The following is a 230,686-nucleotide window of genomic DNA, read 5'->3' as shown; positions in this document are numbered from 1 at the left end:
GCACGCGCTCCACCAGCGCGTCGCGGAAGGCCTGGCCGATCCGGTCGTCGCGGATGATGTAGTTCTCGAGGAACACATGCCGGGTGGCCCCCGCGATGGCCTTCAGCCAGGCATCGAAATGCGCCTGGGCGTCGATCAGCAGCTCGACGGCGTTGCCCCCGATGAGGGGAGCGCCGGCGCTGCGGCTGAGGGCCTGCTGGGCGAACAGGCGGCTGGAAAAGCCGTGGGTGCGGTGTCGGGCATTCATGGGGGGCGAGTCTAGCTGGATGGCGCATGATCGCGGCCAGGGTATCGATGTGGCGTGAGAACCAGTCGGTTTCCGGTCATGCCAGTGCGCTAAAATGCGCGGCTATGACCGAGACCCTTTCCAGCCGCCCGCGTCCCGCGGAAGCAGGCGCCCGCCGCCCCAGCACCGGTGTCGTGATCGACCGCGTCCAGGTCGGCGGCGGCGCGCCCATCGTCGTGCAGTCGATGACCAATACGGATACGGAAGACCCCGTATCCACCGCGAAGCAGGTGGCCGAGCTGGCCCGCGCCGGCTCGGAAATGGTCCGCATCACCGTCAACACGCCGGCCGCCGCCGCCGCCGTGCCGCGCATCCGCGAGCGCCTGGAGATGATGGGCGTCTCGGTGCCGCTGATCGGCGATTTCCACTACAACGGCCACCAGCTGCTGGAAGGCGAGCCCGCCTGCGCCGAGGCCCTGGCGAAATACCGTATCAACCCGGGCAACGTGGGCTTCGGCAAGAAGAAGGACGCCCAGTTCGCCTCGATCATCCAGATGGCCATCCGCTACGACAAACCCGTGCGCATCGGTGCCAACTGGGGCTCGCTGGACCAGTCCATGGTGGCCGCGCTGATGGACGAGAACGCCGGCCGCGCCGATCCGTGGGACGCCGGCCACGTGGCTCGTGAGGCCCTGATCCGCTCCGCGCTGGATTCCGCGGCCCGCGCCGAGGACCTCGGCCTGGCGCGCGACCGCATCATCCTGTCGTGCAAGGTGTCCGGCGTGCAGGAGCTGATCGCGGTGTACCGCGACCTCGCGCGTCGCGGCGATTACGCGCTGCACCTGGGCCTGACCGAAGCCGGCATGGGCTCCAAGGGCATCACGGCCTCCAGCGCCGCCCTGGGGGTGCTGTTGCAGGAAGGCATCGGTGACACCATCCGCATCTCGCTCACGCCGGAGCCGGGCCAGTCGCGCACCGCCGAGGTGATCGTGGCGCAGGAACTGCTGCAGACCATGGGCCTGCGCGCGTTCACCCCGCTGGTCACCGCGTGCCCGGGTTGCGGCCGCACCACGAGTGAGTTCTTCCAGGAGCTGGCCAAGACGGTGCAGGCGCATGTGCGCGAGCAGATGCCCGTGTGGCGGGTGAAGTACGACGGCGTGGAAAACCTCACGCTGGCGGTGATGGGCTGCATCGTCAACGGACCGGGTGAATCCAAGCACGCCAACATCGGTATCTCGCTGCCGGGCAACGGCGAGGCGCCTTCCGCGCCGGTGTTCATCGACGGCGAGAAAGCGATGACGTTGCGCGGTGACCACATCGCCGACGAGTTCGTGGCCATCCTCGACCACTACGTCGAAACGCATTACGCCGCACGCGGCGACTGACCCGTCACGCGTTGAATGCGGGGCCGCCGTCATCATGACCGGTGGTTCCCCGCAGGAGACAACGCATGACCTCCACCGTTCCGGTCCTCGACCTCAACGACGGCAACAAGGCACCGCAGCTGGGCTTCGGTGTCTTCCAGATTCCCGATGCCGAAACCGCCGACGCGGTGGCCGCCGCGCTGAAAGCGGGCTATCGCTCGATCGACACCGCGGCCATCTACAAGAACGAAGCCGGTGTGCGCCAGGGCATGGAACGCTCAGGTGTGGCGCGTGGCGATATCTTCCTCACCACCAAACTGTGGAACAGCGAGCAGGGTTTCCACTCGACGCTGAAGGCGTTCGACGAGAGCGTGCGCAAGCTCGGCACCGATTATGTGGACATGTACCTGATCCACTGGCCGACGCCGAAGCACGATCGCTACGTCGATACCTGGAAGGCGTTCATCCGCCTGCGCGAGGAAGGCCGGATCCGTTCGATCGGTGTGTCCAACTTCCAGCCCGCCCACCTGGAGCGGATCGTGCAGGAAACCGGCGTGGTCCCGGTGGTCAACCAGATCGAACTGCATCCGGACTTCGCCCAGCGCGACGTCGTAGCCGCCAACGCGAAGCACACGATCATCACGGAAGCCTGGAGCCCGCTGGGCCAGGGTGGCGACCTGCTCAAGAACGAAACGCTGGTTGCCATCGGCAAGAAGTACGGCAAGTCGAGCGCCCAGGTGGTGCTGCGCTGGCACGTGCAGCTCGGCCACATGGTGATTCCAAAGTCCGCCACCCCCGAGCGCATCGCCGCGAACATCGACGTGTTCGATTTTGCGCTGACGGACGAGGACATGAAGGCGATCGCCGGGCTGGATGCGGGCAAGCGCATGGGCCCCGATCCGGACGACTTTAACTGACTACCGCATTGAGACGCCGGTCTCTACTGGGTCCCCAGCCCCGCCACCTGCGTAAGTGGCGGGGCCAGGGATGGCATACAAGCAGCGAACCGTTTGCACCGACGGAACCAGTGTTCGGTCGCGTCCGGTCGGGGTGACTTGTTGGACGAACCCGTTATTTCACTACAGCAAGGGCGGGGAGAGCAGCCCCCAGGCCACCAGCCCGTTCGCGTCTACCACATCTACGTTAGTACCAGCGATGAAACGAGACGTAGTCGTCACTGTCACGCGAGGCCCTGATGTGTTGTGTAACTGGATTTCTTCCGGCCGAACTCCGGGCGTCCATCGGTAAGGTGGCTTTCCGCCGAGTGCCTCGAACGTATATGTCTGCCCGGGCCTCACATTAGTGTAAGTTCTTGGAGTAACTACCGGAGGTTCTACTTTAACTACCGTGAAGTTGTGCGTCGCACTTCCCTTCGCATTATCGGTCACGCTGATAGCGCAAGAGCCCGGGCTTACAGCGACGCCATTACCTGCGGCATCGGTCATTCGTGCAACGGCATTATTACTGGATAGATAGGCATAGGGTGGTTTGCCACCCTTTGCGCTGAATATGAAACTGTAGCCTACATAGGCGCTGGAGGGTCCAGACAGGGTCAGCGGATCACGCTTCTCTTCTTGAATGATTCGAAAAACTGATGTCGGGAAAGTGATACCCGACATGCCAGGAGCAAATGCGACGCTGAAGATAAGCGTGAAGTCAGAGTTGTCACGCAGATTTTCGAGATCAAGACGTTCCACAGCGTGCTTCGGCCCGGAACTGACCTCGCTGTCTTTCAACGCGCGATTCTGGACGATAACCAGTTCATAAGGTGATCCGTCAGTCTTTTGTCCCTGGATACTTAGTGAGTACGTTTGGCCACTAACAATGAGGGGCCATGGAGCGATGCTGACGAATACATCCGACGAAACGATATTCATGTCCAGCACTCCGTCGATCGCTTGCGCTATCGCCGGAGAAGGAAACCTTGAGTCGCCGCTCTGTGGGCGTCGTACAACAAGTTCGAGCGACGCAGACTTACCTGTTTCCGTGGGATGGTTCGAAGAAAGATTCGTACTCATCACTTATGCTCCATGAAAACGATATCCGAACCTTTGAGTTCCGCAGTCACCTTGTTCAGAACGCCATCGTGCGCTGCGGCCACATCGGCCAACGGCCGGTGCGAATCGCGATCGGCGGGTTGTTCAGTCGATAGAATCAATGCGCGTGGGCTACTGGTGCCCGGTGCTGGTGTCCGTCCGTGGATCTGGCGCATGTCGCTCTCCGTCAATGGGCTTATGGATTACCCTACAACTGGCCTGAAACAAGGGCCATAGGACAAACGTTGTAGACGGGCCTTGCGTGCGCCAACGCTATTGCAGCAGCGTTCGACACTTGCCGCCGAACTTGCCGTATCGGCCCCTCGATCGGTCAGGCTTGCCTGTGCCGACGGCAACCATCTACCGTGCGACATAGTCGTGCAGACCACGGGCGGTGAGTTGGCGGCTGTGTCGATCGTGACGAGGCACAGGATGAAGCACATGCCCTACGCCGTAACGGGCGCCTCCGCGACGCGCTGACGTCATTGCATCGAGACGTCGATCTCCATCGGATAGGGGCTCGGCGTCTTCGGTGGCGCGGGCAGCGCCCAGTTGGCGAACTGCCCGGCGAAACAGGTAGCCACGGGCGTTTTCGGCTTTACGTCCACGTCCAGGCTGCGCCCGTCCGGACGCACCCGTGCCACCAGCGTGAACGGGCGCCGGTCGGCGGCCGGCATGTTGCTGGCGATGCAGTCCTTCAGCGCGTCCGTGGCCGGGTTGCCGATGGTGTCCCACAGCTTGCCCTGCCATAGCTTGCCTTCGACGTTGGTCTCCAGCACCTTCGCGGTCTGCACGCGGGCTTCGAAGCCGCCATCGGCGGCCATGGCAAGAGCGAGGGCAAGCAGCATCGCGTGTCTCCGGCAGGGTAGGGCCGCAGCCTAGCAGGGACGCGCGGGCTTCACACCGGCGGCGATAGCGTCGTGGTCCAGCCGGGGCGTCGCACCGGCAAGCCAGGAGTCCGCCATGCCCATGCGTCCGCTGTTCCTGCTGTCACTCGCCCTTGCCGCCACCGCCGCGATGGCCCAGACGGCGCCGTCGTCGAACCCGGCCAGCGCACCGTCGCCGAAACCGATCGCGACGCCGGCACCCGCTTCACCGTCGCCCGGTGCGCCGCAGGATCTGGACACCGGTGCCGTGGCCCGCCCCCATCCCGCCGCCGCACCCGTGCAGCCCCATTCCGATGCCGGCGCCACCGAGCGCGGCCTGGTGCCCGTCAAGCCCGCCGGTTCGGCCAGGGGCGTGACGCGCCGTGTCGAGAACGCCAATGCCCACGGCGTGGATGCGCAGGGTCATACGCTGGACCCGCACGGCAAGCCCGTCGGCCAGGCGCCGACGCCATCCACCTCCGTACGCTAACGTGACGAGGCCGCCGGTGCGCTACCATCGCGGCAATGCCGATCCGTGTGGGGAATGCGAGTGAGGATGAACCGGGCCATCGTCGTCGTCGCCCTGACCATGGGCCTGTCCGCATGCGCGGGCATGGCCTCGAAAGTTGCCCGCCTCGACGTGGGCATGCCCCGCGACGAAGTGCTGGACCGGCTCGGACCGGCCGATTCCGATCGCACGATGATCGGTTTCGAGGTGATGAGCTGGCTCGATCGCCGTCCGGGCCGGTTCTCCTTCACCCATAAGGACTACACCGTTGTGCTGAAGGACGAGAAAGTCGTCCAGTTCGGGCCGGGGCTGATACGGCGCGACGGCAAGACCTCGTTGCAGATCGAGACCGACGACCGCTGAGCGTCGCGTCAGGTCATCCAGTGCCGCTGGCGATACATCCATAGCGCGACGTACTCGTGCAGGCAACGGGCGGTGAGCGTGAGCGCGTCGCGCCGCGGCAGCCAGGCCGATGCGGCGACCAGCTCGGTCAGGGCGTCGTCGGCCGGGGACTCGATCACGTGCACACCCTCGCGGCGAAAACAGGCCGCCGCGCGTCGCATGTGGATATCGGACGTGACCAGGACGATGCGATGCAGGTCTTCGTTCCGGAGGATCGCGGCGGTGTCGCGCGCGTTCTCGTGCGTGTCGGTGCTGGCGTCTTCCACGCGCAGGTCCCGTGTCGGCACACCGGACGCCGCAAACCCCCGCGCGAGATAAACCGCCTGGTCGTTGCCGGAGGCGATCAGCACGGGCGCCTTTCCGGCACGCCACAGCGAAAGGCCCATGCCGGCCCGTGTCGTCGTCCGCGACCAGTCGCCGTCCGGGAGCACGCCGCCGCCCAGCACGACGATGGCGTCCGCGCGGGACGACGTGTCGTCCATGCCCGTTACCAGTCCGTTGCGCAGGTGCAGGGCCAGGGCCGGTGTGGACGCGATCGTGAGCCATGCCGCGGCGAGGATACCGAGGACACAGGCAAGGCGCGGCCGGCGCCACAGCACCAGCGCAGTGGACAGGACGGCCAGCAACAGGGCCTGCACGGCAGGATGGATCAGGTAGTCGGCGATATCCATGGCCGCCGCGATCATGGCGCAAAAGCAGTGCCGCCGCCCGTCGGTCGAATGGCCTAGGCGGGCTGTTGAATGGACGCCACCGTGCATTGAAATGACGATACCCACCGAGCGAAATCACAGGGTGGGTGTCGTATGAATCATGGAAAACGCGTCGCTGCCGTAGCAGCCACTCTCTGGCTGACGGCCTGCGCCACCGGTGGCAGTCATCTGCCGCCGCCCACGCGGGATGCGGCCAGTCCGGTCGTCGCCGCTTACCTGATCGGGGTGGACGACGAGTTGCAGGTGACCGTCTGGCACAACCCCGACCTGAGCGTCAGCGTGCCGGTGCGCCCGGACGGCAAGATCACCGTGCCGCTGGTCGGCGACGTGGCCGCCGGCGGACGCACCACCGACCAGGTGAGCGCCGAGATCCAGCAGAAGCTGGTGCAGTACATCCGCGATCCGCAGGTGGCGGTGATCCTGACCGCGCTGCGCAGCCACGAATACCTATCTCGCGTGCGGGTTACGGGTGCCGTGCGGAGCCCGATCTCGATGCCGTATCGCCAGGGCATGACCGTGCTGGACGCGGTGCTGGCGGCGGGGGGCACGACGGAATTCGCCGCGCCCGATCGCACCGAACTCTATCGGCACGACGCGGCGGGCAGCACGCAGGCCTATGCGGTCAGCCTGCAGAAGATCCTCCAGCAGGGCGACCTGGCCAACAACTATCCCGTGCAGCCCGGTGACGTCATCACCGTCCCGCAGCGCGCTTTCTGACCGCCCCGCCGTCGGGCGGGGCAAGGGGTGTTATCCATGAACGGGGAACTCGTTCCTTTCGCGGGCATGCTGCCCGCCCTGATCGGAGAGGCACGCCGGCGCCGGATCGCGCTGGGCGTGACCTTCGCGGCGATCGCGCTGGCCGCGCTGGGCATCGGCGCGCTGTGGCCGAAGAAATACGAAGCGTCCACCACCATCCTGGCTCAGGAGGCGAGCATCATCACGCCGCTGATGGAGGGCGCGGCATCGGCCACCGCCAACGCGAACCGCGTGGGCATGGCGCGCGACGTGATCTTCAGCCGTCGCGTGATGGACCAGGTGCTGCGCACCGGTGGCTGGCTGGCGAGCACGCCGACGCCCATCGAACGCGACCGGCTGATCGAGGCGATCAAGTCGCGCACGAAGGTCGTCAACGGCCGTGACAACCTGATCACGATCAGCTATTTCGATGCCGATCCGCGGCGCGCGTTCGAGGTGACCCGTGCGTTCGGCCAGCTGTTCATCAGCGAAAGCCTGGCGTCCAAACAGCGCGAAAGCCGCGATGCCTACGAGTTCATCGACAGCCAGGTGGAAGCCTACCGGGGCAAGCTCACCGACGCGGAAAACAAGCTCAAGGCGTATCGGGACGCCAACGCCGACGCGCGCCCCGGCAGCGATGCCGACACCAACGCGCGCATCGGTTCGCTGCGTACGCAGATCGAGAACAATCGCATGGATGCGATGCAGAAGCAGTCGCAGGCGGCGGCTATGAATGCGCAGCTGAGCGGCGAGTCGGAAGTGAACGCGGTGCAGACCGTGGGCGGTATCTACGCGTCGCAACTGGCCGAGATGCAAGCGCGGCTGGATACGCTGCGATTGACCTACACCGATGCCTATCCCGACGTGGTGCGGCTTCGCCACCAGATCGACGATCTTCGCGCGCAGATGCAGGGCGCCGACGCACGGCGATCCGTGGGCGGCGGCACGGTGGACCGCATGGTCGCCATGAATCCGGTCAACCAGCAGATGCGTGTGCAGCTGGCCACGATCCGTGGCGATGCTGCGGCCGCCTCGGCGCGGGTAGGCGCCAGCGAAAGCATGCTGCAGTCCGAACTGGAACGCAGCAGGCGCATCGCCAATTCCGAGAACGTGACCGCCGAGCTGACCCGCGACTACACGGTCAACCGCGATGTCTACCAGGACCTGCTGAAGCGTCGCGAGAACGCGCGCGTGTCGATGAACCTGGATGCCGAGCAGCGCGGGCTGACCTTCCAGGTGCAGAACCCGGCGGTGATGCCGCTGGTGCCCTCGGGCCTGCGTTTCATGCACTTCGGGCTGGCCGGCCTGGCCCTGTCGCTAGCGGTGCCGTTCGGTCTGCTGTTCGCGGTTGCCCGCTTCGATCCGCGGGTGCGTTCGGTGGGGCAGCTGGAGCAGGCGCTGGGCTACCCCGTGCTTGCGACGATTCCGTTTTATCCCACGCCGCGTGACCGTCGTCGCGACCGGCTGCAGAACATGTTGCTCGCAGCGATCGTGCTCGGTGTGGGCGCGGTGTACCTGGGTTTGTTCTGGTGGAGGATGAAGGCTTGAAGACCATGCACTCGCGCATTGACGCATCCACCGAGCCGGGCGATTTCGTCGATCGTGACGAGGCGCAGGACGACGCGCATGCCGCGTCGGGCCATTCCATCGCCCTGATGCGTGACGAGCGCGGCGCACTGGCGCCCATCGACTGCGAACGCAAGCGCCTGATCCATCGCGAGGCGTCAGTGCGCTCGCAATCGGATGCGTTCCGGGGCATCCGGACCCGCCTGGTGGAGATGGCCGGCGACAGCAACTTCATCACCCTGGTAGTGGCGGTCAGCCCGCGCTCCGGCGGCAGTTTCGTCACGCGCAACCTGGCCGCCGCGTTTGCCTTCGACGAATCGAAGACCAGCCTGCTGGTGGACTGCAACCTTCGCTATCCCGACCAGCACAAGGCCCTGGGCATCGAGCCGCGCACGGGAGGACTGATCGATTTCCTCGAGCATCCGGCGCGTGGCATCGCCTCGATCATGTATCCGACCGGCGTGCCCCGGCTGCGCCTGATCCCCGCCGGCACGGCGCGGGAAAACAGCGGGGAATACTTTTCCTCGTTCCGCATGCGTGCGGTGCTGGACTCGCTGCGCTGCCGCTATGCCGATCGCTACCTGTTCCTGGACGGCCCGCCGGTGAAGGGCTCCCCCGACGCGCGCATCCTTGCCGACCTGGCCGATTTCGTGGTCGTGGTGGCGGGCTACGGGCGCGACACTCCCGCCGCGATCCACCAGGCGGTGTCCAATTTCGATCCGGCCAAGGTGGCCGGCGTCGTCTTCAACCAGTCGCCGTGATCGCGATGCGTCGAAGGAAACGCATGCTCGCCTCCACGGCGCTGGCCCGTGCGATCGCGCTGGGTCTGGCGGCCGTGCCGGCGTGCTCGCTGGCCGGTACGCTGGACTACACGTTGTATGCCGGCCTGGAGCACAGCAACAACATCGCGTTGTCCTCGGATCGCCCCCTCAGCGAGAACGTGCTGACCCCGGGCGCCACGTTCCAGTTCAACCAGCTGGGGTCCACCTTCCAGGCGAACGTGCTCGGTACGGTCGAATACCGGAAGTATCTCGAAGGTCACTTCGATCCGCAGACGCAGACCCAACTGGGTGCGCAGGCGAACTGGACCCTGCTGCCTCAACGGCTGGATTTCTCGGTCGAGGACTATGCCGGCGTGCAACCGGTGGACCAGCTGTCCGCCGATGCGCCGGACAACCGGCAGCAGACCAACGTGCTGGTGCTGGGTCCCACGCTGCGGATGCGTTTCGGCGATGCCGCGCGCGGGCAGCTGGAGCTGCGCTACATCAACAGCTATGCGTCGAAGGTCGACCAGTTCGATTCCTCGCGTGGCATGGCGGCGTTCCGGCTTTACCGCGACCTCGGCCCGACCGACCAGGTATCCGGCAACGTCGAGTTCCAGCGCGTGGACTTCACCCACCAGCCGGACGGGGCCAACTACGACCGCAAGGAAGCCTTCGTGCGCTATACGCGGAAGCTGCCGCACTTCGATGCGGATGTCCTGCTCGGTGGCACGCGGCTGTCGTTCGACCAGGGCCGGAGCGTATCGGCACCACTGGTACGACTGCGGGTGGGCTGGCAGCCGACGCTGCGCAACGCGGTGTCCCTGGCCGGCACCTGGCAATACGCCGATGCCGCGCAGGACATCATCACCACGCCCGGCGCATACGGTGCGGGCCTGCAGGCCGATCGCGCCGAGGCCATCGATCCGTTCGCCAATACCGGCGGGCTGGGGCGTGGCGCGACCGGTAACGGTATCGGGGTGGGCAGTGCCGTGATCGGCTCGCAGGTGTACCGCGAGCGTCGGGTGGAGGCGAACTGGAACTGGCGTGGCGATCGCCTGACCGTCACGGTGTCGCCGGCGATCGGCAAGCTGGCCTACCTGGACGACCCGACCTTCGACCAGACCGCGCGTGGCCTCAGCATCGGCATGGGCTATCGCATGACGCCGACGCTGACCTTGTCCGGCTTCGGTACGTACGAGCACGTGGATTACCGCACGCTCGACCGCAGCGACCACACGACTCGCCTTGGGCTGGACCTGGCCAAGGAGATCAACCGGCACTGGAGCTGGCACATCTCCGTGGCGCGCGAGCGGCGCAGCAGCGATGCGGCGGCACAGAGCTACCGCGAAGCGGAGTGCTTCGTCGGCGTGGTGTACCGGAGGTAAGCATGCGTGACGACCTGGACCTGCCCTTTTTCTTCGGCGCCGAACACGGCCTGTTCGGCATGTACCACGCGCCCGCCGTGCGGCCGCGCCAGGCGCTGCTGATGTGCCCGCCGCTGGGCCAGGATCTGATCCGCTGCCACCGGCTCTACCGGCAGCTGGCCCAGGCGCTGGCCGGGCAGGGCGTGGCCGTGTTGCGCTTCGATTACCACGGCACGGGCGATGCCGCCGGTGCCAGCGGCGAGGTGGACTGGGATCGCTGTGTCGCCGATACGGCGACGGCTGCCGATCAGGTACGCGCACGGGCCGGCGTGGACCGCGTGGTCGCCTTCGGCGCGCGCCTGGGCGGCAGCATTGCGCTCGCCGCCTCGTCGCGGGCCCGCTTCGCCGAGGTGATCGCCTGGGACCCGGTTTTCGACGGCGCGGAGCACGTCGCGGTGCTGGACGCGATGCAGGCCGCGTTGCGCGAGGACCCGAACCGCTTCACCCATCCGCGTGACGCGGCCGATGCCGCGGACCAGTGGCTGGGTTTCAATGTCGGCGCCGCCTTGCGGGACCAGCTGGCCGCGCTGCATGTCGATGCGAGCGCCGTGCCCACGCTGGTCCTGGATTCGTTGCCGGACGGCGAGCCGCGACGCTGGGACGGCCGCCTCGGCGAGCACGGCCGGATTCGCGTGCTGGGTCAGCCGACGCCGTGGAATGACCTGCACCGACTGGAAACCGCGATTCTCTCACAGCCGTTGATCCAGGCCGTGAGCGGCCGCTTCAGGGAGATCGCGTGATGCACGAGCAGGCCCATCGTTTCGGCCGTGCGCGGCATCTTGTCGGCATCGCCGGCGTGCCCGCGGGCGACGCCGGCGACATCGGTGTCATCGTGCTCAATGCCGGACTGGTCCACCGCATCGGTCCGTTCCGCCTGCACGTGGAACTGACCCGGCAGCTCAATACCGCCGGGTATCCCACGCTGCGCTTCGACATGTCCACGCTCGGCGACAGCGCGGCCACTGGCGGCGGGCAGACGCGTGTGCAACAGGTACTGGCGGACCTGGACGATGCCATGGGCCTGCTGGCCAGCCAGGCCGGCTGCTCGCGCTTCGTCCTGGTCGGGCTGTGTTCGGGCGCGCAGAACGCCCATGTGGTGGCGGCGCAGGACCCGCGTGTCGCCGGGGCGGTGTTCCTGGACGGCTATGCCTACCGCACGCTCGGTTACCGGTTGCGGCATTACCTGCCGCGCCTGGTAGACCCGGCTCGCTGGTGGCGTCGTGTGCGCCGCCGCGGCGGCGAGGCCAGGGCGGTACGGACCCCGGAACCGGTGTTCGCCGTGGCGGCTGCGCCACGCGACGAGGTGATCGCGGATTTCACCGGCATGGTCGCGCGGGGCATGCGGCTGTACCTCGTCTACTCGGGCGGTATCAGCGACTGTTTCAACCACGCCCGCCAGTTCCGCGAGTGCTTCGGCAAGGTCATGCGCCATCCGGCCGTGGCGACGCGTTACCTCGCCGGCACGGACCACACCTATGTTCTCACCGGTGACCGTGCCCGGCTGGTGCACGGCATCGACGACTGGCTGACCCATCATTTTCCGCCGGCTGTAGCCGGGAGGCGCACTTGAATACCGTCCTGGTCACCGGCGGCGCCGGCTACATCGGCAGCCACACCGTGCAGCAGCTGGTGGCGCGGGGCGATCGGGTGGTCGTCATCGACAACCTGTCCAGCGGGTTCCGCGAGGCGGTGCGTGGCGCGTCGCTGGTGGAAGGCGACGTGGGAGACGGCGAACTGGTCGGACGCGTGCTGCGCGCGCACCGCGTGGACGCGGTGCTGCATTTCGCCGCGCACACCGTGGTACCGGAGTCGGTCAGCGACCCGTTGAAGTACTACGGCAACAACACCTGCAACACGCGCAACCTGTTGGCTGCCTGCGCGGAGGCGCGCGTGGACAAGTTCATCTTCTCGTCCACGGCGGCTGTCTACGGCACCACGGCCACCGGCATCGCGGACGAGGAAACACCGACGCGCCCGGCCAATCCGTATGGCCGCTCCAAGCTGATGTCCGAGACGATGCTGCGCGACTGGTGCGCCACCGGCGCCATGCGCCATGTGGTGCTGCGCTATTTCAACGTGGCCGGTTGCGATCCGCTGGGACGCATCGGCCACAGCACGCCCGCGGCGACGCTGCTGGTCAAGGTGGCGTGCGAGCACGCCGTAGGCAAGCGCACCGGCATCTCGATCTACGGCACGGATTACGACACACCTGACGGTACCGGCGTGCGCGATTACATCCACGTCGACGACCTTGCCGCCGCGCACCTGCGCGCCCTCGACCATCTGCGCGACGGCGGTGCGTCGCTGACGCTCAATTGCGGCTACGGTCACGGCTACAGCGTGCGCGAAGTGGTGGACGCGGTGGCCAGAGCCAGCGGCCGCCCGCTCAACGTGATCGAGCTGCCACGCCGCCCGGGCGATATCGGCAAGCTGATCGCCTGCAGCGACCGGCTGCGCGAGGTGCTCGACTGGACGCCCTGCCACGACGACCTGGATTTCATCGTACGCACGGCGCTGGATTGGGAATACCGCCTGATCGGCGCGCCCGCGCCCGTGCCGGTGGCTTCGGTGGCATGAGGATGCGCTTCACCGTGCGCCGCGTGCCGTTCGTCGTCTGCCTGCTGATCGCCGGCATTTTCGTCGGCCTGCCCGAACCGGGCCGTGCTGCCGGGCCGCCGGGCGCGACCACGTCGCCCGTTGCGTCGCGCACGTCCGTATCTGCGCGACTGCCTGCTGCGCAGGCCATCGTCGTGCGTCCGCAGGCGGGGAAGGGCGATGTGCTGGCCGTGTCGGCGGGCATTCCGTTCCCGCCGGGACTGCTGCGCGATACGACGCTGTTGCGCATCGTGGATGCGCAGGGCCACGAGATACCGTCGGCGATCGTGCCGCTGCTGCAGTGGCATACCGGTGCTGGCGGCGTGCGTGCGGTGCGTGCGCAGTTCCGCGCGACGGCGGGCACGTATTACTTCATCCTGGGTGCGCCGCATGCGGCGGCGATGCCGGCGTGGCCCTATGCGCAGGGGCGGACCGGCCCGCCGTCCGTCGCCCTGGCCACGCTCACGCCGCAGTGGCTGACCGCGTCGCTGATTGCCGGGCCGCAATCGGTGGCGGCACCGGACGAGCCTTATGCCGGTTATGTCGATGCGCAGTTCCGCTGGGCGCGCACGTTGCCCACCGCCGACACCACGGCCTGGCTGTTCGACCGCCCGTCCACGCTGTTCAAGGCCTATGTTCGCACCGGCCGCGCGGATTACCTCGACGCCGCCGAGGCCAGCTATCGCTGGTACATGGCGGGTATCAAGCGTGACGGCGTGCCGGCCAGTCCCTCCTGCGCGGGGGGATGGTTGCCGTCCGGCAAGCCGTGCGATGTCAAGTACGTGTATATCGAGCCGATCCTGCTGGCGATGGCGCTCAGCGGGGACGACACGATGCACGATGCGGCCACGGTGGCCGCCATGGCGGACCTGTGGCACAGCGGTGGATGGAACGGCGCACCCGGTCCGTATCGTCATGCGGACGATTACTTCACCGAGCGCCTGGCCGGCCTCGGCCTGATCCAGACGGTGGCCGCTTTCGAACTCACAGGCGACGCGCGCTACCGCGAGCGCATCGACGCGCGCATCGGCTGGCTGGAGCAACAGCAGCGGCACAATCCCGACGGTCTCGGCGACGACGGTTCGTGGCGCAACAGCTGGAACGTGCACGAGAACGACCGCGGCGGCGCCGATGACGTGCGCGGTGCGTCGCCCTGGATGAGCGAGAACATCGTGGATGGGCTGTGGCATGCGTGGCTGGTCACGAAAGACCCACGCATCCCGGCCATGGTCACCGGTTTCGGCCGCTACCTCGAACGCTACGGCTGGATCGATCCCGCCTTGCTGGTGCCGCCGCACGACTGGCGCAACGGCTGCTCCGGCCCGCGTGGCCAGATCGCCTGGTACTGGTCGTCGTCGCAGGCCACGCCCGCCGCGCTGATGAAGATCCAGGAATCGGAAGGCTGGTACAGCGACGGGCACACCGTGGAGCTGGGCCTACCGGTGGCCGCCGCGCGATATTTCGAGACGGACGCGCGCCAGGCCGCGGCGCTGACCAAGCGCTTTGCCGCCATCGCCTCGTCGTATGCGCCGTCCTGCGCGTCGATCTCCGACACGTTGCGCCGCTTCAACTGGAACAACCGCGGCGCTGGCGTGGCGCAGTGGATGATGGCGCAGCCGGCCGGCGCCGGCGTGGCACCACCTTCCCGTGCGACCCCGACGGCGGCGTCGCCGTGAACCGTCGCCTCGCGGTGCTGCGCAGCGTGGGTATCGTCACGGTGTCCACCTATATCGAATACGCGCTGGGCCTGCTGATGAGCGTGTGGATCGCACGCGCCCTGGGTCCGGTGGACTTCGGTCGCTATGCCTTCACCGTGTGGCTGTGCGGTTGGCTGATCGTGTGTTCCAACCACGCGCTGACCACCTCGTCCACCAAGTTCATCGCCGAGGCCGACGGCATGGGCGATGCCGGCCTGGCCTCGCACCTTGCCGCCCGTTTCTCGCGTCTGCAAGGGTGGAGCTCGGCCGTGGTGATCGGCCTGTTCGTGGTGGTGGGCTGGCTGTGCCGACCGTCCGAATGGGACCATTCGTTGCTGCCGATCATGGCGCTGGTGGTGGTCGCGGTGGTCGCCAAGGCCAACTACGCGATGCAGGTCGCCATCGCCAAGGGACAGGAGCGTTTCGAGCCCGAGGCCGTGGCCACCGTGGTCGGCGGCGTGCTCGGCATGTTGCTGGTGCTGGCCGCCATGCTGATGCACGCGGGCCTGGTCGACTTCGTCGCGCTGTTCGCCGTGGCCTGCCTGGTCCTGAACCTGGTCAATCGGCAGGTCTATCGCCGCTGCTGCCGATCCTTCGCACCGGGCCCGGTACCGCCGGCGCTGTCGCAGCGGGTGGATCGGCATCTGAAGCTGACCGCCGCCCTGGTGCTGATGGGCTCGTTCCGTGTCGGCACCATCGAGATATTCCTGCTCAACACGTTTTCCGGCTCGGTAGCGGTGGGGTATTTCGCGATCGCCGGCACGCTCACGCGCGGCGCCGTGCAACTGTTCTCCGTCGGGCTGACCTCCACGTTGCTGCCGTACATGGCCAAGTCCTACGGCGAGCACGGCACGGCACGGGCCGCCCGCTTCCTTTCCGAGGCCACGCGGTTCTACTGGGCGGTGGGCATCGCCATCGCCGGGCTGGGTCTGGTCACGACGCCGGACATCGTCCGGCTGATGTACGGCAGCCGCTACGTGGAAGCCATCCCCGCGATCGAGGCGACCCTGGTGCTGGGTGGCCTGTTGCTGATCGGCAATGGCATCGCCGCCTTCCAGACCGTGGTGGACCGCCAGGACGATCGTGTCCGCATCGCCACCGTGGCGCTCGTGGCCAATGCCTCGTTGGGCGTGGCGCTGATACCGGCGTTCGGCCTGCCGGGCGCCGTGCTCACCTACGCCGGCACCCGCGTGGTGGAGATGGTGCTGGCCGTGCATTACCTGCGCAAGGCCACCCGTGGCGGCTTGCCGCTGGCGGCGATGGCGCGCCTGTTCGTCGTGGGCGCGGTGGCCACGCTGGCGGCCTGGGCGACCACCGCGGCCATTCCGTCGCTGGCCGGTTTCCTCGGCGGCTGCGCGGTCTTCGCGGTGCTGTACCTGCCCGGCAGCGTGCTGGTGCGCTATTGGACGGCGGACGACGTGCAACTGATGACAGGCATCAGCCGACGCCTCGGCCGCCCGGGTCGCTGGCTGTCGCGCATGCTGGATCACGTGCCGTCCGCCGCGGTCAAGGCCGGCCCATGAGCCAGGTCTGTCGCGTCGTGGATTCGCTGGAAACCCTGCATGGCCATCGCGACGGGATGGCCCGGTTGGCGGCACAGCCCGGTGCGGCCAGCGGCATCGTGCAGCACCCGGACTGGATCGCGTACGAGGTGGCCAGCCGCAGCGACGGCACGCGGCCGCACGTGATCCTCGTCTGCGACGCGGGGGGAGGCATCATCGGCTACGCTCCGCTGCTGGCGGTCGAGCATGTCGCGCGGATCGACCTGGGCGGGCGCCGTATGCCGGTGTATCGCGGGCCCGTACTGCGCCTGCTCGGTGACGACGTGGTAGCGGACGCCGCCGATCTCGAACGGGTCGGCGACGCCATCGCCCGCCATCTCGCAGGCGACATCGGCGTGCGAGTGATCCGCATCCAGGAGGCCGGCCTGCCCAGCCGGTTCGCGGATCGCCTGGCCGCCGCCGGCCTGCGCATCGTCGCCGCGCACCTGCGCGACCAGGTGCACTGGTCGATCGACCCGCAACCGTCCTCGGAAACGTGGCTGGGCGGCATGGACCGGAAGAAGCGTGCCGACCTCACGCAGCGCGTCGGGCGTGCCTACCGCAAACTGGGTGGCGATGCAGCGCTGCACACGTTCGACCGGGCGGAGGACATGCGCGAGTACGCCCGGCTGATGAACGAGGTGTACGCGCGCACCTGGCACCACGCCGCGTTGCCCATCGACTGGGAGGCACCGGCGCGCGTGGCCCTGTTCGAACGCCTGGCCGCCGCCGGGCAGCTGGTCGGGCACGTGGTGCTGCGCGAAGGGACACCGCTGGCCTATGTGCACGGCTATCGCCTGGGCGGCACCTACCTGGTCGACGACCTCGGCTATGACGAAACCGTGGCGAAGGTCGGCATCGGCTCCGTCGCGGTGTTCCAGGCCATCCGCGCCTTGCTCGACCGGTTTCCCGGCGAGCGCATCAGCTTCGGCTACGGCGACAACCAGTACAAGCGGTTGCTTGCCACGCGCGCCGAGGCGTGCGGTTCGCTGTATGTCGTGAGATCGATGCCCGCGACCCTGGGTTTTGGCGCGTACAGGCCATTGCGCTGGGCATACCGCCGTGTTCATCGGCTCAGGGCAGAGTGGCGTGTGCGTCGTGGTAAATAGGCGTAACGGTGACGTGCTGCATGGTCAGTTTCGTGAACGCGACCTGCGTGATGACCTCATCAAGACGCTCCGCATGCTGCCGCTTGAGGTTTACGTATTGAGCGAAAGGATCACTCTAAGTGAACTTTTTTAGGTTCTTCGCGCATGACCGGGGTCTGTACCGAAGCCGAAGCCGAAGCCGAAGCCCGTCGCTCGTATGGCGCGGCGAGGAGGCGCCGGGTGGTCACACTCTGCGCTCGGGCAGCGGCCGCAAGCGGCCGAACTCGCTCAGAGCGTAACCACCCACCACCTCTGCGACCACAGAGGCAATCTGCGCGGAGAGCAACGCGTTGGTGACATCGGGTGGGGCCTGCTTGCAGATGCCGCTCCGTGCAATGCCGCAGGCGTTGCCTTCCCAGCCCGCAACCTCAGTGGTCAGGGAGGTGTCGGGTGGTCATCCTCTGAGCGAGTTCGGCCGCTTGCGGCCGCTGCCCGAGCGCAGAGGGTGACCGCCCGACGCCTCCTCCCCGTGCCCACCCAAGACGGCGAGCTTTCGCATCATCGCTGATCGTAGAGCTTACGCGCGCCGACGCGCCTGACGCGCTTCCATCCACTCGTACAGCACCGGCAGCAGCACCAGCGTCAGCAGGGTGGACGTGATCAGCCCGCCGGCCACCACGGTCGCCAGGGGCCGCTGGGTTTCCGCGCCTACACCTTGCGAGAGCAACATGGGCACCAGGCCGAGGATCGCCACCGTGGCCGTCATCAGCACCGGGCGCAGGCGCAGCAGGCTGCCCTGGATCACCGCTTCGCGCAGGTCGCCCGCCGCATCGCGTTGCCTGTCGAGGAAGCTGACCAGCACGATGCCGTTGAGCATGGCGACGCCGAACACCGCGATGAAGCCGACCACGGAAGGTACCGACAGGTATTGTCCGCTGACGAACAGGCCGACCACGCCGCCGATCACCGCGAACGGTACGTTGGCGAGGATCAGCGCCGCGTGCCGGAACGACTGGAACGCGGTGTAGAGCAGCACGAAGATCAAAAGGATCGTCAGCGGGACGATCAGCGCCAGTCGTTGCATGGCGCGCTGCTGGTTTTCGAACGCGCCGCCCCATGCCGTGTAATAGCCGGTGGGCAGCGCCAGTTCGCGCGCCAGACGTGCCTCTGCCTCCTGGACGAAACCGTCGATGTCACGCCCGCGTACATCCAGGCCGATCACCGCGAAGCGTTGCAGCGCCTCGCGGCGAATGAACGAGTAGCCGTCCGCCTGCGTCACCGTGGCTACCTGCGCGAGCCGTACCAGCACGCCGGCGGGCGTGCGCAGCGGAATGCGCCCGATGGCCTCGGGCGACGCCTTGCTGGCGTCGTCCAGCCGCACGGCGATGTCGAACCGGCGCACGCCATCCACCAGGCTGCCGACGGCCTGGCCACCGATGCCGTTGCGCACCACGGTGAGGATGTCGTCCGCATTGAGGCCGTAACGGGCCATCGCTGCCCGGTCCACCTCGATACGCAACTGCGGCTTGCCCAGGTTGGCTTCCAGCGACAGGTCGGCGGCACCGGGCACCGTGGCCAGGATGTCGCGTGCCCGGGCGCCCAGTCGATCGAGCGTGGCCAGGTCGTCGCCGTAGATCTTCAGGGCCAGCGTGGCGCGCACGCCGGAGATCAGTTCCTCGATGCGCATCTGGATTGGCTGCGTGTAGCTGACCACGGCCGTGGGCAGGGCGTCTTCGAGTTCCTTCTGCATCGTGGCCTCGATGCTGGCCAATGTCTGGCCGGGTCGCCACTGCGCGGCGGGCTTGAGCGGCGTGTACACCTCCATGTAGTTCACGTCGGCCGTCTCGCCCTTTTCCGCACGACCGATCATGGCCAGCGTGGTTTCCACTTCCGGTACCGTGGCGCGGATGCGTTCCGCGACGCGACGCGACACGTCGATGGACTCGTTCAGCGAGGCGGAGGGAATCGAGGTGATCCGCCACATGATCGCGCCCTCGCGCAGCACCGGCATGAATTCCTTGCCCAGCAGGGGAAACAGTCCCATGGCGGCCACGAGCACGAGCACCGAGGTTGCCAGTACGCCGCGGCGACGGGCCAGCGCGGCGCGCAGCACGCGCTCGTAGCGACGCTTCAGCCACGCCACCAGCCGCGTGTCCTTCTCGTGCCCGGGCTTGAGCAGCACCGCCGCCATCACCGGCACCAGGGTGAGGGCGAGCAGCAACGACCCGGCCATGGCGAAGCCGATGTTGAACGCCATCGGCCGGAACATCTTGCCCTCCAGGCCTTGCAGGCCGAACAGCGGCAGGAAGACCACGATGATGATGAGGATGGCGAAGGCGATCGGCGCCGCGACTTCACGTGCCGCTTCGCGTACCGCGTCGCCGCGGTCGACGGCGCGACCCTGCGCGGCGTGTTCGCCCATGATGCGGTGCGCGTTCTCCACCATGACCACCGCGCCGTCCACCATCATGCCGATGCCGATCGCCAGTCCCGCCAGCGACATCAGGTTGGCCGACAGGCCCCAGCGGTCCATGCCGATGAAGGCGATCAGCATGGCCAGCGGCAAGGTGGTCACCACGATGAGCGCGCTGCGCCACTCGCCCAGGAAGACGAACAGCACGATGGCCACCAGCAGGGCGCCCTCCAGCAGGGCGCGCGTGGCCGTGCCGACGGCGGCGTCGACGAGGTCGGTGCGCTCGTAGACCGGGCGCACCGCGACACCCGGCGGCAAGGCGCGGCGAATCGTCTCCAGTTTCGCCTTGACCGCCTCCACAACGCTGCGCGCGTTCTCGTCGATACGTGCCAGGGCCTGGCCGAGGACCACTTCCCGGCCGTCGCGCGTCACCGCCCCGGTGCGCGGTGCGCCGGCCTCGACCACGGTCGCCACGTCGCGCAGGTAGACCGGCGTGCCGTCGTCGCTGCGCAGCACGATGGCGCCCAGGTCGGCGGCGTCGCGCAGCAGGCCCACGCCGCGGACCAGGTATTGCTCGCGTCCCACGTCGATCGCGTTGCCGCCCACCTGGGCGTTGTTCGCCTCCACGGCCTGCAGCACGTCCTTCAGGCCGAGCCGGTAGGCGATCAGGCGCTGCGGGTCGACGCGCACCTGGAACTGTCGCTCCTGGCCGCCCCAGGAGGTGACGTCGTCGACGCCGGGCGCACTGCGCAGGATCAGGCGCACGGTCCAGTCCTGCCAGGCGCGCAGGTCCATGTCGGACACGTCGCCGTTTTCGCTTTCCACCGTGTACCAGAACACCTGGCCCAAGCCCGAGGTGTTCGGCCCCATCTCGGGCTTGCCGTAGCCGTCGGGCAGGCGTTCCGCGACCTGTTGCAGGCGCTCGTTGACCAGTTGGCGCGCGAAGTAGATATCGGTGTCGTCGCTGAAATACACCGCGATATAGGACAGCCCGAACAGGCTGACCGAGCGGATCGTCTCCACGCCGGGCAGGCCGGCGAGCGCCGATTCGACGGGTGTGGTGAGCAGGCGCTCGACATCTTCCGCGGCCAGCCCGGTGGCTTCGGTGTAGACGTTCACCTGCACGGGCGTGACGTCCGGAAAGGCGTCGATCGGCAGGCGGCGCAGCGCGCCCACGCCCAGCGCGGCTATCGCCAGCACACCGAGGATCACCAGCAGCTTGTAGCGCAGCGCCAGGTCGACCAGTCGGGTCAGCATCATTCGTCTCCCAGCTGCGAGCGGAGCAGGCGTGCCTTAAGCACGAAGGCGCCTTGCCTGGCGTAGCGGCTGCCGGCGGCCACGCCGCGTCGGATGGGCGTCCATCCACCACGTGTCTCGCCCACCTCGACCGACGTGGGCTCGAACCTGCCGTCGTTGCCGCGCACGAAAAGCGTCGTCTGGTTCTGCAGCAGTACCACGGCGTCGGCGGGTACGGCCAGCACGGTGTCCGAGCCGCCCGTGGCGATCCGCACGTCCACCGGATCGCCGGGATGGAGCAGGTCGTCGCGGTTAGCCACGCGAAGCCGGATACCGGCCGTGCGCGTGCCCTCGTCGGTGCGGTGCGCGCGCTGCACGACGCGGGCCGGCCATGTCCGGCCCTGTGCGGCGATGCTGGCCTCGGCTCGCGGCGTGACCCGCGCCGCCACGGCGGGAGGCAGCTGCGCTTCGACCCACACCGTGTCCTCGGTGACCACGGTGAACAGCGTCTTGCCGGGTTCGACGCGTTCGCCGACGAGGAAATCGTCGCTGGTGATCCGCCCCGCACGCGTGGCGACCAGCTCGAAACGGCCATCCGCCGCGGGCGAACCGCGCCGGAGCATGCCTGCGATCTGCGCGTCGCCCAGACCGTAGGCGCGTAACGCGGCGCGTGCCTGGTCGCGGGCCACCTGCGCCTCGGCATACCGGCGGCCGGAGACCGCCTGCGGCCCCAACGCCGAGACGCGTGCCCAGTCCTGGCTGGCCACGATGAGGCGTCCCTGCGCCTCGGCCACCTCGATGCTGGAGAGCACCACCAAGGGGTTGCCGGCGGTCACCATGTCGCCGAGCCGGGCCTTGCGCTCGATCACCTGGGCGGTGACGCGTGGTGACACGAGCACGGTGGCATAGGCGTCGATCCGGACCTCGCCGGGGGCGACCACGGTCTCGGCCATGGCATGCGTGCCGAGCGTATCGACGACGATGCCCGCGTCGGCCATGGCCTTGTCGTCGAGCGACAGGGGATGGTCGGTCGCGCCGGCCCGCATCGTGGCCAATGCAAGGCCGATGAAGAGCGCGACGCGGCGCGCGGAACTACGGTGGGTCATCATGGGTTGGCATCCTGTGCGCGGCCGTCGATCCAGTCGCCGAGGCGTCCGGTGGCCACGAGGTAGTCGAACCACGCCTGCCAGGTCTGGTTTTCCAGGGCGAGCGTGGCGAGCGCGGTATCGAGGTGCTGGTTCAACTGGACCAGGTAGTCGGAGGTATCCAGCTCCCCCGCCTGCCAGAGGCGCTCGAGCAGCAGCGTGCGTGGGCCGGTGGGCTCGGCACGCAGGCGGCGCAAGGTGTCGGCGGTCTGGCGCAGCGTGCGGTAGGTGTCGGCCGCCTGGCGCAGTGCGGAGGCGGTCTGCCATCCCACGGCCTGTCGTTGCGCCAGGGCCGCATCCGCTTCGGCCTGCGCCGCGACGATCTCGGCGCGTCCACTGTTGCGCACGGGCAGGGCGATGGCCACGCTGAGGCCGATCACCGGATCGCTGCGGGTGCCGCTGCGCACGCGGCCACCGGTGAGGCTGACCACGGGATCGGGTACGCGGGCGCGTCGCGCCACGTCCACGGCGGCATCGCGGCGACGTTGCTCGGCATAGGCCTGCGCCAGTTCGGGGCGTTGTTCCGCGTCCCGCGGCGCGATGCCATCGGACGTTGGAGGCAACCCCTCGGGCAGGGCGGGCAGCCCGCTTTCCATGCCTTCGCCGAGTGCCGCGAGTGTCGCCATGGCCGCGGCCTGCTGGCCTGCGAGCGAGGCCTGCGCGATGCGTGCCTCGGCCAGGGCGAGGGCGGCCAGGTCACGCTCGGGTGCGCTTAGGTCGCCGACCCGCAGTCGTCGCTCGGCGAGGTCGTCGAAGCGCTGCATCGCGGCCACGCGCTCGCGGCTCAGCATGTGCTGTCGATGCAGCAGCCCGACCGATGCCCAGGCTTTCAGCCATTGCACCGCCGCGTCGCGGCGGCGCAGGGCATAGGCGGCGTCGCTGACCGTCAGCGCGGCGTTGCTTTCCTCGACCCGTGCCCGCCGTTTGCCGCCGATATCCAGCGCGAGGCTGGCCGAAGCGGTGCGACGATCGACATCGGCGTTTTCGCTTTCGAGCGAGAGCGTGGGGTTGTAGACGGGCTGGTCGGCCGCGCGGACACGGGCCGCGGCGGCACGCCGTTCGGCGTCCGCGGCCTGCACGTCCGGGCTGCGGGCCCATAGGGCGTGCACGCGATCGCGCAGGGCGGGTGGCGCCGAGGTCGGCAGGTCAGGGAGCGACGCGGCCTGTGCCCGGGCGGCGAGGCACAGGCAGGCGCACGCAGCGGCGTGGAACACCGTACGCAGGTGGGACATGGGTGGATCTCCGGAAGAACGTGCACGGATCGACGTGGCCGCTGAGGCGGCCGGCGTCGCGCGGTGGGTTCGTCAGGCGATCGGTGGGCGGAGCGGGGAGCGGATATATGCCGAGACCAGCACGGCAGCCGGCTTTACGGTGGTGTGCGTGTGGGGCACGCCGGCGAGTATCGCGGGCAACGCGGAGGGCATGGCGACGTTGTGGGCGCAGCTGCAATGGCAGCCGGCACCTTCGTCGAGCACGCAGGTGTCGGCGGGGGCGGCCTCGGCCGTCGCGACGGCGATGTTGCCGTCGGCGAGGGAGGCCACGCGGGGGCCGTCGAGCAGGCAGAACGTGGCCATGGTGAGCTTGAACAGCAGCACCGCGAGCGCCAGCACCCACAGGCCGCGCTGGCGGCGGATGCGGAAGAACAGGCGGGGCGGGTGCGGGTGCATGGGTGGGGATGCTAGAGGATGGGGGGCGGTTGGACAATCGCCCACATCGTGGGCTCCTACCGGGGTGTGGGCGTGGCTGAATGGGGTGGGGGGAGTTCGAAGTCGCGGTGGGCGTGGGGGTTGCCGGTGCGGCCGGCTTCGGCGGCCTTGGCGATGTTGTACATCTCGCGGGCGGTGACATAGTGCAGGACGTAGTTCACGCCGTCGTTGTAGACGCGCTCGAGGTAGTCGTGCATGGCATCGGCGGGGGCGCCCAACAGGGTGTCCATGTCGCGTTCCTGGGTGCCGTGGGTGTGCACCTTGACGAACACCCATTCGGGGCGGCCTTCGACGTGGATGCCGGTGTGCACCCACTGGTCGATGCGCGACGGTGTCGGCGGGCAACCCTTGCGTACGTCCGAATTCTCGATGCGGGGGACGATGCCGAAGCGGCGATCTTTCCAGTTCAGGCCCAGCGGTCCCTGGATGATCAGCAGGTCGCCGCTGGGCGTGCCGCCCACGCGCATCGGCACGCCGGTGTCGTGCGACTTGCAGCGGAGGGGGTCGTCGGTGGCGTAGTAGATGGCGTTGGACATGCGCGTCTGCGTGTCGCTGGGCGCGGAGGGCAGGGTGAAGTCGGCGTAGCAACCCAGCTGGCGCAGCAGCACCAGTTCGTTGTTGATGCCGCACCAGCGGCCGTCCGCACGCGAGTTGTCCAGGCACCAGTTGCCGTGGATGAAGGCGAAGCGCAGCTGGCCGGTGACCGGATCGCGGGGTAGCGCGCCGTGGCGTTCGTGCAGCAGCCGGTTGAAGCGGTCCATGGTGGCGAGGAAGTTGGCTTCGGTGTCGTTGTCGTGGTGCAGGTGGATCTCGATTTCGCCGTAACCGTCGGCACACAGCGACTGCAGCTTGTCCAGGTGTTCCTCCACGTATTCTTCTTCCGGATAAAAGAAGGTGTGCTGCGGCATGCGGCCGTCCGCGTCGCGGTGGCGTCCGGCCAGCGCGCGGTAGTCGGTGCACCAGCGATCGACCCGGCGTCGCTGCGTGGCCATGTCCACACGGCCCCAGTTGGGCTCGTAGTGATCGACGAAGCAGAACATCACGTGCACCGGGCCGTCGACCTTCGGCGGCTTGCGCCGGGTGAGGTAACCCCACAGCCAGTACTGCATGTTGCGCGCACGGATGGCCAGCGTGAGGCCCGCCGCCGCCAGCAGCACGATGATGAGAAGGCATGCAAGGCCGATCATGCGGCGGCTCCGGCTGGCACCAGCGTGAGCAGCTGTTCGGCGTTGTTGCGCCATTGCCGCTCGCTGGCGATATAGGCGCGGGCGGCGTTGCCCACGCGTTGCCGCTCCGCCGCGAGTCGGGCCAGCGTCAGCACGCGTTCGACGCAGGCGGCGGCGTCGCCGCGCGGAAACAGCCAGCCCGTACGGCCATCGGCGATCACCTCGGCGACAGGCGCATAGTCCGGCGCGACCACGGCCACGCCCATGCCCATGAATTCGAACAGCTTCATCGGCGATCCATAGGCGTTGGAATTGGGCAGCACGGCGTAATCCATGCAGGCGATCCAGCCGGCCACTTCGTCGTGCGGCACGCGCCCGGGCAACAGCACGCGGTCGCTCAGCCCGCGCGCGGCGATCAGTTCGCGCACCGCCGGCAGGGTCTTGCCGTCGCCGACGAACACCAGGGCGAGTTCCGGAACGTCGGCCAGGCGGCCGGCAATGGCCTCCACGAAGCCGTCCACGCCATGCCAGTGCGCAAACGCGCCGATGTGACCGCAGACGACGCGGCCGGTGAGCCCGCGTTCCGCGCGCAACGCGGCCACGTCGAACCGTGACGGGTCGAAGCGCGGCAGGTCCACCGCGTTGGGCGACACCACCGAGGGGGCGATGTCGCCGTACGCGTGGCGCGCGGTGTCGAGGAAATAGGTGGAGATGAACACCAGTCCGCTCGCATGGCGCAGGCACCAGCCTTCGATGCGCCGCGCCAGTCGTGTCATGACGAGCGGGCGCACGCGATCCACCAGCGCGGAGTCGTTGATTTCCAGCACCAGCGGTATGCCGCGACGGCGCGCGAGCCATACGGTGGCGAACAGGAACAGCGAATACCGCTCATAGACCAGCGCCGGACGCGCGCCGCGCCAGGCCCGGGTCATGCGGAACAGGGTGACGACGTTGTAGAGCAGTTCGAACACCTCGAAGACGATGCCCGGCAGGCGGGTGACCATCGACGCGACGCGTCCGCGGCCGTTCGCCGTGGCGGCGTGTTCCTCGCGTTCCGGATCGGCGCCGGGGAACGACATCACCGCGACGTCGTGGCCCAGCTCGCGCAGGGCCTGCACGATGCCGCGGATATGCACGCCCTCGACATGCCGCCCGCGCGTACGGTGGTGATAGAGGATATTCATGGCGCGTTGCCCTCCAGTGCGGCGAAGCGGAATCCGCCGTCGATCCATTCCGGCAGCATCACGTCCAGCGCCTGGCGCGCCTTGTCGGCGTCGTCGTGCATCAGAACGATGTCGCCGGGGGCGGGCGGCGTGTCGCGCAAGCGCGCCACCAGCGTGTCGACGGGGGCGTCCTGGTAGTCGAGGCTGTCGTACGACCAGTACACGAGGTTGCGCTTGCGTCGGGCGAAGTGCAGCAGCAGCCCGGCGCCCACGTAGCCGCTGGGGGGGCGCATGCGGTGGTGAGGGCGTTCGTCGAACCCGCGCAGCAGGGCATCGGTGCGGTACACCTCGTCGAGTTGCCTGCCGAGGCTCATGTGGCGGAACGACCAGTGGCTGTACGAGTGATTGCCGATCATGTGGCCTTCGTCGACGATCCGCCGGACGATCTCGGGGTGCCGTTCTATCTTCTCGCCGACCAGGAAGAAGCTGGCCTTGACCTCGTGCCGGGCCAGTGTGTCGAGCAGGGCCGGCGTGTGCGCGGGCTCCGGGCCATCGTCGAAACTGAGGTAACGCAACGAGGCGCCGCGGTGGCGGGTGGACACGAGGGCATCCGGCAACAGGCCGAGCAGTTCGTGTTTTTTCGGTTTCCAGGTCATAGGGTCGGGGGCAGTCGGTCGGCACGTTCGGTGGAGGGGGCGGCATGGCGGGCGACCGCGTTCAGCAGCACGCGGTCGAGCCGGTCGATGTTGTCGTCCCAGCGGAAACGCGCGGCGTGGGCGGCGATCGCCGCGGTGTCGAACGATCGCGCCAGCGCATCGCACAGCGCGGCGGCCAGCGTGTCCGGTCGGTGGGGCGCGACGAGGCTGCCCGCGAGTGCCGGCAGCACCTCGGGAATGCCGCCGACGCGTGTCGCCACCACCGGCGTGCCGCAGGCCATGGCCTCCAGCACGACGTTGGGCACGCCTTCGTTGTGGCTGGGCAGGCAGAGCAGGTCCGCCGCGCGGAACCAGTCGGCGGTGGCCGCATGGTCCACGGCGCCGATCACGCACAGGGCGGACGCACAGCCCAGCGACGCGGCGCGACGCGGCAGGGCGTGGCGTTCCGCCCCATCGCCGACGAACACCAGGCAGGCGTCGTCGTGGATGCGGGCGACCTGGGCAAACGCGTCGAGCAGGTCGAGGCAACCCTTGGCCGCCTTCAGGTTGCCCACGAACAGCACGATCCTTCGATGCGCGGGCAGTCCCAGGCGTCGGCGTGCGTCGTCGCGGTCGCCGGGATGGAACAGTGCGGTATCCACGCCGTTGTAGAGGGTTTCCACCGTGTCGGCGCGTGCGCCCAGGGCGACGGCACGCGTCGCCAGCGCGTCGCTGACCGCGACCACCGCGTCCGCCTCGCGCAACGCCGGACCGATCTGCATACGGCGTAGCCGCGACGCGGCCTGCATGTTGAGGTCGCTGCCGTGCACCTTGACCACGTAGGGGATGCCGAGCAGCCGCGCCACCCATCCGCCGGCCACCGCATCCGGGAACGCCCAGCTGGCCAGCAGCACGTCGTAGCGTGCGGCCCGCAGCGCTCGGCCGCGTTGCCACATCACGCAGGCGAAGAAGCACAGCGCGTTGAGGAAGCGACCGATGCCGGGTGGGTGGTAGAAGGTGAAGCAGTCCTCGCCCAGTCCACTCACGCCGGTGGCGACGCGAGGGCCACGGCGCTCGCGGAAATCCACGGCGGTCAGCACGTCCACGCGGTGTCGCTGGCCCAGGCGCTGGAACTGCTGGCGGTTGAAGGTGCCACGCCGCGGGTCCCAGGGCGTGGGGAACAGGTTGGTCAGGATGAGGATCTTCACGCGGCGGCCGCGCCGCCGAAGTACAGCTGTCCGTAGCGCGACGCCATGGCGTCGAGCGAGCCGTGGGCTTCCACCCAGGTGCGCGCGGCGCGCCCGAGCCGTGCGGCACGTTGCGATTCGTGCAGCAGGCGCAGCATCGCCTCGGCCAGCGCGGGCGGATCGCAGGCCGGCACGAGGCAGCCCGTGCTGCCGTCGCGCACGATCTCCGCGTTGCCGCCGACGTTCGTCGCCACGATGGGCAGGCCGGTCGCACAGGCTTCCAGCAAGGCCATGGAGTAGCCTTCGGTGACCGACGACAGGGCGAACAGGTCCAGCCCCTGGAGCAGTTCGCGCACGTCGTCGCGATCACCAAGGAAGTGCACGCAGCCGGCCACGCCCTCGTCGAAGGCGCAGGCGCGCAGCGTATCGCGCAGTGCCCCGTCGCCGATCAGCACCAGCGCGGTATCGGGGCGTTTGTGGCGCACGATGCGGAACGCACGGATCAGGCCGGCCTGGTCCTTGGTCCAGTTGAGCCGGCCCACGTTGCCGATGATGCGGGTGCCGGCGGGCACGTTGAGCAGTCGCGCCAGCCGCTCGTGCATCGTGTCAGAGGCGACGTCGAAGCCTTCCAGCCGGATGCCGTTGGGTACCACGCAGGTTTTCTTCGCCGGTGCGATGCCTCGGCGCACGGCATCCTGGCGCGCGGCCTCGCACACGGCGACCACGGCGTCGGTGGCGCCCAGTGCGCGGCGGAACAGCCACTCTCGGCGGCCACCCTTGCGGTTGGCGCCGCCCATGCCGTGCCGCGTGTTCACCACCTGATCGATGCCCAGGCCCGTGCTGGCCAGTACGGCCAGGTAATGGGCCACGGCGTTGTGCGTGTGCATGACCTCGGTGGCGTGCGCGGCAAGCAGCCGGCGGACGCGGCGCAACGCGCGCAGGTCGGGTCCCGGTCGCTTGCCGCAGGCGTGCACCGGCACACCGAGGTCGGCCAGCTCGCCGGCCAGCGAGCCCGCCTCGAACAGGCAGATGACCTGTACCCGATGACCCAGCCGCTGCTGTGCCCTGACCAGGTCGATGACCATGCGCTCGAGGCCGCCACGGTTGAGGTTTTCCACGACATGGCTGATGTTCACGAGGCCAGCTCCGAAACGGTGACACGCAGCTTGCCGCTGCGGGTGAGGGGAATATCGTCGACGAAGTGGCATTGCAGCTGCGCGCTGTCGCCCAGCACCTTGCCCACTTCCCGGCGGATGTAGTCGACCGAGGCCTCGTCGAAGCCCGGGCCGCGCATGATCGACAGGTCGAGCCGGTCCAGTCGGCGCTGCACCAGCTGGAACCGCGTCACGCCCGGCACGTCCTTCATCATGTGCGGGAAGAATTCGCCCGGCAGCACGTGGCCCGCCGGCGTGCGGATGGCGTCCAGCGTGCGGCCGTCCACGGAGGCCAGCAGGGGCAGGCCGCGACCGCAGGGGCAGCGATGCGTGGCGTGGGTGGCCATGTCCCCGGTGACATAACGGATGAAAGGCATGCCGCGGTTGAAGAGGTCGGTGATCGTCACCTCGCCGCTGCCCTGGTGCACGGGTCGACCGTCCACCAGCGTCTCCACGAGCAGGTGGTCGGCGTTGACGTGCAGGCCATCGCGGTGTTCGCACTCGGCGGCGATCAGCATGAACTCGCGGCAGCCATAGGTGTTGTAGGTGGGCGCACCGAACGCGCGCTCGATCAGGTCGCGCTGGAACGGATGCAGCGCCTCGGCCGCGCCGATGATCGACACCGGACGCGCCACGCGGCGGCCGGTGGCCAGCAGCCATTCGGCCAGCCGTACCAGCGGGCCCACGTAGCCGACGATCACCTCGGGGCGATACGCGTCGATCGCGTCGGCATAGCCGGCCAGGTTGTGTTCGCTCATGTGGAAGCTGTCGAGCAGGTGACGCGCGAACACCGCGTTGTAGAGGCAATCCTTCATCCGATGCGCGGTCGAGGTCTGCCCGACCGCGCCGCCCCACAGGAACAGCGTGCGTCGGCCCATGCGCGAGCCGGCCCATCCGTAGCCACGCCACATTACCGCCACGCGGCGGTCGTTGCTCTCGCGCGTGAAGCCGAAACGCAGCGGCTCGCCGGTGGACCCGCCGGTGGTCTTGTAACCCAGCCCGGCCTTCAGCGAGGTGGCCTCGAGGTCGTCCGCGTTGGCGCGGATGTCCGCCTTGGTCAGCACGGGCAGGCGGGCGAAGTCGTCCAGGCTGCGGATATCCCCGGGCTGCATGCCCAGTTCGGTCCAGCGCCGGCGGTAGTAGGGCACCTCGCGCCAGCACCAGTCGATCAGCGCACGCAGGCGTTCCAGGCGCAGCGCCTCGATGCGCTCGGGCGCGAGCCATTGCTCGCGTTCGTAGGCGCGCATGTAGCGCGGGGTGGCGCGGCGGCGCAGGCCACCCTCGTAGGCCGGCCACACCACATGGCGCAACAGGGCTTCGTAGGCGGTGCTCATACGGTCCTCAGCAGCACGGCCACCAGCACGAAGAAGCCGGCGATGGTGCCCATGGCGGCGGGCACCCAGCGCCAGCCGCCGTCGGACAGCCGGAACAGCGGCAGCCCCGGCCAGCGCGCGCGGGCGCCGACGTAGTAGCCGGCGACCATGGCGGCGATCAGGTACATCACGATCATGTAGCTGCGGCTGAGGAAGAACGCGGCGGCGAACAGCCCGCACAGCGACAGCAGCAGGGTCAGCGCCATCTGCCGCTCCGTAGCCCAGGCCGCTGTCGTCGCCGCATCGTCGCCGGTGGGGCGCACATGGCGCACGATCGTCAGCATCATCCAGAAGCCGTAGCCTACGAAGGCCAGCCACAGAACGAAGCCGATGAAGCCGGTCTCGGCGATGACCAGCACGAACGAGTTGTGCGCGGTCAGTTCGTTGTATTCGGTGAAGTTGCCGGCACCCACGCCGAGGATCGGATGGTCGCGAAACATCTCCAGCCCGGCATACCAGGCGTCCACGCGTCCGGCCGCGGATTCTTCGCCGGCATCCAGCTCGTCCATGCGCGAGGACAGCAGTTTCATCACGGTGAGGCCGACGATGCCGAGCACGCCGGCCACCGCCATGCCGCGCCGATACCAGACATAACCGCCGGCGACCACCAGTACGGCCAGCATGGCGCCACGCGAATTGGTCAGCAGGATGCCGTAGAGCAGCAGGGCCGCCGCGGCCAGCCAGGCCAGGCGCAGGATGCCCCCGCCGCGCCGGCCGAGGAACACGGCCATGGGCAGCGTGGCGGCGAACAGCAGGCCCAGGTCGTTGGGATCGTTGAAGATGCCCACGTACTGGATGCGCCCGCCCTCGCCGATGGGGGTGCCGGTCCAGCCCATGCCGGTGCCGGCCTGTTCCACGCCGTGCAGCGCCAGCACCACGGCGCAGCCGACGAAGACGGCCATGGCCGTGCGGACGCGCCGCTGCGTGCGGCAAGCGGCGCCCAGCACGAAGAACGCGATGACCGCCGGGCCGAAGCGGGCCAGTTCGTCCAGTGCGCCGCCGGTCCAGCCATTGGCCACTTCCGAGACCATCAGGACCAGCAGGAACGCCGGCAGGATGATGAACTGCGGCGCCTGGAAGGTCTTTTCGCGCGAGGCCAGCCAGCCGGCGAAGGCCAGCAGCAGGACCACCGGCAGGATCGGCACGGCGTCCAGGCCGGGCACGTAGTCCTGCGGGCGGATGATCGTCAGTACGACATACAGCAGGATCAGCGCGAACATGGTTGCGCCTGTGGCGGATGGGCTTCGTGGCGGGTGGTTGGGTAACTCATCAGCCGTGGCAGGGCCAGCATCGCGGCGAACCAGCCCGGGCCCATGTTCGCCTCCACCGGCAGGCGGTTCAGCGCATAGCGGTTGACACCGGGTTCGGGGTTGGTGCCGCAGACATAGCTGCAGGCCAGCCGGAAACCCGCGCTGCGCGTGGCCGCGATCACGGCGTCGCTATAGGCGCGGTCGCCGCCCACGGGATACGACATGAGGATGGACGGCGTGCCCAGCTCGCGATCCAGCGTGGCCTTGGATTCGCGGATCTCGCGTTCCATCACGTCCTGCGGCAGTCGGGCCAGCATGCGGTGGTGCACACCGTGCGAACCGAACTCGAAACCGGCGGCGCTCATCTCGCGTGCCTGGTCCCAGGTCATGGGCCGGCACGCGGCCGGACGCGCGTCGACCGACGGCAGGTTCCATTCCTGTTCGAGGCGTTCCGTCATGGCCGTCTGCGCCAGCGCGTCCAGCCACTTCATGCGCAGCAGCACGTTGCCGGCGATGCGTCGGCGCGAGTCCCGGTCCGGTGGCAGCGCGATGTCGATGCCCAGCTCGGGCAGCTCCAGCCGCGGCGCACCCGTGACCAGGATCATGTGCACCAGCCAGTCGTAGCCGTAGGGACGCCCGCTGTCGAGGTGCCCGGTGGAGACGAAGAACGTGGCGGGCACGCCTGCCTCTTCCAGGATGGGCGCGGCGACATGGTAGTTGTCGTCGTACCCGTCGTCGAAGGTCACCGCGACGGTGTCCGGCGGCAGCACCTCGCCCGCATCCAGCGCCTCGACGATGTCGGTCAGCCGCATCGGCCGGAAATGCCGCGCGAGCCAGCGCATCTGCTCGCGGAATTCGTCCGGCGGCGTGCTGATCAGCTCCATGTCGAACGCGTAGGTATCCGGGTCGGGCAGCGGCATCACGCGGTGGTAGGCCAGGATGCGCAGGTCGCGTTGCCACCAGGCGCGCACGCGTTGCAGCGGCGTCAGCAGGCCGCTGGAATAGCACAGTTCTCCCAGCCGGCCACGCATGCCGGGGGCGCCACGGACGGGCATGTCGGTCACCATAAATGCAGCCTTCGGTTGCGGGCGAAGGCGAGCAGTGCCTGCGCCGCGAAGAGGTTGAGGTAGAAGAACGCCAGCGCGATGCGCAGGGGCAGCCAGCGAGCCAGCGGGGGCAGGCAGCGGGCCAGCACCAGCAAGGCGCCGCCGCCGAGCAGGCCACCGAACGCCACCGCGTACAGGGGGTGGCGTGTCGCCAGCACGCCGGTGCTCACGGCAAGCGCCACGATCAGCCACGGCGCCATCAGGCGCAGCAGCTTGTGGCTGACGAAACGGAACCACAGCGGGTTGGACCAGGGCAGCAGCAGCCAGGGCGCCAGCTGTACCAACTGAAAGTTGCCGGCCAGGGTACGGATCTTGCGCCGACGCTCGTCGGCGGGCTGCTGCGAGGGACGGTCCCAGGCCATGGCCTTCGGTTCGAAGACCACGCGCATGCCCTGCGCGGCCACCCGCATCGGCAACAGCACGTCGTCGAGTACGGTGCCGGGCGGCAACGGCGAGAACAGGCTGCGGCGCATGGCGTGCAGCGCGCCGCTGACGCCCACGGTGGAGCCGGACAGCGCTTCCGCGTGACGGATGGCTTTCTCGTAGCGCCAGTAGGCATCCACGCCCTGGGCGAAACCCGTGCGGACATGCTCCATGTGCAGTTCGCCGCCCACGGCGCCCACGGTGGGATCGGCCAGGTTGGCGACCAGTTCCCGCAGTGCCACGGGCGACAGCCGCTGGCGTACGTCCGTGAACAGCAGCACGTCGCCGCGCGTGATCGCCACGGCGTCGTTGAGGCAGGCGGCCTTGCCCCGGCGGTTGGGGAAATCCAGCACGGCCAGGCGGGCATGCGTCGAGCGGCGGGCCAGGGCGGCCGTGGCGTCGTGGCAACCGTCGCAGGCGACGACGATGTCCACCAGCGCGGCGGGGTAGTCCAGCCGTTGCAGGTTGGCCAGCTTCGCCTCGATGAAGGCGGCGCCGTCGTGCACGGCGAGCACGATGCTCACCGTGGGCAGGATGGCTTCGCGTACCACCGGGCGTGGCCGCAGGCGCGCCTGCATCCAGACCAGCAGCGGATAGCCGGCGAACGTGTGCACCAGCAAGCCCGCCGATGCCCAGCAGACCACCCAGGCGACGTGGCTCATGGCCGGCCCATGAGGCGGCTGAACAGGCCACGGCGGTGAGTGGCGGCTACCCGTGGCGCGACGGCCATCTCGGCGGCCAGGGTGCCCAGCGTGCCGTTGGCCACGTCCAGCAGGTTGAGCTGCACGCCGCTGAGCGTGTGCACGCGCTGCGCCATGTCCACCGCGAGCAGCGAGTGACCGCCGACGTCGAAGAAATTGTCGCTGGTGCGGATGCGGCGCGTACCCAGCAACTCCTGCCAGATGCCGGCGAGCAGGCGCTCGGTCTCCGTGTGGGGCGTGGTGGTGTCGTCGGGAGCGGCCATCGCCGCATCGTCGTGCACGGCCAGCGCCGCGAGGTCGGGTTCGCCGGTGGCCAGGGTGGGCAGCGTGTCCAGCACGTGGACATGGTCGGGCATCGCCCAGGCCGGCAACGAAGCGACCAGCGCGGTACGCACCGCGGCGGCGTCCGGGCGCCGTCCCGGCGCCGCCACCACGTGCAGTTCGACCCGGGCGATACCGCCCGGCTCGTGGCGCGGCACGGCGATGGCGCGGACCACGCCGGGCTCGCGCAGCGCGATCGCTTCCAGCGCGCCGGGCTGCACGTCCATGCCGTGGCAGCGGAGGCGGCGGTCGTCGCGGTCCAGCACCTGCAGGCGGCCCCCGCTCAGCCAGCGGCCGCGGTATCCCGTGCGCACGAGGCCCGCTTCCCCGTGGCGTCGTGCCGCGCGGGCACGTTGACCGAACGGCATGGCCAGCAGCCGGCCACCCACGGCGAGGTCGCCCGCGGCGCCGATCGGTGCCGGCTCGCCATGCACGTCGAGAATCCAGGCTTCGCCGTGGGCAAGGGTGAGGCCCTGGTGCAGCGTGTCCGCCGCGGCGTCCAGCGCGCCGCAGGTGATGACGGGCGCCACCGCGGGATCGCCGAACAGCATCCACACACCGGCCGAGGCCTTCGCCACGCGCGTGGTCAGGTCCGCCGTGGCCGAGCCGCCGACGATCACCGCGCGCAGTCCGGCATCGCCCTGCCAGCCGCCAGCGAGCAGCGCCTGCCAGGTTTCCGGCGTGGCGATGCACAGGTGCATCGTGTCCAGACGACCCGCGGCGGCATCGCGCGTGCCCGTCTCGACCCAGGTGGCGCCGCTGGCCAGCGCCACCAGCGGGCCCAGTACCGAGAGCGGATCGCCCGGCAACGCATCGCCGCCCAGGCGCATCCCGGCCCGAACGCCCAGCGCGTCACCGAGCGACTGTACGAGATGGCCCAGTGTGCGATGCGACAGCGCCGCGCCGCAGGCCTTGCCCTCGGCATCGTGCGCCTGGAAGGCGACGGCGGCCGTGTCCGGAAGGGCGCCGCCGTGCGCGGTGGGCGTATCGATCGCGGCCAGCCAGGGGGCATCGGTATCCAGCCACACCGCGCATGCTTTCGGCCAGTCGAGCAGGGCCTGCAGGCCCGCATCGCCGACCATCACCGTGGCGCGCGCGTCGGCGAGGCCGTCGCGCAGGAAGGCGGTGGGATCGTCGCGGTCCAGCAGCAACGCCGTGGCGCCGGTCATGCCGATCGCGAGCAGGGCGGCGATGCGGTCGATACCGCGCTCGACGCACAGACCGACGACGCCACCCTCGGCGGCACCACGCTCGCGCAGCCGTGTGGCCATGCGCTCGGCGCGCTCCTGCAACGCCGCGTGGCCGATGCGACGCGTGCCGTGCTCGATCGCCACGTCGTGCGGCATCGCCGTGGCCGTGGCCTGGATCATGCCGTGGAGGTCGCGCGGCGGTTCGGCGGCCGCCTTGCGCGCTTGCCAGCCGCGCATGCATTCGCGCTCGGCCGGCGTGGCGGTGGTCAGTTCGCCGAGCGTGAGGCCGGGGTCGTCGATCACCCGACGCAGCATGGCGAGGTAGCGCTCCCGCATGCGGCACGCGGTGTCGGCCTCCAGCAGGTCCGCGTTGTAAGTCACGCCGCCGACCAGCCCCGCCTGGCTTTCCAGGAACCACAGGCCCAGGTCTTCGGTGGCTCCGCTCTGGAACAGGAGGATCTGCTCGTGCGCGAGGCCACCCCAGTCCGCCGCGCGCTGGCGCCCGTCCTGGAACGAGAACAGCGCCTGGTACAGCACGGCGCCGCTGCCGTGCACGGTCGTCAGTTCGCGTTGCAGGTATTCCAGCGGCACGTCCGGATGCCCGAACGCGTCGATCGCCGCGCGCCGCACTTCCCGCACGAACGCCAGGAAGGGCAGCGCCGGATCGACCGTGACGTGCAGCGGCAGCAGGTTGTTGAAATACCCCATGACCGCCTCTAGCTCACTGTGGTTACGACCGCGTACGGGCGTGCCCACCACCAGTTCGTTCCGTCCGGTGGAGCCGGCGAGCATGACGAAGTACAGGGCAAGCAGGGCCATGTTGAGCGTGGCGTCGGCCTGCCGGGCCACGTCGTACATGGCATCGGTCTGCTCGCGCGATACGCGTATCCACTCGGTGCGGCCCAGCCCCGACATGCCGGGGCGCCGCGGCTGGTCGGTGGGCAGCGCGCGCACGTCGCCGCGCCGCGCCAGCCGTTCGCGCCACGCGGCCAGCTGCGACTCGAAGGCCGGCGACTGCAGCCACCGCGCATGCCACGTGGCGAAGTCGCCGTAGGTCACGGGTAGTGCCGCGAGCGACGACGGCGTGCCCTCGACAAAACAGCGGTACAGCACGGACAGTTCGTTGGCGAAGATATCGAACGACCAGCCGTCCCAGACGATGTGGTGCGGCATGAAGAACAGCACGTGCTCGTTCTCGGCCAGCCGGAACAGCCGCGCGCTGAACAGGGGTGCCGTGCCGAGGTCGAACGGCGTATCGGTCAGCGCCTGCAGGCGCGCCATCAGCACGGTGTCGCGCGCGTCATGCGGCACGTCACGCAGGTCCTCGGCGGGAAACAGCGGGTAGTCCAGCCGTGGCAGCACCACCTGGGCCACCTCGTCGTCGCCGAGCGTGCGGAATGCGGTGCGCAGGCTCGGCTGGCGCTGCACCAGCGCCTGGAATGCCCTGGCGAAGGCGTCTTCGTCCAGCGGGCCGCGCAGGCGATGGGCCGACGGTGCGTTGTAGGTGACGCGTCCCGGGTGCATGCGTTCCAGTGCCCACAGCCGGTGCTGCATCAACGACAGCGGCGCATGGGCCTGGTCGTCGCGCGGGCTGATCGGTTCGGCCACCGGCGCGGTGCCGGCGTCGATCCGTGCGCGCAGGGTCGCGGCCAGGCGTTCCACGCTGGGCGCATCGAACAACGTGCGGAACGACAGCGACACGCCGAATTCGCGGTTCAACGTGGCGGTGAGCTGGGCCGCCAGCAGCGAGTGCCCGCCCAGCGCGAAGAAGTCGTCGCGCACGTCGAGATCGGGCAGGGCGAGCACGGCTTCCATCGCCGCTGCCACGCGCCGCTCGTCGTCGTTGCGCGGCCCGACGCGCGCGCCGGGAGCGGCGAACGAACGGGCGATCGGCGGCGGCAGCGCAGTGCGGTCGATCTTGCCGTTGGGCAGCAGGGGAATGGCGGGGAGGGCGAGGACATGCTGCGGCAGCATGTAATCCGGCAGGCGCGCGCGCAGTCGCGAGCGCAGCGATTCCTCGTCGGGCACCCCACCGTCGCGACCGACGACGTAGGCGACCAGCCGCACGTCACCGGGCCGATCCTCGCGCGCCATGACCACGGCGCGCGCCACCTCCGGCAGGTCGGTCAGAGCGCTTTCGATCTCGCCGGGCTCGATGCGGTAACCGCGCACCTTCACCTGGAAATCGAGGCGACCCAGGTGCTCGATCAGGCCGGCGGACGTCCAGCGGCCGCGATCGCCGGTACGGTACATCCGCGAGTCCGGCGCTTCCGACCACGGATCGGCGACGAAAGCCGCGGCGGTCAGGTCCGGCCGGCGCAGGTAGCCGAGCGTGACACCCGCGCCGCCGATGTGGATTTCGCCGGGCACGCCGAGCGGGCAGTGGTTGCCGTGCTCGTCCAGGATATGAACGGTGGTGTTGGCGATCGGACGACCGATGTAGATGCCGTCGCGCGGGGTGCTCACCCGCCAGTACGTGGAATACACGGTGGTCTCGGTGGGGCCGTAGCCGTTCCACACCTCGCCGCAGCGCTCCAGCAGGGCCTCGGCCAGGTCCAGTGGCAGCGGCTCGCCGCCGGACACTGCACGGAAGGCCGGCCGGCCACGCCATCCCGCATCGACCAGCAGGCGCCAGCCCGCCGGCGTCGCCTGCATCATCGTGGCGTCCGCTTCCTCGATAAGACGACGCAACTGGCCGCCGTCGCGCACGTCGTCGCGGCCGGCGATCACCACTTCGGCGCCGCTGGTCAGCGGCAGCATCAGCTCCATGAAGGCGATATCGAACGACAGCGTGGTGACGGCGACCAGGCGGTCATCCGGCGCGATACCCGGCACGCGCTGCATGCTGGTAAGGAAATTGGCCGCCGCGCGGTGTGGCACGCGCACGCCCTTGGGGCGCCCGGTGGAACCGGAGGTGAAGATCACGTACGCCACCGAATCCGGCGTGGCCGCGCGACGGTCGCGCTCGGGGCGTTCGAACGAGGCATGCACCATCTCGTCGTCGCTGAGGGCGAGCACGCGGCTTGCGTCGATGTGGAAGGCCGGCGGGGCGGTATCGTCGATCACCAGGGCCGCCAGTTGGGCGTCGTCGGCCATGAAGGCCAGCCGCTCGGCAGGGAACCCGGGGTCCAGCGGCACATAGCCGGCGCCCGACTTGAGCACGCCCAGCACGGAGGCCAGCATGTCGAAGCCGCGGCCGAGCGACAGCCCGACCAGTGCGCCATGGCCGATGCCGCGGGCACGCAAGGCGTTGGCGATGCGGTTGGAGCGCGATTCCAGCGCGGCGTAGGTGAGCGTGCGGTCCGCATGGCGCGCGGCGATGCGCTCGGGGGTGCGGTCGCATTGCTGCTCGAAGAACTCGTGCGCCAGGCGAAGTTCCGGAAACGGCGTGGGGGCGGGTTGCAAGCCGGCCAGTTCGCGGTACACGGCATCGGAGACCACAGGCAGCGCGACGGCCGTCGTGTCCGGCGCAAGCGCGGCGTAGCGCAGCAGGGTGACGTAAGCATCGAGCCAGCCCTGGATGGTGGCGCCGTCGAACAGGTCGGCGTTGTACTGGCATTCCAGGCGCAGGTGGCCGTCCACCGGCACGGCGTTGACGAACAGCTCGAAATTCTCGTACTCGCGCGGCACGGCGGCGAGGTCGTAACGCAGGCCCGGGAAGCGGGCGGTGCTTTCGTCCAGCGCCGCGTCCAGGTTGAACAGTACCGCGACCAGCGGCAGCCGCGCCGGATCGCGGGCCAGCGACAGCCGGGCGAGCAGGCTGCCCAGCGTATGGCGCTGGTGGTCGAAGGCGTCCATCAGGTCGGCGCGCACGTCGCCCAGCACTTCGGCGAACGGTGCCTCCGCGCCGATGCGGGCGCGTAGCGGCAGCACGTTGACCGCATGGCCGACCAGCGTATCGAGGCCACCGGCGGCCTGGCCCGCCGACGGTATGCCGATCACCACGTCGTCCTGCCCGGCGAGCCGGCGCAGCAGCACGGCGAAACCGGCGACCAGCGTCGCGTGGAAGCTGGCGCGGTGGGTCGCGCCGAGGCGGCGGATCGCATCCACATCGGCGCGGTCCAGCAGGCGATCCTCACGACGCGAGGCGAACGTGCGGTAGCGCGGTCGGGGGTGGTCCACCGGAAGGTCCAGCACCGGCGGCGGCGTGGCGAAGCGTTCCAGCCAGTAGCGCGCGTCGTCCTCGGCGGTCGCACCGGCCAGGTGGGCGACCTCGGCACGGGCGAAGTCCGAGAACGTACCGGGTGCGTCCGGTCCACCGGCCGCACCGGTGTGCCGTGCATAGAGCGCGGCCAGGTCGCGCACGATCACGCCGAACGACCAGCCGTCGCAGACCAGGTGATGCGCGCACAGGACCAGCAGGTGGCGATCGGCGGCCAGGCGCACGATGTCCGCACGGAACAGCGGACCGTTTTCCAGGTCGAACGGCGTCGTCACCTGTCGGGACAGCATCGCCTCGATGCGCGCATCGCTTTCGAACGGCGGCAGCGACGCGTAGTCGTGCCGTTCCAGCGGCAGCATGGCCTGCTCCGCGACGAACATGCTCGCGCCGTCGTCGGCGAACGTGGCGCGCAAGGCCTCGTGGCGTTCGACCAGGTCGTGCAGCGCGGCCTCCAGCGCGGGCACGTCGAGCAGCCCCTTGAAGGTCAGCGAGATCGCCTCGTTATAGGCCAGCGAGGCTTCCGGTTCCAGCTGGCAGGCCAGCCAGATCTCGCGCTGCGCCGGGGTGGTCGGCAGCACGCAGGCCAGCGGGTCGCCGGCGAACGGATCGTAGTCGACCGCGGTGGCGGCCTGCTCGTGCGGCATCATGCGTTCACCTTCAGGAACTTGCCTGGTGTGTCGGGGTTGGGGACGAACCACGCGGGGCTGCCGTCGGGATCGCGACCCAGGCGCGCTCCCGCCACCGGCGGCCGGGTCGCGTCCATCGCCGTGGCGTCGCGGCGGCGCGGCAGGAACCCGGCCTCCTGCATTTCCAGCACGGATTCACGGAACGCCGTGGCGATGGCGGCGAAGTCGGCCTCTTCATGCGCGGTGGTGAAGAAACACGGAAAGTTGTCGAGGATGTGGATGCCGCGGCTGCGCATCATCGCGAACAACAGGTCCTGCAGCGGGTGGTCCTCGGTGAACACGGTTTTCCACACCGACGCGAAGTGGACCACGTGCAGTGGCGCGCCCACGTCGGCACAGAATGCCGTGAGCCCGTCGGCGAACGCGCCGACCTTCGCGTTGAGCGTGGCCTGCAACGTCGGGCCCTGGTCGGCGAGGTGACCTAGCACCGCGTGCGCGGCCGCGAGGGCCAGCGGATGCCGCACGAACGTGCCGGCAAAATAGGTGACGCCCACGGTCGGTACGGAATCGTCGCCGTAGCGCCAGTCGCCGCCGTCCAGCGCATCCATGAAACGGCGCGCACCGGCGATGATGCCGATGGGGAAGCCGCCGCCGACCACCTTGCCGTAGGCGGCCATGTCGGCATCGATACCCAGGACGGCCTGTGCACCGCGCGGATGGGCCCGGAATCCGGTCACCACCTCGTCGAAGATCAGCAGCGCATCCGCATCGCGCGTGATCGCGCGCAGCTCGCGCAGGAATTCCACGGGCTGGAAATCGGGACGCCGGCTCTGTACCGGCTCGACCATCACCGCGGCGATGGTCGAGCCGCGCTCGCGGATGATCTGCAGCGACTCGGGCGTGCCGTATTCCAGCACCAGTACATGCTCGGCGGTGTTGCGCAGGATGCCGGGCGCGGCGGGCACGGAGGTCAGTTTCTTCGTGCCGCGGACCAGCACCTCGTCGAAGATGCCGTGGTAGGAGCCGGTGAAGATCACCAGCGTGTCGCGGCCGGTCACGGTACGCGCCACGCGCACGCAACCCATCACCGCTTCGGAGCCGGTGTTGCACAGCGCCGCGCGATCGAAGCCGGTCAGCTCGCAGACCTGCCGGGCTACCACGCCGGCCAGCGGGTGCTGCGGGCCGATCTCGTAGCCCTCGTCGAGTTGCCGGCGCACGGCATCCAGCACGAAATCCGGTTGCCAGCCGAACAGGTTCATGCCGAAGCCGTTCAGCGCGTCCACGTACCGGTTGCCGTCCAGGTCCCAGACATGCGCGCCCCTGGAGCGCGCGATGACGATCTGGTAGACGATGTCTTTCAGTAGCGGGCGGAAACCGTTGACCACGCGCGGATCGGCCAGATGCGGGCGGTGTTCCTCCGTATAAGCCCGCGACGCCGCCGTGCGCGCGATGTAGCGCTGCATGAAGGCATCCAGCCGTGCGCGCTGCCGCGCACTCAGGTCCGTGGCGCCATGATGAATGCGGGCGATGGCGCCGAAGGCTTTCTTCACGTCGTACGAGGTGTGCGCCAGCGCGGCCTCTTCGTCGTTGGCCGCAGTCTGCGTCCCCTGCGTCGACGGCGCCCTTGCCGGCGTCGCACCCGTACCTGCACCCGCAACACCCGCACTCGCAGCACCAGCACCGATATCCGTACTGGCGGTAGACGACACGGCAGTTACCTTCATCGCCGCCTCCATGCCCGCCAGCAACGCCAGCTGCTCGCGCATCAACTGCATCTGCTGCGCGATCACCGCCTGCACCGTATCCGTCCCCACCGCCGCCGATACGGGCGCCGTCGCAGGAGCCCACGATGTGGGCGATGTCTCCGCCACAACACCCGATTCCGCCTTGACGCCCGCATCCTCCCCCGGCAACAACCGGTCCAGATGCCCTGCCAGCCGCTCGAACGACGAACACCCGTCCATCAGCTCGCGAAAGGTCACCTTCAATGCATAGGCCCTCTGCAACTGCAACGCCACCTGCGTCAGCGACAACGAATCCAGTCCCAGCTCGACGAAATGCGCCGCCGGATCGACCCCCGCCATGTCGGCGCCGGAGACATCCTCGAACAGGGCGACGAGCTCACCGACGAGACGCGCGTGACGCGGGGAAACGGAGGCGGGCTGCGACATGGGTGGTTCTTCCACGGGCGGGGGCGGGGGGGAGGCAGTTTCGTTTCGCGTAGCCGTCGTAGCCGCCAGGCTGGCGATCGACGCGGCAGGCGGCGCATCCACCCAATGGCGTGTGCGCTCGAAGGGATAGGTCGGCAGGCGCAGGCGGCGCCGCCGGGCCCGATGGTCCAGTGCTTTCAGGTCCACGGGTACGCCCGCGCCCCACAGCGTGCCGGCCGCATCGAGCAGGGCCTTCCGCTCGCCGGCCGGGGTGTCGGCCAGGCTGGCCACCATCGTCCGGCCGCGGGCCTGGGCGTGCTGGCGCCCCAGCTGGGTCAGCACCGCGCGTGGGCCCACTTCCAGGAACGCCGTGCCGCTGTCGTCCAGCGCGTGGCACAGTGCCGGCGAAAAACGCACCGTCTGCCTCAGCTGACGCACCCAGTAATCGGGGGAGGTGGCTTCATCGACCGTCAGGGGCTTACCGCTGAGCGTGGAGACGATGGGGATCGAGGGCGCCGACAGGTGGATGCCGGTAAGTGCGTCGCCGAAGGCATCGAGCACCGGATCCATCATGGACGAGTGGAATGCGTGCGACGTGTGCACCCGCCGGCAGGCCACGTTTTCGGCTTCCAGGGCGATGCGGAACACCTCGACATCGGCGGTCGGCCCGGAGACGACGGTGGCTTCAGGCGCATTCTCCGCGGCCAGCGACAGCGTGGCCGGCATCCGCGCGGCGACCTCGTCCGCACCGAGGCGCACGGACAGCATGCTTCCGGTAGGAAGACCCTGCATCAGGCGACCGCGTCGCGCGATGAGGCATGCCGCATCGGCGAGCGACATGACCCCGGCCAGGACGGCCGCGGCGAACTCGCCCACGCTGTGCCCGATCATGGCCACCGGTGTCACGCCCAGGCTCATCCACAGGCGCGCCAGGGCATATTCGATGGCGAAGGTGGCCGGCTGCGTCAGCGACGTCGCAGCCAGCGCATCGGCATCGTCTGCAAACAGGTGCTCGCGCACGTCGAAGCCGAGTTCCGTAAGGAGTGCAACCGCAACCTCGTCGAGTGCCGAACGGAACGCAGGCTCGACGGCATGCAATTCGCGCCCCATGCCCGCGTACTGCGACCCCTGGCCCGGGAAGAGGAAGACCACGCCGGGTGCCGCCGGAGCACAGGCATGACCGGTGGTGGCCGCGGCGATGTCGCGCAGGCGGGTCACCGCATCGTCGGTGGTGAGTGCCACGACATGTGTCCGTTGCGGGAAGGCCTTGCGACCGCTGGCGAGCGTCCATGCCACATCGGCCAGGTTGCCGTCGGGATGGGCCGCCAGATGATCCGCGAGTCGACCCGCCGCGTTGCCCAGGGCGGACGGTGTACGCGCGGACAGCAGCAGCAACTGTGCGCCGCTGGCGGCATCCGAGGGATTTCGCTGCGGCGCCTCTTCCAGGATGACGTGGGCATTGGTGCCACCGACGCCGAACGAGCTGACGCCGGCACGCAGTGGCCCCTCCGCCGTCTGCCACGCCCGCAGCGTGTGATTGATCGTGAAAGGCGATCCGGCGAGGCCAAGTCGCGGGTGCGCGGCGGTAAAGTGCAGCGACGGCGGCAGGCGCCGCTCGCTCAGGGCCAGCGCGGTCTTGATGACACCGGCCGCACCCGCGGCGATCACCATATGGCCGACATTGGTTTTCAACGAGCCGAGCGCGCAGAACCCCGTGTCATCGGTGCCTCGGCGGAAGGCCTGGGTCAGTCCCTCCAGCTCGATCGGATCGCCCAGCGGCGTCGCGGTGCCGTGGGCTTCCACGTAAGAGATATCGCGCGGCGATACGCCCGCGTTCCGCAACGCCATGGTGATGACGGCTGCCTGGCCAGCGGCGTTGGGCGCGGTGAAGCTCGCCTTGATGCCGCCGTCGTTATTGACGGCGCCGCCGCGCACCACAGCATAGATGGGGTCGCCATCGCGCAGGGCATCGGGCAGACGTTTGAGCAGCACCACTGCCGCGCCATCGCTGAAGACGGTGCCTTGCGCATCGATGTCGAATGCCCGCGTGTGTCCGTCCGGAGACAGCATCGACCCTTCCTGCGCCACATAGCCGCTACGGGACGGGCAGGTGATCGACGAGCCGCCTGCCAGCGCCATGTCGCACCGTCCGGCACGCAACGCATCCATGGCCTGCACGATGGCCACGAGCGACGTGGAGCACGCGGTGTTCAGGCTGATCGCGGGGCCGGTGAGGTTGAGCTTGTGCGCCACGCGTGTGGCGAGGTAATCCTTCTCGTTGCCGAGCATCACAGGAAAGGTACCGAACCGCTCTACGAGGTCCGGACGACCGCTCAGATGCCGCTGGAGGTACGTGGCGTTGTGCATGCCGCCGAATACGCCGACCGGTACCTCCTGGGCATCCGGCACGTAGCCTGCGCGCTCCATGCATTCCCAGCACAACTCGAGGAACAACCGTTGTTGCGGATCGGTAAGCTCGGCCTCGCGCGGCGACATGCCGAAGAAACCGGCGTCGAAGAGATCGCTGCCCTCGACGATACCGCGCGCGGCGACATAGCCCGGATCGTTGCGTTCCGCCTCGCCGATGGACGGGTCCAGCTCGTCAGGCGAAAAGAAACGGATCGACTCACGACCGGCACGGAGGTTGTCCCAGAATGCCTCGACGTCGGCCGCACCGGGGAAGCGGCCAGCCATGGCCACGATGGCGATGGATTCGCTCGCGCCTGGCGCGATGGCAGCAAGCCGATGGGCGGTCCGGTCCTGGCCCGTCTGCCCGTGGATAGCCGCGGCCACGGCGGCTACCGTAGGCAGCGCGAAAAAACCGACGAGCGTCGGAACGGGCGAGACGTGCGCGTGGACACGGCCCATCGCACGCGTGGCGAGCAGGGAGCTGCCGCCCAGGTCGAAGAAATTGTCGTCGCGGCCCACCTGGTCAAGGCCGAGCACGTCGGCAAAGATGGCGCTTATGGTCGTTTCCGAGCCGTTACGCGCGGGCACGTAAGCGGCCGCCAGTTCCGGACGCGAACGGCCCGGCGCCGGCAGGGCATGACGGTCCAGCTTGCCGTTGGCGTTGAGCGGCAGCGCGTCCCTGCGTATCCATGCCACCGGCAACATGTAGTCGGGCAGCGTAAGTGCCAGCGCATCGCGCAGGTCGCGCGCGGAAAGGGAGGCCTCCCGGCTCACGTAATAGGCAACCAGGCGCTTCTCGCCGGGGCGATCCTCGCGGGCGAGTACCGCCGCCGAGACCACGCCGGGCACGGCCCGCAACGCCAGCTCCACTTCGCCGGTCTCGATGCGATGGCCGCTGATCTTCACCTGGCCATCGGTACGACCGACGAAAGCGAGGTTGCCGTCGCCCAGACGGTACACCCGGTCGCCCGTTCGATAGAGCCTGCCGTGCTCCGACGCGACAAACCGTTCGGCGGTCAGGTCGGCATTCCCCAGATAACCCCGTGCCACGCCCGTGCCGCCGATGAACAGTTCGCCCGTCTCGCCGTTCTCGACCGGCCGGCCCTGCGCATCCAGCACATGGACGGAGGTCTCGGCGATCGGTCGGCCGATCGGAATGGCCTGGACCCCCTCCGGCAGGTCGTGAGGAATCGTATAGGTGGTGGCGAACGTGGTGGTCTCGGTGGGGCCGTAGCCGTTGATCAGTGTGGTGCCGGGCAGGGCGGCAAGCGCCTTGCGCACGTGCGGCACCGACAATGCCTCACCGCCGGTCAGTACATAGCGCAGGCCGGCGAGGCTTGCCGGGTCGTCGTCGACGATGGCGTTGAACAGGGCGGCGGTGAGCCAGGCGATCTCGGTGCCGTGCACGGCGACACTGCGTGCGATGCCACGGGCGGTCGGCACGCGCTCGTCATGGACGATGCAGGTGCCGCCGTTGAGCAGCGGGGCGAAGATCTCGAACGTGGAGGCGTCGAAACCCAGCGGCGCGGCATGCAGCACCCGGGGCGCATCGAAGTCGATGTAGTCGGATCGGGTAACCAGGCGCAGGATGGCCTTATGGCCTATGTCGACTGCCTTGGGCCGTCCGGTCGATCCGGACGTGTACATGGCGTAAGCGGCGTCGCCGCCGTTCACCGATACCGGCTCCAGGTGCATGTCGGTCGCCCGGAGCCGTCCCGCGGTGAACACCGGCAAGGGGCCGAAATCGTGTTCCGACGGCTCGTCCACCACGACCGCGGCGACGTTTGCGTCGCTCAGCGCCAGTGCGATGCGCGCGGCCGGCCAGTGCCTGTCCAGGGGCAGGTAGGCTGCGCCGGCCCTGAGTACGCCCAGCAACACGACGACGGCCTGCACCGACCGTTCCATCAGGAGCGCAACGTGGGCGCCAGGAGCGATGCCTGCCTCGGCCAGCGCCGCGGCGATGCGACCGCTGCGCGTGTCCAGCTCCGCGTAAGAGAGCGCAAGGCCATCGCAGACCAGGGCCAGGCGCTCGGGAACGGCACGTGCGACCGCGGCAAAGCGCGCATGAACGGTATCCCCGGCAGGGAAACACGACGTCGCACACCGGTCCATGAGGGTCCCCTTCGAGCTATCCAGGGCTATTTATAGACGGGTACGGCCGTGGCTCATATACAACTGGCGCGCTAGCCGCGGTAGGCAAAAGGTGGATGCCATGAACGCGCAAGGCGCGCCGAAGCGCGCCTTGCGGGTCGTCCCGTTCCTTCACTCAGCTTTGCAGCGGTGTGTCCGACAGCACCTCGCTTGCCGGGACCATCGCATCCACGTGCCGGGCCCGCGTCCTGCGATAGCCCGGAGGCGTTTCGCTATAGGGAGTCGCCGCGGCTTTCATCGACAGGGCCTGCGACATCTGTCGACTCCCGGCCCGTTCGATGCTGTAGGTAACCTCCACGGTTTCACCGAAGTTGAACGGCAGCACGCCCGCGGGAACGGTAAACGTCATCCCGGCGGGATTGCCCTGCTTCGGAGAGGTGGTATGCGAGCCGTTTGAACTGCTGCCCCGCCACGTCACGGAAACCTGGTCGCTCGCCTTGAGTACCGGATTTTCGGGTACCCGAACGGTGATGCCGGCCACGACATCGAAGGGATCGAGTTCGCCGTCGCTAGCCTGGTCCACGGTGGGTGCGGGAAGGACCAGCTGTGCGGAACCGACGTTCAGCAGAAGCGACTGCGATGCCCCGCTGCCGCCGGCGGCATAGGCCACCGAGTAGCGAACGGTCACCGTGCCGCCGAGGCTGGGCGTCAGCCGGTTCTTCGGCACATAGGTGGTGACCTTGCCGCCGGAGCGATGGCTCAGTTCATCCGTCCACGGCGTGGCATCGGCGCTGCCCTGCCAGATGAAGGTGACCTTGTCGCCGGGCGCGATGGCCGGCCAGGCCGCATCCACCTGCACGCCCAGTGCACTGTTCACCTTGTCCGGATCCAGCCATTCCCCCTCGGCGAGGGGTACGTTGGGAGGGGGGAGCGTGCTGACGGCGCCGCTGATCTTCAGCACCCGCTCGGGTGAAACCACCGTGCCATCCGGTGCGATCATCCGCCTGGACGTTACCGTTCGCGTACCGTCGGCCGCGAGCGAGAAGTTGTCCACCCGATACGCGAACGACGCGACGCCCCCGGCGAGGGCTGCGATCTTCTCCTTCGGCGTGACGAAGACGATCGGCGCGTCGATATTGCCGATGTCACGATAGGCCTGGTCGCCGACGATGACGCCACCCGGGGCCTGTCCGTACATCTCGTAGCTGACGCGGTCGCCGGAGGCGATGAAGGGATACTTCTCGACCACGACCGTCGCGCCATCCGGCACATCGGCCGGGTCCAGCGTGTCGCCGACAGCCTGGATCACGGTGGGGGCGGTGAGCCTTTGTACATCGCCGACGATGCTGACGAACGTACGCGCCGAGGGCAGGGGGGTGCCGGTCCCGCCGACGGCCACCGTGTAGCTGACGGTGGCGTTGCCTTGCGCCAGCACCGCGACGTCGTCGAAGGGTACGTCGAAACGCACGAATCTGGGCACCGGGCTGGTAACGGTCGTCTCCAGCACCACCGGTTCGATGGCACTGCCTTCGGCCGTCTGTCCGGACCAGGTGAGCGTAACGATGTCGTTCGGGCCGATACGGGTTTTTTCGCCTTCCGTGTAAGTGACATGAACCTCCGCGGGGCCGCCACGCAGGTCCTCGATATGCAGCACGTCGAACTCGTCGGCGTCATGGATCGAGGGGCCGGGTAGCCGGTCGCCGATTTCCACGTTTGTCGTGGCGACGGGTGACCAGCGCGACCAGTTGTTGACGCGGTCGCGGATCTGGTAAGACACCGGCACGCGGTCGTCGCCGCCCTGTTTGATCTCGGCCGCGGTCAGCGCGACCTTCACTGCACCGGTCTGCGTGGAGGGCGGGAGTTTCTTGCGGAAGCTTCCCCAGGCCACCGTCAACACGTCCCCGACTTCCTGGTTGATCCATTCCGGTACCGTGAACTCGACCGGCTGTTCCTTGCCCACGATCCGTGGCAAGTCCGCGATGGGCGATAGATTCTCGTTTTGTGGGGTAGCGGGTACGGGATCGATGCCGCCCGGCACCGTGAGGTCGACCAGGACCTTGATCGAGGCCGAGGTGCTCGGATTCCCGCCGGGGAAGGCGACCAGGGTATACCAGACCTCGACCTCGGCCTGCGTGGGTCCGTTCTTGATGGTCTCCGCCGGCATGGCGATGAGGAAGGCTTCCTTCTCGGTATTGACCGTATGGGTGACGGCCGCCCGGTCCGGGTCTCCCCAGAACAGCCTGATTTCGTCGCCCGTATGCATGTCCAGCCACGGGCCTACGCGTACCCATACGCCCTTCTGGTTGTCCTCCACGTCCTCGTAACCGATGCCTCCGTTGGTTTCCGCATCAGGCACGGTGGGGACGGGCAAGGTGACGTAGATGTCGGAAAGGATCTGTGTGTTGTCTTCCATGGTCGGGCTCCTTGGTGGGTCAGGTGTCGTCACGCATATCGCAGAGCACGAAGGCATCTGCTGAACTCACGGTGCCTGGGGGGGCGGTGACTGTGTAGCTGGCGCGGGCGGACCGGCTCTCGACGAAAAGCAGCTTGTCGGTAGGGATGAGGAACGTATGGTCGTCGCGGACGTCGTCCGGGCCGACCACCTGTTCCGCGGCATGGCGACTGGCTTCGATGGGTGCGCCGCTACCGTTGCTCTCCGGGTATTGGACGAAGTGCATGACGATCCGGTCGCCGAGTCGCTGGTTGACGTATAGCGGCACCAGGAACGGTGTGCCGCCGTCGCTCAGGGCGATCTCGCGGTTGAGCGAGTTGTAACGGTTCGCCTCGGGAAAACGTCCCTCCTCCAGGCCGCCCGGGCCACCCGGAAGGTCGTCGGCGATCGTCACACGTACCTGTTGCGCCGGTGACCGGGAGATATTGGGAACCGCATTGCCGGTGCCGTCCCGCACCATGCGTGTGGCGCGGTAATGCATCGTCGCGATGCCCGAGCCACCGGATTTCAGGATCGCCGAGGCCACCGTGACCGGTATGTCCTTACCGACATCGACCGGACCTAACGTATACGGCGGTTGTACCGGTTCGCCGTTCCATACCAGCTGCAGCACATCGCCGGGCAGAAACGCAGGAAACGCCGGGGATGTCGAGCTCCAGCCGGGAAGGGTCGCCGTGGCGGCGAGCTCCGCATCCGCGGGCGTAATCACGTTGAGTGACCCGCTGGCCGCACCCAGGATGGAAGGCCGCCCCAGGCTTTCCATTTCCGGCGTTTCGGGGTCGGGGTCGGGGCCGCCGGGCAGGGAGAGGTCCACCTGCACATCCGTCAGCGCGGGTGAGCGCGTGGCGAACGACGGTCGCCTTACCTCGTAGCTCACGTCCACCGCGTACCGCTCGGGCACACGTTGCAACACGGCGTAGGGCACCCGAACCGACACCACCACCGGCGTGGCGTCCGGTTCGGTCACGATGGTGTCCGCGAGTGCCGCCTCGCCCCAGAAGACGACGATGACGTCACCGGCCTTAGCCTTCGCATAGGCAGGTATATCGACCATGACCGGTGCCCGGGCATCGTCTTCGTGGATCAGCCCGTCGTCGGCGAACAGCGGTATCACGGGCGGCTTCAGATCCTTCACCCGGTCGATCAGGCTGACCTGTAACGGCTCCGGATCCGGTCGCAGGGAGACGTTGCCTGCGCGATCGGCAATGAGGAAACCGAAATCGTGGACGGTGCCGTCGAACGGAAGAAGCGAGGACTCGTCGAAGCGCAGTTCGATGTCGTGGCCTATGTTCGACGCCGTGAGTTCCCTGATCGGCGTGCGCGGCGTGTCGTCGATCATCCCCTCGAGCCAGTCGCCGACGGCTGCCGTGTCGTAGCCCTTGACGATGGCGGGCAGGTAACGTTGGCCGCTGCCATCGTCCACGAGCGTTTCCGGCGTGATGCCTTCAGCGATGACGCGTGGGTCGAACAGCAACGTAGCCAGCGAATCCCTTCCAGGGCGCACGACATCGGTGACGAAGCTTTGTCCGGCGGGCCCGGATTCATAGCCACCGCCACCCGACGCGTAGTGCACGCGGTAGTTGATCGACGAGACGAGCCGGTCCTGCTTCGGGTCCAGCGGACGGTCGGCGGCGCGCAGCGTGATCGGGATCGTATCGCCTACACGGTAATCCTGGAGCGTCACCGGATCACCTACGGGCACGCCTTCGACGAGGAGTTGCAATTGATCGGACTCGCCGCCTTCCGGATCGTCCGTGAGCGGGTACAACAGGCTCAGCTCGATGTCCCGGTCGCGCACGGATGCGAGGAGCAGGTTGTCGGGTGCGCTGCCCTCCGGCCGGCGCGCAAGGGCCTCCGCGGGAAACTGCAGCACCGGCCTGAGTACCATGGGCTTGTTATGGGTCATCACGCCTCCTTGCGTAAGTGGGGCGCGGGTGTCCGTGCCCCCTTCGTAACACCCGGATCAGTCGCCCCGTGGATCGATATCCACCAGGAGCACATCTGATGTCACCGGGCGGCCCGGTGTCGCTACGCCCTCTATCGTATATAGGAAGTGCGCATGCAAGGCCTGCGTCGGCAAGTCGTAGCGCATTAATTCGACTTCGGTGAAATGAACGATGACGAGATTCCCTGCATCGACGACGGTGACTACCTTCGACACGTCCCGCGGGTATGTCGGTTGCCTGTCAGCCTCGTGCCCAGTAGCATAGAACGACCGGAATAGGTTCATCCTCACGGTGATCTTATCCCCGACCTTCTGGTTCGTATAAGCGTTGATAAAGAAGTCGGTGCCGTCCTTTCCCTGCAACTTTCCCAGCAGCAACCGATCTGGCTTTGATGGGTCCGTCCCCACCGCTTCGGGAACGCTCCCGGCGGGAAGCGTCCCGCCGCCCGGGAGTTCGTCCTTGCCGCTGACCATGACCATCGTCGTTGGGGACACGGACGTATTCGTCCCGCCATTGGCAAGTTCGCGAGCCACCCGATAAGCGAGATTGACGTTGCCGGAGCCGACGGTTCCGATCGTTTCGGCCGGCACGACGATGTAGATATCCGCCGCCGGTTCCTCATCGATAACATAGGGATCGAGGCTCTGCCCTCCATAAATCACGGTAATGATATCCCCGACCGCGAAGGCGGCAGTGCGGTCGGTGAGCGTAAAACTTACGGAAACCCTCGCATCCTGGTCGAAATCGTCCGGTGGAATCTGGTTCTCCTGGTCACTTGCGCTCGTCAAGGTCGGAGCGACAAAATTCTCGTTTTCGGGTGTTTCCGGCTCGGGGTCTACGCCGCCGGCCTGATAGAGGTTGACTTCGACCGTGGCCGGGATCGCTGGTGTGCCCGCAACGATGCCGTCCCGAACGACGCGGTAGTTGACCTCTACGGGGCTGCGCGTGTCTGTTCCACCGCTGGCGTCGCTCCATTCGGCGCTTATCGCTGCGTATGGGACACCGATCACTGCCACGGGATCGTCGCTCGGGTTCGTGACGGTTACCGGGCCGACTTCCGCGCTGCCCCAGAGCACGAAGATCTTGTCGCCTGCGAGGATGGCTGAATTAACAGGAATCTGCACCTCGACGCCACCGTCAGCCCGGGCATCCGCTTCGTCGATCAGCTTGCCGACAGGATCCGCTTCGTTGTCGTCGTCGTAAGCGGGCACGATCGGCGTCGCCAGATCGTCGATCGCTCCTTTGAGGAGTACGGCTAGTTCGACGGCTGCAGACGGCAGCGATACGTTGCCCGCCCGGTCCTTCACCTTATAGAGGAAACTGAGTTTTCCATCGCCGACGTCCTGGATGAACTCGCGCATGAAGCGCAACTCGATGTTGGTGTCGGTGTCGCCGACAATGATGGCTACCTCTTCTTCCTGCGAGTTTACGATACCGATGATGACATCACCCGGCGCCAGACCCTGGTAGCTGGGAACGCTGGCCGCCAGGTATTCACGCCCTTCCTCGTCCGTTTCAAGCACCTCCGGTGTTACACCGTTTTGCTTCACCTCCTCTTCGAATTCAAGTGTGCCCAGGAAGGGCAGGCCGGGGGCGGTGTAATCGATAATGAAGGTCTGGTTGGACGGGCCGTATTCGTGCTCGCCACTTCCGGACACGAAAACGGCGATGTAGTTGATCGTCACGACGCCTTCGGGTACCGACGCTCTTGCTTCGGCGGAGAGTTCGATGGTGATGCTATCGACCAATTCTGTGATGACGACGGGTTCGCCGACCAATTCGCCGTTCAGCAAGAGCTGAATGGTGTCGTCGAAGTCGACGTTGTCCGGAAGGGCGAGCGTGAGCTTGATCGGTGCGTCCTTCGTGCTCGCCAGCAGGAGATTGTCCGGCACGCCGTCGGGGGGCGTGGGGGCGAGCACCGCCGGATCGAAGATAAGTGGCTCTGTGTAAACGAACGGCGTCGCGAGCGCGGACGTCGTGATGGCGTTTGCGGCTTTTGGCCGCTGGCGGACGGCGGCAAATCGCCGGGTAATGGAACCATCCATGGTCAACTCCTTGCGTGATGGCGCGCAGGTCGCGCGTCGGTGGGATACGCATACAAGGCTAGGCCTGATTAGCGCGTTGTCCCATAGGACGAACGTTGTAGGTTTCGTGCGCGAAAAAAATGAAATGTATTTAAATACAGTTGGTTATGTTCATTTTTTCCGAAACGACGCTGCGATTGTGGCGCGACGCGGCTTGTGCCTTCGGACCCATGGCGTTAACCGTAGATATCAAGACGCGGGTGATTTTAGGACAGTGCCGCATGGCGGATGAAGCGCGTGCCCGCTGAACATATGGCGATTCGTTTACCTTGAGGCAAAAACCGCATGCGTATGTCGCAGCTCCACCTGTTCAGGGCGCCCTTGTGGATTGCCATCATCGGCGTGCTGGCGCCTGCAGGCGCGCGGGGCGGCGATCTCGGGGCGGGGCAATCCAGGACCGTCGCGGCCGGAGAGATACCCGATTCATGGACACTGCACGACGGTGCCATGCTGATCCTGGAACCGCAATCGAGAGCCCTCGGCATTGTCGCCTACGGTTCCGCCACCGCCGTGCGCATCGATCGCGCAACGGTCGAAACGGCCAACATGGCCCTCGTATTCGGCAACGGCGCCACGGGCACGATTACGGGCGCGCGTATCGTCAGCACCGGCGATCGTGGTCTGTCGACCATTAACAACGTTGCCCAGAGGGATTCGGGAAACATCTCATCGGTCAACGTCGACGACAGCACCATCATCGGCAGTTCATACGGCGCCAGCATTTCCGCCGCGGCTACACTGACCTTGCGCGGCACCGAAGTCCAGGGCGTGGGCGCGGCGGGCGTGGGCGTGGGTTTGTTCAACGGCAATGCACTGATCCAGGCCGGCTCGGACATCAAGGGTCAGGTCAACGGCGTGCGTGTACGTCAGGACGAACGCGGACAAGCAGGACTCCCGTCGGTGCGTTTCCTCGCTATCGATGGCGCGCGGGTCGAGGGGCTGACCGGCAGCGGGGTTGCCCTGGACACCCTTCGTAATGGCACGACCGAAGCTGTCGTCACGATTGCCAACGGCAGCGAGATCATCGGCGGTAACGGCGTGGCGATCGACCTGGCTGCCAGCACGACGGCCGACGTGACCGTGGATGCCAGCGCACTGCGTGGCGACGTGCGTGCGGTCGGCGACGGCTCGGCCATCGTGCGCCTGACGGGTGGCTCCGTGCTCGACGGTGCCGTTTCCGGTGACATCGACCTGGCCGTCGCTTCGCGGTCCACGTGGAACCTGTCCACCGATTCGTCGGTGAGTGCACTCGACCTTTCCGAGGGCAACATCGCGTTCGCGCCGGCAGCGGCAGGCATGCACCGGCGCCTCGACGTGCGCGGCAACCTCGCAGGCAGCGGCGGCGTGGTCGGGTTGAACGTGGAGCTCAACGCCGGCGGTCCGCTTGCCTCGCAGGCAACCGATCGCTTGCTCATCGAAGGCGATGTCACCACGTCGGGGCCCACCACGCTCGTTGTGACGCCCACCGGCACGGGAGCGCTCACGGACATCAACCAGAACGGTATCGCGGACGCCGGCGAGGGCATTTCCCTGGTGCAGGTCGCCGGCACCTCGCGCGCCGATGCGTTCGTGCTGAGAGGGGGGTATGTGGCGGCCGGCCCGTTCCAGTACACCCTGCATGCCTTCGGCCCGGGACAGACCGATCCGTCGCAGAACGTGCTGGCATCCGGGCCGTTGAACTGGGATTACAGGCTTGGCAGTCATTACGTATGCGAGCGTGATTGCGGTCCGGTGGATCCGCCGGTGGATCCGCCCGTCGAGCCGCCCGTCGATCCGGGCGGTCCCGGTAACCCGGGCGATCCCGGCAACCCCGCCGACCCTGGCAACCCGATCGATCCCGGCAATCCGGGTGATCCTGGGAATCCCGGCGGCCCGGACGAGCCCGGCGTTCCGCCTCCCCCGGTCGAGCGCCTTGCCGTGGTGCCGCAGGTGCCGTCGTATCTTTCAGCGCCAGCCGCGTTGCTCAGTTACGGCGACATGCTGAACGACGGGTTGCACCAGCGCCTGGGCGACTTGCGCGAGGGCGCGGCCAGCGGTGCGATGGGCGGCGAGGTGTTCGTACGCTATCTGGGCGGGCAAGCACGCTATAACTCCAACCTTCCGTTCCAGCACTACGGTTACGACTTCGACCAGCAGGTCAATGCGTTGCAGTTGGGCGGAAGCCTGATCGCGCTGGATGGCGATAACGGCACGCTGCGTGCCGGCTGGGCGGCCGACCAGGGCACGACCCGGGTGACGCCCCATGCGGTGGACGGCAACAGTTCCGCCAGGTATCGCGCCAACGGCGTAGCGGGCTGGGTCACCTGGCAGCACGGGGATGGCTTCTGGGTGGATGGCGTGGTGGGCGCGACGCGCTACCGTGGCGACGTGGGTACCGACCTGCGCGGCGCCGACGTGGGCCGTATTCGCGCCCACGGCTGGACCATGTCGGTCGAGGCCGGTCTTCCCATCGCGCTGGGCGGTGACTGGACGGTAGAACCGCGCTTCCGGTTGCAGCAGCAGCAACTGACTTTCCGTGATTTCCGCGACGGCGATGGACTCGATGTACGCTTGGGTACCGCCCGGCAGGGCAGCGCCACCCTGGGCGGCCGCGTGACTCGTACCGCACAGCCGTTGTTCATGCCGTATGCAAGCCTCGACCTGACACACACCCGCAACGGCGATCCGCGCGTGGACGTGTCCAGCGACGCCTGGGGCATCGCGGAACGCTTCCGCTCGGGTCGCGCAGGCAATGCCTATCGTGTGGCAGCTGGTGCGGTCAGTCAGCTCGGCGAGTACGTGCAGCTGTACGGCGAAGGCAACTACCAGCACTTCGTCGGCAGCTACGGCATGCGCGGCTGGGCCGGCAACGTGGGTATCCGGGTAAGCTTCTAGGCGGGCGCGCTAGCGGTCCTGGGACATGTTCGCGGCCGCGGGCATGTCCCGCTTGGTGGCGGCTTTTTCAGGCCACGCGACGGACACGGATATCGGTGATGCCGAAATCGTCGCCCGTACCGGTTTTCCGCTCGTTGGCGATGTCGATCCTCAGTGTGGTATTCGACGCCACGATTCGCCCCGGCCCGATCGTGACCACGCCATTGAGCGTTACCGAACGAATGATCGGCTGTCCGTCGGCGTAAACCGAAACGATGGCCGAGTTGTTCCTGGCTCGATGCGATCGGCCTCGGTCGGCGAACATGGGCTCGATACCTCCGGGCCGCAGAGCGAACCGCGTGGCTTCCGCCACGTCCTTCGTGACATCGGGCGCTGTGCCTCCGGTCTTTGTGCGACATCCGTGTCGCCAGCGCCGACGTGCTCCCTGCACGGTCCTTGTCACGTACGCTTCGCTGCGGCTCGGCGGCATCGAGAGTTCAGGCTATCTGCCTGTTCCGGATAAGAAAATAATCCCTTGGTTGTAGGTGTGGACGTCCATTTCCGGACGCGACTCCAGGCGATTCGCCGATGCTGCGGACACCGCGGCCGAGTGGAGGTTGCGGCATAGCGCGTTGTGGTCGCGGTGCCGTTTTTGACTGTCCGGTTCCGGACGGTGGCGTGGACTACTGCACCGCGATCAACCACAACGCCGCGCCCTGTACCGGTGCCACCGTCCAGTGGATACGGTAGGTACCTGCAGCGGTGACCTGTCGCCACGCGACCGCACCCTGCACGCCGCTTTCGTCGGGCAACTGCACAAATGCGTCGATCAGCGTGAAGCCGTCGCCCGGGCTGACACGCATGCGCTTGACGCCGCCATCCCCCCACCAGAACGCCAGCAGCGTGGCCGGGCCGTCGACGGTCACCGTGCCACTGGCGACCTGCAACGCGTCGCCCGCGTAGGTTCGCGCCACCGATGCCACATGCGATGCATGGCGCACTTCGATGAAGGGCAGGGAGAGTTCGCCCTTTGCCTCGCCGCGTTTTTCGATCGAGACGCTATGTGCCGGGCCACCCTTGCCGTCGTTCGCGACATAGGCGCGCGCGGTGAAGCGATCGCCGTAGTTCGCATAGGTCTGCGGTTGCCCCAACGGCAACCATCGATTGCCGTAGGTGTCGTGTGGCGGACCGTCGTTACTGGCGTATCCCGCGTTGAACACGAGGAAGAGGCTGCCATCGGGCTGCGTATCCACGGGGGGCGTGGTCGCGGGCGTGACGCCCAGGCCTTCGCCCTGGGCCAGGAACACGTGCGCACCGAGGGAAGGGGCTGGACGATCGTCGGCATGCAGGCGACCGACACATGCCACCAGCAACGCGGCAACCCGGAAGGTATAACGACAGGTCGATGTCATGGCGGTGCTCCCAAAAGTCATACTTGTCACATGGGCGCGGCTGCGCCACGCTGCCTCTTGCGTACCGCCTGCCTGACATCCGTCGCGCGCGACGCCTCGAGGGGAATGGCACGTGGCGGATGAAACCGACTTCGTCGACCTGTACGCGCGGCTGCAATTGCAGCCGGGCTGCACGTTGGCCGAATTCAAGCAGGCCTATCGGCGGCACGTGGCGCAATGGCATCCGGACCGCCGGCGCGAAGGCCACGCGGATGCCCTCGCCACGCGGCGCATGCAACGGCTCACCCGCCAGTACGCCGCCGCCATGGCGTTTCACCGGCGGCATGGCCGCCTGCCGGGCGCGCCGCTGCCGGCACGTGGCGCGGTTGCCGTGCCCGAGCCGCTTGCCATCGTCGCGGACGGTGTGCCTGAAGCCACGGTGACGGTCGCCGCGGAGTCCTTGCCCACGCGCACGCTGGGCGCGCGCTGGTGGCTGTCGATCGGTCTGGTCGGTGTGGCGGTGATGACGTGGTCGCTGATGCCGGCGGCCGAGGTGTCCGACCGCGACAACGAAACGGTCGGGCCCTATCACCCGGCGCCACGTGGGGATGTGCCCTTGAATACGCGCGTACCCGACCTGGCGCTGGGCATGGACGAGGACCAGGTGCTGGCCATCGAGGGCGAGCCGGACCGGCGCATCGACGACCGCTGGGAGTACGGGCCATCGTGGTTGAGCTTCGATCGCCATCGGCTGAGCGACTGGTACAGCTCGCCGCTGCACGGCCTGCATGTGTCGTCGCCTCGTCCCCATCGGTGACGCCCCGGGCCGGCGCTCAGCGCGCGCCACGGCCGAACAGCACCACTTCCACGGTCTCGATCAGGATCACCATGTCCAGAAAGAGGTTGTGGTTCTTCACGTAGAACAGGTCGTATTTCAGTTTCTCGGCGGCATCTTCTTCCGAGGCACCATAGGGGTAACTCAGCTGGGCCCATCCGGCCAGGCCGGGCTTGATGCTGTGGCGCAGGCTGTAATAGCGGATCTTGGTTTCCAGGTCCGACACGAACTGCGGTCGCTCCGGTCGCGGGCCGACGATGCTCATGTCGCCGCGCACCACGTTCCACAGCTGCGGCAGTTCGTCGAAGCGTAGCTTGCGGCAGATGCGCCCCACCCGGGTGATCCGGTCGTCGTTGCTCAGGGCCCAACGCGCCACGCCGTCGATCTCGGCATCCGTACGCATGCTGCGGAACTTGTACAGCCAGAAGGGGTGGCCGTTCTCGCCCACGCGCTCCTGCCGATAGAACACCGGCTGCCCGCGTCCCGATTCCAGGCGGATGGCCAGGGCCACGCCGAGCATGATCGGCCAGAACAACGCGGCGATGGTCAGCGACGCGCCGATGTCGAAGGCCCGCTTGACGAACAGCGCCAGCGGCGAGGCATTGAAGCCGCCGGAAAACACCAGCCACGAGGGGTCCAGCATGGTCAGCTGCACGCGGCCCGCCTCGCGCTCGACGAATGTGGTGAGGTCGGTGATCTTCACGCCCAGCTGGCGACAGGCGAGCAGGTCGTCCATCGGCAGGCCGCCGCGGCGGTCGTCCACGCCGACGACGATTTCATCCAGTGCCAGGCGTCGTGCACAGGCCACCAGCGTTTCGCTGGGGTCCAGCAGCAGATCGGCCGGCACCAGCACCGTCTCGTTCGCGCCGCGCACGTAGCCGAGCAGGGAGAAGCCGCGGCGATCCGAACGCCGGCGCATGCGGGTGTGGATCTGCGCGGCGCGCTGTCCCGCGCCGAGCACGATCACCCGTCGCTTCAGGGCCTCCAGTTCCACCAGCCGCATGAACAGCGCGCGGAAGGCGGCGGTGGCGACCATGCCGATGACCAGCGCCATGCCCAGCACGCCGCGTCCCACGTAGGCCTGCGGAATGACGTAGTAGCCGACCACCAGCGCCAGGCCGCCGAAGACGAACGCGATGACATGGCGTGCCATCTGGCCGCGCCAGCTCATGCGCAGCGTGGATCGGTATTCGCCCAGGGCGGCCATGCCCAGGAAGATGACCAGGGCGAACATCACCGCGCGCATGGTCAGCGTCTGCGTCGAGGCGGCCAGGTCGTCGGGTGACGGCGCGAAACGGATATAGGTGGCGACGTTGAGCGATGCGGCGAGCAGGAGCAGTTCGCAACAGGCCATCAGGGTCAGCCAGCGCACGATCGGCTGGCGGAGCAAACGCATCATGGTAGTCCCCTCGCATGTCGTACATCGACGTGCCGATGAGCGAAGGCTAGGCATGCGGCGACCGGGTGTCGATTGCACTTCCGGTCATCGTGCGGCTAGGCCGTATGGCCGTCCGCGTCAGCCCAGGCCGCCGGATTCGCAGGCCTGCAACAGGATGCGCAGCCGGTCGGCCAGGCGCAGGCTGAGCGCGATGAGCGTGAAGGTGGGAAACGCCCAGCCGCCCGTGGGGAACACCGAGCTGCCGGCCACATGCAGGTTGCCGACGCCGAACACCTTGCCGGCCGGATCGACCACGCCCTGTGATGGGTCGCTCGCCATGCGCGTGGTGCCCATGTGGTGCGCCGTGCCGTGTACCTCCACGGGCAAATCGGCATCGACGGCCCACGGTGCCGGCTCGAAGCGGCCTTCGCAGGCTGCGGCCAGGCGATCGCCGGTGAGCAAGGTGAGCGTCCGGTAGGTATGTCGATCCAGGTCGGTCAGGCGCCAGTCCACCCGGACGCGCCGCAGGCCCAGCGCGTCGCGGCTGGCGTCGAGGGTGATCCGGCTGTCGCGGTTGGGGGCCTGTTCGAAGAAGCCGACCAGGGCGACGCGTTCGCTGCGCACGACGGGACGATCGCCGGCCTTCTGCACGAGCGCCTTCACCACGTCGCCGAAGTGCAGGCCCAGGCGCAGCGCATTGAGCGCCGCATGGGACCGGGGGACCAGCGCGCCGCGTCCCGGGCCGTTCAGCAGCGCGGCGTTGAGCCGTGCTTCCAGTCGGGTGCCTTCGTCGCGCACGGGCTTCCTCAACGAGGCGCGCAGGTCGCGCAGGGCCTTGATGCCGCTTGGCACCTCACCCTCGATCGCGAAGGGATGGACGCGTCCGTTGAGGGTACGATGGCGGGCCTGGGCGGTGGTCGACACGCCGATCTCCGCCGACAGCGGCGCGCGCTGCTTGCCGATGTTGCGTTCGTAGGGACGGGACAGCCGGTCGACATGCGCCGACCGGACCGTGCCGAGCGTACCGCTGGGATGGTCCATGAAGTAGCGACCGACCAGGTCGTTCGCGTTGCCCAGGCCGCCGGGTGCCACGCTGTCGGAAAGCAGCAGGATGCGCGCGTTCTCGATGCCACCCGCGGCAAGCACGTAGTGCCGTGCGCGGACACGGCCGCGACGCCCGTCGAGCGAGCCGATGCGTGCCTCGGTGACATGGCTGGCAGTGTCGTTGGAGCGCAGTTCAAGCAGGTTGGCATGCAGCAGCACGGTGACGTTGGCGGCGTGGCCCAGGATGTCGCGGTAGGCGTCGCCGAACAGCACCGGGCTGCGTGCGAAGACATAGTTGGTCATCACCTCGGGATCGAGGTCGAGCGGCTTGCGCGGCGGCGGTCCGTCGAAGGTGCCGTCGGTGAAACCGTGGGCGGGGTCGATCCGGCAGAACTCACGCGCTTTTTCGTACCAAGGCGCCAACTCTTCATGGCGCAGCGGCCAGCCGCTGTCGGGCACCCAGTCGCGCGGCGTCATGTCGCTGTCGCCCAGCGGAATGCAGCCGCCACCCCATAGCGTGCAGCTGCCGCCGAACACGCGCATGCGCGAGCCGGCCGTATCGAAGGGCACGTCGCCCGATGCGCTGCCCTCGTAGAGGGCCTGGCTGCGTTCCTCGCCACGCGTACCGCCGCCCTCGACGAGACAGACGGTGACCGATGAGCCGATGAACGACCGTGCGATGGCGATGCCCGCGGCGCCGGCACCGATGATGCACAGGTCCGCATGCAGGTCGGTGGGTGCCGACGGATCGAGGTAATCGAGGATCACGGCACATCTCCAGGGTAAGGCGTCGCGGGGTGGTCGTGGCGGCCCGCTTCAGGCGTGGTAGTAGCCGCGGTACCAGTCGACGAACTGCCGCACGCCGGTGCGCACGTCCACCCCGGGGGCGTAACCGGTGGCGTGGACCAGGGCCGAGATGTCCGCCTCGGTGTCCGGCACGTCGCCGGCCTGCAGGGGGAGCATTTCCATGTGCGCCTTGCGATCGAGGCAGTCCTCGAGCACGTGGATGTACTGCAGCAGCGCCACGGGTGTTTCGTTGCCGATGTTGTAGATGCGGTAGGGCGCCACGCCACTGCTGCCCGTCTCCGGACGGTCGCCGGACCATTGCGGATCGCGCAGGGGCGGGCGGTCCAGCGTGCGTAGCACGCCTTCCACGATGTCGTCGACGTAGGTGAAGCTGCGCGTATGCCGCCCGTGGTTGAACACCCGGATCGGCTCGCCGGCCAGGATCGCCCGCGTGAACAGGAACAACGCCATGTCCGGGCGGCCCCAGGGGCCGTACACGGTGAAGAAGCGCAGGCCGGTGCAGGGCAGGTCGTAGAGGTGCGCGTAACTGTGCGCCATCTGCTCGTTGGCTTTCTTCGACGCCGCGTACAGCGTCAGCGGATGCTCGGTGGGCTGCCGTTCCGAGAACGGCATGTGGGTATCCGCACCGTAGACCGAACTGGTGGAGGCGAAGACCAGGTGATCCACGCCGTGGTGGCGGCAGCCTTCCAGCACATGGAGGAAACCGGTGACGTTGCTGGAGACGTAGATATGCGGGTGCGTGGCGGCGTGGCGAACGCCGGCCTGCGCGGCCAGGTGCACCACGCGTTGCGGCCGGTACGTGGCGAACACCGCTTCCATCGCCGTGCGGTCGGAGAGGTCTGCGTGCACGTGCGTATAGCGCGGATGGTCGCCGAAGCGGGCCAGTCGCGCCTTCTTCAGCTCCACGTCGTAGTAGTCGGACAGGTTGTCCAGGCCGATCACCTCGTCGCCACGGGCAAGCAGGCGCATGGCCACGTGCGAGCCGATGAAGCCCGCCGTGCCGGTCACCAGCACTTTCACAGGCGGCCGTCCACCGCATCGCGCGGCAACACGTATTTCACGTCGTAGACCACGCAGTCGGTCTTGCCGAAGGCGCGGATGCCTTCCACGCCCCATGCGACGAATTCGCGATGGGCCACCGCTACCACGACGGCGTCGTAGCTGCCGTGCGCGGGGACCTCCACCGGCACGATGTCGTACTCGTGGCGCGCTTCGTCGGCACGCACCCAGGGATCGTGCACGTCCACGTCCACGCCGTAGCCCGCCAGCCCGGCCACGATATCGACCACGCGGGTGTTGCGCAGGTCCGGGCAATTCTCCTTGAACGCCAGGCCGAGGATCAGCACGCGTGCGTGCACGGGATTGATGCCCTTGCGCACCATCAGGCGGATGACTTCGCCGGCGATGTACGGGCCCATGCCGTCGTTGGTGCGGCGCCCGGCCAGGATCACGTCCGGATGGTGGCCGACCTGCTGTGCCTTGTGGGTGAGGTAGTAGGGATCGACGCTGATGCAGTGACCACCGACCAGCCCGGGTCGGAACGGCAGGAAATTCCACTTCGTGCCGGCGGCTTCGAGCACGTCCAGGGTGTCGATGCCCAGCCGGTTGAAGAGAATGGCGAGGTCGTTGACCAGGGCGATGTTGAGGTCGCGCTGCGTGTTCTCGATGACCTTGGCCGCCTCGGCCACCTTCAGCGAAGGAGCACGGTGCGTGCCGGCGGCGATCACCGACCGGTAGAGCGCATCCACCGTATCGGCGGTGGCCGGTGTCGATCCCGACGTGACCTTGAGAATATCGGTCACCCGGTGGGTCTTGTCGCCGGGATTGATTCGCTCGGGGCTGTAGCCGACGAAGAAATCCTCGTTGAACACGAGGCCGGACACCGTCGCGAGGATCGGAACGCATACTTCCTCGGTACAGCCGGGATAGACGGTGGATTCATAGACCACGATGTCGCCGCGCTTGAGCACCTTGCCCAGGCACTCGCTGGCCATGCGCAGCGGGTGCAGGTCCGGCCTGCGCGCGTCGTCGATCGGCGTGGGCACCGTCACGATGTAGATGGTGCAGTCGGCCAGGTCGCCCGGTGCGTCGGAAAACCGCAGCCGTTTCGCGGTAGCCAGTTCATCGGCGTCCACTTCCCGCGTGCTGTCGTGGCCTGCGCGGAGCTCGTCGATGCGTCGGGACTGGATGTCGAATCCAAGGGTTGCGTAGCGCTTGCCGAATTCCACGGCGAGCGGCAGGCCGACGTAGCCCAGGCCGATGACGCCGATGCGGGCGTTTTCCAGGCGTTGGTCGATCGACGACGTGGCATCGGCGACAGGTCGTGTATCGCACGACGGATCGCCCGCGGCGGCATCGGCCCGCGTTCGGCTTGCGGTGTCCATGTAAGTGTCCATCCCCGTGCGTGGCCCGAAAAACCCCGGAACGGGGGCGACGAAAGGTTAGCAACGCACCCCCGGCTTGCCTGTATGGCTTACGTGGGTGGACGAATGGCCGATGCCGTCAGGCTGAACGAATCGCTAGCGCGGTACCGATAACGGTGTGAAGCAAGCGTTTACAAGGCACGGTCACCGCGATATCTTGCCCCTGGTCCCATCGATAGCCGGTGGGCATATGACTACCGCACCCATCTGGTCCACTCATGTCCGCGCGAAGCTATCTGGGCTCAGTGCGCGTGGCCTTGCTGGACGACCATGCGCTCGTCCTCAAAGGGCTGGCCGCGCAACTGGAGACGTCCCCCTCCATCGCCATCCTCGGCAGCTTTTCGAGCAGTCGGCCTTTCCGTGCGTTGCTGGCGGAGCAACCGGTCGACGTCGTGCTGATCGACTACTCGCTCGCCTTCGACGACATCGACGGCGTGGCACTGATTCGTCTGCTGCGCGCCGGCTATCCACGGATGAAGATCCTCGTGGTGTCCGCGCATGACGAGGGCCTGGTGGTACACAGCCTGCTGCAGGCCGGCGCCGATGGCTTCGTCGCCAAGAGCCAGGACCCGGGCGTACTGGTGCAGGCCATCGACGCGGTGATGACCAACCGCGTGTACCTGCCACCGCGGCGGGCGGGCGGCACCGCCGAGGCCAGCCTGGTCAAGCTGTCGCCGCGCGAGTGGGAAGTGGTGCGCTGCCTGCTGGAGGGCATGAAGGTGTCGCAGATCGCCGAGAAGTTCGGGCGCAGCATGAAGACCATCAGCGCGCAGAAATCCGCGGCGTTCCGCAAGCTCGACATCAAATCCGACAACGCGCTGTACAAGATGGAAGATTACATCCGCGCCCTGGGTACCGATCCCCCATGATGCGGCGGATCGCATGGACCCTCGCCGGCTGCCTGTGTGCGGTGCTGGCGATCGCACAGGACGTGCCCGATGCCGAAGCGCAGCGTCGCTGGGTCGGTGCGCATCCCGTGCTGCGCATCGCGCTCGATCCCCAGCTTCGCGCCGACGTCGGTGTCGGCAACGCCAATCCGCTGGTCACCGGATACCTCGCCCTGTCGGCGCGCCAGGCGGGCATGCGCTTCGAAACGGTGCGTACCGCGTCGTGGGCGGAGTCGGTCGCCGCCTTCAAGGCGCACCGGGTCGACGTGCTGCCGTCCACTTCCGATCGTCTGCTCACCGCCGACCTCGGCACCTCCGCGCTGCTTTCCTCGCCGTTCTATGTCGGCCGCACGCTGATCGTCACACGGACGGTGGGGCCGGCCACGATGGATCTGTGGCACCTGCAGGGGCGCACGGTGGCGTTCAAGGGCGGTGGCCAGTACGAGGCCTGGCTGCAACGCGAGCATCCGTCGATCACGCGGCTTCCGCTGGCGGACATCCACCAGATCCTGGCGGCGGTGGAGAGCGGCATCGCGGACGCGGCCATCGGTATCGACGTGGCCTACTACCCCATCGTCCGGCGTGACTACGCGCAGAGCCTGCGCGTAGCGGGCACGGTTCCGGAGATGGCGGTGTCGGTGCGCGTGGCCGTGCAGCGCGACCAGCCGGTGCTGTTGTCGATCCTGGAACAGAGCATGCGCGGCCTGTCCACGGCCGACAACGAGGCGGTGATCGAGCGCTGGCTGGAGACCGCCTACCTGCGCGCGCCGACGTGGTCGCAGGTGCTGGCCACCTATCGCGTCGAAATAGGCCTGGGTGCCGCCCTGGTCGCGGCGCTGGTGTTCGCGCTGTGGCAGCTGCGCCGGGCCCAGCTGGCATCGCGGCGTGGCGAGCAGCAGAAGACGATGCTGCTGGCGGTGATGAGCCACGAGGTGCGCAATGCCGTCAACGCGGTCACCTCGTCCATCGACCTGATGGCGCGCCAGCCGCAGGACGGTCCCCAGCGCGACCTGCTGGCCATCGCGCAGGTCAGCAGCCGCAACCTGCAGAACCTGCTCAAGAGCGCACTGGATTACACCCGCTCCGAGGTCGAAGGCTTCACCCCCGATCCGGTGCCCTGCGACGTACAGGCCGTGGCGCGCGAGGCCATTGCCTCGCAGCGGCTGGCGATCGAGGCCAAGGGCCTGGAAGTGCGGCTGGACATGCCGATGGGTCCGCTGCCCTGGCTGCTGGTCGACGAGGTGCGCGTGCGACAGCTGCTGGAAAACCTGTTCGCCAACGCCGTGAAATTCACCGAGCGCGGGCATGTCGGCATCGCGCTGTGGCAGGGTGCCGGCGACGACCCCGACGGGGTACGCCGCCTGGTCATCGAGGTGTTCGACACCGGTATCGGCGTGTCGTCGAGTCGCCAGCGGCAGCTGTTCGTGCCGTTCGCGCAGGCGCGCGGACGCCTCGACGTGCGCCTGGGCGGTACCGGGCTCGGCCTGGCGATTTGCCGCGACATCGCCACCCACCTCGGTGGGCGCCTGGCGTTCAACAGCGAAGCCGGCGTGGGTACCTCCGTGCGTGTCGAACTGCCGACCAGCCTGGTGCCCACCACGACACCCGTACCCGCGACCGCCGCGAGCGACGAGCGCCTGCCCGAACGGGCCGGCGGCGTCGTGCTGCTGGTGGAGGACCACCCCGCCAACCGGCAGATCATCGCGGCGCAGCTGAAGTTCCTCGGCTACGCCACGGAGGCCGTGGATCACGGGCAGGCCGCCATCGATACGTTCGTGCCCGGCCGCTTCACCGGGGTGTTGCTCGACTGCGAACTGCCCGACATGCAGGGCTACGATATCGCCGCCGAACTGCGCGCCCGCGAGATCGAGGCGGGCGTGGCGCCGACGCGCTTCGTCGCCATCTCGGCCAACCAGGGCGTGGAACACGTGCGGCGATGCGCGCAGAGCGGCATCGACACCGTGCTCGGCAAGCCGCTTTCGCTGGACGCGCTGACCGCGGCGCTGGCGACTCCGGTGCGAACGCCGGTGGAGCACGGCAATGACACCCCGGCTGCCGCCGAGGCCCTGCATGCCACCTTCCGCCGCGAAACCCGCCACGACCTCGTCGCCGTTCGGGAGGCCCTGGCCGACGGCGACCTGCCGCTTGCGCGGCATCACGTGCACCGCGCGCGGGGCGCGGCGCTCGTGTGCGGCGTGGAGGCGATCGTGACGCTGGCCGGCGAGCTGGAAGACATCCTCGATGCCGGCGGCGATGCCGACGAGGCGCAGCCGGTGATCGAGGCGATGGTGCGGCACCTGCGCGAGGGGTGAGCCCTCGCGAAAAAAGGTCCGGTAGGAGCCCACGATGTGGGCGAACCCTCAACCCCCACCCACCGAATGAAGCCATGCAAAGCATCATGCCTGCGTTTCCATACGTCGAACGAAGCGGCCCCTAAAGCTTTTATCGCTTAAAGCAGTCCAAGGCCCCGCCCTGAAACGTCCGGAAACGCCCACCCGTGCAGAACGAGCTGCCTCATTCGCCATGGTTACGTCGAGGATTCGCCCACATCGTGGGCTCCTGCATGCCCTTTAAACGCCCCCTGGCGTACCCATGTCTGCTTTCGCGTTCCTCGTCCTCATGCAAGGAGTCATACGATGGCAAGCGTTCAAGCAAGCGCAAGCGGCACGTTCAGGATCGGCGGTGACCTCGAGGTCAACCGCCTCGGTTTCGGTGCCATGCGCATCACCGGCAAGGGCATCTGGGGCGAGCCTGCCGATGCGGCCAAGGCGAAGGCCACGCTGGCCCGGCTTCCGGAACTGGGCGTCAACCTGATCGACACGGCGGACAGCTATGGTCCTTACGTCAGCGAGGACCTGATCCGCGAAGTGCTGCATCCATACAAGGGACTGGTGATCGCGACCAAGGGCGGCCTGACGCGCCATGGCCCCGACGTGTGGCCCCCGTTGGGCCGGCCGGAATACCTGCGCCAGTGCGTGCTGATGAGCCTGCGCCGCCTGGGTGTGGAGCGTATCGACCTGTGGCAGCTGCATCGCATCGACGCCAAGGTGCCTCGCGACGAGCAGTTCGGCGTGATCCGCGACATGCAGAACGAAGGCCTCATCCGCCACGTCGGGCTGTCGGAGGTCAACGTCGAGGAGATCGAAGCGGCCGCGCCGTTCTTCAAAGTGGCCACCGTGCAGAACCTCTACAACCTGGGCAACCGCAAGAGCGAAGCCGTGCTCGTCCATGCGGAGAAGCACGGCATCGGCTTCATCCCCTGGTATCCGCTGGCGGCGGGCGAACTGGCGAAGGAAGGCTCGGTGCTGTCGAAGATCGCGCAGAAGCTAGGCGCCACGACTGGCCAGGTCGCCATCGCGTGGTTGCTGAAGCGTTCGCCCGTCATGCTGCCGATCCCCGGCACCGGCGACCCGGTTCACCTCGAGGAAAACGTCAAGGGCGCGGCGCTGGACCTCTCACAGGCCGACTTCGAAGCCCTCGAACACGCCGTGAAAACGCCGGACACGCCGTAAGCGGATCGCTTCACCCGCGATGGTTGCGTCGAGGGTTCGCCCACATCGTGGGCTCCTACAGCCGCGTCGCCGTGTAGGAGCGCACGATGTGCGCGATCACGAGAACGCGAAGGTGCGATAAACGCCATGTAGGAGCGCACGATGTGCGCGATCACGAGAACGCGAAGGTGCGATAAACGCCATGTAGGAGCGCACGATGTGCGCGATGTGCGCGACCACGAAAACATCGCAACATACATCAATGCAGCTTCACCGGAGGCAGCGTGGTATTGCGTAACCAATCGGCCAACCACAATGCCGTGGCGCGTGGCCACCCGTGCAGCGTGGCGCGGTGCATCTGTTGCAGCAACACATAGGCCATCTTCGCCAGCCAGCCGCGCATGGGAATGACCGAGGTGCGGCCCGAGGGCAGTTCACCGGTGGCCTGGCGTACACCCAGCGAGACCAGCGTGCCCTTGGCGTGGTACGCGAACGGGGAGGGCACGCCGCCGCGTGCGACGGTCGCCAGCGCTTTCGCAAGATAATTCGCCTGCTGGTGTGCGGCCTGTGCGGTCGGCGGCACGCTGCGCTGGTCGGTCGTCGTGGCGTAGGCGCAGTCGCCCATGGCGTAGATACCCTCGATACCCTTCGCCGCCAACCGCTCGTCGACGACGATGCGCTTGTCGCGCGACAGCTCGAAGTGGCCCAGGCGCTCGACCATGTCCTGTCCGGTGACGCCCGCGGCCCAGACGCGGATATCGCAGGGCACCACGCTGCCGTCGGACAGATGAAATCCATCGGCCTCCACAGCACTCACGCCCACGCCCAGCCGCAACGTGACATGCATGCCCTCCAGCACGCGTTGTGCGGACGCCGACGTATGCGGATCGACGGCGGGTAGCACCCGATCCGCCATGTCCATCAACGTGACATCCAGTTTCGAGGCGGAATCCAGGCCACCGTAACGATGCATGTCGTTGAACGCGTGGTGCAGTTCCGCCGCCAGTTCCACGCCGGTGGCGCCCGCGCCGACGATGCCGACCCGGATCCGTTTGTCCGGGTCGCCGGCGCTGCGCAGGGCGAGCGCGAGGATCTTCCGGCGCAGTGCGATCGCCTGCGCGGGACTGTCCAGCATGTCGCAGTGATCGAGCACGCCCGGGGTGCCGAAGTCGTTCACGCGGCTGCCGAAGGCCAGCACCAGCGTGTCGTAGCCCAGCGAGCGCGGCGGCAGGATCAGCTCGTCCGTGTTGGGCAGGTGCACCGCATCCAGGTCGATCGTGCGGCGCGCAGCATCCAGCCCACGCAGCGCGCCGGGCTCGAAGCGGTAGCCGTGGGCCTGGCCGTGGGCGAGGAACGGCACGGCTTCCTCGCCGTCGCCGAGCAGGCCGGCGGCCAGTTCGTGCAGGCGGGGCTTCCAGAAATGGCTGGCGTCGCGATCGACCAGGGCGACATCGAACCTGCGTTGTCTGCCGAGCCGCGTGGCCAGTTCGATACCGGCGGCGCCGCCGCCGACGATGACGACGCGGTGCGCGCCGGTCCGTGAGGTTGGGGTCATGGGAATGTCTCCGTAACAGGCTGCCCGCAGCTTACCGAGCGAATCGTTCTCGGCTTGCGAAGACACGCCCCGTCCTGTAAATAAAGCCGATGACCGCCTCCATCCTCCTGCGACGACGACCTGCCGGCTGATAGCCGCCTAGCCCGCGGCGCGCCTGCGCCGCGCGTCATCGTTGTTGGAGAACCCCGATGTGCCTGTCCCCCGCGGCGTCCGTCGACGCCCTGCTTTCCGTTGCCTTCGTTTCGCTGGATCTGCCCGCCACGCAGGCCCGGGCCGTACCGGCGAGCCGCCCCGAGCTCGGTGATTTCCAGTGCAACGGCGTGTTCTCGGCCGCTGCGGCGACGTGCCGTTCGCCCCGGGAGACGGCCGAAGCCCTGGCCGCCTTCCTGCGCGCGCATGCCATGTTCGACCAGGTGAGTGTCACCGGCGCCGGCTTCATCAACCTGCGTCTTGCCGACGCTTTCATCGCCGAACGCCTCGCCGCGATGGCCGCCGACCCGTGGCTCGGCGTGGCCGACGAGGGCAGGGGCCGTGAGGTGGTCCTCGATTTCGGCGGTCCCAACGTGGCCAAGCCGCTCCATGTCGGTCATCTGCGTTCGCTGGTGCTGGGCGAAAGCCTGCGCCGGATGCATGCGGCGCTGGGCTGGCGCACCCATGCGGATGCGCACCTGGGCGACTGGGGTTTGCAGATGGGCATGCTGAGTGCCGCGATCCGGCGGCTCGATCCGGGGTTGCCCTTCTTCCGTGCCGGCGCCACGGTGCCGTTCCCGTCGCAGGCGCCGGTCACGCTGGACGCCCTGGAGCGGCTTTACCCGGACGCCGCGGCGGCCTGCCGCAGCGATCCTGCGCGCATGGCCGAAGCCAGGGCCGACACCGCCGCGCTGCAGGCCGGCGACGCGGGCCTGCTGGCCCTGTGGCGGTCGTTACGCGCGCTCAGCCTCGCCGCGCAGGTTGCGGACTTCGCCGCGCTGGGCGTCCACTTCGACGCGCTGGACGGCGAGAGCGACGTGCGCGACGCCGTGGCGCCGCTGGTGCAGCGGCTGCTCGATGCGGGTGTGGCACACCCTAGCGAGGGTGCGGTGGTCGTGGATGTGGCACACGCCGACGATACCGTCGTGGTGCCCCCGTTGCTGCTGGCCAAGCGCGACGGTGCCGCGCTGTATGCCACCACCGACCTGGCCACGCTGGAGGTGCGGGCATCGCGCCCCGACCTGGCGCGCGTGGTCTACGTCGTCGACCAGCGGCAGGCGTTGCATTTCGAGCAGGTGTTTCGCGCCGCGCGCAAGGCGGGTATCGGCGACCACCTCGAACTGGTGCATGTCGGCTTCGGCACGGTCAACGGCACGGACGGCAAACCGTTCCGCACGCGCGACGGTGGCGTGGCCCGGCTGGCCGACCTGCTCGCCGCGGCGGTGACGCGCGCACGCGAGCGCCTGGACGCCGCAGGCTATGGTGCGCAAGGGAACGACGCACAGCGCGCGACGCTGGCCCGGCAGGTGGGTATCGCCGCCGTGCGTTTCGCCGACCTCTCCGGCGATCGCCTCTCGGGCTATGTCTTCGATACGCAGCGGATGGTCGCCTTCGAGGGGCGTACCGGCCCCTACCTGCAATACGCCTGCGTGCGCATGCGCTCGTTGCTTGCGCGCGCGCCCGATGCCGCGGGCGGATACGCCATGCCGGTGCTGGCGGCAGAGCGCGAGCTGGCGTTGGCCTGCCTGTCGTTCGGCGACACCGTGGCGGAAGCCTGCCGGACCTGCCAACCCGGCGTGCTGGCGGCCTTCACCCACGCCCTGGCGCAACGGTTCAGCCGGTTCTACGCGGACTGCCCGGTGCTGGCCGAGCCGGATGCGGCCACGCGCGCCTCGCGGCTGGCCTTGTGTGTCCTGACCGAGCGCGTGCTGGCACGCAGCCTCCACCTGCTGGGCATCGAGGTGCCGGCGCGCATGTAGTGTCGGTGGCGATAGTGGGACGGATCGCCGCAGGCGGCACGCACATCGCGTCCACGCGCACGTGGGCTGCTACCGTCCCGGCACGTCATGGCCGAGGAAGGACCTGCCGACATGCCCGATCCGTACCCGCTCGCGTCGCGCCACGGATGCGCCACGTGCGGACTGCACGACGTGTGCCTTCCCGCAGGCATCCGCGGCGAAGCGCTGGCACGCGTGGACCGCCTGACCCGCGACCGCCGCACCATATCGCGCGGCGAGACCCTGTTCCGCCAGGGCCAATCGTTCCATGCGCTGTACGTGCTGCGGTCTGGCGCCACGCGCAGCACGATCGCCGACGCTGAAGGCGCGCAGCAGGTGATCGGTTTCGGTCTGCCGGGCGATATCCTCGGCGTGGACGGCCTGCTCGACGACATGCACCGCACCGAAGCAGTCGCGCTGGAGCGCAGCACGGTGTGCGAGGTGCCGTTCGCGCGGATGGACGCCGTCTTCGTCGAGGTCCCGTCGCTGCACCGGCGCATGCTGCGTGTGCTGGGCAGCGAGGTGGCCGCCGACCAGGCGCATCTGGTCGCCATGGGCCGGCCATCGGCCATGGAGCGCGTGGCCTTGTTCCTCGACGGCTTGCTGGAACGACAACATCGTCTCTCGCGCCAGTCCGATTGCCTGCGCCTGCCCATGTCGCGCGCCGATATCGCCAGCTACCTCGGGCTGGCGGTGGAAACGGTCAGCCGCGCGCTGGGGCGCATGGAAGAGTCCGGCTGGCTGATCGCCAGCGGACGCACGCTGCGCATCCTGGACCGGGCCATGCTTGCCACGGGCAGACCGGCTTCGTTATCGGAGCAGAAATTGATCGGGATCAGTAACCGGCCGGCGCGTCGCGCCTAACCTGCCGGGGACGGCCGATCGTGGCCGAAGCCCGTGATCCAAGGAGTTTCCCATGCGTCATCCTATCTCTATCGCGCTCGCCGGCCTGGTCTGCCTGGCACCTATGACTGGCGCCATCGCGCAATCGGTCGACAACCCGTGGATCGTGCACGTCGGTGCGCACCGCGTCGACCCCACCTCCGACAACGGCCACCTGGCCGGCATGAAGGCGAGCGTCGGCAGCAGCACCCGGCCCACCTTCAGCATCGAATACCTGTTCACGCCGGCGTGGAGCGTGGAGCTGCTGGCGGCGCTGCCGTTCGAGCACGATGTGCGCCTGTCCGGCCAGCGCGCGGTCAGCGTGAAGCAGCTGCCGCCGGTGCTGGGCGTCAACTACCGCTTCCTCGTCGGACAACCGGTGTCCCCGTTCGTCGGCGTCGGCGTGAACTACACACGTTTCTACGACGCCAGCGGCCACAACGCGTTGCAGGGCGCCAACGTCGACCTGGACAGCAGCTGGGGCATCGCGTGGCACGGCGGCATCGACATCGCACTGGACCCGCGCTGGACGCTCACCGTGGATGCCCGCTACATGGACATCGACAGCCGGGTGAGGGTCGGCGGTGCGCGTGTGGGCACGGCGCACATCGATCCGTGGGTGTACGGCGTGAGCGCCGGTTACCGCTTCTGAGGGGAGCCGCTGTGCCCACGACACGTCATGCCATGGATGGCGTGGCATTCTCCGGAGCGTCTTCGGTTCCGGCCGTTGGTTCGTCGTTACCGGTCAACCGACGCATCAGCGACAGCGTGTCCACCAGCAGCACGGTCCCGTGCTCGGAGGATTCGACCACCTGATGCATGTCCTTCCTCAGTTCGGCATCCATGTGCGTCGCGACAAGGGAAGGCACGGTGATCTTCTCGGCCGGGTCGATGCTTATGATGCTCTCGACCGAATCGACCTCCAGACCATACGTGTGCCCCTCGTGCCGCACGACCAGGATCTTTCGCTGCTCCACATCCTGCATCGGTCCCATGCCGTAATGGCTGCGCAGGTCGATCACGGCGATCAGCGCCTTGCCGACGTTGAGTACGCCGCTCACATGGGCTGGCGTACCCGGGGGGCGGACCAGGGCATCGTGAGATTCGATGACCTCGCTGACTTCATCGATCCGGACCGCCATGAGCCGGTCCAGCCGGAACGTCAGCCAGGTCTCGCGGACCCGCTTGCGACGTATTTCGGTGCGACGTGTCTGGTCGTCGGCCACCAGGTACAGATCGTGGTGGCCCTTGGCGAGGTGCGCCAGGTGCGCGTCGGCGAACAGTGCGGCGGTGTCGATCATGATCAGGTCGTCGGCATCCGCACTCGCATCGGCATCGCGCCGGTTGATACAGCTGGTGAATACACCTGTCTGCCCCCGCATGGCCGGCATCGGCAGGAGCTCGCGATCCGTATAGCTGACGATGCTGTCGATGTTGTCGACCAGTAGCCCGAGGTAAAACGCGTCGTTGCGCAGCACGACCACACGGCGCGCATCCTCGAAGTCGGATACCTGGGGTGGGGTGGTCGCGCAGCTGTCCAGGCCGAGAAAGGCGGCAAGATCGAGCACCGGCACGGGGCGCCCGCGCAGATCGAGCCATCCGAGACACACGGCATCGGAAAGCACCGAATGTTCCAGTGTCGGCAGCCGGACGATCTCGTGAATGGCCTCCATGGGCAGCGCCATGGGGCGAGCGTCCACATGGAAGGAAATGGCCTTGCGAATCCTGTTGGCGGCGCGCTGCTCCCGTGCCTGCCGGGCAAGATGGGTGCTGACCGTCCGCGGTATGCCGGGAAGGTGAACCAGTGCCTCCGACGACAGCATCTGGACGATGCGATCGTCGAGGTGGAACGCACCCTCGATCAGGCTGGCTGCACCGTTGTCGCGCTGGAACGGCACGATCTGCGTTCCCGCCATGCGCAGCATGTCGCCGGTACGATCGAAACCTATACCGAGCAGCGCACCGTTCGACTCGATGACCGCGACGCGGCTTTCGCCTTGCTCGATGCTCACCGGAAGGCCCAGGTACCGACCCAGGTGCAACACCGGAATCATCATGCCCCTGAGCATGAACAGGCCGGCCACGTAGTCTGGCGCCATAGGCACGCGGGTGATGGCCTGGGGAAAGCCCACCACTTCCTGCAAGGTGTCGATGGGCAGCGCCAGTTCGAATTCACCCAGGTGGAACGTCCCGAACAGCTGCACGTCGTGACGGGCGTCGGGTGCGACATCAGGCAACGGATGGTGCATGGGAGGGGCCTTCAGAGGAAGCGGTCGAAAGTACGAACGGCGTAGTCTTGCGTGTCGCAGTGGATGCTGAGCTGGCGGCCGGCGTTGCCACCGATCTCCGTGTGGATGATGCGGATGCCCGCCTCGTCCAGCAGTTTCTGAGCCATCCGGGTGTTGTGCTCGCCGATGCTTCCGTGCGTGGCAGGTTGTATTTGCTTCATCATGTACGCGCCTCCGGCGACAACGGCGACCAGTTGCGGGTAATCCCGCGGTGTCGCGTCCATCAAGCCCAGCAGGGAAGGGATGGCATCGGTCACGTACTTCGCGGAAGGGCCTTCCGAGGCAATCACGGACTCCGGCAGCAGGCAATGGGCCAGGGCCGAGATGCCCCGCTGCCGCCACAGGATACCGATCCCCACACACGAGCCCAACGTACTACGCAGAACCTTCGCGCCACTACCGGCCCGCACTTCGCACATGCCCACGTAGACGTCCTGGGCGGTCATTCCGGCGGTTTCGCATTTCGATAGATGAGTGGTTGTTGATAAGTGAATCCCGTTCCGATCCGATGGAGCGACTCCGACTCGCCGATCACCAGCACCGCGTCGGAATTCATCGAATGCCGCACGTTTTCCACGACGGCTTCCTGTCCCGCCTCGTCGAAATAGATCAACACGTTGCGCAGCAGCACCAGGTCGAAGCGGGTGGGCTCGGGCCAGTGCCGGTAAAGATTGTGCTGGCGGAAGGTGATGTGGTTCCTCAATGAAGGCACCACGCGTAACGCATCCGCGCTGCGTTCGAAGTACTTTTTCGCCATCTCGGGCCGGTTCTTGTTCAGTCCTTCCGCGTTCCGGCCGGCGTAGATTCCAGCTACACCGACATTGAGCACGCCCTGGGCGATATCGGTGCCCAGGATGCGGTAAAGAAAATCCCGGTGCGTTCGCTGGAACTCCTCGGCCAGCATGGCCAGAGAGTAGGCCTCCTCGCCGGTGGACGCCGCGGCCGACCAGATGTTCATCGTTCCGCCGGCGTTCGCCTTGTACCAGTTCGGGAAGAAGTCGTCGGCGAGATACTGCCAGATGCGCGGTGTGCGGAAGAACGAGGTCTCGTTGGTCGTGACTAGGTCGATGAAGCGCGCCACTTCCTGCTTTGAACTCTCCAGCACGGTGAGGTAGTCGTCATAGCCGGGCAGGTCGAGCTCCTGCAGGCGCCGACGAAGGCGTCCATGCAGAAGCGTCCACTTGCGCTCGGCCATCACGATGCCCGTATGCCTCCGTACCTGGGCAAACAGGGCCTCACGGGTAGCGGAACCGACGATGGCTTCGGTATCGAACATGGCGCGTCAGGTGGCGAAGTTGTTGACGGTGGCACTCAGTTCGCTGGCGCCTTCCTTCAGCCCACCGCACGCCCGGGCAATGTCGTCGCATGTGGCCGCCGTCTTCTCGGTTTCCTCGGCGATATGTTGCACGGCGGTGGCGACTTCCCGCGCCGCCACGGCCTGTTCCTCGGCGCCACAGGAGATTTCCGACATGGCCTGGGTGGTGTTGACCACGCCGAACAGGATCTTGTCGAAGGCAGCCGAGGCTTCCTTCGATATCTGGCTGCCCTGCGAGACGCGCCTGGTGGACTCGGCGATCAGCTTGGATATTTCCTTGGCGGCCTGCGAGGACCGTTCGGCCAGCTTGCGCACCTCGTCGGCGACCACGGAGAAGCCCAGGCCGTGCTCACCCGCGCGTGCCGCCTCGATCGCCGCATTGAAGGCGAGCAGGTTGGTCTGGCTGGCGATTTCACCGATCACCTTGCTGATGTCGCCGATATCTTCCGACGACTTGTTGATCAGGTCCATCGACTCGATGGACTTTTCCAGCGCCTTGGCGCCACGTTCGGCTTCCTGCTGCGTATCCTTGGCCAGCCGGTCGGCGCTCTGCGCGTTGCTGGCAATGGAACTGATGGACGCGGTCAGCTCTTCGATGGTGGCGTTCATTTCCTCCACCGTGGCTCCCAGCAGCTGGGCGCCGGCCGCCATGTCGTTGGACTGCTGGGCAATTTGCGTAGACGCGGACGAGAAGTCCTCCGCGCGCCGCTTGACCAGTTCTTCCAGCTCGCCCTGGAACGTGACGTCGGCGGCGAACTTCACGATCTTCTGCAGCTTGCCGTTGCCGTCGTAGATCGGGTTGTAGCTTGCCTGCAACCAGACGCGCCGCCCACCCTTGGCCAGGCGGCGATAACGACCGGAGTCGAATTCACCGCGACGCAACCGTTCCCAGAACGCCGCATAGTCCGGGCTGGACGTATAGGCGTCGTCACACAGCTTGCGATGGTGCTGGCCGATGAGCTCGTCTGCCGTGTAACCGACCACAGCCAGAAAATTGGCGTTGGCGGCGATCACGTGACCGCCGAGGTCGAACTCGATCACGGCCTGGGACTTGTCCAGCGCGGTCATCTTGCCGTCCAGTTCCGCGGACCTGTCCACCAGCGTGGTGATCTCGGTGGCGAACTTGACGACCTTGTATGGCTTGCCTTCGGTATCGAAGACGGGGTTGTACGAGGCACTGAGCCAGACCTCGCGACCGTCCGCGCCGATGCGCTTGAACTCGCCCACCTCGGGGTTTCCGGCGGAAAGGCGCTGCCAGAACGTCGCGTAATCGTGGCTGGCGGCGAAGGCGGGCTCGCAGAACAGTCGATGGTGTTTCCCGACCACGGCATCGGACGTGTAACCGAGCACGTCCAGGAAATTCTGGTTGGCGGTCAAGACCGTGCCGTGCAGGTCGAACTCGATGATGGCCTGGACACGATGCAGCGCGTCGTTCATCGCCTTCAGGTCGTTCAGTTCCAGCGTCTCGCTCGCGTTCGTGCCCATGACGTCTCTCGATCTGTGTGAGTAGACGTTTTATCGCCTCAAATTCGGCAAACTTGAGCGGGCTTTGCCGAATTCCGCGACTTTCATTGATAAATCAGGTTTTTTCCTAGGAGGAAGTCATGTGAGGACGTGACAAGATCCGGATAGCGCGGCAACGCGCCGTTGGAGAGGATCGCATCACTCCCACCGGAATGAAGCCATGTCCTTTCGCATCCGCGGTCTCGATCCCGCCCCCTTTCTCGCTTACTACGGCCTCGACGACGCCGCACTGGCCGCACGAGGCGCGCTACGCGTCATCGCCGCCGACGACACGGGTTACCCCGAGCGTGTCGAACTGCGCGCGGCGCGCCGTGGTGAGACCTTGCTGTTGCTCAACTACGAACACCAGCCGATCGCCGGCCCGTATCGCGCCAGCCACGCGATCTTCGTGCGTGAAGGCGCCACGCAGGCCTACGACGCCGTGGACGAGGTACCCGAGGTGATGCGCGTGCGGCAGCTTTCGCTGCGTGGCTTCGATGCGCGCGGGCACATCGCCCAGGCGCTGCTCGTGCCTGGCACGCAGGTGCCGGAGGCAGCGCGGCAGCTGTTCGCCAACGATGCGGTTCGCTACATCCACGCGCACTACGCGGCGTACGGCTGCTACGCCGCACGCCTCGACCGCATCGACTCTGCGCTGGCCTAGAGCTTGTAGTTGATCCCGAACATCACCGTGCGCCCGTACGTGTCGAACTCCAGCGGCCGGGCCACCTTCACGCCGCTGGGCAGGCTGAGGATCTGCTGGGTCTTCATCGGCGAGTCGGTGAGGTTGTTGACCTGCAACAGGATCGACAGCCCGTTCCAGGTGCCGTGGTCGAAGGCATAACCGAGCTGGAAGTCGGTCTGCTTGTCGGCCAGCACCTGGGTGTAGCCCAGCTGGTCGAACAGGGCCACGGCCTCGCCGGTGAACGACGAACGGTAACGCTCGGCGACACGCACCGACCAGCCGTACTTTTCGTAGTAGAGCGCCAGGTTGGCGACTTTCCTCGACAAGCCGGGCAGGGTGGACGGACTGCCGGGGATGCTGGACACCGCGCTCACCGGCAGGCTGCTGTTGGTCAGCGAGAAGTTGGCCTGCACGCCGAAACCGTCGAGCGCGCGCGAGAGCAGCCCGCCTTCCAGCGAGCCGGACAGCTCCAGGCCCTGCATCTTGCCGCCGGTGCCGTTCTCCGGCCGGGTGAACGAGCCGCGTGTGCTGGTCGGCACCAGGGTGGGGGTGTCGTTCGTGTAGCCCGAGAAGTCGTAGTCCAGGGTGGTCTGGTTGTAGATGTAGTTCAGCAGGTTCTTGTTGAACACCGCCACGGCCACGTAGCTGGCCGTGCCGAAGTATTTTTCCCACGACAGGTCCGCGCCCACCGCGATATACGGCTTCAGCTTCGGGTTGCCGCCGCTGCCCGACCACAGCACCTGGCCCGCGGCCGGGCCTTCGGTCACCTGAGCGACGCCCGCGGAGGTCGCCACCTTCTCGTCGTCGATCCGTCCGCGTGCCATGGTCTTGGCCAGGCCGAAGCGCAGGAACTGCTTGTCCGACACTTCCGCGGCCAGGTTCAGGCTGGGCAGGACCTTGCTGTACTTCGTGCCGTCGGAGATACGACCGACCAGGGTGTCGCCGTTGCTTTGCAATGCATCCGACGACTGGTCGGTCTTCACTGCCTGCACGCCGACGTTGCCGCGCAATGGCACGTCACCCAGGTTTGTATCGATGTTGAACTTGACATAGGCGACGGGAACCTTTTCCTCGACCGTGTAGTTACGGCTCAAGTCGCCCTGGCGGTTACGCAGGGTCTTATAGAACTGGCTGTTGAGTGCCCGTACCACATTGTAGTTGACCACACCGGGAAAACCACCGTAGCTGAGATCGGAGATACCGCTGAGCAACGACGGATCGATGGGTGCGGCAAAGCCGGGCAGGTAGTCCGCGGCCGTGGAGCCGTTGCCGTTGAGCCAAGCGTAATAGACGTCCGCCTGCTTGGTCTTCGTGCGGTCGGAATAATTCACGCCGACGTTCACGTCGCTGAAGATCCAGCCCACGGGATGGCTGACTTCCAGGCGGAAGGCCTTGATCGTGTCCTTCTGCTTGTCGAACTCCTCGCGACCGTTGTACCCGTAGTTGTTGGGGTCGGTGAAGAACATCGCGGACGGGTCCGCGAAGTCCACGCCGGGGCGGAAGTCGGGGAAATGCTCGTGGACCGGCGTGGCGAAGTCCGTGGACGAGGTGGCCTGGTCGGGCAGGCCGGCGAACAGGTAGGCGTCGTGCAGGTTCTTCTTCGCCGTGGAATACGACAGGTCGGCGGTGAGCGCCCAGCCGTTACCGAAGTCGTACTGATTGTTCCATCCGGCCGAGAACAGCTTGTCGTGTTCGCGGGTGTAGTCGTTCTGCAGAATCGACTTCAGACCGTCGATGTGGCCTGTAGTGACGATGGGGTAGGGGAGTGCCGGAACGACGCCGACGTTGGAATACGACACGTTATCGTACGGGCTGCTCGACCACTGCGCGCCGTTGAGGAAGGTTTTCTGGTTGAACGTGGAGTAGTACAGGTCCAGCGTGGAGTGGTAGTGGTCGTCCGGCGCCCACTCCAGCACGGTCATCAGGCCGTTGCGCAGCTGCTTTTCGGATTTGGCGCGCAACTGGCCGCCTTCCTGCGACAGCACGCCGTCCGGCAAGCCGGGCGTCCGCCGCACACCCTGGGATTCGATGCCCTGCGGCCCGTTGTCCACGCTCCACCACCAGGCCTGGTACTGCTTTTCCTGCACCGGCGAATCCAGCTGGGCCACGCCCACGGCCAGGCCCAGGGTGTGGTCGAAGAACTGGTCGATGTACGAGAAGCTGGCCCGGTGGCCGGCATCGCCGACGCCCGAGCCATGGTTGAGGCTGCCATTGGAGTTGGTCTCGCCACGCAGGTTGGCGGCGAAGGTGCGCTTGGGCAGGTCCAGCGGCTTGATGGTGTGCAGGTCCACCGTGCCGGACAGGCCCTGGCCGATCAGGCTGGCATCCGGTGTCTTGTAGACGGCCGCCCCGCTGATCAGCTCGGACGGGTACTGGTCGAAATCGACGCCGCGGTTCTCGCCGATGGTGGCCTGTTCACGTCCGTTGAGCGTGGTGCCGGCGAAATCCGGCGACAGGCCGCGAATGGAGATCTGGTTCGCGCGGCCGTCCACACGCTGCGTGGCCAGACCGGAAAGACGGGCCAGGCTTTCGGCGATGCTGCTGTCCGGCAGCTTGCCGATGTCCTCGGCCGAGATCGCCTCGATGATGTTGTTCGAGTTGAGCTTGGCTTTCAGCGCGCTCTGGATGCTGCCCTGGATGCCGGTGACCACCACGGCGTCTAGGTTGCTCGCCGCATCCGGATTGGCGGGACGCTTGTCCTTCTCCTTGTCCTTTTCCGCGTCGGTGCGCTTCGGCGGTACGGTATTTGCCGATTTCGTGCCTGCGTCGGTGGGCGGCGGCGTCGTTTCCTGCGCGAGTGCAAGATCGGCGCCGAGCAAGGCGAACGCGGCGGCGCACGCGATGGCGAGCGGGCGGTGGGTGAGCGGCAAGACACGGCCCTGCGTCTGTCGACGATTCATCGAAGTCCCTGCAAATGCGATTGAGTGGACGATGCTCCCCATACCGCATCGCGGCGCGAGGATGCGCGACCCTCGGCGACGTGTCATCGTGCATCGCAGCACGGCCCGGGTTGTGGGGCCGCTTCGGGCAGATCGCTCGTGGTGCGTCGCAACATACCGTGGTATATGCATTTTTGGCCGTTGACGCCGTTTTTACAGTGCGCTATATCTGCACCACGCGCATCGCATGCAACCCATGCCATCGCGTACCTTCCCGGCATCCTTGGGGTATGCCGGCACGCAGCTCGCGATGAATGACGGACAGACCGCTACGATGCGTCGCCCCGATTCCAACGAAGAAAACGCCAGCTGCGCCTTCGCGCCCCGTCCGTTCGCGCACGTGAGGGCCGATGGCCATCCGATCCTCGCACGGGCAAAGCTCAGCGCGCTGCGTTCCCGCGGCAAGTGCGTCGCCGGCTATTCGCCGCCTCGCCTCTCCCGCTGATCCAAAAAATCGATCTAAAAAAATACCGCTGATCGGCACGTTCACCCGTCCGTCGTGATGCCGCCGCGCGCCCGCTGATGCAGGCGTGGGCGTCGTGTCACGTACCGTCCGCGCGACGAACCCGCTGGTCAGTCTGTACGCGCAGGGCGCGGCGTCGAGCCGTGCCTGTTTCCAAGGCACTTTCAGGGTGGGGGTGGGTCGTGGGTATCGATAAGGGTTATAGCAAGAAGTATCTGGCGCTGGCCGTGTGTGCCGTGTTGTCCAGCAGCGTGTTCGCACAGGATGCCGCGCCGGCTGCCACGCCGCCGGCCAAACCGGCCGCCACGGATGCGAAGGGCGCCCCGGCCAAGCCGGACAAGGCCGTGCAGATGAAGGCGCTGAGCGTGGTGGCCAACCGCTACGACGCCACCGACATGCGGATGGACGCCATCAATACGGTGGATGTGTTGTCCGCCGCCGACCTGCAGCGCACCGCGGTGCATAACGTCGCCGAGGCACTGGGTTTGATGTCGGGTGTCAATGTGACCACCACGGGCTCCGGCTATTTCGGCGGCATCGACGGTGCGGCCCGCGGCGAAGGCATGTTCACCTCGGTGCGCGGCCTGCCTTCGGAATACAACGTCAACCTGGTCAACGGCAGCAACGTGGCCCAGGGCATGCCGTACAGCCGCAGCGTGCAGCTGAGCCTGCTGCCGCCCACGGGCCTGCAGACCATCGTGCTCAACAAGACCTCCACGGCCGACATGGACGGCGACGCCATCGGCGGCACCATCGACTTCCGCACGCCCAGCGCGTTCGACTACAAGAAGGATTTCAGCGGCAGCGTCACCACCAGCGGTCGCCTGGAAAGCCGGGCGCGTAACTACGGCGGCAGCGGCCTGGGCAGTGGCCTGGCCGGTGAGCTGCAGGGCAAATTCGGTGAGCGCAAGCAGTTCGGCATCTACGTCAGCGGCTATTACGACTACCGCAACATCGCCAACAGCGAGATCGGCGCGGCGGAAAGCGCCTCCAACGACGGTTCGTGGGCGTTCCTGCACGCCACGGCGACGGGTGCCAGCGCACCGGGTTACGACCCGGCGCGCAACCTGACCAGCCTGGGCACCAACGTGGGTATCGCATCCGGCTTCGAGCGCCGCTATGGCGGCAACATCTCGCTGGACTGGTACGTGGACCCGTCGCTCATGGCGTATGCGCGCATGACCTATGCCTACGCGCTGACCGAGCAGAACACCACCTACAGCCAGTTGCTGCCGCAGAACGTCACCTATGTACCGTCGGCCACGGCGGGTGAGTACACGCCGAACATCGGGCGGATCGCCAACCGCTTCTGGTTCGAGACCAACCCCGAGCGCGCCGACCTGGCGACCATCCAGCTGGGCGCGGACAAGACCGCCGGCGGCTGGACCATCTCGCCCAACGTGTTCTGGAGCATCGGCCGCAACGACCGCCCCGCGCACGTCGAGATCGACGGCCGCGAGGACAAGTACTCGCAGGACAACTTCGCCTACAACCGCAGTTCGCTGCTGCGCTACGGCGGCAACGGGTTCCCGTATCCGGTGCTGACGCCGGGCCTGCTGAACTCGGTGAACAACCTGCAGAACATGTACGCGAACGATTATGGCGAGGTGACCGACATCCGCTCGGGGCAGAAGCGCGGCGGTGCCAAGCTGGACCTGCGCTACGATTTCGACGGCGGCTCGCTGCAGTCGATCAAGTTCGGTGTGAAGTACAGCGACAGCGTGCGCGAATTCACCAACCGCGACTATTCCACCGGCGGCATCAACGACGGCACCACCACGCTGGACGACCTGGGCATCTTCAAGGGCTACTACAACCAGATCTACCCGGGCAAGTTCGCCTGGCGTACGCCCAACGTCAGCCGCGCGGCCGTGGCGGCCCTGATCGACGGTCACGTGCAGCCCTCGGACCTGGATACGTGCAGCCAGCTGGACGTCAACAACTACAACTGCGATACGATGCGCGGCACCGAGGCGGTCACCGCGGCGTACGGCATGGCGACCTTCCAGAGTGGCCCGTGGGAAGTCATCCCCGGCGTCCGCTTCGAGCACACGTCCATCCGCAACACCTTCTGGACGACGCCGCAGGATGCGGACGGCAACGAGCAGCCCGGCTTCTTCTCGAACAACCGCACGGTGTACAACGAGCCGCTGGGCAGCGTGTTCGTCAACTTCCGGCCGGAAGGCAACATCGTCTACCGCGGCGCCATCTGGCAGAGCTACACGCGGCCGGCGTTCGTCCAGCTGGGCGGCGGCTCGCAGATCAACGTGTCCGACGGCGTCACCACCATCACCAGCGGCAACCCCAACCTGAAGCCGATCAAGGCCACCAACGTGGACCTGGGCGCGGAGTGGACCACGCACAACGGTGGCTACGTGGCGTTGTCCAGCTATTACAAGAAGCTGCGTGACTACATCTACGACAGCGGCGGCGGCCAGGCCAACCCGAACACGTCCGGCGTGGGCACGGTGCTGACCAAGACGCCGACCAACGGCGGCGACGGCCATGTCTACGGCCTGGAAGCCACCTACCGGCAGAAGTTCCAGAACCTGCCGGAGCCGTTCGACGGCCTGGGCTTCAGCGTGAACGCCACGCGGCAGAACTCCAAGGTGGACCTGGGACGCGAAGGCTTCGGCAACGAGCGCCTGCAGTCGGCACCGCAGCGCATGGCCAATGCGGAGCTGTTCTACGAGAAGGGCGGTTTCTCGCTCAACCTCAGCTACCACTACACCGGCTCGTACCTGTCCACGTACGATTTCCTCAACCAGGGTGCGCCGTGGGACGACCTGTGGATTCGCCCGATCCGTCGCGTCGACCTGCATGCCGGCTACCTGCTGTCCAACGGGCTGCAGTTCGACCTGCAGGTCAGCAACCTCACCAAGCAGAACTCGTACTGGTCGCACATCGGTCGTAATAGCCTGGTCAACTCGGATATCGTCAATGCCGGCATGACCACGCTGGTGACCGTGAAGTACTCGTTCTGAGCATGCAGCGCCGCCAGTTCCTCGCCTTGTCGCTGCTCACCCCGCTTGCGTTCGCCGGACGCGGGTGGGCGGCGACGTCGGGTAGCCCGGTGCCGGCGGTGGCGCCGGACGGCAAACCGCACGCGTTCGGTTTCGGTCATCGACAGTTCCTGCTGGACGGCCGGCCGTTCCGCGTGCACAGCGGCGAGATGCATCCCGCACGCATCGCCCGCGAGCACTGGCGACACCGGATTCGCATGGCGCGGGCGATGGGGCTGAACACGGTGGCCCTCTACGTGATGTGGAACCACCACGAGCGCGAGCCGGGCGTGTTCGATTTCAGCAGCGACAATCGGGATATCGTCGCCTTCATCCGCCTGTGTGCGGAGGAGGGCATGTGGGTGTACCTGCGCCCCGGGCCGTATATCTGCGGGGAATGGACCAACGGCGGCCTGCCGGCGTGGCTGTTGCGCGACCCGGACACGCGCCTGCGCACTCGCGACGATCCGCGTTACATGACCGCGGTGCGCCGCTACATCGCCGCGCTGGCCCCGCGGATCGCGCCGCTGATGGCCGGTGCGGGCGGCCCGGTGCTCATGCTGCAGATCGAGAACGAATATTCGATGTTTGCCGACGACGTCGGCTACCTGGATGCCTTGCGCGACCTGTGGCGTGAGCATGGTATCGAAGGGCCGTTCTCCGTCTCCGATGGCTGGAAGGATCTGCAACGTCGCAAGGCCTATCCGAAAAGCACCGCGCTGGGCCTTGACGGTGCCGACGTGGCCGAGCTGGTGAAGGGCAGGGGCTTTGCCGGCGAATCGCCGGTGTGGCTTGGCGAGGGATATCCGGGCTGGCTGACCCATTGGGGCGAGCCGGGCTTTGCCACGAAGGACCTGGTGGAGCCGTTGCGCCGGGTGATGCAGGCGGGTTATTCGTTCAATCTCTATGTCGTCCACGGCGGCAGCAATTTCGGACTGACCGCGGGGTCCAACGCGGAAGACGACGGGTCGCAGTTCCAGCCCGTCATCACCAGCTACGACTACGGCGCGCCGATCGACGAGCGCGGCGCCGCTACATCGCAGTACCACCGCCTGCGTGAGGTGATCCGGGAGGCGACGAAGGTCGAGCCGCCAGCGTTGCCGCCGGGGCCACCGACAGCCACCTTCGTCACGGTGACGGCGCAGCCGTTCGCCTCGTTGTGGGACAACCTGCCGGGCGAGGGAGTGACCCTGCCGTCCCCCGGCCCGAACGAGATCCTGTTCGGGCAGGACCAGGGCCTGGTGGTGTATCGCAAGCGCATCGCGTCCGCGGGCGTGCTGCGGCTGGAAAACGTGCGCGACTATGCGGTGGTTCACGTAGAGGGACGCGAGACGGGCGTGGTGTCGCGCGTCGTGCATGCCTCGCTGAACTCAGGGCCCGACGTGACCTTGCCCGCGATGCCTCCTGCCGGCGGCGTGCTGGAGATCCTCGTCGATACCTTCGGTCTCATCAATTTCGGTCCGCGGCTGGGCGACCACAAGGGACTGATCGGGCCCGTGTCGCTGGACGGTGCACCCCTGCACGACGTGCAGGCCTGGCCGTTGCCGCTGGACGATGCCTGGTTGCGCGACCTGCGGCCGTTGCAGTCGCCGCCGCGGCGGGGCGGGGTGTTCTTCAAGGCCACCGTGCAGGTCGATGCTCCCGGTGATGTGTACATCGACGTGACGAGCTGGGCCAAGGGCTATCTCTGGGTCAACGGGCACCTGCTCGGGCGATACTGGAACATCGGGCCGCAACAGCGGCTGTTCTGCCCGGGGCCTTGGTTGAAGGCGGGGGCGAACGAGGTGCTATTGCTGGACCTGCACCGGACGGAAGGCGCCGCCGTGGCCGCGGCGACCTCGCTGGCTTCGACGGTGCCCGCCACCCGCCGTCCCGACGGAGGCACGGCATGAGCACCGTCGGGCGTCTGCGCACGCCGGAGGACGGTAGCCCCGCCGACGCGACGGGCGTGCCGCCGCGCGCGATCGGGTTCTGGGGTGGATTGTCGGCCAACGTGCTGAACATGATCGGGATCGGGCCGTTCGTGACGATTCCGCTGGCGTTGTCCGCGCTGGCCGGGCCATCGGTGCTGTTGGGCTGGATCGCCGGCGCCTTGCTGTGCCTGTGCGACGGGCTGGTCTGGGCCGAGCTGGGTTCCACCATTCCCGAGTCTGGCGGCCCCTACCATTACCTGCGCGAGGCCTATGGGCGCGACAAGGCCGGGCGCCTGTTCGGGTTCCTGTACCTCTGGCAGACGCTGCTCACCGCGCCGTTGTCGATCGGCTCGGCGGCCGTGGGCTTCGCTCAATATGCGGGTTTCCTGATCCCGTCGCTGGGCGACACGGGCCGGGCGCTGATCGCGGCAGGATTGTGCCTGGTCAACACCGCGGTGCTCTACCGGCGCGTCGGGCAGATCCAGCGGTTGTCGGTGTTCGTCAGCGCGATCGTGGTCGCGGCCTGTGCCTGGATCGTCTTCAGCGGCATCACCCATTTCGACATGGCGGTGGCCCGCGGTTTCTTCGAAACGAAGATGCCCTCGTCGCATGGCTTCTGGCTGGGCCTGGGCGCCGTATCGCTGATCGCCGTCTACGATTACGGCGGCTACAACAACGTCTGCATGCTGGGCGGCGAAGTCAGGAACCCGCGGCGCACCATCCCCATGGCGGTGCTCGTCTCCATTCCGCTGGTGGCGTTGCTCTACATGGGCCTCAACCTGAGCATCCTGGGCGTGTTGCCCTGGGCGCAGGCGGCCCATTCCAAGGCGGTGGTGGCCGATTTCATGCAGGCGATCCACGGGCCTACCGGGGGCACGCTGGCGGTGCTGCTGATCCTGCTGGCCAGCTGGGGCTCCGCGCTGGTGGTGCTGCTGGGGTACTCGCGTGTGCCGTATGCGGCCGCGGCCGATGGCCAGTTCTTCCCCGTGTTCGCGCGGCTGCATCCGCGCGGGGGCTTCCCCACGGTGTCGTTGCTGTTCGTCGGTGCCACCTCGGCGGCGGCGTGTTTCCTCTCGCTGGAGCACCTGATCGCCACGTTGATGGTGACGCAGATCCTGTTCCAGTACATCGCGCAGTGCTTCGCCGTGGTGGCCCTGCGGCGTCGGCGCGCCGCGCCGGATGTGTTCCGCATGCCGTTGTATCCGCTGCCGCTGGTGATCAGCGTCGTCGGCTGGCTGTACCTGGTGGCGACGGCGGAAACCTCGTCGATCGTGGCCGCGGTGGTGGCGGTGTTCGCCGGCACCCTTCTTTTCCTGTGGCAAGCACGGAGGACACAGACGTGGCCCTTTCTCCCTCGCTGAAATCGTGGGACGTGGCCGTGGTCGGCGAGATCTACGCCGATCATGTGTTCAGCGGCTTTCCCGCGTGGCCCGGTCCCGGCGAAGAGGTGATCGCGCAGAACTACGTGCGTGAACTCGGCGGCGGCACGGTCAACACGGCCTGCGCGCTGTCCCGCCTGGGTCGCCGTGTGCGCCTGGTCGGCGTGATCGGCGATGCCGACCTCGACTGGTTCGAAGGCCGCCTGGCCGAGTTCGGCGTCGGCATGGACGGTATCCGCCTGGGCAGCGACGGCACCGGGATCACGGTCAGCGTCTCCACCGTCGAGGACCGCTCGTTCTTCACCTACCCGGGCGTGAACCGCGCACTGCCCGAACTGCTGGCCACGGCCGAGATCGTCGCCGACCTGGCCGCGGCACGGCACGTGCATTTCGCCATGCCGTTGCCACGCGACCTCGCCTCCACCCTGCTTCCGCTGTTGCGCCAGGCCGGCTGCACCACGTCGCTGGACGTCGGCTACAGCCCGGACTGGCTGCGCGATCCGGCCAACCACGCCAGCTGCCGCGACGTCGACCTGTTCCTGCCCAACGAGAAAGAGGCCGCACTGGTCGCCGGCAGCGATGCCCCCTCGGCCTATGAGGCCTGGTGCGCGTCGGTCGGCATCGGTCTGGCCGTCATGAAGCAGGGCGCCCAGGGGGCGTGGATCGCCGATGCGCGCGGTCTGCGCCGCGTACCGGCGCCGCGCATCGTGGCGGTCGATTCCACCGGCGCGGGCGATGCCTTCGACGCCGGCGTCATCGACGGCCTGCTCGACAACGAACCCATCGACGGCTGCGTCGAGCGTGGCTGCCTGTGTGGCGCCCTATGCACGACCGCGCCCGGCGCCCTTGCATCGCTTCCCCATCCCACGCACTTGAGGACCCTCCGTGAGCAAACGTACGGATCGTAAGATCGCATTGATCGGAGGCGGCGGTGTCCGCTCTCCCCTGGTGGTGTTCGGCGTCAACGAGGCGGCCGAGGCACTCGGCGCGTCCGAGATGGTGCTTTACGACCCGGATCCCGCGCGCCTGCGCATCATGGTCGACCTGGGCAAGGCGGTGATCCGCCGGTTCGGCGGCGACCTGCGGCTACGCGGCGCCACCTCGCTGGAAGACACCATCGAAGGCGCCGATTTCGTGCTCAACAGCATCCGCATCGGCGGCATCGCCGGGCGCGCGGCGGACGAGCGCACGTCGATCGACCACGGTTATCCCGGCCAGGAAACCACCGGCCCCGCCGGCGTCGCCATGGCCCTGCGCACCATTCCCATCGCGATCGAGCAGGCGCGGCTGGTGGAACGGTTGAGCCCCGAGGCCTGGCTGGTCAACTTCACCAACCCCGCAGGGCTCATCACCCAGGCGGTGAGCGACCACAGCAAGGCGCGCATCGTCGGTATCTGCGACACGCCCACCGAGCTGTTCCACAACATCGCCCACGCCCTGGGCGAGCCTGCCGCGGACGTCGAGTGCGACTACGTCGGCCTCAACCACCTCGGCTGGGTGCGCGGCGTGCGCGTGCGCGGCGAGGACGTGATCGACCGGCTGCTGGCCAGCGATGAACTGCTGCGCAAGCTCTACCTGGCGCCGCTGTTCGACTTCGACATGATCCGCACCCTGCGGCTGATCCCCACCGAATACCTGTTCTTCTACTACGAGCGGCAGCGCGCGCTGGTCAACCAGCGCAAGCAGGGCGGCAGCCGCGGTGGTGAGATCCAGCGGCTCAACGACGAGTTGCTGTCCAGCCTCACCGCACGCCTGGATGCCGGTGACGGCGACACGGCGGTGGATATCTACGCGGCCTACCTCAACCAGCGTTCCGGTTCGTACATGAAACTGGAAGCCGAGGGCGGCTCCGCCTTCGACCAGGGCGTCAGCCTGCAGGGCGACCCGTTCCGCGTCGCCACGGGCTACCACCGCATCGCCATCGACGTGATGAGCGCGCTGACCGGCGCCAAACCGGCGCGTATCGTCGTCAACACGCGCAACGGCGGTGCGCTGCCGGACCTGCCGGACAACGATATCGTCGAGATCGCGTCGGACATCTCGCTGGACTCCATCGTGCCGCGTCCCATCGCGCCGCTGCCGGATGCGGTGAACGGCCTGGTGCGTTCGGTCAAGGCGTATGAGCGTGCGGCGATCGCCTCGGTGCTGGAAGACCGTCGCCTCGAGGCGCGCAAGGCCATGCTGATCCATCCGGCGATCGGCCAATGGACGCCCTCGGGCGATCTGCTGGATGCGTTGCTGGGGCATGCGAACGAAGACGGCGAATGCCTGTGCCAGGGCCCGGTGCATCGCCACGCATAAGCCGTTTCATCTTGCGCACACACTTCCTTCATTAGCTTTTGTCGGACTTATTCCACCGGCAGAAGCCCTTGATCGATTCCACAGCGATCGAACGCCTGGACGCACTCGTGCAGGGCGGCGGTCGCCGCATCCTCGGTATCGCCGGCTTGCCGGGCGCGGGCAAGTCCACGCTCGTCGCGCAAATCCTCGAGCACGTCGGCCCCCATGCGGTCGGCGTGCCGATGGATGGTTTCCATCTGGCCAATGCGGAACTGTCCCGCCTTGACCGCGCGTCGCGCAAGGGCGCTCCCGATACCTTCGACGCCGCCGGTTACGTGGCGTTGCTGCGCAGGCTGCGCGACCCTGTGCCTGACGAGATCGTCTATGCGCCGGCCTTCCATCGCGAGATCGAGGAGCCGGTGGCCGGTGAGATCGCCGTGCCCGCCGATGCCCGGTTGATCGTCACCGAAGGCAATTACCTGCTGCTGGATGCGGATGGCTGGCAGGACGTGCACGGCCTGCTCGACGAGGTGTGGTTCGTCGACGTGGACGACGTCCAGCGTCGCGAGCAGCTGTTGCAGCGGCATATGCACTACGGGCGCACGCGGCAAGCCGCGCTCGACTGGATCGAACACACCGACGAACCCAACGGCCGCCGCATCGCGGCGACGGCGGGTCGTGCGGATTTCAACGTGCGGGTCAGCCTCGATGCGACCGCATGACCTCGTTCGACGTGTAAGGAGACAGGCATGCAAGCGGTAAATCCCTCCAACGCAGACAGCGCCGGTGGCAGCACCGGCCTGGTGGTCGGCATCGCGGTGATCGCCGCGCTCGGCGGACTGCTGTTCGGCTACGACACCGGCGTGATCGGCGTCGCGCTCCTGGGCCTCGGCCGTGAGTTCGCGATGGACGACACGACCAAGCAGCTGGTCACGGGCGCGATCATCTTCGGCGCGCTGTTCGGCTGCCTCGGCACCGGCCCGTTGTCCGATCGCCTCGGTCGCCGGCGCATGGTCATTTTCGTGGGCGTGCTGTTCGCGCTGGGCTCGATCGCGTCGGCCATGTCGACAAGCGTCGAGATGCTGATCGCGTCACGTTTCCTGCTGGGCCTGTCGGCCGGCAGTTCCACGCAGATCATCCCGGTGTACATCGCGGAAGTATCGCCGCCGAAGCATCGCGGCAAGATGGTGGTGCTTTTCCAGTTCATGGTGGTGTTCGGCATCACCGTGGCCTACTTCACGGGTTTCTTCCTGGGTGAGCACTGGCGCTGGATGTTCGGCCTGGGCCTGGTGCCGGCGGTGATCCTGCTGGGTGGCATGGCCATCCTGCCCGAGAGCCCGCGCTGGCTGGTGACCAAGGGGCGCAAGCAGGAGGCGATCGACGTACTGACCCGCGTGCGCGGTGATCGTGGCCTTGCCGAGCGCGAGGTGACCGAAATCGAGGGCGTGTCCGACAACCAGGAGACCGGCCGCTGGCGGGACCTGGCCAAGCCGTGGATCCGCCCGGCCGTGATCGTCGGCGCGAGCATCTCGATGTTTTCCCAGATCACCGGCAACAACGCGCTTATCTATTACGCCCCCACGATCCTGACCAAGGCCGGGTTCTCGGACAAGTGGGCCGTGCTGGGCACCGGCGGCAGCACGATCCTTGTCGTCATCATGACAGTCATCGGCAGCATCCTGGTCGACCGGATCGGTCGGCGTCGGTACCTGCTGTGGATGATCCCCGGCTCCATCGTGGCCCTGGTGGTCATGGGCATCCTGTTCGAAGGGCAGGGGCCGCAGACCGACCTTAGCCGCGTTCTGGTGGTGGCCTGCCTGGCCGCCTACCTGATGTTCAACTGCGGCGGCTTCGGCGTGTGCATCTGGCTGATCAATTCCGAGGTGTACCCGCTGTTCGTCCGCGGCAAGGGGGCCAGCCTGGGTGCTTTCAGTCACTGGTTCTTCGACCTGCTGGTAACACTGAGCACGTTGTCGCTGGTGACCTGGCTGGGTGCATCGCACACGTTCTGGCTGTATGCGGTGATCTCGCTGGGCGCACTGGTGTTCATCTACTACATGGTGCCCGAGACGATGGGCAAGAGCCTGGAACAGATCGAGCACGAGCTGCGCGAGGAACGCTTCTACCCGTTCCAGCAGAAGCGCATGAAGCATCGTTGACCTGGCAGCATCTCGCCCGCGAAAACGCCCAGGCGTGATCCAGCATGGCGTGCCTCAACCCAAGGAACCTCACGTGATGCTGAAGCCCAACCTTATCGCGCTGTCGCTGGCACTGGCCTTGTCCCTGGCGCCGTTGGCGGCGATGGCCGCGGGTGATGCCGCCGCTGCGGGCGTTCCCGCGGCTGCCGCCACGGGCGCCATGCCCGCCGCCATGGGCACCGATGCACCGAAGACCACCGGTGCGGCAGACCGATCGGCTGCCTTGCAGGTCGCGCTGCAGTCGCTTGCAGACAAGGCCAAGCCCGCCCACTTCGGCATCATCGTGATGAACCTGGACGACGGCACCACGGCGCGGGTCGGCGACGACCGCGCCTACATGCTGATGAGCGTGTTCAAGGCGCCGGTCGCCGCCGCCGTGTTGCATGGCGTGGACGCCGGCACGCTGCACCTCGACCAGACCGTGCACCTGACGCCGGCCGACGTGGTGGCGGGCTCCGCGGTGCCCTCGATCGGCACGCGGGCAGCGAAGGGTGCCATCAATGTCACGGTGGCCGAACTGCTGTCGGCGTCGGTTTCGCAGAGCGACAACACGGCCGTGGACGCGTTGATCAAGCTGCTCGGCGGTGGCCCCAAGGTCACGGCGTACCTCGACGGTAAAGGCGTGCACGGCATACGCATCGACGTGGGCGAGCGGGAGGTCGGGCAGGTGTTCGAAGGCCTGCCCGATGGCGCGGCGCCCCCGGTACACGAGACCGCGCAGGCCAGGGAAGCGCGGCTGCGTCGCGGCTACGAGACCGCCATCGCCATGCCGCAGAACACCACGACGCTGGACGGCGCGGCCACGTTCCTGCGCAAGCTGCAAGCCGGCGAACTACTGTCCCCTGTGTCGACGCGTTACCTGCTGTCGCTGATGCAGGCCCAGGTGGTGCCCACGCGTATTCGCGCCGGCCTGCCGGCGGGCTTCAGCATCGCTGACAAGACCGGTACCGGATCGAGTTACGGCAAGCGCATCGCCGCCTGGAACGACATGGCCATCGTGACCGCCCCGAACGGCAAGCGCGCGGTGGTGGCGGCGTTCCTGCGCGATACCGCGTCGACGGACGATCAGCGCGCGGCGTGGTTCAGGGAGTTGGGTGCGTTGGTGGCCGGGGAGCTTCGGTAGGGGGGTTGCGTTGATCGTGTCGTGTCGTGTCGTTCGCGCACATCGTGCGCTCCTACAATGGTTCGGCGGGTTTGATCGTTCGGCGGGTTTGATCGTTCGGCGGGTTTGATCGTTTGGCGTATTTGATCGTTCGGCGTGTTTGATCGTTTGGCGTGTTTGAGGGTTCGGTGCGTTTGTGCGTAGGAGCGCACGCGTGTGCGCGAACCCTCAACGTCGCTAAGACGAACGAGGCCATGCGCGACCTGAAGGCAGGCGTTTCCGCGCGCCCAGAAGAGCGAATAACGGATTCACGGAAGCGCTCGCAGCGATGGGGTGCATGGCTTCATTCGCCATAGCGACGTTGAGGGTTCGCGCACATCGTGCGCTCCTACGGGAGGTGGTCGGTTCCAGGCCGGGGCGTGGCGCCGGGGAAATCTCCCAGACGCACCCGGAGGTAGACCGGGCGGTCGCCGAGGTTGAGGCCGTAGTCGGTCTGGTCGCCGTTCCACCAGCGGCGGGGCACCCAGACACCGTCGCGGTACCCGCCTTCCTCCACGCGCAGCAACTGGCCCATGCGGCCGTCCTGGCGGCTGCGTTCGAACTCCACGCGCGCGTGGAAGCCGACCAGCAGGTACTCGTCCTTGCCCAGCGGCAGCAGCAGGATATGGCCGTCCGCGGCGGAGTTACCCTGCAGTTCCGGCGGCGCGTCGCCCCACGCCGGGGCGCCGTAGGACACATGGGCCGTCCAGCCATCGCCCAGCGCGATGTCCGTTTTCGGTTGGCCGCGTTGCTCCACGGCGGCCTTGAGCGTGCCCTTGAACGCCGCGTCGGCGACCAGGCCCTGGATCGGGCCGAGCAGGGCGAAGTTGCGTGCGTGTGCTTCGGTGGCGGCCTTGCGTTCCGCGGTATCGGAGGCGTGATCCACGCCGAAGATCGAGAAACCCACGCCGCCCTGCGCGAGCACATGGAACAGGTAGGGCGCGTTGCCGGCCTCGTAGCCGGTCTCGGAGATCCACGGCGGGTTGTCGGGGCGGGTGTACTGGCCGACCACCTTGGTGAACTCGTTGTAGTCGGTGCTGTAGAGGTCGGTGCCGATCAGGTCGATGTGCGGCGCGCTGGCCTTCCAGGTATCCAGCACGTTCCAGGTGGCGCCGCCGCTGGGGTAGTCGTAGCCGGGCATGTGCTTGCCCTTGTAGCGCAGCCAGGTGTTGACGTACATCGGCAGTGCGTAACGCGCTTTGCCGCTGGCTGCCACCTGATCGATGTAGCGCGCGATGCCATAGGCGTTGAACTGCTCGTCGGCATCGGCGCCGAAGGTCGCCGTCCAGGTGCGGCCGGGCGGCCGGTGCAGGGCCTGCGCCAGTGCCTCGGGCACCGGCGCGGCGAACGCCCGCTCCGCCGTCGGCGAGTGGTCGCGGATGGCACCGATGCTGCCGGGCTCGTTTTCCACCTGCACCATGATGACGGTGTGGCGGTCGCCGTCCACCTTGCGCAGGTGATCCATGAGGGCGGCGAAGGCCGCCTGGTCCGCGTGCAGGTTGGCGTCGGCGTGGGGCGAGAGGTCCTCCAGCGGCGTGCCGTGTTCATCCAGTGCCCGCGGGTAGCGAGCGGGATCGGCCTTCATCCACTCCGGCACGTAGTGCATCTGGCCGTTCTTCCAGCTGCCGAACCAGAGCACCACCAGGCGCAGGCCGTGCGCTCGGGCGCCGGCAATCAGCGCATCGAGGTTGGCCGTGTCGTAGCGACCCGGGGAGGGCTCGAACTGTTCCCAGTAGACCGGCGCCTCCAGGGTGTTCGGATGCAGCGCGAGGACGTCGTCCCACACCTCGGGCAGCACGGCGGGCCAGGCGCTGGAGTTGTGCAGCTGCACGGCCAGTACGGTGTACGGCTTGCCGTCCACTTGCAGCGCGTGGCGTCCGTTCGCGTGCACCACCTGGGGCAACTGCGCGGCGAGGGCCGCCGTGCTCGCCAGGGCGCAGGCACCCGCCAACGCGAACGCACCCGCCAGAGCGAAGGCCCGAGGCACGGCGAGCGCACCCGTGCGCCCAGGCATGCCCGGCAGGCGGATCAAAACGACACCGTGGCGCGCACCCAGTAATAGCGGCCCAGCAGGTCGTAGGTGGCGACGTCGGTATTGGCGTTGGTCACGTTGTTGGCGAAATACAGCGGCGGTTGTTTGTCGGCCAGGTTGTCGACACCGAGCTCGAAGCGCGTGTGCCAGGGTTCGACCTTATAGGCAACCTGCACGTTGTGGTAGACGTACGCGCCGATCTTTCGCTCGATGCCCGGCAGGGCGGCATCCGCCGAAAGCCCCTGGGTGAGGTCGCTGCTGCCGATCTGTGTGCGGCCGACATAGCGCAGCCGCCACGAGGCGCTGAAGTTGCCCATCGACCAGTTCAGCGTGCCCAGGCCGCGCCAGCGGGGGAAGTTGCCGTAGGAATAGGTGTAGATGCCAGCGTTGTGGATCACCACCGAATGCGGGTCGGTGGTGTCCGGGTTGATGTCGTAACGCTTCACGTAGGTGCCGTTGAGCGAGGCGGCGAACTTGCCGTAGGCCGTCTCGGGAAAGCGATACGCCAGGCCGACATCGGTGCCGGCCGCCCACAGCTTGCCGAGGTTGACGGTGGGCTCGGCCACGTAGTTGATGGTGCCGTTGCCGTTGCGATGCACCAGCGCACAGAACGCGCTGGCCGGGTTGGCGTAGCACTGGTTCAGCACCGTCTGCGCCGACACCTGCGAGATCGTGTCCTTGAGGTTGATCTTCCAGCTGTCCACGCTGAAGGACAGGCCTTCCAGCCAATGCGGATCGTAGACCAGGCCGATGTCGTACGAGCGCCCGGTTTCCGGCTTGAGCTGGTAGCCGGCCAGCACCGAGCCCGACGCCTTGCCCGCCACCTGGCCGTCGGCCTGGCGGTAGGAGCCGTTGGTGGGAACATTGGCGCAGGCCACGTCGTGCCCGCCGGTGTAGCCGTTGCAGGGGTCGTTGGCGGTGGCCGAATCGCCGGCCACGCCCGCGTACAGCTCGCCGGTGTTGGGTGCGCGGAACACCTGCGACACCGTACCGCGCAGCAGCAGGTCGTCCAGCGGACGCCACTCCAGCGCCACCTTGCTGTTGGTCTTGCTGCCCACCGTGCTGTAGTCGGACCAGCGTGAGCCCAGCGTCAGGTTGAGCGAGCGGATGCCCGGCAGGTCGGACAGCAGGGGCACCAGCGCCTCCGCATAGGCTTCCTTGACGTTGAAACCGCCGGCCAGCGTGGAAGCGCAGAACTCGACCACCCCGCACAGTCCGTTCTCGTCGCCGGTCCACAGCGGGTCGGCCTGCGTGGAGGTGCTCTCCTTGCGATAGGACACGCCGGTGGCGAGGCTGACCGTGCCGGCGGGCAGGTCGAACAGGTCGCCGTTGGCATTGGCTTCCCACTGCTTGACGGTGTAGACGCTGGTGACCGTCGGGTTGACGATCATCGACTGCAACGTGGCCAGGCTGGACGGCGCGTTGAGGTTGAAGATGTCCAGCGGCGTGCAGCCGGCGATCGCGTTGCCCGCGCTGCCGCAGCGCACGGTGCCGTCGGTATCGCGGAACGACGGTCCCACCGCCTGGTTGAACTGCGCATAGTCCAGGAAACCGTTGTTGCGCGATATCTGGCGCACGCGACCGTAGTTGATATCGGTGGACCATTGCCAGGTGCTGTCGCCGAACGCGCCGCGCAACCCCGGGTTCACCTGCAGGTTGTACGTGTTGTACTGGTAGCTGCGGTTGCCCAGCACCGTGGCGCGCGTGTTGAGGTCGTTGTACGACGTGCCCGTGGCGCGATCGGTACCGAAGTTCACGCCGAAGGGGTTGTAGGCGCTGGCGGAGGACACCAGGAAATTGTCGCCGTTGGCGAACACGGGGATCGGCGCGATCACCGACGAGGACTTGGTCTTGCTGAAATAGGCGTTGACGTAGCCCTGCACCGAGGGCGTGAACTGGTATTTGCCCAGGACGAAGGCGTTCGTGCGCTTCTGCGGCGTCTGCAACAGGTTGTAGGGCTGGTAGTTGTACGAATCGCTGCCGTGGTAGCAGTGGAAATCGCCGGGCCCCGGCTGCCCGGTCACGCCGGGGTTGAGGGTGACGCGTGAGCAGCCGGACGCGGCGGCCAGCGCCGTGGAGGCGTCGGAGCCGTCGTTGAAATTGACCGAGCCGCCGGGCGTGGCGGACGAGCCCTGCTTCACCGGGACGCCGTCCGTCAGGTACAAGGCATCTTTCGAGTACGGACGCGCGGCCGCCGATACGGCGTCGATGTCGCTGTACGACAGCCCGGCGATGACGCTGTAGTTGCTGCCGGTGTGCCCGGCGGTCAGTGCGAAGTTGCGTCGGTTGCCGTCGCTGCGCTTGCTGGTGCCGAAGTCGCTGGACAGCTGCACGCCGTCGAAGTGGTCGCGCAGGATGAAGTTGACCACGCCGCCGATGGCGTCCGAGCCGTACACGGCCGAGGCACCGTCGCTGAGCACCTCGACGCGCTCGATCATGCTGGCCGGAATGGCGTTGACGTCGTTGTAGGCCAGGCGCACGCCATTGACCAGGATCAGGGTGCGCTTGTCGCCCAGGCCACGCAGGGACACCGTGGAGGCACCGGTGCCGCCGCCGCTGTTGGTATTGGGATTGGTCGCGTTGCCGGCGATGGAAGGCAACTCCTGGACCAGGTCGCCCAGTGTCGGCTTGCCGGTGGCCTCGATGGCGGCGCGATCCAGCGTCACCACGGGATTGGCCGTCTCGGTGTCCACGCGGCGGATGCGCGAGCCCGTGACGGTCACCGCGTCGAGTGTTTTTGCCTCGGTCGCGCTGGCGTCCTTCGTGGTGTCCTGCGCCTGCGACGTGGCGCAGGTTCCCAACAGCGCCAGCGCGATAGCTGCCTGCAACGTCGTGCCGGCGAGCCGCGCGGAAAACCCCGTACAGGAGGAGCGGTCGGACCTGGAGCGATGACGTGGATACATGGCGTTCCTCGGGGCGGTGGCGAAAAGGTGCACGAAGCCGTCGACCGGTCCGTGGACGGGGCGGGGTGGATGGAATGCGTGGTGGCCTTGAAGCTCAGGTGGCGCCGGAGGCGGCGCCTTCGGTTTGCCAGTACACGGCGTAACGTTCGCCCTGGATCGTGTTCAGCGGCGCCACGTCGATCACGCCGTGGCGGGTGGTGGCACGGTAGGTGAGCGGGGTGTCCGTCGGCACCAGCCAGGCGAGCGGCTGCGCGTCATCCGGCGCGATCTGCGGTGCGGGCTGCGGTTTGGGTTCGGGCGACGGACCCGATTCGTAACGCCCGTACTGCTGGTCATGCGTGAGGCCCTTGGAACCCAGCCGCGCCGCCAGCACGATCGGCCCGATCGTCACCGCCTGCAACGTGTCGTCGCCGGGCAGCGTCACGCTGCGCAGCGCCATGGGCAGGGTGAGCGACACGCGGTCGCCCGTCTGCCAGGTGCGCCGCAGGGTGAGGTAGCTGCCAGGCGAGGCGAAGGTATCCAGGGCCTCGCCGTTCACTTCCACGCGCGCGCCCGGGGCGATCCACGAAGGGATGCGCAGGTTGAGGGCGATGTCGCGCGGCTGCTTCAGTGTGAACCGGAAATGCGTGGCCCCTTCGCGGGGGAAATCGGTGTGCTGGCGCAGGGTCAGGCCCATCTCGGGCCAGTCCAGCTCGGAAGGGATGAACAGGTTGACGTGCAGCGCGTCGCCGTCGCGGAAATAGATCGCGTCGTTGAAGCGGGCGAACTCCTCCGCGCCGCTGCCGGTGCAGCACCAGAACGAGTCCATGGGCGAGTTGTAGAACTTCGCGCCACCGGGCTGCAGCGAGTAGTAGTACAGCTTCATGCCCTGGGCATCCTGCGTACCCAGGCGGGCGTTGTAGAGGTTGCGCTCGTAGTAGTCGAAGGCGCGCGGATCGCCGCTCCACGCGTAGACATGCCGCGTGAGCTTGAGCAGGTTATAGGCCACGCAGCATTCCGCCGCGTACAGGCCCAGCTGGTCCTTCAGGTCGCCCGGGCCGGTCTTCCAGAATTCGTCGTTGCTGGATCCGCCGGTGGCGTAGGTGCGGTTCTGCGTCACCGTTTCCCAGAAGAACTCCGCGATGCGCCGGTAGCGCGGTTCGCCGGTCAGCTCATAGCGGCGCGCCGCGCCGATCACCTTGGGGATCTGCGTGTTGCTGTGCAGGCCCTTCAGCTCGTCACGATGCGAGGCCAGCGGATCGAACAGCGACACCTGGTCGAACCGGTGCGCGGCATCCAGGTAGCGGGTGTCGCCGGTGATGGCGTACAGGTCCGCCATCGATTCGTTCATGCCGCCGTATTCGGTCTTGAGGATGTGCGCGATGTCCGTATCGGAGAACCCGTTCAGCCAGCGCACGGTCCAGTTGCCGATGCCCCTGGCGACGGCAAGGGCCTGCGCGTTGCCGGCCAGCCGGTACATGTCGAGCATGCCGGCCTGGATCTTGTGCACCGTGTAGAACGGCGCCCAGACCTTCTGGCCGGCGCTCAGACGGTCGAAGAACGATTCGGGGAACGCGCTGAGGTAGCCGTTGGGTCGCTGGCAACCGGCCAGGATGCCGACCAGTTCATCGCCGCGCGCCTTCAGCGTGGCGTCGCCGTGCGCGGACCATGCGATGGCGGCAGCCGAAAGGTAATGCCCGCCGGTGAAATGGCCGCGCAGTTCGCAATCGGGTTTTTCCCAGCCGCCCAGCGGCTTCGCGGTGGAAGGCAGGCCGGCCTGCACGCGGAAGCTGTGCGCCAGGCGGTCCACGGGCAGGCTGTGCAGGTAATCGAGGTTGATCGCCGCGGCCCGGCTGAAATCGCTGTCCAGCAGGCGGACCTGGTTCAGCGCGAAAGGCTGCATCCGGCATACCGGTTTCTCACGCGCCGCCACGGCGGTCGCGCTGGCCGGGTCGGCAGTATCGAAGGCCTGCAACCGCGGCGCGGCCAGGGCGCTGGCGAGTGCGATCGCACCCGTTTTCAGAAATCGCCTGCGTTCGTCCGATTCGTGCATGTCGCCCCCACCGCGTGGCCGCCGCGCATCAGGCCCGGCGTACCCGCACACCCCCCGATGCGCGCTTTCATCGTGCCGTCACGCACCGGCAGCGTCTTGTGTCATTTACAAGACGCCGGTGCGGCATCCTGCACAGTATCGGGTCACGTGAAGGCCAGCGTGACCTCGATTCGCTGCCCGGGACGGCCGTGCAGGCGAATATGCTCGCCGCTTAGGTCGCCGGCCGGTACGGCGGCACCGTCGATCCGCACCATGCCACGCGTCGCCTGTGGCGGCGTGCGCAGCGTGAGCCAGACCGCCTTCGGCATCGCTGCGTCGGGCAGCACCACCGTGGCGGACAGCATGCCGGCGCTGCGTTGCAGTTGCAGGCTGCACCGTCCCCACCGCGTCGGCGCCGCATCCAGGGACAGCGGATGGTTCCCGGTCCACCAGGAATGCGGCACGGCACGGCCCAGTCGCAGGGTGTTACCGTCGCTGTCGTCGTGGACGAAGGCCCAGCGCAGCAGGAGAGGAATCGTCATCTGCGCCGGCATGCAGAACAGCGGCATGCCGCCGGCGATATCGGTGACCTCGCCGGCGGTCCAGCTGCCGGGCGTATGCCCGTGGTGGCGGTGCGCGTAGAGGAACAGCAGGTATTCATCCACGCGATCCAGGCGCAGCAGCTGCTGCGCGTAACCGTAGGAGATGAAACCGAGGATATCGCGGCTCTTCGGATCCACCGGGCCGATGTTGGCCACGACACCCAGGCTGGTCGCCCCGTGGCCGCGCATCGCGTCGATCACCCGGTGCGCCAGGTCGTCCGGCAGCACGTCGGCCTGCAACAGTTCCGCATAGGCGCGGTGCGGCCATTGCTGCTCGCTGGGATGTTCGGCGGCGAGTGCCTCGCGGAAGGTGCGCTTCACACCGGGCAACGGCGGCACGTAAGGCGGCTTGAGGTCGTGGCGCACGCTGGCGCGCACGCTGGCCACCAGCCGTTCGCGCAGCGCGGTGGCGCGCGTCGTCCAATGCGACGCGGTGGCGATGTCGCCCGGTGCGATACGCGACCATGCGCCGGCCAGATCGGTGAGTCCGCGCACGGCCAGCGCGCTGTTGGCGAAGTACGGCTTCCACCACAGCATGGGATCGGGGAACAGGCAGGCGTCGGACTCGTTCCAGCCGTGGATGAGGCCATGGCCCGGGTCGGTGGCCGCCAGCCGCAGCGACGCATCGTGCAGTTCGAGAAGGATAGCGGCGGTGGCCTCGATCTTCGCGCGGTGCTTGCGGCACAGCGCCACGTCGCCCGTATAGGCCACGTAGCGTGCGATCAGCGAGAGTGTGAGGCCGAACTGGCCCATCTCCGCGCCGCGCATGTTGATCATGCCGTCGGGCTGGACGAAATCGGTGAAATAACCATCGAACACGGCGGCGGCCTGGGCGAAGCGACCCCATTCCAGGTTGGCGTACAGCGAACTGGTGAAGGTGTCCTGGAAACCGTCGTACTCGTTGCCGTAGTAGTCGCGATCCACCGCGCCGTACTTGGGATAGGTGCCCTCCGGGCGTACGACCAGTTCGCGCGCGAACGCGTAGCGCGCCATGTCCGCCCAGCCGGGGGCCGGTATCGTCGCCACCGCCATGTCGGCCAGTTCGGCATGCCAGCGGTCGTGGAAGCGCAGCAGCGCGGCGTGGAACGCATCGGCGGTGGGGGCCTGCCGTCGCGGCGGGCAGGCCGGATAGCTGTGCCCGTAGACGACACGGGTCATCGCGCCATGTTCGACGAGCGCCGTGCGATGCCAGGTCTGCACCACGAAGCGATCCGTGGCATCCACGTCGGCGAAGACGATCACGTCGTACCAGCGCTCCGCGTCGATCGGCACCACCTTGTGCACCGCCGGTAGCCAGCCACCGAGCAGGCCCTCGCGACGGCGGGCCACTTTCTTCGGGTCGTGCAGGTCGGCGAAGGCCTGGTCGGCGTGGTAACCGCGCGTGCTGCCGGAGGTGTAGACCGGCATGGTGTCCAGGCACTGGCGGGTGCCGACGAAGGTCGTCCACGGCAGGCGGCCATAATAGTCCTCCGGGTTAAGCACCGAGGCCGGCGGCGGCGCGGCCCGCCGCACCTGGTCTTCGTCGGGCTGCCCCTTGGCCAGCAGCCGATCGGCAAGCAGGTCGGGGCCGGCGACCGCGATCTCGGCCAGTGCGAGGCCGAGGTACGGCTTGTCGGACTCGTCCCAGGTGGCCTCGGTCCGCTTGCCGATCACCACGGCCTGCGTGCCGTCGGCAAGCACGAGGTCGCCATCCGTGTGGCGCAGGTTTTCCAGCACGCGCCACGCGCGGTCGCCGTCGCGGAAGGTCGCCACGGGCGCGAAGCCGTCGAGGGACACGCCAGGCAAGGGCACTCGCGAGGCGGGCGGCGGCGCACCGGTGGTGGGCGCGACAGGTGCCCCGCCGGTATCGCCGCGCCATAATGCGTCGGCCGACAGGGGTGCCAGGCCGGCCGCCGCGCTGGCGGCGGCCAGGGTGCGCAGGAAGTCGCGGCGCGCCATCGGCGTGCGGTCGAGGTCACTCATCGTCGTCGTCCAGCGCAAGCGCGGAAGCGGGCAGGCCCGTGCAGGCGCCCCAGTAGTAGATGGCCACGGACGCCACCAGCACCACGACCGAATCCCAGGGATGGGGCAGGCTGCCGTTGCCGCCGAAGGTGCCCAGCGCGGACGCGGCGATGATGACGACGTAGAAGCCGATCAGCCAGGCCGCCGAGCGCACCTGCTGGGCAAGCAGCGCGCGTGGCGCGCGCGTGGCGCGCTTGACCAGCACGTACCCGGCGAACATGGCGATCTGCAGGCCGAGCAGCCACGACACCGTGCTCCAGCCGGACCAGTAGACGATCAGTCCGGCCACGGCGAACGACACGGGCCCGATCACCGCGAAACCGCGTACGCGGAACGGGCGTTCGAGTGCCGGCGCGCTGCGGCGCAGCGCCGCGACGGTGACCGGGGCCACGGCGTAACTGAGCACCAGCGCGGCCGAGACCACCTGGATCAGCGCCTCCCACGAGGGAAACGGCAGCGTCCAGAAGATGGACAGTGCGAGGGTCAGCCACAGGGCCGGCCGCGGAATGCCCGAGGCGCGGTCGATCCGCGTCAGTGCGGGAAAGAAGCCGCCGCTGCGCGCCCAGCCGTAGACGATGCGCGGCGTGGCATTCATGTAGATGTTGCCCGTGCCGCTGGGCGAGATCACCGCGTCGCAGACCACCAGCGTGGCCAGCCAGCCGAAGCCGAGCGCCAGCGCGATGTCGTGGTAGGGCAGGGCGAACGCCTTGTCCATGCCGCTCCAGCCGCCGGCCAGCATGTCGGTGGGGATACCGCCCAGGAACGCCAGCTGCAGCAGCACGTAGATCACGGTGGACAGCACCACGGAAAGGATCAGCGCGATGGGAATGGTGCGCTGGGGATCGCGTACCTCGCTGGCCACCGAGACGATGGGCGTCAGGCCCAGGTAGGCGAAGATGATGCCACCGGCGGATACCGCGGCTTCCACGCCGGACAGGCCGTTGGGAGCGAGGCCGTGGATGCTCAGGTTGGCCGGATGGAAGTGGGTCAGCAGCATCACGATGACCAGCACGGGCACCACGAACTTGAACACGCTGATGATGTTGTTGGCCTTGGCGAAGGTTTTCACGCTGTAGTAGTTGAGCGCGAAGAACAGCAGCAGCAAGGCCAGCTGCACGAACCAGCCCAGCACGCTGGCGTGCGTGCTGCCGGGCACGTTCAGCGCGGGCAGCCACGCGGCGGCGTATTGCCGGCAGGCCACCGTCTCGATGGCGATCAGGCTGGAGAACGCGATGAGCGTAATGAAGCCCATCAGCGCGCCCAGCAGTGCGCCGTGGGAGTACTCGGGATAGCGCACGGCACCGCCCGCGCGCGGCAACGCGGCGCCGAGTTCGCAGTAGACCAGGCCCAGCAGCAGCACCGCGGCGCCACCGATCAGCCAGGAGACGATGCCCGCCGGGCCGGCCAGCGCGGCCACGTGGCCGGCCGCGAACAGCCAGCCGGAGCCGAAGATCGCACCCAGCCCGATGAAGGTCAGGTCGACCAGGGTGAGGCGTTTGTGGAAGTGGCCCTGGGTGTCGTTCGGCATGTCGCTCATGGACGTGGCGCTCCCGCGGTGGACGCGTAGGGCGACTTGCCGCCGCCGGCGATGAAGACGTCGATCCGCTGGTTCAGCACGGGCAGCGGCACGGAGCCGGTGGACAGCACGGTGTCGTGGAAGGCACGGATGTCGAAGCGTTCACCCAGCGCCTTCGTCGCCCGCGCACGGCCCTCGCGGATGGCCATCTCGCCCAGGTAATACGACAGCGCCTGGCCCGGCCACGCGATATAGCGATCCACCTCGGTGTCGATCTCGTGCTCGGCCAGCGCGGTGTTGTCGCGCAGGTACTGGCGCGCCTGCTCGCGCGTCCAGTGCAGGTGATGGATGCCGGTGTCCACGACCAGGCGTGCCGCACGCCAGGCCTGGTAACTGAGGTAACCGAAGCGCTCGTACGGTGTGTGGTAGATGCCCATCTCCTGGCCCAGGTATTCGCAATACAGCGCCCAGCCTTCGCCATAGGCGGAGATGAAGCCGTAGCGACGGTAGTCCGGCAGGCCGGTGGTCTCGGCGGCCAGCGGCATCTGCAGGGCGTGCCCCGGCGAGGATTCGTGCAGGGTCAGCGCCGGCAGCGAATACAGCGGTCGCGAAGGCAGGTTGTACGTGTTGACCAGGTAGATCCCCGGGCCGCCGCGGCCGCCCGTGTAGATCGGCGCGAGGTCGGCGGGCACCGGCTTGATCGCGAAACGGCGGCGCGGCAGCAATCCGATGTAATCGCCGACCACGGCATCCACTTCCTTGGCGATCCATGCGGCGTCTTTCAGCAGCTCGTCCGGCGTCTTCGCGTAGAACTGCGGGTCGGTACGCAGGAAATGCAGGAATTCCGGGAAGGTGCCCTTGAAGTTCACCTCGCGCATCACCGCCAGCATCTGGCCGTGGATATCGGCCATCTCCTTCAGGCCCAGCGCGTGGATCTGGTCCGGACTCTTGTCCAGCGTGGTGTATTCGAGGATCTGCGAACGGTAGAAGGCCACGCCGTCCGGCAGGTCCTCGGCGGCCAGCCCGTCGCGCGCGGCCGGGTAATACTCGTTGCGCATGAAAGCCAGCAGGTGGGCGTACGCGGGCCGCACCTGGGTCTCGATCGCCTTCTTCGCTTCGTCGCGCAGCCGGGCCTGTTCCGCCGCGGGGATGGTCGGCGACATCTTCAGGAACGGCGTGTAGAACAGGTTCGCCTCACCCGCGGCCTCGGCCACGCTGCGGATGCCGTCGTACTGGCTGGCCACCACCAGCTTCGGCTGGCTGAAACCGCGTGACAGGCCCAGGCGCATGGCCGCCGTTTCCTCGTCGAAGTATCGCGGCACGTCGCGCAGGCGGGCCAGGTAATGACGGTAGGACGCGGCATCGGTGAACGTGGCGCGCGCACTGAAACCCAGGTTGCTCCAGAACGCGGAGTCCGCGTTGAACGGCATCTGCCAGGTGTGGAAGCGCTGGTCGGCCAGCAGCACCTCCACCTGTTGCCGGTAGACGGCGTAGTTGGTCGGGTCCTCGCCGGTCAGCCGTACGGGATCGATGCCCTGCAACTGCGCGAGCACGTCGCTCCAGTAGCGTTCGCGCGTGGCCTGCGTGGCGGCGTCCATCCGCGGCAGGTGATCCGACGGTGCCGCCGGCCCGTTTTCGTCGTCGGCACCGGCGAACTGGGCCTGCCGCCAGGTGTATTCGCGCGTGGCGATATCGCGGAAACGTCGGCCCACGTCCTCGGCGTGTGTCGGGGTAGCGAGGGCCGCCATGCCGAGCAGGCAGGCGATACCGACGAGGGAACGGGACATGGCGACTCTCCGGTCAATGAGGGGTGGATGCCGCCTTGACGGTGGCGATCCAGGCATCGGTGCGCGCATCCAGCAGTTCCAGCGGCATGGCGCCGCCGGACAGCATCTGGTCGTGGAACGCGCGGATGTCGAACGCGGGGCCCAGCGCCTTCTCCGCGCGCTGGCGCAGTTCCAGGAACTTCAGCTGGCCCAGCTTGTAGCCCAGCGCCTGGCCGGGCCACGCGATGTAACGATCGGTCTCGGCCTGCATGCTGGGCTCGTCTTCCGCCGGGTGGGCATGGAAGAAGTCGATCATCTGCTGGCGCGGCCAGTGCAGCGCATGCACGCCGGTGTCCAGCACGAGTCGATCGGCGCGCAGCAGATCGCCGCTGAGGCGGCCATAGTCGTTGTAAGGATCCTTGTAGAAGCCCGCTTCCCTGGCCAGCTTCTCGGCATACAGCGCCCAACCCTCGATATAGGCGTTGTACGCGGCCTGCTGGCGGAACGGCGGCAACGGCAGGCCCTGCGCGATCGAGATCTGCAGGTGATGCCCGGGCACGCCCTCGTGATAGGCGGTGTCCTCGATGGTGTACAGCGTGCGCTGGGCGAAATCGCCGGTGTTGACGAAGACCACGCCGGGGCGTTTGCCGTCCGGCGTGCCCTGGTGGTATTCGGCGCCGGGCGCATCCTTCTCGCGGTACGCCTCCACCGCCTGCACCTTCAGCGCCGTGGTCGGCAGGTGGCCGAACAGCTTCGGCAGCTCCGGCTGCATGCCGGCGATGTAGCCGCGGTAAAAGTCCAGGATCTGCTCGCGCGAGGTGGCGTAGCGTTTCGGGTCCTTGACGATCGCGGCGCGGAACGCGGGCAGGTCGGCATAGCCCAGCTGGTGCGCGATGGCCGTCATCTCGCCTTCGATGCGCTTGACCTCGTCCAGGCCGATCTGGTGGATACGCTGCGGGTCCAGGTCCGTGGTGGTCTGCGTGTGGATGGCGAAGCGGTAGCGCGCCTCGCCGTCGGGCAGCGACCAGATGCCTTCCTGCGTGCGCCCGTGCGGCGCGTAATCGTTGGCGACGAAGTCGCCCAGCTTCCGGTAAGCGGGACGCACCTGTTCGTCCACGGCCGCGAGGATGGCCTGCTTCAGCCGTGCCTTGTCCTTCGCCGACATGCTGGCAGGCATAGCGTCCACCGGCTGGCCGAACACGTTGGCCGCGCCGGCCGGTTCGGCGATCTGCCGTGCCTGCACGGCGACCTTTTCCAGCAGGTAGCGCGGCTGCATCAGACCGTCCGTCATGCCTTGCCGCGACGCGGCGATCAGCTGGTCGATGACGCGGGGGATGGCCTTCAGTCGTACCAGGTACTGGTCGTAGTGCTGCGTGGAATCGAACGGGATGGTCGGCACGAACCCGGGCAGCTGCAGCTGCACGCCGCCCAGCTGGTCCAGCGGCATCTCGTGGTTTTTCAGGCGGATCGCCTCCAGGCGATCCTTCAGCTCGCGCACGGCCATGGCCTGGCTGAGGCGGCGTTGCTCGTCCAGCTTCGTGACGTCAACCGCTTCGAAGCGCCGAAGGAACGCCGCCGTGGCCTTGCCGTCCACGGCCACGTGGGCCAGCGAATAATCCGTCCAGCGGTCGTTGTAACGGTAGTCGCCGATGGTGGTGGCCAGCTCCGGGCTTTCCTTCAGCTGGTAGGCCCAACGTTCGGCGACCAGGGCATCGAACGCCTTGGCCGCACCGGTTGGCGCCTCGGCCGCGTGGCCGGGAACAGCGGTCGCGACGATCAGGCACGCGAGCAACACGCCGCGAGCGGCCGGGAAACGAGTCATGCGATACCCCCTTCGGTGGAACGTCACGCAAACGGTTGGTCGATCGATGGCGACGGCGTGGTGAACCAGGCGCCGCCGTCGTCGGTCACGTAGAAATGATCTTCCAGCCGGATGCCGAAGCGGCCCGGGATGACGATCATCGGTTCGTCGCTGCAGCAGTTGCCCGGCGCGAGCGGTGCCTGGTTGCCACGCACCAGATAGGGTGCTTCGTGGATGGCCATGCCGCAACCGTGCCCGGTGCGGTGGGGTAAGCCGGGCAGGCGATAATCCGGGCCCAGGCCGCCGGCCTCGATCACGCGGCGTGCCGCGGCATCCACGTCGGCACAGGCCACGCCGGGCCGTACCGCGTCGAAGGCGGCCTGTTGCGCGGCGCGCTCCAGATCCCAGATGCGCGACTGCTCGGCATCCGGCGTGCCGAAGACATAGGTGCGGGTGATATCGGACTGGTAGCCCGCCACGCTGCACCCGGTGTCGATCAGCACCACCTGGTCCTGTTCGAGGTATTGCTCGCCGGGCACGCCATGCGGGAAGGACGTGGCTGTGCCGAACTGCACGATGCAGAAGGTGGAGCCGTTGTCCGCGCCGAGCGCGCGATGCGCGGTGTCGATGAAGCGCTTCACCTCGCCCGCGGCAACGCCTTCGTGCAGCATGCCGGCGGCCAGGGCCTGCACCTTCAGCGTCATCGCCGTGGCCTGCTTCATCAGCCCCAGCTCGGCGGGCGACTTGCGGGCACGGCAGCCGTCGATCACCGGCGTGGCATCCACGATGTCGCGTGTGCCCAGCGCGGCGGCCAGGCCGGAGAACACGCCGAAGGGTGCCGCCGGGTCGAGCGCCAGCGTGCGTGCGCCGCGCGATGCCATGCACGAGGCAACCAGCGCGTGCGGGTCCTCGTGTTCTTCCCAGAACAGCATCGGCAGCGGATGCGCCAGTTCGGCCTGCAACGAGCCCTCCTCGAAGGCCGGACAGATCAGCACCGCATCGCCCTGCCGGGGCAGCAGCATGCCGACCAGGCGTTCCGTGGCGCCCCAGGGAATACCGGTGAAATAGCGCAGCGACGTGCCCGCGGTGACCAGTAGCGCATCGGCTCCCGTGGCCTCCAGCAGGCGCTGCGCACGCGCCAGCCGGCCCAGGTATTCGTCGGTGCCGATGCGCGGGGCGAGCGCGGTCCACGGCATGCACGCGGCACGCGCACGTTCGATACCCAGGTGTCCGATCTGTGCGTTCATGCGTCGGCTCCCACGTCGGCGGTGGTCCAGCGACCGTCGATCCGGCGCTGCACGCCGCCGGGGTTGCGGTCGCGCAGGTCCGCCGGCAGCAGCGCGTCGGGGACGTTGTCGTAGCTGTGCAGCGCGGTGAAGCGATGGATGGCCGCGGGCATGCCGACGGCGGTGAACCCGGCATGGCTGGTGGCGGGGAAGGGCCCGCCATGGTTCATCGCGGCGCTGACCGCCACGCCGGTGGGCATGCGGTTGGCGATCAGACGACCCACGCGCGGCCGCAGGTGACGTGCGATGGCTTGCCATAGCGCGTCGTCGCGGCCATCGGCCGCGCGGTAGAGCGTGCCGGTGAGGTTGCCCTCGAACGCCTCCGCCACGCCAGCGAACGCCACGTCGTCGTCCACGCGGACCAGCAGGCTGACCGGGCCGAACGCCTCGGCCTGCAGGGCACGTGCATTCTTCAGGAACGCCTCGGCGTGCACACTCAGCAGCGTCGGCTGGAAACGGTAGCCGGCGTCCTTGCCGGGGCCTCCGCCGGCGAGCACGGTCGCGCCGGCCGCGGTCAACCCGGCGACGGCGTGGCTCAGGCTGTCGAGGACACCCCGGGAAAACAACGGCCGCGGCGCGGCTTCGGCGAAACGACGCGTGGCCGCGGCGACGAAGGCGTCGCCGGCGGCACCCGCCGGTACCACCACGATGCCGGGGTTGGTGCAGAACTGGCCGCTGCCCATGGTGCAGGAGGTGAAGAACGCCTCCGCCAGGGCATCCGCACCCTCGGCCAGCGCGCCCGGCAGCAGGAACACCGGGTTGACGCTGGACATCTCGGCGTAGATGGGCACGCCCGCCGCATCGGCGGCCTGCTTCAGGGCGAGGCCACCGGTACGACTGCCGGTGAAGCCGATCGCGCCCAGACGGGAATCGCCGGCCAGGGCCGCGCCCGTCGCGTTGTCGAAGTGGTAGAGCAGCTGCACCGACGCGGGCGGCAGGCCGGCTGCCTGCACGGCATCGCGCGCGATCTGCGCCAGTCGCCGCGAGGTGGACGGGTGCGACGGATGCGCCTTGGCGATCACCGGGTTGCGGGCCGCGATGGCGGACGCGAAATCGCTGCCGGCCACGGCGTTGAAGGCGAACGGGAAGTTGTTGGGCCCGAACACCAGCACCGGCTTGCCCAGCGGCGCGCGATGCGCACGCAGCCCGCTGGCCGTATCGATCGTGGCATCGCTCCAGGCCTGCTCGCGCACCGCGCGTGCCGCCTGGCGCAACTGGCCGCTGGCGCGGGGCAGTTCCACCGAGCGCAGGCGCGGCTCCGCCGGCAACGCCGTCTCGGCCGTGGCCAGCGCGACCAGCGTCTCCGCGTCGGCGTCGATGCCGTCGGCGTAGCGCTCGAGGAAATCGGCGATGCACTCCGGCGGCAGCGCCGCGAGGTCGGCGGCGACCGAGACGGCGGCCACGAGGGCCGCCTCCGCATCCGCCGCGCCACTGATCGGGAAGGCCGGCCCGATCGCTTCACCCCGCGTGGGGTCCTCGGCGCGGAACGTCCCGGTGGGCGCATCGGCCGCGCGCCACCGTCCGCCGATCAGTACCTGCGGCTGGTCGCTCATGGATCAGAGCCCCGGCCGGGTGGCGATCGCGTGGTCGATCACCTTCATGGCGTATTCGCGCTCGGCGCCGACCACCGGCAGGCGCGGGGCGCGCACGGTTTCGCTACCCATGCCCACGCGGGCCTGCACCAGCTTGATCAGCTGCACGAAGGTGGGCACGGTATCCAGGCGCAGCAGCGGCAGGAACCACGCATACAGCGATTCCGCCGCCGTGGCGCCACCGTCGCGGGCCAGCTCGAACAGCTTCACCGATTCCGCCGGGTACGCGTTGACCAGGCCGGCCACCCAGCCCACCGCACCCATGCTCACCCCTTCCACCAGCGCATCGTCCATGCCGACCAGCAGCTGGAGGCGATCGCCCACGAGCGCGCGGATGGCGGCGAAGCGACGCACGTCGCCCGAGGATTCCTTCACGGCCTGCAGGTTGGCGTGCTGGCCGGCCAGTTCGGCCATCTGCTCGGGCGTGAAATCGGTCTTGTAGGCCACCGGGTTGTTGTAGAGCATGCAGGGCAGGTCGGTCGCGGCGATCACGGCCTTGGCGTGCGCACTCATCTCGCGCCAGTCGGTCGAGTACACGTACGGCGGCAGCACCATCAGGCCGGCGCAGCCGATGGCCTTGGCTTCCCTGGCAAGGCGAACGGCCTCGTCGGTGGACAGCGAGGCGATGCCCGGGATCACCGGTGCGCGTCCGTCGAGTGCCTTGACCAGCGTGCGCAGCACCGCCGTCTTGTCGTCGAAGCTCAGGGTGGCCGCTTCGCCCAGCGAACCGAGCGGCACGATGCCCTTGCAGCCGGCGTCGATCATCTGCACGGCATGCCTGGCGAGGAAGTCGTGGTCGATCTGACCGTCGGCCGTGAACGGGGTGGTGATGGCGGGAAGGACGCCGTGCCAGAGGGATGCGTTGCTCATGTGGATGTGCCTCTCAAGGTGAAGGTAGGGAACAGGGAAGGTCCGGCTCGCCCAGGGTGGACAGGCGGGCGGGAAAGAGCGGGGGGCGCGGATCGGTGCGCAAGCCGTGGCCCAGTTCGGCGAGCGCGGCGCCGCAGATGCGGCCCTGGCACGCGCCCATGCCGCAGCGGGTGGCGAGTTTGGCGCTGCGTGCGTCGGTATGCGCACGCACGGCGCCCAGCGTGACGTCCTCGCAGCGACAGACCAGCGTGTCGTCGCGGGCCAGGTCACGCACACGCGGCGACAACGTGAAGTGCCGCTGCAGGTGCGTGGCAAACGCGCGGGCGTGATCGCGTCGGCGTAGCAGCGCGTCGGGCACGCGGGCACCGGCGGCGGCGAGCCCGGCGATCTCGCCCTCCAGGCGGGCGCTGTCGCGTCCGCCGATACCGCAGCTTTCGCCGGCGGCGAAGGTGTCGTCACGGCTGGTGCGCTGGTAAGGGTCGACGACGATCCGGGGATGCACGTCGTTGTCGCCGACGCGCGTCGCACAGCCGAGTTGCCGGGCGAGGGCCAGGTCAGGCACCAGTCCGAAGCCGGCGGCCAGCACGTCGCACGCGACATGCCGCGTGCCATTGCCGTCGTCGATATCGGCGGCCACCAGCGCCTGCTCGCCCACGGCGGCGGTGACCACGCTGCCGGTGTGATAGTCCACGCCGCGCAGCGACAGGCGCAGCGCGGCGGCCTGCACGGCCTTGCCCGGCCAGCGCCAGAGCCCGCGGGCGAACGCGTTGATGGCGGCGGCCGGCGCCTGTTCGTGGATGCCCAGCACGATGGCGCCATGTCGGTGCGCGGTGGCGGCGGCGGCCAGCAGCAGCGGACCGCTGCCGGCGATCAACACGCGCCGTCCGCGCAGGGCCCAGCCCTGTTTCAGCAGGGCCTGCAGACCACCGGCGCCGACCACGCCGGGCAGCGTCCAGCCGGGAAACGGCAGCAGCAGTTCGCGGGCGCCGGTGGCGACCACCAGCGAGCGGAAAGGCAGCAGGTAACCGCGTCGCGGGTCCTGCAACAGCAACTGGCCGGGTTCCGCGGCGATCACCTGCGTCTCGGGCAGCCAGGTTACGCCGCGCGTGGCCAGTGCGCCGTCGATGCTGCGTCGGGCCATGGCCGGGTAGCCGTACGCGATGTCCTGCCGCCACACCTGTCCACCGGCCGCGGGCTGACTGTCGATCAGGGCCACGCGGTGTCCGTGCGCGGCGGCGGCGGTGGCCGCGGCCAGTCCGGCCGGGCCCGCGCCCACGACGGCGATGTCGAAGCAATCATGCATCGGTATCCACCCTCATGCCCTCGCGCACGGTGACCTGGCAGGCGCGTTGCTGCGCCAGGCCGTCGATGCCCACACGGCACTCGAAACACACGCCCATGCCGCACACGGCGGCGCGATGCTGTCCGCCGACCGAGCGGCGAAACGGCCGTTCCAGGCCGAGCAGCGCGGCGGCGACGCTGATCCGCTCCGGCACCTCGACCGGCAGGCCGTCGATCACGATGCGTACATGGCCGCTCATCGGACCACCCGTGCGGGATCGTAGGGCGAGGCATCGATGGCTGTGGGGCGCCCGAGCAGCTGGTCGATCAGCAGCTGCGCGCTGCCCAGCGAGGTGGTGACGCCCAGGCCCTCGTGCCCGGCGGCCACCCAGGTGTCGGCCATGCCGGGAACACGGCCGAGGTAGGGCAGGCCATCGACGCTCACCGGACGGAAACCGGTCCAGATGCGCACGGCCGACAGGTCGCGCAGGAAGGGCAGGAAACGGAAACTGCGCTGGAGCATGCGCTGCACCATGGCCATGGACACGCCGGCGTCGGCCGCATCGTATTCGCGCGACGAACCGATCAGGATCTGGCCGGTGGGGCGCGGCTGCACGTTGAACGCCACGCTGGCCGCATCCGCACCGTGGGCGCTGTCCGCGTAGCCCAGTTCGAGCAGCTGGTGGGTCACCTTGCCGGCATAGCGGTCGGTGATCACCAGGTGCCCCTTGCGGGCCCGGATGGGTAGCGTTGGCAGCAGCTGTGGCAAGGCACACCCGGTGGCGACCAGGACGGAACCGCGCAGCGTGCTGCCGTCGTGCAGCACCACCCCTTGCGGATAGAGACTGGCGGCCGTCTGCCGGTGGAGCATGGCGCCCGCGCGCAGCGCACGATCGACCAGGTGGCGCGCGACCGCCGGCGGATACACCACGGCTTCGTTCGGAATGCGCAGGCCGCCGGCCAGGCCGGGCGCCAGGGCGGGCTCGTGTTCGTAGAGCGCGCGGGCGTCCAGCGGCTCGGCCTGCACACCGGCCGCGAGGAGGCGATCGAGCTTGTCCGGGATGCGCGCCAGTTCGTCGTCGTTGCTGGCCACCCACAGCGTGCCGCAGCGGCTGAACTCCGCGCCCGGCAGGTTGGCGAAGGCATCCCACAACCCCAGCGAATAGCGTGACAGGGCGAACTCGGCCGGATCGTCGTCCATGGCGACCAGGTGACCCATGGCCGCCGCGGTGGCGCCGCCGCCGATCGCGCCGGGCTCCACGATGGCGACGCTGAGCCCGGCCGCGCTGGCCCGTTCCGCACAGGCGGCACCGACGATGCCGGCGCCGATCACGATCAGGTCGAACGTGCTCACGCGGCGCCGATACCCCAGGCCAGCGGGTCGGCCTCGTCGATCAGCAGGGTGCCTTGCATCGTGACATGGGCACTGCCCGTTATGCGGGGCAACACGCCGCGTTCGCCGTGCCGGTAGGTGGCCTCGAACACGCTGCCCAGGATGCCTGCCTGATGCCAGACCTGGCCCGGATCGAGCTTGCCGTCGGCGGCCAGGCAGGCCACCTTCGCGCTGGTGCCGGTGCCGCACGGCGAGCGGTCGTAGGCCATGCCCGGGCAGAGGACGAAGTTGCGTCCGTCGTTGCCGCCCTCGGGGGCGTGGCTGTTGAGTTCGATGTGATCGATTTCCTGACCACCCGCACCGGTGATGCCGGCGTGCTCCAGGCTGGCGCGGATGGCTTCGGTGTAGGCGGTGAGCCCGCGCTGGTTGGCCAGCGTGAGCGGCAGCGGCGTTTCGCCGGTGATGAAGAACCAGTTGCCGCCCCAGGCGACGTCACCGGTGATGCTGCCGTAGCCTGCGACATCGACCGATACGCTGCGGCGGTGGCGGTAGCTCTCGACGTTTTCGATGGCCACGCGGCCGTCGTCGAGCAGTTCCACGCCCACCATGCCCACCGGCGTTTCCAGGCGATGGCGCCCCGGCGCGATGCGGCCCAGGTGCTGCAACGTGCGCACCAGGCCGATGCTGCCGTGTCCGCACATGCCCAGGTAACCGACGTTGTTGAAGAAGATCACCCCGGCACAGGCCGTGGGATCGGTCGGTTCCAGCAGCAGGGCGCCCACCATGGTGTCCGAGCCGCGCGGTTCGCAGGCGATCGCCTGCCGCCAAGCGTCGTGTTGCGCGCGCATGCGCTGCAGTCGCGCGGCCAGCGGGCCGTCGCCGAGATCGGGAAAACCGGAAAGAACGACACGGGTGGGTTCGCCGCCGGTGTGGGAGTCGATGAAGTCGATTCGATGCATGGGTCCATGCTCACCGGGCAGCCCCCGTGGCGTATAGAAAGCTTTGCTATCGGTAGATGCGGAATTTTGCATAATTGGCTGCAAGTTCGGCAAGCCGTGCCGGGAATGCCTGTTTCCTTGGCTTTCGCGGTGCGAAGCGGTTTATGATGCATCGCGCCATGGTCCATACGGTCCTGAAACCCGTGCGCAGCTGTGCCGAAGGAGCATCCTTACCATGAAGATTTCCGCCGATGAACTCGAGCCATTGTTCGATGCGTTGCCCGATGTCGTGTTCTTCGTCAAGGACACCGAAGGCCGGTACACGCACGCCAACCTGACCCTGGTCCGCCGCCTCGGCCTGAAGCAGCGCAGCGAGGTGATCGGTCGCGGCGTCACCGAACTGTTTCCCGCGCTCATGGGCGGGTCATACGCCGCACAGGATCGCCGGGTGCTCGCCGGCGAAGTGATCGAGAACCAGCTCGAGGTCCACATCTTCAGCAACCGTGCGCCTGGCTGGTGCCTCACCTGCAAGCGGCCGGTGTCCTCGCGCGGCGAGATCCGCGGCGTGATCGGCATATCGCGCGACCTGGGCCTTCCCGACGGCAAGCATCCCACGTACGAGCGGCTGCGCCGCGTGCTCGGCTACATGCAGGAGCACTACGGCGAAGGCGTGCGGATTCCCGCGCTGGCCGAACTGGCCGGGTTGTCGGTCGCGCAGCTGGAGCGGCATTTCCGCCGGGTGTTCCAGCTGACCCCCCAGCAGGTGCTGACCAAGTTGCGCATCGAGGCGGCCATGCGCCTGCTCGGCGGTGACGACAACGTGGCGTCCATCGGCATGGCCTGCGGCTTCGTGGACCAGAGCGCCTTCGCCCGGCAGTTCAAGGCCACCGTGGGCATGACCCCTAGCGAATACCGCGCCGTGGCGGCCCTGGCGGCACCGGCGCGCAACGCGCGGGGCGTAACGACCTCCGCCTGAACAGGTCGCGCATCAGGCGGCCGGCTGGGCGTCCATCCAGCCCCGCATGAAGGTTTCCAGCGGGACGCGCGGCGGCGGCGTCAGTCCCGCCTCGCGCGCCACTTCCATCGCGGCTTTCAGGAATGCCTGCTTCGCCTGCGCGGAGGCCTGCCGTGCGGCTGCCTGCTTCTGGCGCAGCTGCACGATGTGTGCGGAAGGCTGGCCCGGGCGGGCGAACTTCTGGTAGCGACGTAACTCATCGGCCGCCAGCGCCGTGTCCGCGGCCGCCTTGTCCACGGCGACACGCGCCGCGACGAGTTTCGTGTACCACGCGCTGTGCGGGGGCGGGGTCGATGGTGTGGTCATGGGGAGCTCTGTCGAAGGCGGCGCGTGAAGACCTCGCCGTGGCCGCTCAGCCATTGCGCGATGTCCTTGAGGATGTGTTGGGACGGAAACACGCGGCCATGGCAGGCCACGGTAATGGCCAGCGCTCCCAGGCCCAGCAGCAGCGCGGCGTGGCGACGTCGTGCCGCCGGCAGCTCGACACGAGGCGTCACGCCGCGCACGAACCACGCCATGACCGCCACACCGAGCACCGCGCCGAGCACGACTTCCGAAGGGCTGTGTACCTTCAGGGCCAGCCGCGACACGGCAACGGCCGCGCCGAGGCACGTGGCCAGCGCGATGGCGCCGCGGCGCACGAGCGGCGCCCCATCGCGTGCGAGCAAGGCGGCCAGCGACGGCCAGACCAGCAGCGCCAGCGTGGTATGCCCGCTGAAGCCCGTGTAGTCGAGTTCGGCGGGGCCGACGCCCCAGCCCATGAACAGCAGCTTGGACAGGCAGACGATGCCGCCGGCGAACACCACCGCAACCGCCCATCGCCGCGCATCGCGCACGCGCAACGGCGGCACCAGCAGGCAGAGGCCCATCCAGGCGATCAGGGGGAGCAGCAGGGCACTGTCGCCGAAGGCGGTGATGGCGTGCCACGGGTTCATGCCATGCCTTCGCGTGTCGCTATCATGTCGGTTGCGTTCGTCGCCACGGCGTCGTCCAAGCCACGGAGTATCGCAGCACCCATGTTCGAACGGATACTGATCGTCTGCGTCGGCAACATCTGTCGCAGCCCCATCGCCGAGTACGTGCTGCGGGCGCGCCTGGGCGATGGCCATCGTACGCGGGTGGAAAGCGCGGGCCTGGGCGCGCTGGTCGGTCATCCCATGGACGCCACGGCGTGCCAGCTGCTGCACGAGCACGGCATCGACGGCGATGCGCATCGCGCGCGCCAGGTCGATCGTGCGCTGCTGCGGCCCTACGACCTCGTCCTGGCGATGGAGAAGCGGCATGTAGCCGAGCTGGGGCGTATCGCGCCGGAGGTCAGCGGCAAGGTGTTCCTGCTCGATCGCTGGGGTGAGGGGCGTGACATTCCCGACCCCTATCGCCAGCAGCGCGAAGCCTTCGAACATGTATACACACTGATCGATGCGTCCGTTTCGGCATGGTTGCGCTATTTGTGACGCGTGCCGTGACGGGTGTCATTTTTCGGCACGTTCGCCTCGTGTAAGGTTTTCGATGCACCCCGGTCGTCCCCCTGTGGGCGCCGGCTCCACGGTCAGTGTTGTCCTGCATCGCTTCGTCGCCCACGCGCCGAAAACCGACCTCTACCCGACGGACCCGCCACTGATTTTGGAATGCCCCCCGACCCAACGCGCGAGCGTCGCGCCACGTTTTCTGCATGCCGTCATCTGCGCCCTGGCGCTTTGGCTGGTGGCCGGTTGCTCGACGGTATCGGTCGGCAGCGTCGAAAGCCTGCGTCTCGCGTTACACGGCGATGCCGTGGATGCCACGCCGGCCTCCGTGGCCGCCTCGCCGTATTTCCAGTTGCAGGTGGACGCGCCGTCGGGCCGGGCCATCCTGATCCTGGCGAACACGGCGCATGGCGTGCTCGGCTGGTATGGCGTGGGGCACGACATCGTGTTCACCCGCGACGGTGTGGTCACCCGCACGGTCGGCCTGCCGCAGAACCTCGACGCCTCCGTGTTTACCGGAGCCGATCCGTTTCACGACGGCTTGCATCGTCTGCACGGCACGACGCGCTACACGCGCCGCATGGACTGGTCGCCGGGCTACCGTTACGGCGCCGTGCTGGACGGGCAGCTGGTGCCCGGTGGCCTGGAAGACGTGACGATCCTGGATACCGTGCACCGGTTGCGGCGCGTGGACGAAACCCTGGCGGGGCAGGGGATCCATCTGCACAACCGCTACTGGGTCGACCCCGCGGACGGCTTCATCTGGAAAAGCCGCCAGTACGTGGCGCCCGACTACCCGCTCGAACTGGTCCAGTTACGGCCCTATCGCGAGTCGGCCCCGTGAGGCGCGTCATTTTGTCCGGTCCGTCTCTCGTCGCGCGGTGGGGGTTGGCCGTCGCTGCCGTGGTCGCCTTTGCTTTCGGGTCGGCACGGGCGCAAGCGCAGCAGTCGCGTGTGCAGGCGATACGGGTCACCGTCGACGGCGCCGTGGGGCATGCGGGTTCGGCCGTCTATCCGGCCGATGCGCGGCTGGCCGACGTGGCCCTGGCGGCGGATATCGCGCCGGACGCCTACCTGCTGGGCGCCGCCTGGTTGCAGCCGGGCCTGCGCCGCGAGCAGGTGCGTCTGCAGGCCGGCCTGGTCTACGAGCTGGGCGCGATTCGCCGTCAGGCCATGGCGCGGGGCGAGGACATCCTGTCGATACGCGTCGCGGCGTTCCAGGCCTGGCTTGCGGCGTTGCCGGTCACCGGCCGGCGCGCGCCGGTATCGCTGGATGCCGCGCGGCTGGAAGTCACCCCGGAAGACAACCTGCCGGTGCACGACGGCGACCGGCTGGTCTATCCGCGGCGCCCGTCGGACATCCGTGTGGTGGGCGCCGTCGATGCGCCGTGCCGGTTGCCACAGGTGGCGTTGCAGGATGCCAGGGCCTACCTGCGGGCGTGCGCGGTATCGCCCGCCGCGGACCCGGACACGATCTTCGTGGTGCAGCCCGACGGCGCGGTGTTCGCGCAGAACATCGCCCTGTGGAATCGTGACGCGCCGCGTCCGCTGGCGCCGGGCGCATGGATCTACGTGCCCTTCGACCGCAAGGCGATCGCTGGCGCGGCGGACGACGCGTTCGATCGCGAGGTGGCGGCGTTCCTCGCCACGCAGTGGCCGGACGACGGGGACCACCCGTAGTGCGCCTGGCAGCCGCTTCCCGCCGCGGTCTCCGCCGCATCGCGTCGTACGGTGGTCGCGCCTTGCGGCTGGGCGTGCTGGCGGGCGTCGCCTCGGCGGCGGGCGCGCAGGAGGTCTACACGCAGAGCGACTTCGGCGGTGTCGGCCTGATGCAGTCGCCGACCGCACGGATGGCACAGGAAGGCGAGTTCAGTTTCGTGCTCAGTCGCACCACGCCCTACACGAACTACAACGTCTCCCTGCAACCGCTGCCATGGCTTGAGGGCTCGTTTCGCTACACCAACGTCAGCAACCGGCCGTATGGGCCGACGTACCTGAGTGGCAGCCAGACCTACAAGGACAAGTCGATCGACGCCAAGGTGCGCCTGCGCGAAGAGAGCCGCTGGCTGCCCGCGGTGGCCGTGGGTGCCCGGGATATCGGCGGTACGGGGCTGTTTTCCAGCGAATATATCGTGGCCAGCAAGCGCGCGGGGCCGTTCGACTTCAGCCTGGGCCTCGCCTGGGGCTATATCGGCAACCGCGGCGACATCGCCAACCCGCTGGATTTCATCAGCGACAAGTTCGACACCCGCCCCAACAGCGGCACGGGTGCGACGGGCGCGCTCAGCATCAACAAGTTCCTGCGCGGCCGCCCGGGGTTCTTCGGCGGCGTGGAGTATCGGTCACCGTGGCGCTGGCTGGTGCTCAAGGCCGAGCTCGACGGCAACGACTACAAGCACCAGCCGCAGAACAACAACCAGCCGCAGCGTTGGCCGGTCAACCTGGGCGCCGTGTTCCGCCTGAACGGCAACGTGGACCTCACGCTGGGTTACGAGCGCGGCCACGTGGGCACCGCCGCGATCAACCTGCACAGCAACCTGGCCACGCATGTGGATCCGCCGAAGCTGTCCGACCCGAAGCCGGAGGCCGTGGCGTACACGAGCGCCCCCGTGCGCGCCTCTTCGGAGACGCCGGCCGCGCTGCCGGACGACAAGGCCGCAGACGCCGGTGCGCCCGAGCCCGCGCGCCGCGCGCCCGCGCAGGTGGACTGGGCGGAGATGGCCAACGCGCTGGGCAACAACGCCGGGATCGATGTGCGCAGCATCGGCCGGCGCGGCTCCGAGCTGGTCATCCACGGGCAGCAGGATCGCTTCTTCTACGCGGCGGAAGGCGTGGGACGCGCGACGCGGATCGTCGACAACCGGGTGGACGGCACGATCGACTGGGTCACCGTATCCGCCGAGCGCAGCGGGCTGGCCACCGTGGACACCAGCGTGCACCGGCCCCGTTTCCTCGAACTGCTCGATCACCGGCTGGACCTGCCCGACTTCCGTCGCAGCGTGGAACAGGACCCGGTGACGGCGCGCGACGAAGAGGTGCTGTACCGCGCGCCGCTGCGACGCTTCACCGGCGGCACGTCGCTCGGTTACCAGCAGAACCTGGGCGGCCCCGACGCTTTCGTGCTTTACCAGGTGTACGCCGCGGCGTCGGGCAGGTTCAACGTGACGCGTCACCTGTGGGTCGACGGCGTGCTCTCGGTCAACCTCGCCAACAACTACGATACCTTCCGCTACGACGCGCCGAGCAACCTGCCGCGCGTGCGCACCGACGTCCGCCGTTATCTCACCAGCTCCGATGTCACGGTGCCGAACCTGCAACTGACCGGCACGCGCAAGCTGGGCCAGGATATCTACGGACTGGCGTATGCCGGCATGCTGGAAAGCATGTATGGCGGCGCCGGTGGAGAAGTGCTGTATCGGCCGTTCGGCCAGCACTGGGCGATCGGCGCGGACCTGAACTGGGTGAAGTCGCGAGGCTTCCGGCAGGACCTGTCGTTCCGCAAATATCACGTGATCACGGGCCAGGCCACGGGTTACCTCGATACCGGCTACCACAATGTCACCGTGGCGGTGAGCGTCGGGCGCTACCTGGCGGGGGACTGGGGTACCACGGTGGACGTGTCACGGCAGTTCGCCAACGGGGCCCGCATGGGCGCGTTTGCCACCATCACCAACCAGTCGGGCAGCGCCGGCTACGGTGAGGGTAGCTTCGACAAGGGCATCTACGTGTCCATTCCCTTCGACCTGCTGCTGCCACGCTCGTCGCGCAACCGCGCCACCTTGCTGTGGCAGCCCCTGCAGCGCGACGGTGGCGCGCGCCTGAACAAGCGTTACACGCTCTACACGTTGACCAACGACCTGGACAGCGACCTGTTCGACAAGAATCTCGGCAGGATCGCGGAGTAGGGCGGGCCGGCGCGCGACGGCGCCGGCCCGCCGGGTTCAACGTTGCAGCGAGCGACCCCGCCCGATGCCGTAGTAGGCGATACCGGCTTCCTCGACGGTGGCGGGATCGTAGAGGTTGCGACCGTCGAAGATCGCCGGCGTTTTCAGCATGGCCTTCACGCGGTTGAAATCCGGGCTGCGGAAGGCTTTCCATTCGGTCAGCAACACCAGCACGTCGGCGCCTTCCAGGGCGTCGTAAGCACCCTGGCACAGCACCAGGTCGTCGCGCTGGCCGTAGATGCGCGTGGTCTCGTCGCGGGCTTCCGGATCGAAGGCACGCACGCGGGCGCCAGCCTCCCACAGCGATTCCATCAGGCGACGGCTGGGTGCCTCGCGCATGTCGTCCGTGTTCGGTTTGAAGGACAGGCCCCACAGGGCGATCGTCTTGCCGGCGATGTCGCCGTCGAAGTGGCGCAGCAGGTGCTCGAAAACGCGGTGTTTCTGCGCCGCGTTCACCGCCTCCACCATGGCCAGCAGCCGCGCGTCGTAGCCATGGCCGCGGGCGATGCGTTCCAGCGCCTGCACGTCCTTGGGGAAGCACGATCCGCCGTAGCCGGCGCCGGGGTAGATGAAGTGATAGCCGATGCGCGGGTCCGCGCCGATGCCCTGGCGGACCAGCTCCACATCGGCACCCACACGCTCGGCGATGTTGGCGATCTCGTTCATGAAACTGATCTTCGTCGCCAGCATGGCGTTGGCGGCGTATTTGGTCAGTTCGGCGGAGCGCTCGTCCATCACCACCATGCGGTCGTGGTTGCGGTTGAACGGGGCGTACAACTTGCGCAGGCGGGCCACCGCGCGCTCGCTGGACGAGCCGACCACGATGCGGTCCGGCCGCAGGCAATCCTCCACGGCGTCGCCTTCCTTGAGGAACTCCGGGTTGGAGACCACGTCGAAGTCGATCGCCGCGCCACGCGCCGCCAGTGCATCCGCGATGGTCGCGCGGACGCGGTCGGCGGTGCCCACCGGCACGGTGGACTTGTTCACGACGACGGCGTAGTCGTCGATATGCTCGCCGATGGTGCGTGCCACGCTGAGCACGTATTTCATGTCCGCGCTGCCGTCTTCGTCCGGCGGCGTGCCTACCGCGATGAAGATCAGTTCACCGTGGGCCACGGCCGGCGCCGGATCGGTGGTGAAGTCCAGTTGCCCGGAGGCGTAGTTGCGCGTGACGATAGGTGCCAGGCCCGGCTCGTAGATGGGCACGATGCCTTGCCTGAGTCCTTCCACCTTGGCCTGGTCCACGTCCACGCACACCACGTGGTTGCCCATCTCGGCAAGGCAGGCGCCCGTAACCAGTCCCACGTAGCCCGTGCCGAATATTGTGACCTTCATCGATGTTGCCTTTAGACGTCTGGATGGAGCGGATCGGGCACCGTCAGAGCTGGCTGGCCCGGCCCAGGTTGTATTGCGCGGTCGCGGCGTTGTTGATCAGGCCGGACAGCGGAAGCAGCTGGCTGATGAAGCGGTTCCAGCGGGTGATGCCGGCCGGCCCGACGAAGATGACGTCGCCCGGCTTGACCGAAAACTGCGCCGCCACGGCGAACGCCGCGGGCGAGGTGTTGTCCAGCTGGTAGATGGTCGCGGGAGCCTTTTCCATGTCTTCCACGCCGCGGATGACGTATACCGATCGTCCGTTGGCGCTGCTCTGGTTGAGTCCGCCCGACCGGCCCAGCGCCTGCGTGAGCGTGAGGTCGCTGGTCTTGAACGAGATGGCCTGGGGCCGCAGCACCTCGCCGATCACGTAGGCCTCGTGGCGGTCGTTATAGGGCAGGTAGATGCTGTCGCCGCCCTTCAGGTACACCTGCTTGCCGCCGTCGCGCGAGCGCGACAGCGCGTCCAGGTCGATATGGTATTCGTGGTCGTCGCGGCGGAGCACCACGTCGGATAGGTCGGCCAGCTCGGCGTTGACGCCGGCGCTGCCCACCGCCTGGGTGAGGGTCAGCGGCGTCACGGTGATGTTCTGCGGGTCGGTGCGCACGAACGCGCCACCGAGCGTCACGCGCTGGCTGGCGTAGGCGATGATGCTGATATCGACCTGCGGTTTCTCCACGTATTTCGTCAGGCGATCGGTGATCGCCTGACGCAGTTCCTCGACGGTCAGCCCGGAGGCTTTCAGCAAGCCGACGTACGGGTAGAACAGCGTGCCGTCCGGGCGCACCATGCGCCCGTTGGCACCGGTCTGCTGCTGCGAGCCCGCCGGGGAAGTGAGTTCGGGGTGCTCCCACACCGTGATGTAGAGCGAATCGCCGGGCCCGATGCGATAGGCATCGGGCTGGTAGGACGTGAGTGTAGGGTCGATGGCGGGCGCGATGGCCGTGGCGCGATCCATCGCGATCAGTTTGGGCGTGATGGGCACCAGCTGGTAGCGGCTACCCGTGGCGCTCTGTTTGTCGTTCAGTTCGCCCGTTTTCATGCGCTGGCCGGGCGCGAGGATGCAGCCGTTGAGCAACAGGCAGCATCCCGCGGCACCCAGCGCAAGCAGCAGCCTCAACGCGTGCCGCCCGTGCCACCCGAGCCGCCGGTACCCCCGGTGCCACCGGTACCGCCCGTGCCGTCGTTGCCGGTGCCGCTGGTGTTGTTCGCGGCAGCACCGCTGACGGCGCCCATGGCGGCGGTGCCTGGCCCGACGCGCGCCGGGGCGATCGCGCCGCGCGACGCTTCGCGTGCTTCGTCGGGACGCGCGACACGCGGTGGCGTGGCGTCGGCGGGCCGTGCGTCCGGTGGATTGGCCGGCGGTCGGTCGGTACGTTGGCTCTGGGCCCAGACAGGAATCGCGACGGCAAGTATCGCGCTGGCAAACAGCAGACGTCTCATGGTCGTCATCTCCGGTGATGTGAAGCGATGCATGCACGCATGCATGCATCGCGAAGGCAGGGTTATTCACTGCCAACTCGCAAGGAAGTGCAAGGCAATCGGCTGAACGTGCGTTATCGAAAATTCTTTTTGTGACACGACCCGCAAATCGCATGATCTTGCATTGCCGTCAAAATTCTGGCGGTGCAGCATGGGGTCATCGTTACACGCACACTGCGAAGTGTTGAGTTGGCGGCCCCACGGGAATGTCGTGGGCCGACCGTCACGTGTTGGGCCGCTACGTGTCCCTGGAGGGGCAAAGCGATCCTACGGGGGGCACGTACCTGGGCACGCCGATGAAACGGCGATCATCGCGTCGAAATAGGGTACCTGTCATGCAACTGTCCAAATTCAACGCGTTAGTGGATCTCGAGCTCCGCGTGAGCGATCCTGTCTGCGCCGTGTCGGCCAGTTTCCTCGCGTACTACCTGCGCTTCGGCACGCTGGCGATGACCAGCCTGTATTCGGTGGCCCTCGTCATCCTCCTGTTGTCCACGCTGACGGCATCCGCCGTGTTCCGTGTCTACGAGCAGCCCATCGGGCAACGCCCCATCGGCCAGTATTGGCGCATTGCAGCATCGTGGTCGATGGCGTTCGCCGTGCTGCTTGCGATGGGCTATCTGTTGAAGGTCAGCGAGCTGTATTCGCGTGGCTGGGTATCGCTGGCGTTCGTGCTCGGACTCGCTTTCATGGCACTGGTGCGCCTGGTCGCGTACCGCGCCACGACCCGCCTGCACGAGCGCGGCGTGGGTATCAGCCGCTGCCTGCTGATCGGCGCGACCGACTCGGGCATCCATATGATCGAGCAGGTCGAAGCCAATCCCGCGCTGGGGATGAAGATCACCGCGTACGTGCGCACCAGCTACGACAACGGCGTGCCGGCAGACATCCCGATGGCCGGCTCACTGCTGGAACTGGACGAGGTGCTGGCCTGCCGCGACTGGGACCAGGTGCTGGTAGCGTTGCCGGTGGGCGCCAACCGCGCCATCAATTACGTGCTGGACCGCATGGAACAACACGTCATGACGGTGAAATTCGTGCCCGACATGCTCGGCCGCCAGCTGATCAACCACCGCATGGAAGACGTGGCCGGCGTGCCGCTGGTCACGTTGCGGGAAAGCCCGCTGCTAGGCAACGCATGGCTGTTGAAGGACATCGAGGATCGCGTCATCGCCGGCACCATCCTCCTGATGATCGCGCCACTGATGCTCGCGCTGGCCGTGGGGGTGAAGCTGTCCAGCCCCGGTCCCGTCCTCTACCGCCAGCGCCGCGTCGGCCTGGACGGCAAGGAATTCGAGATGATGAAGTTCCGCTCCATGCCCGTGGACATGGAGAAGAACAAGGCCGTGCAATGGGGCGGAGCGCAGAACAAAACGGTAACGCGCTTCGGTCGCTTCATCCGGCAGACCAGCCTCGACGAGCTGCCGCAGTTCCTCAACGTGCTGCGCGGCGACATGTCCATCGTGGGGCCGCGCCCCGAGCGGCCGATGTTCGTGGAGAAGTTCAAGGGCGAGATCGCCGGCTACATGCACAAGCACATGGTCAAGGCGGGCATTACCGGCTGGGCGCAGATCAACGGCTGGCGCGGCGACACCGACCTGGTCAAACGTATCCAGCACGACCTGTACTACATCAACCACTGGTCGCTGGGCTTCGACCTGCGCATCATTTTCCTTACCCTGTTCAAGGGCTTCGTGCACAGCGAGGCTCCTCCCGCGTCCTCGGCACCGGGAACGCCCGCATTATCGACCGTTACGCCCGCCGTGGAGGAATCGCGTTGATCCCGCCGCGTTCGTGCCGCTTGCCGCTCGAACCAGCCGGAACGATCGCGTGAAGCTCCTGATCTGCGGCGGGGCGGGCTATGTCGGCTCGCACATGGTGCGCTACCTCACCGGACAGGGCCACGAGGCGGTCGTCTACGACGATCTTTCCACGGGTCACCGCCAGGCGGTGCCGCGCGAGGTGACCTTCGTCCATGGCGACATCGGCGATGCCGCGCGTCTGGCGCGCGTGTTCGCCACCCAGCGCTTCGACGCGGTCATCCACTTCTGCGCCAAGTCGCTGGTGGGTGAATCCGTCGGTGAACCCTATGCCTACTACCGGAACAACGTGGCCAACACGCTGGTGCTGCTGGGCGCCATGCGCGATGCGGATGTGGACCGGCTGGTGTTTTCCTCCACCGCTGCCGTGTTCGGGCATCCGCAGGCCGAACGCATCGACGAGTCGCACCCCACCGCGCCGATCAATCCGTACGGGCAGAGCAAGCTGATGATCGAGCACGTGCTGGCGGACGCGGCGAAGGCCTATGGTCTGCGTTCGGTCGCCTTGCGCTACTTCAATGCGGCCGGCGCCGATCCGCAAGGCACGATCGGCGAGGCGCACGAGCCGGAAACCCACCTGATCCCCAACGTGCTGAAGGCGGTGCTGGGGCAGGGCGCGGCGTTGAACGTGTTCGGCGACGACTACGCCACCCGCGACGGCACCTGCGTGCGCGACTACGTGCACGTGAACGACCTGGCCTCGGCGCACCTGCTGGCCATCGAATACCTGGCCGGGCAGCCCGGCGCGCACCGCTTCAACCTCGGTAACGGCGAGGGCTTCAGCGTGCGCGAGGTGATCGCCGCCGCCGAACGCGTGACGGGAAAGGCGGTGCCGCACACCATCGCTCCACGGCGTGCCGGCGATCCGGCCACGCTGGTCGCCTCCAGTGCGCTGGCTCGCGCGGAACTGGGCTGGGAGCCGCGAGTGGTGCGCCTGGACGATATCCTGGCCAGCGCGTGGCGCTGGCATCGCGAGCCGGCGTTCGGGTAGCGCCCTATGCTGCCAGCCGACCGATCCGCGCCAGCGCATCGGACACCGGCTTGCCATCGACGAAGCACTCGCGAACTAGCGTGTTCACCTGGTCCAGCGTGGGGCGGTAGCGGCGGAATCGCGCCAGCAGCGCGGCGTCACCCGCGGCCGCACGCATCCGCCCGGGCGCGGCGTCCTGCGGCGTATCGGTGTATACGGCGTTGTCGCCCAGCCGAGTCTGGGTGGCCAGGGCCATGTCCATGCCCGGCGATCGCGCGGCCACGATGATGTTGTCGTGGATGGCGGTGTCGTCGGGCACACCTTGCCAGCGCGTGGCCTTGAACACGGTGACTTCCGCGTCGGCGACGGGCTTGTCCGGGATGATGATGATGTTGTTGTAGATCCGGCTGCCGGCCACGGGGCCGGAGATGCGCAGCGAAGCACTGTCCGTGGCGCGCAGTGCGTCGTTGATGCTGACGTTGAAGCGCACGACGGTGCCCGTGTTGCCCACCGCCGAGGCGTTGCGCCCGTCGTTGCATACCAGCGCCATGCCGCCGACGTTGTCGTGGCTGTAGTTGTACTGGATGACCGTGCCGCGGCAGTTGAAATCCGCGTCGTACGCCTGGCCGTCGGCATGGGCGCGGTGGTCGCTCACCTCGTTGTACTGGATCAGCGTGTCGTCGCAGTCGAACGGCCAGATGCCAGCGGCGGCTTCACCGCGTGGCAGGGCGCCGCACTGGCTGACCGTGTTGCGCTCCACGATCGCGCCGGTGCAGCCCTTGACCAGGATGGCGTCGCCGGGCACGCCGGCAAGGCGGTTGCCCCTGACCACCACGCCGGTGGCAAGGCCGGATCGGCGGCTGCCCGCGCCGAGGAACAGGATGCCGTCGCGGCCACACCGCTCGATGCGGTTGTCGGCGATGGTGAGGTTCTGGTACCGGGTGGGGGTCTGCTTGCCCAGCGCCTGCACGAGGATGGCGCTGCCGCCGCCGTCCTTCTTGACCAGGCTGCCGTTGACGTCACGCAGGTACAGGTCTTCCAGCACGATGCCGTGCACGACACCCGCATCCTGATGGAACAGGTGTACGGCGGTGCGTCGTGGTGCGGGCCGCGCTCCGGTATTGGATATCTCCAGATGGCGTAGCTCCCAGTATTCGACGTTCTGCAGCCGCACCGTGGAGGGGCTGTCGCCGTCGGCGTGCAGATGAGGCAGGGCGCCGTCGCCATAGGCATCCACGGTGACCGGTGCGCCCGCGCGGCCGGAGCCTTTCGGCAGGAAGGCGCCGGGGTAGTCGCCGCCACGACGGAACAGGATGCGGTCGCCGGGCCCGAAACGAGCCTGGTTCAGCCGTTGCAGGCTGCGCCAGGCCTGTGCGGGGGTGGAGCCGTCCCGGCCGTCCTCGCCATCGATTCCATCGATATGGAACACGCGACCCTCGGTGGCCGCGCGCAGCGGCGGCAGTGGCAGGAGGGCGCAGGCGCCGGCCAGCCAGGCCGAGCCGCGGAGGAAGGTGCGACGGTCCATGGCCATGCCCGCCTCAGCGCCGCTCGTCGAGCGTATAGCGATAGACCCCGCCGTGCTTCCGCAGCATGTAGGCGAAGCCGGCCAGGTGCTTCAGAGCGAGGCGCGAGAACTTGCGCGTGCGCCGTTTGTAGTCGTGCACGACGGAAATGCGCCGGCAGTAGTAGTTGCGCAGGCCCAGCTTGCGCGTACGCACGCAGAACTCCGCATCCTCCGGGCCGAAGAAGATCCGGTCGTCGTAGCCCATCAACAGGGCGGCCACCTTCTTGGTGAAGGTCTGGTTGGCGCCCAGCACGTAGTCCACCTCGAGCGGGTCGTCGGCATCGTCGAACGCGGTATCCACCATCAGGTGGCGATCCAGTTCGCGCTGGACGAAGCCGAGCTTGCGCGTGGCCGGAATGCGGGCGGCGATGGGCTGGAAGAAGCGGGGAAACCGGCGGGTGGAATCCTGGCGCGTGCGATCGACGTTGAGCAGCTCGAATCCCACCACGCCCGCGTCGGGATGGGTCTGGAAGAACTCGTCGACGATGCTGCCGGGATCGGCGGTCAGGAAGATGGTGTCGTTGTCCAGCGTCATGCAATACCGGCCGCGGGCCAGGAACAGGCCGCGGTTGCGGGCGGGGCCCACGCCGTAGTTGCTGTCCAGCGGGAAATAGCGCACCTGCGGCAGCGTCGCGACGAATTCGGCGCTGCCGTCACGTGAGCCGTTGTCCACGACGATCACCTCGTCGCGCTCGAAGTCCAGCTTGTCCATCAGCGAGAGCAGGCAGCGTTGCAGGTTGTCCTTCTCGTTCCAGGTGATGATGACGATCGACAGGCGCACATCGGCCTCGCTCATGACGGTGCTCCAGCGTGGGGCGGGGTGGAAACGGGAGCCGGGGCGCTTTCGCGCATCGACGACGGGGTGATGACCGCGTTGGCCTTCACCACGAAATGGTCGGGGATGACCACCGGGCCGAAGATGCAGGCCCCGGTGCCGATGGTCACGTTGTCGCCGATCACGGGCGCGCCGTCGCCGGGAAAACGGTTGCCGATGCATACCCGCGCGTAGAGGGTGCAGTTGGCGCCGATGGTGGTCTTGCCGTTCACGATGATGCCGAAGGCGTGGTAGATCACCAGCCCCGGACCGATGGTGGCGGTGGTCGGCAGGTAGCACTTGAAGACGAACTCGGCCAGTTTCTCCAGCACGCGCAGCGGTGCATGCAGCACCGTGCCGCGCGCGCCGGCCAGCAGCCGGTAGGTCAGGATCACCCAGAACGACTGGTCCAGCATCCACCAGGCCAGGCTGCGATAGCCGGGCAACGAGCGGAGCCGGCGGACGTCGGCGCGGAAAGCGTCAAGCATGGGAAGGGTCCATGGAAGGTTCGGCGGGCGATCGGTCTGGACGTTGGACGCGCGCCTGCAGGCGCCGTTTCGCTTCCGTGCGTTGCGCGGCGCGCCGCAGGTCGGCACGCGCGTAGAACATGCCCACGAAGAACCAGAAATAGGCCTCGTAGCCGCTGAATTCGATGCAGGCCAGCATGAGGTAGCACAGCAGGAAGAACTTGATGTTGCGCTGCGGGCCCTCGGTACGGGTGAGCAGGATCTGCGCGCCCATGGCCAGGAACAGCAACAACGACTGCACGCCACCTTCGAGCAGGAACTGCAGGTAGATGTTGTGGACGTTGTTTTCCACGAAGGTCAGCCCGGACAGTTGCTCCATCACCGGCACGCCGTTGCCCACGCCGTAGCCGAGCAGGTTGTGCTCCAGGGCGGTGCCCGCGCTGTTCCAAAGGGCCAGGCGCCCGACATTCTTGTGTTCCAGCTGGGTCTCGGCCTGGAGGTTGAAGCGGTCCAGCACCGGGATGTCGATCACCGATGAAAGCACCAGCCCGACCAGCAGCACGGCCATGGCCACGCCGAAAAACGTGAAGAAGTAATAGTGGCGCGACTTGCGTGCCTGGAAACAGGCGATGCCGATCGACACCGCGGTGCCGACCAGCCCGGCGCGCGACAGCATCATTCCGCTGGTCAGCAAGGCGATGCCGGCGGCGATCGGGTAGGCGCGGGTGCCCAGCAGCAACAGCGAAAGCAGGGCCAGCAGGCTGGCTTCGATATTGCGGCCGCCGGTGGACATGTACAGGATGCTGGACGCGCCTTCGGTGCGCGCGTAGACCGCGCCCAGGCTGCCCGCGTAGACCAGGTCGCGCAGGATGACGAAGGCGAGGCAGCAGCCCAGCATCCAGGTGAAGATCCGGCGCAGTTCCACGTCCTGCAGCTTGCGGCCGAAGACCACGCCGAGGAAATACGCCGCCGCCACGAACACGATCAGCGTGGAGCGCAGGCCGCCGCCGTAGGTGGCCCCGGCGGCCAGCGCGGTGGCCGCCATGGTGACGATGAAGGCCGTGGCCGGGTTGAGTTTCAGGTAACGCGCGGCGGGAAGGTAGAGCACCGGCATCAGCAGGAGCAGCAGGTGGTAGACATTCACGTGCGACTTGCTGCTGGTGCTGTGGCCGAGCGGCACCTGCACGAACAGCATGGCCATCAGCACGATGGCGGCACCCCGGGTCTTGTGGATCGCGATGGCCATGCGCTCAGCCGATCGCCCGGCCGAAGAACTTGTGCAGCAACACCTTCAGCGTGGACTTGTAGCCGCCCAGCGACAGGTTGCGCACGATCTCGCGCAGCGGTGCGCGCTGGCCGCCGATGACGAACTGGATGTTGCGATGGTTGCGCTTCTGGTCGGCGCTCATCAGCCGGGCATGCTTGGCCAGGAAGCGCTCGCTGCCTTCGGCGCGCTTGCTGGAGTTGCGGATGCGCGCCCGCGAGCGGTCGTCGTCCACGAAGGAGAGCACGGCCCGCGTGCGCAGGGCCGGGCCGAAGCGGTCGGCCAGGCGTATCCACATGTCGTAGTCCTGCCAGGACGGCATGGCCTCGTCGAAACCGCTCAGCTCGCGCATCCGCGACAGTTCCGTCAGCACCTGGTTGCCGGCCAGGTTGGCGTAGAGCAGCGCGGGCAGGGCCAGGCGCTCGGTCGCGTGAAGCTCGGCCACGCCGTAAGGCCGGCCGCGCAGCGCGGCGATCTGCGCCTCCTCCTGGAAATAGCGGAACCGGCTACACACGAACGACACGTCGTGCCGGCGATAGAGCTCGACCAGGCAGGCGATGCGCTGCGGGTGGAACAGGTCGTCGTCGTCCAGTCCGGTCACATAGGTGCCGGCGGCGTGCTCGATGCAGCGGTTGCGGGCGCGGCAGGCACCCTGCGGCGTGTCGTTGCGCAGGTAGGTGAAGCGCCCCGGGTGGCGCTGCGCATACGCGGCCACCACCTCGGCGGTGTCGTCGGTGGAGGCTTCGTCGCAGATCAGGATCTCGATCCGCGGGTAGCTCTGCGCCAGCACCGAATCCACCGCGCGCCGCAGCAGCGCCGAGCGATTGCGCGTGGGGATGTACACGCTCACCAGCGGCAGGGTGTCGGTCATGCGCGTACCGCCTGGAGCTGTCGATGGATCAGGATATGGCGGCTGCGCCAGATCACCCACGCCAGCGCCGGCGCGGCGAAGGCGAACCGCACGGCGCTGGCCGTCCAGCCGTCGCCCGGGTACACCGCGACGGCCAGCATCAGGCAGGCATAGGGCACGAAGCTGGCCGTGACCCAGGCGTCGAAGAACTCTCGCGCCGTGGTCCGGATGAGTTTCGAGGAGAAGAAGTAATACGAAAGCACCGTGGACAGCACCTGGCTGAGGGCGAGGGCGATCGCCATGACTTCCAGCGAACGGGAGGCCGCGCCCGCCACGCTCACGGCCAGCGTGATCCCGCAAATCCGCACGTTCCAGCCGAACTCGATGTCAGAGCGGCCGCGGCTCTGGCTGAGCGCGCCGATCAGCGAGCCCAGCGGCCGCAGCATGCCGAACAGCAGCATCAGCGGGACCAGGCGCGCGACGCCGTCGTAGCGATGGCCGTAAAGGATCGAGACGGCCGGCGGCGCGAACACCGCCAGCATGATGAAGACCACGGCGCTGAAGATCGCCACGCCACGCAGCCCGACGAGGAACAGGCGACGCAGCGCTTCGGGATCGTCCTGCACCGTGGCCAGCCTCGGCAGGGCAAGGCGTCCGGCCACGGGCATGATCAGCTTGGTCGGTTGCAGCACCAGTTCCTTGGCCAGCGAGTAAACGCCCAGCGACGACAGCCCGAGGAATTTGCCCAGGATGATCTGGTCGGCCTGGCTGCGCAGCTGGTTGATCACCTGCGAACCGAGCTGGAAGGCCCCGTAGCGAAGCGCCTCGCGCATGATGCCGCGATCGAAGGCGCGGCCCGGATGCCAGTCGCGCTCGGACACGGTGAGGAAGCAGGCCAGGCGCACCAGGCTGTTGACGATCATCGCGTACACGGCGGCCTCGATGGAGGCGTGGAACACCAGCACCAGCACCAGCAGCGTGGCCAGCCCGCACAGCCGGCCGATCACTTCGATGCGGGCCAGGCGGGGCAGGCGGAACGCCTTGATCAGGCTGGCCTGGTACTGTGCCGCCACGCCCAGCAGGATGAAGTTCACCGTGGACAGGCGCAGCAGGTCGCCCAGCAGGTCGGACCGGTAGAAATAGGCCACCGCGTACGAGATCGCGAACAGCGTCGCCGCCGACGCCAGGCCCAGGCCCACGCTGATGATGAACAACGAGGTGCGTTGCGGGCGGCTGATGTCCTGCCGGTGGATCAGGTAACTGCTCAGGCCCATGTCCTGCAGCAGCGTGGCGATGGCGTTGACCACGTTGACGATGGCCAGCGCGCCCAGCATGTGCGCGTCGACGTGATGCGCGAGCACCGCGATCTGCAGCAGTTGGCTGGCCGCGCTGACCACGGTGGACCCGGCCGTCCACAGCGCATCGCGTCGTGCCGAGGTCACGGGGCCGCCTGCGCGTGCAACTGCGCGGCAAGGCTGTCGTGCAGCCGGCGCTGGTCGAAGTGCGTCTCCACGGTGTGCCGAGCCTCGCGCGCGATGGCCGCCAGGTCGAAGTCGCCCGCCTGGATACGCGCCAGCACGTCCGCCAGCGCATCGACGTCGCGCTCGGGCACCAGCCAGCCGGAACGGCCATCCTCAATCAATTCGGGGATGCCGCTGTGCACCGTCGAAAGACAGGGCACGCCGCTGGCCATGGCCTCCATCAGCGACACGGGTATACCTTCCTGGTCGCCGTCGGCCGCGGTGACGCTGGGCAGCGCGAACACATCGGCACCACGCAGGGCCTCCTGCACATAGGTCGTGTCGCGACGGCCGAGGATATGGATGGCATCCTGCATGCCTTGCTCGTCGACGAAACGCCGGAGTGTCGTGTGCAGCGGGCCGTCGCCGATCACGTCCAGGCGCAGGGGAACACCGCGGCGCACCAGTCGGGCCACGGCCTCGCAGAGGTAGCGCACGCCCTTCTTTTCGACCAGGCGCGCCACGCACAGCACGCGCAATTCGCGTCCGGGGTCCGGCGCGCCGTTCGTCGTCGTCGGTGCGTAACGGAAGCCCTCCAGGTCCACGCCCATCCGATGCACCTGGATCTTTTCGGCCGCGCAACCCAGGGCTTCCAGCTTGCCGCGCCAGCGTTGGCTGATCGGCAGCATCCGTTCGCCATGCGCGAACAGGTGGCGATAGTCGGCAGCATGCCGCGCCAGCACGCTGTGCTGCGACAGATCGAAGCCGTGGAAGACGGTGTACAGCGGCCCTTCGATCAGACCGAGCGTGCGCAGGTGCGTGGCCAGCACGCCAGTCGGGCCGAAGTGGGCGACGATCGCCCGCGCCCGCAGAGGCGTAGGCAGGCGGCGTACCGCACCGGCCAGCACCAGGCTCTTCGCCGCGTGGCCGAAGCGGCGCACGGACAGTGCCCGCCGTACGTGGGCGCTGGGCAGGCCGGGCAGCACGCGGCGCAGCCGCCGCAGCAGCACCTGCCAGGAGGCCGACGCGCTGGCCGGGTGATCGAAGACGAAGGTGGCCCGCGCCATCAGGCCGCGGGTATCGACGATGTCGCCGGGCACGGGTGCCGGCCCCCGGCTGATGGCGAGGATGCGCACGTCGAACCCGCGGTCCAGCAGGCCGACGATCTGGTCGATGACGAAGGTTTCCGAATAGCGCGGAAACTCGGCGAGGACGAACAGCACCGGCATGCTCAGGCTCCGATCCCCAGGGTGGCCAGCACGGATTCGCGTGCGAAGGTCTTCTCTCGCGCCACCGCCACGGCCACGCGGGCGCGCAATGTGTCGTCCCGCAACAGAGCCAGCACCTGGCTGCGCAGGCTGCCATCGAGCAGGGCGGTGACCGGCACCGCCAGTTCGTCCACGCCCAGGCGCTTCATGATGCCCTCGGACTTGTGTTCGTAGTTGAGCGCCACCGACGGCGTGCCGAAGTTCATCGAGAGGATGGCGCTGTGCAGACGCGTGCCGATGGTCAGCACGCATGCACCCAGGCAACGGCCCAGGTCTACGTCGGTCAGCTCGTTCATCTCCACGTGGTAGGCCTCGGCGTGGCGCATGCGCGCACCGACGCGCAGGGCCACCATTCGGTCGTCCTTGGGATAACCGTCGATCGCCGTGCACGTGGAATACGCCGCCACGCGGTAGCCCGCCTCGATCACCGCGTCCAGCAGGATGGCGAACGCTTCTTCGTACTGCGCCTGGGTCACGCCCAGCCGCTTGTCGAACGGGGCCAGTTCGCGGAAGGTCACCGCGACGGTGGGCGGATCGGCGACCGCCACGGGCGTACCCGGGTCCACCAGCCACGCGGTGTCGGATGTCCAGCGCAGCGTGTCCTGCGGGATGCCGTCCTCGGCCATGTAGCGTGCGCTCACTTCCTCGCGCAGGGCCAGGGCCTGGACCCGGGCCATGACGTCCCGGGATATGCGCCTGAAGAAGGGTTGCCGGAACGGCCCTACGCTGTGGCCGATCATGTACACCGGCCGCCCGGCGAGCAGCGCGCAGATCGACTGGTCGTACTGGGTGGGACCGTACAGGTCGACGAAGAACGATCCGCCCACCTGGATCACCAGGTCGTAGCCGGCCATCCACGCGATGGTGTCGCGATGGCGTTGCGGCAACGGTAACCAGCGCGCCCACCACAGTCCCGTGAGATGCGCGTGCAACAGGCGCGGCACGAGGCGACGCAGCAGTTGCGGGCGAAACCGGCCGAAGCGTTGGCTGGCCGCTTCGCGGTAATAGGCATCCAGCCCGTCGGGCAACAGCGGGCGTCCGAGCAGGTAGGCGGAGCTGGTCGGGAAGCGGCTGGTGACATCCACCTCGCAGCCCGGCAACGCGGTGGCCAGGCATTCCAGCAGCCCGCGCAGGATCGCGGCATCGCCGCGGTTGCCGCAGGTGTGGTTGCCGACGATCAGGATGCGCGACATGGGAACGCCTTCATGCGGGATCGGCCTGGTACTTGTAGTAGGCATAGGCGGAGTAGCCCGCCGTGCGCCGCTCCACGGCATTGAAGATGGCGCCCTTGAGTTCCACGCCGTTCTGCTCGAAACGTTGCTTGGCCAGCGCCAGTTCGCGTTGCTTGTTCAGGCCGAAGCGGGCCACCAGCAGGCTGGTGCCGGCGTGGTGGCCGATCACCGCCGCGTCGGTTACCGCGAGGATCGGCGGCGTGTCGATGATGATCAGGTCGTAGGCCGGGACGACACTGGCGATGAACTGCGTGAAATGCGCATGCATCAGCAGTTCGGACGGGTTGGGCGGCACCTGCCCGCGACTGATGAAGTGCACGTTCTCGGTCGGGCCCGGCTGTATGACGTCGGCCAGCGCGGCGCTCCCGACCAGCAGGTCCGACAGGCCGCGGCCGGTGCGCACGCCGAGCAGCTGGTGCAGCGTGCCACGGCGCATGTCGCCGTCGACCAGCAGTACGCGCTGCCCGGCTTGCGCGATCACCGCGGCAAGATTGGCCGAGACGAAGGTCTTGCCGGCGAAGGGGCTGGAGCCGGTGATCATCAGGATATTGTTCTTCGCCTCCAGCCGGGCGAAATGCAGGCTGGTACGCAGGCTGCGGATCGATTCGACGGCCAGGTCGGCGGGGTCGGCGATGGCCAGCAGCGGGCCGTGCGCGGGGTGTGAGCGGCCGCGACCCAACAGGCGCGCGCCCTGGCCGGGGCTCAGCGGCACGGAGGCGTAGACGGGCAGGCCCAGGTCCTCGATCAGTGCGGGATCCTCGATACCGCGGTTCAGTATCTGCCGCAGGAACACGAAAGCCAGCGCGAGGAACCCGCCGAGGAAGGTGACGACGATCACCACCAGCGCCTTGCGCGGCTGCACCGGCACGTTGGGGTCCACCGCGGCGCTGTCCACGATGCGCACGTTGCCCACCGTGCCGGCACGTGCGATGTCCAGCTGCTGTGCCTGGTTGAGCAGGCTGGTGTAGGTGTTGCCGCTGACCTGCGTGTCACGATTCAGCTTGAGCAGCTCCTGCTGTGTGTCCGGCAAGTCGCCCACTTCCTTCTGCATCCGCGCCTTCTGCGCCTGCAACTGGCCCATCTGCTGTTGCAGCGCCTTGTAGGCGGGATGATCGTGGGTGAAGCGCCGTTCGATATCGGCTTCCTGCAGGTGAAGTTGCTGGAGGTTGTTCTCCACGGACACGATCTGGTCCAGCAACCCCTTGGTCTGCATGCTCAGGTCCACGGAGTGGGACTTCATCTGGAACGCGTTCATCGCCGCCTGCGCCTTGTCCAGGTCCTGGCGCACCTTGGGCAGCTGGTCCTTGACGAACTGCAGCTGGCTGGCGGCTTCCGCGGAATTTCGCTCGACGTTCTGCCGCACGTAGGCGCGCGTGACGTGCTCGAGCACCTGTCGCGCGAGGTCGGGATCGGCGTTGTTGTAGGTCAGCCCGATGATCCCGGAGTCGTTGCCCTGTTCCAGCGCGACGATGTCGGACTGCAGTTTCGTCGTGGTCGTCAGCGGCGGCTGCACCACCACGTCGAAGCGGGTGCCGGGGTTGGCCACCAGCTGGCGGATCTGCAACGTAACGCCCTTGCCGGTCACCGGCTGTCCCACCGCACCCTGGGCCACGCGGTTGCCGTCGTCGTCGTACAGGCTGAAGCGACCGCCGGCTTCGGCGCGCAACTCGAAGGTCGCGCTCATGCCCGGATCGGGCAAGGTCAGGCGGAAGATATCCACCAGTTCGCCGCCCCAGCCGTAGCGGCTGAGACCGAAGCGAGGCTTGCCGGGCTGGCCGGGCTTGTGTCCGCGAGAGAGGTAAGTGCCGATCAGCGGCATGCGCCGCGGTTGCACCTGCACGTTCAGGCGCATGTCGTCCACGGTCTGTCCCACCACCAGTCGCGAGGTGATCAGGGCGATCTCGGTCACCGCCTGCGACGCACTGGTTCCCAGCGACTGCGACAGGTCGCTCAGGCCCGGCAGGCTGGGCGTCTTCTGTTCGACCTGCACCACGGCGGTCGCCTGGTAGATGGGCGTGGCCAGCACCGTATACAGCACCCCGGCCACGAAGAAGCAGCCGGTGATCGCGACGATCAGCCACTTGTGATCCAGCAACGTGCCGAACAACGCGTTGAGGTCGATGGTGTCGTCTTCGTGTGCCTGCTCAATCTTCGTCGTCATGCGGCGGCGTGTTTTCCTGGGTCATGAAGGGGACGCCTGGGCGTCTGCGTTGCACACCCGGTAGGCCGCTTCGACGCGTGCGTCGATGGCATGTGCTTTGTCGCGTCAGGGCGAGTCACACGTGTGATCGGCGCCGATGAGCTTTGAGCTTAGTCGCGCAGGATGGGCACTCAAAGCGAGCGAAGTCGGTTTTGCGACATGCGTCAAGGAACCGTCGATTTGTCGGCGGTGTGTTGCGTGACAGCATTATGTTTTTGTTAAATATTCGCGTAATTTATTGCACGAATATCTAATGAATCGTTCATTGGATGGTCATTTCGCTTTTGGATTCATGGTTTTGGGTGTTGGGGTGAGGGTCGTGGGAATTGGCGGATTCGTTCCGGGGTCTTGCGGCGCAGCAAGAGCCATGGGGTTTGGAGCAAGAGCCGGCGGGTAGCCCCCTCGGTGCCACGCCTGCGGCGACCCGCTGAGGAAAGCCGCTAGCGCGGCCGTGTCTTTGATTCGCGCACATCGTGCGCTCCTACCCGCGGCCGTTTGTCTATTGCCCTTCGGGCCTGGGTCGGGCTTCGAACGGAGGTTTCCGATTCGACATCCTGTCTCAGCGGAAACGGCCGGCCGTCCTGGCCGGCCCCCTGCGGGCTTCTTCCGTTCGAATCCCTCGCCTGCGGCTACCGGCCCCAAGGGGGCTACCCGCCGGCTCTTTCCGACACTGAGGTGGGTTGTGACGCGAGCGGTCGCAGAGTTGCAGGGTATGGCGTCACCGCTTTGTTGGCTTTTCGCCCACATCGTGGGCTCCTACCCCAGGGGTAGGACAGGTTGTGGCATATCCAACGCCTGATCCGCCACCTGGGGGGTAGGAGCAACTGTCTTTTTCAGGCCTCTACCGTGCCGTGCCATTGAGTCTGATCGCGGACCATGGCGTTGAGGGTGATGAGCAGTTTGCGCATGCAGGCCACGATGGCCACCTTCGGAGGCTTGCCTCGCGCTTTAAGGGCCTGATAGTGGGCTCTCAGAGGTGACTGGGTGCTGCGGATGGCGGCGAGTGCGGCCATGTAAAGGATGCGCCGCACGAAGGGCCGGCCGGCCATGATCTGGCGGGGGCCGTCCCGCCGCCCGCTCTGCTTGGTGTACGGCGCGACGCCGACCAGCGCGCTGATCTGCCGATTGCCGCGTTGGCCCAGCTCCGGCAGGAAGGCCAGCAGCGTGGCGACGGCGATCTTGCCCAGGCCAGGCACCTGGAGCAGTTGCTCAGCAAGCGGCGCATCGGCGGCTTTGGCGGCTTCCGCCATGAGCCCTTCGAGTGCCTTGATCTCCGCGGTCAGCAGGGCGCCTACCCGCTCTAGCGCCCCTTGGACGACCATCGACTCGCACCGTTTGATCCGGCGGCGGTTGTCGTCGCGCTGCCGGATCAACTGATCCCGGCCCTTCACCAGGCCGCGCAGATGGCGTTGCGCCGGCGTTGGCGGCTTATAGGGCTGCGGCGTGATGGTCTGGGCCATGTGGGCCAAGGCCCTGGCGTCGGCCTTGTCGGTCTTGGCAAACTTGCCCAGGCTACGCACGAAAGCGGTGCCACGATGCGAGGCAATCCGGGTCACCGTATAGATCTGGGCGATGGCATCCAGAATCAGGTTCTCGTAGCCACCGGTGGCCTCCAGGACCACGTGTTGCACGTCCAGCCTGGCCATGACGCGAAGCAGTTTCTTCGCACCGGCTGGGCTGTTGTCGAACTGCTCACAGGCGCCGGTTTGTTCACCGGCACGGAAGAAAGCCACGTCAAGCGTCTTGCTGCTGACGTCGATACCGAGGTAAAAAGTCATCGTCTCGTTCCAGCTAGGGCGGGATAGAGAGCACTTTCCACGGGCCCACGCTTGTGATGTTCGAGCCGTTAACTCGGGCAACTGTTCGGGCTTGGTGGAAAGAAGGGAGTGTGGCGGCCCGGGCTCCTACACGTGCTCAAGGCACCGCGCACAATCGGCCTGCCACACTCCGCTCTCGACTTCGAATCTACCCCATCGAAAAGACACAAGCGCACGCACGTGCGCGAACCCTCGACATATCTAAGGCGACCGATGCCACGAGCACCAGGCAAGCGAGCGTTCCCAGCAACGAAGCGAAATCTGGCTGTGTGCTCTCCCACACGCAACCTCAGTGTACGGAAGAGCCGGCGGGTGCCACCCTCGTGGCCGGTAGCCGCAGGCGAGGGCTTCGAACGGAAAAGGCCCGAAGGGGGCCGGCCAGGACGGCCGGCCGTTTTCGCGAGACAGGAAGTCGAGTCGAAAACCCCCGTTCGAAGCCCGACCCGGCCCGTAGGGCAATCAATACATGGCCGCGGAGCGGCTTTCATTGACGGGTCGCCGCAGGCGTGGCCACGAGGGTGGCACTCGCCGGCTCTTGCTCCGAAGCATTCGGCGTCAACGCGCTTTTGGTTTTTCGCCCACATCGTGGGCTCCTACGGTTGCCTATGTGCAAATACGGCAGGAGGTGATGGTGGACTCATGCCGTTATCCGGCAGATAGCGCGGCGCGAAGCCATCTTCATGGCGTACCTGCCTGCATTTACCGATCGCAAGAACTTGCTGGTTGCAAAGCCGACGGTCTTCTTCGAAGAATGATCTGGGACACAGACCGGCACCCTGCAAGCATGCTGCGTGTGCTGGTCGAGGGTATCAGGGGCCACACAAATCATCGTTCCACGCTGTGACACGACGATCGCACTATCGAGAGCGACGACGTCATCGTTTGCACAGGAGCAAGCATGTCCACGAGTTCGAACGCGTCAGAAACCTTGTACGACGTGGTGGTCAACCAGGAGGGCCAGCACTCGATCTGGCCGGCGCCTAAGTCACTGCCGTTGGGCTGGACGAAAGTCGGCGTACAAGGAACGAAGGCCTCCTGCCTTACCTATATCGGTGAAGCGTGGACCGACATGCGTCCGCGGTCGCTGGCTGTCGAGTCGAGGCATTAGCGGCTAGAACCGATCGATAGTGTGTTTCGGACGACCCGCACGGGTCGTCCGCGTGCCCCGGGGGGGGAGGGGAGTTGGCAGCACGGTCTGCGCTGCGTTCCGGGTCGATACGAATCGTCCGTGGGCGCAGGTGCAAGGATGGATGCGTCGCTCTTGAATACCGTATTTCTTTTTTCCGGCCAGGGCTCCCAGCACGTCGAGATGGGGCGGGAGCTGTACGAGGCCGATCGCTGCTTTCGTTCGACGATGCGTCATGCCGACCGGCTGTTCCGCGAACGGACCGGTGCGTCGGTGCTGGCGGTGCTATTCGCGCAGGGTGCTGATGCGGACGTGCCGCTACGGCGCCTGCTGTACAGCCATGCCGCCATCTTCATGGTGGAGTACGCACTTGCCACCAGCCTGCTCGAACGCGGGCTGCGGGTGGATGCCGTGCTGGGTGCAAGCCTGGGTTCGTTCGCGGCGGCGGCGGTGTCCGGATGGCTGGACCCGGACGACGCCCTGCTCGCCGTGGTGGAGCAGGCCCTTGTCGTGGAAGCGCACGCGGAGCCGGGCTGCATGATCGCGGTGGTGGGTGAGCCGGCGCGATTCCTGGAGCCGGATGTGCTCGCCCTGTGCGAGCTTGGCGCGCGCAACTTCGCCACGCATTCCGTGCTTTCACTTCCCGCGCGGAACAGCGATGCGGTCGAGACGGCATTGCGTCGCCGCGGCCTGGCGTTCCAGCGGCTGCCGGTGGGGTTCGCCTTTCATTCGCGCTGGATCGACGCGGCGCGCGAACCGTACATGGCCTTCCTGCGCACGCTGCCGTACCGGCAAGGGCACGTTCCGCTGATGTGCTGCGCCTTGGGTGGCCATGTCGACGCGCCGTCGGCGGATCATTTCTGGGCGGTGGTGCGCGAACCCATTCGCCTGGCCGAGACCCTCGCGACGCTGCCGCCGCGGGACGACTACCGCTACATCGACGTCGGCCCCGCAGGGACGATGGCGACCTTCCTCAAATACCTGTTGCCCGCCGGTACGGCATCCCGTGTGCACGCGGTGATGTCGCCCTTCGGCGGCGACCTCGCGCGCCTGGATGCCTTGGCGCCCGACACCCGAACCGTAAGCATGCCGGAGCCAGACACGATGAAAGCGGTCATTTTTCCCGGGCAGGGATCGCAGTTCAGGGGCATGGGCAAGGACCTGTTCCCGTTGTATCCGGAACAGGTGCGCCGTGCGTCCGAGATCCTCGGCTATTCCGTCGAGGACCTGTGCCTCAACGACCGCGACGGTTTGCTGGCGAAGACGCAGTACACGCAACCGGCGCTGTACGTAGTGAACGCGCTGCATTACTACCGTGAGCAGGCGTTGCAGGTCGATGGCGAGGCAGGTCGGTCACCGGCGTTCTTCGCCGGGCACAGCCTGGGCGAATACAACGCGCTGCATGCGGCCGGGGTGTTTTCGTTCGAGGACGGGCTGAGGCTGGTGAAGAAGCGTGGCGAGCTGATGGGGCGTGCCGGCGGCGGTGGCATGGCGGCCGTGCTGGGCGCCTCGGCCGGACAGATCCGCGTCGTGCTCGACGAGCATCGGCTGGACGGCGTGGATATCGCCAACCTCAACACGCCGACGCAGACGGTGATCGCGGGCGATCACGAAGCACTGGCCGCCGCGGCGGAGCTGTTCGCGACGCTGAAACTGCGCTGCGTGCCACTCAACGTCAGTGCGCCGTTCCACTCGCGGCACATGCAGCCGGTCGAGGCCGAGTTCGCCGATTACCTGAGCCAGTTCACCTTTGCCGCGCCCACCGCCACCGTGATCGCCAACGCCACGGCCCGGCCGTACGACGGTTCCGCCATCGCCCGGACGCTGGCCAGCCAGATCGCCAGCCCCGTGCAATGGGTGGATTCCATCCGTTACGTGATGGGCAAGGGCGACATCGAATTCCAGGAGATGGGCGCGAACATCCTGTCGAAGATGGTGCAGGAGATCCGCACCAAGGAAACGCCGATCCACGACGAACGGCGGGACACCGTGGTGCAGCCTGCGCTGGTGATGCCCGCGATGCCTTCTGCGGCCGATGGTGCGGATACCGGCGGCGTCGGCGACGATGGCCCCGATGCGCCGTATCGCATCCACGCCACGGCGCTGGGCAGCGAGGTGTTCCAGCGACGCTTCGGCGTGCGCTACGCCTATATGACCGGCGCCATGTACCGCGGTGTCGCCTCCGCGGAGCTGGTGGTGCGCATGGGCCGCGCCGGTTTCCTCAGTTTCTTCGGTGCCGGTGGCCTGTCGCCGCAGACCATCGAGGCCAATATCGTGCGCATCCAGGCGGGACTGGACGCCGGGCAGCCGTACGGCATGAACCTGCTGGCGAACTACGAGAACCCGGCCCACGAGGAAGCGGTGGTCGACCTCTGCCTGCGCTACGGCATCCGCAACGTGGAGGCGGCGGCCTTCATGCAGATGACCCCGGCGCTGGTCCGGTTCCGGCTGCAGGGCTTGCGCCGCGATGCGAACGGCACGGTGGTGAGCGATCACCGCATCGTGGCCAAGGTGTCGCGTCCCGAAGTGGCGCGGGCGTTCATGAGCCCGCCGCCGCCGGCGCTGGTGCAGCGTCTGCTGGACAAGGGTCAGGTGACGCCGGAGCAGGCGCAGTGGGCGCAGGCGTTGCCGGTCAGCTACGACGTCTGCGTCGAGGCCGACTCCGGCGGCCACACCGACGGCGGTATCGCGGCCGTGATGCTGCCGCCGCTGTTGCGCCTGCGCGACGAGATGCAGGCCGCGCACGGCTACGCCGAGCCGATCTGCATGGGCCTGGCCGGTGGTATCGGTGGTCCCGAGGCCGCGGCCGCCGCGTTCCTGCTCGGCGCCGACTTCATCGCCACCGGTTCGATCAACCAGTGCACCGTGGAGTCGGGCATGAGCGCCGACGGCAAGGCGCTGTTGCAGGCGATGGATATCCAGGACACCGAATACGCGCCTGCGGGCGACATGTTCGAGATCGGCGCACAGGTTCAGGTGCTGAAGAAGTCGGTGTTCTTCCCGGCGCGCGCGAACAAGCTCCTGTCGCTGTACCGCCACCACGACAGCCTGGAAGACATCCCCGAGCGCACCCGGCAGCAGCTGGAAACCACGTTCTTCCACAAGAGCTTCGAGGCGATCTGGCAGGAGACCTCGGCGTACTTCCGTTCCGTGGGCCGGGATCACGAGATCGCCAAGGCGGAGGCCAACGGCAAGCACAAGATGGCGCTGGTGTTCCGCTGGTATTTCGCCTACTGCACGCGCATCGCCATGGAGGGCAAGGGCGACGATCGGGTGAATTACCAGATCCAGACGGGGCCGGCGCTGGGCTCGTTCAACCAGTGGGTGACGGGTACCGCGCTGGAACCGTGGACCGCGCGCCACGTGGACGACATCGCCGTGCGGATCATGGATGCCGCCGCAGCGCACCTCACCCGCACCTTCAGCCGACTTCGTCGCTGAGTGAATCACCTTATCGCATGGGCACTTTCATGAACGTCGATATCGCCATCATCGGCATGGCCTGCCGCTTTCCCGGCGCCGCCGATTACGCGGCTTTCTGGGACAACCTGCGCCAGGGCGTGTCCAGCGTCGGCGAGGTGCCCGCGGGACGCTGGGATCGCGAGGCTTTCTACGCCGCCGACGGGCGCGAACCGAACCGGTCGGTCAGCAAGTGGGGCGGTTTCATCGATGGCGTGGAGTATTTCGACGCCGACTTCTTCGGCATCTCCGCGCGCGAGGCGGCGGTCATGGACCCCCAGCAGCGCGTGATGCTGGAGCAGGCGTGGAACTGCCTGGAAGACGCCGGCTACGATCCCGCCGTGTTCAGCGGCACGCATACCGGCGTCTACGTCGGCGTCTTCACCTTCGACTACCGCGATCACCTGAGCCGCGCGCTGGAGACGATCGAGGGCCATCTCGCCACGGGCACGCACACCGCGCTGATCCCCAATCGCATCTCGTATTTCCTCAACCTGCACGGCCCCAGCCTGCCCATCGACACGGCCTGTTCCAGTTCCCTGGTGGCCCTGCACAAGGCCGCGCACGCGATCCGCCGGGGCGAGTGCGAGCAGGCGCTGGTCGGCGGCGTCAGCGTGCTGTGCAGCCCCACGCATTTCATCTCGTTTTCCAAGACGGGCATGCTCTCGCCGGACGGCAGCTGCAAGAGTTTCGACGAGCGGGCCAACGGCTACGTGCGTGGCGAGGGCGCGGCCATGGTGCTGCTCAAGCCGCTTGACCGTGCCCTGCGCGACAACGATCGCATCGTGGGCGTGCTGCGCGGCACGGCGATGAACCATGGCGGCCACGCACGCACGGTGACCTATCCCGGCTCGCTGGCCCAGTCGCACGTGATCGGCGACGCCCTGCGTGAGGCGGATATCGACGTGGCCAGCGTCGGCTATGTCGAGGCCCACGGCACCGGCACGCCCAAGGGCGATCCGATCGAGATCGAAGGGCTGAAGCTGGCCTTCGCGCGCGTGGCCGCGGATCGCGGTGAAGCGCCGGGCGAGGGCACCTGCGGGATCGGCAGCGTCAAGACCAACATCGGCCACCTGGAATCGGTGGCGGGACTGGCGGGGCTCATCAAGACCCTGCTGTGCATGAAGCACCAGGCGTTCCCGCCGCTGGTGCATTACCAGCGGCTCAACCCGCGCATCGACCTGTCCGGCAGCCCGTTCTTCATCGTCGACCAGGCGCGGCCATGGGCCGTGCCGACCGATGCCGACGGACAGGCGATACCACGTCGCGCTGGCATCAGTTCGTTCGGTTTCGGCGGCGTCAACGCGCACGTCATCGTCGAGGAACATGTGGACACGGCACCCGCGCCGGTGACCGACACCCGTCCGGCACTGATCGTGCTGTCGGCGCGCACGGCACCCGCGCTGCGCGAGCGCGTCCGGCAACTGGTCGATGTGCTGACCACGACCGAAGCGCGCGACGCCGACCTGCACGACCTGGCCTACACGCTGCAACTTGGCCGGCACGCCATGGCGACGCGCCTGGCGACGGTGGTCGATTCGTTAGCGCTGCTGACCTCGCGACTGGAAGCATGGCTGGCTTCGTCCGCGGAGCGCGACGATGTGATGACGGGCGAGGTGCCGGTGGATGTCGCGACCACGGGCGACGAAACGTCCGGCAGCGAAACCCTGGCCGGGTACCTCGCCGGGGGCGACCTGGCGGCGGTGGCGTCGGCCTGGGTGAACGGCGCCACGGTCGACTGGATGCCGTTGTACGCCTCGGGTTCGCGGCGCCGCCTGGCCTTGCCCACGTATCCCTTCGCCCGGGAGCGGCATTGGGTGGATGCGAAGCCCACCGCCACGCAGTCGATGCAGGTGGCGATCCATCCACTGGTCCAGCGCAACACCTCCAATGCATCGGGCTTGCGTTACTCCAGCCGGTTCACCGGTCGGGAGTTCTTCCTCGACGATCACCGTGTACGCGGCGAGCGGACGTTGCCCGCGGCGGCCCAGCTGGAGATGCTGCGCTGCGCCGCCGACCTCGCCAGTGCGTCATCCGTCCGCTATCGCATCGAGGACGTGGTGTGGCTTCGCCCCTTCACCGTCGGCGATACGCCGAAGGAGCTGCATGTCGCGCTGTTTCCCGAAGACAGCGGCGGTTTCAGCTTCGAGATTTACGACGACGGCGCCACCGGCGACGGTACCGTCTACACGCAGGGCCTGCTCGCCGTCGCCGAAGCCGACGCTGCGGACGGCAGCGTTAGCCACGACATCGAAGCGATTCGCCAGGCGTGCACGCGCTCGCAGCGATCGGCCGCGGCGTGCCACGCGCTGTTCGACCGGGTGGGATTGCAGTACGGGCCGGCTCACCGCAGCCTGGAGGAACTGTTCATCGGCGACGGCGTGGCACTGGCACGGATCGTCCTGCCGGCGACGGGGACGCCGGGACGCGAGGCCTATCTCCTGCACCCGGCCGTGCTCGACGCGGCCTTGCAGGCCGTCATCGCGGTGCAGGCGAATGATGCGGACACATGGGACGGCGGGGCGCTGTCGCTGCCGTTCGCGCTGGCCTCGCTCGACGTGCGCGGCACGTGCAACGGCGACGGCTGGGCGGTGATTCGCCACCGCGCCGGTCGTGGTTCGGCTGCCTCCGCGGTGCAGGCGTTCGACGTGGACCTGTGCGACGCGCAGGGCACGGTGCTGGCGCGGCTGGATGGCTTCTCCACGCGTACTGCCCCGGTGGCGTCCGCTTCGACGCGCACGGCACTGTTCATGCCGATGTGGACGGAGCCGTCCTCGGTGTCCCCCGAGCCGGCCACCTACGCACATCACACCGTCCTGGTGTGCGCGGATGTGGCGTTGCCGGAACAGGTTTCGACCAACCTGCAGGCACGCCTGCCTGAGGCGCGGATCGTTGCGATCGACGACGACGCAGCGCTCGCGTCACGCTACGAAAGCATGGCGATGGTGTTGCTGGAACAGCTCCAGGGCGCCGTCACGCGGCCGGGACGGCACCTGGTCCAGCTGGTCGTCGCCGACCACGGCGCCGGGCAGCTCATGGCCGGCCTGGGCGGCATGCTGCGCACGGCGATGCGGGAAAACCCGCGGATCGTCGGCCAGGTGATCCGGCTCGGCTCGGCGGCGGACATCGTCCAGGCGATCGTCGAACATCGCGACGCGCCGGCCGGTGACAGTCGCTACCGCGGTGGCATCCGGCAGGTGGCCGGGTGGTCCGAGGTGGCGACGCAGCCTGACGTCGCCTCGCCGTGGAAGGCGGGTGGCGTGTATCTCGTCACCGGTGGCGCCGGCGGCCTGGGCGCGATCCTGGCGCGTGATATCGCCCGTGACGCCAGCGGAGCCACGCTGGTACTTACCGGACGCTCGCCTGTCGGCGCGACGGTGCAGGCGTTGCTCGCGGAACTCGAGTCACTGGGCGCGAAGGCCCTGTACCGCCCGCTCGATGTGGCCGATGCGGACGCCGTGTCGCACCTCGTGCGCGAGGTGGCTGCGACGCATGGCCTGCACGGCATCGTGCACGCCGCCGGCGTCTTGCGCGACGGCCTTCTGCCGCGCAAGACGCGCGACGAACTGCACGACGTGCTGAGGGCGAAGGTGGCCGGCACGCTGCATCTGGACGAGGCCAGCCGCGACCTTCCGCTGGACTGCTTCATCTGCTTCGCCTCCACCTCGGGTGCCTTCGGCAACGTGGGCCAGGCCGATTACGCCGCCGCGAACGCCTTCATGGACGCCTTCGCGATCCAGCGCGCCACGCAGGTGGTGGAGGGACATCGCTACGGTCGCACGCTGTCGGTGGACTGGCCGCTGTGGGAGGAAGGTGGCATGCGCGTGGATGACGCCACGCGCGAGGCGATGACCGCGCAGACGGGACTGGTGCCGTTGGTCACCGCCAGCGGCCTCGCCGCGCTCCGGCAGGCGATGGCGACGGCGCTGCCGCAGGTGGTGGTGGCCGAAGGCGCGATCGATCGCTTCGTGGCGAGCTGGTCGGCCGCGCCGGCACCGGCGGTCGCATCAATGTCGTCGCCGGTCGCGTCGTCGTCGCCTGCCGGCAGCGCGGTCGCCGATACCGGTGAGGCCACGGACGCCCTGCGCGACAAGGCCGAGCGTTACCTGGTCCGCCTGCTGTCGAGCACGCTGAAGCGTCCCGCCCAGAGCATCGATCCACGGGTGCGCATGGAGGCGTACGGCATCGATTCCATCCTCGTGATGGAACTGACTCGCGCGCTGGAGCCGGTGTTCGGGCCGTTGTCGAAGACGCTGTTGTTCGAGTACCAGACCCTGGCGGACCTGGCCGGCTATTTCCTGGGCGAGCACCGCGCCGTGCTGGTCGAGGCGCTGAGTGCGTCGGGCAACGTGACGGCCGCTGCCACTGTTGCTGCTTCGGCGTCAGCGCCAGCCGTAACGAGGACCTCGGTTGCAGAGCCGACGTTCGGGGCGCCGAACGGTCCGGCGCAGAGCGCGGCGCACGACGAGTCGTTCGCGCCGCCGATGCCCCGCCGGCCCCGCTTCGGCAGCGAGCCGCCGCGCACGCTGCCCACGGTGAACACCCAGGCGACGACGGAGATCGCCATCATTGGCGTCGCCGGGCGTTATCCGCAGGCCGCCGACCTGGCCGCTTTCTGGGCCAACCTCAGCCAGGGCAGGGACAGCATCACCGAGATTCCGGCCGAGCGTTGGGACTATCGCCTCTACTACGATCCGGACCGCAACGCGGTCGGCAAGACCTACGGCAAGTGGGGCGGCTTCATCGACGGCATCGACCGCTTCGACCCGCTGTTTTTCAACATCGCCCCGCGCGAGGCGGAGATGATGGACCCTCAGGAACGGCTGTTCCTGGAATGCGTGCATGCCACGCTGGAAGACGCCGGCTATACGCGCGAGAGCGTGTCCAGCGACGGCAACGTCGGCGTCTTCGCCGGTGTGATGTACGAGGAATACCAGCTCTACGGCGCGCAGGCGCAAGCGCGCGGCCACAACCTCGCCGTGTTCAACAGTCCGGCGTCGATCGCCAACCGGATCTCCTATTTCTGCGATTTCCACGGGCCCAGCATGGCGCTGGACACGATGTGCTCGTCGTCGCTGACGGCCATCCATCTGGCCTGCCAGGCGATCCAGCGCGGCGACTGCGCGGTGGCCATCGCCGGCGGCGTCAACGTCTCCGTGCATCCCAACAAGTACCTCATGCTGGCCCAGGGCCGGTTCATCTCGGGCAAGGGCCGCTGCGAGAGCTTCGGCGAGGGCGGCGAAGGCTACGTACCGGGCGAGGGCGTCGGTGCGGTGCTGCTGAAACCCCTGGATCGCGCCATCGCCGACGGTGACCATATCCACGGCGTTATCCGTGCCACGGCGGTCAACCACGGCGGCAAGAACAACGGCTACACCGTGCCCAATCCCAACGCCCAGGCGAAGGTGATCGAGCGCGCGTTGCGCGCCGGCGGCGTGGATGCCCGCGCGATCAGCTACATCGAGGCGCACGGCACCGGCACCAGCCTGGGCGATCCCATCGAGATCGCCGGCCTGTCCAGGGCGTTCCGCGAGTGGACGCCGGATACCGGCTTCTGCGCGATCGGTTCGGCCAAATCCAACATCGGCCATTGCGAAAGCGCCGCGGGTATCGCCGGCGTCACCAAGGTACTGCTGCAGCTGAAGCACCGGCAGCTGGCGCCGAGCCTGCATTCGGCCGTGCTGAATCCGAACATCGACTTTGCGCGCACGCCCTTCGTCGTGCAGCAGGAACTCGCCGCCTGGTCGCGTCCCGTGCTGGACGGACGCGAGCGTCCGCGGCTGGCCGGCGTCTCGTCGTTCGGTGCCGGCGGCGCCAACGCGCACGTGGTGATCGAGGAATACGTGGCATCACCATCACCGGTGACCGCGGAACCGACCGGTCCGGCGCTGGTGCTGCTGTCCGCGCGGCAGGAAGACCGGCTGGCCGACCAGGTGCGGCACCTGCTGGCGGCCATCGACGACCAGCCGGACATGCGCCTGCACGAGCTGGCCTACACGCTGCAGGTAGGCCGCGAGGCCATGGACGAGCGCCTGGGCATCGTGGCGACCTCGCTGGCGGACCTGCGGGCGAAGCTGGTGGCCTGCGCCGCCGGCGACATGGCGGTGGAGGATGTGTATCGCGGCCAGGTCAAGCCGAACAGGGAGGCGCTGGCCCCACTGGCCGGTGACGACGACATGGCCACGCTGGCCGACGCGTGGATGGCGCGCGGCAAGTTCGGCAAGCTGCTGGACCTGTGGGTCAAGGGCGTGCCGTTCGACTGGCGACGCCTGTATGCGGAGCGGACGCCGCGACGCATCAGCCTGCCGACCTATCCCTTCGCCGGCGAACGCTACTGGATTCCGGTCGATACCGCCGCGCCCGCTGCTGCTGCCGTGGAAACGCCGTTGCTGCATCCGCTGCTGCACCGGAACACCTCCGACATCGGTGGCCTGCGCTTCAGCGCCGGCTTCAGCGGTACCGAATCCTTCTTCACCGATCACGTGATCCGCGGCGCACGCATGCTCCCCGGCGTGGCGCACCTGGAAATGGCACGTGCCGCGCTCCACGAGGCGGTGGACGACGGTCGCACCTGGGCCGTGCACAACATGGCGTGGCTGCGCCCGGTCGTCGACGACGGCGCCGGCGTGTCGCTGCACGTCGCCCTGCATCCGCAGACGGACGCCGCGATCGGCTTCACCATTTACGCGGACGGTGACAACGGTGATGCCTTGGTCCATAGCCAGGGCACGCTGGTCGCCGAGCACGACGATGCGGATGCGGGTGTTACGCACGATCTTTCCGCCTGGCGCGCGACATGCACGCTCGGCCACGGCGACGCGGCGGCCTGCTACGCGCGGCTGGAGCGGATGGGCCTGCAGTACGGGCCGGCGTTCCAGGGCGTGCGGGAGTGGTTCGCCGGCGAGGGACGGGTCCTTGCCCGGGTAGCCTTGCCGCCATCGGCGACGCTGGATGGCTACGGCCTGTCGCCGAGTCTGCTCGATGCGGCGCTGCAAGCGACCCTGGCGCTGCCGTCCACGTCGGCCGGCGACGGGACGACGCCGATGATTCCGTTTGCACTGGGCGGCCTGCGATGCTTGCGTGCGTGCACGCCCGAGATGTGGGCGCTGGTGCGGTACAGCGAACGCAGTGCGCCGGGTGATGCCGTGCCGCGGCTGGATATCGACCTCTGCGACACCGATGGCGCGGTCTGCGTGCGCCTGACCGGCCTTGGCTTGCGGGCGATGTCCGCCCCGGCTGCGGTTGCGGCGGATGCGGCGGTCACGGCCCACGCGGCCCATCGGGCCCATCCATCCACTACGGCCGCTACGGCATCTGACGCCACGGAAGCTACTGAGACCGGCCTTCTCCTCTTGCAGCCGTCGTGGACGGCGGCTGCCGCGACCGCGGGCGACCGCGCGTTCGACGGTCATCTCGTCATGCTTTGCGGTGTGGACGCGCATGGCGTGCGGCAGGCGTGGCCCGACGCGACGCTGGTGGTGGTGGAAAACACCGGCAACCTGGCGGAACGCTACGAAGCCGCCGCGACGCTGCTGCTGGACCAGTTGCAGGCGTTGAACGGCCGCGGGGGCATGCAGCGGCTGCAACTGGTGGTGCCGGGCGACGGCGAAGGCCGGACCCTGGCGGGACTGGCCGGCATGGTGCGTACCGCACAGCGGGAAAACCCGCGTGTGCTGGGCCAGGTGATCGAGATAACGGCCGGGCAGGACGTGGTCGGGGTGCTCGGGGAGAACCTCGGCGACACCGCGACGCACGTGCGTTACGTCGACGGTATGCGTGAAACGCTGGGCTGGCAGGAGTACACGCCCTTGGCGGAGGCCACGGTGCCGTGGCGGGATCGCGGCGCTTACCTCATCACCGGCGGCGCCGGTGGCCTGGGCCTGATCGTGGCGTGCGAGATCGCCAGCCACGCGCGCAATCCGGTGCTGGTGCTGACCGGTCGCTCGGCGCCGGACGAGCGCATCCACGCATGCGTCCGCGAACTGGAAACCCTCGGCGCGGTGGTCCGCTACCACGCGGTGGACGTCGGTGACGCGGCGGCGGTGGCGCACCTGGTGGCCAGCATCCCCGAGGAGTTCGAACGCCTGGACGGCATCATCCACAGCGCCGGCGTGGTGCGTGACGCCTTCCTGGCCAGGAAGACGCCAGCGCAACTGCGCGAGGTGCTTGCCGCGAAACTGCACGGCACGTTGAACCTCGACCATGCCAGCCGCGACATGGACCTGGACTGCTTCATCTGCTTCGCGTCCATCGCCGGTGTGCTCGGCAATGTGGGGCAGGCCGACTACGCCTGTGCGAACGCCTTCATGGATGCCTTCGCCCACGAGCGCAACCGTCGCGTCGCCAGGGGCGAGCGCAGGGGACACACCGTGTCGATCGACTGGCCGCTATGGGACGAAGGCGGCATGCAGGCGGACGCGGCCACCCGCGCGATGCTGGCCCGCCAGTGGGGCATGCAGCCGATGGCCAGTTCCACCGGTGTGCGGGCCTTGCGCCATGCGCTGGCGAGCGGGCTGGGCCAGGTGCTGGCAATCGAGGGCGACCTGGGCCGCATGCGCAGCGTGCTGATGGACGTGGCGCCCGTTACCTCCGCTGTCGTATCCGGCGAAGCGTCCGGCCTGCCTGTGCCCGACGTGCGCCGCGACGTGAAGCGGGCGCTGATGGAGGTGGTGTCGGCGCTTATCAAGGTGAGGCCGGGTGACCTGGACGGCGACACCGCGCTGAGCGAATACGGCTTCGATTCGATCTCGCTCACCGAGTTCGGCAACGTGCTGAACCAGCGCTACGGGCTGGACCTCACGCCGACGATCTTCTTCGAGTTTCCCACGCTGGAAGGCCTGGCCGGTTATCTGGCTCGCGAGCATGCGGCCTTGCTTGCGCCGGTCTTCGCGCCCGGGTCGGCATCGCCGGCCGTGGCGGCAGTCACGGCAGTGGCTGGAAGCGCGACGGTATCCGCGCCCGTACCGCTGTCGCCCTTTCCGGCGCCGGACGCGATACGCACGCCGACCATGGCGCGCCGCGGTTTCGCGGCGACGACGGCGGCCCAGTCCCCCGCGCCGCAACGCACCCGCGAGCCGGTGGCGATCATCGGCATGAGTGGGCAGTTCCCGCACGCGCCGGACCTGGACAGCTTCTGGCGCAACCTGCGCGACGGTAAGGATTGCATCGACGCGATACAGGCGGGGCGTGACTGGCCGGGCGGCCCGCGTGCGCAGGGTGGTTTCATCGACGGGGTCGACGCGTTCGATCCGATGTTCTTCGGTATCTCGCCGCGCGAGGCCGAACTGATGGACCCGCAGCAGCGGCTGATGATGATCCACATCTGGAAGGCACTGGAAGACGCCGGCTATGCCGGTGGCGCCTTGTCCGGCAGCGACACGGCGATCTATGTCGGCACGATGCCCAGTGGATACGCCGCGCTGGCCGGTCGCGCCGGCATGGCGGTGGAAGGCTATTCGTCCACCGGCGCGGTCGCCTCGGTCGGCCCCAATCGCATGAGCTACTTCCTGGATTTCCACGGGGCGAGCGAGCCGGTGGAAACCGCCTGTTCCAGCTCGCTGGTCGCGTTGCGCCGCGCGGTGCTGGCGATCGAGCGCGGCGAGTGCACGGTCGCGATCGCTGGTGGAGTGAACACCCTGGTCGATCCCGCGCTGCACGTCAGTTTCGACAAGGCCGGCATGCTCAGCGTGGACAGCCGTTGCAAGACGTTCTCGGCCGAAGCGAACGGTTACGTGCGTGGCGAGGGTGTCGGCATGCTGGTGCTGAAATCGCTCTCGGCCGCCGAGCGCGACGGCGACGCCATCCATGGGCTGGTGCGTGGCACGGCCGAGAACCACGGTGGTCGCGCCAGTTCGCTCACCGCGCCGAACCCCACGGCACAGGCCGCGGTGATCCGCGACGCCTGGCGGCAGACGGGAATCGATCCGCGCAGCGTCACCTATATCGAGGCACACGGCACGGGCACGCCCCTGGGCGATCCCGTGGAAATCCGCGGTCTCAAGGCCGCTTTCGCGAACCTCTACGCGGACAACGGCGACGGCACGGTGGCCTCGGCGCATTGCGGGCTGGGTTCGGTGAAGACCAACATCGGTCACCTGGAACTGGCGGCCGGCGTGGCGGGCGTCATCAAGGTGCTGTTGCAGATGAAGCACCGCACGCTGGTGAAGAGCCTGCACGGCGATACCCTCAATCCGTACATCGATCTGTCCGGCACGCCGTTCTACCTGCTGCGCGATGCGCGCGAGTGGATTGCCCTGCGTGGCGAGGACGGTCGTCCGCTGCCGCGCCGCGCGGGTGTCAGCTCGTTCGGCTTTGGCGGCGTCAATGCGCATGTCGTGCTCGAGGAATACGTCGCGCCCGCCCGGCGACCCGTCGTCGACGCGCCGGTGGCCGTCGTGCTTTCCGCGCGCAGCGACGGGCGCCTGCGCGAGCAGGTGCAGGCGCTGCATGCGTTCGTCGACGATGCCCGCCTGTCGGGCGACATCGCCCTGGCAGACCTGGCATATACGTTGCAGGTGGGGCGTGAGGCCATGGCGCACCGGCTCGGCTTCGTGGCCGGATCGGTCGCCGAGGTGCGCGACCAGCTGGCGCGCTACCTCGACGATGGTGCCGGCGGCATGCATCGCGCGGACGTCGGCGAGCATCGCGAGGCGATGGATGCCTTCGTGCCCGATCTGGCACTGCGCGGGCTGGTGCGGCCTGGCATTGACCGGGCCGGCCTGGACCGACTTCTCGCCCTGTGGGTCAAGGGATATGCCATCGAATGGCCGGCCCTGTATGGCGAAGACAGGCCTGGTCGCGTGCACCTCCCCACCTACGCGTTCGCGCGGGAGCGCTACTGGGTGCCTGCTAGCGGTTCGAACGGATCCGAGGGGAAACCCCTGCATCCGCTGGTCCAGCGCAACGTGTCCACCCTGGATGGCGTGTCGTTCAGCAGCCATTTCGACGGCCACGAATTCTTCCTCGACGACCATCGGGTACGCGGTCGGCGCGTGCTGCCCGGCGTGGCGCACCTGGAGATGGCCCGCTTCGCGGCCACGGTGGCGAGTCGCGCCGATGCGGCGGCTGGATGGCTGCGCCTGCACGACATCGTCTGGGCGCGCCCGGTCGGCGTGGGCGATGAGGGCGTGGAGCTGCACATCGCGTTGCAGGCCGGTCGTGGTGACGATGCCGGCTACGCGATCCGCTCGTCGCTGGCCGCTGACGGCATCGTCTATGGCCATGGCGTGGTATCCCGTGTCCCTGGCCCCGCGCCGACGGTCATGCTTTCGCTGGACGCGCTTCGGGCGCAGTGCGACCGCGAGCCGATGGACGCCGCGCGCTGCTATGCCGTGTTCGCGGCGATGGGCCTCGATTACGGTGCCGGCTTCCGCGGCCTGACGGAACTCCGGCTCGGCGAGCGCATGGCGCTGGCGCGGATCGACCTGCCGCCGTCGCTACAGGGCACACAGGCGGCGTATGGCTTGCATCCCAGCCTGCTCGACGGCGTGTTGCAGGCGTCGATCGGGCTGGTGATCGATACGGACGGCACGCCGCCAGCGATGCTGCCCGTGGCGCTGGCCTCGCTGGATGTGCTCGGTCCGTGCCCGGATCGCCTGTGGGCGATCGTGCGACCGGCGGACGGCATCGTCAGTGACGAGGCCTCTATCGTCGCGGACATCGACGTGTGCGATGCGCAGGGCCTGGTGTGCCTGCGCCTGCGCGGACTGGTGTTCCGCGTGGTGGTGCCGAAGTCGAAGCGCGGGCATGCGTATGTGGGTAGCGTAGCCGCAGACGCAGACGCAGACGCAGAGGTCGACGTCGTCGCTGCTGTCCCCCTCGATGCCGTTGTCGGTGCCGAGATCGGTGTCGCAATCGGTGCCGCTAGCGAAGCGGGCATCCACACGACGGAGCGCGCCTTGCGTTATTTCGAGCGTTTCCTGTCGAAGGCACTCAAGCTGCCGCTGCACCGCATCGATCGCCGGGCACGGATGGAGACCTACGGGATCGATTCGTTGCTGGTGCTGGAACTGACGCGCGTCCTGGAAACCACCTTCGGGCCGCTGCCGAAAACCCTGTTCTTCGAGTACCAGACGCTGGCCGCCCTGAGCGACTATTTCGTGCGGCAGCATCCGGTCGCCATGGCCGGTCTGATCGGTGAGGCGCACGTGGCACATGCGGCCGTGGCCGTGCCGCGTGCCATCCGGACCCTCGCGTCCGTGCCGTTCGCCGCGAGGACCCCGCCAACCACCAACGCGCCCACGGTCGGCGACATCGCCATCGTGGGCGTGGCCGGCCGCTACCCCGGGGCCGATACGCTCGACGCGTTCTGGGCCAACCTCAGCCAGGGCCGGGACAGCATCACCGAGATCCCGGCCGATCGCTGGGACCACCGCCTGTATTTCGACGAGACGCGCGGCAAGGCCGGGAAGACCTACGGCAAGTGGGGCGGCTTCATCGACGGTGTGGACCGTTTCGATCCGCTGTTCTTCAACATCTCTCCGCGCGAAGCGATCCTGATGGACCCGCAGGAGCGGCTGTTCCTGGAGTGCGTGCACGCCACGCTGGAAGACGCCGGCTACACGCGGCACAACGTGGCGGAAGACGGCCGTGTCGGCGTCTTCGCCGGTGTGATGTATGAGGAATACCAGCTCTACGGTGCGCAGGAGCAGGCACGCGGCCGCCCGCTCGCCGTGGCGGGCCACCCCGCGTCCATCGCCAACCGCGTCTCGTATTTCTGCGATTTCCACGGCCCCAGCATGGCGCTGGACACCATGTGCTCGTCGTCGCTGACGGCCATCCACCTGGCCTGCCAGGCGATCCAGCGTGGCGATTGCGCGGTGGCCATCGCTGGCGGCGTCAATGTCTCGGTGCATCCGAACAAGTACCTGACCCTGGCGCAGGGCCGGTTTATCTCGGGCAAGGGCCGTTGCGAGAGCTTCGGCGAGGGCGGCGAAGGCTACGTGCCGGGCGAGGGCGTGGGTGCGGTGCTGTTGAAGCCGCTGTCCCGTGCCATCGCCGACGGCGACCACATCCACGGCGTGATCCGCGCCACCGCAGTCAACCATGGCGGCAGGACGCACGGCTACACGGTGCCCAATCCCAACGCGCAGGCCGAGGTGATCGAGCACGCCTTGCGTGCCGGCGGCGTGGATGCCCGCGCGATCAGCTACATCGAGGCGCACGGCACCGGCACCAGCCTGGGCGATCCCATCGAGATCGCCGGCCTGTCCAGGGCGTTTCGCGAATGGACGCCGGACACCGGCTTCTGCGCGATCGGCTCGGCCAAATCCAATATCGGCCATTGCGAAAGCGCGGCGGGTATCGCGGGCGTCACCAAGGTGCTGTTGCAGTTGAAGCATCGACAACTGGCGCCGAGCCTGCATTCGTCCACGCTCAATCCCGATATCGACTTCGCGCGCACGCCCTTCGTCGTGCAGCAGGAGCTCGCCCCCTGGCGGGCACCGACCCTCGACGGCCGCGAGGCTGCGCGCGTGGCGGGTATCTCGTCGTTCGGCGCGGGTGGGGCGAACGCCCACGTGCTGATCGAGGAATACATCGCGCCCGGGCGACCGGATCCGGTGTCCGCGAACGCGCCGCCGGCCATCGTCCTGTTGTCCGCACGAGACGAGGATCGCCTGCGCGAACGCGTGCAGGCGTTGCTCAACCACCTCGATGTCAACGAGGTGTCCCTGGCCGACCTCGCCTATACCTTGCAGGTTGGCCGTGAGGCGATGGACGAGCGACTCGGGCTGATCGTTTCCACGGCGGACGCGCTGCGCGCGAAGTTGTCTGCCTGGTTGGCCGGCGAGACCGGCATCGACGATCTCCACAGCGGCCAGGCCCGGCGCCACCAGGAGGCGCTGGCCGAGCTGGACGACGATGACGACATGGCTGCCACCGTGCGGGCGTGGCTCGACAAGGGCAAGTACGGCAAGCTGGTCGGGCTATGGGCGCGCGGCCTGGATGTGGATTGGGCTCCGCTGTATCCGGAGGGCTCACCGCGGCCGCATCGCATCGGACTGCCGACCTATCCGTTCGCGCACGAGCGCTACTGGGTCGACCTCGGCCCGGCGACGCTGCCCGCGGGCACGGCACCGCTGCACCCGCTCGTGCATCGCAATACGTCCACGTTCGCGCAGCAGCGCTTCACGTCGCACTTCACCGGCGATGAGTTCTTCCTCGCCGGGCATGTCGTCCGCGGCGTCCGGGTGCTGCCCGGCGTCGCGCAACTGGAAATGGCCTACCTCGCGGTAACCGAGGCGCTGGACGCCGCCGGCATCCTGTCGCTGCGCGATGTGCGCTGGACGCGCGCCGTCACGGTCGCCGACGAGCCGATCGACCTGCACGTCGTTCTTGCCGTCGATGGGGATGCCATCCGTTTCGACATCGTGCGCGATGCCGACGGTGGTACCACGACCTATGGGTACGGCACGGTGGAGGTCCATCCCGAAGCACCTCCCGCGGTGTTCCACGACCTCGACGCGCTCAGGCAGCAGGACACCCTGGCGCAGCTCGACGCGGATGCCTGCTACGCGTGGTTCGCGCGCATGGGGCTGGACTACGGCCCCGGGTTGCGCGGCCTGAAAACGCTGCACATCGGCACGGATCGGCTGTTGGCTCGTATCGAACTGCCGCCGTCGCAACGCATGGACGGCTACACGCTGCACCCGGCGCTGCTGGATGCCGCGCTGCAATCCGTGGTCGGCCTGATGATCGCGGAGGACGCCACCGCCGAGCCGGCCCTGTGGCTGCCCGTGGCGCTCGACGCGCTGACCGTGCACGCGCCGCTTCCCTCGAACGTGTGGGTCGTGGTGCGTGCCGCGGCCAGCGCGGATGCCGGCACCCGGCGCTTCGACATCGACCTGTGCGACGACGCCGGCAGCGTCTGCGTCGGCCTGGCCGGCCTCGTCGTGCAACCGGTGCCGGACGCGACGCCTGGGACGCGCCTGATGTTCGCCACCCCCGACTGGATCGAACGGTCGGCCGACGTAGCGAAGCTCGTGCCGAAGGCGTGGGCGCGGCACGTCGTGCTTGCCTGCGGCGTGGACGATACGGCGCTTGCAGGTGTGCGCCAGCGCCTTGCCCAGGCGACCTGCCTGGCACTGCCTTCGACCGGAACCCTCGCCGGGGATTACGCCGCCGCTGCCGCAATGCTGCTTGACCTGTTGCAGGCGCAGGACAGCACGTCGGGGCCGGCGTTGTTCCAGCTCGTGATCGCGGGGAAGGGCGACGCACCGACGATGAGCGGGCTGGGTGGCATGTTGTGCACGGCCACGCTGGAAGACCCGGCGATCCATGGGCAGGTGATCGAGCTGGACGGCAGCGAGGATATCGACCGCGTGCTCGATGAGAACCGCGACAGCACGGCGACGCGTATCCGCTACGTGGATGGGTCGCGTCAGGAAGGTGGCTGGCTCGAGGCAGACGCCGCCATCGACGCCGCGCCTGTGTGGCGCAGCGGGGCGACCTACCTCATCACCGGCGGCGCCGGTGGCCTCGGGCTGATCTTCGCTCGCGACATCGCCACCCAGGCACCCGGGGCGACGCTGGTGCTGACCGGCCGTTCGGCACTGGGCGAGGCCACGCGTGACGCGTTGGCCTCGCTGGAGGCCATGGGCGTCACTGCGCGCTATCGCCAGCTGGACGTGGCCGATGCGGACGCCGTGGCGCGCTGCGTGCGCGAAACGGTAGCCGCCGATGGCATGCATGGCATCGTGCACAGCGCGGGCGTGCTGCGTGACAGCTTCATCATGCGCAAGACGCACGAGGAACTGGCCGACGTGCTGCGGGCGAAGCTTGCCGGCACGCTCAACCTCGACGCCGCCAGCCGCGATCTGCCGCTGGAATGCTTTATCTGTTTCTCGTCCATCGCGTCCGCCTTCGGCAACCTCGGCCAGGCCGACTACGCCGCCGCGAACGGTTTCATGGACGCGTTCGCGCACTACCGCAAGGACCTGGTGGCCCAGGGCCTCCGTGCCGGCCGCACCCTGTCGGTGAACTGGCCGCTGTGGGACGAGGGTGGCATGCAGGTCGGTGCGGCCACGCGCCGTTACCTCGCCCAGGAAACGGGTATGACACCGCTGCCGACCGCCGCGGGCTGCCGTGCGCTGGCCGGGGCATGGTCGCTCGGCGCGTCGCAGGTGCTGGTGATGCAGGGCGATCCGACGCGGTTGCTGGCTCTTCTGGGCGGTAAAACGCAGGGTCCGGCGATGGCGCATTCCGTCGAACCGCCCCCTGCGGCGGGTCAACCCGTCACCGTGGCTCATGGGCCAGCGCCCGCCGCGACGGACGACCTGCGCGAGCGCGCGGTACGCCATCTCGTGCGTCTCCTTGCGACCACGCTGCGCCTGCCGCCGCACAAGATCGATGCGGAGGCGCGACTGGAGGCCTACGGCATCGACTCCGTGCTGACCCTGGAACTCACCGCCGAGCTGGAGAAAACCTTCGGCACGCTGCCGAAGACGCTGTTTTTCGAATACCAGAGCATCGCGGCACTGGCCAGTTACTTCCTGCGTGCGCATGGCGCCACGCTGGCTACGCTGTTCGGCGACACCGGCCAGACGAGCGCGACGGAAGCTGCCAGTGCGGCCCGTGAGGTCGCCGTGACTCGTACGGCCAACGGCGACGTCCGCGCGGTCGGTGCCGTCGCTGCATCGGCGGTGCGGTTCGGGTCGCCGGCTCCGGTGGCCGGTGTGCCGGCGTCGGCCGAGGAAGGCATCGCCATCGTCGGCCTCGCCGGGCGCTACCCGCAAGCCGCCGACCTGGATGCCTTCTGGGCCAACCTCAGCCAGGGCAGGGACAGCGTCACCGATATTCCGCTCGAACGCTGGGACCACACGGTCTACTTCGACGAGGATCGCAACCGCGCCGGCAAGACGTACGGCAAATGGGGCGGATTCATCGACGGCGTGGACCGTTTCGACGCGCGGTTTTTCCATATCTCGCCGCGCGAAGCGGCGCTGATGGACCCACAAGAGCGTCTGTTCCTCGAATGCGCGTACGCCACGCTGGAGGATGCGGGCTACACCCCGGATAACGTGGCGACGGATCGCGACGTCGGCGTGTTCGTCGGTGTCATGTACGAGGAATACCAGCTGTATGGCGCACAGGCGCAGGCACGCGGTGACGGTGTCTCCGTGGCGGGCAGTCCGGCGTCCATCGCCAACCGCGTATCCCACGTATGCGATTTCAACGGCCCGAGCATGGCGCTGGACACCATGTGCTCATCCTCGTTGACGGCCATCCACCTGGCCTGCGAGAGCCTGCTGCGTGGTGGTTGCACCGTGGCGATCGCCGGTGGCGTCAACCTGTCGCTGCACCCGAACAAGTACCTCGTGCTCGCCCAGGGCCGTTTCATCTCGGGCAAGGGCCGCTGCGAGAGCTTCGGCGAGGGCGGCGACGGTTACGTGCCCGGGGAAGGCGTGGGCGCCGTGCTGCTGAAGCCGCTGGCCCGCGCGGTGGCCGATGGCGATCATATCTACGGTGTGATCCGTGGCACCGCGATCAATCACGGCGGCCGGACCCACGGTTATACCGTGCCCAATCCGAATGCGCAGGCGAGCGTGATTGAGCGTGCCCTGCGTTCGGCGGGCGTGGATGCGCGCGAGGTCAGCTATGTCGAGGCGCATGGCACGGGTACCCGTCTGGGCGACCCGATCGAGATCGCCGGCCTCACGAAGGCCTTCCAGGCATGGACGGCGGACGCCGGTTTCTGCGCGATCGGCTCGGCCAAGTCGAACATCGGCCATGCCGAGAGCGCGGCGGGTATCGCCGGACTGACCAAGGTGCTGTTGCAGATGAAGCACCGCCAACTGGTGCCGAGCCTGCATTCGGCCGTGCTCAATCCCGCGATCGACTTCGGGCAGACGCCGTTCGTGGTCCAGCAGGAACTCGCGCCCTGGTCGCGGCCGGTCGTGAACGGCCGCGAGAAACGGCGGATCGCCGGCTTGTCCTCGTTCGGCGCCGGCGGTGCCAACGCGCACCTGGTGGTCGAGGAATACGAGGACACCAGGGCACACGAGGATGCCGCCACGCGTGCGGCGAACCCTGCGGGCCCGGCCATGGTGCTGCTGTCCGCCCGCGACGAAGCGCGCCTGCGTGAACGCGCGCAGGCCCTGCTCGACCACCTGCGGGCGAACGACGTCGATCTGCACGACCTGGCATACACCCTGCAGGTCGGACGCGAGGCGATGGACGAGCGCCTGGCCTTGCTGGTGCCTTCCATGGAGGCGTTGCGCGACAGGCTGGAAGCCTTCCTGGCCGGCGACACGTCGGTGGAAGACCTGTACCGCGGCCAGGCCAGGCGCAACCGCGATGCACTGGCCGCGCTGGCCGGCGACGACGATATGGCCGGCACCGTGGCGACGTGGCTCGCCCGAGGCAAGCATGCCCGGTTGCTCGACCTGTGGAGCAAGGGCATGTCGCTCGACTGGCCGCGCCTGCATGCCGCCGGTGTACGCCGGTCGCGACGGATCAGCCTGCCGACTTACCCCTTCGCGCGGGAGCGTCACTGGATCGACGTGGCCCCCCCCACCGAGCCCACGGAAAGCGTAACGGGCGCGGTGCCGGCCGTGGCCGTCGCGTCCGTCGCGACAGCGACGCCACTCGGGCCACGGATGACCTCGACGGCGGCGCATGCCGTGGACGTTCCCGTGCAGACACTACTTTTCCGTCCCCTGTGGCGAGTCGCCGATGCCACCGATACGGCCTCGACGGGGGAGGCGTTCACTTCACGCTTCGTCATGCTGTGCGGCTTCGACGAAACCACCGCCGCCCAACTCCGCGCACGTTCGCCGGGGCTCGTCTGCGTCTGCATCGACGATGCCACGACGGACCTGCCAGGCGTCTTCGAGCAGGCGGCCATCGCCCTGCTGGAGGCGATCCAGGCTCGCATCGGCAAATCCGGACGGCACCTGATCCAGGTGGTCGTCCCCTTGGACAGCGACGGCGAAATCCTGGCGGGACTGGGCGGCATGCTGCGCACGGCGCAGCGCGAACACGAGCGGCTCGTCGGCCAGGTCGTCGCCGTCGCGTCCGTACAGGACGTGGCCGCGGCGATCGATACGGCGCGGGATACCGGCGCCGCTCACGTCCGCTATGTGCACGGCCGCTGCGAGGTGGCCGCGTGGGCCGAGCAGGCCGTCGTGGCCGATGCCACGTCGCCGTGGAAGGATCGTGGTGTCTACCTCATCACTGGGGGCGCCGGCGGCCTGGGCCTGATCTTCGCCCACGCCATTGCGCGGGAGGTACGCCATCCGGTGCTGGTACTCACCGGTCGCACGCCGATGAACGATGCGATCAAGACACAGGTGCGCTCGCTGGAGACACTGGGCGCCGTGGTGAGCTACCACGCCGTGGATGTCGCCGACGCCGAGGCCGTGACCACGCTGGTGCGCTCACTGCCCGAGACCTTCGAAAGCCTGGACGGCATCATCCACAGCGCGGGCGTGACCCGCGACAGCTACCTGGTCGCCAAGACACCGCAGCAGCTGCGCGAGGTGTTCGGTGCCAAGGTGGCCGGCCTGTTGAACCTGGACGAGGCCAGCGGCGACATGGCGCTGGACGTCTTCGTCGCCTTCGCATCCATCGCCGGGGCGATCGGCAGCGTGGGGCAGGCCGATTACGCGGCGGCCAACGCCTTTATGGATGCCTTCGTCGAGCGTCGCACCGCACGTGTCGCGCTGGGCGAGCGGCAGGGCCGCAGCCTGTCGATCGACTGGCCGCTGTGGGCGGAGGGCGGCATGCAGGTGGATGCCGCCACACGCGACATGCTGGCCGGACAACTGGGCATGTACCTGCTGGACAGCGCGGCGGGCGTGGATGCGCTGCGCCAGGCATGGACCGGCGGTAACGATCAGTTGCTGGTGATCGCCGGCCATGCGCCGCGCCTGCGCGAAAGCCTGCTCGGCGACGCCTCGGCTTCCGTGACTGTGTCGGCATCGATGTCCGCACCGGTATCCGTTGCGGCAGCCGTGTCGGCATCGGCACTCGCCGAGCAGGTGGGGCAGGTGCTGGAAGGCATGGTGTCGCGCCTGATCGCCGTGCGACCGGAAGACCTCGACGGCGATACCACGTTCAGCGAATACGGATTCGATTCCGTCTCCCTGACGGAGTTCGGCAACGCGCTGAACACCCATTACGGACTGCGACTGACGCCGACGATCTTCTTCGAGCATTCGACCCTCGATGGTCTGGGCGCCTACCTCGTGCGCGAGCACGCCGCGGCCATCGCGTCCGTATCGCTCCCCGTCTCCACGGCCGCCATGGCCACCCCGGAGACCGCCGAACCGATGGCGCCGGCCGCACCTGCCCTCGTCACCCTCACCGACGCGGCCACGGCACACGCGAGCGCCGCGGACGAGCCCATCGCCATCGTCGGCATGAGCGGTCAGTTCCCGCAGGCCCGCGATATCGCCGCGTTCTGGGACAACCTACGCGAGGGCAGGGACAGCATCGTCGAGGTTCCCCCCTCGCGCTGGGACTGGCGTGCGTGGTTCGGCGACCCGGCGCGCGAGCCGAACCGGACCAACATCACCCGGGGCGGCTTCATCGACGGCGTCGACGAATTCGATCCGATGTTCTTCGGCATCTCGCCGAAGGAAGCCGAACTGATGGACCCGCAGCAGCGGCTGATGATGATCCACGTGTGGAAGGCGCTCGAGGATGCCGGCCATGCCGGTCCGTCGCTCGCCGGCAGCGACACCGCCATTTTCGTCGGCACCGGATCGACGGGCTACGCCACGCTGGTGGCGCGTGCCCACCTCGGCGGTCAGGCCTATGCCTCCACCGGCGGCGTGCCGTCGGTGGGGCCTAACCGGATCAGCTACCTGTTCGACTGGCACGGGCCCAGCGAACCGGTGGAGACCGCGTGTTCCAGTTCCCTGATCGCGCTGCATCGTGGCGTGCGGGCGATCCGTGCCGGCGATGCGTCGGTCGCGGTCGTGGGTGGCGTGAATACCATCGTGACTCCGGAGGCGCATATCAGCTTCAGCAAGGCCGGCATGCTGAGCGAGGACGGTCGCTGCAAGACGTTCTCGGCCGATGCCGACGGCTATGTGCGCGGCGAGGGCGTTGCCATGCTGGTGCTGAAGCCGCTGTCCGCGGCGGAGCGCGACGGCGACACGATCCACGGCCTGGTGCGTGGCACCGCCGAAAACCACGGCGGCCACGCCAATTCGCTGACCGCGCCCAATCCGGTCGCGCAGGCGGCGGTGATCCGCAAGGCGCAGCAACAGGCCGGCATCGATCCGCGCACGGTGACCTATGTCGAGGCACACGGTACCGGTACCCGCCTGGGCGATCCCGTGGAGATCCAGGGCCTGAAGGCCGCCTTCGGCGAGGGTGCGGTAGCCGCGCCTTACTGCGGCCTGGGTTCGGTGAAAACCAACATCGGCCACCTCGAACTGGCCGCCGGCGTGGCCGGCGTGGTCAAGGTGCTGTTGCAGATGAAGCACCGCACGCTGGTGAAAAGCCTGCACAGCGACACGCTCAATCCGTACATCGACCTGGACGGCAGTCCGTTCTACGTCGTGCGCGAGGCCCGTCCCTGGGCCACCGTCAGCGACGCGCAGGGTCGGCCGCTGCCACGACGCGCCGGCGTGAGTTCGTTCGGCTTCGGCGGGGTCAACGCACACGTGGTGCTGGAGGAATACGTGCCGACGCCGCCGAGGCCACCCATGGCACCGGCCGTACCCGCGATCGTCGTGATTTCGGCACGCAACGAGGCCCGCCTGGCCGAACAGGTGCGTGCGTTGCAGGCTTTCGTCCTGCAAAGCGACGTCGACCTGGCCGATCTGGCCTATACGCTGCAGGTGGGGCGCGAGGCCATGGAGGCCCGGCTCTGCTTTGTCGCCGAGAGCATGGCGCATCTGCGCCAGACACTGACCCAACTGGCCGACGGCGCGAGTGTCGAGGGTGTCGTACAGGGCAGGGCGCTGCGCAACCGCGCGGCCCCGCCGGAGGTGTTCGACGGCGACAGGGGCGTGCTGCTGCGGCAGTGGGTCGAGGGACGTGCGGTGGACTGGCGCACGCTGTACGGCACGGCGATGCCACGCCGCATCGGCCTGCCCACCTATCCGTTCGCCCGCGAGCGTCACTGGATAACCGTGGGCGCCGTCATCGACACGCGCCCTGCCACTGCCCCTGTCACTGCCGCCGTAGTCGACAGGGCAGCGGCGCCGGCCCAGGCCGACGACGAATGGCTGCTCGCGCCGGTATGGGACGTGATAGCGCCCGCCGTCGTCGACGGTAGCGCCGCTGGCGCCGAACAACGCGTGGCGCTGCTCGGCGGGACGGCCGCGCAGCGTGCGCTGCTCACCGCCCGCTGGCCGGGTGCGACGGTGCTGGCCACGCCCGAGGAGGCAGGTCATGCCGCGTTCGATCACCTGGTCTGGATACTCCCCGGGGACACCGCGCCAGATCACGCGATCGACGACTTGAGCGACGACGAGGCACTGATCGCCGTCCAGCAGGACGGCGTGGTCACCGGTTTCCGCCTCGCCAGGGCCTTGCTGGACCACGGCGCCGATGCGCGCGCGTTGCAGTGGACCGTGGTGACCTTCGGCACCCAGGCGGTGCATCGCAACGACGTGCCTGCGCCGGCCAGCGCCGGTGTGCATGGCTGGATCGGCGCGATGGCGCGGGAATACCCGCGCTGGCAGCTGCGCCTGATCGACCTGCCGGCCGGCGAGCCGTGGCCCGTGGACACGATGTTCGACCTGCCGTGCGAATCCGCCGGGGCGGCATGCGCCTGGCGTCGTGGCCAGTGGCTGCGCCAGCGGCTTGCCCCTGTGGACCTCGATGCGACGGCGGCCGGCGCGCTGCCGTGGCGGCCGGGTGGCGTCTACGTGGTCATCGGCGGCGCTGGCGGTATCGGACAGGCCTGGACCGAGCACATGGTGCGCACGTACGGGGCCCACGTGGTGTGGATCGGGCGCCGCGCCGCGGACGCCACGATCGAGCAGGCGCGACAGCGCATCGGCGCCTTCGGTCCGACCCCGTGGTACATCGCGGCGGATGCGTCCGACCGCCAGGCACTGGCGCGCGCCCGCGACGCGGTGCTGGCCCGCCATGGCGCCATCCACGGTGTCGTGCATGCGGCCATCGCCCTGCGCGACGGCAGCATCGCGCAGATGGACGAAGCGGGCCTGCGTGGCGGGCTGGCGGCGAAAGTGGATGCCAGCGTGCGGATGGCGCAGGTGTTCGCCGGCCTGCCGCTGGACCTGATGCTGTTCTTCTCGTCGATGATCGGTTTCACGACGCCGGCGGGGCAGGCCGTCTATGCGGCCGGATGCCGCTTCAAGGACGCCTACGCGCTGCGCCTGGCCGCACGCCTGCCGTATCCGGTGAAGGTCATCGACTGGGGCTACTGGGGCAGCATCGGCACCGTGGCCTCACCCATGTACCGCGAGCGCATGGCCCGACAGGGCATCGGCTCGATCGAGCCGGCCGACGGCATGCGCGCCCTGGATCGCCTGATGCGGGCGCCGCTCGCACGGCTGGGTTACGTCAAGGTGGTGCCCGGGCGCGAGACCGATGGCGGTGTGTTCGACCTCATCGGCGATACCCGGCTTCGTGCCGATGTCGCCACGTATACCTCGGTGGCGGTGCCGGCTCTTGCCGCATCGGCCGGGTTCGCGGGCGATGCCGCCGCGCTGGCGGCGGAGGGCGAGCAGATCGACCGCCTGTCGCTGGCGATCCTGCGCGCGGAGTTGCGCGCCCTGGGCCTGACCGATGCGGCCAAGGCGATCGCGTGGCATCCCCGCCATGCACGCTGGCTGGGCCATAGCCTGGACCGGGTCGCCCGTGCCGATGCGCTGTCCGGTGCCGGCGCCACGCCGTCGCTGGCCGAGGCCTGGGCCACATGGGACACGCACAAGGTGACATGGCTGGTCGACGGCCACGTACGCCGGGCGCAGGTCGGCCTGGTGGATAGCATGCTGCGTGCACTGCCGGCGATCCTCAGCGGCCAGGTGCAGGCCACGGCGGTGATGTTCCCCGAGTCGTCCATGCGCCTGGTCGAAGGCATCTACCAGGGCAATGCCGTGGCGGACCACTTCAACGACGTGCTCGGCCAGGCGGTGGTGGACTTCGTCGCCGCGCGTATCGCCGCCGACCCGGCGGCCCGCCTGCGCATCCTCGAGATCGGTGCGGGCACCGGCGGCACCAGCGCACGGTTGATGGCACGCCTGGCACCGCACGCCGCGCATGTCGACACCTACTGCTATACCGACCTCTCGCGTGCCTTCCTGCTGCATGCGCAGGCCACCTACGGTCCGCACTACCCGTACCTGGACTATCGCCTGCTGGATATCGGCCGTCCGCTGGCGGGGCAGGGCATCGAGGCCGGCAGCTACGACCTGGTGGTGGCCACCAACGTGCTGCATGCCACGCCCGATATCCGCGAAAGCCTGCGCAACGCGAAAGCGCTGCTGCGTCCGCACGGCCTGCTGGCGTTGAACGAGCTGAGCAGCTGCGAGCTGTGGGCGCACCTCACCTTCGGCCTGCTGGATGGCTGGTGGCTGTACGAGGACGAGGCCCTGCGGATGCCCGGCTGTCCCAGCCTGTCGCCCGCGGGCTGGGCGCGGGTCCTCGCCGAGGAAGGCTATGCCCCGGTGGCGTTCCCCGCGCAGGACAGCCACGCGCTGGGCCAGCAGGTGATCGTGGCCCGCAGTGACGGGATCACCCGGCAACGGCAGGTGCCACGCTTAGCCGTGCCCGCCGACACGCCCGTTGCCGCCGGCCCAACCATGCACGCCGACGTCGCGCTGGCGGACAAGTGCAGGGCCGCCCTGCGCAAGCTGGTCGCGGCCAGCCTGAAGATGCCGGCCGGCAGCATCGACACCGACACGGGGCTGGACCGTTACGGCATGGACTCCATCCTGGTGCTGGAACTGACCCATGTATTGCGGGACACGTTCGAGGCGCTGGGTATCGGCGAGGCGGTGACCACCACGCTGTTCTTCGAGCATCCGAGCATCGATGCGCTGGCCGACCACTTCATCGCGACCGAGCCGTCCGCGATGGCACGCTGGGTGGGCCTGCATCGCCCATCCGCGACGCATCGCGATGCAACGGAGGCCACAGACATCACGGACGGCGCGCCGCGGCGGATCGGCACGCGCCTGGCCGGCGACACCTTCGTGCTGGCCGACCACCAGGTCAACGGCGCGCACGTGCTGCCCGGCGTGGTGCACATGGAAATGGCGCTGGCTACCGCCCGCCAGGCGCTGGGGCGCGAAGTGCGCGGCCTGCGCAAGATCGTCTGGGCGCGGCCGCTGGTCGCCGACGCGAACGGCGTCACCGTGCATGTCGCCTGGTCCACCGATCGAAGCGGACGCGACGACTACACGATCCAGGCCGGCGACGATGCCACGGTGTACAGCCAGGGCAGCGCGGCACCCGCGGAAGCGCCGGTGGCCACCGTGCGACACGACCTGGACACGCTGCGCCGGGACTGCGCGCTGGCCCATGCCGACGCGGCACGATGCCAGGCCGTCTTCGCGCGCAAGGGGCTGCAGTACGGACCCGGCTTCCGTGGCCTGGACGAGCTGTTCATCGGCGACGGCCGGGTGCTGGCGAAGATCTCGCTGCCGGTCTCCGTGGCGTCCACGCTGGACGACTACGTGCTGCATCCCAGCCTGCTCGACGCAGCGTTGCAGGCCGCGCTCGGCCTGCACCTGGGTTCGGGCGACGACGGCGACGACGACGCGGACGTGGCGCTCGCGCTGCCGTTCGCGCTGGACGCCCTGGATGTGCTGGCGCCGTGCACGCCCCGGATGTGGGCCTTCGTCCGCTACAGCGATCCGGCCGGCCGCGACGGACCCGTGCAGTACCTCGACATCGACCTGTGCGACCCGACCGGCGCCGTTTGCGTGCGCCTGACCCGGCTCAGCCTGCGCCTTCTGGATATTCCACCGACACGTGACACGCCCACCGACCGGACCCTTCACGACATGAACGACATCACCGGCGTCACCGCATCCACCGGCCCCTCGCGCCTGCTTCGCGAACGGAGCGTCCTGCAGCTGAGGAAGCTGATCGCGAAGGGGTTGTCCCTGCCGCTGGATGCCATCGGCGAGAACATCGGCTTCGACGAGTACGGCATCGATTCGATCCTGGTCATGGAGCTGACCAACGCGCTGCGCGAGGCTTTCGGCGCCGAACACGTCGGCACCACGCTGTTCTTCGAGCACCGCGACATCGACAGCCTGGTTGAGCATTTCCTGCAGACCGATCCGGACGGGCTGCTGCGCTGGACCGGGCTCGCGGGAGCGGTCGCACCCGCACGTGCCGCGGCACCCGCCGCGGCGCAGGCGGTCGAACAACCGGTCGGAACCTCGATACCGACGGCTCCCGCCACGACGACGCCCACGACACCGGTCGTGCAGCGCGCCGCAGCCACCGCCGTGCACGCGCCGGCGCCCGTGGCGCCCTTCGACGTGGCGATCGTCGGCCTGTCCGGCCGCTATCCCGCGGCCGACGACGTGCACGGGTTCTGGGAGAACCTGGTCGCGGGTCGCAACTGCGTCACCGAAGTGCCGCCGGAACGCTGGGACCATGCGCGTTTCTTCGATGCCGCGAAGGGCGTGCCGGGCAAGACCTATACGCGCTGGGCCGGCCTGATCGACGGCGTGGATTGCTTCGACCGGCTGTTCTTCAACATCGCGCCGCGCGAGGCGCGGTTGATCAGCCCGCAGGAACGGCTTTTCATGCAGGAGGTGCATGCCAGCATCGAGGATGCCGGCTACACCGCCGCGAATCTGCACACCAACCGGAAGATCGGCGTGTTCGTCGGGGTGACCAACGAGCACTACGCCACCGGCGCGCGGTTCTGGTCGATCGCCAACCGTATCTCGCACCTGTGCAACTTCCAGGGCCCAAGCATGGCGGTGGACACGGCCTGCTCGTCGTCACTGACCGCCGTGCACCTGGCGATCGAGAGCCTGCGCAGCGGTGACAGCGAGGTGGCTATCGCCGGCGGCGTGAACCTGATCGTGGCGCCGACCCAGCTGATCGACCTGGCGTCGATGACCATGCTGGCCGCCGACGACAAGTGCAAGTCGTTCGCCGCCGACGGCGACGGCTTCGTCGATGCCGAAGCGGTAGGCGCGCTGGTGCTCAAACCGCTGCACCGCGCCGTGGCCGATGGCGACCACGTCCATGGCGTCATCAAGGGCAGTGCGATCAACGCAGGCGGCAAGACCAACAGCTACCTGGTGCCCAGCCCGGCCCTGCAGGCGCAACTGGTGGCCGATGCGCTGCGGCGCGCTGGCGTGGACGCCCGTTCGATCGGCTACGTGGAAGCGCAGGGCACCGGCAGCAGCCTGGGCGATCCCATCGAGATCGCCGGCCTGTCGAAGGCGTTCCGCCAGTGGACGGCGGACCGGCAGTTCTGCGCGATCGGCTCGGCCAAGTCGAACATCGGCCATAGCGAGAGCGCCAGCGGCTTTGTCGCGATCAGCAAGGTGCTGATGCAGATGAAGCACCGCACGCTGGTGCCCAGCCTGCACGCCGCCAGTCTCAACCCGAACATCCGCTTCGCCGATACGCCGTTCTTCGTTCAGCAGGCGCTGGGCCCGTGGACGCGTCCGACGCAGGAGATCGACGGCCGGCCGCACGAACTGCCGCGCCGGGCGGGTGTCTCGTCCTTCGGTGCCGGCGGTGCCAATGCGCACCTGGTGATCGAGGAATACATCGCCCCGCCCGAGGCCGCGCGGGCCATCGACGGCCCGGCGATGATCGTGCTTTCCGCACGCGATCCGGAGCGTCTGCAGGCGCGTGCGCAGCGGCTGCTGGCGGCGCTCGCGCCCGAACGCATCGACGCGGAGGCGACGCTGGCCGATATCGCGTACACGCTGCAGGTCGGCCGCGAGGCGATGGAAGAACGACTGGCCTGGCTGGTCGAATCGGTGGACGAACTACGCGTGAAGCTGGCCGCCTTCGTCGAAGGCGACGCCGACGGCGCCGAGGCCTACCGCGGCCAGGCGCGGCGCAACGCCTTCGCGATGCTGGCCGACGACGAGGACATGCAGGTGGCCGTGCAGGCCTGGGTGGCCAAGGGCAAGTTCGGCAAGCTGCTGGACCTGTGGGTCAAGGGCTTCTCCTTCGACTGGAACGCCCTGTATGCGCACGGCCAGGCACGTCCACGCCGGATCAGCCTGCCCACCTATCCATTCGCGCGCGAGCGCTGCTGGACCGACGTCCGCTACCCGGATGCGCCGGATGCGCCGGGCACGGCGACCGTGCTCGCCGCGACGGCGGTGCCTGCCGCAGCGGATCACGTCGCTCCCGTCCGCGAAAACGACGACATGGCGGCCATGACGCGGATCTGGTGCGAGCTGCTGGGTCGTCCGTCGGTGGCCGAGGACGACGACTTCTTCGAGCTGGGCGGCCACTCGCTGCTGGGTACCCAGCTGGCGGCACGGATTCGCGACGAGTTCGGCGTAGACGTGCCGGTAAGCACGCTGCTGGAAGCACCCACTGTCACCGCACTGCTCGGGCGGATGCGCGGCATCGCCCCGATGCCGGCGGCGCCGTCCGCGCCGCCGGCCACGACGGATGCCGCCGTCGACACGAACGGCCACGCTGGCGGGGCAGACGAGAGCGAGGCGTTTCCGCTGTCGTTCGCCCAGCAGCGCCTGTGGTTCCTGGACCAGCTGGAAGGCCACAGCCCGACCTACAACATCCCGGCCGCGGTGCGCCTGAAGGGCAGCCTCGACGATCGCTCGCTGCAGGCGGCGCTCGACGATGTGGTGGCCCGTCACGACGCGCTGCGCGCGCGCTTCGAAAGCATCGACGGCTCGCCCGTGCAGCGCATCGCCAACGACGTGACGCTGGACTTCGTGCGCCACGACCTGCGCCAGCTGTCGCCGAAGGAACGCGACGTCAAGACCCGCTGGCTGATGCTGGACGAGGCACGCACGCCGTTCGACCTGCAGACCGGCCCCCTGGTCCGCAGCCGCCTGCTGCGTCTGGGCGAGCACGAACACCTGCTGCTGCTGACCATGCACCACATCGTTTCCGACGGCTGGTCGATGGGCATCGTGGTGCGCGAGCTGGGCATGCTGTACGCCGCGCACAGCACCGGCGCAGCCGTGTCGCTGCCCGACCTGCCCATGCGTTACGTGGACTTCGCCCGCTGGCAGCGCCAGTGGCTGAGTGGGGAGGTGCTGGATCGCCAGCTGGACTACTGGAAGCGCCAGCTGGCCGGCGCGCCCACGCTGCTGACCCTGCCCACCGACCGTCCGCGCCCGGCCCGCCAAGGGCAGGACGGCGCCGCGCTCGCCTATGCGCTGCCGACAGGGCTGAGCGCGCAGCTGAACGCGCTGAGCCGGAAGTCGCAGAGCACGCTGTTCATGACCTTGTGCGCGGCGTTCAACGTGCTGCTGGCCCGTTATGCCGGGCAGGGCGACATCTGCATCGGCACGCCGATCGCCAACCGCAACCGCAGTGAGATCGAGGACCTGATCGGTTTCTTCGTCAACACGCTGGTGCTGCGCACGCAGGTGGACCTGTCGGCAGGCTTCACCGACCTGCTGAAACAGGTGCGCACCACCACGCTGGATGCCTACGCACACCAGGACGTGCAGTTCGAGCAGCTGGTCGGCGCCGTGCAGCCCGAACGGCATACCAGCTACACGCCGTTGTTCCAGGTGATGCTGGTGCTGCAGAACTCGCCGATGAACCTGGCGCTGCCCGGCTTGCAGCTGGAGCTGGTGCCGCATGAGGTGGTCACGGCCAAGTTCGACATCACCCTGACGCTCACCGAAGGCCCGGCGGGCCTGCACGGCAGCTTCGAGTACAACACCGACCTGTTCGACGCCGGCACCATCGAGCGCATGGGCGTGCATTTCGGCAACCTGTTGCAGGCCATCGTGGACGATCCCACCCGTGCGCTGGGTGACCTGCCGATGATCGCGCCGGCGGAACGGAAGCGGTTGGTCTACGGCTTCAACGACACGGCGAAGGTCTACCCGCGCGTCGGGCCGGCATCGCAGACGCTGCAGCAGCTGTTCGAGGCGCAGGTGGCGCGCACGCCTGGGCAGGTCGCGGTGGTCTACGCGGGCGTCTCGCTCACCTATGCGGAACTCAACGCCCGCGCCAACCGCCTGGCCCGGCACCTGCGCGGCCTGGGCGTGGGGCCGGACACCCTGGTCGGCCTGTGCACCGAGCGGTCGCTCGAGATGATCGTCGGGCTGTACGCGATCCTCAAGGCCGGTGGCGCCTATGTGCCGCTGGACCCCACGTATCCACCGGATCGCCTGGCCACGATCGTGGACGACGCCGCGCCGAAGGCGATCCTCACCCAGTGGCAGCACCGCGACGCGGTACCTCCGGTAGCCGGCCTGCCGGTGCTCTGCCTGGATGCCGACGATGCCCCGTGGGAGGGGAATGCGGACGACGACCTGGACCACCGCACGCAGCCGGGACACCTGGCCTATGTGATCTACACCTCCGGTTCCACCGGCAAGCCGAAGGGGGTGGCGATCGACCATCGCGGCATCGTCAATCGCCTGCAATGGATGCAGGAGGCCTATCCGCTGACCGCCGCCGATCGCGTGTTGCAGAAAACCCCCTTCAGCTTCGATGTCTCGGTATGGGAGTTCTTCTGGCCGCTGCTGGAAGGCTCCACCCTGGTCGTGGCCCGTCCCGGCGGCCACCAGGACGTGGCGTACCTGGCCGGCATCATCGATGCGGAAGGGATCACCACGGCGCATTTCGTGCCGCCGATGCTGGACGTGTTCCTCAACGAGGTGGAGCCGGGCAGCGGCCGCTCGCTGCGCCAGGTGATGTGCAGCGGCCAGGCCCTGCCGCTGGAACTGCAGCAGCGTTTCTTCGCCACCTGGCAGCACGTGGCGCTGCATAACCTCTACGGACCCACCGAGGCCTCGGTGGACGTCACCTACTGGGCCTGCCGCAAGGACAGTCCGCTCAACTGCGTGCCCATCGGCCTGCCGATCGCCAACATCCAGATCCACATCCTGGACGACGCACTGGAGCCGGTGCCGGTGGGCGTGGTCGGGCACCTCTACATCGCGGGCGTCGGCCTGGCGCGCGGCTACGTCAACCGGCCGGAGCTGACCGCGCAGACCTTCATCCCCAATCCGTTCAGTGCCAGCCCCGGTGCGCGCATGTACCTCTCCGGCGACCTGGCGCGCTATCTGCCCGACGGCACCATCGACTACCTCGGGCGCAGCGACCACCAGGTCAAGATCCGCGGCCTGCGCATCGAGCTCGGGGAAATCGAGGCGACGCTCGCAGCCATCGACGCGGTACGCGACGTGGTGGTCCTCGCGCGTGCCGACGAACGCGGCGTACCGCGGCTGGTGGCCTATCTCGTGGCGCACGACGGGGCGACCCTGCCGGACGCGGCGTCGTTGCGCGCCACCCTGCTGCGCACGCTGCCCGATTACATGGTGCCGGAGTATTTCGTGGCGCTGACGGCCATGCCGCTGACCTCCAATGGCAAGGTCGATCGCAAGGCCCTGCCGGCGCCGGAGATGGTGCAGGACGAAGCGGCGCACGTCGCGCCGCGTACGCCGACCGAGCAGCGCATCGCCGCGGTGTGGGCCGATGTGCTGAAGGTGGAGAAGATCGGTGCGATGGACGATTTCTTCGAGCTGGGCGGCCACTCGCTGCTGGCCACCCAGCTGGTGTCGCAGCTGCGCAAGCGGCAGATCGCCGGCATCGAGTTGCGCGACCTGTTCAGCCACTCGACCCTGGCCGGGCTGGCCGCGTTCGTCGACGCCAGCCACGGTGGCGGACGCCACCCCAACCTGGTGCCGATCCGCGCGGAGGGCACCTCGACACCGCTGTTCCTGGTCCATCCGATCGGCGGCGGCGTGCAGTATGCGTTCGACCTGGCCCGCCAACTGGACGCGGACCAGCCGGTGTTCGGCCTGGCCGCGACCGGGCTGGGGGAGGGCGAAACGCCGCTGGACACGATCGCCGGACTGGCCGGTACCTACGTGGACGCCATCCGCCAGGTGCAGCCGAAGGGCCCTTACCAACTGGCGGGGTGGTCGCTGGGCGGCACGATCGCCTACGAGATGGCCCACCGGCTGACCCAGGCGGGAGAGGCCGTTCGCTTCGTCGGCCTGATCGACACCGGCAGCCCCGCCATGCGCGCCCGTCTGCTGGCCGAGCACCCGGTGCGCTCGGAGGCCTGCCGCGGCCTGCTGAACTGGCTGCTCGACCTGCCGGGCGCCGTGGACGATCCACGCCGGCACCCGGCGTTCGCCGAGCTGATGGCACTGGCCGGACGTGACGACCTCCCGGGCATGATCGCCGCGTGCCGACGCGAAGCCTTGCTGCCGGAGCACCTGGACAGCGGGCAGGTGCAGCGGACCGTGGCGCTCTACGCGGCCACGGCACGCGCCGTCGATACGTATCGCGCGCCCGTCGCCGGACGACTGCCGGTGACCTTCTTCGCCGCCGGGCGTGGCGAGGGCGAGGAGGTGAGCCTGGGCTGGCGCGACCTGCTCGGTCCGTCCCTGGACATCGTCCGTATCGGCGGTACGCACCTGTCGATGGTGCGGCCGCCGCTGCTCGATCGCCTGGCGCGCGAGATCGCCGGCCGGATCGGCAACGTCGCCGCGCCCGTGGCTCGCCCGGCCGCCAACCAGTGAACGCCTCCAGGATCGCCATGAACGACACGCCCACCCTGCAGTACTCGCGCGGCATCCAGGACCTGCCGGGCCCCAAGGGCCAGCCGTGGGTGGGCAACGCGCTGCAACTCAGCGGGCGGCAGATGCACCAGAAGTTCACTGCCTGGGTGCGCGAGTTCGGCCCGATGTTCCGCCTGGAGGTGTTCGGCAACCCCATCGTCATCGTCTCCGACGCGCCCACGGTGCAGGCGGTGCTCAAGGAACGGCCCGAGGTGTTCCGGCGCAGCGGCAGCCTGAAGACGATCATGCACGAGCTGGACATCCGTGGCGTGATCACCGCCGAGGGGGATGCCTGGCGCAAGCAGCGCAAGCTGGTGATGAGCGGGCTGAGCGCGGAGGTGATCCGCAACTTCTTCCCGACCATGCGCTTCATGACCGAACGCATGATGGACCGCTGGAAGCACCGGCTCGCCCAGGGCCTGCCGGTCGACCTGCGCCGGGACCTGAAGGCCATGGCGCTGGACGTGATCGTGGGCATCGCGATGGGCCACGACATCGATGCGGTCAACGACGAAGGCGGCCCGTTGCAGCGGAGCATCGACGCCATCTTCCACCGGCTCGGGCAGCGCACCACGGCGGCGTTCCCGTACTGGCGCCACGTCCGGTTGCCGGTGGATCGCGCCGCCGACCGCGCGTCGGCGCAGATCGCGGCATCCGTGCAGGGCTTCGTCCGCGACGCCCGTGCGCGCATGGCGCAGCAGCGCCAGTTGCACGAGAAACCGGGCAACATGCTGGAAGCGATGATCGCCGCGGCGGAAGACCCGGCCTCCGGCTTCACCGACGAGGAGCTGATGGACAACGCGGTGCTCAGCGTCATCGGCGGCGAGGACACCACCGCCAACTCCATCGCCTGGATGCTCCACCTGCTGGCCCAGCATCCCGCAGCGGCCGCGGCGCTCACGGCGGAAGTGGACGCGGTGCTCGGCGAGGACACGCTCATCCGCGACTGGGAGCTGATGAAGCGCTTCGACTACCTGGAGGCCACCTTCAGCGAGGCGCAGCGCCTGCGCTCGGTGGCACCGTATGTCGGGGTCACCAGCAACATCGACTGCGTGGTCGCGGACACGCTGATTCCGAAGAACACCGCCATCGTGGTGGCGACGGCGGGGGAGGGGCTGGACGAGGTGCAGTTTCCCGATCCGGCCGCGTTCTCGCCGGAACGCTGGATCTTCGAGCAGCGTCCGCCGCGCGAACGGGACCCGGCGCGCAAGCTGTTTCCGTTCGGCAGCGGGCCGCGGCTGTGCCCGGGGCGCTTCCTCGCGCTCACCGAGATCACCATGGTCGTCTCCATGATCCTGCGCAACTTCGAGCTGGAACTGGATACGAACGCGCCACCGGTGCGGGAGGTGCTCAATTTCTTCATGGCGCCCAGTTCGCTGCCGGTGCGGATCAGGCTGCGCACGCCGCCGGGGGCGGCTTCGTGATCCCGGCGGCGCGGGAGTCCAATCTCGAGATCGCCCGGCGCATCCTGGGCGTGTCGCTGCCCCTGATGGGCTCCATGGTCGGCAACCTCATCATGATGCTGGTGGACCGGGTGTGCCTGGCGCGGTATTCCAGCGAGACCCTGGCCGCGTCCGGGCCGGCGGTCTATACGGCCATGGCCATCATCGGTTTCTTCGCCGCGGTGGTGGGCTTCTCACGCTCCTGCGTCGCCCAGGCCTTCGGCCGGTCCGGCCACGACGCCGCGGCCTACCAGGCGGCCGTGGGCATCGTCGTCGGCATCCTGTTCGCCGTGGCCCTGCTGCTGCTGGCGCCGCTGATGGCAATGATCCCGTCGCTGAGCCAGCGGCCGCCGGCCATCACCCACCTGGAATCGCAGTTCCTCTACTGGTCGGCGTATTTCGGTGCGGCGATGACTTTCAACATGGCGTTGTCGTCGTATTTCAACGGCATCGGCAAGACGCGCATCACGCTGGTGGCGGGACTGCTCGGCCAGGCAGTCGGCATCGTGATGACCATCGGCCTGGTCTTCGGCCGCTTCGGCCTGCCGGAGATGGGCATGCGCGGCTCGGCGCTGGGCACCTTGTGCGGCACGCTGGCGATCACCGCCTGCTACCTGCCGTATGTGCCTCGGCAGGTCTGGTCGATCCTGCGCGGGCTGGTGCGCACGCGCGGCGTTCCCCTGGCCGAGGTGGCGCCGCGGCTGCGCAAGGGCGTGGCGCTGGGCGTGACGGCGGGCATCGGCAACTTCGGCAACGCCGCCTTCATCTGGATCATCGCGGGGCTGGGCGCCATCGCGCTGGCCGCCAACAACGTCAACCTGACGGTCAGCTACCTGGGCGTGATCCCGCTGCTGGGCCTGGGCATCGGCTGCAGCGTGCTGTGCGGCAATGCGCTGGGCAAGGACGAGTTCCACCAGGTGCCGCGGATCATCGCCGTGACGCTGGGCATCGAGCTGGCGTACGTGGCGGTGATGTCCTTCTTCCAGATCGTCACCCCGGACGTGCTGCTGAATCCGTTCGGCCTGGCCGACAAGCCGGAGGCTATCCGGCAGGCATCGGTCGCCACCTCGCGGGTGTTGTGGACCTATTCGCTCGCGTTCGCCTTCTCGATGACCGGGCAGGCGGTGCTGGAGGCCTTCGGCATCACCCGCTTCCTGTTCGTCACCCGGTTCGTGTTCATGTGGGCGCTGAGCATCCCCACGGTGTACCTGATGACCCTGGGCCATGTGGGCGATGCCGGGTTCCTGCCCACCTGCTGGATCGTGGGTTCCAGCTACGAGGCGGCCATCGGGGTGTTCTACTTCTGGCGGATCGCCGTGGCGGTGAACAAACGGCAGAACGCGATCGTGCTGACCCGGGCTCAGGCCTGACCGGTTTTCACCCGGATCATTCGCCATGCACGCGGAAAGGACTACTCTCGGCGGTCAGGTGTGGATCATCCGCGCCGGGAGTGGCTCATGCTTAGCGTCGCGATGTTCATGGCGGGTCTATAGACCTCTTCCGGCGCAAGCGGACCCGGGATGCCGCGGGCTCCGAGCGTGAGCCGGCCCTCCGGGCCGAGCTCTTCAACACCGAACAACTGGAAGCCTACGGTGCGCAATTGGCGACGCGGCACCGCGTAGCGGCCCATCGCTCCGCCGAATGGCTGCTGCCCCGGCTGGCCGACAACGAGACCGTCATCGTCGATGCCTGCCGTGGCCTCATGGCCGCCGGCAAGCGCGGCGAGGGCACGACGCCCGCGGGCGAGTGGCTGCTCGACAACCTCTACGTGATGGAGGAACACGTCCGCGCCGCGGAAAAGGATTTCCCCAAAGGCTACAGCCGAGAACTGCCGCAGCTCGACGGCGGCCCGTCCAGCGGCCTGCCTCGGGTCTACGACATCGCTCTGGAGGTCATCTCCCACGGGGACGGCCGGATCGACGCGGCCGGACTGGCGCGATTCCTCGACGCCTACCAGACCGTGGTGCCGCTCAGCCTCGGCGAGCTGTGGGCCGTGCCGATCATGCTGCGGCTGGCGCTGATCGAGAACCTGCGCCGCATCGCCGTGCGCGTGACGCTGGACCGCTCGCGGCGCCGCCGTGCCACGCGCTGGGCCGACGCGATGACACGCATGGCCGCCGAGGACCCGAAGAACGTGGTGCTGGTCGTCGCGGACATGGCACGCTCCGCGCCGGTCATGAGCGCCCCGTTCGTCGCCGAAATGGTGCGCCGCCTGCAAGGGCAGGGGCCGGCACTGGCCATGCCGCTGGGTTGGGTGGAGCAGCGGCTGGCCGAGTCGGGACGCAGCACCGATCATCTGGTGCAGGCCGAATCCCAGCAGCAGGCGATGCAGCAGGTGTCGGTCGGCAACAGCATCGGCAGCCTGCGCTCGCTGGCCGCGATCGACTGGCGCGACTTCGTCGAGGCAGCCAGCCTGGTGGAAAGCTGCCTGCGTGAAGACCCGTCGGGTGTCTATCCCGCCATGGACTTCGCCAGCCGCGATCGCTACCGGCACGCGGTGGAGAAACTGTCGCGCACCACGCGCATCGACGAGCGGACCGTGGCACGGCGCGCGATCGCGGCGGCCCAGGCACCGGACGCGACATCCGCCCATCCCGCCGCGCGACACGTGGGTTACCACCTGGTCGGCGCGGGACGTCCCGCGCTGGAACGCGCGCTGGGCGCACGGCGCCGACTGGCCACGCGCTGCCGGCAGGCCTTCGACCGGGCGCCGTTCGCCTGGTCGCTGGTGGCCTTCCTCACGCTCACCGGTGCGTTGACCACCGCGCTGGTCGGCACCGCGGCGCTGGGTCCCGCCTATGTGTGGGAGCGGGCCGTGCTTGCGCTGGGTTGCATCGTCGTGGCCAGCCAGCTCGGCCTGAGCCTGCTCAACCTGATCGCCTCGCTGCTCACCGCGCCCGATTACCTGCCGCGCATGGATTACGAGGACGGCCTGCCCGATGCCGCACGCACGCTGGTGGCGGTGCCGACGATGCTGGGCAGTCCCCAGGACGCGGACGACGTGGCGGAGGGCCTCGAAGTGCGCTTCCTGGCCAATCGCGACGATGCCCTGCATTTCGCGTTGCTGACCGACTTCCCCGATGCCGACCAGGCGGTGATGCCCGGTGACGAGGCCATCCTCGCGCAGGCCGCCGCCCGGATCGATGCGCTCAACGCGACGTACCCGTCCAGTGCCGCCGACCGCTTCTATCTCCTGCACCGGCCGCGCGAGTGGAGCCCCACGCAGGGGCGCTGGATCGGCTTCGATCGCAAGCGCGGCAAACTGGCCGCCCTGAACGCGCTGCTGCGCGGCGAAGGCGCCGATCGTTTCCTGTTGATCGTGGGCCGGATCGCCCAGTTGCCCGCCGTGCGCTACGTGATTACCCTGGATACCGACACGCACCTGCCGCGCGACACCGCGCACCGGCTGGTCGCGGCGATGGACCATCCGCTCAACCGCCCCGTGTTCGCCGACGAAAGCAATCGGGTGATCGCCGGCTACAGCCTCATGCAGCCGCGCGTGGGTATCGCGCTCCCGGCGCAGGCGCGTTCGGCGTATGCCCGCCTCTACGGGGCCGACGCCGGTGTCGATCCGTATACGCGCGCCGTGTCGGATGTGTACCAGGACCTGTTCCACGAGGGCTCGTTCACCGGCAAGGGTATCTACGACGTGGATGCGTTCGAGCGCGCCATGGCCGGGCGGCTGAAGGACGAGCGCGTTCTCAGCCACGACCTCATCGAAGGCTGCTTCGTTCGCTCGGCCCTGCTAAGCGACGTGCTGGTGTTCGAGGAAATCCCCGAACGCTATGCAGACGACAGCGTGCGCCGCCATCGCTGGATGCGCGGCGACTGGCAACTGTTGCCATGGTTGTTGCCCACGGTGCCCAGCCCGCACGGGTGGGTGGCCAACGACCTGAGCGCACTGTCGCGCTGGAAGCTGTTCGACAACCTGCGACGCAGCCTGGTCGCTCCGGCCGCGCTGGCCCTGCTGGTGGCCGGGTGGTTGTGGATCGCTCCGGCGCTGACCTGGACGGCGGCGATCCTCGCCATGATGGTGGTGCCGGTGCTGTTGCAGGTGCTGATGGACGCCGCGCGCAAGCCCCACGACATCGCGTGGCGGCAGCATGCCGGCGTGCAGTCGCGCGCGGCGGCGGAGCACGCATTGCGCCTGGGCTTGTCCATCGCCTGGCTGCCGCATGAGGCGCGCCTGAGTGTGGATGCCATCGCCCGGTCGCTTTGGCGTGTGTGCGTCAGCCGCAAACACCTGCTCGAGTGGCGCTCGTCCGCCGACGTGGAGCGTCAGGGTCGCGGCTCGCGGCAGATTCCCTGGCGCGCGCTGTGGGCCGGCCCGGCTACTTCGATCGTCGTGGCTGCGCTGCTGGCCGTGGCCAGGCCGCTGGTGTTGCCCGTTGCCTTGCCCTGGCTGCTGGCCTGGCTGGCATCGCCACCCCTGGCCTGGTGGATCAGCCGGGCGCAGGTGAGCAAGCCGTTCGCGCCCAGCGAGGCCGATCATGCCTTCCTGCGGCTGCTGGCGCGGCGCACGTGGGCCTTCTTCGAAACACACATGGGCCCGGACGATCACTGGCTGCCACCGGACAACGTGCAGGTGACGCCGTCGCCGCAGCTGGCCCGACGCACGTCGCCGACCAACATGGGCCTGGGCCTGCTGGCCGGCCTGGCCGCCTACGACTTCGGTTACCTGGGTGCCGGCGCCCTGGTGCAGCGGCTGGCGAACACGCTGGCCACCATGCAGGGGCTCGAGCGGCATCGCGGCCATTTCTACAACTGGTACGACACCGCCACGCTGGCGCCGATGCGTCCGCTGTATGTCTCCAGCGTGGACAGCGGCAACCTGGCCGGCCACCTGCTGACCTTGCAACGCGGCCTGCTCGATGTCGCCCAGGCCCCGGTGTTCCGCAACGCGTCGATCGCGGGATTGCGCGACACGGTGGCGTTGCTGGCGCAGACCACGGACGAAAACCGCCGTGCACCACTGACCGCGTGGGCCGGCGATCTGGCGGCGGCCATGCTGGCCCCGCCGGCATGCATGCGCGATGTGCTCGCGTTCGTCACCGTGCAGCAGGAGCGGCTGCGCGAGGTAACCGCCCAGGCATCCGACCACGTATCTTCCGGTGACGACGAAGGGGCCTTCTGGCTCTCGCGATTGACCCTGCTGTGCGACGAGTTGCACGAAGAGGCGAGCCTCTGGTACGACGCGGCCACCGACGGCCAGGCCATTCCCACGCTGATGGAACGGGCGGCGAATACGACCGATGCCGCGCAGGCGGACCGTGCCACGGCACGCCTGCGGGCGCTGGAGGCCGCCGCCTCGCAGGCGGGCGATCTGGCGATCATGGATCACGCGTTCCTCTACGACGCCCATCGCCGCCTGTTGTCGATCGGTTTCGATGTCGAACGGCGCACGCTGGATGCGTCGTTCTACGACCTGCTGGCTTCGGAGGCGCGCCTGACCACGTTCGTGGCCATCGCCCAGGGCCAGTTGCCGCAGGAGAGCTGGTTCTCGCTCGGCAGGCTGTTGACCAGCACGGGCGGCTCGCCGGTGCTGCTGTCGTGGACGGGGTCGATGTTCGAATACCTCATGCCGATGCTGGTCATGCCGACCTACGAAGGCAGCCTGCTGGAGCAGACCTGCCGCGCCGCGGTGGCACGGCAGATCGAATACGGCCGGCAACGCAACCTGCCGTGGGGCGTGTCCGAATCCGGCTACCACGCGGTCGATGCGCAGATGACCTACCAGTACCGCGCCTTCGGCGTGCCGGGCCTGGGGCTGAAACGTGGGCTGGGCGAGGATCTGGTGGTGGCGCCGTATGCGTCGGTGCTGGCCCTGATGGTGGCGCCCGCCGCGGCTACCGACAACCTGCGACGCCTCGCGCGTGCCGGACTGGCCGGCCGTTTCGGCCTGTATGAGGCGGTCGATTACACGCCTTCGCGCCTGCCGCCGGGCCAGGAGTCCGCGGTGGTGCGCCAGTACATGGCGCACCACCAGGGCATGTCGCTGCTGGCGATCGGTCATGTGCTGCTGGACCGGCCGATGCAGAAGCGCTTCGAGTCGGACCCGCGCATGATGGCGACCAGCCTGCTGTTGCAGGAGCGCGTGCCGCGCATGGCCTCCGAATACCTGCACACGGCGGGCCTGGGCGAAGTGGCGACGGCACCGGCCTTGCCGGAAGCCCGCCTGCGCCTGTTCACCGATCCCGACCGGCCGCGCCCGGCCGTGCAGCTGCTGTCCAACGGCCGTTACCACGTCATGGTCAGCAGCGCCGGCGGCGGCTACAGCCGCCGCGACGGCATGGCCGTGACGCGCTGGCGCGAGGACATCACGCGCGACAGCGACGGCATGTTCTGCTACATCCGCGATCCGGAATCGGGCGATGTCTGGTCCACGGCGTACCAGCCGGCGGCGCGTAACACCGACCGCTTCGAGGCGATCTTCGCCGAATCGCGCGCGGAGTTCCGCGTGCGCCAGCGCGGCTTCGAAACGCACACCGAGATCGTGGTGTCGCCCGAGGACGATATCGAACTCCGGCGCACGCGCATCACCAACCGCGGCAACACGCGGCGCACGGTCGAGCTGACCAGCTACGCGGAAGTGGTGCTGGCCGACCCGCGCGGCGACGCGGCGCACCCGGCCTTCAGCAAGCTGTTCATCACCAGCGAGATCGTGCCGGCCATGCAGGCCCTGTTATGCACGCGTCGCCCACGCTCGGCCGACGAGACGTCGCCGTCGATGTGCCACATGGTCGCGGTGCACGATGCGGACGTGGATGCGATCTCCTACGAGACCGACCGCGCACGCTTCATCGGGCGCGGTCGCAGCACGGCCAGCCCCGTGGTGATGGATGCCGGTCATGACGCGCTTTCCGGCGGTCATGGCGCGGTGCTGGACCCGATCGTCGCCATCCGCGTGCGGATCACCCTCGATCCGGAACAGACCGCCACGCTCGACTTCGTGACCGGCGTGGCCGATACGCGCCCGGGGTGCCTGCGCCTGATCGAGAAGTACCGCGATCGCTACCTGGCCGACCGCACGTTCGACCTGGCCTGGACCCGCAGCCAGGTGCTGCTGCGCCAGGCCAACGCCACCCTGGTGGATGCCCAGCTCTACGAGCACATGGCCACCTCCATCCTGTATCCGAACCTCGCCCTGCGCGCCGAGCCGGAGCTGATCGCGGCCAACCGGCGCGGCCAGTCGGGCTTGTGGGGGCAGGCGGTCTCGGGCGACCTGCCCATCGTGCTGCTGCGCATCGGCGACATCGCGCGGCTGGACATCGCGCGCGAGCTGGTCCGTGCCGCGGCGTACTGGCGGCAGCGCGGGTTGACCGTGGACCTGGTGATCTGGAACGAGGACAGCACGGGTTACCGGCAGACGTTGCACGACGCGCTCACCGGCCTGCTGGCCAGCGGCGCGGAAACCAACCTGCTGGATCGCCCCGGCGGCGTGTTCATCCGCGCCGCGCAGTCGTTGTCCCACGAGGATCGCCTGGTGATGGAGGCCAGTGCCTGCATCGTGGTGGTGGATACCCTGGGGTCGCTGCACGAGCAGATGGAGCGGCACCGGATCGGTGTGCGTGCCGCGGCCGCCGAGCCGGCCTGGCCCGCTCGCAGGCGTCCCGCCCCGGCGCCGGCGGTGCCCGTGGCGGCGGCGTTTTCCGCCGACGGCACCGAATACGTCATCACCCTGGCGCCCGGCGCCACCACGCCGGCACCCTGGTGCAACGTGCTGGCCAATCCGTCGTTCGGCAGCGTGGTCTCGGAAAGCGGCAGTGCCTACACCTGGGCGGAGAACGCCCATGGCTGCCGCCTTACCCCGTGGCAGAACGATCCGGTGGAGGATGCCTGCGGCGAGGCTATCTACCTGCGCGACGAAGCCACCGGGCACACCTGGTGTCCGACCCCGTTGCCGATGCGCGGCGAAGGCACGTACATCACGCGCCACGGATTCGGCTACAGCGTGTTCGAGCACACGGAAGGCACGCTGTCGTCGCGGCTGGAGGTGTTCGTGGCGCTGGATGCGTCGGTGAAGTTCCAGGTGCTGCGCCTGACCAACGACGGCGCCGAGCCACGGCGGCTGTCGATCACCGCCTATGTGGAATGGCTGCTGGGCGATGTGCGCGAGAAGAGCGCCATGCACGTGGTCACCGAGATCGATCCGTCGACGGGCGCGCTGTTCGCGCGTAATGCGTACAACAGCGAGTTCCCCGATCGCGTCGCGTTCCTCGACGTGGAAGACGCCGAGCGCGACGTCGGCGGCGACCGTACCGGCTTTCTCGGCCGCAACGGGCACACCGGCGCGCCCCTGGGCATGCGTCGTGCCGGCTGGCACAACCGCGTCGGTGCGGGGCTGGACCCGTGCGGCGTGCTGCGTTCGACCATCGCCCTGGCACCGGGTGAATCGCGCGATGTGGTGATCCGCCTGGGCATGGGCGTGGACGAGGTGGACGCGCGCGGCCTGGTGCTGCGTTTCCGCGACGACGGTTCGGCGGCGCGTGCGCTGGCCGCCGTGCGCGAGCACTGGCAGCAGACGCTGGGTGCCGTGCAGGTCAGCACGCCGGACGAGGCAACCGACCGGTTCGCCAACGGCTGGCTGCTCTACCAGACCATCGCCGCGCGGCTGTGGGCGCGCAGCGGTTATTACCAGTCCGGCGGCGCGATCGGCTTCCGCGACCAGTTGCAGGACTCCATGGCCACCCAGCACGCGGCACCGGCCATGGCCCGGGCGCAGCTGCTGGTGTGCGCGGCGCACCAGTTCGCCGAAGGCGACGTGATGCACTGGTGGCATCCGCCCGGCGACCGCGGCGTGCGTACCACCTGCTCGGACGACTACCTGTGGTTGCCGCTGGCCACCAGCCGCTATGTCAAGGCCAGTGCCGACACCGGCGTGCTGGAGGAGTCCATCGAGTACATCGAAGGCCGCACGCTGCGGCACGGCGAGGAATCCTGGTACGACCAGGCACGGCCGTCCGGCCAGCGCGCCACGCTGTATGCGCACTGCGTGCGCGCCATCGAGCATGCCATGCCGCGCGGTCGGCACGGCCTGCCGCTGATGGGTGGCGGCGACTGGAACGACGGGATGAACAAGGTCGGCGAGGGCGGGCAGGGCGAAAGCGTCTGGCTGGGCTTCTTCCTCGTCCACGTCCTGCGCGAGTTCGCGGTCACGGCGCGAGGCCACGACGATGCGCCATTTGCCGAGCGTTGCCTCGCGGAAGCCGATACCTTGTCGAGGGCGCTCGAAGCCGAGGCGTGGGATGGCGACTGGTATCGCCGGGCCTGGTTCGACGACGGCACGCCGCTGGGCTCCGCCGCCAACGACGAGTGCCGCATCGACGCGATCGCGCAGAGCTGGTCGGTGCTGTCGGGCGTGGCCGGTACCGAGCGGCGCGAGCAAGCCATGGCCTCGCTGGACGAGCACCTGGTGCTGGAGGATCCCGGCATGATCCGCCTGCTCGATCCGCCGTTCGACCGCTCGGCCATGGACCCGGGCTACATCAAGGGTTACGTGCCGGGCGTGCGCGAAAACGGCGGCCAGTACACGCACGCGGCGGTGTGGGCGGCCATGGCCTTCGCGCAGATGGGACGTCATGAACGCGCGTGGGAACTGGTGAAGATGATCCATCCGGCCAGCCACATGGGCGACGCGCAGGCGATCGAGCGCTACAAGGTCGAGCCCTACGTGATCGCGGCGGATGTGTATTCCGTGCCGCCCCATGTGGGGCGCGGCGGCTGGAGCTGGTACACGGGCTCGGCCGGCTGGATGTACCGCCTGCTGGTGGAAACGTTGCTGGGCCTCCGGCGCGAGGGCGACCTGCTGCGAATCGTCCCTCGCGTGCCCGCGGCGTGGCCCGGCTACGGCATGCGCTATCGCCATGGGGGGTCCGGTTATGTCATCGCGCTGCGTCCCGCGGCCGACGGAGAAGCCGGCAGCCTTCACGTGGACGGCGTCCTGGTCTCCGGCGGGGCCATACCGCTGGTCGACGATGGCACGGAGCATCGGGTGGAGGTGGTCTACCTGCGGCACTGACGGCAAGCTAACGCGGGAAGGCGCAGCGTAGCGGTTGCCGGGGCACGCCCGGCAGCCGGGGAGTGCCACGACTATGTCCAAGCTATCACGCGATCCGTCGCCCGCTCCCCAGCTGCGGGAGGACCGTGTCGGTGCCTATAACCTCGCCGCTGCCACCCATCCGGGTGCCTGCGTGGTTCGTGTCGTGGATGTCTCAGGCGCATGCGTGCCTCGTGACGACGCCTTCACGGTGGCGGCTGCACCCAGCCCGACGCCAACGGCAAAGCGGAGCTGAGCCTGGCCGACGGTTCGCCTCAGTCGCCGTCGGCGACCTTGCGCGTCCCCATGCGCGCATAAAGCATCACCACCAGCGGCGTGAGCACCAGCAGGATGTTGCTGCGCCCGGGCCACCAGATCGCCAGGATGCCCGAAAGCAGGGCCATCGACGGCATCGCCAGGCTGCGACGACGCAGCACGGCCACGGTGTCGTCATTCACACCCGGCGCCAGGAAGGGTGGCCGCAGTGCCTTGCGTACCAGCCGGTATTGCAGCAGACCGGCGATGAGCAGGCTGGTCGCGTAGAACATTTCCGGCACGCGTTCCACGGGGTGGGCACTCATCAGCGCCGTGGAGAACGGCGTGAAGGCGATGGCCATCAACAGGAACAGGTTCGGCCACACGATGGACGGATCGTAATGACGCAACAGGCCGAACACGCGATGGTGCGCCGCCCAGACCGCGCCCACCACGATGAAGCTGAGGAAGAAACCGGCCAGCTGGGGTACCAGCTCCACCAGGGCCTCCAGCCATGCCGCATCGCTGGACACCGCCGGATGCGGCACGTGCACCTCTATGATCAACAGCGTGATGGCGATGGCGAACACCGCATCCGAAAAAAACGTCAGCCGCTCCAGCTGCTGATCCTGGCCATGCTCCGACATCCCCACCCCTCGTTATGATCCCTGCGCGATGATCGCCCGTCAGGGGTAGGCGTGGGAAGGGCACGCAGCAGACATGGCCTAGACACGACGCGGACCAGCATGGGCCGTACGTCATCCATCCGATCCATCCAGGGAGACCCTCGATCATGCATTCCCGCGTCGTGTCGCAGCGAAACGTGGTGGCCGCCACGCTTTACGGCCTGCTCAATCCCATTCCCTTCGGTTGCTTCGTGGCCGCCCTGATCTTCGATGCGACCTATGCCCACACCGGCGTCCTGCTGTGGATCAAGGGGGCCGCATGGCTGATCGTGGTCGGCCTGCTGTTCGCCATCGTGCCGCGACTGGTCAACCTGGTGCAGGTGTGGATCACCTCGCGCCATGCGCTGTGGCGTGGTGCGCGCATCGACTTCTGGCTGAACCTGGTGGCCATCGTCGTGGCGATCGTCAATGCCTTCGTGCACACCCGCGATGCCTATGCCGCCGTACCGGCCGGCGTCTGGCTGTCCGTCGTCACGGTGCTGCTGCTGGCCGTGGCCCATGTCCTGGTCGCGGTGTACGCGAACCATCGCGGAGTGATCGTTCATGACTAAGTCCATCCCCTTCGGTACCCTCGCCCTGGCCTGCCTGGTCGGCCTTGCCGGTTGCAGCGAAAAAGCCTCGCTGGCACCGCCGGACCAGTCCGGTGCGGACCCGTCGCTGCCCGCGCCGCGTCACTTCCTCGTGCCGCCGATGCAGGTGCCGGACAAAGCCGGCTGGAAGTCCGGACAAAAGCCGCGCGTGGCGCCGGGCCTGGCTATCGAGGCCATCGCCACCGGGCTGATGCATCCACGGCAGCTGTATACGTTGCCCAACGGCGACGTGCTGGTGGTGGAGTCCAACAGTCCCGGCACCGAGCCGGTCACCACGCCGAAGCAGCTGATGGCCGGGCTGGTCAAGGATCAATCCGGCAAGGGTGGCAAGGGCGGTAACCGCATCACCCTGCTGCGCCGGCAAGGGCAGGGCGCTTGGGAGAAACACGACTTCGTCGACGGCCTGAACTCGCCGTTCGGCGTGCAGCTGATCGGCAACACGTTGTACGTGGCCAACACCGACGGCATCGTCACCTTCCCGTATACCGAGGGCGACACGCATATCGCCGCCGCGCCCACCGTCTTCGCCGACCTTCCCGATACGATCAACCACCACTGGACCAAGGCACTGCAGGCCAACCCGGACGGGACCAAGCTGTATGTCGGTGTCGGTTCCAACAGCAACATCACCGAGAACGGCCTGGACGTGGAATACCGCCGCGCGGACGTGCTGGAAGTGGACGTGGCCACCGGCGCCAGCCGGATCTACGCCGCCGGCCTGCGCAACCCCACGGGCCTGCAATGGGACCCGGTCGGCAACACGTTGTGGGCCATCGTCAACGAGCGCGACGAGATCGGCGCCGACCTGGTGCCCGATTACCTGACCTCGGTACGCCCGGGTGCCTTCTACGGCTGGCCATACAGTTATTACGGCCAGCATGTGGATACCCGCGTGAAGCCACAGCGCCCCGACCTGGTCGCCAAGGCGATCCGTCCGGATTACGCCATCGGCTCGCACGTGGCGCCGCTCGGCCTGCTGCTGAGCCAGACCAATGCGCTGCCGGCGAAATACCACACCGGTGCCTTCATCAGCGAGCACGGTAGTTGGGATCGCTCGCCGCTGAGCGGCTACGAAGTGGTCTTCGTCCCGTTCCGCGAGGGCAAGCCGCAGGGCAAGCCCGAGACGATCGTCAGCGGCTTCTATTCGGACGACCAGAAGCAACTCTACGGTGCTCCCGTGGGCATCGTGCAGGACAAGGACGGTGCGGTGCTGATCGCCGACGACGTGGGCGATACGGTGTGGCGGGTGACCGCGGCGTCGCCCTGAGCCGCTTCAACCTGGCACCGTTCAGAAGAACCTCACGGCCCGGCGGACGTCCCGAACGACGTTTTTTTGGCCCTGGCTGAACGAGTGATGGTGTTCGCACCCGTGAAATGGACGTCTATCCCACGGGTGCGAATGCTGCAACGCCGCATGGTGACGCGGTTCGCCTGGACGTCCGTTACATGGACGTTACATGCCCCGTGGGCCTTCGCTGAATGCCATCGCCAATCCGGGGTTGCCATCGCCACGCGGGGTCTTGCAAGTTCGGGGCGTCCCCACCGCCACCGGATTGCGTATGCCGACACCGCCCTCATTTCCCGATCGCATCGACCCGCCCGATCATGCCTCGCACGTGCTTGCCGAGGCGCGCCCGCATCTGCCGGTGATCCTGGTGCTGGCCGTTTGCGCGACCGTGGTCGTCGCCGCCGACCCGCCGCCGCGCCTGGATCTTCTGGTCGCCGAATGGTTCGGCAGTGCCGTCGCGCTGGGCATGGTGCCGTTGTTGCTGGTGCGCGGACTGCGCATACGCAAGGTGGCCCCCGTGATGGCGCTGACCCTGGCGATGGCCGTGGCGCTTGCCCAGGGCCGTGACGAGGCACCCGCCACCGAGGGTGGCCGCCCATCGCCGCACACCCATCAAAGTCGCCTGCCGACCGCATCCGACGGTTTCGGTGCCTACACCACGCCGCGCGCTGCCGCGCACAACAGCTGATCGTCACCCAGGAGGACACCCCGATGCTGGTTCCCGGTCATGCCCATGTGAGTCATCTTTCCCGCTATGTCGGCGTGCCGCTGCTCATCCTGTTCTGCTGGGATGTGCTGGTCACGGCCGCGTGGTATTGCACGCAGGCGGGGTGGGACAACTTTCCCGCGTTGCCGCTCACCCTGTTCGGCACCGCGGTGGCGATCTACCTGAGCTTTCGCAATGCCACCGCCTATGCGCGCTGGTGGGAGGCGCGCACCCTTTGGGGCGCGATGGTCAACTGTTCGCGCACGCTGGTTCGCGATGCGTGGACGCTGCTGGGCGACGCCCGCGTGGCACGCGAGATCTCCTATCGCCAGATCGCCTATGTGCACGCGCTGCGGCTGCACCTGCGCAGGCAGAAGGAACGCGACGAACTGGTCGGCCTGTTGTCGGACGAGGAGCTGGCCGACCTGGATTCGGTGGCCAATGCGCCCAATGCCATCGCCTTGCGCACGGGTGCGCTGCTGAGCGATGCGGCACCGGATTCGATCATCCGCGCCGCCTTCGCCCGCACGCTGGCCGAGATATCCAACGCGCAGGGCGGCATGGAGCGGATCAAGAACACGCCGTTGCCGCAGCAATACTCGGTCTATCCGGTGGTGTTCACGCACCTGTTCTGCGCGCTGCTGCCGTTCGGCCTGGTGGAGCAGCTGGGCCTGTACACGCCGCTTGGCTCGACCGTGGCCGGCGTGCTGTTCCTCGGCCTGCTGCAATCGGGCAACGACCTGCAGGACCCGTTCGAGAACGGCGTCAACGACGTACCGATGACGGCCGTCACGCGCGGGATCGAGATCGACCTGCGTGACGGCATGCGTGAGGACCATGGTCTCAAGCCGTTCGCGATCGAGGCCGGCGTGCTCAAGTAAGGCGCAGCGATCAGAAACCGGGCGGCGCCGGCACGCTGACGATGCGCAGGCAAAGGCCTTCGTACGGATCGAGGTGGATATCCAGCACGCCATCCTCGCCGACATCGCCTTCCAGCGTCTCGTTGAGCAGGTCCACGACCGGACCGGCGCCCACGTTCTCCAGCACCAGGCGCTCGTCGATCGGCTCGGCGGTGAAGTTCAGGGCGGTGATCTGCACGCCGCGGCCGGCGGGCAGATCGTGCAGCATCACCAGCAGGCCCGCGGCTTCCACGTCGGGAATGGGGCGCTGGTGGCCGCTGGCCAGACCCGTCGCCTGGCGCACCGTAAGCACGCGGCGCACGCGGCTGGCGAACGAGGTGGTGTCTTCCAGCTGTGCTTTCAGGCTGCCATACAGCGTACGTGCCAGCGGCAGCCCCTGGCCGGAGACGGTGGCTTCCGGGTCCAGTTCCATCAGGTCGTAGGCACCGCGATTGATCCAGCGTGTGTCGCCGTCACTCATGAGCGGGGCCACCTCGTCCACGGGCAGGGTGAGCGCACCGACGATGTCCCACCCGGAAATGGCGAACACACCCGGCTGCAACGCGTTGAACATCACCAGCAGGAGGTGCAGCTTGCGGATCTGCTCGATGTCCTCGGCGGACAGCGCGTCCAGGTCGCGCAGGCCCAGCACGGCCGCGGCCAGGCTGGCCGTGGTGCAGGCGATGCCGTTGGTGACGAAGCGCAGGTTGTACGGCGCATGCTCGCCGCTGAGCCGCTCGTACATGGCCTCGCGGATCTGCTCGCGCAGCAGGGCGCCGGGCATGGTCTGCCCCTTGAAGAAGAACGGCGTGGTGGCGTGGGCGGTCCAGAAATGCACCAGCTCCAGCGTCAGCTCGTCGTGGTTCTGCATCGCGTGGATCAGCGATGCCGGGTCGATCCCGTGCTGGTGCACGGTGCGCAGCATGAGGCGCAGGAATTCGGTATCGCCGGTGGCCAGGGCATGCTGCACGGCGGGACGGGTGATGAAGTCATACGAGAGGTCTGCGCCGCCGCGGGACATGGCCGCGATGTCGTCCACGGTGAGGTTCAGCTCCTGGAAACTGAAACCGCCCGCCTTGCGCACCATGCCGGCGATGATCTGGTTGCCGGTGATCGACAGCGGATGGCTTTCCGACCAGGCCGGGCCGCCGGCGCGACGCTCGATGCCGAGGAAGCCGTTGGCATCCAGGCGCAGGCCGCGCGCGCCCATCACGTCCAGGCTGTGCAGCGCGTCGCCGATCACCAGCTGCTGCGCCGCGAACGACGGATCGAGCCAGTTCAGCGCCGGCTGGCCTTCCTTGAAGTAGTGCAGGTACACCCAGCGGCGCGGCTTGCCGTCCACGCCGGTGACGATCGCCGTGGCACTCCAGTCGGTGTCCTTCACGCCCGGCTCGAGGAAGATCACCCGCTGCAGCTGGCCGACGATGTAACCCTTGTCGTGCAGCGCGTCCACCGTGAGAGGCCCGAGGTTGACCGAGTCGCGGCCTTCCGCCACGTCCGGCAGCAACGCCCAGTCGTCCTCGCGGATCTCCACCATGTGGTACAGGCCCGGGTAGTCGCCATAGGCCATTTCCGCCAGGCGGAAGTCGGCGCCCTTGCCGGTGTGCGAGGGGATCACGTCGTCGATGACGATGCCGCTGAACACCGACGCCATGCGCGCGATGTCCGAGAACTCGGCGCTGGTGCCGAACACGGGGTCGGTATCCAGGCCGATGCGGTCGAAGTGACCGTCGATGGTCGGCGTTTTCTCGCGCCCACGCAGGCCACCGGCCTCCTTGGTCGGGCCCACGTGCATGCCGTGTACGCCGAGTACCGAAAGCGCGTGCCACAGATCGTGTTCGCCCAGCGCCGACAGCACCGACTGCCCCGGACGCGTCACCAGGGAGGCCGGATAGGCGGTGAACCACACCGATGCCATCTCGGAGGCGCTACGGCCCCGGCTTTCCGCATACGGATACGCCCACAGGCGCGCCTGGCCGCCGTAGAGCCTGGCGCGTTCGCGGGCTTTCTCCAGCATGGAGCGCTCGAGCAGCCATGCCACGTAGTCCTGGGAGTTGTCGGTCATCGGGGGAAGGGGCGCTGGCGAGGAAGGTCGCGATGGTAGCGGATCGCGGTGCATAGACGGTGTAGGAGCCGACGATGTCGGCGAACCCTCGGCTCCGGCGACGTCGCGGCGTCTTGCCTGGCGACGTCGCGGGTCGTCCGTAATTACCATCGGTCTTTCGACCTATGACGGGGTGGTGGCATCTGGGTATGGTTGCGGCGCCATTTCCATAGCCGACGGTCGCTCAACGTATGCGTATTCCCCTCCTGTTCGGTGCCGGTGTCGCGCTTGCGACGGCGGCATGCACGCCCTCGACGCCGCCGGCACCGCCACCGTTGACCGACCTGACCCGCAACTCCGGGGCGGCGCGTGCGCCCGAGCAGCTGGCGGTGGCTTTCGAGCATGCCGATCTGGGCATCCGCGTGGACCCGGTGCGGCACTGGATCGAAGGGGATGCCAGGCTGACCTTCGGGGTGACGGCACCGCTGCGGCGGATCGTGCTGGACCTGGATCGCAACCTGCCGATCGACCGTGTCGAAGTGGATGGCAAGGCACTGGCGAGCGACGCCTGGCGCAATCCCGACGGTCGCCTGTCGATCGACCTGCCGCGCTCGCTGGAGAAGGGCACGCGGACCACGGTGCGCGTGGTGTATCACGGCAGCCCGCATACGGCGGTGCACGCACCGTGGGACGGCGGTTTCGTCTGGACGAAGGCGCCGAACGGCATGCCCTGGGTGGCCACGGCGGTGGAGGGCGAGGGTTGCGATCTGTTCTGGCCGTGCATCGATCATCCCATGGGCCGCCCGCAGGTGGTCGACGAGCACATCACGGTGCCGGCGCCGCTGGTGGCGGTGGGCAACGGCGTGGCCATGGGCATGGATGAGGCTGGCGGCATGCGCACCTACCATTGGCGCAGCCACGACGTGAGCACCTATGGCGTGGCGCTCAACATCGCGCCGTATCGTGAACTGTCCGCGTCGTATCGCAGCCGGTTCGGCAACGTCGTGCCGCTGCATTACTGGTATGTGGACGACGAGACCCAGGCGAAGGCGTTGTTCGCGGAGTTTCCCGCCATGCTCGATTACCTCGAGAGCGCCATCGGTCCGTACCCGTTCGGTGGCGAGAAGATGGGCGTGGCCGAAACCCCGTTCAAGGGCATGGAGCACCAGACGATCAACGCCTATGGCAATGCGTATGCGAAGAACGTCTACGGCTACGACGACTTGTTGCAGCACGAGCTATCGCACGAGTGGTTCGGCAACCAGGTCACCAACGCCAACTGGGACGACATGTGGCTGCACGAGGCGTTCGCCACGTACATGCAACCGCTGTACGCCGGGTCGCTGGGCGGCAGTCAGGCCTACTTCGCCAGCCTCATGCAGCTGCGCGCGCGTATCGACAACAAGCACCCCATCGTGTCCGGCAAGCCACGCCGCGAGGAAGACGTCTACGACGACACGCGCGGCGGCCCCGGGCAGGACATCTACAACAAGGGTGCGCTGATGCTGCACACCCTGCGCGGGCTGATCGGCGAAGAGGCGTTCTTCCGTGCGACCCGCGAGCTGGTCTACGGCACCGATCATCCGTTGCCCGGCCAGTTCGCGCCGCGCTACGCCACCACGAAGGATTTCATCGACATCGTGGACCGCGTGACGGGCCGTGACATGCACTGGTTCTTCGACGTGTATCTCTACCAGGCGGCGTTGCCGGAGCTGAAGGTGACGCGGGAGGGCCAGCAGCTGCACCTCGCCTGGCAGGTGCCGGGCAAGGGTCCGTTCCCGCTGCCCGTGGAGGTCCGTGTCGGCGAGAACGTGGTCACGCTACCGATGAGCGCGGGGCAGGGCGAGCTGACCCTGCCGCCGGGCGCAACGTTCACGGTCGATCCCGCGTCGAAGCTGCTGCGCCGCGACCCGGCGATCGAGGCTTTCCAGGCATACACCCGCAAGCACAAGGCGCCGAAGGCGTCGTAGCGGTCATGGGCGATAGCAGCCATCGTCCGGGGTGACCGTCGCTGCCGGGCACAGCACCGCCGCAAAGCCGCCGTCCTGCGGCACGTCGAAGGCGAGAGTGCCGTCCGCGGCGAGCGTCTGCGCGCTGCGTGTCACGTCGCCCCGGCCACGGCCGTCGCGCACGATATCCGCATGCCAGGGTCCCGCGCCGAGCGATGCCACCGGCACGCTCAGGCGCCGGGCAGGCCCCGCCGCGATCGCGCCGATGAACCAGCGGTCGCCGCTGCGCCGCGCGATGATCGCGTCCTGCCCAGGCGTTCCCGCGATCAGCTTCGTGTCGTCCCACACGGTGGGCACCTGGTTGAGGAAGGCGAGGGCCAGCGGACGACGCTCGTACGCTTCCGGTCGGTCGGCCAGATGCGTCCAGCCCGACTCGAAGACGATGGGCAGCGCCACTTCGTGCGCGATGCTGGCTTTCTGCGTTCCGGTGTCGAAGGCCACCGGCGTGTAATCCATGGAACCGACCACGTTGCGCGTGAACGGCTGGATCGTATTGCCGGCGACAGGCGGATCGTTCTCCGCGCCGCGCACGCCTTCCATCGTCATCAGGTGCGGCCAGGTGCGCGCCAGACCGTGGGGGATGGTAGCGCCGTGGAAATTCACCATCAGGTGCAGGCGCGCGGTGTCGGCCAGGGTGTCGTCGTACCAGCGGAAGCGGGCCTGCGAGTCGGACTCCATGAAGTCGATCTTCACGCCCTTGACGCCCCAGCCCTTGACCTTGGTCAGTTCCGCCATGCGCTTGTCGGCGGTGTCCAGCTTCGACCAGTGGTACCAGAGCAGGATGTCCACGCCCTTGCCGTTCGCATAACGCACCAGGTCAGGCACCCACGTATCGCTCCAGCCCTCGTCGACGAGCACGAACGGGATATGGTTGCGCGCGGCGAAATCGACATACGCACGCTGACGCTGCGCATTCGAGGGGCTGTCGTGCTCGCTCAGCCACGACCAGGCCACACGGCCGGGCCGTATCCACGAGGTGTCGTCGAACCGTGCCGGGTCGGCCAGGTCGTCCACCAGGGTGGATGCGGTGACCGTGGCAAGGTCGCCCGCGATCACCACGCGCCACGGCGTGACGCCCTGGCTGTCGACGCCAGGATCGGCAAGGGCGAGGGCATAGGTGCCGCTGCCTGCGGCATGGACCAGGCGGCTGCCGTCATAGCGGCCGTCAGCATTGGCTTCGGTGATCAGGGCATAGTGCCCGCCCAGCCGGAACAGCGAGGGATACCCGTAGTCGCCGGCCGCCGCCGTGCCTGCGGTCGTCTGGATGCGTTCGTTTTCGTACTGAGGGCCGTACGGCAGCAGCCAGGCGGGCGAATCGGCGGGGACGGCGAAGGCGGTGGCTTCACCCGTGACCGTGGCCTGGTGCACGCCGGGCAGTTCGTAGCGGAAGGCGATGCCATCGGGCGCCGTGCGCAGCACGACATCGAGCTGCTGGCCCCCGGCGTTACGCAGGGCGTAACGGATCTCGTCGAAGGTGGCCTCGCGCTGCAGGCGCTTGCCGGTGGTCATGCGGTAGTGCTCGACGATGCCGTGCCGTTCGGTGGTGCGCTGGAGCGTCAGCCCCCGCGTGAGATCCGCTGCGGTCGTCTTCAGGCCGAGTGCGATGGTGATCGGCAGGGCACTGCCGGGATCGCGGACCGTCAGCACGGGCCGACCGCCGTTCGCCACGGTGAGCGTCGCCTGCGGCGAGGCGGCCATCGCGGGCACGGCCAGGAAGAGGGAGAGTGCCGGCGCGAGCCGGCGAACGTATGACGCGGGCGAAGCAGCCTTCATGCGGACATCCTCACGGCAACGAACACCGAGGGTTCCACAAAACGCCGTCGTGCTCAATGTGCCGACGGTGCACGACGATCCCGTCCACGGCGTGTCGCGCCGTGGACGGGGGCTTCGTCAGTGTTGCTTGTTGTACGCCTTCCAGGCCTTGGCCAGGTTGGCGGCGTTGACCGAGCCCAGGCCGGAGGCGAAGCTCCAGCCAGGCTGCGCGGGGTAGGCCTCCTTGTACTTCTTCGTGGTGATCGAGGTCAGTCCGTAGGGCCCCGTATAGGCATAGCAGTTGTCGGCACCCGTGGAGCAGTTGGTGGAAATGCCGCCGCGGGTGATGTTGTGGAACACGCATCCTGCCGTGCCGGTGGCGCCCTTGTCGGCATCGCAGGCGGCGAGCGTGGTCGGTGCCACGCCGTCGGCGCCGCCGTATTCATCGGCGGCCAGGGCGTACAGCGTGGTCGCGGCCACACCCTGTTTCTTGCGACCGGTGGACTGGTTCACCAGGGCCTGGATGGCCGCGAACATGGGCGATGCCAGCGACGTACCGCCGCTGCCGTCGGCCCCGTTGGGCAGCCCCGGAGCACACAGCGCGCTGGAATCGCATGTCACCGCGAAGGTGACGTTGCCGTAGCTGCCGGCGAACAGTGCCACGTCGGGCAGGTCCCGCGTGGTGTCCTTGGCCGCGCCGTGCACCTTCGCCTGCCACACGGGTTTCTCGTTGTACAAGGCCGGCGCACCGCTGGAACCCTCCGCCGTGAACGGGGTGCTGAAACGGCCCAGCTTGGCGTACTGCGCCTGGCAGAACTTCACCGCGCTGGCATAGCCGTTGGCCTTGGCCGCGACGCCATTGCCGCAGGACTCGTTCCACGGGATCTCGGGCACGTACGACAAGGCGCTGCCCAGCACGCTGTTCGGCTTGGCCGCGAAATACGTGGCCGTGGTCTTGTCCAGCACATCGGCTGTATCCGTGCCGCCCACCGCGGTAACGTACGGCGAGGTTGCCAGCGCATTGGCGCTGATGCCCAGCGTGATGAACGCCGAGCCGTTGTAGCCCGTGTTCACGCCGGAATCGCCGGTGGAAACGAACACCGAGATGCCTTCGGCGGCGGCCTGCTGCCACATGCCGTCCAGCGCGATCTTGGTCGCGACGTCCACGTCCAGTTCGTCGAAGCCGTAGCTGGCACTGATGATGTCTGGCCGGTCGGTGCCGTTGATGAGGTTGTTGGCCGCGGTGTACACGCCACCGAAGAAGTTGTTCGTGCCCGAGTCGTCGCAGGTGGCGACCTTCAGCGTGGCACCCGGCGCCATGGCGGTCACCCACTCGGCGTCGAGCAGCGTTTCGCCGGATTCCTCCTCGAAGCCGGCGCTCACGTTCGGATCGATGCAGTTGGTGCTGGACAGGCCCGCTGCCGGCGGATTGACCAGGGCATACGTGCCGCCGTATTTCGCCAGGTCGAAGGTCTTGACGAAGTTGTCCCAGTCCTCCCTGGGCATGTCGGCGTCCTCGACCACCGCCACCGTGATGCCCTTGCCGGTGATACCGGAGGCGATCAGCGGCGCGGTGCCGTACATGATGCTCATGTCGTACGGGGTGAGCAGCCGGATCTTGTCGCTGTAGGGAAACAGCTGCGGGCTGGCCTTGGCCGTCGCCACATCGGCGGAAGTACCCGTGGCGGGCTTGCGGATGAAGCCGGTGCCCGACGGATCGCGCGCGGCATGCACGAAGGGCGTGTGCTGCGCCTGGGGGCGCAGGTCGGTCAGGCCGGCCACGCCGGCCACGACGTCGCTCAAGGCCTTGGGAATCGTCACGTCACCGGCGTTGGCCAGGTGCTGCTTCGCGTCCACCGCATAGTATTTTTCCTGCACGCCGAAGGCGTTGCGTACCTGCCCGGCGGAACCCGAGAAGTCGATCTGCATGTGGCTGGGATAGACACCGTTGACGGTGAAGCCCTGGGCCGTGAGATAGGACACGGCAGCGGCGAGATCGGCATCGGTGACGCCGAAGCTCTTGCCGAAGGCTTCCGGCGTCAGCCAGCGACCGAAGCGGGGCGAGGAAGGATCGTTCTGCTCGGCGATCACTTTCTTCAGTGCGGCTTCGCGTTTCGCGCTGCGCTTGAGCACGAGTTGCAGGTGGTTCATCGGCAGGTCGTCGGTCGCGACCGAGGTCGCGGCCACGGCGTCCACCAGCGGAATATGGCTTCCGGCGATGGCTACGCGTTGACGGGCATCCACCGCCTGCGTGATCCGTGGGGCCTCCGTGGTGTCGATATCGGCTACCGCGGACGCGGCGGTTTGCGAGAATACGGCGGCGGGTGCTGAAAGCGCGCACAGGACTGCCGCGCACAGCAATGACTTGCGATACGTCATGGATCGTCTCCCTCGATTTTTGTGGTTCCCCTGTTTGCCGTGCGCGAAAGCTTCGGCACCGCTTTCGCCGACGCGGACCGGCCGCGTCTTCCCGAGGCAAATGGTTGCCCGGGGAATGATTCGAGCCTATGCCCTTGCGACGTCGTTGGAAAGTGCTCTGGATCGCAAAAAGCGCACAGACGTCTATACGTCTATGCGCTTTTTCATGCACGAAAGTTTCAAGAAAGAAAGTTATTGCGATTCATGCCGCATTGCGCACCGTGCGTGCGCAATGCCCTGGGCACGGATCAGGCCGCTTCGAGGCGGAACACGTCCACCGCGGTGCGCAGCAGCTGCGCCTGTTCGGCCATGGAGCGCGAGGCCGCCGTGCACTGCTCCACCAGCGCGGCGTTCTGCTGGGTTACCTGGTCCATCTGCGTCACGGCGCGGTTGACCTGCTCGATACCCGAGGCCTGCTCCTGCGACGCCGCGGAGATGCCGGTCATGACGCCGGACACCTGGTACACCGCGGTGACCACGCCCTCGATCGTCGATCCGGCCTCGGCGACCATGGACGAGCCCTCCGCCACCCGTTCCATCGATGCGTCGATCAGGCCACGGATCTCCTTCGCCGCGCTGGCGCTGCGCTGTGCCAGCGAACGCACCTCGCTGGCCACCACGGCGAAGCCACGGCCGTGCTCGCCGGCACGTGCCGCTTCCACGGCGGCGTTCAGCGACAGGATGTTGGTCTGGAAGGCGAGCGAATCGATGACGCCGACGATGTCACCGACGCGGGCGGAGCTGGTCGATATGCCCGTCATCGTGTCGACCACGCGGGCCACGGCCTCGCCACCACGCTTGGCCGTCGCCGAAGCGGTGCCGGCGAGGGTGGTGCCCAGCATGGCGTTATCGGTGTTCTCGCGCACGGCGGCGGTCAGCTGCTCCATGCTTGCCGCGGTTTCCTCCAGCGACGCGGCCTGTTCCTCGGTGCGCTGGGAAAGGTCCGAATTGCCCTGCGAGATCTGTTCCGCGGCAATGGCGATGGAGTGGCTGGACTCCTTGATGCCGGTAACGATGCCGCACAGGTGGTCGCGCATGGTGGCGATGGAATGCAGCAGGCTCGACGAATCGTCCGCCTTCAGGTCCACGCGCACGGTGAGGTCGCCATCGGCGATGCGGCGCACCACTTCTGCGGCGTAGACCGGCTCGCCGCCCAGGGCGCGATAAAGACGACGCCCCGTCCATACGCCCACACCCGCGCCGATCAGCAGGCCACCCGCGGCGATGCCGAGCAGGGTGCGCCACAACAGCGCGTAGCGCTCGCGCGAGCCCTGGTATTCGCTGGAGGCCACGTCGATCTGCAACTTGCGCAGGTCGTCCAGGTGCGAAAGGGCGCGCGGCAGCAGGACATCGACCGAGCCGTGCAACAGTTTGTCGGCACCGGCGGTGTCGCCGGCCTCCAGGGCCTTGCGGGTCGCGGCGAAGCCCTGGCTCTCCAGCGTCTCGTACGAGGTGTGGAAGGCTTCGGCCAGTTTCCGCTCGTCAGGCGTCCAGTACGTGGCCGCGTAGGTTTTCCACTCCGCCTCCAGCGTGCCGCGATGCGAAAGGCTGGCGGCCACCGCGTCGCGGGCCGGGAACCGCGACGGATCGAGTGCGGCGCGTGACAGCTGGGCCGCCTCGTCGCGCAGGCGATCGCTCACGATCGACAGCTGCTGGATGCAGACCGTGCGGTCCTCGTAGACGGTGCGCAGTGCCTCGCCCGTTGCCGAGAGGGCGTAGAGCCCGGACGCGCAGGTCGCCACCATCGCCAGGGCGAGCCCGCCTGCGAGGATCGCCAATTGTGCCTTGACGCTTAAAGTTGCCATTTTTGCCCATCGGTAGTCGTTGCTTCCCCATCAGCGGCCGTTCGAGGACGAACTGGAGTAAAAATTTGGCAAAATTGCGTTTCAAGAATTTTCTGTTCATATATGAGCGGGTTTGGTGAGGATAATGTGAGCGGTCATCCGGCGCCCCTGAAGGTCATGCCATGCTCGATTCGCTTACGCGCTGCCCCGTGGTCCTTCGCCAATCCGCCTTTGTCGCCGCTGCGTGCCTGGGTCTGGCCCTGGTCACCGCCACGGTGATGGCCGAGCCGGCGCGGAAATGCCAGGCCATGGTGAGCCGTGACTTCGTCGCCGACCCCGCGCCGACGGCCGCCAGCCATGCCGGCACCCTCGTCGATACCCCGCACGGGCTGGTGGCGGCGTGGTTCGGTGGCAAGCAGGAGCGCGATCCCAGCGTGGGCATCTGGCTGGCACGACACGAGGCGAAGGGATGGACGCCGCCGCGGGAGGTCGCCAACGGCGTCCAGGCGGACGGATCGCGGCTGCCCACCTGGAACCCGGTGCTGTTCCGGTCGCGCGAGGGCAGCCTGATGCTGTTCTACAAGGTGGGCCCCGACCCGCAGCACTGGTGGGGCATGGTGATGACCTCACGCGACGACGGCGCGCACTGGTCGGCCGCCCGCGCGCTGCCGCCGGGCATCCTGGGACCGATCAAGGACAAGCCTGTGCAACTGGCCGATGGCGCCATCGTCAGCCCGTCCAGCACGGAGCAGGGCGACTGGCGCATCCATATGGAACGCTCCGACGACGACGGCCGGACCTGGCAGCGCGAGCCCGATGTGGCCGCCGCCGGCATCGACGCGATCCAGCCCAGCCTACTGGTGCGTGGCGACGGTACGTTGCAGGCGATCGGCCGCACGAAGCAGGGGCGCCTGTTCGACACCCGCTCGCGCGACGGCGGGCGGCACTGGTCGCCGCTGCGCCTGCTCGACATCGACAACCCCAACGCGGGGATCGACGCGGTGGCCCTGGCCGACGGGCGCTACCTGCTGGTCTACAACCCCGCGGTGCCGGGCAAGGACTGGTGGGACGGCCGCGGCACGCTGGCCGTGGCCCTCAGCGCGGACGGGCAACACTGGACCCGGGTCCTCACGCTGGAAGACCGCCCCGGCAAGGAATACTCCTACCCCGCGATCATCCAGGCGGCGGACGGTCGCGTGCATGTGCTGTACACGTGGGAGCGATCGCACATGCGCCATGTGGTGATCGATCCCGCGCGGCTCACGCTGAAGGCGTGCTCCGGCGGGGAATGACTGCGGTGAACACCGAACCCTTGTCGACGCCATCGGACGTGGCGCCCACCGAACCGCCGTGCAGCACCAGCAGGTGGTGCACCAGCGCCAGTCCGATGCCCAGGCCGCGACTGCGCGGACGCCGGTCCGGCCCTTCTTCGAACATGTCGAACAGGCGCGGCAGCCGCTCGGCGGCGATCCCCACGCCATCGTCCTGGATGCGCAGGACCGCGTGATCGTCGTCCGCGTGCAGATCGACCCGGATACCGCCCCCTTCGCGCGAGAATTTCAGCGCGTTGCTCAGCAGGTTCCACGCCACCTGCCGGACGCGCGTGGCATCGGCGGCGATCACCAGGTCGTCGTCGGGCAGGGTGAGGGTGATCCCCACCTGCTGCCGAGACAGGTCGTCGCGCATGTCGTCGACGACGCGGCGGATGCACTCGCACAGGTTCAGCGGCGCCAGTTCGAGCGCCAGCGTGCCCGTGTTCAGGCGTGACAGGTCGAGCAGGTCGTCGATGACCTGCGCCTGGCCCGCCACCGTGCGAAGGATGGCGTCGGCGGCCTCGACCGACAGCAGGTCCTCACGCTCGAGTTCGCGCTGTTTGTCGGCGGTGACGTCGCGGGCGATCTTGGCGTAGCCGTGGAATCCGCCCTGGCGCAACGGGGTGGTGATGCCGCTGCAGAAGATCCGTTGCCCGTCGCCCCGTATGTGCCAGCGATCGTCGTTGGCGCGGCCCTCGTTGCTGGCGATTTCCATCTCGCGCCGGAAGGCACCGCGGGAGCGATCCTCGGGCGTGAAGATCAGGTCGCCGTGCAGGCCGATGGCGTCGCTGGCGGAATAGCGGAAGATCCGCTCCGCGCCACGGCTCCACGAGGTGATGAACCCGTCCGGATCCGTGGTGATGATGGCGTAGTCCACCGCGCTGTCCGCGACCAGGCGCATGCGTTCCTCGCTGCTGCGGGCGGTCTCTTCGGCGTTGCGGCGGCGGGTGATGTCGATGAAGGTGAGCACCGCGCCCTCGATGCGGTCTTCCGCCGTGCGGTAGGGCAGGATACGCGCGATGTACCAGCGCCCATCCTGGCTGCCGACTTCGCGGTCGATGCTGCGCAGGGAATGGAAGGCCTGTTCGGCGTCTGCCGGCAGGTCGGGGTAGTCCAGGCTGTGGTTGAGGTCCAGCAGCGAGCGGCCCACGTCGGCGGGGATCAGGCGGAATACGTCGGCCGCGCGCGGGGTGAAGCGCTTGATGCACATGTCGCGGTCGACGAACACCGTGGCGATATCCGTGGAGGCCACGAGGTTGTGCAGGTCGTCGTTGACCTTGGCGGTCTCGTCCACCTTCATCTTGAGCTCGTGGTTGACCGTGATCAGTTCCTCGTTGATCGACTGCAATTCTTCCTTGCTGGTTTCGAGCTCTTCCGTGGCCGAACGGAGCTCCTCGTTGATCGATTGCAGTTCCTCATTGGAGGCCTTCAGCTCCTCGCCCGAGGTTTCCGATTCCTCCAGCGTGACCTGCAACTGCTCCCTGGCCCGCCTCAGTTCTTCCTCCATCTGCAGGAGGATGGGAGTCTGCTCGACGGCATCGGCGTCCACCAGGGTCGGTTCCCCCGAGGTTTTCTGCTCGTGGAAGATCACCAGCTGGTAGCCGGCATCGGTGTCCTTGTCGCCGACGGGGCGAACCTCGACAGTGACCGAAAGGGCGTCGCCGTTACGTTGCAGCCGCATCGCGGGCGAGTGCACCGCGCGCTCCTCCTGGGAGGCCTGGTACAGGGCGGCGCGCAGTTCCAGGCGCAGCTCGGGCACGATCAGCGAGGTGAGCTGGTAGGACGGCGGCCCGCCGGTCATGCGCAGGTAGCTGCCCGCCCGCTCCGAGACATGCGCCACCTGGCCTTCGCGGTCGATCAGGATGCTCGGTGGCAGGCGATCCTCCACGGCGCGGCGGTGCACCTCGGCGAGGGAGCGCGTGCGGCGTTCCTGCGCAGCCTGTTGCGCAGCGGCGCTTACGGCGGACTGCACGGGCAGCTGCCGCGTGGGCGCCTGCAGGTACATGCCCGAGCGCGGGATGAGATTGGCCCGGTAGATCCGGTGCTTCTTGTCGACAGGGGTGAAGAACTTGGCGGCCACCTCGGCCGATTCGGAGCTGCCCAGGAAGAGAAACCCGCCCGGTCGCAGCGCGAAGTGGAACATTTCCAGCACATGCGCCTGGACGTCGCGGTTGAGGTAGATGAGCAGGTTGCGGCAGGTGATCAGGTCCAGCTTCGAGAAGGGCGGGTCCTGCAGCACGTTGTGTCGCGCGAACAGGAGGCACTCGCGCAGCGGCTTGGCCACGCGGTAGACGTTGTCGTCGCGGGTAAGGAAGCGGGTCACCCGGCCCGGCGCGATGTCCGTGGCCACCGCGGAGGGATAGCGTCCCTGGCGTGCATGGGCGATGGCGTCGTCGTCGATGTCGGTGGCGAACACCTGCACCGCGGCGTCCGTGGCGGCTGCCGCCTCGGCCAGTACCATGGCCACGGAGTAGGCTTCCTCGCCGGTGGCGCAGCCGGCGCACCACGCACGCACCCGGTGGTTTTCGTCCGCCTTGTCGAACAACTGCGGCACCACCGCGCGTTCCAGCGCATCGAACGCTTCGCGGTCGCGGAAGAAATTGGTGACGCTGATCAGCATGTCCTTGAGCAGCGCGGGCCGCTCGACCGGGTGATCGTGCAGGAAGTCGCGGTAGGCGGCCAGCGTGGCCACGCCGTTGACCTGCATGCGACGCTCGATCCGCCGCAGCACCGTGGCGCGTTTGTACGAGCGGAAATCGTGACCGGTCTTGGCCCGCAGGATCAACATGATGTCGCGCAGTGCGTCCTCGTCCAGCGGCGAACCTGCCGGTGGGGGCGGACTGTCCGGCGAGGTATCGGGTGGCTCGCCCAGGTCGGGCAGGGCGATCCTGGCCGACTCGCGCGCCAGCAGCAGGATGCGCTCGGGCAGTTCGGCGACGGGCAGCACGATGTCGACGGCACCGGTGGCGATGGCCGCGCGCGGCATCTGGTCGTATTCGGCGTCGTCCGGATGCTGCGCGAAGGTGATGCCGCCGCGCTCGCGGATGCGCGCGATGCCGACCGAGCCGTCCGAGCCGGTGCCCGTGAGGATCACGGCCATCGCCCGCTCGCGGTGCACCTCCGCCAGCGTACGGAAGAAGAAATCGATGGCCACGTGCTTGCCCCGTGGCCGGTCCAGTTCCACCAGGCGCAGGTAACCGTCGGTCATCGACAGGCCCTGGCGCGGCGAGATCACGTAGACCTCGTTCTTGCGCAGGGGCGTGGGCTCGTTGACCTGGATCACCCGCATGGCGGTGGACCGCTGCAGGATCTGGTCGGCGATGCTGTCGTGCCGCGGCGACAGGTGCATGACTACGACGAAGGCCACCTCCGGCTCGGCCGGCAGCGCCTCCAGGAAACGCGCCAGTGCCGCCAGGCCACCGGCCGAGGTGCCGATGCCGATCACGGGGAAGTCGAGGTGACTCTCGCGTAGGGGCGACACGGTGTCGGGGGTGAGCGGCGTGGAGGACTCGGACATCGAGGCTACCTTGAGTGATAGGGGACGATTGTGGCCCATGTGTTGGCGGAGCGGGTTGCCGCGCTTTGCCGGCGTGCCGCGACCGTCCCGAAACCCATGGTGACGCAATAACTTGCGACTTTTACGTAACGTCGATGTAACCATTGTGTAAACGTTTACGCGATGTTAGAAGGTGAGACGTCGGCCTTCACGGAGCCGGCCTTCCCATTCACTCGCATCTCGTCCACGGGAGGTTCCCGTGCGGACGGTCGTGCCGCCAAAGGGTCTCTCCATGTCGACATCGCATTTCCCAGGTCGTCTTCCGCTGCGCGCGCTGTACCTCGCCCTTGCCGCCGCCTGCGCGCCGGCCGCCTTCGCGCAGTCGACCACGGGTAGCCTGTTCGGCGACGTGCCTGCCGCACCCGGCACGACGGTGCGCGTGGAAAACCAGAGCGGCGTGAGCCGCGACCTGCCGGTGGATGCCAGCGGACGGTACAAGTCGCCGGCCCTGCCGATCGGCACCTATACGGTGACGCTGCTGCGCGACGGCAAGGTGCTGGACACGCGCGACAACGTGGCCGTGCGCGTCGGCAACGCGAGCGAGGTCTCCTTCTCCGCCGGGACGGCGCAGGCTGCCACTCTGGACGGCGTGCAGGTATCGGCCAACGCGACGCCCCCGATCGACGTCGCCAGCGTCGATTCCCGTACCGTGATCGACGCCCAGCAGCTGGCCAAGCTGCCCCTGGGCCGCACCGCCGAGCAGATCGCCCAGCTCGCCCCTGGCGTGGTCCCCAACAGCGGCGGCTTCACCAGCGACACCGGCAAGTCGCTGGTGAGCTTCGGCGGATCGTCCGCCAACGCCAACGCGTACTACATCAACGGCTTCAACACGACGGACCCCTTGCAGGCCCTCGGCGGTATCACGTTGCCGTATGGCGCGATCGACCAGGAAGAGGTGTACACCGGCGGCTACAGCGCGCAGTACGGGCGCTCCGACGGCGGCGTGATCAACGCGGTGGGCAAGCGCGGTACCGACACCTGGCACTACGGCGTGCAGTTCCTCTGGGAGCCGCAGTTCGCCCGTGCCAAGGGTGCCAACAACTATTACGCCAGCGGCGTGCCGCAGTCGGCCAAGGCCGGCAACCTGTATGCGTACAACCGTGACAACCGCAACGTGGACAGCACGGCATCCGTGTATGCCGGCGGACCGTTGATCAAGGACAAGCTCTACGTCTTCGCCGCGGCCGAGGTGGAACGCCGTGACACGCAGACCGTGGCCAACGAGGAAGCCAGCAACTCGTTCGAGAAGTCGCGCAGTACCATGCCGCGCTGGTACACCAAGCTGGACTGGAACATCACCGACAGCAACATCCTCGAGCTGACCGGCGCCTCGGACAAGACCGAGAACCGCGGCAGCTACTACGACTACGACTACGTGGCCAAGCGACGCGGTGCCTTCGTCAACGACGCGGACCGGCAGAAGAACGGCGGCGACCTGTGGAGCGGCAAGTTCACCAGCTATATCACCGACGCGCTGACGCTCACGGCCGAGTACGGCAAGATGCACACGCAGGCCTACCAGGCACCGGCCAACTACGACGGCAGCCTGACCTACATCGACGGCGACGTGAACCAGAACCCCGCGCTCAACGGTGGCGTGCCCATCGGCAACGCGCAGACCACCGATGGCCTGAGCGATCCCAAGCGCGGCAACTTCACGACCAATACCCGGCTCGACCTGGCCTATGCGATCGGCGACCACACGATCAGCGTGGGTATCGACAACCTGACCGCCAAGGCCGCCAACCAGGGCAGCGAGTCGTCCGGCCCGGGTTATACCTGGTCGTACAGCCAGTCGCTGCCCAACGTGCCGATCAACTCCGATCTGCGCGTGGGGGCCACGGGTGATTTCCCGAACGGCGCGGACGGCTATTTCGTCCAGAAGAACACCTACAGCCAGATCGCCACGGTGCGCTCGACGCAGCGCGCGCAATACGTCGAGGACAAGTGGCAGGTGAACGATCGGCTGCTGCTGCAGCTGGGCCTGCGCAACGACCAGTTCACCAACTACGACTCCGCCAGCCAGGCCTACATTACCCAGACCAAGCCGCAGTGGGCGCCACGCCTGGGCTTCAGCTGGGACGTGATGGGTGACGCCAGCTTCAAGGTGTACGGCAACGCCGGGCGCTATTACCTGGGCCTGCCGCTGAACCCCGCGCTCAATTCCGCGGCCGCCACGACCAACACCGTGCAGTACTACACCTATGGCGGGATCGCCGCCGACGGCACGCCCACCGGCCTGACCCCGATGTCGGGGCCGGTCTCCGGCCTGAACCTCTACGGCCAGCAGCCCGATCCCAAGGTGACCACGGCCAAGGGGCTCACGGCGGAGAAGCAGGACGAATACATCCTCGGCTTCACCAAGACCGCGGGCCCCGAGTGGGTCTACGGCGCGAAGCTGATGTACCGCAACCTGCGCAACGCGATCGACGACTACTGCGACCGCAACGCCGTGCTGGCCAAGTCCGCACAGTTGGGCCAAGACGCGTCCACCAGCAACAGCTGCTTCCTGATCAACCCCGGCCGGGCCAACACGTTCACGCTCGTGGACGCCAGCGGCAACTATGTCGAGGTGCCGATGAGCAACGCGGAGCTCGGTTTCCCGAAGCTCAAGCGCCAGTACTACAGCCTGGAAACGCTGCTGGAGCATCCGTTCGACGGGCACTGGTACGCCAAGTTCGATTACGTGTTCTCGCGCAGCTACGGCAACACCGAGGGCCAGCTGCGTTCCGACGTCAGCCAGGCCAACGCGTCCACCAGCTACGACTGGGACGGCGCGTCGATCATGCAGTTCGCCAACGGGCCGCAGAACAACGACCACACGCACCAGATCAAGCTCTACGGCTACTACCAGATCGATCCCGAGTGGCTGGTGTCAGCCAACCTGGCCATCATCTCCGGCAGCCCGCGGCATTGCCTCGGTTTCTACGGCGCCGACGGCACCGATCCGTTGTCGTACGGCAGCCTCTACCACTTCTGCAACGGCGAGCCGTCGCGTCCGGGCAAGCAGGGTCACCTGCCGTGGACCCGCCAGCTGGACATCGGCGCGACCTATAGCCCGGCCTTCGCGGACCACAAGCTGAGCTTCAGCGCGAACATCTTCAACCTGATGAACGAGCAGCGGCCGCTGCAACTTTCGCCGTACAGTGAACTCAGCCCGCAGCTGACCAATCCGCTGTATCGCACGGTGACGATCCGCCAGCAGCCGCGTTACGCACGGCTCTCGGTCAGCTACGACTTCTGATCGTCACGCCACTGACGGCTACCAGTCCCGCGACGATGAAACCCATGCCCAGCCACTCGTTGGGCAGGGGCTTCTCGTCCAGCACCCCCCATGCCATCAGCACGCTGAGCACGGGCACCGCCAGCGACGACATGGAAGCCAGCGCCGTGGGCAGGCGACGCACCGCCAGCAGCCAGAGCGTCCAGGCCAGACTGGTGGCCAGGACGACGGCATAGGCCAGCCCCGCGATGAACATCGGGCTCCAGTCGATCGTCCGCTGCGGGACGAGGAAGGCGACGACCGCCAGGGCCAGGGCGCCGAAGGTCATCTGCCAGGCGGTGAAGGTGAGCGGATCGGGCTGGTGGCGCTGGAACATGCGCTTGCTGACCACCGTGCCCAGGGCCCAGCACATGCCGCCCAGCAGGGCCATGCCGGTGCTTAGCGGGTTGCCGAGGCCATGCCAGGGCGCGATGACGAAGACGAGTCCCACCGCGGCCAGCGCCATGCCGATCCAGTGCCGGCGCTGCGGACGCTCGCCCAACAACAGCCACGCCAGCAACACGGCCCAGAACGGCATGGCATAGGCGAGCAACACCACGTGCCCGGCGCCACCGGAGGTCAGGGCCCACTGGCCCAGTCCCTGGAACGCGGCGGTCTGGGCCAGCCCGGTGACGATCGTGCCGGCGAGCGGTGGCGGCGCCAGCGGCCGGCGCAGCACCAGCACGACGACGAACAGCAGCGCGGCGCCCAGCGCGTAGCGCAGGGCTGAGAAATCGAACGGGCCGGCGTAGCGCATCGCCAGCTTCATCACGATCCAGCTGAACGCCCAGATGACGACGGTGGCGCCCAGTGCGACGACCGGACCGGACGATGGCTTGGTCTCGCTCATCACGTGCAACCCGCAAATTCAAACGGGCATAGTGACCGATTCGCCGGTGGCTTGCACCGCGTGGGTCAGGCGGGTACGCATCGCCAGGTGGCCTTGCCGTTGATCACGCCGACGAACTCGGCAACCTGGCCGTCCGGGCACACCGGGGCGTTGCGCGGGGCGTTGTCCGGGGTCGTGAGCTGGCGGGCATCGACGGCGTGCGCGGAGGCGCCCGCCACGATCAGGACGAGGGCGGCGAGGGTGGTTTTCATGGGTGTTGTCCCCTGGGCGGTAACGATCGGAATGCCATGGCGGCAGGCGTCCACGCCCTTACCGGCGCGGATGCCTGCCTTTCATGTACACCCCGGGTTGCCCGGGCGCAACGCATGGTCACTTGCGTTCACGTGTTGCTGCCGAAACGGCACATCCGGCCGCTTGGCGACGTACTCAGTGGCGCTCGGGAATGAAGGTCACGCCACGGTTGATCCCGCACTCGTACGTGATCTCGGGGCCGAGCGGCGTATAGGTCGGCAGGGAATACATGAAGGCCGTGAACACCACGGTCTGGTCCGGCTTGACCTGGTAACGGAGGAACTGCCACAACGGCTTGCCGTCCTGGCCGACGGTCTCATGCGCGTCGGAAAAACTGAAGACGCCATCCGGCGTCACGCGGTAGGCGCCGATTTTCAGGCCGCCCTTCGTGGTGCCCGGCGCTGTCGTGGTACCGGTCGGCTTGCACTTGGTCAGATCGACGGTGACGGCGATGTTCGCGCCGCCGTCCGCCGCTGTCTTCAATTCCTCCAGGCTGTAGACCGATGAAGGGGATTGCGCCATCGACGCGGAAATCGGCACGACCGCGGCCAGTGCCGCCAGGAGGGAGAGTCGCATGTTCATCATGGTGTGTTCCTCAACGGTGATGTCGTCGAAAAGAGTTACGATTCGTGATGCAATCGATTGTAATTGTCGATAAAGGTGTAGATTCGTCTCGTTTTCCCGCACGCATGCGCGTTGCCGTCCTGGATGTACACCCGCAGGTGAGTGCCTGCGACGGACGAATAGGATGCCTTCGACAAAGGACAAAAACGTGACGCATCTCACCTATCGGCATGTGCGGCGGCTGATCGCCCTGATCGTGGCGCTGGTCCTCGTGGCCGCCGCCTCGATCCTCGTTGCCGTGTTCGTGCTGCTCCACGCCGGTGTTGCCACCACCGAAGGCGATGTCGCGGCCTCTGTGGCCTCGCCCGTGACGATCGCGCGCGATGCGATGGGCGCGGTGACCATCGACGCAGCCAGCCGGGCGGACGCGTCGTTCGCACTCGGCTTCGCGCATGCGCAGGACACGTTCTTCGCCATGGACCTCATGCGACGCAAGGCGGCCGGTGAGCTGGCGGCACTGGTCGGTCCGGCCGCCGTCGATCTGGACAAGGACTATCGTCGCCATCGGCTGCGCGCGGTGGCCGAGCAGGCCTACCGAACCCTTCCCCCCGACCAGCGCGACCCGTTGCAGCACTACGCGGCGGGCGTGAACGCGGGCCTGGCCGGCCTGCGCGTGCGACCGTGGGAATACCTGGTGTTCCGGCAGGCACCGCAAGCCTGGCGGCCCGAGGATTCCCTGCTGGTGCTGGGCGCCATGTATCTCGAACTCAACGATGGCGGCCACAACGAGCGCAAGCTGCGCCTGCTGCAACTGGACGCCGTGCTTCCGGCACCCGTCGTGGCCTTCCTCACCGCGCCCGATCCCACCTGGGAAGCCGCGCTGGATGGTTCGGTGTCCGCCGCGCCACGGGTGCCGGACGCGTCGGTGTTCGTCCTGCCACGGCAGGGCGACGACGCGATGGCGATGGACCTGTCTTTCTCGCCGCGGCAAGGGGCCGACATCGGCAGCAATGCGTTCGCCGTGGCCGGCGGGAGTGCGTCACGCCTTGGCGCGCTCCTTGCGAACGACATGCACCTGAGCCTGGGCGTGCCGAACATCTGGTATCGCGCGACGCTCCGTTACAGGCAGGTCGACGCCAACGGCAAGGTCGTCGAACGGCAGGTGGCCGGGCTTACCCTGCCGGGCACCCCCGCACTGGTGGCCGGCCAGAACGAACACGTGGCCTGGGGCTTCACCAACAGCTACGCCGATGTGCAGGACTGGGTCGTCGTGCACACCACCGATCCGCAGGGCAATCATTACCGGTCGCCGCAAGGTATCGAGGCCATGGTCTACCGGGACGAGGTGATCCAGGTACGCGGCGGCGCACCCGTGCCGCTGCGTATCGCGGAAACGCGCTGGGGCCCGGTCATGGCGATGTCCGCGCAGGGCGAGCCGATGGCCCTGGCCTGGACCGGTGCCTCGCCGCGTGCCTACAACCTGGCGGTCATGCAGATGGAGGATGCGACGGACATGCCCGCGGTGCTCGACATCGCGCAGCACGCCGGTCTGCCGTTGCAGAACGTCCTTGCGGCGGACCGGCAAGGGCACATCGGCTGGACGATCGCCGGCAACGCCATCCCCGTGCGAGGCACCGCCGGCTTCGCCAACCCCGCCGACTGGAGCGTACCCGGGGCAGGGTGGTCGGGATGGCTGGACGCATCGCGTTATCCACGGGTGGAGAACCCGGCGCAGGGGTATCTGTGGACGGCGAACAATCGCGCGGTCGGCGGTGCCTCCCTGGCGCTGCTGGGCAATGGCGGCTACAACCTGGGCGCCCGTGCCAGGCAGATCCGCGACGACCTCGCCGGTGAACCACCGGCTGCGCCCGTCGACATGCTGGCCATCCAGCGCGACGACCGGGCCGTGTTCCTCGCCCGCTGGCAGGCGTTGATGCTCCATGTCATCGACAAGGCACAGGCGCGTCACGCCGAGGCCGCCGGGTTGGCGTCGTTACACGATCGCGTCGTCCGCTGGGGCGCCCGTGCGGATGCCTCCAGCCCCGGCTATGGCGCGGTGCGACGTTTTCATGAAGAGGTGACCGCACGGGTGCTCCGGCCGTTCGTGACGTTGGCCGCGCAACGCTTCAAGGATTTCGCGTGGCCCGAAGGTACGGCACCCGAGTACGCGGTCTGGCAGCTGATCCACACGCCGTCGGCATCCCACCTGCGTGACCCTCGCTATGCCAGCTGGGACGACCTTCTCGACGAGGCCTGCCTGGCGACGCTGCGCGATGTGGCGCAGCAAGGCAAGGCCACCTGGGGCGACGAGAACACGCTGAGCCTGCGGCACCCCTTGTCGGGCGCGTTCCCGGGCATCGTCGCCCGGTTCCTCGATGCGCGCGCGCGGCCGCTGTCCGGCGACCGCGACATGCCGTTCGTCAGCGCGCCCCGGTTCGGCGCCTCGGAACGGCTGGTGGCCGTGCCCGGCGACGCGGCACGCAGCCTGTTGCACATGCCCGGCGGCCAGACGGATCATCCACTGGCCTCCACGTACCTGGCCGGCACCGATGCGTGGCGGCTCGGCCAACCGACGCCGTTGCAGCCAGGCGTGGCGTCGAGTACGTTTCGGCTGGTTCCGCTGCGCTAGGCCCTCCAGGACACGAATGACAAGGTTGTTGATGGACAGACATAAAGCGACAACCAGCTTCCCGGTGCTGGTCATTGCCCTGCTGGCCGGACTGGCCCACATGCTGACCAACGGGCAGTACGGATTTCATCGGGACGAATGGCAGTTCCTCAGCGATGCCCAGCACCTGGACTGGGGGTTCGTGCCATACCCGCCGCTGACACCCGCCGTGGAAGCCCTGGGCCTGAAGTTGTTCGGACTGTCGCTGGTGGGGCTGCGGCTGTTCTCGGTGCTGGCGCAGATGCTGGTGATCGTCGTCGCGGGGTTCATGGCGCGGGATCTCGGCGGTGGCCGGCTGGCCCAGGTGTTTACCGCCGTCGCCGTGGCGCTGTCTCCGGTACCGATGTTCCAGGCGACCGAGTTCCAGTACTCGTCGTTCGACCTGCTCTGGTGGGTACTGGTCGCCTGGTGCGTGATCCGCCTGCTGCGCGACGACGAGCCGCGCTGGTGGATCGCGATCGGCGTTGTCGCCGGCCTCGGTTTGCAGACCAAGTATTCCATTGCCTTCCTGCTGGTCGGCGTGCTCGTGGGCATGCTGCTGACCGATGCGCGCCGGTACCTGAGAAGCGGCTGGTTCTGGGCCGGGGGGCTCGTCGCGCTGGCGATCGTCGCGCCCAATCTGGTCTGGCTCGTACGGCACGACTTCATCTCGTACCATTTCCTGCAGGGCATCCATGCACGGGATGTGCATCTGGGTCGGGCGGACGGTTTCCTGCGTGACCAGTTCCTGCTCAATGTGAACCTGGTGGCCGCCCCCGTGTGGCTTACGGGGTTGTACGTTTTTGCCAGAAGCCGGCGCTACCGCATGCTGGCATGGATGTATGCCGTGCCACTGCTCCTGTTCCTGGTCGCGAAGGGACGTTTCTACTATGTGTCCGGCGCGTATCCCATGTTATTGGCCATGGGCGCGGTGGTCGCGGAGAATCGCCTGCGCAGCCTGCGACCCCTGCATCGGCGGCGCCTCGTCGCCCTGGTGTTCATCGGCGTGCTGGGGATGGGGGGATACGCGGCGCTGCGCATCGTACCCATCGCATCGAGCGGTCCGTTACGCGACTACGCCCTTCGTCACAACGGCGATTTGCGCGAGGAGATCGGCTGGCCGGAGCTGGTCGCACAGGTCGCCGCGATTCGTGACAGCCTGCCGGCGGCCGAGCAAGCGAACCTGGGTATCGCGGTGGGCAACTATGGTGAGTATGGCGCCATCGCGTTGCTCGGGCCGGCGTATCACCTGCCGGTACCTGTCACGACCATCAATTCAGGATGGCTGCGTGGCTACCCGGAACCCGGACCATCCACCTTTATCGTGCTTGGCAATTCACTCACGCGTGCTGAGGAAATACTCACTAAGTGCCGGGTGGCGGGTCATAGCTGGAACACGTTGGGCATCGTCAACGAAGAGAGCAGGGATCACCCGGATATCCTTATTTGTGGCCCTTCCCGCGTGCCTCTGGATGAGCTCTGGAGGCGTGGTCCGGAGTTCGGTTGACTTCGTATGCGCTCGGCTCCAGACGACGATTTTTGCGTATCGCACGAGGTTACGGCGAGAGGCAACATAACTTACGGTCTATATGCCGATATTGCATAAGGCCGATAACCCTATCGAGTGCGACGTCCGTTGCATGGCTCTCGGGGGTGGATGTGAAAATTGGACTGCGTATCGTATTGACATCGGCGGCTTCGGTCGCCATTGCTTTGGCCGTGGGTACCTTGGGTTTCTTTTCTACGCGTCAGGCTACGAACGGGGCCGACGTGATCTACTCGGATGCCCTGGTGCCGGTTACCCAGGTGACCGAGATACGGCATTTCGTCACCCAGCAGCGTGGCGTGCTCAATCGCGCGTTGCTCGTCAACAAGCCGGATGCCGCCGCAGCCGCCAAGACCAAGATTGCCCAGATTCGCGTCGAAAGTGACACGGTCTGGCGCAGCTACTATGCGACGCAGAGCGAGAACCCGACGCTGCGCGAGATGGCCGACGCCTTCAATGCGTCGCGTTCGGGCACGCGCCGTCAGGTCGACGCGATGCTGGAGATCCTGCCCACGGATCGTGCCGCTGCGATCGATCGCATGCTTAACGTCATCGCGCCGTCGATGGACAAGGATGCGGAGCTGATTGCTGCCCTCGTCGCCAAGAACCGCGACATGGCGCGTGCCACATACGATGCCGCGGTGGCGTCCGGCAAGCGATCGGCGGAGGTCATGGCGGGTACGCTTCTGCTTGGCGCGGCCCTGGTCGCGATGGGCGGCTTCTTCCTGCGGCGCGCCGTCATGCGTCCGCTGGTCGCGGCACGCGGGCTTGCCGTACGTATCCGCGACGGCCACCTCGAGAACGCACTGGTCGTCACCGGTAACGACGAGCTCAGCGAGACCTTGCAGGCGCTGGCGGACATGGATACGCAGTTGTCCGCCATCGTGCGCAAGGTGCGGGAAAACGCGCAGCAGGTGAACAGCGCGGCCCGCGACATCTCGGCGGGTAACGACGATCTGTCCAACCGTACGCAGGAACAGGCCTCGTCGCTGGAAGAAACCGCCGCGTCGATGGAAGAAATGGCCGCGACGGTGAAGCAGAACGCCGAGGCCGCCGGGCATACCCGGCGCCTGACCGAAAAACTGCGCACCGATGCCACGACGGGCCACGAGGTCGCCACGTCGGCGGTCGGTGCCATGGGCCGGATCGCGAAGGCCAGCAAGGACATCGGCGAGATCGCCGTACTCATCGACGAAATCGCGTTCCAGACCAACCTGCTGGCGCTGAACGCCGCGGTCGAAGCGGCCCGCGCCGGCGAGCAGGGCCGTGGCTTCACCGTCGTGGCCAGCGAAGTCAGGTCGCTGGCCCAGCGCAGCGCCGCGGCGGCGAAGGACATCAAGCAGCTGATTGCTTCCACCCGCGACGAAGTCGCCGAAGGCGTCGGCCTGGTCGAGAGCACGGGGCAGGCGCTGGCGGAGATCGCCACCGATGTCGCCAGGGTGTCGGGCCTGGTCGCGGAGATCGCGGCGGCCTCCGACGAGCAATCCACCGGCGTGGAGCAGGTCAACCAGGCGGTGTCCGCACTGGACGAGGTGACCCAGCAGAATGCGGCCCTGGTGGAAGAAGCCAGCGCGGCGAGCCGTACCGCGCTGGATGTCGCCGACGAACTGATGCGTCAGGTGTCGTTCTTCAAGCTTCGTGGCGATGCGAGCGAACCCGCATCGCAGCCGGCCCAACCCACGCCCGTCGCTGCCGCGCACGCACCCGCCGCCGCGCCGCGTAAGGCGGCCAGCCGCCCGATGATGTCGACCCCGGCGCTGGCCTCGTCCTGGCAGGAGTTCTGACCGGACCGGCCAGAGCCTCGGCGACACGCAGGGGCTTTCGCACGCAGCCGGTTCAATGGCTGTCGCGCGGAAGCCCCTTCGTCTGTGCGATCTGCTGGTACTTCTCGGCGCCTTCCAGGATGGCGCCGGTGTCCATCTGGCCGACCAGCGCCCGCTGGATTTCCTGCCACGGCGTCTGCGAGGCGGGGTAGCGATAGCCACCCGCCTCGACCAGCGCACGGCGGCGTTCGGCCAGTTCAGCGTCCGGAATCAGCACATCCGCCGTGCCCTTGCCCAGGTCGATACGGACACGGTCGCCCGTGCGGATCAGTGCGAGCCCGCCCATCACGGCCGCCTCCGGGCTGGCATTGAGGATGGACGGTGAGCCCGACGTGCCGGACTGGCGCCCGTCGCCGATGCAGGGCAGGGCGTGCACGCCCTCGCGGATCAGGTAGGCCGGCGGACGCATGTTCACCACTTCCGCCGAGCCGGGATAACCCACCGGGCCCGCGCCACGCATGAACAACAGCGTGTCGGTGGTGATGCCCAGCGAGGGATCGTCGATGCGGTGGTGGTAATCCTCCGGACCGTCGAAGACCACGGCCGGGCCTTCGAAGGCTTCCGGATCGTTGGTATCGCTGAGGTAACGCGCGCGGAACTCGGGGCTGATCACACTGGTTTTCATGATCGCGCTGTCGAACAGGTTGCCGCGCAGCACGATGAAGCCGGCGTCTTCCTTGAGCGGTGTGGCGAAAGGACGGATGACGCGCTCGTCCTCGATCGTCGCGTCGCGGCAGTTCTCGCCGATCGACTTGCCGTTGGCGGTTTTCGCGTCCGCGTGGATCAGGCCCTGTTTGAGCAGTTCGCCCACCACCGCCGGGACGCCACCCGCGTGATAGAAATCCTCGCCCAGGTATTCGCCCGCGGGCTGCAGGTTCACCATCAGCGGCACCTTGTGACCGTGCGTCTGCCAGTCGTCGATCGCCAGGTCCACGCCGATGTGGCGCGCAATGGCCGCGAGATGGATGGGCGCGTTGGTCGATCCGCCAATGGCCGAGTTGACCACGATGGCGTTGAGGAAGGCCTCGCGCGTGAGGATGTCCGACGGCTTCAGGTCCTCGGCGACCATGCCGACGATGCGCTTGCCGGTCAGGTAGGCGATTTCCTGGCGGTCGCGGTACGGCGCGGGAATGGCCGCGGCACCTGGCAGCTGCATGCCCAGCGCTTCGGCGAGGCTGTTCATCGTGGTGGCCGTGCCCATGGTGTTGCAGTAACCGGTGGACGGCGCGGACGAGGCGACCAGCTTGATGAAGCCTTCCTCGTTGATGGCGCCGGTGGCCAGCATCTCGCGCGCCCGCCACACGATGGTGCCCGAGCCCGTGCGCTCACCCTTGTGCCAGCCGTTGAGCATCGGGCCCACGGACAGGGCGACTGCGGGGATGTTCACCGTGGCCGCCGCCATCAGGCAGGCTGGCGTGGTCTTGTCGCATCCGATGGTCAGCACCACGCCGTCGAGCGGATAGCCGTGCAGCACTTCCACCAGCGAGAGGTAGGCGAGGTTGCGATCCAGGCCCGCGGTGGGGCGCTTGCCGGTTTCCTGGATGGGATGCACCGGGAATTCGAGCGGGATGCCGCCGGCTTCGCGGATACCGTCGCGCACACGCTCGGCCAGCACCAGGTGGTGACGGTTGCAGGGCGACAGGTCGCTGCCCGTCTGGGCGATGCCGATGATCGGCTTGCCCGAACGCAGTTCTTCCAGCGACAACCCGAAGTTGAGGTACCGCTCCAGGTACAACGCGGTCATGTCGATGTTTTCGGGGTTGTCGAACCAGGCGCGCGAGCGAAGCGGAGGGGCGGTATGAGTCATGGCGAGCGGCGGTCTCTTCAGGAATCGGTGGATGGCTCGGCGTGGCGAGGGCTTCCGGCCCGGCCGTTGACGCGCGGTGGATGCGTCGATAGTCTATTACTCAGACAAGATAATCCATGAGTCAAGCGGCGGTAAAGGAATTTTCCGAACCCACGTTGTCTGGACGAACACCTCCCTTCAGATGACGCCACCATGCAGCATCCAACTGAAAGGGACCCTACAGTGAACTCACGCAACCTGCTCCTCGGCCTCGCCACCGTCGGGTTCGCCTTCTCGCTCGCCGCCTGTTCCGGCGGCCGCGGCAACGGCGACACGGCCGCCGCCTCCGGCGACAACAAGGGCGCCCTCGTCGGCGTCGCCATGCCGACCAAGGTCTCCGAGCGCTGGATCAAGGACGGCAACGCGGTCAAGGAAGATCTGGAAAAGCTCGGCTACAAGGTGGACCTGGAGTACGCCGACAACAAGATTCCGCAGCAGGTGCTGCAGGTCAGCAACATGATCACCAAGGGCGCCAAGGTGCTGGTGATCGCGTCGATCGACGGCGGTTCGCTGAGCGACCAGCTCGATGCCGCGGCCAAGGCCGGCATCAAGGTCATCTCGTACGATCGTCTGCTCACCGGCAGCAAGAACGTCGATTACTACGTCTCGTTCGACAACTACAAGGTCGGCGTCGACCAGGCCAACAGCCTGCTCACCGGCCTGGGCCTGTTGGGCGCGGACGGCAAGAAAACCGACAAGAAGGGCCCGCTCAACGTCGAGATCTTCGCCGGCAGCCCGGACGACAACAACGCCACGTTCTTCTACAACGGTGCGATGGATACCCTCAAGCCGTACATCGCCGACGGCAGCATCGTGGTGAAGAGCGGCCAGACCGGCTTCACCCAGGTCGCCACGCTGCAGTGGGATCCGGCCACGGCCAAGGCGCGCATGCAGAACCTGGTGGCCAAGTCGTACTCGGCCGGCGCCAACCTCGACGGCGTGCTGTCGCCGTACGACGGCATGTCGATCGGTATCATCTCCGCGCTGCAGGGTGCCGGCTACGGCAATGCCTCCAAGCCGCTGCCGGTCATCACCGGTCAGGATGCCGAGGCCGCCTCGGTCAAGTCGATCATCGCCGGCCAGCAGTACTCCACGATCTACAAGGACACCCGCAAGCTGGCCGACCAGGCCGCGGTGATGGCCAACGACCTGCTCAGCGGCAAGAAGCCGGAAACCAACGACGACAAGACCTACAACAACAAGGTCGTGGTCGTGCCGACCTACCTGTTCCAGCCCACCGTGGTCACCAAGGCGAACTACCAGCAGGTGCTGGTGGACAGCGGTTACTACACGCCGGCGCAGCTGCAGTAAGTCCTGCCTGAGGAAAGAGGATACGTGACCACCAACATTCTCGAGATGCAGGGCATCACGAAGACCTTCCCCGGCGTCAAGGCGTTGCAGAACGTGTCGCTCGGTGTCAAACGCGGCCACGTCCACGCCATCTGCGGCGAGAACGGTGCAGGCAAATCGACACTGATGAAGGTGCTCAGCGGGGTTTACCCCGCGGGTACCTTCGACGGGCAGATCGTCTTCGAAGGCGCGCCGGTCGACTTCAAGAGCATCAACGACTCCGAAGCCGCCGGCATCGTCATCATCCACCAGGAGCTCGCGCTCAGCCCGTACCTGTCCATCGCCGAGAACATCTTCCTCGGCAACGAGCAGCAGAGCCACGGCTGGATCGACTGGAACAAGACCAACCTGGAAGCGGCCAAGCTGCTGGAACGGGTGGGGCTGAACAACAATCCGATCACGCGCATCACCGACCTGGGCGTGGGCCAGCAGCAACTCGTGGAGATCGCCAAGGCGTTGTCCAAGCGGGTCAAGCTGCTGATCCTGGACGAACCCACGGCGGCGCTCAACGATGCCGACTCCGCCCACCTGCTCGGCCTCATCAAGCAGCTGCAGGAACAGGGCATCACCTCGATCATCATCAGCCACAAGCTCAACGAGATCGAAGCGATCGCTGACGAGGTGACGGTCATCCGCGACGGTCACGTGATCGAGACGCTGGACATGAGCGCGGGAGAGGTGACGGAAGAGCGGATCATCAAGGGCATGGTCGGGCGCGAGCTGGAAAGCCGCTACCCCGAGCACACGCCCACCCTCGGCGAGGAACTGCTGCGGATCGAGGGCTGGAACTGCTTCCACCCGATCGACGTCGATCGCCAGATCATCACCGATGCCGGCATCACCGTGCGCACCGGCGAGATCGTCGGCATCGCCGGCCTGATGGGCGCGGGGCGCACCGAGCTGGCCATGAGCGTGTTCGGGCGCAGCTACGGCGTGAAGATCAGCGGCAAGGTGTTCAAGCGCGGCGTCGAGATCGACATGAGCACCGTACCCAAGGCGATCGCGAACGGCGTGGCCTATGCCACGGAAGACCGCAAGCGCTACGGGCTGAACCTCATCGACGACATCACCCGCAACACCTCGGGCTCGGCCCTGCACAAGCTGGCCAGCCTGTTCGGTTTCGTCGACGGCCACAAGGAAGCCACGGTGGCCGGCGAGTACCTGAAGAACCTCAACATCAAGGCGCCGGGCGTCGATGCCATCACGGGCAAGCTGTCCGGTGGTAACCAGCAGAAAGTCGTGCTGTCCAAATGGATGTATGCCGACCCCGATGTGCTGATCCTCGACGAGCCCACCCGCGGCATCGACGTGGGCGCCAAGTACGAGATCTACGCCATCATCAACCGGCTCGCCGACGAGGGTAAGGGGATCATCATGATCTCGTCGGAACTCCCCGAGCTGCTCGGCGTCTGCGACCGCATCTACACCCTCGCCGAGGGGCGCGTCACCGCGGACATTCCACGATCCGAGGCGACCGCCGAGGTCCTTATGCAGCACATGACACGAGAACGGGAGAAGGTCGCCAGTGACAACGTCCAATGAAATGACGCCGCAGGGTGGCGGGGTAAGGAAGGCGCTGAGCTACCTGACCGGCCAGCTGAGGCAGGTCGGCCTGTTCAGCGCGCTGATCGTCATCGTGCTGTTCTTCCAGTTCGCCACCGGCGGCATCACGCTTCGTCCGATCAACGTCTCCAACCTGGTCATCCAGAATAGCTACATCCTGATCCTGGCCATCGGCATGGTGATGATCATCATCGCCGGGCATATCGACCTGTCGGTGGGCTCGCTGGTGGCGTTCATCGGGGCCATGGCCGGCGTGATGATCACGCAGTGGCATATCCCCTGGCCGGCGGCCGTGGTGCTGTGCCTGATCCTGGGTGGCCTGGTGGGTGCGTGGCAGGGCTTCTGGATCGCCTATTTCCGGATACCGGCCTTCATCGTCACCCTGGCCGGCATGCTGCTGTTCCGTGGCGCCGCGCAGATCGCGCTGCAGAACCAGCAGATCTCGCCGTTCCCGGAGGCGTTCCGCCGGATGGGCTCGGGCTTCCTGCCGGCCTTCGGCACCAGTGGCTACGAGCCGCTGACGCTGGTGCTCGGCGGGGTCGCCGCCCTGGTGCTGCTGTACGGTTCGCTGCGGCAGCGGGCGGTGCGGCATCGCTACGGGTTGGAATCGGAGCCGCTGTGGTACTTCGTCCTCAAGCTGGCGTTCTCCGTGTTCCTGATCGCCTTCATGGCGTTCCTGCTGGCCAGCTACAACGGCACCCCGATCGTGCTGGTGATCCTGGGCGTACTGATCGTGGCCTATGCGGCGATCATGGCGCGCTCCGTGTTCGGTCGGCACGTGTATGCCATCGGTGGCAACCTCAGCGCTGCGGCACTGTCTGGCGTGAAGACCAAGCGGGTCACGTTCCTGCTGTTCGTGAACATGGGCGTGATCTCGGCGCTGGCCGGGCTGGTGTTCACCGCGCAGCTCAACCTGGCCAGCCCCAGCGCCGGCACGGGCTTCGAGCTGGACGCGATCGCCGCCGTGTTCATCGGCGGTGCGGCGGTCACGGGCGGTATCGGTACGGTCACCGGCGCGATCATAGGCGGCCTGATCATCGGCCTGCTCAACAACGGTATGTCGATCCTCGGTGTGGGCACGGAATACCAGGCGCTGATCAAGGGCCTGGTGCTGCTGGCCGCGGTGGCGTTCGACGTCTACAACAAGCGTCGCACCGGCGGTCGCTGAGGCGACGTTCCAGGCATGACGTCTACCGGCAGTCGATGCCGCCCGCGTTCAGGGCTGCATCGACTGCTGCGTGTCTTCCAGTGCCAGTTCCACCAGCACCCGCATCGCCTCGCTGGCCGCCGTGGCATCGCCGTCGGCAATCGCCACCAGCACGCGGCGATGATCGGGAATGGGGTTGCGGGGCAGGGCGCGCTGACGATGCTTGAATTGCGTGGTCCAGCTGACCGCCGCACAGATGCTCGCATTCAATACGATCAACGCGTCGTTGCCCGTGGCATGCAGGATCGCACTGTGGAAGTCGCGGTCGGCCATGCGGCCGGCGTCGGTGGCGAGCGTGTGGCGGGTCATCCCGGCCAGGGCATCGCGCATGGCCTTCAGGTCCTCCTTGCTGCGCCGTTCGGCGGCCAGCGCGGCAGCGGCGGGCTCGACGATGGCGCGCAGCTCGAACAGGCTGCGGATGAACGCCGTGTCCGGGCTGCCGGCAAACGCCCAACCCAGTACTTCCGGATCGAGCAGGTTCCAGCGGCTGCGCGGCAGCACGCGCGTGCCGGCCTTGGGCCGGCTCTCGACCAGCCCTTTCGCCGCCAGCGCCTGGATCGCCTCGCGATAGGCGCTGCGCGATACGTCCAGTTGCTCGGAAAACACCACCTCGCCGGAGAGCACGTCGCCAGGCAGGTATTCGCCCGCCAGGATGGCGGCGCCCAGCTTGTGTGCGATCGCGCCATACAGGCGCCGCCCCGTGCCACGCGGCTCGCGCGGTGCCTGGGTGTCCGCCTTGATCGGTGCTGTCGGCTTGGTCTTGCTCACGTGTTCATTCCTTCCCGTCCCTCGGCCGCCCGCCATTGCAAAAGCAGTATAACCGCCTTACCCTAATTGTCTGAGTAATTATCGCGGTGCAACATATGTCGAACGACGAAAAAACCGGTGTGACTCCCAACGCCTTTCGATCGGTGGATGCCGCGACGGGGCAGCCTTTCGGTGAGGCCTTCGCGGCGGATGGCGTCGAGCGGGTCAGGGCCGCCTGCGCCGCGGCCGACGCCGCGTTCGACGTTTATCGTACGACAGATGCCGAGAGCCGGGCCGCCTTCCTCGAGCGCATCGCCGAGGAAATCGTGGCACTGGGCGACGCGTTGATCGTCACCGCCATGCGTGAGAGCGGACTGCCGCGGCCGCGCCTGGAAGGCGAGCGTGGCCGCACCGTCGGCCAGCTGAAGCTGTTCGCGGGCGTGCTGCGCCGTGGTGGCTGGATGGGCCTGCGCATCGACCCGGCCACCGCGGCCGACGTGACGCCCGCGCGTGTCGACCTGCGCCTGCGCATGGTCCCGTTGGGCCCGGTGGCCGTGTTCGGCGCCTCCAATTTCCCGCTCGCGTTCTCCACGGCCGGTGGCGACACGGCGTCCGCGCTGGCGGCCGGTTGCCCCGTCGTGGTCAAGGGCCATCCCGCCCATCCGGCCACCGGCGCCATGGTCGCCTCGGCGATCCACATCGCGGTCAAGGCCAGCGGCCTGCCGGCGGGCGTGTTCGCCAACCTGACCGGCCCGGGTATCGAACTCGGTGCCGCGCTCGTCAAGGACCCCGCCATCGCTGCCGTCGGTTTCACCGGCTCGCGCGCTGGCGGTCTCGCGCTGGTCAAGCTGGCGCAGGAACGCGACGTGCCCATTCCCGTGTACGCGGAGATGTCGAGCATCAATCCGGTGCTGCTCTTGCCCGAGGCGCTGCGTGCGCGCGGCGACGCGCTTGGCACGGCCTTCGTCGGTTCGCTGACCATGGGCGCGGGGCAGTTCTGCACCAACCCCGGCCTGGTGCTGGCCATCGAGGGTGAGGGCCTGGATGCATTCGTCGCGGCTGCCGGTGGCGCCGTGTCGAAGGCCCCGGCGCAGACGATGCTCACCGGCGCGATCCACGGCGCGTACGAGCGCTCCGTCGACACGCTGCGGCAGAAGGACGAGGTCACCACCGTGGCGCAGGGTCTGCCCGGCGACGGTGCCAGCGCCGGACGCGCGGCGTTGTTCGTGACCACGGGCAAGGCGTTCCTGGCCGACAAGGCGCTTGCGCACGAAGTCTTCGGCGCTTCGTCGCTGCTGGTGCGCTGTGCCGACGAAGCCGAGCTGCAAGCGGTCGTCGCGGCCGCCGAAGGCCAGCTGACCATGACGCTGCAGATGGACGAGGGCGACACGGCGCTGGCCGCGCGCCTGGTCCCGCTGCTGGAGCGGAAGTGCGGTCGCATTGTCGTCAACGGCTGGCCGACCGGCGTCGAGGTCACCCACGCGATGGTGCACGGCGGCCCGTTCCCGGCGACGTCCGACGGACGCTCCACCTCGGTGGGCAGCCTCGCCATCGATCGCTTCCTGCGGCCGGTGTCGTACCAGAACTTCGCGCAGGCCCTGCTGCCCGCCGCGCTGCGTGACGACGCCGGCCTGCCGCGCCTCGTCAACGGTGTCCCTGCCGCCTGATTCCCCGCGCCCCGTGTGCCCTGGAGAGACAACGCCATGACCTTGCGTCTTTTGCAACATCGTGCCGCCGACGGCACGCGTTCCGTGATCGCCGCGCGGGGTGACACCGCCGCGTTCGTGCCCGGCGTGGACAGCGTACGTGCCCTGGCCAACCGCGCCATTGCCTCGGGTACCGACCTGGCGGGTGCCGTCGCGGCCTGCGGCGTCGGTGCCACGGTAGACATCGCGGCCGAACTGGCGGCCGGGCGCCTGCTCGCCCCGATCGATCATCCGGACCCGGCGCACCTGTTCATGACCGGCACGGGGCTGACCCACCTGGGTTCCGCGGAAGGACGCGACAAGATGCACCGCGAGGCCGCCGCCGCGGAGAAGCAGACCGACTCGATGCGGATCTTCCTCGAAGGCGTGGCAGGCGGAAAGCCCGCGGCCGGGCAGGTCGGCAGCCAGCCGGAGTGGTTCTACAAGGGCAACGGCCATGGCCTGGTCGGGCCGGGCGCACCGCTCACGTCGCCCGCCTTTGCGAAGGACGGCGGCGAAGAACCCGAACTGGCCGGCATCTACCTGATCGGGGACGACGGCACGCCGTTTCGCCTGGGCGTCTGCCTGGCCAACGAGTTCAGCGATCACGTGACCGAACGGCACAACTACCTCTGGCTGGCCCATTCCAAGCTGCGCCAGGCCGCGCTGGGCCCCGAACTGCTGGTCGGTCCGCTGCCGGCGCAGATCCAGGGCAGCAGCCGCATCCATCGCGACGGTGCGGTGCTGTGGGAGAAGCCGTTCCTGTCCGGCGAAGAGAACATGTCGCACAGCTTCGCCAACCTCGAAGCGCATCACTTCAAATATGACGTCTTCCGCCAGCCGGGTGACGTGCACGTGCATTTCTTCGGCACGGCCACGCTGTCGTTCTCGGAAGGCATCACGACGCAAGTGGGCGATGAATTCGAGATCGAGGCGGCGCCGTTCACCCTGCCGCTACGCAATGCGCTGGCGCAGGCGAGCGCGCAGGCCGTGACCGTCAAGGCGCTTTGACCGTGGCGCCTGTTCGCATCGCCGTCGTCGGCCTGGGCAAGATCGCGCGCGACCAGCACCTTCCCGCGCTGGCGGGCAGTCCGGATTTCCAACTGGTGGCGGTGGTCGATCCGGCGCTGCCTTCGGTGGAAGACGTGGCGTCCTTCGCCAGCCTCGCTGCCTTGTTCCGTGATGGCCCCGCCGTCGATGCGGTGGTGCTGTGTACGCCGCCGCAGGTGCGTTATGCGCTGGCTCGCGAAGCACTCCAGCACGGTGTGCATGTATTCCTCGAAAAGCCGCCCGGTGCCACACTCGCGGAAGTCGCGGTGCTGGAACAGCAGGCGGAGGCGAGCGGTCTGACACTGTTCGCCGGCTGGCATTCCCAGCATGCGGCGGGCGTCGAACCGGCACGTGCGTGGCTTGCCACGCGGCGCATCGATCGTGTCGCGATCACCTGGCGGGAAGACGTGCGCGTCTGGCATCCCGGGCAGGAGTGGGTTTGGGAACCCGGCGGCCTGGGCGTGTTCGATCCGGGCATCAATGCCTTGTCGATCGCCGTGCGCATCCTGCCCAAGGCGTTTTTCCTCACGTCCGCCACGTTGTCGTTTCCCGCCAACCGCGCGGCGCCGATCGCGGCGGCGTTGCGGTTCGCCGACAGCGACGGCATGCCGATCGCCATGGACCTGGACTGGCGACAGACCGGCCCGCAGACGTGGGACATCGTGGTCGAGACCGATGGCGGGACACTGAGGCTCAGCAAAGGTGGCGATGTGCTCATCCTGCCGGATCAGACGTTGACGGCGGCCGACCGGGAATATGCCGGCCTGTATGCACGCTTCGCGGCCTTGATCCGCGAACGGGGCAGGGACGTGGACACGCGGCCGTTGCGATTGGTGGCGGACGCGTTCCTGATCGGGCGGCGGGAACAGGTCGAGACGTTTGCCTGGGACGAGTAAAACCACCTCTTCGACGCTGAGCTGGAGCGTCCGGTGTCGGACCTTCGCCGCACCCGTGCGACGAAGGTCCCAACATTATGGGTTCAGTGCGTGGCCCAGAGCTTCTTCAGCAGGTTGACCTTATCGGTGCGCACCGATGACCAGTCGTCGTTGAGGATGCCGCCGGTGTCGTTGCTGTT

At 67.9% G+C, this 230,686-nt stretch carries 136 protein-coding genes and 1 pseudogene (2 of these 137 running past the window's edge); 61 read left to right on the top strand and 76 right to left on the bottom strand.

Annotation, left to right across the window (positions count from 1 at the left end; all coding sequences use genetic code 11):
- A protein-coding gene (locus tag AB8808_RS12265; protein WP_369929746.1) for a phospholipase D-like domain-containing protein crosses the window boundary here: on the bottom strand, window positions 1-247 show its 5' portion. It extends 1,229 nt beyond the left edge of the window; the window shows 247 of its 1,476 coding nt (coding positions 1-247); the start codon lies at window positions 245-247; its stop codon lies off the left edge, out of view.
- A 104-nt stretch (window positions 248-351) separates the two neighbouring features.
- Here AB8808_RS12265 and ispG point away from each other — a divergent pair, with 104 nt between their 5' ends.
- Complete coding sequence (gene ispG / locus AB8808_RS12260) at window positions 352-1,611, top strand: flavodoxin-dependent (E)-4-hydroxy-3-methylbut-2-enyl-diphosphate synthase (RefSeq protein ID WP_036141020.1); 1,260 nt, start codon at window positions 352-354, stop codon at window positions 1,609-1,611.
- Window positions 1,612-1,676: 65 nt separating this feature from the next.
- A complete protein-coding gene (locus AB8808_RS12255; protein WP_369929743.1) occupies window positions 1,677-2,507 on the top strand; it encodes an aldo/keto reductase in 831 nt (276 codons plus the stop codon).
- 162 nt (window positions 2,508-2,669) lie between these two features.
- On the opposite strand, the gene AB8808_RS12250 is transcribed toward AB8808_RS12255, so the two are convergent.
- The 3 genes from AB8808_RS12250 to AB8808_RS12240 all read right to left on the bottom strand — a co-directional run bounded on the left by AB8808_RS12250 (window position 2,670) and on the right by AB8808_RS12240 (window position 4,474).
- The gene (locus AB8808_RS12250) at window positions 2,670-3,467 is read right to left on the bottom strand and encodes a hypothetical protein (RefSeq protein ID WP_369929740.1); all 798 of its coding nucleotides are present in this window, start codon (window positions 3,465-3,467) and stop codon (window positions 2,670-2,672) included.
- Between the two features lie 140 nt (window positions 3,468-3,607).
- Window positions 3,608-3,802, bottom strand: coding sequence for a hypothetical protein (locus AB8808_RS12245; protein WP_369929738.1), 195 nt, complete (start codon window positions 3,800-3,802; stop codon window positions 3,608-3,610).
- A 306-nt stretch (window positions 3,803-4,108) separates the two neighbouring features.
- Window positions 4,109-4,474, bottom strand: a complete 366-nt coding sequence (locus AB8808_RS12240) for a peptidase C13 (protein ID WP_369929736.1) — start codon at window positions 4,472-4,474, stop codon at window positions 4,109-4,111.
- Window positions 4,475-4,589: 115 nt separating this feature from the next.
- Here AB8808_RS12240 and AB8808_RS12235 point away from each other — a divergent pair, with 115 nt between their 5' ends.
- Both AB8808_RS12235 and AB8808_RS12230 read left to right on the top strand, forming a co-directional pair.
- Window positions 4,590-4,982 (top strand): hypothetical protein, encoded by a 393-nt coding sequence (locus AB8808_RS12235; RefSeq protein ID WP_369929734.1) that lies wholly within the window; start codon window positions 4,590-4,592, stop codon window positions 4,980-4,982.
- A 66-nt stretch (window positions 4,983-5,048) separates the two neighbouring features.
- Complete coding sequence (locus AB8808_RS12230; RefSeq protein ID WP_369929732.1) at window positions 5,049-5,363, top strand: hypothetical protein; 315 nt, start codon at window positions 5,049-5,051, stop codon at window positions 5,361-5,363.
- Window positions 5,364-5,371: 8 nt separating this feature from the next.
- Here the strand turns inward: AB8808_RS12230 and AB8808_RS12225 are convergent, their stop codons facing one another.
- Window positions 5,372-6,073, bottom strand: coding sequence for a YdcF family protein (locus AB8808_RS12225; protein ID WP_369929730.1), 702 nt, complete (start codon window positions 6,071-6,073; stop codon window positions 5,372-5,374).
- A 132-nt stretch (window positions 6,074-6,205) separates the two neighbouring features.
- Between AB8808_RS12225 and AB8808_RS12220 the strand changes: the two genes are divergently transcribed.
- Genes AB8808_RS12220 through AB8808_RS12175 form a run of 10 tightly spaced genes read left to right on the top strand, consistent with a single transcriptional unit; the run spans window position 6,206 to window position 17,543 of the window.
- On the top strand, window positions 6,206-6,829 hold the full coding sequence (locus AB8808_RS12220) for an XrtA/PEP-CTERM system exopolysaccharide export protein (RefSeq protein ID WP_369929729.1): 624 nt from the start codon (window positions 6,206-6,208) through the stop codon (window positions 6,827-6,829).
- Between the two features lie 36 nt (window positions 6,830-6,865).
- On the top strand, window positions 6,866-8,395 hold the full coding sequence (locus AB8808_RS12215) for an XrtA system polysaccharide chain length determinant (protein ID WP_369929727.1): 1,530 nt from the start codon (window positions 6,866-6,868) through the stop codon (window positions 8,393-8,395).
- A 5-nt stretch (window positions 8,396-8,400) separates the two neighbouring features.
- The gene (locus AB8808_RS12210; RefSeq protein ID WP_369931253.1) at window positions 8,401-9,174 is read left to right on the top strand and encodes a P-loop NTPase family protein; all 774 of its coding nucleotides are present in this window, start codon (window positions 8,401-8,403) and stop codon (window positions 9,172-9,174) included.
- A 23-nt stretch (window positions 9,175-9,197) separates the two neighbouring features.
- Window positions 9,198-10,562 (top strand): outer membrane beta-barrel protein, encoded by a 1,365-nt coding sequence (locus AB8808_RS12205; protein WP_369929725.1) that lies wholly within the window; start codon window positions 9,198-9,200, stop codon window positions 10,560-10,562.
- Window positions 10,563-10,564: 2 nt separating this feature from the next.
- Entirely contained in the window at window positions 10,565-11,341 is a 777-nt protein-coding gene (locus AB8808_RS12200) for a serine aminopeptidase domain-containing protein (protein ID WP_369929723.1), read from the top strand.
- On the top strand, window positions 11,341-12,171 hold the full coding sequence (locus tag AB8808_RS12195; RefSeq protein ID WP_369929721.1) for a dienelactone hydrolase family protein: 831 nt from the start codon (window positions 11,341-11,343) through the stop codon (window positions 12,169-12,171). Before AB8808_RS12200 ends, AB8808_RS12195 begins: the two co-directional genes overlap by 1 nt.
- Window positions 12,168-13,178: a UDP-glucose 4-epimerase GalE gene (gene galE, locus AB8808_RS12190; RefSeq protein WP_369929719.1), complete on the top strand. Its 1,011-nt coding sequence runs from the start codon at window positions 12,168-12,170 to the stop codon at window positions 13,176-13,178. Before AB8808_RS12195 ends, galE (AB8808_RS12190) begins: the two co-directional genes overlap by 4 nt.
- Window positions 13,175-14,872 (top strand): hypothetical protein, encoded by a 1,698-nt coding sequence (locus AB8808_RS12185; RefSeq protein ID WP_369929717.1) that lies wholly within the window; start codon window positions 13,175-13,177, stop codon window positions 14,870-14,872. Before galE (AB8808_RS12190) ends, AB8808_RS12185 begins: the two co-directional genes overlap by 4 nt.
- A complete protein-coding gene (locus AB8808_RS12180) occupies window positions 14,869-16,416 on the top strand; it encodes an oligosaccharide flippase family protein (RefSeq protein ID WP_369929715.1) in 1,548 nt (515 codons plus the stop codon). Before AB8808_RS12185 ends, AB8808_RS12180 begins: the two co-directional genes overlap by 4 nt.
- Window positions 16,413-17,543, top strand: a complete 1,131-nt coding sequence (locus AB8808_RS12175) for a GNAT family N-acetyltransferase (RefSeq protein ID WP_369929713.1) — start codon at window positions 16,413-16,415, stop codon at window positions 17,541-17,543. Before AB8808_RS12180 ends, AB8808_RS12175 begins: the two co-directional genes overlap by 4 nt.
- Window positions 17,544-18,099: 556 nt before the next feature.
- Here the strand turns inward: AB8808_RS12175 and AB8808_RS12170 are convergent.
- The 18 genes from AB8808_RS12170 to AB8808_RS12085 form a co-directional block, all read right to left on the bottom strand.
- Entirely contained in the window at window positions 18,100-21,192 is a 3,093-nt protein-coding gene (locus AB8808_RS12170) for an efflux RND transporter permease subunit (protein ID WP_369929711.1), read from the bottom strand.
- Window positions 21,192-22,280, bottom strand: coding sequence for an efflux RND transporter periplasmic adaptor subunit (locus AB8808_RS12165; protein WP_369929709.1), 1,089 nt, complete (start codon window positions 22,278-22,280; stop codon window positions 21,192-21,194). Before AB8808_RS12165 ends, AB8808_RS12170 begins: the two co-directional genes overlap by 1 nt.
- Entirely contained in the window at window positions 22,277-23,548 is a 1,272-nt protein-coding gene (locus AB8808_RS12160; RefSeq protein ID WP_369929707.1) for a TolC family protein, read from the bottom strand. The genes AB8808_RS12165 and AB8808_RS12160 overlap by 4 nt, the downstream gene beginning before the upstream one ends.
- A 72-nt stretch (window positions 23,549-23,620) precedes the next feature.
- The gene (locus AB8808_RS12155; protein WP_369929705.1) at window positions 23,621-23,983 is read right to left on the bottom strand and encodes a hypothetical protein; all 363 of its coding nucleotides are present in this window, start codon (window positions 23,981-23,983) and stop codon (window positions 23,621-23,623) included.
- A 56-nt stretch (window positions 23,984-24,039) separates the two neighbouring features.
- Window positions 24,040-25,209 carry a hypothetical protein gene (locus AB8808_RS12150; protein ID WP_369929704.1) on the bottom strand — a complete coding sequence of 390 codons (1,170 nt, stop codon included), beginning with the start codon at window positions 25,207-25,209 and terminating at the stop codon, window positions 24,040-24,042.
- Window positions 25,206-26,372, bottom strand: a complete 1,167-nt coding sequence (locus AB8808_RS12145; protein ID WP_369929703.1) for a glycosyltransferase family 4 protein — start codon at window positions 26,370-26,372, stop codon at window positions 25,206-25,208. The genes AB8808_RS12150 and AB8808_RS12145 overlap by 4 nt, the downstream gene beginning before the upstream one ends.
- The gene (locus AB8808_RS12140) at window positions 26,369-27,007 is read right to left on the bottom strand and encodes a polysaccharide deacetylase family protein (RefSeq protein ID WP_369929701.1); all 639 of its coding nucleotides are present in this window, start codon (window positions 27,005-27,007) and stop codon (window positions 26,369-26,371) included. The genes AB8808_RS12145 and AB8808_RS12140 overlap by 4 nt, the downstream gene beginning before the upstream one ends.
- Window positions 27,004-28,194 carry a glycosyltransferase gene (locus AB8808_RS12135; RefSeq protein WP_369929699.1) on the bottom strand — a complete coding sequence of 397 codons (1,191 nt, stop codon included), beginning with the start codon at window positions 28,192-28,194 and terminating at the stop codon, window positions 27,004-27,006. The genes AB8808_RS12140 and AB8808_RS12135 overlap by 4 nt, the downstream gene beginning before the upstream one ends.
- Window positions 28,191-29,309: a glycosyltransferase gene (locus AB8808_RS12130; RefSeq protein WP_369929697.1), complete on the bottom strand. Its 1,119-nt coding sequence runs from the start codon at window positions 29,307-29,309 to the stop codon at window positions 28,191-28,193. Before AB8808_RS12130 ends, AB8808_RS12135 begins: the two co-directional genes overlap by 4 nt.
- On the bottom strand, window positions 29,306-30,661 hold the full coding sequence (locus AB8808_RS12125) for a phenylacetate--CoA ligase family protein (RefSeq protein WP_369929695.1): 1,356 nt from the start codon (window positions 30,659-30,661) through the stop codon (window positions 29,306-29,308). Before AB8808_RS12125 ends, AB8808_RS12130 begins: the two co-directional genes overlap by 4 nt.
- A complete protein-coding gene (locus AB8808_RS12120; protein ID WP_369929693.1) occupies window positions 30,658-31,920 on the bottom strand; it encodes an O-antigen ligase family protein in 1,263 nt (420 codons plus the stop codon). The genes AB8808_RS12125 and AB8808_RS12120 overlap by 4 nt, the downstream gene beginning before the upstream one ends.
- Window positions 31,908-33,005, bottom strand: a complete 1,098-nt coding sequence (locus AB8808_RS12115) for a polysaccharide deacetylase family protein (RefSeq protein WP_369929691.1) — start codon at window positions 33,003-33,005, stop codon at window positions 31,908-31,910. The genes AB8808_RS12120 and AB8808_RS12115 overlap by 13 nt, the downstream gene beginning before the upstream one ends.
- 5 nt (window positions 33,006-33,010) lie before the next feature.
- Complete coding sequence (locus tag AB8808_RS12110) at window positions 33,011-34,141, bottom strand: glycosyltransferase family 2 protein (protein ID WP_369929689.1); 1,131 nt, start codon at window positions 34,139-34,141, stop codon at window positions 33,011-33,013.
- On the bottom strand, window positions 34,138-40,500 hold the full coding sequence (locus tag AB8808_RS12105) for a non-ribosomal peptide synthetase (protein WP_369929687.1): 6,363 nt from the start codon (window positions 40,498-40,500) through the stop codon (window positions 34,138-34,140). The genes AB8808_RS12110 and AB8808_RS12105 overlap by 4 nt, the downstream gene beginning before the upstream one ends.
- The gene (locus AB8808_RS12100; RefSeq protein ID WP_369929685.1) at window positions 40,497-47,150 is read right to left on the bottom strand and encodes an amino acid adenylation domain-containing protein; all 6,654 of its coding nucleotides are present in this window, start codon (window positions 47,148-47,150) and stop codon (window positions 40,497-40,499) included. The genes AB8808_RS12105 and AB8808_RS12100 overlap by 4 nt, the downstream gene beginning before the upstream one ends.
- 154 nt (window positions 47,151-47,304) lie before the next feature.
- A complete protein-coding gene (locus AB8808_RS12095; RefSeq protein ID WP_369929683.1) occupies window positions 47,305-49,542 on the bottom strand; it encodes a hypothetical protein in 2,238 nt (745 codons plus the stop codon).
- Between the two features lie 19 nt (window positions 49,543-49,561).
- Window positions 49,562-51,487 (bottom strand): hypothetical protein, encoded by a 1,926-nt coding sequence (locus tag AB8808_RS12090; protein WP_369929682.1) that lies wholly within the window; start codon window positions 51,485-51,487, stop codon window positions 49,562-49,564.
- 57 nt (window positions 51,488-51,544) lie between these two features.
- Window positions 51,545-53,572: a hypothetical protein gene (locus AB8808_RS12085; RefSeq protein WP_369929680.1), complete on the bottom strand. Its 2,028-nt coding sequence runs from the start codon at window positions 53,570-53,572 to the stop codon at window positions 51,545-51,547.
- 324 nt (window positions 53,573-53,896) lie between these two features.
- Between AB8808_RS12085 and AB8808_RS12080 the strand changes: the two genes are divergently transcribed.
- Window positions 53,897-56,485, top strand: a complete 2,589-nt coding sequence (locus AB8808_RS12080) for an autotransporter family protein (RefSeq protein WP_369929679.1) — start codon at window positions 53,897-53,899, stop codon at window positions 56,483-56,485.
- A gap of 67 nt (window positions 56,486-56,552) precedes the next feature.
- On the opposite strand, the gene AB8808_RS12075 is transcribed toward AB8808_RS12080, so the two are convergent.
- Together AB8808_RS12075 and AB8808_RS12070 are read right to left on the bottom strand one after the other, a co-directional pair.
- A complete protein-coding gene (locus tag AB8808_RS12075; protein WP_369929677.1) occupies window positions 56,553-56,789 on the bottom strand; it encodes a hypothetical protein in 237 nt (78 codons plus the stop codon).
- A gap of 358 nt (window positions 56,790-57,147) precedes the next feature.
- Entirely contained in the window at window positions 57,148-57,876 is a 729-nt protein-coding gene (locus tag AB8808_RS12070) for a hypothetical protein (RefSeq protein ID WP_369929676.1), read from the bottom strand.
- A gap of 112 nt (window positions 57,877-57,988) precedes the next feature.
- On the opposite strand from AB8808_RS12070, the gene AB8808_RS12065 reads away from it, so the two are divergent.
- A complete protein-coding gene (locus AB8808_RS12065; protein WP_369929674.1) occupies window positions 57,989-58,672 on the top strand; it encodes a J domain-containing protein in 684 nt (227 codons plus the stop codon).
- Window positions 58,673-58,688: 16 nt separating this feature from the next.
- Here the strand turns inward: AB8808_RS12065 and AB8808_RS12060 are convergent, their stop codons facing one another.
- The 4 genes from AB8808_RS12060 to tviB all read right to left on the bottom strand — a co-directional run bounded on the left by AB8808_RS12060 (window position 58,689) and on the right by tviB (window position 64,204).
- Entirely contained in the window at window positions 58,689-60,089 is a 1,401-nt protein-coding gene (locus AB8808_RS12060; protein WP_369929672.1) for a TIGR03013 family XrtA/PEP-CTERM system glycosyltransferase, read from the bottom strand.
- A gap of 117 nt (window positions 60,090-60,206) precedes the next feature.
- Window positions 60,207-61,880 carry a GMC oxidoreductase gene (locus AB8808_RS12055; RefSeq protein WP_369929670.1) on the bottom strand — a complete coding sequence of 558 codons (1,674 nt, stop codon included), beginning with the start codon at window positions 61,878-61,880 and terminating at the stop codon, window positions 60,207-60,209.
- A gap of 48 nt (window positions 61,881-61,928) precedes the next feature.
- Entirely contained in the window at window positions 61,929-62,939 is a 1,011-nt protein-coding gene (locus tag AB8808_RS12050) for an NAD-dependent epimerase (RefSeq protein WP_369929668.1), read from the bottom strand.
- A complete protein-coding gene (tviB, locus tag AB8808_RS12045) occupies window positions 62,936-64,204 on the bottom strand; it encodes a Vi polysaccharide biosynthesis UDP-N-acetylglucosamine C-6 dehydrogenase TviB (protein ID WP_369931252.1) in 1,269 nt (422 codons plus the stop codon). The genes AB8808_RS12050 and tviB overlap by 4 nt, the downstream gene beginning before the upstream one ends.
- A gap of 356 nt (window positions 64,205-64,560) precedes the next feature.
- On the opposite strand from tviB, the gene AB8808_RS12040 reads away from it, so the two are divergent.
- The 3 genes from AB8808_RS12040 (at window position 64,561) to AB8808_RS12030 (ending at window position 68,741) form a co-directional block, all read left to right on the top strand.
- Entirely contained in the window at window positions 64,561-65,211 is a 651-nt protein-coding gene (locus AB8808_RS12040; RefSeq protein WP_369929666.1) for a response regulator, read from the top strand.
- Complete coding sequence (locus AB8808_RS12035) at window positions 65,208-67,541, top strand: ATP-binding protein (RefSeq protein ID WP_369929664.1); 2,334 nt, start codon at window positions 65,208-65,210, stop codon at window positions 67,539-67,541. Before AB8808_RS12040 ends, AB8808_RS12035 begins: the two co-directional genes overlap by 4 nt.
- A 324-nt stretch (window positions 67,542-67,865) precedes the next feature.
- Entirely contained in the window at window positions 67,866-68,741 is an 876-nt protein-coding gene (locus tag AB8808_RS12030; RefSeq protein ID WP_369929662.1) for an aldo/keto reductase, read from the top strand.
- A gap of 238 nt (window positions 68,742-68,979) precedes the next feature.
- On the opposite strand, the gene AB8808_RS12025 is transcribed toward AB8808_RS12030, so the two are convergent.
- A complete protein-coding gene (locus tag AB8808_RS12025; protein WP_369929661.1) occupies window positions 68,980-70,275 on the bottom strand; it encodes an NAD(P)/FAD-dependent oxidoreductase in 1,296 nt (431 codons plus the stop codon).
- Window positions 70,276-70,463: 188 nt separating this feature from the next.
- Here AB8808_RS12025 and argS point away from each other — a divergent pair, with 188 nt between their 5' ends.
- The 3 genes from argS (at window position 70,464) to AB8808_RS12010 (ending at window position 73,776) form a co-directional block, all read left to right on the top strand.
- A complete protein-coding gene (gene argS / locus AB8808_RS12020; RefSeq protein WP_369929659.1) occupies window positions 70,464-72,224 on the top strand; it encodes an arginine--tRNA ligase in 1,761 nt (586 codons plus the stop codon).
- 111 nt (window positions 72,225-72,335) lie between these two features.
- Complete coding sequence (locus tag AB8808_RS12015) at window positions 72,336-73,106, top strand: cyclic nucleotide-binding domain-containing protein (protein ID WP_369929658.1); 771 nt, start codon at window positions 72,336-72,338, stop codon at window positions 73,104-73,106.
- A 52-nt stretch (window positions 73,107-73,158) separates the two neighbouring features.
- Window positions 73,159-73,776, top strand: coding sequence for an OmpW/AlkL family protein (locus tag AB8808_RS12010; protein ID WP_369929656.1), 618 nt, complete (start codon window positions 73,159-73,161; stop codon window positions 73,774-73,776).
- A gap of 25 nt (window positions 73,777-73,801) precedes the next feature.
- Here AB8808_RS12010 and AB8808_RS12005 read toward each other — a convergent pair whose 3' ends face one another.
- Genes AB8808_RS12005 through AB8808_RS11990 form a run of 4 tightly spaced genes read right to left on the bottom strand, consistent with a single transcriptional unit; the run spans window position 73,802 to window position 78,212 of the window.
- A complete protein-coding gene (locus AB8808_RS12005) occupies window positions 73,802-75,373 on the bottom strand; it encodes a chemotaxis protein CheW (protein WP_369929655.1) in 1,572 nt (523 codons plus the stop codon).
- 11 nt (window positions 75,374-75,384) lie between these two features.
- Window positions 75,385-75,858 (bottom strand): chemotaxis protein CheD, encoded by a 474-nt coding sequence (locus tag AB8808_RS12000; protein WP_369929653.1) that lies wholly within the window; start codon window positions 75,856-75,858, stop codon window positions 75,385-75,387.
- Entirely contained in the window at window positions 75,855-76,688 is an 834-nt protein-coding gene (locus tag AB8808_RS11995) for a CheR family methyltransferase (RefSeq protein ID WP_369929651.1), read from the bottom strand. Before AB8808_RS11995 ends, AB8808_RS12000 begins: the two co-directional genes overlap by 4 nt.
- A gap of 6 nt (window positions 76,689-76,694) precedes the next feature.
- Window positions 76,695-78,212 (bottom strand): methyl-accepting chemotaxis protein, encoded by a 1,518-nt coding sequence (locus tag AB8808_RS11990; RefSeq protein WP_369929649.1) that lies wholly within the window; start codon window positions 78,210-78,212, stop codon window positions 76,695-76,697.
- Window positions 78,213-78,411: 199 nt separating this feature from the next.
- Between AB8808_RS11990 and AB8808_RS11985 the strand changes: the two genes are divergently transcribed.
- Window positions 78,412-78,894: a DUF1203 domain-containing protein gene (locus AB8808_RS11985; RefSeq protein ID WP_369929647.1), complete on the top strand. Its 483-nt coding sequence runs from the start codon at window positions 78,412-78,414 to the stop codon at window positions 78,892-78,894.
- Here AB8808_RS11985 and AB8808_RS11980 read toward each other — a convergent pair.
- Window positions 78,891-81,815: a TonB-dependent receptor gene (locus AB8808_RS11980; RefSeq protein WP_369929645.1), complete on the bottom strand. Its 2,925-nt coding sequence runs from the start codon at window positions 81,813-81,815 to the stop codon at window positions 78,891-78,893. The two genes, AB8808_RS11985 and AB8808_RS11980, sit on opposite strands and share 4 nt — an antisense overlap.
- Window positions 81,816-82,128: 313 nt before the next feature.
- Here AB8808_RS11980 and AB8808_RS11975 point away from each other — a divergent pair, with 313 nt between their 5' ends.
- From AB8808_RS11975 to AB8808_RS11935, 9 genes are all read left to right on the top strand, one after another.
- Window positions 82,129-82,299, top strand: coding sequence for a hypothetical protein (locus AB8808_RS11975; RefSeq protein ID WP_369929643.1), 171 nt, complete (start codon window positions 82,129-82,131; stop codon window positions 82,297-82,299).
- A gap of 200 nt (window positions 82,300-82,499) precedes the next feature.
- Entirely contained in the window at window positions 82,500-85,301 is a 2,802-nt protein-coding gene (locus AB8808_RS11970) for a TonB-dependent receptor (RefSeq protein WP_369929641.1), read from the top strand.
- 2 nt (window positions 85,302-85,303) lie between these two features.
- Window positions 85,304-87,211: a beta-galactosidase gene (locus AB8808_RS11965; protein ID WP_369929640.1), complete on the top strand. Its 1,908-nt coding sequence runs from the start codon at window positions 85,304-85,306 to the stop codon at window positions 87,209-87,211.
- Entirely contained in the window at window positions 87,208-88,593 is a 1,386-nt protein-coding gene (locus AB8808_RS11960) for an APC family permease (protein ID WP_369929638.1), read from the top strand. Before AB8808_RS11965 ends, AB8808_RS11960 begins: the two co-directional genes overlap by 4 nt.
- Complete coding sequence (locus AB8808_RS11955; RefSeq protein ID WP_369929636.1) at window positions 88,572-89,519, top strand: carbohydrate kinase family protein; 948 nt, start codon at window positions 88,572-88,574, stop codon at window positions 89,517-89,519. The genes AB8808_RS11960 and AB8808_RS11955 overlap by 22 nt, the downstream gene beginning before the upstream one ends.
- Window positions 89,497-90,912: a family 4 glycosyl hydrolase gene (locus AB8808_RS11950; RefSeq protein WP_369929634.1), complete on the top strand. Its 1,416-nt coding sequence runs from the start codon at window positions 89,497-89,499 to the stop codon at window positions 90,910-90,912. Before AB8808_RS11955 ends, AB8808_RS11950 begins: the two co-directional genes overlap by 23 nt.
- Before the next feature lie 68 nt (window positions 90,913-90,980).
- Window positions 90,981-91,613: a nucleoside/nucleotide kinase family protein gene (locus tag AB8808_RS11945; protein ID WP_369929633.1), complete on the top strand. Its 633-nt coding sequence runs from the start codon at window positions 90,981-90,983 to the stop codon at window positions 91,611-91,613.
- 27 nt (window positions 91,614-91,640) lie between these two features.
- The gene (locus tag AB8808_RS11940; RefSeq protein WP_369929631.1) at window positions 91,641-93,050 is read left to right on the top strand and encodes a sugar porter family MFS transporter; all 1,410 of its coding nucleotides are present in this window, start codon (window positions 91,641-91,643) and stop codon (window positions 93,048-93,050) included.
- Window positions 93,051-93,126: 76 nt separating this feature from the next.
- Window positions 93,127-94,212: a serine hydrolase gene (locus AB8808_RS11935; RefSeq protein ID WP_369929629.1), complete on the top strand. Its 1,086-nt coding sequence runs from the start codon at window positions 93,127-93,129 to the stop codon at window positions 94,210-94,212.
- Between the two features lie 367 nt (window positions 94,213-94,579).
- Here the strand turns inward: AB8808_RS11935 and AB8808_RS11930 are convergent, their stop codons facing one another.
- The 14 genes from AB8808_RS11930 to AB8808_RS11865 form a co-directional block, all read right to left on the bottom strand.
- Window positions 94,580-96,244, bottom strand: coding sequence for a DUF5597 domain-containing protein (locus AB8808_RS11930; protein ID WP_369931251.1), 1,665 nt, complete (start codon window positions 96,242-96,244; stop codon window positions 94,580-94,582).
- Between the two features lie 14 nt (window positions 96,245-96,258).
- The gene (locus tag AB8808_RS11925) at window positions 96,259-99,165 is read right to left on the bottom strand and encodes a TonB-dependent receptor domain-containing protein (protein WP_369929627.1); all 2,907 of its coding nucleotides are present in this window, start codon (window positions 99,163-99,165) and stop codon (window positions 96,259-96,261) included.
- 94 nt (window positions 99,166-99,259) lie between these two features.
- Entirely contained in the window at window positions 99,260-101,197 is a 1,938-nt protein-coding gene (locus AB8808_RS11920) for a glycoside hydrolase family 127 protein (RefSeq protein WP_369929625.1), read from the bottom strand.
- Between the two features lie 143 nt (window positions 101,198-101,340).
- Entirely contained in the window at window positions 101,341-103,716 is a 2,376-nt protein-coding gene (locus AB8808_RS11915; protein WP_369931250.1) for a Tat pathway signal protein, read from the bottom strand.
- A gap of 16 nt (window positions 103,717-103,732) precedes the next feature.
- Window positions 103,733-105,316 (bottom strand): APC family permease, encoded by a 1,584-nt coding sequence (locus AB8808_RS11910; protein WP_369929624.1) that lies wholly within the window; start codon window positions 105,314-105,316, stop codon window positions 103,733-103,735.
- Entirely contained in the window at window positions 105,313-107,082 is a 1,770-nt protein-coding gene (locus AB8808_RS11905) for a DUF885 domain-containing protein (protein WP_369929622.1), read from the bottom strand. Before AB8808_RS11905 ends, AB8808_RS11910 begins: the two co-directional genes overlap by 4 nt.
- A gap of 13 nt (window positions 107,083-107,095) precedes the next feature.
- Entirely contained in the window at window positions 107,096-108,883 is a 1,788-nt protein-coding gene (locus AB8808_RS11900; RefSeq protein ID WP_369929620.1) for a DUF885 domain-containing protein, read from the bottom strand.
- Window positions 108,884-108,906: 23 nt separating this feature from the next.
- On the bottom strand, window positions 108,907-110,109 hold the full coding sequence (locus AB8808_RS11895) for a M24 family metallopeptidase (protein WP_369929618.1): 1,203 nt from the start codon (window positions 110,107-110,109) through the stop codon (window positions 108,907-108,909).
- On the bottom strand, window positions 110,106-111,701 hold the full coding sequence (locus AB8808_RS11890) for an aldehyde dehydrogenase family protein (protein ID WP_369929616.1): 1,596 nt from the start codon (window positions 111,699-111,701) through the stop codon (window positions 110,106-110,108). Before AB8808_RS11890 ends, AB8808_RS11895 begins: the two co-directional genes overlap by 4 nt.
- A gap of 3 nt (window positions 111,702-111,704) precedes the next feature.
- Window positions 111,705-112,610, bottom strand: coding sequence for a dihydrodipicolinate synthase family protein (locus AB8808_RS11885; protein ID WP_369929614.1), 906 nt, complete (start codon window positions 112,608-112,610; stop codon window positions 111,705-111,707).
- A gap of 13 nt (window positions 112,611-112,623) precedes the next feature.
- Window positions 112,624-113,913 (bottom strand): FAD/NAD(P)-dependent oxidoreductase, encoded by a 1,290-nt coding sequence (locus AB8808_RS11880; RefSeq protein ID WP_369929612.1) that lies wholly within the window; start codon window positions 113,911-113,913, stop codon window positions 112,624-112,626.
- A complete protein-coding gene (locus AB8808_RS11875; protein WP_036141152.1) occupies window positions 113,906-114,151 on the bottom strand; it encodes a (2Fe-2S)-binding protein in 246 nt (81 codons plus the stop codon). The genes AB8808_RS11880 and AB8808_RS11875 overlap by 8 nt, the downstream gene beginning before the upstream one ends.
- Complete coding sequence (locus AB8808_RS11870) at window positions 114,148-115,245, bottom strand: NAD(P)/FAD-dependent oxidoreductase (protein ID WP_369929610.1); 1,098 nt, start codon at window positions 115,243-115,245, stop codon at window positions 114,148-114,150. Before AB8808_RS11870 ends, AB8808_RS11875 begins: the two co-directional genes overlap by 4 nt.
- Window positions 115,242-116,183 carry a 4-hydroxyproline epimerase gene (locus AB8808_RS11865; RefSeq protein ID WP_369929608.1) on the bottom strand — a complete coding sequence of 314 codons (942 nt, stop codon included), beginning with the start codon at window positions 116,181-116,183 and terminating at the stop codon, window positions 115,242-115,244. The genes AB8808_RS11870 and AB8808_RS11865 overlap by 4 nt, the downstream gene beginning before the upstream one ends.
- Window positions 116,184-116,397: 214 nt before the next feature.
- Here AB8808_RS11865 and AB8808_RS11860 point away from each other — a divergent pair, with 214 nt between their 5' ends.
- Window positions 116,398-117,138: an AraC family transcriptional regulator gene (locus tag AB8808_RS11860; RefSeq protein ID WP_369929606.1), complete on the top strand. Its 741-nt coding sequence runs from the start codon at window positions 116,398-116,400 to the stop codon at window positions 117,136-117,138.
- Between the two features lie 12 nt (window positions 117,139-117,150).
- Here AB8808_RS11860 and AB8808_RS11855 read toward each other — a convergent pair whose 3' ends face one another.
- Complete coding sequence (locus tag AB8808_RS11855; RefSeq protein WP_369929604.1) at window positions 117,151-117,483, bottom strand: hypothetical protein; 333 nt, start codon at window positions 117,481-117,483, stop codon at window positions 117,151-117,153.
- Entirely contained in the window at window positions 117,480-118,112 is a 633-nt protein-coding gene (locus AB8808_RS11850) for a phosphatase PAP2 family protein (protein WP_369929602.1), read from the bottom strand. Before AB8808_RS11850 ends, AB8808_RS11855 begins: the two co-directional genes overlap by 4 nt.
- 81 nt (window positions 118,113-118,193) lie before the next feature.
- On the opposite strand from AB8808_RS11850, the gene AB8808_RS11845 reads away from it, so the two are divergent.
- The 4 genes from AB8808_RS11845 to AB8808_RS11830 are packed head-to-tail and all read left to right on the top strand — an operon-like array spanning window position 118,194 to window position 122,548.
- On the top strand, window positions 118,194-118,631 hold the full coding sequence (locus AB8808_RS11845) for a low molecular weight protein-tyrosine-phosphatase (protein WP_369929600.1): 438 nt from the start codon (window positions 118,194-118,196) through the stop codon (window positions 118,629-118,631).
- A gap of 55 nt (window positions 118,632-118,686) precedes the next feature.
- On the top strand, window positions 118,687-119,487 hold the full coding sequence (locus tag AB8808_RS11840; RefSeq protein WP_369929598.1) for a YjbF family lipoprotein: 801 nt from the start codon (window positions 118,687-118,689) through the stop codon (window positions 119,485-119,487).
- A gap of 44 nt (window positions 119,488-119,531) precedes the next feature.
- Window positions 119,532-120,323, top strand: a complete 792-nt coding sequence (locus tag AB8808_RS11835) for a capsule biosynthesis GfcC family protein (RefSeq protein WP_506193217.1) — start codon at window positions 119,532-119,534, stop codon at window positions 120,321-120,323.
- Window positions 120,323-122,548 carry a YjbH domain-containing protein gene (locus AB8808_RS11830; RefSeq protein ID WP_369929594.1) on the top strand — a complete coding sequence of 742 codons (2,226 nt, stop codon included), beginning with the start codon at window positions 120,323-120,325 and terminating at the stop codon, window positions 122,546-122,548. Before AB8808_RS11835 ends, AB8808_RS11830 begins: the two co-directional genes overlap by 1 nt.
- Before the next feature lie 36 nt (window positions 122,549-122,584).
- On the opposite strand, the gene AB8808_RS11825 is transcribed toward AB8808_RS11830, so the two are convergent.
- Genes AB8808_RS11825 through AB8808_RS11815 form a run of 3 tightly spaced genes read right to left on the bottom strand, consistent with a single transcriptional unit; the run spans window position 122,585 to window position 125,404 of the window.
- Window positions 122,585-123,922, bottom strand: coding sequence for a UDP-glucose dehydrogenase family protein (locus AB8808_RS11825; RefSeq protein ID WP_369929593.1), 1,338 nt, complete (start codon window positions 123,920-123,922; stop codon window positions 122,585-122,587).
- A 43-nt stretch (window positions 123,923-123,965) separates the two neighbouring features.
- A complete protein-coding gene (locus AB8808_RS11820) occupies window positions 123,966-125,081 on the bottom strand; it encodes a polysaccharide biosynthesis/export family protein (protein ID WP_369929591.1) in 1,116 nt (371 codons plus the stop codon).
- Window positions 125,078-125,404, bottom strand: coding sequence for a hypothetical protein (locus AB8808_RS11815; RefSeq protein ID WP_369929589.1), 327 nt, complete (start codon window positions 125,402-125,404; stop codon window positions 125,078-125,080). The genes AB8808_RS11820 and AB8808_RS11815 overlap by 4 nt, the downstream gene beginning before the upstream one ends.
- Before the next feature lie 374 nt (window positions 125,405-125,778).
- On the opposite strand from AB8808_RS11815, the gene AB8808_RS11810 reads away from it, so the two are divergent.
- Both AB8808_RS11810 and galE (AB8808_RS11805) read left to right on the top strand, forming a co-directional pair.
- Window positions 125,779-127,224 (top strand): undecaprenyl-phosphate glucose phosphotransferase, encoded by a 1,446-nt coding sequence (locus tag AB8808_RS11810; RefSeq protein WP_369929587.1) that lies wholly within the window; start codon window positions 125,779-125,781, stop codon window positions 127,222-127,224.
- A gap of 49 nt (window positions 127,225-127,273) precedes the next feature.
- Window positions 127,274-128,254 carry a UDP-glucose 4-epimerase GalE gene (galE, locus tag AB8808_RS11805; RefSeq protein WP_369929585.1) on the top strand — a complete coding sequence of 327 codons (981 nt, stop codon included), beginning with the start codon at window positions 127,274-127,276 and terminating at the stop codon, window positions 128,252-128,254.
- A 4-nt stretch (window positions 128,255-128,258) separates the two neighbouring features.
- Here the strand turns inward: galE (AB8808_RS11805) and AB8808_RS11800 are convergent, their stop codons facing one another.
- The 10 genes from AB8808_RS11800 to AB8808_RS11755 all read right to left on the bottom strand — a co-directional run bounded on the left by AB8808_RS11800 (window position 128,259) and on the right by AB8808_RS11755 (window position 141,130).
- Window positions 128,259-129,758: a right-handed parallel beta-helix repeat-containing protein gene (locus AB8808_RS11800; RefSeq protein WP_369929583.1), complete on the bottom strand. Its 1,500-nt coding sequence runs from the start codon at window positions 129,756-129,758 to the stop codon at window positions 128,259-128,261.
- A gap of 13 nt (window positions 129,759-129,771) precedes the next feature.
- A complete protein-coding gene (locus AB8808_RS11795) occupies window positions 129,772-130,593 on the bottom strand; it encodes a glycosyltransferase family 2 protein (RefSeq protein WP_369929581.1) in 822 nt (273 codons plus the stop codon).
- Window positions 130,590-131,099 (bottom strand): serine O-acetyltransferase, encoded by a 510-nt coding sequence (locus AB8808_RS11790; protein ID WP_369929579.1) that lies wholly within the window; start codon window positions 131,097-131,099, stop codon window positions 130,590-130,592. The genes AB8808_RS11795 and AB8808_RS11790 overlap by 4 nt, the downstream gene beginning before the upstream one ends.
- Window positions 131,092-132,324 carry an O-antigen ligase family protein gene (locus AB8808_RS11785; protein WP_369929577.1) on the bottom strand — a complete coding sequence of 411 codons (1,233 nt, stop codon included), beginning with the start codon at window positions 132,322-132,324 and terminating at the stop codon, window positions 131,092-131,094. The genes AB8808_RS11790 and AB8808_RS11785 overlap by 8 nt, the downstream gene beginning before the upstream one ends.
- A gap of 4 nt (window positions 132,325-132,328) precedes the next feature.
- Window positions 132,329-133,213 carry a glycosyltransferase family 2 protein gene (locus tag AB8808_RS11780; protein WP_369929576.1) on the bottom strand — a complete coding sequence of 295 codons (885 nt, stop codon included), beginning with the start codon at window positions 133,211-133,213 and terminating at the stop codon, window positions 132,329-132,331.
- On the bottom strand, window positions 133,210-134,634 hold the full coding sequence (locus AB8808_RS11775; protein WP_369929574.1) for an MOP flippase family protein: 1,425 nt from the start codon (window positions 134,632-134,634) through the stop codon (window positions 133,210-133,212). The genes AB8808_RS11780 and AB8808_RS11775 overlap by 4 nt, the downstream gene beginning before the upstream one ends.
- Entirely contained in the window at window positions 134,631-135,881 is a 1,251-nt protein-coding gene (locus AB8808_RS11770) for a glycosyltransferase (RefSeq protein ID WP_369929572.1), read from the bottom strand. Before AB8808_RS11770 ends, AB8808_RS11775 begins: the two co-directional genes overlap by 4 nt.
- Before the next feature lie 2 nt (window positions 135,882-135,883).
- Window positions 135,884-137,113 (bottom strand): colanic acid biosynthesis pyruvyl transferase WcaK, encoded by a 1,230-nt coding sequence (wcaK, locus tag AB8808_RS11765; RefSeq protein WP_369929571.1) that lies wholly within the window; start codon window positions 137,111-137,113, stop codon window positions 135,884-135,886.
- Between the two features lie 10 nt (window positions 137,114-137,123).
- Window positions 137,124-139,313, bottom strand: coding sequence for a polysaccharide biosynthesis tyrosine autokinase (locus AB8808_RS11760; RefSeq protein ID WP_369929569.1), 2,190 nt, complete (start codon window positions 139,311-139,313; stop codon window positions 137,124-137,126).
- 872 nt (window positions 139,314-140,185) lie between these two features.
- Window positions 140,186-141,130 (bottom strand): IS110 family RNA-guided transposase, encoded by a 945-nt coding sequence (locus tag AB8808_RS11755; protein ID WP_369929567.1) that lies wholly within the window; start codon window positions 141,128-141,130, stop codon window positions 140,186-140,188.
- Window positions 141,131-142,067: 937 nt separating this feature from the next.
- On the opposite strand from AB8808_RS11755, the gene AB8808_RS11750 reads away from it, so the two are divergent.
- The 6 genes from AB8808_RS11750 (at window position 142,068) to AB8808_RS11725 (ending at window position 189,862) form a co-directional block, all read left to right on the top strand.
- Window positions 142,068-142,277: an MbtH family protein gene (locus AB8808_RS11750; protein WP_369929565.1), complete on the top strand. Its 210-nt coding sequence runs from the start codon at window positions 142,068-142,070 to the stop codon at window positions 142,275-142,277.
- A gap of 138 nt (window positions 142,278-142,415) precedes the next feature.
- Window positions 142,416-145,736, top strand: coding sequence for an ACP S-malonyltransferase (gene fabD / locus AB8808_RS11745; RefSeq protein WP_369929563.1), 3,321 nt, complete (start codon window positions 142,416-142,418; stop codon window positions 145,734-145,736).
- Window positions 145,737-145,765: 29 nt separating this feature from the next.
- On the top strand, window positions 145,766-178,363 hold the full coding sequence (locus tag AB8808_RS11740) for a non-ribosomal peptide synthetase (protein WP_369929561.1): 32,598 nt from the start codon (window positions 145,766-145,768) through the stop codon (window positions 178,361-178,363).
- A gap of 17 nt (window positions 178,364-178,380) precedes the next feature.
- On the top strand, window positions 178,381-179,826 hold the full coding sequence (locus tag AB8808_RS11735; RefSeq protein WP_369929559.1) for a cytochrome P450: 1,446 nt from the start codon (window positions 178,381-178,383) through the stop codon (window positions 179,824-179,826).
- Window positions 179,823-181,214, top strand: coding sequence for an MATE family efflux transporter (locus AB8808_RS11730; RefSeq protein ID WP_369929557.1), 1,392 nt, complete (start codon window positions 179,823-179,825; stop codon window positions 181,212-181,214). The genes AB8808_RS11735 and AB8808_RS11730 overlap by 4 nt, the downstream gene beginning before the upstream one ends.
- A gap of 230 nt (window positions 181,215-181,444) precedes the next feature.
- Window positions 181,445-189,862, top strand: coding sequence for a glycoside hydrolase family 94 protein (locus tag AB8808_RS11725; protein ID WP_369929555.1), 8,418 nt, complete (start codon window positions 181,445-181,447; stop codon window positions 189,860-189,862).
- Window positions 189,863-190,155: 293 nt separating this feature from the next.
- Here AB8808_RS11725 and AB8808_RS11720 read toward each other — a convergent pair whose 3' ends face one another.
- Entirely contained in the window at window positions 190,156-190,782 is a 627-nt protein-coding gene (locus AB8808_RS11720) for a TMEM175 family protein (protein ID WP_369929551.1), read from the bottom strand.
- A 146-nt stretch (window positions 190,783-190,928) separates the two neighbouring features.
- On the opposite strand from AB8808_RS11720, the gene AB8808_RS11715 reads away from it, so the two are divergent.
- The 4 genes from AB8808_RS11715 (at window position 190,929) to AB8808_RS11700 (ending at window position 194,286) form a co-directional block, all read left to right on the top strand.
- Window positions 190,929-191,372 carry a DUF2231 domain-containing protein gene (locus tag AB8808_RS11715; RefSeq protein ID WP_369929550.1) on the top strand — a complete coding sequence of 148 codons (444 nt, stop codon included), beginning with the start codon at window positions 190,929-190,931 and terminating at the stop codon, window positions 191,370-191,372.
- Window positions 191,365-192,678, top strand: coding sequence for a PQQ-dependent sugar dehydrogenase (locus AB8808_RS11710; protein WP_369929548.1), 1,314 nt, complete (start codon window positions 191,365-191,367; stop codon window positions 192,676-192,678). The genes AB8808_RS11715 and AB8808_RS11710 overlap by 8 nt, the downstream gene beginning before the upstream one ends.
- A 292-nt stretch (window positions 192,679-192,970) precedes the next feature.
- Entirely contained in the window at window positions 192,971-193,387 is a 417-nt protein-coding gene (locus AB8808_RS11705; protein WP_369929546.1) for a hypothetical protein, read from the top strand.
- A 23-nt stretch (window positions 193,388-193,410) separates the two neighbouring features.
- Window positions 193,411-194,286 carry a bestrophin family protein gene (locus tag AB8808_RS11700; protein ID WP_036141214.1) on the top strand — a complete coding sequence of 292 codons (876 nt, stop codon included), beginning with the start codon at window positions 193,411-193,413 and terminating at the stop codon, window positions 194,284-194,286.
- 10 nt (window positions 194,287-194,296) lie between these two features.
- On the opposite strand, the gene treS is transcribed toward AB8808_RS11700, so the two are convergent.
- Complete coding sequence (gene treS / locus AB8808_RS11695) at window positions 194,297-196,369, bottom strand: maltose alpha-D-glucosyltransferase (protein WP_369929543.1); 2,073 nt, start codon at window positions 196,367-196,369, stop codon at window positions 194,297-194,299.
- Between the two features lie 230 nt (window positions 196,370-196,599).
- Here treS and AB8808_RS11690 point away from each other — a divergent pair, with 230 nt between their 5' ends.
- Complete coding sequence (locus AB8808_RS11690; RefSeq protein ID WP_369929541.1) at window positions 196,600-198,318, top strand: M1 family metallopeptidase; 1,719 nt, start codon at window positions 196,600-196,602, stop codon at window positions 198,316-198,318.
- Window positions 198,319-198,321: 3 nt separating this feature from the next.
- Here AB8808_RS11690 and AB8808_RS11685 read toward each other — a convergent pair whose 3' ends face one another.
- The 3 genes from AB8808_RS11685 to AB8808_RS11675 form a co-directional block, all read right to left on the bottom strand.
- Complete coding sequence (locus tag AB8808_RS11685) at window positions 198,322-200,130, bottom strand: glycoside hydrolase family 97 protein (RefSeq protein ID WP_369929540.1); 1,809 nt, start codon at window positions 200,128-200,130, stop codon at window positions 198,322-198,324.
- 117 nt (window positions 200,131-200,247) lie between these two features.
- The gene (locus AB8808_RS11680; RefSeq protein WP_369929538.1) at window positions 200,248-202,488 is read right to left on the bottom strand and encodes a S53 family peptidase; all 2,241 of its coding nucleotides are present in this window, start codon (window positions 202,486-202,488) and stop codon (window positions 200,248-200,250) included.
- Window positions 202,489-202,775: 287 nt separating this feature from the next.
- On the bottom strand, window positions 202,776-204,332 hold the full coding sequence (locus tag AB8808_RS11675; protein WP_369929536.1) for a methyl-accepting chemotaxis protein: 1,557 nt from the start codon (window positions 204,330-204,332) through the stop codon (window positions 202,776-202,778).
- Between the two features lie 161 nt (window positions 204,333-204,493).
- Here AB8808_RS11675 and AB8808_RS11670 point away from each other — a divergent pair, with 161 nt between their 5' ends.
- Window positions 204,494-205,603: a sialidase family protein gene (locus tag AB8808_RS11670; RefSeq protein WP_369929534.1), complete on the top strand. Its 1,110-nt coding sequence runs from the start codon at window positions 204,494-204,496 to the stop codon at window positions 205,601-205,603.
- Here the strand turns inward: AB8808_RS11670 and AB8808_RS11665 are convergent.
- Window positions 205,572-209,141 (bottom strand): CheR family methyltransferase, encoded by a 3,570-nt coding sequence (locus AB8808_RS11665; RefSeq protein ID WP_369929532.1) that lies wholly within the window; start codon window positions 209,139-209,141, stop codon window positions 205,572-205,574. The genes AB8808_RS11670 and AB8808_RS11665 overlap by 32 nt on opposite strands.
- 271 nt (window positions 209,142-209,412) lie before the next feature.
- Here AB8808_RS11665 and AB8808_RS11660 point away from each other — a divergent pair, with 271 nt between their 5' ends.
- Window positions 209,413-212,424: a TonB-dependent receptor gene (locus AB8808_RS11660; protein WP_369929531.1), complete on the top strand. Its 3,012-nt coding sequence runs from the start codon at window positions 209,413-209,415 to the stop codon at window positions 212,422-212,424.
- Here the strand turns inward: AB8808_RS11660 and AB8808_RS11655 are convergent.
- The 3 genes from AB8808_RS11655 to AB8808_RS11645 form a co-directional block, all read right to left on the bottom strand.
- Window positions 212,408-213,292 carry a DMT family transporter gene (locus AB8808_RS11655; RefSeq protein WP_369929529.1) on the bottom strand — a complete coding sequence of 295 codons (885 nt, stop codon included), beginning with the start codon at window positions 213,290-213,292 and terminating at the stop codon, window positions 212,408-212,410. The two genes, AB8808_RS11660 and AB8808_RS11655, sit on opposite strands and share 17 nt — an antisense overlap.
- A 65-nt stretch (window positions 213,293-213,357) precedes the next feature.
- Window positions 213,358-213,543, bottom strand: a complete 186-nt coding sequence (locus tag AB8808_RS11650; RefSeq protein ID WP_369929527.1) for a hypothetical protein — start codon at window positions 213,541-213,543, stop codon at window positions 213,358-213,360.
- Between the two features lie 175 nt (window positions 213,544-213,718).
- The gene (locus tag AB8808_RS11645; protein WP_369929525.1) at window positions 213,719-214,159 is read right to left on the bottom strand and encodes a VirK family protein; all 441 of its coding nucleotides are present in this window, start codon (window positions 214,157-214,159) and stop codon (window positions 213,719-213,721) included.
- Between the two features lie 196 nt (window positions 214,160-214,355).
- On the opposite strand from AB8808_RS11645, the gene AB8808_RS11640 reads away from it, so the two are divergent.
- The 3 genes from AB8808_RS11640 to AB8808_RS11630 all read left to right on the top strand — a co-directional run bounded on the left by AB8808_RS11640 (window position 214,356) and on the right by AB8808_RS11630 (window position 220,124).
- The gene (locus tag AB8808_RS11640) at window positions 214,356-216,776 is read left to right on the top strand and encodes a penicillin acylase family protein (protein WP_369929523.1); all 2,421 of its coding nucleotides are present in this window, start codon (window positions 214,356-214,358) and stop codon (window positions 216,774-216,776) included.
- A 31-nt stretch (window positions 216,777-216,807) separates the two neighbouring features.
- Window positions 216,808-218,301, top strand: a complete 1,494-nt coding sequence (locus AB8808_RS11635; protein ID WP_369929521.1) for a glycosyltransferase family 39 protein — start codon at window positions 216,808-216,810, stop codon at window positions 218,299-218,301.
- Between the two features lie 146 nt (window positions 218,302-218,447).
- Entirely contained in the window at window positions 218,448-220,124 is a 1,677-nt protein-coding gene (locus AB8808_RS11630; protein WP_369929519.1) for a methyl-accepting chemotaxis protein, read from the top strand.
- Between the two features lie 52 nt (window positions 220,125-220,176).
- On the opposite strand, the gene AB8808_RS11625 is transcribed toward AB8808_RS11630, so the two are convergent.
- Entirely contained in the window at window positions 220,177-221,970 is a 1,794-nt protein-coding gene (locus AB8808_RS11625; protein WP_369929517.1) for an IlvD/Edd family dehydratase, read from the bottom strand.
- Between the two features lie 222 nt (window positions 221,971-222,192).
- On the opposite strand from AB8808_RS11625, the gene chvE reads away from it, so the two are divergent.
- Genes chvE through mmsB form a run of 3 tightly spaced genes read left to right on the top strand, consistent with a single transcriptional unit; the run spans window position 222,193 to window position 226,090 of the window.
- Window positions 222,193-223,320: a multiple monosaccharide ABC transporter substrate-binding protein gene (gene chvE, locus AB8808_RS11620; protein ID WP_275451396.1), complete on the top strand. Its 1,128-nt coding sequence runs from the start codon at window positions 222,193-222,195 to the stop codon at window positions 223,318-223,320.
- Window positions 223,321-223,344: 24 nt separating this feature from the next.
- Window positions 223,345-224,901: a multiple monosaccharide ABC transporter ATP-binding protein gene (mmsA, locus tag AB8808_RS11615; protein WP_369929515.1), complete on the top strand. Its 1,557-nt coding sequence runs from the start codon at window positions 223,345-223,347 to the stop codon at window positions 224,899-224,901.
- Window positions 224,885-226,090: a multiple monosaccharide ABC transporter permease gene (mmsB, locus tag AB8808_RS11610; protein WP_369929513.1), complete on the top strand. Its 1,206-nt coding sequence runs from the start codon at window positions 224,885-224,887 to the stop codon at window positions 226,088-226,090. The genes mmsA and mmsB overlap by 17 nt, the downstream gene beginning before the upstream one ends.
- Window positions 226,091-226,138: 48 nt before the next feature.
- Here the strand turns inward: mmsB and AB8808_RS11605 are convergent, their stop codons facing one another.
- Window positions 226,139-226,897: a FadR/GntR family transcriptional regulator gene (locus AB8808_RS11605; protein ID WP_369929511.1), complete on the bottom strand. Its 759-nt coding sequence runs from the start codon at window positions 226,895-226,897 to the stop codon at window positions 226,139-226,141.
- A 95-nt stretch (window positions 226,898-226,992) separates the two neighbouring features.
- On the opposite strand from AB8808_RS11605, the gene AB8808_RS11600 reads away from it, so the two are divergent.
- From AB8808_RS11600 to AB8808_RS11590, 3 genes are read left to right on the top strand one after another with little or no spacing between them, the layout of a single operon-like run.
- A complete protein-coding gene (locus AB8808_RS11600) occupies window positions 226,993-228,543 on the top strand; it encodes an aldehyde dehydrogenase (NADP(+)) (protein WP_506193216.1) in 1,551 nt (516 codons plus the stop codon).
- Window positions 228,544-228,579: 36 nt separating this feature from the next.
- Window positions 228,580-229,572, top strand: a complete 993-nt coding sequence (araD1, locus tag AB8808_RS11595; RefSeq protein ID WP_369929508.1) for an AraD1 family protein — start codon at window positions 228,580-228,582, stop codon at window positions 229,570-229,572.
- Between the two features lie 2 nt (window positions 229,573-229,574).
- Window positions 229,575-230,507, top strand: coding sequence for a Gfo/Idh/MocA family protein (locus AB8808_RS11590; protein WP_369929506.1), 933 nt, complete (start codon window positions 229,575-229,577; stop codon window positions 230,505-230,507).
- A gap of 89 nt (window positions 230,508-230,596) precedes the next feature.
- On the opposite strand, the pseudogene AB8808_RS11585 reads toward AB8808_RS11590, so the two are convergent.
- A pseudogene (locus AB8808_RS11585) lies at window positions 230,597-230,686 on the bottom strand (glycoside hydrolase family 5 protein) (its annotated part continues 1,026 nt past the right edge of the window); the annotation flags it as partial.

The organism is Xanthomonas sp. NCPPB 2632, from assembly GCF_041228075.2.
In the GTDB taxonomy this organism is placed as follows: Bacteria; Pseudomonadota; Gammaproteobacteria; order Xanthomonadales; family Rhodanobacteraceae; genus Luteibacter.
The sequence above is the reverse complement of the archived record's forward strand: the minus strand, read 5'-3'. Positions and strand labels throughout refer to the sequence as shown.

Excerpts from the sequence above, each read along its gene's own strand:
- AB8808_RS11905 (WP_369929622.1), bottom strand. The coding sequence starts at position 107,082 with ATGTCCCGTTCCCTCGTCGGTATCGCCTGCCTGCTCGGCATGGCGGCC.
- AB8808_RS12155 (WP_369929705.1), bottom strand. The coding sequence starts at position 23,983 with ATGCACCCGCACCCGCCCCGCCTGTTCTTCCGCATCCGCCGCCAGCGC.
- AB8808_RS11635 (WP_369929521.1), top strand. The coding sequence starts at position 216,808 with ATGGACAGACATAAAGCGACAACCAGCTTCCCGGTGCTGGTCATTGCC.
- AB8808_RS11960 (WP_369929638.1), top strand. The coding sequence starts at position 87,208 with ATGAGCACCGTCGGGCGTCTGCGCACGCCGGAGGACGGTAGCCCCGCC.
- AB8808_RS11790 (WP_369929579.1), bottom strand. The coding sequence starts at position 131,099 with ATGCTTGACGCTTTCCGCGCCGACGTCCGCCGGCTCCGCTCGTTGCCC.
- AB8808_RS11795 (WP_369929581.1), bottom strand. The coding sequence starts at position 130,593 with ATGAGCGAGGCCGATGTGCGCCTGTCGATCGTCATCATCACCTGGAAC.
- AB8808_RS11995 (WP_369929651.1), bottom strand. The coding sequence starts at position 76,688 with ATGTTCGATACCGAAGCCATCGTCGGTTCCGCTACCCGTGAGGCCCTG.
- AB8808_RS11645 (WP_369929525.1), bottom strand. The coding sequence starts at position 214,159 with ATGCGACTCTCCCTCCTGGCGGCACTGGCCGCGGTCGTGCCGATTTCC.
- AB8808_RS11800 (WP_369929583.1), bottom strand. The coding sequence starts at position 129,758 with ATGGACCGTCGCACCTTCCTCCGCGGCTCGGCCTGGCTGGCCGGCGCC.
- AB8808_RS12205 (WP_369929725.1), top strand. The coding sequence starts at position 9,198 with ATGCTCGCCTCCACGGCGCTGGCCCGTGCGATCGCGCTGGGTCTGGCG.
- AB8808_RS11675 (WP_369929536.1), bottom strand. The coding sequence starts at position 204,332 with ATGGCAACTTTAAGCGTCAAGGCACAATTGGCGATCCTCGCAGGCGGG.
- AB8808_RS11845 (WP_369929600.1), top strand. The coding sequence starts at position 118,194 with ATGTTCGAACGGATACTGATCGTCTGCGTCGGCAACATCTGTCGCAGC.
- AB8808_RS12040 (WP_369929666.1), top strand. The coding sequence starts at position 64,561 with ATGTCCGCGCGAAGCTATCTGGGCTCAGTGCGCGTGGCCTTGCTGGAC.
- AB8808_RS11710 (WP_369929548.1), top strand. The coding sequence starts at position 191,365 with ATGACTAAGTCCATCCCCTTCGGTACCCTCGCCCTGGCCTGCCTGGTC.
- AB8808_RS11880 (WP_369929612.1), bottom strand. The coding sequence starts at position 113,913 with ATGCATGATTGCTTCGACATCGCCGTCGTGGGCGCGGGCCCGGCCGGA.
- AB8808_RS12115 (WP_369929691.1), bottom strand. The coding sequence starts at position 33,005 with ATGCCCGTCCGTGGCGCCCCCGGCATGCGTGGCCGGCTGGGAGAACTG.
- AB8808_RS12185 (WP_369929717.1), top strand. The coding sequence starts at position 13,175 with ATGAGGATGCGCTTCACCGTGCGCCGCGTGCCGTTCGTCGTCTGCCTG.
- AB8808_RS11825 (WP_369929593.1), bottom strand. The coding sequence starts at position 123,922 with ATGAAGGTCACAATATTCGGCACGGGCTACGTGGGACTGGTTACGGGC.
- AB8808_RS12090 (WP_369929682.1), bottom strand. The coding sequence starts at position 51,487 with ATGACCCATAACAAGCCCATGGTACTCAGGCCGGTGCTGCAGTTTCCC.
- AB8808_RS11930 (WP_369931251.1), bottom strand. The coding sequence starts at position 96,244 with ATGCCTGGGCGCACGGGTGCGCTCGCCGTGCCTCGGGCCTTCGCTCTG.
- AB8808_RS12145 (WP_369929703.1), bottom strand. The coding sequence starts at position 26,372 with ATGAATATCCTCTATCACCACCGTACGCGCGGGCGGCATGTCGAGGGC.
- AB8808_RS12210 (WP_369931253.1), top strand. The coding sequence starts at position 8,401 with ATGCACTCGCGCATTGACGCATCCACCGAGCCGGGCGATTTCGTCGAT.
- AB8808_RS11680 (WP_369929538.1), bottom strand. The coding sequence starts at position 202,488 with ATGACGTATCGCAAGTCATTGCTGTGCGCGGCAGTCCTGTGCGCGCTT.
- AB8808_RS11850 (WP_369929602.1), bottom strand. The coding sequence starts at position 118,112 with ATGAACCCGTGGCACGCCATCACCGCCTTCGGCGACAGTGCCCTGCTG.
- AB8808_RS11600 (WP_506193216.1), top strand. The coding sequence starts at position 226,993 with ATGTCGAACGACGAAAAAACCGGTGTGACTCCCAACGCCTTTCGATCG.
- AB8808_RS11915 (WP_369931250.1), bottom strand. The coding sequence starts at position 103,716 with ATGGCGCGCCGCGACTTCCTGCGCACCCTGGCCGCCGCCAGCGCGGCG.
- AB8808_RS12125 (WP_369929695.1), bottom strand. The coding sequence starts at position 30,661 with ATGAGCACCGCCTACGAAGCCCTGTTGCGCCATGTGGTGTGGCCGGCC.
- AB8808_RS11935 (WP_369929629.1), top strand. The coding sequence starts at position 93,127 with ATGCTGAAGCCCAACCTTATCGCGCTGTCGCTGGCACTGGCCTTGTCC.
- AB8808_RS11910 (WP_369929624.1), bottom strand. The coding sequence starts at position 105,316 with ATGAGCGACATGCCGAACGACACCCAGGGCCACTTCCACAAACGCCTC.
- AB8808_RS11875 (WP_036141152.1), bottom strand. The coding sequence starts at position 114,151 with ATGAGCGGCCATGTACGCATCGTGATCGACGGCCTGCCGGTCGAGGTG.
- AB8808_RS11720 (WP_369929551.1), bottom strand. The coding sequence starts at position 190,782 with ATGTCGGAGCATGGCCAGGATCAGCAGCTGGAGCGGCTGACGTTTTTT.
- AB8808_RS11965 (WP_369929640.1), top strand. The coding sequence starts at position 85,304 with ATGCAGCGCCGCCAGTTCCTCGCCTTGTCGCTGCTCACCCCGCTTGCG.
- AB8808_RS12220 (WP_369929729.1), top strand. The coding sequence starts at position 6,206 with ATGAATCATGGAAAACGCGTCGCTGCCGTAGCAGCCACTCTCTGGCTG.
- AB8808_RS12105 (WP_369929687.1), bottom strand. The coding sequence starts at position 40,500 with ATGATGCCGCACGAGCAGGCCGCCACCGCGGTCGACTACGATCCGTTC.
- AB8808_RS11670 (WP_369929534.1), top strand. The coding sequence starts at position 204,494 with ATGCTCGATTCGCTTACGCGCTGCCCCGTGGTCCTTCGCCAATCCGCC.
- AB8808_RS11815 (WP_369929589.1), bottom strand. The coding sequence starts at position 125,404 with ATGAGACGTCTGCTGTTTGCCAGCGCGATACTTGCCGTCGCGATTCCT.
- AB8808_RS12255 (WP_369929743.1), top strand. The coding sequence starts at position 1,677 with ATGACCTCCACCGTTCCGGTCCTCGACCTCAACGACGGCAACAAGGCA.
- AB8808_RS11660 (WP_369929531.1), top strand. The coding sequence starts at position 209,413 with ATGTCGACATCGCATTTCCCAGGTCGTCTTCCGCTGCGCGCGCTGTAC.
- wcaK (WP_369929571.1), bottom strand. The coding sequence starts at position 137,113 with ATGTCGCGCATCCTGATCGTCGGCAACCACACCTGCGGCAACCGCGGC.
- AB8808_RS11895 (WP_369929618.1), bottom strand. The coding sequence starts at position 110,109 with ATGAACGCACAGATCGGACACCTGGGTATCGAACGTGCGCGTGCCGCG.
- AB8808_RS12245 (WP_369929738.1), bottom strand. The coding sequence starts at position 3,802 with ATGCGCCAGATCCACGGACGGACACCAGCACCGGGCACCAGTAGCCCA.
- AB8808_RS12200 (WP_369929723.1), top strand. The coding sequence starts at position 10,565 with ATGCGTGACGACCTGGACCTGCCCTTTTTCTTCGGCGCCGAACACGGC.
- AB8808_RS11650 (WP_369929527.1), bottom strand. The coding sequence starts at position 213,543 with ATGAAAACCACCCTCGCCGCCCTCGTCCTGATCGTGGCGGGCGCCTCC.
- AB8808_RS12175 (WP_369929713.1), top strand. The coding sequence starts at position 16,413 with ATGAGCCAGGTCTGTCGCGTCGTGGATTCGCTGGAAACCCTGCATGGC.
- AB8808_RS11735 (WP_369929559.1), top strand. The coding sequence starts at position 178,381 with ATGAACGACACGCCCACCCTGCAGTACTCGCGCGGCATCCAGGACCTG.
- AB8808_RS12095 (WP_369929683.1), bottom strand. The coding sequence starts at position 49,542 with ATGGAAGACAACACACAGATCCTTTCCGACATCTACGTCACCTTGCCC.
- AB8808_RS12000 (WP_369929653.1), bottom strand. The coding sequence starts at position 75,858 with ATGACCGCCCAGGACGTCTACGTGGGCATGTGCGAAGTGCGGGCCGGT.
- AB8808_RS11715 (WP_369929550.1), top strand. The coding sequence starts at position 190,929 with ATGCATTCCCGCGTCGTGTCGCAGCGAAACGTGGTGGCCGCCACGCTT.
- AB8808_RS12235 (WP_369929734.1), top strand. The coding sequence starts at position 4,590 with ATGCCCATGCGTCCGCTGTTCCTGCTGTCACTCGCCCTTGCCGCCACC.
- AB8808_RS11840 (WP_369929598.1), top strand. The coding sequence starts at position 118,687 with ATGCACCCCGGTCGTCCCCCTGTGGGCGCCGGCTCCACGGTCAGTGTT.
- AB8808_RS12215 (WP_369929727.1), top strand. The coding sequence starts at position 6,866 with ATGAACGGGGAACTCGTTCCTTTCGCGGGCATGCTGCCCGCCCTGATC.
- AB8808_RS11760 (WP_369929569.1), bottom strand. The coding sequence starts at position 139,313 with ATGACGACGAAGATTGAGCAGGCACACGAAGACGACACCATCGACCTC.
- AB8808_RS11810 (WP_369929587.1), top strand. The coding sequence starts at position 125,779 with ATGCAACTGTCCAAATTCAACGCGTTAGTGGATCTCGAGCTCCGCGTG.
- AB8808_RS12070 (WP_369929676.1), bottom strand. The coding sequence starts at position 57,876 with ATGACATCGACCTGTCGTTATACCTTCCGGGTTGCCGCGTTGCTGGTG.
- AB8808_RS11690 (WP_369929541.1), top strand. The coding sequence starts at position 196,600 with ATGCGTATTCCCCTCCTGTTCGGTGCCGGTGTCGCGCTTGCGACGGCG.
- AB8808_RS12075 (WP_369929677.1), bottom strand. The coding sequence starts at position 56,789 with ATGTTCGCCGACCGAGGCCGATCGCATCGAGCCAGGAACAACTCGGCC.
- AB8808_RS11740 (WP_369929561.1), top strand. The coding sequence starts at position 145,766 with ATGAACGTCGATATCGCCATCATCGGCATGGCCTGCCGCTTTCCCGGC.
- AB8808_RS11685 (WP_369929540.1), bottom strand. The coding sequence starts at position 200,130 with ATGAAGGCTGCTTCGCCCGCGTCATACGTTCGCCGGCTCGCGCCGGCA.
- AB8808_RS11855 (WP_369929604.1), bottom strand. The coding sequence starts at position 117,483 with ATGACCACACCATCGACCCCGCCCCCGCACAGCGCGTGGTACACGAAA.
- fabD (WP_369929563.1), top strand. The coding sequence starts at position 142,416 with ATGGATGCGTCGCTCTTGAATACCGTATTTCTTTTTTCCGGCCAGGGC.
- AB8808_RS12010 (WP_369929656.1), top strand. The coding sequence starts at position 73,159 with ATGCGTCATCCTATCTCTATCGCGCTCGCCGGCCTGGTCTGCCTGGCA.
- AB8808_RS11705 (WP_369929546.1), top strand. The coding sequence starts at position 192,971 with ATGCCGACACCGCCCTCATTTCCCGATCGCATCGACCCGCCCGATCAT.
- AB8808_RS12005 (WP_369929655.1), bottom strand. The coding sequence starts at position 75,373 with ATGCACCATCCGTTGCCTGATGTCGCACCCGACGCCCGTCACGACGTG.
- AB8808_RS11860 (WP_369929606.1), top strand. The coding sequence starts at position 116,398 with ATGAAGATTTCCGCCGATGAACTCGAGCCATTGTTCGATGCGTTGCCC.
- AB8808_RS11655 (WP_369929529.1), bottom strand. The coding sequence starts at position 213,292 with ATGAGCGAGACCAAGCCATCGTCCGGTCCGGTCGTCGCACTGGGCGCC.
- AB8808_RS12150 (WP_369929704.1), bottom strand. The coding sequence starts at position 25,209 with ATGATCGGCCTTGCATGCCTTCTCATCATCGTGCTGCTGGCGGCGGCG.
- AB8808_RS11975 (WP_369929643.1), top strand. The coding sequence starts at position 82,129 with ATGCGTCGCCCCGATTCCAACGAAGAAAACGCCAGCTGCGCCTTCGCG.
- AB8808_RS11755 (WP_369929567.1), bottom strand. The coding sequence starts at position 141,130 with ATGACTTTTTACCTCGGTATCGACGTCAGCAGCAAGACGCTTGACGTG.
- treS (WP_369929543.1), bottom strand. The coding sequence starts at position 196,369 with ATGACCGACAACTCCCAGGACTACGTGGCATGGCTGCTCGAGCGCTCC.
- AB8808_RS12025 (WP_369929661.1), bottom strand. The coding sequence starts at position 70,275 with ATGACCCCAACCTCACGGACCGGCGCGCACCGCGTCGTCATCGTCGGC.
- AB8808_RS11885 (WP_369929614.1), bottom strand. The coding sequence starts at position 112,610 with ATGAGCAACGCATCCCTCTGGCACGGCGTCCTTCCCGCCATCACCACC.
- araD1 (WP_369929508.1), top strand. The coding sequence starts at position 228,580 with ATGACCTTGCGTCTTTTGCAACATCGTGCCGCCGACGGCACGCGTTCC.
- AB8808_RS11925 (WP_369929627.1), bottom strand. The coding sequence starts at position 99,165 with ATGTATCCACGTCATCGCTCCAGGTCCGACCGCTCCTCCTGTACGGGG.
- AB8808_RS12165 (WP_369929709.1), bottom strand. The coding sequence starts at position 22,280 with ATGATGACCCACCGTAGTTCCGCGCGCCGCGTCGCGCTCTTCATCGGC.
- AB8808_RS11625 (WP_369929517.1), bottom strand. The coding sequence starts at position 221,970 with ATGACTCATACCGCCCCTCCGCTTCGCTCGCGCGCCTGGTTCGACAAC.
- AB8808_RS12015 (WP_369929658.1), top strand. The coding sequence starts at position 72,336 with ATGCCCGATCCGTACCCGCTCGCGTCGCGCCACGGATGCGCCACGTGC.
- AB8808_RS12080 (WP_369929679.1), top strand. The coding sequence starts at position 53,897 with ATGCGTATGTCGCAGCTCCACCTGTTCAGGGCGCCCTTGTGGATTGCC.
- AB8808_RS12225 (WP_369929730.1), bottom strand. The coding sequence starts at position 6,073 with ATGGATATCGCCGACTACCTGATCCATCCTGCCGTGCAGGCCCTGTTG.
- AB8808_RS12230 (WP_369929732.1), top strand. The coding sequence starts at position 5,049 with ATGAACCGGGCCATCGTCGTCGTCGCCCTGACCATGGGCCTGTCCGCA.
- AB8808_RS11985 (WP_369929647.1), top strand. The coding sequence starts at position 78,412 with ATGTCCTTTCGCATCCGCGGTCTCGATCCCGCCCCCTTTCTCGCTTAC.
- AB8808_RS12035 (WP_369929664.1), top strand. The coding sequence starts at position 65,208 with ATGATGCGGCGGATCGCATGGACCCTCGCCGGCTGCCTGTGTGCGGTG.
- AB8808_RS12060 (WP_369929672.1), bottom strand. The coding sequence starts at position 60,089 with ATGATGCGTTTGCTCCGCCAGCCGATCGTGCGCTGGCTGACCCTGATG.
- AB8808_RS11700 (WP_036141214.1), top strand. The coding sequence starts at position 193,411 with ATGCTGGTTCCCGGTCATGCCCATGTGAGTCATCTTTCCCGCTATGTC.
- AB8808_RS12250 (WP_369929740.1), bottom strand. The coding sequence starts at position 3,467 with ATGAATATCGTTTCGTCGGATGTATTCGTCAGCATCGCTCCATGGCCC.
- argS (WP_369929659.1), top strand. The coding sequence starts at position 70,464 with ATGTGCCTGTCCCCCGCGGCGTCCGTCGACGCCCTGCTTTCCGTTGCC.
- AB8808_RS12120 (WP_369929693.1), bottom strand. The coding sequence starts at position 31,920 with ATGTTCGCGCTGATCCTGCTGTATGTCGTACTGACGATCATCCGCCCG.
- AB8808_RS12100 (WP_369929685.1), bottom strand. The coding sequence starts at position 47,150 with ATGGACCGGTGTGCGACGTCGTGTTTCCCTGCCGGGGATACCGTTCAT.
- AB8808_RS11750 (WP_369929565.1), top strand. The coding sequence starts at position 142,068 with ATGTCCACGAGTTCGAACGCGTCAGAAACCTTGTACGACGTGGTGGTC.
- ispG (WP_036141020.1), top strand. The coding sequence starts at position 352 with ATGACCGAGACCCTTTCCAGCCGCCCGCGTCCCGCGGAAGCAGGCGCC.
- AB8808_RS11940 (WP_369929631.1), top strand. The coding sequence starts at position 91,641 with ATGCAAGCGGTAAATCCCTCCAACGCAGACAGCGCCGGTGGCAGCACC.
- AB8808_RS11665 (WP_369929532.1), bottom strand. The coding sequence starts at position 209,141 with ATGTCCGAGTCCTCCACGCCGCTCACCCCCGACACCGTGTCGCCCCTA.
- AB8808_RS11980 (WP_369929645.1), bottom strand. The coding sequence starts at position 81,815 with ATGAATCGTCGACAGACGCAGGGCCGTGTCTTGCCGCTCACCCACCGC.
- AB8808_RS12110 (WP_369929689.1), bottom strand. The coding sequence starts at position 34,141 with ATGAGCCACGTCGCCTGGGTGGTCTGCTGGGCATCGGCGGGCTTGCTG.
- AB8808_RS12195 (WP_369929721.1), top strand. The coding sequence starts at position 11,341 with ATGCACGAGCAGGCCCATCGTTTCGGCCGTGCGCGGCATCTTGTCGGC.
- AB8808_RS12160 (WP_369929707.1), bottom strand. The coding sequence starts at position 23,548 with ATGTCCCACCTGCGTACGGTGTTCCACGCCGCTGCGTGCGCCTGCCTG.
- AB8808_RS11900 (WP_369929620.1), bottom strand. The coding sequence starts at position 108,883 with ATGACTCGTTTCCCGGCCGCTCGCGGCGTGTTGCTCGCGTGCCTGATC.
- AB8808_RS12085 (WP_369929680.1), bottom strand. The coding sequence starts at position 53,572 with ATGGATGGTTCCATTACCCGGCGATTTGCCGCCGTCCGCCAGCGGCCA.
- AB8808_RS11785 (WP_369929577.1), bottom strand. The coding sequence starts at position 132,324 with ATGGCCATCGCGATCCACAAGACCCGGGGTGCCGCCATCGTGCTGATG.
- AB8808_RS12140 (WP_369929701.1), bottom strand. The coding sequence starts at position 27,007 with ATGACCTGGAAACCGAAAAAACACGAACTGCTCGGCCTGTTGCCGGAT.
- AB8808_RS11990 (WP_369929649.1), bottom strand. The coding sequence starts at position 78,212 with ATGGGCACGAACGCGAGCGAGACGCTGGAACTGAACGACCTGAAGGCG.
- AB8808_RS12030 (WP_369929662.1), top strand. The coding sequence starts at position 67,866 with ATGGCAAGCGTTCAAGCAAGCGCAAGCGGCACGTTCAGGATCGGCGGT.
- AB8808_RS11780 (WP_369929576.1), bottom strand. The coding sequence starts at position 133,213 with ATGACCGACACCCTGCCGCTGGTGAGCGTGTACATCCCCACGCGCAAT.
- AB8808_RS11920 (WP_369929625.1), bottom strand. The coding sequence starts at position 101,197 with ATGCACGAATCGGACGAACGCAGGCGATTTCTGAAAACGGGTGCGATC.
- AB8808_RS11890 (WP_369929616.1), bottom strand. The coding sequence starts at position 111,701 with ATGAGCGACCAGCCGCAGGTACTGATCGGCGGACGGTGGCGCGCGGCC.
- AB8808_RS11770 (WP_369929572.1), bottom strand. The coding sequence starts at position 135,881 with ATGCCGGTGCTGTTCGTCCTCGCCGAGTTTCCGCGCTATTCGGAAACC.
- AB8808_RS12170 (WP_369929711.1), bottom strand. The coding sequence starts at position 21,192 with ATGCTGACCCGACTGGTCGACCTGGCGCTGCGCTACAAGCTGCTGGTG.
- AB8808_RS11865 (WP_369929608.1), bottom strand. The coding sequence starts at position 116,183 with ATGCATCGAATCGACTTCATCGACTCCCACACCGGCGGCGAACCCACC.
- AB8808_RS12240 (WP_369929736.1), bottom strand. The coding sequence starts at position 4,474 with ATGCTGCTTGCCCTCGCTCTTGCCATGGCCGCCGATGGCGGCTTCGAA.